General features: G+C 45.3%; 201 protein-coding genes, 1 tRNA gene, 2 pseudogenes, 1 riboswitch and 1 other annotated feature (2 of these 206 cut by a window edge). Of the genes and pseudogenes, 117 read left to right on the top strand and 87 right to left on the bottom strand.

Going from position 1 to position 230,686, the window contains the following annotated elements; all coding sequences use genetic code 11:
- Positions 1-1,313 carry the 3' portion of a coniferyl aldehyde dehydrogenase gene (locus DBX26_RS05115; protein ID WP_118118086.1) on the top strand. 178 nt of this gene lie to the left of the window's left edge, so only the last 1,313 of its 1,491 coding nucleotides appear in the window; its start codon lies off the left edge, out of view; its stop codon occupies positions 1,311-1,313.
- Positions 1,314-1,579: 266 nt separating this feature from the next.
- Positions 1,580-3,220: a GMC family oxidoreductase gene (locus tag DBX26_RS05120; protein ID WP_118118088.1), complete on the top strand. Its 1,641-nt coding sequence runs from the start codon at positions 1,580-1,582 to the stop codon at positions 3,218-3,220.
- 104 nt (positions 3,221-3,324) lie between these two features.
- Here the strand turns inward: DBX26_RS05120 and DBX26_RS25415 are convergent, their stop codons facing one another.
- From DBX26_RS25415 to DBX26_RS05155, 7 genes are all read right to left on the bottom strand, one after another.
- Positions 3,325-3,477 (bottom strand): hypothetical protein, encoded by a 153-nt coding sequence (locus tag DBX26_RS25415; RefSeq protein WP_014231345.1) that lies wholly within the window; start codon positions 3,475-3,477, stop codon positions 3,325-3,327.
- A 238-nt stretch (positions 3,478-3,715) separates the two neighbouring features.
- Positions 3,716-4,684: an alpha-L-glutamate ligase-like protein gene (locus tag DBX26_RS05125; RefSeq protein ID WP_118118091.1), complete on the bottom strand. Its 969-nt coding sequence runs from the start codon at positions 4,682-4,684 to the stop codon at positions 3,716-3,718.
- 3 nt (positions 4,685-4,687) lie between these two features.
- The gene (locus DBX26_RS05130) at positions 4,688-6,193 is read right to left on the bottom strand and encodes an inactive transglutaminase family protein (RefSeq protein WP_020332889.1); all 1,506 of its coding nucleotides are present in this window, start codon (positions 6,191-6,193) and stop codon (positions 4,688-4,690) included.
- 17 nt (positions 6,194-6,210) lie between these two features.
- Positions 6,211-6,951: an ATP-dependent zinc protease gene (locus DBX26_RS05135; RefSeq protein ID WP_020332890.1), complete on the bottom strand. Its 741-nt coding sequence runs from the start codon at positions 6,949-6,951 to the stop codon at positions 6,211-6,213.
- Positions 6,952-7,171: 220 nt separating this feature from the next.
- Positions 7,172-8,143 (bottom strand): tRNA 5-methoxyuridine(34)/uridine 5-oxyacetic acid(34) synthase CmoB, encoded by a 972-nt coding sequence (gene cmoB / locus DBX26_RS05145; RefSeq protein ID WP_014231349.1) that lies wholly within the window; start codon positions 8,141-8,143, stop codon positions 7,172-7,174.
- Between the two features lie 73 nt (positions 8,144-8,216).
- Positions 8,217-8,954 (bottom strand): carboxy-S-adenosyl-L-methionine synthase CmoA, encoded by a 738-nt coding sequence (gene cmoA, locus DBX26_RS05150; RefSeq protein WP_118118093.1) that lies wholly within the window; start codon positions 8,952-8,954, stop codon positions 8,217-8,219.
- 136 nt (positions 8,955-9,090) lie between these two features.
- Entirely contained in the window at positions 9,091-9,957 is an 867-nt protein-coding gene (locus tag DBX26_RS05155; protein WP_162889667.1) for a DUF72 domain-containing protein, read from the bottom strand.
- Between the two features lie 272 nt (positions 9,958-10,229).
- On the opposite strand from DBX26_RS05155, the gene aspS reads away from it, so the two are divergent.
- The 20 genes from aspS (at position 10,230) to DBX26_RS05255 (ending at position 28,114) form a co-directional block, all read left to right on the top strand.
- The gene (gene aspS, locus DBX26_RS05160; RefSeq protein ID WP_014231352.1) at positions 10,230-12,008 is read left to right on the top strand and encodes an aspartate--tRNA ligase; all 1,779 of its coding nucleotides are present in this window, start codon (positions 10,230-10,232) and stop codon (positions 12,006-12,008) included.
- 99 nt (positions 12,009-12,107) lie between these two features.
- Positions 12,108-12,629 (top strand): crossover junction endodeoxyribonuclease RuvC, encoded by a 522-nt coding sequence (gene ruvC, locus DBX26_RS05165; RefSeq protein ID WP_014231353.1) that lies wholly within the window; start codon positions 12,108-12,110, stop codon positions 12,627-12,629.
- A 67-nt stretch (positions 12,630-12,696) separates the two neighbouring features.
- Positions 12,697-13,311, top strand: coding sequence for a Holliday junction branch migration protein RuvA (gene ruvA / locus DBX26_RS05170; protein WP_065296612.1), 615 nt, complete (start codon positions 12,697-12,699; stop codon positions 13,309-13,311).
- A gap of 89 nt (positions 13,312-13,400) precedes the next feature.
- Complete coding sequence (gene ruvB, locus DBX26_RS05175) at positions 13,401-14,405, top strand: Holliday junction branch migration DNA helicase RuvB (protein WP_065296613.1); 1,005 nt, start codon at positions 13,401-13,403, stop codon at positions 14,403-14,405.
- Between the two features lie 462 nt (positions 14,406-14,867).
- Positions 14,868-16,454 carry a cytochrome ubiquinol oxidase subunit I gene (gene cydA, locus DBX26_RS05180; protein ID WP_014231356.1) on the top strand — a complete coding sequence of 529 codons (1,587 nt, stop codon included), beginning with the start codon at positions 14,868-14,870 and terminating at the stop codon, positions 16,452-16,454.
- A 17-nt stretch (positions 16,455-16,471) separates the two neighbouring features.
- Entirely contained in the window at positions 16,472-17,608 is a 1,137-nt protein-coding gene (gene cydB, locus DBX26_RS05185) for a cytochrome d ubiquinol oxidase subunit II (RefSeq protein WP_020332892.1), read from the top strand.
- Positions 17,609-17,620: 12 nt separating this feature from the next.
- Positions 17,621-17,728 carry a cytochrome bd-I oxidase subunit CydX gene (cydX, locus tag DBX26_RS05190; protein WP_000270284.1) on the top strand — a complete coding sequence of 36 codons (108 nt, stop codon included), beginning with the start codon at positions 17,621-17,623 and terminating at the stop codon, positions 17,726-17,728.
- Positions 17,721-18,023 (top strand): cyd operon protein YbgE, encoded by a 303-nt coding sequence (gene ybgE, locus DBX26_RS05195; protein WP_014231358.1) that lies wholly within the window; start codon positions 17,721-17,723, stop codon positions 18,021-18,023. Before cydX ends, ybgE begins: the two co-directional genes overlap by 8 nt.
- Before the next feature lie 172 nt (positions 18,024-18,195).
- Positions 18,196-18,615 carry a tol-pal system-associated acyl-CoA thioesterase gene (ybgC, locus tag DBX26_RS05200; protein WP_014231359.1) on the top strand — a complete coding sequence of 140 codons (420 nt, stop codon included), beginning with the start codon at positions 18,196-18,198 and terminating at the stop codon, positions 18,613-18,615.
- The gene (tolQ, locus tag DBX26_RS05205; RefSeq protein WP_014231360.1) at positions 18,605-19,303 is read left to right on the top strand and encodes a protein TolQ; all 699 of its coding nucleotides are present in this window, start codon (positions 18,605-18,607) and stop codon (positions 19,301-19,303) included. Before ybgC ends, tolQ begins: the two co-directional genes overlap by 11 nt.
- A 3-nt stretch (positions 19,304-19,306) precedes the next feature.
- Positions 19,307-19,750 (top strand): ExbD/TolR family protein, encoded by a 444-nt coding sequence (locus DBX26_RS05210; RefSeq protein ID WP_118118098.1) that lies wholly within the window; start codon positions 19,307-19,309, stop codon positions 19,748-19,750.
- Positions 19,751-19,763: 13 nt separating this feature from the next.
- On the top strand, positions 19,764-20,831 hold the full coding sequence (gene tolA / locus DBX26_RS05215; RefSeq protein ID WP_118118100.1) for a cell envelope integrity protein TolA: 1,068 nt from the start codon (positions 19,764-19,766) through the stop codon (positions 20,829-20,831).
- 13 nt (positions 20,832-20,844) lie between these two features.
- The gene (tolB, locus tag DBX26_RS05220; protein WP_118118102.1) at positions 20,845-22,197 is read left to right on the top strand and encodes a Tol-Pal system beta propeller repeat protein TolB; all 1,353 of its coding nucleotides are present in this window, start codon (positions 20,845-20,847) and stop codon (positions 22,195-22,197) included.
- 30 nt (positions 22,198-22,227) lie between these two features.
- The gene (pal, locus tag DBX26_RS05225; protein WP_014231364.1) at positions 22,228-22,752 is read left to right on the top strand and encodes a peptidoglycan-associated lipoprotein Pal; all 525 of its coding nucleotides are present in this window, start codon (positions 22,228-22,230) and stop codon (positions 22,750-22,752) included.
- 18 nt (positions 22,753-22,770) lie between these two features.
- Positions 22,771-23,526, top strand: coding sequence for a tol-pal system protein YbgF (ybgF, locus tag DBX26_RS05230; protein ID WP_014231365.1), 756 nt, complete (start codon positions 22,771-22,773; stop codon positions 23,524-23,526).
- A gap of 194 nt (positions 23,527-23,720) precedes the next feature.
- Positions 23,721-24,782, top strand: coding sequence for a quinolinate synthase NadA (nadA, locus tag DBX26_RS05235; protein ID WP_020332896.1), 1,062 nt, complete (start codon positions 23,721-23,723; stop codon positions 24,780-24,782).
- Between the two features lie 119 nt (positions 24,783-24,901).
- Complete coding sequence (locus DBX26_RS05240; protein ID WP_118118104.1) at positions 24,902-25,945, top strand: potassium channel protein; 1,044 nt, start codon at positions 24,902-24,904, stop codon at positions 25,943-25,945.
- Positions 25,945-26,361, top strand: a complete 417-nt coding sequence (locus DBX26_RS05245) for a DUF350 domain-containing protein (RefSeq protein WP_014231368.1) — start codon at positions 25,945-25,947, stop codon at positions 26,359-26,361. Before DBX26_RS05240 ends, DBX26_RS05245 begins: the two co-directional genes overlap by 1 nt.
- Positions 26,362-26,369: 8 nt before the next feature.
- Positions 26,370-26,939, top strand: coding sequence for a DUF1190 domain-containing protein (locus tag DBX26_RS05250; RefSeq protein ID WP_020332898.1), 570 nt, complete (start codon positions 26,370-26,372; stop codon positions 26,937-26,939).
- Positions 26,940-26,947: 8 nt separating this feature from the next.
- Positions 26,948-28,114 (top strand): glutathionylspermidine synthase family protein, encoded by a 1,167-nt coding sequence (locus DBX26_RS05255; protein WP_118118106.1) that lies wholly within the window; start codon positions 26,948-26,950, stop codon positions 28,112-28,114.
- Between the two features lie 66 nt (positions 28,115-28,180).
- On the opposite strand, the gene DBX26_RS05260 is transcribed toward DBX26_RS05255, so the two are convergent.
- Positions 28,181-28,792: a YecA family protein gene (locus DBX26_RS05260; protein ID WP_118118108.1), complete on the bottom strand. Its 612-nt coding sequence runs from the start codon at positions 28,790-28,792 to the stop codon at positions 28,181-28,183.
- 52 nt (positions 28,793-28,844) lie between these two features.
- Between DBX26_RS05260 and DBX26_RS05265 the strand changes: the two genes are divergently transcribed.
- The 6 genes from DBX26_RS05265 (at position 28,845) to DBX26_RS05290 (ending at position 36,800) form a co-directional block, all read left to right on the top strand.
- Positions 28,845-31,271, top strand: a complete 2,427-nt coding sequence (locus DBX26_RS05265) for a hybrid sensor histidine kinase/response regulator (RefSeq protein WP_118118110.1) — start codon at positions 28,845-28,847, stop codon at positions 31,269-31,271.
- A 414-nt stretch (positions 31,272-31,685) separates the two neighbouring features.
- Positions 31,686-32,135: an L-alanine exporter AlaE gene (locus tag DBX26_RS05270; RefSeq protein WP_014231378.1), complete on the top strand. Its 450-nt coding sequence runs from the start codon at positions 31,686-31,688 to the stop codon at positions 32,133-32,135.
- Positions 32,136-32,279: 144 nt separating this feature from the next.
- Positions 32,280-32,367 (top strand) — tRNA-Ser (locus DBX26_RS05275).
- Positions 32,368-32,552: 185 nt separating this feature from the next.
- Positions 32,553-33,164 (top strand): bifunctional 2-polyprenyl-6-hydroxyphenol methylase/3-demethylubiquinol 3-O-methyltransferase UbiG, encoded by a 612-nt coding sequence (locus tag DBX26_RS05280; RefSeq protein ID WP_162889669.1) that lies wholly within the window; start codon positions 32,553-32,555, stop codon positions 33,162-33,164.
- A complete protein-coding gene (locus DBX26_RS05285) occupies positions 33,164-34,291 on the top strand; it encodes an HNH endonuclease (protein WP_118118114.1) in 1,128 nt (375 codons plus the stop codon). The genes DBX26_RS05280 and DBX26_RS05285 overlap by 1 nt, the downstream gene beginning before the upstream one ends.
- A gap of 115 nt (positions 34,292-34,406) precedes the next feature.
- Entirely contained in the window at positions 34,407-36,800 is a 2,394-nt protein-coding gene (locus tag DBX26_RS05290) for a S8 family serine peptidase (protein WP_118118116.1), read from the top strand.
- A gap of 91 nt (positions 36,801-36,891) precedes the next feature.
- Here the strand turns inward: DBX26_RS05290 and DBX26_RS05295 are convergent, their stop codons facing one another.
- Complete coding sequence (locus DBX26_RS05295; protein ID WP_237708172.1) at positions 36,892-37,779, bottom strand: LysR substrate-binding domain-containing protein; 888 nt, start codon at positions 37,777-37,779, stop codon at positions 36,892-36,894.
- A gap of 267 nt (positions 37,780-38,046) precedes the next feature.
- Here DBX26_RS05295 and mdcA point away from each other — a divergent pair, with 267 nt between their 5' ends.
- The 6 genes from mdcA to DBX26_RS05325 all read left to right on the top strand — a co-directional run bounded on the left by mdcA (position 38,047) and on the right by DBX26_RS05325 (position 44,320).
- On the top strand, positions 38,047-39,699 hold the full coding sequence (gene mdcA / locus DBX26_RS05300) for a malonate decarboxylase subunit alpha (protein WP_118118118.1): 1,653 nt from the start codon (positions 38,047-38,049) through the stop codon (positions 39,697-39,699).
- Positions 39,700-39,788: 89 nt separating this feature from the next.
- On the top strand, positions 39,789-40,700 hold the full coding sequence (locus DBX26_RS05305) for a triphosphoribosyl-dephospho-CoA synthase (RefSeq protein WP_118118120.1): 912 nt from the start codon (positions 39,789-39,791) through the stop codon (positions 40,698-40,700).
- 36 nt (positions 40,701-40,736) lie between these two features.
- Positions 40,737-41,891, top strand: coding sequence for a biotin-independent malonate decarboxylase subunit beta (locus tag DBX26_RS05310; RefSeq protein WP_118118122.1), 1,155 nt, complete (start codon positions 40,737-40,739; stop codon positions 41,889-41,891).
- Positions 41,884-42,684, top strand: a complete 801-nt coding sequence (mdcE, locus tag DBX26_RS05315) for a biotin-independent malonate decarboxylase subunit gamma (RefSeq protein ID WP_118118124.1) — start codon at positions 41,884-41,886, stop codon at positions 42,682-42,684. The genes DBX26_RS05310 and mdcE overlap by 8 nt, the downstream gene beginning before the upstream one ends.
- Before the next feature lie 16 nt (positions 42,685-42,700).
- The gene (locus DBX26_RS05320; RefSeq protein WP_254063510.1) at positions 42,701-43,321 is read left to right on the top strand and encodes a malonate decarboxylase holo-ACP synthase; all 621 of its coding nucleotides are present in this window, start codon (positions 42,701-42,703) and stop codon (positions 43,319-43,321) included.
- Between the two features lie 87 nt (positions 43,322-43,408).
- Positions 43,409-44,320, top strand: coding sequence for an ACP S-malonyltransferase (locus tag DBX26_RS05325; protein WP_118119753.1), 912 nt, complete (start codon positions 43,409-43,411; stop codon positions 44,318-44,320).
- Between the two features lie 241 nt (positions 44,321-44,561).
- Here the strand turns inward: DBX26_RS05325 and DBX26_RS05335 are convergent, their stop codons facing one another.
- Entirely contained in the window at positions 44,562-45,101 is a 540-nt protein-coding gene (locus tag DBX26_RS05335) for a helix-turn-helix domain-containing protein (RefSeq protein ID WP_118118128.1), read from the bottom strand.
- A 100-nt stretch (positions 45,102-45,201) separates the two neighbouring features.
- On the opposite strand from DBX26_RS05335, the gene DBX26_RS05340 reads away from it, so the two are divergent.
- The 4 genes from DBX26_RS05340 (at position 45,202) to DBX26_RS05355 (ending at position 51,691) form a co-directional block, all read left to right on the top strand.
- On the top strand, positions 45,202-46,365 hold the full coding sequence (locus DBX26_RS05340; RefSeq protein WP_118118130.1) for a benzoate/H(+) symporter BenE family transporter: 1,164 nt from the start codon (positions 45,202-45,204) through the stop codon (positions 46,363-46,365).
- A gap of 473 nt (positions 46,366-46,838) precedes the next feature.
- Positions 46,839-47,978 (top strand): efflux RND transporter periplasmic adaptor subunit, encoded by a 1,140-nt coding sequence (locus DBX26_RS05345; protein WP_118118133.1) that lies wholly within the window; start codon positions 46,839-46,841, stop codon positions 47,976-47,978.
- 2 nt (positions 47,979-47,980) lie between these two features.
- Positions 47,981-51,139: an efflux RND transporter permease subunit gene (locus tag DBX26_RS05350; RefSeq protein ID WP_014231450.1), complete on the top strand. Its 3,159-nt coding sequence runs from the start codon at positions 47,981-47,983 to the stop codon at positions 51,137-51,139.
- Positions 51,140-51,238: 99 nt separating this feature from the next.
- Entirely contained in the window at positions 51,239-51,691 is a 453-nt protein-coding gene (locus DBX26_RS05355) for a MarR family winged helix-turn-helix transcriptional regulator (RefSeq protein ID WP_118118135.1), read from the top strand.
- Positions 51,692-51,746: 55 nt separating this feature from the next.
- Here the strand turns inward: DBX26_RS05355 and DBX26_RS05360 are convergent, their stop codons facing one another.
- The 3 genes from DBX26_RS05360 to DBX26_RS05370 form a co-directional block, all read right to left on the bottom strand.
- On the bottom strand, positions 51,747-52,703 hold the full coding sequence (locus DBX26_RS05360; protein ID WP_020332919.1) for an AEC family transporter: 957 nt from the start codon (positions 52,701-52,703) through the stop codon (positions 51,747-51,749).
- A gap of 176 nt (positions 52,704-52,879) precedes the next feature.
- The gene (locus tag DBX26_RS05365; protein WP_118118136.1) at positions 52,880-53,650 is read right to left on the bottom strand and encodes a tRNA isopentenyl-2-thiomethyl-A-37 hydroxylase MiaE; all 771 of its coding nucleotides are present in this window, start codon (positions 53,648-53,650) and stop codon (positions 52,880-52,882) included.
- A gap of 102 nt (positions 53,651-53,752) precedes the next feature.
- Positions 53,753-54,517, bottom strand: a complete 765-nt coding sequence (locus tag DBX26_RS05370; protein ID WP_118119755.1) for a DNA repair protein — start codon at positions 54,515-54,517, stop codon at positions 53,753-53,755.
- 324 nt (positions 54,518-54,841) lie between these two features.
- Here DBX26_RS05370 and cysB point away from each other — a divergent pair, with 324 nt between their 5' ends.
- Together cysB and DBX26_RS05380 are read left to right on the top strand one after the other, a co-directional pair.
- Entirely contained in the window at positions 54,842-55,816 is a 975-nt protein-coding gene (cysB, locus tag DBX26_RS05375; protein WP_014231455.1) for an HTH-type transcriptional regulator CysB, read from the top strand.
- 90 nt (positions 55,817-55,906) lie between these two features.
- Positions 55,907-57,100 carry a methyltransferase gene (locus DBX26_RS05380; RefSeq protein WP_118118138.1) on the top strand — a complete coding sequence of 398 codons (1,194 nt, stop codon included), beginning with the start codon at positions 55,907-55,909 and terminating at the stop codon, positions 57,098-57,100.
- Positions 57,101-57,195: 95 nt separating this feature from the next.
- Here DBX26_RS05380 and ald read toward each other — a convergent pair whose 3' ends face one another.
- Complete coding sequence (gene ald / locus DBX26_RS05385; RefSeq protein WP_014231457.1) at positions 57,196-58,320, bottom strand: alanine dehydrogenase; 1,125 nt, start codon at positions 58,318-58,320, stop codon at positions 57,196-57,198.
- Between the two features lie 156 nt (positions 58,321-58,476).
- On the opposite strand from ald, the gene lrp reads away from it, so the two are divergent.
- The 5 genes from lrp (at position 58,477) to serS (ending at position 65,664) form a co-directional block, all read left to right on the top strand.
- Positions 58,477-58,971, top strand: a complete 495-nt coding sequence (gene lrp / locus DBX26_RS05390; RefSeq protein ID WP_005378234.1) for a leucine-responsive transcriptional regulator Lrp — start codon at positions 58,477-58,479, stop codon at positions 58,969-58,971.
- 152 nt (positions 58,972-59,123) lie between these two features.
- Positions 59,124-62,204 carry a DNA translocase FtsK gene (locus DBX26_RS05395; RefSeq protein WP_118118140.1) on the top strand — a complete coding sequence of 1,027 codons (3,081 nt, stop codon included), beginning with the start codon at positions 59,124-59,126 and terminating at the stop codon, positions 62,202-62,204.
- Positions 62,205-62,280: 76 nt separating this feature from the next.
- Positions 62,281-62,907: an outer membrane lipoprotein chaperone LolA gene (gene lolA / locus DBX26_RS05400; protein WP_014231459.1), complete on the top strand. Its 627-nt coding sequence runs from the start codon at positions 62,281-62,283 to the stop codon at positions 62,905-62,907.
- Positions 62,908-62,913: 6 nt separating this feature from the next.
- A complete protein-coding gene (locus tag DBX26_RS05405; RefSeq protein WP_118118142.1) occupies positions 62,914-64,263 on the top strand; it encodes a replication-associated recombination protein A in 1,350 nt (449 codons plus the stop codon).
- 93 nt (positions 64,264-64,356) lie between these two features.
- Entirely contained in the window at positions 64,357-65,664 is a 1,308-nt protein-coding gene (gene serS, locus DBX26_RS05410; RefSeq protein WP_014231461.1) for a serine--tRNA ligase, read from the top strand.
- 83 nt (positions 65,665-65,747) lie between these two features.
- Here the strand turns inward: serS and bioA are convergent, their stop codons facing one another.
- Positions 65,748-67,025 (bottom strand): adenosylmethionine--8-amino-7-oxononanoate transaminase, encoded by a 1,278-nt coding sequence (gene bioA, locus DBX26_RS05415; protein ID WP_118118144.1) that lies wholly within the window; start codon positions 67,023-67,025, stop codon positions 65,748-65,750.
- A 129-nt stretch (positions 67,026-67,154) separates the two neighbouring features.
- On the opposite strand from bioA, the gene bioB reads away from it, so the two are divergent.
- From bioB to bioD, 4 genes are read left to right on the top strand one after another with little or no spacing between them, the layout of a single operon-like run.
- Complete coding sequence (gene bioB / locus DBX26_RS05420) at positions 67,155-68,207, top strand: biotin synthase BioB (protein ID WP_014231463.1); 1,053 nt, start codon at positions 67,155-67,157, stop codon at positions 68,205-68,207.
- The gene (gene bioF, locus DBX26_RS05425; RefSeq protein WP_162889670.1) at positions 68,194-69,345 is read left to right on the top strand and encodes an 8-amino-7-oxononanoate synthase; all 1,152 of its coding nucleotides are present in this window, start codon (positions 68,194-68,196) and stop codon (positions 69,343-69,345) included. The genes bioB and bioF overlap by 14 nt, the downstream gene beginning before the upstream one ends.
- A complete protein-coding gene (bioC, locus tag DBX26_RS05430; protein WP_014231465.1) occupies positions 69,345-70,151 on the top strand; it encodes a malonyl-ACP O-methyltransferase BioC in 807 nt (268 codons plus the stop codon). The genes bioF and bioC overlap by 1 nt, the downstream gene beginning before the upstream one ends.
- Positions 70,148-70,831, top strand: a complete 684-nt coding sequence (gene bioD, locus DBX26_RS05435) for a dethiobiotin synthase (RefSeq protein ID WP_162889671.1) — start codon at positions 70,148-70,150, stop codon at positions 70,829-70,831. The genes bioC and bioD overlap by 4 nt, the downstream gene beginning before the upstream one ends.
- A 69-nt stretch (positions 70,832-70,900) precedes the next feature.
- Here the strand turns inward: bioD and DBX26_RS05440 are convergent, their stop codons facing one another.
- A complete protein-coding gene (locus DBX26_RS05440; RefSeq protein WP_014231467.1) occupies positions 70,901-71,068 on the bottom strand; it encodes a hypothetical protein in 168 nt (55 codons plus the stop codon).
- Positions 71,069-71,380: 312 nt separating this feature from the next.
- On the opposite strand from DBX26_RS05440, the gene htpX reads away from it, so the two are divergent.
- From htpX to DBX26_RS05485, 9 genes are all read left to right on the top strand, one after another.
- The gene (htpX, locus tag DBX26_RS05445) at positions 71,381-72,250 is read left to right on the top strand and encodes a protease HtpX (protein ID WP_014231468.1); all 870 of its coding nucleotides are present in this window, start codon (positions 71,381-71,383) and stop codon (positions 72,248-72,250) included.
- Positions 72,251-72,453: 203 nt separating this feature from the next.
- On the top strand, positions 72,454-72,873 hold the full coding sequence (locus DBX26_RS05450) for a nuclear transport factor 2 family protein (protein WP_118118149.1): 420 nt from the start codon (positions 72,454-72,456) through the stop codon (positions 72,871-72,873).
- Positions 72,870-73,595: an SDR family oxidoreductase gene (locus DBX26_RS05455; protein ID WP_065302185.1), complete on the top strand. Its 726-nt coding sequence runs from the start codon at positions 72,870-72,872 to the stop codon at positions 73,593-73,595. The genes DBX26_RS05450 and DBX26_RS05455 overlap by 4 nt, the downstream gene beginning before the upstream one ends.
- A 13-nt stretch (positions 73,596-73,608) precedes the next feature.
- Positions 73,609-74,901: an NAD(P)/FAD-dependent oxidoreductase gene (locus tag DBX26_RS05460; protein WP_118118151.1), complete on the top strand. Its 1,293-nt coding sequence runs from the start codon at positions 73,609-73,611 to the stop codon at positions 74,899-74,901.
- Position 74,902: 1 nt separating this feature from the next.
- Positions 74,903-75,712 carry a DUF1365 domain-containing protein gene (locus tag DBX26_RS05465; RefSeq protein ID WP_065300439.1) on the top strand — a complete coding sequence of 270 codons (810 nt, stop codon included), beginning with the start codon at positions 74,903-74,905 and terminating at the stop codon, positions 75,710-75,712.
- Complete coding sequence (locus DBX26_RS05470) at positions 75,706-76,962, top strand: cyclopropane-fatty-acyl-phospholipid synthase family protein (RefSeq protein ID WP_118118153.1); 1,257 nt, start codon at positions 75,706-75,708, stop codon at positions 76,960-76,962. Before DBX26_RS05465 ends, DBX26_RS05470 begins: the two co-directional genes overlap by 7 nt.
- Positions 76,963-76,968: 6 nt before the next feature.
- Positions 76,969-77,481, top strand: coding sequence for a DUF2878 domain-containing protein (locus DBX26_RS05475; protein ID WP_118118155.1), 513 nt, complete (start codon positions 76,969-76,971; stop codon positions 77,479-77,481).
- Complete coding sequence (locus tag DBX26_RS05480; RefSeq protein ID WP_118118157.1) at positions 77,441-78,037, top strand: chalcone isomerase family protein; 597 nt, start codon at positions 77,441-77,443, stop codon at positions 78,035-78,037. Before DBX26_RS05475 ends, DBX26_RS05480 begins: the two co-directional genes overlap by 41 nt.
- A gap of 44 nt (positions 78,038-78,081) precedes the next feature.
- A complete protein-coding gene (locus DBX26_RS05485) occupies positions 78,082-78,570 on the top strand; it encodes a DUF3833 domain-containing protein (RefSeq protein ID WP_118119757.1) in 489 nt (162 codons plus the stop codon).
- Between the two features lie 97 nt (positions 78,571-78,667).
- Here the strand turns inward: DBX26_RS05485 and purB are convergent, their stop codons facing one another.
- The 3 genes from purB to mnmA form a co-directional block, all read right to left on the bottom strand.
- Positions 78,668-80,038: an adenylosuccinate lyase gene (gene purB / locus DBX26_RS05490; RefSeq protein WP_014231477.1), complete on the bottom strand. Its 1,371-nt coding sequence runs from the start codon at positions 80,036-80,038 to the stop codon at positions 78,668-78,670.
- A gap of 150 nt (positions 80,039-80,188) precedes the next feature.
- Positions 80,189-80,806, bottom strand: coding sequence for a high frequency lysogenization protein HflD (gene hflD / locus DBX26_RS05495; protein ID WP_118118160.1), 618 nt, complete (start codon positions 80,804-80,806; stop codon positions 80,189-80,191).
- Between the two features lie 10 nt (positions 80,807-80,816).
- Positions 80,817-81,941, bottom strand: coding sequence for a tRNA 2-thiouridine(34) synthase MnmA (gene mnmA, locus DBX26_RS05500; RefSeq protein WP_020332942.1), 1,125 nt, complete (start codon positions 81,939-81,941; stop codon positions 80,817-80,819).
- 191 nt (positions 81,942-82,132) lie between these two features.
- Between mnmA and DBX26_RS05505 the strand changes: the two genes are divergently transcribed.
- Positions 82,133-82,402: a hypothetical protein gene (locus tag DBX26_RS05505; RefSeq protein ID WP_014231480.1), complete on the top strand. Its 270-nt coding sequence runs from the start codon at positions 82,133-82,135 to the stop codon at positions 82,400-82,402.
- Positions 82,403-82,518: 116 nt separating this feature from the next.
- Positions 82,519-83,823, top strand: a complete 1,305-nt coding sequence (locus tag DBX26_RS05510) for an inosine/guanosine kinase (protein ID WP_065296650.1) — start codon at positions 82,519-82,521, stop codon at positions 83,821-83,823.
- Between the two features lie 121 nt (positions 83,824-83,944).
- Here DBX26_RS05510 and DBX26_RS05515 read toward each other — a convergent pair whose 3' ends face one another.
- On the bottom strand, positions 83,945-84,352 hold the full coding sequence (locus DBX26_RS05515) for an H-NS family nucleoid-associated regulatory protein (RefSeq protein WP_014231482.1): 408 nt from the start codon (positions 84,350-84,352) through the stop codon (positions 83,945-83,947).
- A 592-nt stretch (positions 84,353-84,944) separates the two neighbouring features.
- Positions 84,945-85,125: riboswitch (Lysine riboswitch) on the top strand.
- 109 nt (positions 85,126-85,234) lie between these two features.
- Between DBX26_RS05515 and tet(35) the strand changes: the two genes are divergently transcribed.
- A complete protein-coding gene (tet(35), locus tag DBX26_RS05520; RefSeq protein WP_118118162.1) occupies positions 85,235-86,836 on the top strand; it encodes a tetracycline efflux Na+/H+ antiporter family transporter Tet(35) in 1,602 nt (533 codons plus the stop codon).
- A 99-nt stretch (positions 86,837-86,935) separates the two neighbouring features.
- Here the strand turns inward: tet(35) and DBX26_RS05525 are convergent, their stop codons facing one another.
- Together DBX26_RS05525 and DBX26_RS05530 are read right to left on the bottom strand one after the other, a co-directional pair.
- Complete coding sequence (locus DBX26_RS05525; RefSeq protein WP_118118164.1) at positions 86,936-89,326, bottom strand: hypothetical protein; 2,391 nt, start codon at positions 89,324-89,326, stop codon at positions 86,936-86,938.
- Positions 89,327-89,500: 174 nt separating this feature from the next.
- Complete coding sequence (locus tag DBX26_RS05530) at positions 89,501-90,454, bottom strand: sigma-54-dependent Fis family transcriptional regulator (protein WP_118118166.1); 954 nt, start codon at positions 90,452-90,454, stop codon at positions 89,501-89,503.
- Positions 90,455-90,816: 362 nt separating this feature from the next.
- Positions 90,817-90,954 (top strand) — a sequence feature (His leader region).
- A 51-nt stretch (positions 90,955-91,005) separates the two neighbouring features.
- On the opposite strand from DBX26_RS05530, the gene hisG reads away from it, so the two are divergent.
- The 8 genes from hisG (at position 91,006) to hisIE (ending at position 98,187) form a co-directional block, all read left to right on the top strand.
- Positions 91,006-91,902 carry an ATP phosphoribosyltransferase gene (gene hisG / locus DBX26_RS05535; RefSeq protein ID WP_014231486.1) on the top strand — a complete coding sequence of 299 codons (897 nt, stop codon included), beginning with the start codon at positions 91,006-91,008 and terminating at the stop codon, positions 91,900-91,902.
- 5 nt (positions 91,903-91,907) lie between these two features.
- Positions 91,908-93,200 carry a histidinol dehydrogenase gene (hisD, locus tag DBX26_RS05540; RefSeq protein ID WP_014231487.1) on the top strand — a complete coding sequence of 431 codons (1,293 nt, stop codon included), beginning with the start codon at positions 91,908-91,910 and terminating at the stop codon, positions 93,198-93,200.
- A 15-nt stretch (positions 93,201-93,215) separates the two neighbouring features.
- Positions 93,216-94,256 carry a histidinol-phosphate transaminase gene (gene hisC / locus DBX26_RS05545; RefSeq protein WP_118118168.1) on the top strand — a complete coding sequence of 347 codons (1,041 nt, stop codon included), beginning with the start codon at positions 93,216-93,218 and terminating at the stop codon, positions 94,254-94,256.
- Positions 94,257-94,324: 68 nt separating this feature from the next.
- On the top strand, positions 94,325-95,398 hold the full coding sequence (hisB, locus tag DBX26_RS05550) for a bifunctional histidinol-phosphatase/imidazoleglycerol-phosphate dehydratase HisB (RefSeq protein ID WP_014231489.1): 1,074 nt from the start codon (positions 94,325-94,327) through the stop codon (positions 95,396-95,398).
- A 36-nt stretch (positions 95,399-95,434) separates the two neighbouring features.
- Positions 95,435-96,049 (top strand): imidazole glycerol phosphate synthase subunit HisH, encoded by a 615-nt coding sequence (gene hisH, locus DBX26_RS05555; RefSeq protein ID WP_020332950.1) that lies wholly within the window; start codon positions 95,435-95,437, stop codon positions 96,047-96,049.
- Positions 96,050-96,062: 13 nt separating this feature from the next.
- On the top strand, positions 96,063-96,800 hold the full coding sequence (gene hisA, locus DBX26_RS05560) for a 1-(5-phosphoribosyl)-5-[(5-phosphoribosylamino)methylideneamino]imidazole-4-carboxamide isomerase (protein WP_118118170.1): 738 nt from the start codon (positions 96,063-96,065) through the stop codon (positions 96,798-96,800).
- Complete coding sequence (hisF, locus tag DBX26_RS05565) at positions 96,782-97,555, top strand: imidazole glycerol phosphate synthase subunit HisF (RefSeq protein WP_014231492.1); 774 nt, start codon at positions 96,782-96,784, stop codon at positions 97,553-97,555. The genes hisA and hisF overlap by 19 nt, the downstream gene beginning before the upstream one ends.
- Positions 97,552-98,187: a bifunctional phosphoribosyl-AMP cyclohydrolase/phosphoribosyl-ATP diphosphatase HisIE gene (hisIE, locus tag DBX26_RS05570; RefSeq protein WP_014231493.1), complete on the top strand. Its 636-nt coding sequence runs from the start codon at positions 97,552-97,554 to the stop codon at positions 98,185-98,187. Before hisF ends, hisIE begins: the two co-directional genes overlap by 4 nt.
- 68 nt (positions 98,188-98,255) lie before the next feature.
- Here hisIE and DBX26_RS05575 read toward each other — a convergent pair.
- Positions 98,256-98,564, bottom strand: a pseudogene (locus tag DBX26_RS05575) (YchJ family metal-binding protein); the annotation flags it as partial.
- A 160-nt stretch (positions 98,565-98,724) separates the two neighbouring features.
- Between DBX26_RS05575 and DBX26_RS05580 the strand changes: the two are divergent.
- Entirely contained in the window at positions 98,725-99,855 is a 1,131-nt protein-coding gene (locus DBX26_RS05580; RefSeq protein WP_118117544.1) for an ISAs1 family transposase, read from the top strand.
- Between the two features lie 8 nt (positions 99,856-99,863).
- On the opposite strand, the pseudogene DBX26_RS05585 reads toward DBX26_RS05580, so the two are convergent.
- From DBX26_RS05585 to DBX26_RS05600, 4 genes and pseudogenes are all read right to left on the bottom strand, one after another.
- A pseudogene (locus tag DBX26_RS05585) lies at positions 99,864-100,070 on the bottom strand (YchJ family metal-binding protein); the annotation flags it as partial.
- A gap of 90 nt (positions 100,071-100,160) precedes the next feature.
- A complete protein-coding gene (locus DBX26_RS05590) occupies positions 100,161-101,375 on the bottom strand; it encodes an EAL and HDOD domain-containing protein (protein WP_118118173.1) in 1,215 nt (404 codons plus the stop codon).
- Between the two features lie 108 nt (positions 101,376-101,483).
- Positions 101,484-102,212 (bottom strand): UDP-2,3-diacylglucosamine diphosphatase, encoded by a 729-nt coding sequence (gene lpxH, locus DBX26_RS05595; protein ID WP_118118175.1) that lies wholly within the window; start codon positions 102,210-102,212, stop codon positions 101,484-101,486.
- Between the two features lie 60 nt (positions 102,213-102,272).
- Positions 102,273-102,767: a peptidylprolyl isomerase gene (locus DBX26_RS05600; protein WP_020332956.1), complete on the bottom strand. Its 495-nt coding sequence runs from the start codon at positions 102,765-102,767 to the stop codon at positions 102,273-102,275.
- A gap of 203 nt (positions 102,768-102,970) precedes the next feature.
- Here DBX26_RS05600 and cysS point away from each other — a divergent pair, with 203 nt between their 5' ends.
- Together cysS and DBX26_RS05610 are read left to right on the top strand one after the other, a co-directional pair.
- On the top strand, positions 102,971-104,353 hold the full coding sequence (gene cysS, locus DBX26_RS05605) for a cysteine--tRNA ligase (protein ID WP_118118177.1): 1,383 nt from the start codon (positions 102,971-102,973) through the stop codon (positions 104,351-104,353).
- A gap of 81 nt (positions 104,354-104,434) precedes the next feature.
- Positions 104,435-105,013: a thymidine kinase gene (locus DBX26_RS05610; RefSeq protein ID WP_118118179.1), complete on the top strand. Its 579-nt coding sequence runs from the start codon at positions 104,435-104,437 to the stop codon at positions 105,011-105,013.
- 71 nt (positions 105,014-105,084) lie between these two features.
- Here the strand turns inward: DBX26_RS05610 and DBX26_RS05615 are convergent, their stop codons facing one another.
- From DBX26_RS05615 to DBX26_RS05625, 3 genes are all read right to left on the bottom strand, one after another.
- Complete coding sequence (locus DBX26_RS05615; protein WP_118118181.1) at positions 105,085-105,723, bottom strand: YdcF family protein; 639 nt, start codon at positions 105,721-105,723, stop codon at positions 105,085-105,087.
- Positions 105,720-106,547, bottom strand: a complete 828-nt coding sequence (locus DBX26_RS05620; protein WP_118118183.1) for an NAD-dependent epimerase/dehydratase family protein — start codon at positions 106,545-106,547, stop codon at positions 105,720-105,722. The genes DBX26_RS05615 and DBX26_RS05620 overlap by 4 nt, the downstream gene beginning before the upstream one ends.
- A gap of 312 nt (positions 106,548-106,859) precedes the next feature.
- The gene (locus DBX26_RS05625; protein WP_014231502.1) at positions 106,860-107,096 is read right to left on the bottom strand and encodes a TIGR02647 family protein; all 237 of its coding nucleotides are present in this window, start codon (positions 107,094-107,096) and stop codon (positions 106,860-106,862) included.
- A gap of 302 nt (positions 107,097-107,398) precedes the next feature.
- On the opposite strand from DBX26_RS05625, the gene focA reads away from it, so the two are divergent.
- A complete protein-coding gene (gene focA, locus DBX26_RS05630) occupies positions 107,399-108,259 on the top strand; it encodes a formate transporter FocA (RefSeq protein WP_118118185.1) in 861 nt (286 codons plus the stop codon).
- A 100-nt stretch (positions 108,260-108,359) separates the two neighbouring features.
- Here the strand turns inward: focA and DBX26_RS25420 are convergent, their stop codons facing one another.
- Both DBX26_RS25420 and DBX26_RS05635 read right to left on the bottom strand, forming a co-directional pair.
- Positions 108,360-108,497, bottom strand: coding sequence for a hypothetical protein (locus DBX26_RS25420; RefSeq protein ID WP_014231504.1), 138 nt, complete (start codon positions 108,495-108,497; stop codon positions 108,360-108,362).
- Between the two features lie 245 nt (positions 108,498-108,742).
- Positions 108,743-109,546, bottom strand: a complete 804-nt coding sequence (locus DBX26_RS05635) for an ABC transporter permease (RefSeq protein ID WP_118118187.1) — start codon at positions 109,544-109,546, stop codon at positions 108,743-108,745.
- Positions 109,547-109,986: 440 nt separating this feature from the next.
- Here DBX26_RS05635 and torE point away from each other — a divergent pair, with 440 nt between their 5' ends.
- From torE to DBX26_RS05655, 4 genes are all read left to right on the top strand, one after another.
- A complete protein-coding gene (gene torE, locus DBX26_RS05640) occupies positions 109,987-110,166 on the top strand; it encodes a trimethylamine N-oxide reductase system protein TorE (protein WP_020332959.1) in 180 nt (59 codons plus the stop codon).
- 50 nt (positions 110,167-110,216) lie between these two features.
- Positions 110,217-111,401 carry a pentaheme c-type cytochrome TorC gene (gene torC / locus DBX26_RS05645; protein WP_020332960.1) on the top strand — a complete coding sequence of 395 codons (1,185 nt, stop codon included), beginning with the start codon at positions 110,217-110,219 and terminating at the stop codon, positions 111,399-111,401.
- Positions 111,402-111,426: 25 nt separating this feature from the next.
- Entirely contained in the window at positions 111,427-113,889 is a 2,463-nt protein-coding gene (gene torA, locus DBX26_RS05650; RefSeq protein ID WP_118118189.1) for a trimethylamine-N-oxide reductase TorA, read from the top strand.
- A gap of 230 nt (positions 113,890-114,119) precedes the next feature.
- Positions 114,120-115,859, top strand: coding sequence for a glycoside hydrolase family 36 protein (locus DBX26_RS05655; RefSeq protein WP_118118191.1), 1,740 nt, complete (start codon positions 114,120-114,122; stop codon positions 115,857-115,859).
- Between the two features lie 60 nt (positions 115,860-115,919).
- On the opposite strand, the gene DBX26_RS05660 is transcribed toward DBX26_RS05655, so the two are convergent.
- Positions 115,920-117,134 carry a putative manganese transporter gene (locus DBX26_RS05660; RefSeq protein WP_118118193.1) on the bottom strand — a complete coding sequence of 405 codons (1,215 nt, stop codon included), beginning with the start codon at positions 117,132-117,134 and terminating at the stop codon, positions 115,920-115,922.
- A 194-nt stretch (positions 117,135-117,328) separates the two neighbouring features.
- On the opposite strand from DBX26_RS05660, the gene DBX26_RS05665 reads away from it, so the two are divergent.
- Positions 117,329-118,234, top strand: a complete 906-nt coding sequence (locus DBX26_RS05665; RefSeq protein ID WP_014231511.1) for a manganese-dependent inorganic pyrophosphatase — start codon at positions 117,329-117,331, stop codon at positions 118,232-118,234.
- 75 nt (positions 118,235-118,309) lie between these two features.
- On the top strand, positions 118,310-118,699 hold the full coding sequence (locus DBX26_RS05670) for a DUF2750 domain-containing protein (RefSeq protein ID WP_014231512.1): 390 nt from the start codon (positions 118,310-118,312) through the stop codon (positions 118,697-118,699).
- A gap of 66 nt (positions 118,700-118,765) precedes the next feature.
- Here DBX26_RS05670 and DBX26_RS05675 read toward each other — a convergent pair whose 3' ends face one another.
- From DBX26_RS05675 to pspF, 6 genes are all read right to left on the bottom strand, one after another.
- Entirely contained in the window at positions 118,766-119,554 is a 789-nt protein-coding gene (locus tag DBX26_RS05675) for an ABC transporter ATP-binding protein (protein ID WP_014231513.1), read from the bottom strand.
- Positions 119,551-120,546: an oligopeptide/dipeptide ABC transporter ATP-binding protein gene (locus DBX26_RS05680; RefSeq protein ID WP_014231514.1), complete on the bottom strand. Its 996-nt coding sequence runs from the start codon at positions 120,544-120,546 to the stop codon at positions 119,551-119,553. Before DBX26_RS05680 ends, DBX26_RS05675 begins: the two co-directional genes overlap by 4 nt.
- Positions 120,546-121,433, bottom strand: a complete 888-nt coding sequence (locus tag DBX26_RS05685; RefSeq protein ID WP_014231515.1) for an ABC transporter permease subunit — start codon at positions 121,431-121,433, stop codon at positions 120,546-120,548. Before DBX26_RS05685 ends, DBX26_RS05680 begins: the two co-directional genes overlap by 1 nt.
- A complete protein-coding gene (locus DBX26_RS05690) occupies positions 121,420-122,382 on the bottom strand; it encodes an ABC transporter permease subunit (protein WP_065296661.1) in 963 nt (320 codons plus the stop codon). Before DBX26_RS05690 ends, DBX26_RS05685 begins: the two co-directional genes overlap by 14 nt.
- The gene (locus tag DBX26_RS05695; protein ID WP_014231517.1) at positions 122,382-124,001 is read right to left on the bottom strand and encodes an ABC transporter substrate-binding protein; all 1,620 of its coding nucleotides are present in this window, start codon (positions 123,999-124,001) and stop codon (positions 122,382-122,384) included. Before DBX26_RS05695 ends, DBX26_RS05690 begins: the two co-directional genes overlap by 1 nt.
- Before the next feature lie 236 nt (positions 124,002-124,237).
- Complete coding sequence (gene pspF, locus DBX26_RS05700; RefSeq protein WP_118118195.1) at positions 124,238-125,245, bottom strand: phage shock protein operon transcriptional activator; 1,008 nt, start codon at positions 125,243-125,245, stop codon at positions 124,238-124,240.
- Positions 125,246-125,477: 232 nt separating this feature from the next.
- Here pspF and pspA point away from each other — a divergent pair, with 232 nt between their 5' ends.
- The 7 genes from pspA (at position 125,478) to DBX26_RS05735 (ending at position 132,788) form a co-directional block, all read left to right on the top strand.
- Positions 125,478-126,149: a phage shock protein PspA gene (gene pspA, locus DBX26_RS05705; protein ID WP_020332966.1), complete on the top strand. Its 672-nt coding sequence runs from the start codon at positions 125,478-125,480 to the stop codon at positions 126,147-126,149.
- Between the two features lie 14 nt (positions 126,150-126,163).
- The gene (gene pspB, locus DBX26_RS05710; protein WP_014231520.1) at positions 126,164-126,397 is read left to right on the top strand and encodes an envelope stress response membrane protein PspB; all 234 of its coding nucleotides are present in this window, start codon (positions 126,164-126,166) and stop codon (positions 126,395-126,397) included.
- A complete protein-coding gene (gene pspC / locus DBX26_RS05715) occupies positions 126,390-126,779 on the top strand; it encodes an envelope stress response membrane protein PspC (RefSeq protein ID WP_020332968.1) in 390 nt (129 codons plus the stop codon). Before pspB ends, pspC begins: the two co-directional genes overlap by 8 nt.
- Before the next feature lie 159 nt (positions 126,780-126,938).
- Positions 126,939-127,970, top strand: coding sequence for an efflux RND transporter periplasmic adaptor subunit (locus tag DBX26_RS05720; protein WP_118118197.1), 1,032 nt, complete (start codon positions 126,939-126,941; stop codon positions 127,968-127,970).
- 1 nt (position 127,971) lies between these two features.
- Positions 127,972-129,057: an efflux RND transporter periplasmic adaptor subunit gene (locus DBX26_RS05725; protein ID WP_118118200.1), complete on the top strand. Its 1,086-nt coding sequence runs from the start codon at positions 127,972-127,974 to the stop codon at positions 129,055-129,057.
- Positions 129,054-132,155 carry an efflux RND transporter permease subunit VmeI gene (gene vmeI, locus DBX26_RS05730; protein ID WP_118118201.1) on the top strand — a complete coding sequence of 1,034 codons (3,102 nt, stop codon included), beginning with the start codon at positions 129,054-129,056 and terminating at the stop codon, positions 132,153-132,155. The genes DBX26_RS05725 and vmeI overlap by 4 nt, the downstream gene beginning before the upstream one ends.
- A 63-nt stretch (positions 132,156-132,218) precedes the next feature.
- Entirely contained in the window at positions 132,219-132,788 is a 570-nt protein-coding gene (locus DBX26_RS05735; protein WP_118118203.1) for a DNA-3-methyladenine glycosylase I, read from the top strand.
- 59 nt (positions 132,789-132,847) lie between these two features.
- On the opposite strand, the gene DBX26_RS05740 is transcribed toward DBX26_RS05735, so the two are convergent.
- Both DBX26_RS05740 and cls read right to left on the bottom strand, forming a co-directional pair.
- A complete protein-coding gene (locus DBX26_RS05740) occupies positions 132,848-134,053 on the bottom strand; it encodes a cystathionine beta-lyase (protein WP_118118204.1) in 1,206 nt (401 codons plus the stop codon).
- A gap of 239 nt (positions 134,054-134,292) precedes the next feature.
- A complete protein-coding gene (gene cls, locus DBX26_RS05745; RefSeq protein WP_014231527.1) occupies positions 134,293-135,747 on the bottom strand; it encodes a cardiolipin synthase in 1,455 nt (484 codons plus the stop codon).
- A gap of 425 nt (positions 135,748-136,172) precedes the next feature.
- Here cls and DBX26_RS05750 point away from each other — a divergent pair, with 425 nt between their 5' ends.
- The 3 genes from DBX26_RS05750 to DBX26_RS05760 all read left to right on the top strand — a co-directional run bounded on the left by DBX26_RS05750 (position 136,173) and on the right by DBX26_RS05760 (position 139,407).
- Positions 136,173-137,543: a sodium-dependent transporter gene (locus DBX26_RS05750; RefSeq protein WP_217906122.1), complete on the top strand. Its 1,371-nt coding sequence runs from the start codon at positions 136,173-136,175 to the stop codon at positions 137,541-137,543.
- Between the two features lie 208 nt (positions 137,544-137,751).
- Positions 137,752-138,444, top strand: coding sequence for a TIGR01621 family pseudouridine synthase (locus DBX26_RS05755; protein ID WP_118118206.1), 693 nt, complete (start codon positions 137,752-137,754; stop codon positions 138,442-138,444).
- 30 nt (positions 138,445-138,474) lie between these two features.
- Positions 138,475-139,407: a class I SAM-dependent methyltransferase gene (locus DBX26_RS05760; RefSeq protein WP_118118208.1), complete on the top strand. Its 933-nt coding sequence runs from the start codon at positions 138,475-138,477 to the stop codon at positions 139,405-139,407.
- A gap of 93 nt (positions 139,408-139,500) precedes the next feature.
- Here DBX26_RS05760 and DBX26_RS05765 read toward each other — a convergent pair whose 3' ends face one another.
- The 9 genes from DBX26_RS05765 to DBX26_RS05805 form a co-directional block, all read right to left on the bottom strand.
- Positions 139,501-140,556 carry a hybrid-cluster NAD(P)-dependent oxidoreductase gene (locus DBX26_RS05765; protein WP_118118210.1) on the bottom strand — a complete coding sequence of 352 codons (1,056 nt, stop codon included), beginning with the start codon at positions 140,554-140,556 and terminating at the stop codon, positions 139,501-139,503.
- A gap of 83 nt (positions 140,557-140,639) precedes the next feature.
- Positions 140,640-142,301 (bottom strand): hydroxylamine reductase, encoded by a 1,662-nt coding sequence (hcp, locus tag DBX26_RS05770; protein WP_118118212.1) that lies wholly within the window; start codon positions 142,299-142,301, stop codon positions 140,640-140,642.
- Between the two features lie 174 nt (positions 142,302-142,475).
- Entirely contained in the window at positions 142,476-144,005 is a 1,530-nt protein-coding gene (gene norR / locus DBX26_RS05775; protein ID WP_118118214.1) for a nitric oxide reductase transcriptional regulator NorR, read from the bottom strand.
- Positions 144,006-144,215: 210 nt separating this feature from the next.
- Complete coding sequence (locus DBX26_RS05780; RefSeq protein WP_014231534.1) at positions 144,216-144,692, bottom strand: glycine zipper 2TM domain-containing protein; 477 nt, start codon at positions 144,690-144,692, stop codon at positions 144,216-144,218.
- Positions 144,693-144,816: 124 nt separating this feature from the next.
- Entirely contained in the window at positions 144,817-145,428 is a 612-nt protein-coding gene (locus DBX26_RS05785) for a CDP-alcohol phosphatidyltransferase family protein (RefSeq protein WP_020332978.1), read from the bottom strand.
- Positions 145,421-146,068, bottom strand: a complete 648-nt coding sequence (locus tag DBX26_RS05790) for an ATP-binding cassette domain-containing protein (protein ID WP_065302212.1) — start codon at positions 146,066-146,068, stop codon at positions 145,421-145,423. The genes DBX26_RS05785 and DBX26_RS05790 overlap by 8 nt, the downstream gene beginning before the upstream one ends.
- Positions 146,034-147,743 (bottom strand): ABC transporter permease, encoded by a 1,710-nt coding sequence (locus tag DBX26_RS05795; RefSeq protein ID WP_118118215.1) that lies wholly within the window; start codon positions 147,741-147,743, stop codon positions 146,034-146,036. Before DBX26_RS05795 ends, DBX26_RS05790 begins: the two co-directional genes overlap by 35 nt.
- Positions 147,744-147,752: 9 nt before the next feature.
- Positions 147,753-148,898 (bottom strand): ABC transporter substrate-binding protein, encoded by a 1,146-nt coding sequence (locus tag DBX26_RS05800; RefSeq protein WP_118118217.1) that lies wholly within the window; start codon positions 148,896-148,898, stop codon positions 147,753-147,755.
- Between the two features lie 359 nt (positions 148,899-149,257).
- The gene (locus DBX26_RS05805) at positions 149,258-149,704 is read right to left on the bottom strand and encodes an META domain-containing protein (RefSeq protein WP_020332982.1); all 447 of its coding nucleotides are present in this window, start codon (positions 149,702-149,704) and stop codon (positions 149,258-149,260) included.
- A gap of 179 nt (positions 149,705-149,883) precedes the next feature.
- On the opposite strand from DBX26_RS05805, the gene DBX26_RS05810 reads away from it, so the two are divergent.
- Entirely contained in the window at positions 149,884-150,132 is a 249-nt protein-coding gene (locus DBX26_RS05810; protein WP_014231540.1) for a DUF1289 domain-containing protein, read from the top strand.
- A 99-nt stretch (positions 150,133-150,231) separates the two neighbouring features.
- Here DBX26_RS05810 and DBX26_RS05815 read toward each other — a convergent pair whose 3' ends face one another.
- From DBX26_RS05815 to DBX26_RS05850, 7 genes are all read right to left on the bottom strand, one after another.
- Positions 150,232-150,459, bottom strand: a complete 228-nt coding sequence (locus DBX26_RS05815; protein WP_014231541.1) for a hypothetical protein — start codon at positions 150,457-150,459, stop codon at positions 150,232-150,234.
- 420 nt (positions 150,460-150,879) lie between these two features.
- Entirely contained in the window at positions 150,880-152,583 is a 1,704-nt protein-coding gene (ushA, locus tag DBX26_RS05820) for a bifunctional UDP-sugar hydrolase/5'-nucleotidase UshA (protein WP_118118219.1), read from the bottom strand.
- 503 nt (positions 152,584-153,086) lie between these two features.
- Positions 153,087-153,365: a 50S ribosomal protein L25 gene (rplY, locus tag DBX26_RS05825; RefSeq protein WP_014231543.1), complete on the bottom strand. Its 279-nt coding sequence runs from the start codon at positions 153,363-153,365 to the stop codon at positions 153,087-153,089.
- A gap of 284 nt (positions 153,366-153,649) precedes the next feature.
- Positions 153,650-154,999 (bottom strand): ATP-binding protein, encoded by a 1,350-nt coding sequence (locus DBX26_RS05835; protein ID WP_020332986.1) that lies wholly within the window; start codon positions 154,997-154,999, stop codon positions 153,650-153,652.
- Positions 154,989-155,648 (bottom strand): response regulator transcription factor, encoded by a 660-nt coding sequence (locus DBX26_RS05840; RefSeq protein ID WP_065299476.1) that lies wholly within the window; start codon positions 155,646-155,648, stop codon positions 154,989-154,991. Before DBX26_RS05840 ends, DBX26_RS05835 begins: the two co-directional genes overlap by 11 nt.
- An 11-nt stretch (positions 155,649-155,659) precedes the next feature.
- Positions 155,660-156,094: a PepSY domain-containing protein gene (locus DBX26_RS05845; protein ID WP_065302217.1), complete on the bottom strand. Its 435-nt coding sequence runs from the start codon at positions 156,092-156,094 to the stop codon at positions 155,660-155,662.
- A 132-nt stretch (positions 156,095-156,226) separates the two neighbouring features.
- The gene (locus DBX26_RS05850) at positions 156,227-157,978 is read right to left on the bottom strand and encodes a DEAD/DEAH box helicase (protein WP_118118221.1); all 1,752 of its coding nucleotides are present in this window, start codon (positions 157,976-157,978) and stop codon (positions 156,227-156,229) included.
- 121 nt (positions 157,979-158,099) lie between these two features.
- Here DBX26_RS05850 and rsuA point away from each other — a divergent pair, with 121 nt between their 5' ends.
- The 3 genes from rsuA to DBX26_RS05865 all read left to right on the top strand — a co-directional run bounded on the left by rsuA (position 158,100) and on the right by DBX26_RS05865 (position 161,102).
- Positions 158,100-158,801 (top strand): 16S rRNA pseudouridine(516) synthase RsuA, encoded by a 702-nt coding sequence (gene rsuA / locus DBX26_RS05855; protein WP_118118223.1) that lies wholly within the window; start codon positions 158,100-158,102, stop codon positions 158,799-158,801.
- A 439-nt stretch (positions 158,802-159,240) separates the two neighbouring features.
- Positions 159,241-160,443, top strand: coding sequence for a Bcr/CflA family multidrug efflux MFS transporter (locus tag DBX26_RS05860; RefSeq protein ID WP_020332991.1), 1,203 nt, complete (start codon positions 159,241-159,243; stop codon positions 160,441-160,443).
- The gene (locus tag DBX26_RS05865; protein WP_162889672.1) at positions 160,443-161,102 is read left to right on the top strand and encodes a DUF2913 family protein; all 660 of its coding nucleotides are present in this window, start codon (positions 160,443-160,445) and stop codon (positions 161,100-161,102) included. The genes DBX26_RS05860 and DBX26_RS05865 overlap by 1 nt, the downstream gene beginning before the upstream one ends.
- 75 nt (positions 161,103-161,177) lie before the next feature.
- Here DBX26_RS05865 and DBX26_RS05870 read toward each other — a convergent pair whose 3' ends face one another.
- From DBX26_RS05870 to DBX26_RS05880, 3 genes are read right to left on the bottom strand one after another with little or no spacing between them, the layout of a single operon-like run.
- Positions 161,178-163,160 carry an MtrB/PioB family decaheme-associated outer membrane protein gene (locus DBX26_RS05870; protein ID WP_118118225.1) on the bottom strand — a complete coding sequence of 661 codons (1,983 nt, stop codon included), beginning with the start codon at positions 163,158-163,160 and terminating at the stop codon, positions 161,178-161,180.
- 10 nt (positions 163,161-163,170) lie between these two features.
- On the bottom strand, positions 163,171-164,157 hold the full coding sequence (locus tag DBX26_RS05875) for a DmsE family decaheme c-type cytochrome (RefSeq protein WP_118118227.1): 987 nt from the start codon (positions 164,155-164,157) through the stop codon (positions 163,171-163,173).
- 52 nt (positions 164,158-164,209) lie between these two features.
- Complete coding sequence (locus tag DBX26_RS05880; RefSeq protein ID WP_118118229.1) at positions 164,210-166,522, bottom strand: OmcA/MtrC family decaheme c-type cytochrome; 2,313 nt, start codon at positions 166,520-166,522, stop codon at positions 164,210-164,212.
- A gap of 565 nt (positions 166,523-167,087) precedes the next feature.
- Here DBX26_RS05880 and DBX26_RS05885 point away from each other — a divergent pair.
- A complete protein-coding gene (locus DBX26_RS05885) occupies positions 167,088-167,711 on the top strand; it encodes a c-type cytochrome (RefSeq protein ID WP_020332995.1) in 624 nt (207 codons plus the stop codon).
- Between the two features lie 30 nt (positions 167,712-167,741).
- On the top strand, positions 167,742-168,344 hold the full coding sequence (locus DBX26_RS05890; protein ID WP_041170211.1) for a NapC/NirT family cytochrome c: 603 nt from the start codon (positions 167,742-167,744) through the stop codon (positions 168,342-168,344).
- A gap of 38 nt (positions 168,345-168,382) precedes the next feature.
- On the opposite strand, the gene DBX26_RS05895 is transcribed toward DBX26_RS05890, so the two are convergent.
- Positions 168,383-169,825: a DUF2867 domain-containing protein gene (locus DBX26_RS05895; RefSeq protein ID WP_118118231.1), complete on the bottom strand. Its 1,443-nt coding sequence runs from the start codon at positions 169,823-169,825 to the stop codon at positions 168,383-168,385.
- A 94-nt stretch (positions 169,826-169,919) separates the two neighbouring features.
- On the opposite strand from DBX26_RS05895, the gene DBX26_RS05900 reads away from it, so the two are divergent.
- From DBX26_RS05900 to fabV, 8 genes are all read left to right on the top strand, one after another.
- Positions 169,920-171,296, top strand: a complete 1,377-nt coding sequence (locus DBX26_RS05900) for an MATE family efflux transporter (RefSeq protein ID WP_118118233.1) — start codon at positions 169,920-169,922, stop codon at positions 171,294-171,296.
- Between the two features lie 193 nt (positions 171,297-171,489).
- Positions 171,490-172,161 (top strand): ABC transporter ATP-binding protein, encoded by a 672-nt coding sequence (locus DBX26_RS05905; protein ID WP_014231559.1) that lies wholly within the window; start codon positions 171,490-171,492, stop codon positions 172,159-172,161.
- Positions 172,142-174,595: an ABC transporter permease gene (locus DBX26_RS05910; RefSeq protein WP_020332998.1), complete on the top strand. Its 2,454-nt coding sequence runs from the start codon at positions 172,142-172,144 to the stop codon at positions 174,593-174,595. Before DBX26_RS05905 ends, DBX26_RS05910 begins: the two co-directional genes overlap by 20 nt.
- On the top strand, positions 174,595-175,716 hold the full coding sequence (locus DBX26_RS05915) for a lipocalin-like domain-containing protein (RefSeq protein WP_118118235.1): 1,122 nt from the start codon (positions 174,595-174,597) through the stop codon (positions 175,714-175,716). The genes DBX26_RS05910 and DBX26_RS05915 overlap by 1 nt, the downstream gene beginning before the upstream one ends.
- A 352-nt stretch (positions 175,717-176,068) precedes the next feature.
- On the top strand, positions 176,069-177,220 hold the full coding sequence (gene nhaA / locus DBX26_RS05920) for a Na+/H+ antiporter NhaA (RefSeq protein ID WP_014231562.1): 1,152 nt from the start codon (positions 176,069-176,071) through the stop codon (positions 177,218-177,220).
- A 541-nt stretch (positions 177,221-177,761) separates the two neighbouring features.
- The gene (locus tag DBX26_RS05925; RefSeq protein ID WP_014231563.1) at positions 177,762-178,388 is read left to right on the top strand and encodes a TetR/AcrR family transcriptional regulator; all 627 of its coding nucleotides are present in this window, start codon (positions 177,762-177,764) and stop codon (positions 178,386-178,388) included.
- Positions 178,389-178,467: 79 nt separating this feature from the next.
- Entirely contained in the window at positions 178,468-180,750 is a 2,283-nt protein-coding gene (locus DBX26_RS05930) for an acyl-CoA dehydrogenase (protein ID WP_014231564.1), read from the top strand.
- 179 nt (positions 180,751-180,929) lie between these two features.
- Complete coding sequence (gene fabV / locus DBX26_RS05935) at positions 180,930-182,132, top strand: enoyl-ACP reductase FabV (protein WP_014231565.1); 1,203 nt, start codon at positions 180,930-180,932, stop codon at positions 182,130-182,132.
- Between the two features lie 102 nt (positions 182,133-182,234).
- Here fabV and DBX26_RS05940 read toward each other — a convergent pair whose 3' ends face one another.
- The gene (locus DBX26_RS05940; protein WP_014231566.1) at positions 182,235-183,917 is read right to left on the bottom strand and encodes an aspartate:alanine antiporter; all 1,683 of its coding nucleotides are present in this window, start codon (positions 183,915-183,917) and stop codon (positions 182,235-182,237) included.
- A gap of 180 nt (positions 183,918-184,097) precedes the next feature.
- Entirely contained in the window at positions 184,098-184,367 is a 270-nt protein-coding gene (locus DBX26_RS05945; RefSeq protein ID WP_014231567.1) for a GrxA family glutaredoxin, read from the bottom strand.
- A 298-nt stretch (positions 184,368-184,665) separates the two neighbouring features.
- Here DBX26_RS05945 and DBX26_RS05950 point away from each other — a divergent pair, with 298 nt between their 5' ends.
- Complete coding sequence (locus DBX26_RS05950) at positions 184,666-185,907, top strand: iron-containing alcohol dehydrogenase (protein ID WP_162889673.1); 1,242 nt, start codon at positions 184,666-184,668, stop codon at positions 185,905-185,907.
- Between the two features lie 61 nt (positions 185,908-185,968).
- Here the strand turns inward: DBX26_RS05950 and DBX26_RS05955 are convergent, their stop codons facing one another.
- From DBX26_RS05955 to DBX26_RS05975, 5 genes are all read right to left on the bottom strand, one after another.
- Entirely contained in the window at positions 185,969-186,823 is an 855-nt protein-coding gene (locus DBX26_RS05955) for a MurR/RpiR family transcriptional regulator (protein WP_014231569.1), read from the bottom strand.
- 311 nt (positions 186,824-187,134) lie between these two features.
- A complete protein-coding gene (panP, locus tag DBX26_RS05960) occupies positions 187,135-188,781 on the bottom strand; it encodes a pyridoxal-dependent aspartate 1-decarboxylase PanP (RefSeq protein ID WP_118118239.1) in 1,647 nt (548 codons plus the stop codon).
- Between the two features lie 254 nt (positions 188,782-189,035).
- Entirely contained in the window at positions 189,036-189,548 is a 513-nt protein-coding gene (locus DBX26_RS05965) for a hypothetical protein (RefSeq protein WP_014231571.1), read from the bottom strand.
- A 214-nt stretch (positions 189,549-189,762) separates the two neighbouring features.
- Positions 189,763-190,668 carry a lysine exporter LysO family protein gene (locus tag DBX26_RS05970; RefSeq protein ID WP_014231572.1) on the bottom strand — a complete coding sequence of 302 codons (906 nt, stop codon included), beginning with the start codon at positions 190,666-190,668 and terminating at the stop codon, positions 189,763-189,765.
- Positions 190,669-190,778: 110 nt separating this feature from the next.
- Complete coding sequence (locus tag DBX26_RS05975) at positions 190,779-191,699, bottom strand: HDOD domain-containing protein (RefSeq protein ID WP_014231573.1); 921 nt, start codon at positions 191,697-191,699, stop codon at positions 190,779-190,781.
- Between the two features lie 370 nt (positions 191,700-192,069).
- Between DBX26_RS05975 and DBX26_RS05990 the strand changes: the two genes are divergently transcribed.
- Entirely contained in the window at positions 192,070-192,657 is a 588-nt protein-coding gene (locus DBX26_RS05990; RefSeq protein ID WP_014231574.1) for a TfoX/Sxy family DNA transformation protein, read from the top strand.
- 174 nt (positions 192,658-192,831) lie between these two features.
- On the opposite strand, the gene DBX26_RS05995 is transcribed toward DBX26_RS05990, so the two are convergent.
- The 3 genes from DBX26_RS05995 to DBX26_RS06005 form a co-directional block, all read right to left on the bottom strand.
- Complete coding sequence (locus DBX26_RS05995; protein ID WP_014231575.1) at positions 192,832-193,377, bottom strand: hypothetical protein; 546 nt, start codon at positions 193,375-193,377, stop codon at positions 192,832-192,834.
- A gap of 198 nt (positions 193,378-193,575) precedes the next feature.
- Positions 193,576-194,073: a response regulator gene (locus tag DBX26_RS06000; RefSeq protein ID WP_118118241.1), complete on the bottom strand. Its 498-nt coding sequence runs from the start codon at positions 194,071-194,073 to the stop codon at positions 193,576-193,578.
- Positions 194,070-196,010: an ATP-binding protein gene (locus tag DBX26_RS06005; RefSeq protein WP_118119760.1), complete on the bottom strand. Its 1,941-nt coding sequence runs from the start codon at positions 196,008-196,010 to the stop codon at positions 194,070-194,072. The genes DBX26_RS06000 and DBX26_RS06005 overlap by 4 nt, the downstream gene beginning before the upstream one ends.
- A gap of 186 nt (positions 196,011-196,196) precedes the next feature.
- Here DBX26_RS06005 and DBX26_RS06010 point away from each other — a divergent pair, with 186 nt between their 5' ends.
- From DBX26_RS06010 to DBX26_RS06020, 3 genes are all read left to right on the top strand, one after another.
- A complete protein-coding gene (locus DBX26_RS06010) occupies positions 196,197-197,462 on the top strand; it encodes a DUF945 family protein (RefSeq protein ID WP_118118243.1) in 1,266 nt (421 codons plus the stop codon).
- Between the two features lie 252 nt (positions 197,463-197,714).
- The gene (serC, locus tag DBX26_RS06015; RefSeq protein ID WP_041170212.1) at positions 197,715-198,818 is read left to right on the top strand and encodes a 3-phosphoserine/phosphohydroxythreonine transaminase; all 1,104 of its coding nucleotides are present in this window, start codon (positions 197,715-197,717) and stop codon (positions 198,816-198,818) included.
- 146 nt (positions 198,819-198,964) lie between these two features.
- Positions 198,965-200,302 carry a D-serine ammonia-lyase gene (locus tag DBX26_RS06020; RefSeq protein ID WP_118118245.1) on the top strand — a complete coding sequence of 446 codons (1,338 nt, stop codon included), beginning with the start codon at positions 198,965-198,967 and terminating at the stop codon, positions 200,300-200,302.
- 53 nt (positions 200,303-200,355) lie between these two features.
- Here the strand turns inward: DBX26_RS06020 and cydC are convergent, their stop codons facing one another.
- The 3 genes from cydC to trxB form a co-directional block, all read right to left on the bottom strand.
- Complete coding sequence (gene cydC, locus DBX26_RS06025) at positions 200,356-202,077, bottom strand: cysteine/glutathione ABC transporter ATP-binding protein/permease CydC (protein ID WP_118118247.1); 1,722 nt, start codon at positions 202,075-202,077, stop codon at positions 200,356-200,358.
- Positions 202,070-203,857 carry a cysteine/glutathione ABC transporter permease/ATP-binding protein CydD gene (gene cydD, locus DBX26_RS06030; RefSeq protein ID WP_118118249.1) on the bottom strand — a complete coding sequence of 596 codons (1,788 nt, stop codon included), beginning with the start codon at positions 203,855-203,857 and terminating at the stop codon, positions 202,070-202,072. The genes cydC and cydD overlap by 8 nt, the downstream gene beginning before the upstream one ends.
- A gap of 103 nt (positions 203,858-203,960) precedes the next feature.
- On the bottom strand, positions 203,961-204,920 hold the full coding sequence (gene trxB / locus DBX26_RS06035) for a thioredoxin-disulfide reductase (protein ID WP_020333015.1): 960 nt from the start codon (positions 204,918-204,920) through the stop codon (positions 203,961-203,963).
- Positions 204,921-205,280: 360 nt separating this feature from the next.
- Here trxB and DBX26_RS06040 point away from each other — a divergent pair, with 360 nt between their 5' ends.
- Positions 205,281-205,937 carry a 2OG-Fe dioxygenase family protein gene (locus DBX26_RS06040; RefSeq protein WP_020333016.1) on the top strand — a complete coding sequence of 219 codons (657 nt, stop codon included), beginning with the start codon at positions 205,281-205,283 and terminating at the stop codon, positions 205,935-205,937.
- The gene (locus DBX26_RS06045) at positions 205,921-207,156 is read left to right on the top strand and encodes a cysteine desulfurase-like protein (RefSeq protein ID WP_014231585.1); all 1,236 of its coding nucleotides are present in this window, start codon (positions 205,921-205,923) and stop codon (positions 207,154-207,156) included. Before DBX26_RS06040 ends, DBX26_RS06045 begins: the two co-directional genes overlap by 17 nt.
- 71 nt (positions 207,157-207,227) lie before the next feature.
- Here DBX26_RS06045 and DBX26_RS06050 read toward each other — a convergent pair whose 3' ends face one another.
- The 4 genes from DBX26_RS06050 to DBX26_RS06065 form a co-directional block, all read right to left on the bottom strand.
- Positions 207,228-208,052, bottom strand: a complete 825-nt coding sequence (locus tag DBX26_RS06050) for a DUF2797 domain-containing protein (protein WP_020333018.1) — start codon at positions 208,050-208,052, stop codon at positions 207,228-207,230.
- 206 nt (positions 208,053-208,258) lie between these two features.
- Positions 208,259-209,629: a DASS family sodium-coupled anion symporter gene (locus DBX26_RS06055; RefSeq protein ID WP_014231587.1), complete on the bottom strand. Its 1,371-nt coding sequence runs from the start codon at positions 209,627-209,629 to the stop codon at positions 208,259-208,261.
- 209 nt (positions 209,630-209,838) lie between these two features.
- A complete protein-coding gene (locus DBX26_RS06060) occupies positions 209,839-210,561 on the bottom strand; it encodes a vancomycin high temperature exclusion protein (RefSeq protein WP_024372846.1) in 723 nt (240 codons plus the stop codon).
- 174 nt (positions 210,562-210,735) lie between these two features.
- On the bottom strand, positions 210,736-212,424 hold the full coding sequence (locus DBX26_RS06065; RefSeq protein ID WP_014231589.1) for an NAD-dependent malic enzyme: 1,689 nt from the start codon (positions 212,422-212,424) through the stop codon (positions 210,736-210,738).
- Positions 212,425-212,663: 239 nt separating this feature from the next.
- Between DBX26_RS06065 and DBX26_RS06070 the strand changes: the two genes are divergently transcribed.
- The 3 genes from DBX26_RS06070 to DBX26_RS06080 all read left to right on the top strand — a co-directional run bounded on the left by DBX26_RS06070 (position 212,664) and on the right by DBX26_RS06080 (position 217,722).
- Positions 212,664-215,018 carry a helicase-related protein gene (locus tag DBX26_RS06070; RefSeq protein ID WP_118118251.1) on the top strand — a complete coding sequence of 785 codons (2,355 nt, stop codon included), beginning with the start codon at positions 212,664-212,666 and terminating at the stop codon, positions 215,016-215,018.
- A gap of 286 nt (positions 215,019-215,304) precedes the next feature.
- Complete coding sequence (locus DBX26_RS06075; RefSeq protein ID WP_014231591.1) at positions 215,305-215,682, top strand: hypothetical protein; 378 nt, start codon at positions 215,305-215,307, stop codon at positions 215,680-215,682.
- A gap of 366 nt (positions 215,683-216,048) precedes the next feature.
- A complete protein-coding gene (locus DBX26_RS06080; RefSeq protein ID WP_118118253.1) occupies positions 216,049-217,722 on the top strand; it encodes an alkaline phosphatase in 1,674 nt (557 codons plus the stop codon).
- Between the two features lie 82 nt (positions 217,723-217,804).
- Here DBX26_RS06080 and DBX26_RS06085 read toward each other — a convergent pair whose 3' ends face one another.
- From DBX26_RS06085 to DBX26_RS06115, 7 genes are all read right to left on the bottom strand, one after another.
- A complete protein-coding gene (locus tag DBX26_RS06085; protein WP_065296701.1) occupies positions 217,805-218,908 on the bottom strand; it encodes a phosphoribosylaminoimidazolesuccinocarboxamide synthase in 1,104 nt (367 codons plus the stop codon).
- A 217-nt stretch (positions 218,909-219,125) separates the two neighbouring features.
- Positions 219,126-219,518 (bottom strand): SulA-like leucine-rich domain-containing protein, encoded by a 393-nt coding sequence (locus DBX26_RS06090; protein ID WP_014231594.1) that lies wholly within the window; start codon positions 219,516-219,518, stop codon positions 219,126-219,128.
- 366 nt (positions 219,519-219,884) lie between these two features.
- Positions 219,885-220,070: a hypothetical protein gene (locus tag DBX26_RS06095; RefSeq protein WP_014231595.1), complete on the bottom strand. Its 186-nt coding sequence runs from the start codon at positions 220,068-220,070 to the stop codon at positions 219,885-219,887.
- 177 nt (positions 220,071-220,247) lie between these two features.
- On the bottom strand, positions 220,248-221,204 hold the full coding sequence (locus tag DBX26_RS06100; protein ID WP_162889674.1) for a J domain-containing protein: 957 nt from the start codon (positions 221,202-221,204) through the stop codon (positions 220,248-220,250).
- A 75-nt stretch (positions 221,205-221,279) separates the two neighbouring features.
- A complete protein-coding gene (locus tag DBX26_RS06105; protein ID WP_014231597.1) occupies positions 221,280-221,948 on the bottom strand; it encodes an OmpA family lipoprotein in 669 nt (222 codons plus the stop codon).
- A gap of 194 nt (positions 221,949-222,142) precedes the next feature.
- On the bottom strand, positions 222,143-222,838 hold the full coding sequence (locus DBX26_RS06110) for a DUF2786 domain-containing protein (protein ID WP_014231598.1): 696 nt from the start codon (positions 222,836-222,838) through the stop codon (positions 222,143-222,145).
- A 188-nt stretch (positions 222,839-223,026) separates the two neighbouring features.
- Positions 223,027-223,707, bottom strand: a complete 681-nt coding sequence (locus DBX26_RS06115) for a DUF3334 family protein (RefSeq protein WP_118118257.1) — start codon at positions 223,705-223,707, stop codon at positions 223,027-223,029.
- Between the two features lie 264 nt (positions 223,708-223,971).
- Between DBX26_RS06115 and DBX26_RS06120 the strand changes: the two genes are divergently transcribed.
- Positions 223,972-227,007 carry an FAD-binding and (Fe-S)-binding domain-containing protein gene (locus tag DBX26_RS06120; protein WP_118118259.1) on the top strand — a complete coding sequence of 1,012 codons (3,036 nt, stop codon included), beginning with the start codon at positions 223,972-223,974 and terminating at the stop codon, positions 227,005-227,007.
- A 79-nt stretch (positions 227,008-227,086) separates the two neighbouring features.
- Complete coding sequence (locus DBX26_RS06125) at positions 227,087-227,548, top strand: isoprenylcysteine carboxylmethyltransferase family protein (RefSeq protein ID WP_014231601.1); 462 nt, start codon at positions 227,087-227,089, stop codon at positions 227,546-227,548.
- Positions 227,549-227,592: 44 nt separating this feature from the next.
- On the opposite strand, the gene DBX26_RS06130 is transcribed toward DBX26_RS06125, so the two are convergent.
- Positions 227,593-228,495: a LysR family transcriptional regulator gene (locus DBX26_RS06130; protein WP_014231602.1), complete on the bottom strand. Its 903-nt coding sequence runs from the start codon at positions 228,493-228,495 to the stop codon at positions 227,593-227,595.
- 146 nt (positions 228,496-228,641) lie between these two features.
- On the opposite strand from DBX26_RS06130, the gene ygiD reads away from it, so the two are divergent.
- Both ygiD and DBX26_RS06140 read left to right on the top strand, forming a co-directional pair.
- On the top strand, positions 228,642-229,466 hold the full coding sequence (gene ygiD / locus DBX26_RS06135; RefSeq protein WP_118118261.1) for a 4,5-DOPA dioxygenase extradiol: 825 nt from the start codon (positions 228,642-228,644) through the stop codon (positions 229,464-229,466).
- Between the two features lie 17 nt (positions 229,467-229,483).
- Positions 229,484-230,470 carry a glutathione S-transferase family protein gene (locus tag DBX26_RS06140; protein WP_118118263.1) on the top strand — a complete coding sequence of 329 codons (987 nt, stop codon included), beginning with the start codon at positions 229,484-229,486 and terminating at the stop codon, positions 230,468-230,470.
- A gap of 67 nt (positions 230,471-230,537) precedes the next feature.
- On the opposite strand, the gene DBX26_RS06145 is transcribed toward DBX26_RS06140, so the two are convergent.
- Positions 230,538-230,686 carry the end of a DUF3581 domain-containing protein gene (locus tag DBX26_RS06145; RefSeq protein ID WP_014231605.1) on the bottom strand. Its footprint extends 577 nt past the window's final position, so 149 of the gene's 726 nt are visible here — the last part of the coding sequence; its start codon lies off the right edge, out of view; the stop codon is at positions 230,538-230,540.

Raw genomic sequence — 230,686 nt, forward strand, 5'->3', positions numbered from 1 at the left:
AACTTTCTCGCTATCAGAATGTGTTAGCGGAAGCAATGAATGAAGACTTTGGCGGTCGCAGTCACACAGAATCAATCATGGCTGATGTTCTTGCTCCGATTCTTGATATCAACCATGTGCTCCGTCACCTGAAAAGCTGGATGAAACCAAGCAGACGACCAACAGAATGGTTGTTTAAAGGCAATAAGCTTGAAATCCGTTATCAGCCGAAAGGCGTGGTAGGTATTATCTGTCCGTGGAATTTCCCTATTTACTTGTCGATTGGACCAATGATTACCGCATTAGCCGCTGGTAACCGCTGCATGATCAAAATGCCACCAAATTGCCCTGCGACGACAAAACAGTTACGCCGCATGTTAGCGGAGATTTACCCGGATAACTTGGTGCGCGTTGTCGACGGCACGCACCCTGAAGCAATGGAAATATCCCACCTTCCGTTTGACCATTTGGTCTTCACCGGATCGCCAAAAAGTGGCAGAACCATTATGGCAAACGCTGCTGCCAATTTAACTCCGGTAACGCTTGAACTAGGTGGTAAATCGCCTGCGATAGTATTTGAAGATTACGATGTTAAAAAAGCGGCGGCACGCCTTGCACACGGTAAGGGGATGAACTCGGGACAAATTTGCATCGCCCCAGATTACGCTTTTGTACCGAAGGGCAAACAGCAAGAGTTTGTCGAAGCACTAAAAGCTGCTCACCAATCCATGTATGGCGAGATTAAAGCGAATCAGGACTATACCGCGCTCGTGGATGATGCACAGCATAAGCGATTCCATGACTTACTGAATGATGCAAAAGAAAAGGGCGCTGAGATCACGCAATGTCTGGACGGTGGAGAAGGACGTAAAACGCCGCTCTATATCGCGACCAACCTGACACCAGATATGCGTATTTGTCAGGAAGAGATCTTTGGCCCGTTGCTTCCTGTTCATACTTATCAATCCATTGATGACGTAATTCAATATATTACTGACAAACCACGTCCCCTCGCTTGCTACCTGTTTACTAACGATGAGACGCAGCGTGAAACTGTGCTGACACAGACTCATAGTGGTGGCGTCACCTTGAATGACTGGGGCTGGCATGTTCTCAATCACTCGGTGCCGTTTGGCGGGGTAGGTAATTCAGGGATAGGGAATTACCACGGTGAAGAAGGGTTCAGAGAGTTGAGCCATGCACGTTCTGTATTGCAAATGCGAGACTGGTTTCCAGTTCAGCTCTTTTCACCCCCATACGGAAGTTGGGTACAAAAGCTGATACTGCGTGTTTTTGTCGGCAAGCCGGACCCGCGATTAAAGAATAAAAAATAACTGACACCGCGCCTCTTGGTATTGAGGGAGACAGTTAGTGGATTCATCAGGATATGAAGCCTTGCCCTTCTGACTACCGCCTTGGCGCGGCACTGCCGCGCCGTACTTAGTACGTTTGTAACGACCTAATCAATTCAAGGATGAAATATGACGAAATCAGCGAAAGGATTACGCATTTGCGTGTTGCGTCTTTCTTCAAGTGGCATGACTTACCTGCATCAATGGCAAGAGAGTAACGTTCATTCACTTTCTTTGGGAGGCCGGTAATGGAAAGCTACGATTACATTATTGTCGGTGGTGGCTCTGCAGGTTGCGTTTTAGCTTCGCGTTTATCTGAAGACCCAGAGGTGACAGTTTGTCTTTTAGAAGCTGGTGGCAAAGACAACAGTGCGTTTATTCAAACCCCTGTCGGCACGGTGGCTATGCTGCCGACCAAGTTACATAACTGGGGCTTTGAAACGGTGCCACAAACCGGATTAAATGGTCGTAAAGGTTATCAACCGAGAGGAAAAGCGTTAGGTGGTTCGAGCTCGATTAATGCCATGATGTACTCGAGAGGGAACCGGTATGATTACGACTTGTGGGCAAGTCTAGGTAATACTGGCTGGAGCTACGACGAATGTTTGCCGTATTTCAAAAAAGCGGAAAACAACGAGGTTCACCACAATGAATATCATGGTCAGGGCGGGCCTTTGAATGTCGCTGACTTGCGCTCTCCGAGTAAACTTGTTGAACGATATTTGTCGGCCTGTGAGTCCATCGGAGTGCCCCGCAGTGCAGATATTAATGGCGCACAACAGTTTGGCGCGACTTACACGCAAGTGACTCAACGAGATGGTGAGCGATGCAGTGCAGCAAAAGCGTATCTGACACCACACTTAAGCCGGACCAATCTAACGGTACTGACCAAAGCCACCACGCATAAGGTTCTTTTTGAAGGAAAGCGTGCGATTGGCGTCGAATACGGTTTGAAAGGGAAGCGTTTCCAAATTAAATGCAATCGTGAAGTGATTTTATCGGCAGGCGCATTTGGTTCTCCACAGATCTTACTTTTATCGGGTATTGGAGCCAAAGCTGATCTCGATAAGCACAATATTGAGCAAGTTCATGAGTTACCGGGTGTTGGCGAAAACTTACAAGACCATATTGATTTAGTACACAGCTACAAATGCCTTGATAAGAGAGAGTCTTTCGGCGTCTCGCTACGAATGGTTTCTGAAATGGGTAAAGCGTTGCCTCAGTGGATGAACCAGCGTAGTGGCAAAATGAGCAGTAACTTTGCTGAAGGAATCGGCTTTCTTTACTCTGATGACAATATTGATGTGCCTGATTTGGAGTTCGTCTTTGTGGTGGGAGTGGTTGATGATCATGCACGTAAGGTCCACCTTAGCCACGGTTATAGCTCTCACGTGACGCTACTAAGGCCAAAAAGTAAGGGAACCGTCAAACTTAAAAGTGCTGACCCTTATGACGCGCCGCTGATTGATCCTGCCTTTTTAAACCACCCGGATGATATCGGCATCATGATCAAAGCGTGGAAGAAGCAACACCAGATGATGGAAAGTCAGGCATTTGATGACGTTCGAGGTGATAATTTTTATCCAGTTGATGCTGATGATGACCATGCCATTGAGCAGGATATCCGTAACCGGGCTGATACCCAATATCACCCGGTGGGTACGTGTAAAATGGGAACGGCGGATGATCCACTGGCGGTGGTGGATAAGGATTTAGTCGTCCATGGGGTAGAGGGGCTAAGAGTGGTTGACGCATCGATAATGCCAACGCTTATCGGTGGAAATACCAATGCACCTACCATCATGATTGCGGAAAAAATCTCCGATCAAATTAAGTCACAATATGCAGGATATTCTGAGTCTGAAACGATGATACCTAAGGTAGGGTAGGCCGCTAGGAAAATAACTGGTGTCAAAACCAAAATAAAAAAGCCGAGACAGTAGGACGGCAGTCTCGGCTTTTTGAGCATTTAGCTTTATACAAAGGCTAGATGCTACTCCTCTGAAACGTCTTTTTTAACTTCGAGCATTTCAGCAAGCTCTTCAAGTGCCTGGATAGAAATCTCTGACAAGCGTTGTAGATGCTGGTCTAGAGTCTCATGGTCAACAAGCGATGGTTCTTTATTCGTTGTATCTTTTGTTAACACGTCTCAACCTCATAAGTTGAGTTAGGGGAGCTATTATAATACTCAAGATGTTGAGTATTAAAAAAACGTTCTATGTTTAATTTGTTAGATAGATCATTGATTGAGGCTAGCGTTTTCGCGCTTTAAATTGAAAACGAGCTATATCGCTCAAATATGAAAGGTGACCTAGCAATCAGAGGAATTTATGCTAATTGCACTCACTGAACCACATGTTAGAGGTTCAGTGAGCGAAGTGATATCAGAATTGCGGTTTAACGCTGAACTGCGCTGCTGCGTAGGCGACGCGCTCTTTCGGTTTAGGGTATTCAGCCGGAGTACCAAGGCTTTCGATATGTTTTAAACGAGGCAGTAAACCCATGCCATTCGCGATTTGAATAGCCAGGCCCGGACGCGCATTGAGCTCTAAAACCATCGGCCCTTCTTCTTTGTCCAACACCATATCTGTGCCCATATAGCCTAGACCTGTCATTTCCCAAGCGCTAGAAGCCAGTTCAAGCAAGCGCTCCCAATGTGGAACTTCCAGCGTTGAAAGGTCTTTTCCTGTATCAGGGTGGTGAGTGACAGGTTGGTCAAATTGTACAGCTCTGATCGCTTTACCCGTGGCGATATCAATACCCACACCCACAGCGCCTTGGTGAAGGTTCGCTTTACCATCAGAAGCGGCTGTCGAACAACGCATCATCGCCATTACAGGGTAGCCTTTAAATACAATGATTCGAACATCTGGCACACCTTCATAACTGAAACCATCAAAGCAGTCATCAAACTTGATCAGGTTCTCAACGACGGCAACATCGTTTTTACCACCAAGAGAAAATAGCCCGGCAAGCGCGTTACTGATGTGGCGCTCTACTTCTTCTTTGCCAATGGTTGCACCTGAAGGCTTGGTGTATACGCCATCTTTGTGTGAGGTGATAACTAAAATACCTTTACCACCACTACCTTGAGCAGGCTTAATTACAAAGCCTGGCCACTCTTTAACCATGTTGTGGATGGTTTTTACTTCAGCTTGGTTATGGATGACGCCGATGAGGGCAGGGACGGTCGCCCCTGCTGCCTGAGCGATGATTTTAGTTTTCAGCTTGTCATCCACTAAAGGATATTTGGAACGATCATTGTAGCGACCAATATAGCTATGGTTGCGCTTGTTCATCCCCATAATACCTTTATGGCGAAGTTTTGCTGGCGTGGTATAACGTTCAAACATCGTTTAATCCTCCGCTAGCGGTTTGAAACGACGAAGTTCTGTCAAGCGGTAACCAGTGTACGTACCAAGTAGTAGAATCCCTGCCAGTACGATTAACTGCAGACCAATAAAATTAAACGTCAGGTGCTGGATGTACGAATTGGTCATCGCCAGATAAACCAATACTGCGGTCAGTAGTGAGCCACCACCTTGCATCGCTACTTCTTTCGCCCCTTCTTCTTCCCACAGAATCGACATACGTTCGATGGTCCATGACAAGATGATCATCGGGAAGAAGGTAATCGTCAGACCTTCTGTCAGACCGATCTTAAATGCGACGACAGTGAATACCGAGATGATCATGATTACCGTGATGATAACCGCCGATATTCGAGCGACCAGAAGTAAATTAAGTCGCGATAGATAGCTTCGGATAATCAAGCCCGTACCGACAATCAGCAAGAAGCCGACAATACCAGTAATTAATTGCGTTTGGACGAAAGCGACCGCAATCAGAACCGGCATGAAGGTACCTGATGTTTTAAGGCCAATGATTACGCGCAGGAATACCACAATAAGCGCGCCAATTGGGATCAGCATGATGGTCTTAAACATAGCTTGTTCTTCAAGAGGTAAACTATGAATAGAGATGTTCATCAGGCCATCGGCTTCAATCTTGTTGTTGGTGGCCTGTTGAGGCGTCATATCCTGCTTGATCATTGAGAAATGAACTTGGCTATTATTGCCGCCAACTAAATCGAGCAGCGATACGTTGGATTCATCCCAAACCAACAGGTTAGGTTGCACGGCCTTTTGCTCTGAGTTTGGAGAGAACAGAACCCAGTCTTTACCAGACCACACCTGAACCATTGGTTGAATGGTTTGGCGTCGGCGTCCATCTTCCAGCTCAATAACACCCACTATTTTGCTTTGGACACCCGCTGAGAGAAGGATATTGTGTAACGCATCGGTACGGTCAAAATCGTTCAGTAGCAGCGCAGAGTTTTGACTGTCTGGATCGTTCAATGTTTTGATCAGTTCACGTGCAAATGTCACGTTATCCGCTGAACGGCTCATTGCTCGCTCAATCAGAGCGTTTGCAGCAGCTTGTTGCGGAGCTGAAAGCGTTGGAGGAGTAATCTCATCTGCTGGTGGGAGAGGCGTAACCTGAGCTTGTGGGTCCACCAGAAATTGTGCTTTGTAGTAGATGGTCTGAGGACCGCGAGCCTGACGGATTGACCATTCTGCGCGACGTCCGGAGTCTGAGTTGATGTAAGAGACCCCATAACCAGAAGAAGAAGCGGATTCGCCGATAAGTGTGTAACCACTTTGAGTATGAGGGGCGGCAAGGGAAGCTTTTACTTCGTTGCCGTTAGCGTTGAATTCTATACGAGCTTCTACATCCCATACCTGACGCGTTTCACCTGGAGTCCATGGCACGCCATAATTTTGGTGTCTGAAAACACTCAAAGCGATGCCCGCAACCACCAATAAAATGACGGATACGTAAAACGGTATTTTTGACGTCATAATCTACCTTATTATTCTTAGTTTTCTTCTGTTTGAATATATGTGCGGCTAACATCGACCAACGCGATGTCGCGAATAAATTCTCTACCTAGTAAAATAGGATGGTTCATATGGGAACGATCTGCCAACGTAAATTGCGCTTTTTCATGGATTTTCCCAACTTTGACCCACAGTTCTACAACGGCTCTGCGATCAAGATCATCTGCCGTGGATTGACGTATCTTCACGTAGCGTAGGACAGGAGCTTCAATCCAAATATTCTTTTCTTCTTCAGACTTTGTATTGTCGGCCAAATGAAAGCGAACCCAGTTTTTTCCGTTTCTTTCAAACTCTTTAATATCGATAGCGTTTAAAGACGAAGTGGCTGCGCCAGTATCGACACGAGCATCGAACGTCTGCTTGATAGAATCTATGGTCACTTTCTCAATTGAACCGAGAATAATGTTATGTGTTGGCGTCTGTTCTACGGGGGTAGGAGCCTGAACGATGATAGGATCTTTTGGCTTTTTGACTTCGGCCATGGCTTCGTCACGGAATGTACGAAGCTCGCCTTTTAGTGTCGTCACTTCGCCTTCAAGGTTGTCGATATGGTTCGATTGGTTACTGAGCTGCTGCTCCAGAGTAGCAATACGATTATTGACATTTGTTTCTGAGGATTGGATAGCGGCTAACGTTTCTTGGTGGTACTGTTCGCCTTTGGTAAGTGTGCATCCAGATAGCAAGACGATGGCAACAACCGGAGTCAATCGTAATAACATTGAAAACCTTGGGATGGATTAAGTTGTTTGATTTTTAAGAGTTTAGCTTATATCAACAAAGCCTCACAAGTAAGAATGTTTCTCTATCTCTTATAGAGTGAGGAATAGTGACGAAAAGCTTAGAATCAAGGGTGCGAACCACACCCTTGAAGAGATAAGATGAGAGGGTAATGTCTTAATAGAAGCAGTGAGTTAGGGAAATGTCAGAAATCTAAGTTAATTATGATTTACGAGCCACAAGTACTGCACGGCGTGGCGCTGGGTAGCCTTCCACTGTTTTACTCGGATCGTTTGGATCTAAGTAGTCTGGTAGTGAATTGTGAGTCATCCAGTCTGTTGTGCGTTGCTCACCTACCGTAGTCACATTCTCATCGACGATACGGACATCTTCAAAGCCAACCAGCTCTAACCACACTTTGAGTGCTTTTGCTGAAGGGAAGAAATACACGTTGCGCATCTGAGCGTAGCGAGATGTCGGTACAAGAACGGCGTTTTCGTCACCCTCAATCACCAGGGTTTCTAATACAAGCTCACCACCCGAAACCAGCTGGTCTTTGAGCTGAATTAGATGGTCAAGCGGAGAACGGCGGTGATACAGAACACCCATACTAAATACCGTGTCGAACGCTTCTAGTTTTGGTAGTTGCTCAATACCCAATGGCAACAGGTGCGCTCGCTGATCGCCGCCCATCAGTTTGCGGATCGCTTCAAATTGGATCAGGAACAGGTGAGACGGATCAATGCCGACACAAAGACGAGCACCTTCACCAAGCATGCGCCACATGTGGTAGCCATTACCACAGCCAACATCGAGCACACTGCGGTTCTTTAGCGGTGAGATATGTGGAAGAACACGATCCCATTTCCAGTCACTGCGCCACTCGGTATCAATGTGAATACCATGTACTGTGTACGGCCCTTTGCGCCATGGATGGAAGGTACGCAGCAAATTTTCTAGTTTTTTCAGTTCACCTTCATGAAAAGGTGTGTCATTGCTGATGGTGACTGAGTTTTTAATGTCAACCTGATTCGGTGAGCCCTCAGGAATTTTGTTCAGTGCTTTCAACCAGCGACCAAAGTCACCGTGCTCTGCATTTTGCCAGTCCGTTAGCTGTTGTGGTAACACGTTTAGCCACGGTTGAAGACGCGTGTCTTGGGCAATTAATTGATAGAAATTTGCAAAGTTAAACATAATTAGTTAATCGCTGAGTTGATGGTGTAAAAGTAAATTGAGTTTTAGTTCGAATGTTTACTTATCCGAATGGTTACTTAATTGCAAACATAGAGCCGAAGTTAAAGCACTGGAACCAGACGTCGTAGCTAGAGAATCCAATTTTTGCGAAACGTTCTTTATGGTCTTTCTTAGAATCCGGACGCATTACATTTTCGATTGCGCTGCGTTTTTGGCTGATTTCCAGCTCGCTGTAGCCATTTGCACGTTTGAAGTCGTGGTGAAGATCAATCAATAGTTCATTAGACACTTCATCTTCAAAAACGAATTTTTCAGACAAAATCAGAATGCCGCCAGGACGCAGACCTGCGTAGATTTTCTCTAATAACGTGTAGCGATCTTCTGGAGAAAGAAACTGAAGTGTGAAGTTCAGGACGACCACTGAAGCGTTTTCAATTTCGATATTACGAATATCTTGTTCAACGACTTCTACCGGTGTGTCGCTGCGGTAAGCGTTTACGTGCAGCTTACAACGTTCGACCATGGCTGGTGAATTATCGACAGCGATGATGTTACAACCTTCTTGTTTAATATGGCGGCGCATTGAAAGTGTCGCTGCACCTAAAGAACACCCAAGGTCATAAATGTTGGAGTGCGGCTTAACAAAGCGTTCAGCCAGCATGCCAATCGCAGAAATGATGTTACTGTAACCCGGTACCGAGCGCTGAATCATGTCTGGAAAGACTTCCGCTACGCGTTCATCAAACGTGAAATCCCCAATTTTATCGATTGGAGCCGAAAAAATAGTATCTGGATTGCTCTTAGGGTTCATAACCAAATCTCTGCATACAAGCTGACGGGACTATTAGTTTTCAAAAACGTCTAGTCTTCAAAAAACGTCAGACATCAAAAAAGGCGCGTATTTTATGAGAAATTCGCGCCTCTGTCATGCATTGCTTTAGATTGCATCAGAACATCTGTAACTGGGAGTTGCCATCATTGGCAGGGAAGGGCTCCAAATCAGGGAGCGTAATGTGCTTTTGTAGATTCTTATAAATGTTTGCAGCCAGTTCTGGTGCGATGATGTTGTCGGCGGTATGGATCATCACATAAGGCTGTTTACCTTCATTGATCCACTGTGGAAGTTTGCTCAGCCAAGGCTTAAAAAAGTCATAATTCTGCTGTTCTTCCGGGTGACCGATAAAGCGGATCATCGGGTGGGAAGCAGTGGCAATCGCGTGTACTGGCACTTTGGGCTTTTTCATCTGCGCATCGATGATTGCTTCACTATTTGGTTTAGCTGCAAACACAGGTCGGCTGTCCATAATGATTCGGTCGATACCATTTTCTATCAGCCATTGATTGAGCGCTCGCTCATCATCACCTTTGGAGAAAAACGCCATATGACGCACTTCTACACCAAGAGGGAAATTCGGTGGAAAGCTGGCGCAAAACTTTTTTAAACGGTCGAGGTATTCAGGACCAAAAGCGGCTGGTAACTGGATTGTCCACTGACCGACTCGCTCATGGAGTGGTTCCATCACTTTCATGAAGTCTCGCAGCTGCTCATCACATCCTCTAAGCATTTGCTGGTGAGTAATGGCTTTTGGTAGCTTAAAGGTAAACTTGAAATCGTCGTGTGTTGCTGATTTCCAGTTTTGAACAGTACTAAGTGACGGTGTCGCATAAAAGGTGGTATTGCCTTCTACAGTATGGAATACCTGTGCGTACTTCTCTAAACGCTCTGCTGGCTTTGTGCCACTACCATAAAAGCTTTGTTGCCACAGGTTATGTGACCACATGGTTAGTCCAAGTCGAAGGGGTAAGTTATCCATTATTCTTCTTTACATTTAATCCTGCGATCACTTTACGAGAGTTTTGCTGAAATAGGTAATTTCACGTTATAATCAGCAGCAATTTTTTCGCTCTGGTGCGGTTTTGAACAGTTGTAGTACTAAAAAGCACCAATGAATGATAAAACACACTTAATTGTACGCTGAGTAGTCGATTTTCATAGACTTTCAGCGTATAACTGAATCTTTACTCTGCTTGGCAATGAAGCCGACAGAGCGTAGTCAACAACTTTTGAGAGATTGGGAATTTCATTATGCGTACCCATTACTGTGGTCACCTGAACAAGTCCCTTGCAGGACAAACTGTAGAACTTTGCGGCTGGGTTAACCGTCGCCGTGATTTAGGCGGTCTTATTTTTATCGATATGCGAGATCGTGAAGGCATCGTTCAGGTAGTTGTAGATCCAGATATGGCGGATGCGTATGAAGTGGCTAACACACTTCGTAATGAATTCTGTATCAAACTAACGGGTGAAGTTCGTGTTCGTCCAGAAAGCCAAGTAAACAAAGACATGGCAACCGGTGAAGTTGAGATCCTTGCGAAAGGTCTTGAAATAATCAACCGTTCTGACGTTCTACCTCTAGACTTCAACCAAAAGAACTCTGAAGAGCAGCGTCTAAAGTACCGTTACCTGGACCTACGTCGTCCAGAAATGAGTGACCGCATCAAGCTACGTGCTAAAGCTTCTAGCTTTGTTCGTCGTTTCCTAGACGACAACGGCTTCCTGGATATCGAAACACCAGTACTAACTAAAGCGACGCCAGAAGGTGCTCGTGACTACCTGGTACCAAGCCGTGTTCATAAAGGCAGCTTCTACGCGCTTCCTCAGTCTCCACAGCTATTTAAACAGCTGCTAATGATGTCTGGTTTTGACCGTTACTACCAAATCGTTAAGTGTTTCCGTGACGAAGACTTGCGTGCTGACCGTCAGCCAGAATTCACTCAGATCGATATCGAAACGTCATTCATGACGGCTGATCAAGTACGTGAAGTGACTGAAAACATGGTTCGCGATATGTGGCAAGAGCTACTAAACGTAGACCTGGGTCAGTTCCCAGTAATGCCGTTTGCGGAAGCAATTCGTCGTTTCGGCTCTGACAAGCCAGACCTACGTAACCCACTAGAGCTAGTAGACGTTGCTGATCTTGTAAAAGACGTAGACTTCAAAGTGTTCTCTGGTCCGGCAAACGACGAGAAAGGTCGTGTTGCGGTAATCCGTGTACCAGGTGGCGCATCTCTGACTCGTAAGCAAATTGACGGTTACGCTGAGTTTGTTGGTATCTACGGCGCGAAAGGTCTGGCGTGGATGAAGGTTAACGACCGCGCTGCAGGGGTGGAAGGTATCCAGTCTCCAGTTGCTAAGTTCCTAAACGAAGACGTGATCAACGGTATTCTAGACCGCACTCAAGCAGAATCTGGCGATATCATCCTATTTGGTGCTGACAAAGCAGGCATCGTTGCAGAAGCACTAGGTGCACTACGTCTGAAACTAGGTAAAGATCTAGAACTAACGGACGAGTCTGCATGGGCACCTCTATGGGTTGTTGACTTCCCAATGTTCGAAGAAGATGACGAAGGCAACCTACACGCAATGCATCACCCGTTCACGGCACCTCTTGGTGTTAATGCGGAAGAGCTAAAAGCGAACCCAGCGGCAGCGAACTCAAACGCATACGACATGGTTCTAAACGGCTACGAAGTGGGCGGCGGTTCTGTACGTATCCACAACGCAGAAATGCAGGCTGCAGTGTTCGATATCCTAGGTATCGATGCAGACGAGCAACGACTAAAATTCGGCTTCCTTCTAGACGCACTGAAGTTCGGTACGCCTCCACACGCAGGTCTTGCATTCGGTCTGGACCGTCTGGTTATGCTGCTATGTGGTACTGAGAACATCCGTGATGTTATCGCGTTCCCTAAAACAACAGCAGCAGCGTGTCTACTGACAGACGCACCAAGCATTGCAAACCCTGCAGCGCTAGAAGAGCTGGCAGTTGCGGTAACAGTAGCAAAAGAAAAAGACGCAGAATAAGCGCACAACAATTGAAGAAAAACTCCCGCAATTGCGGGAGTTTTTGTTTTAATGAAATATATTCTAATAAATCTAATGAGTTGTTGATTAGGAAACTTAATGTCAATTATTTTGGGCATTGACCCAGGCTCACGTATTACCGGTTACGGTGTCATCCGCCAGCAAGGCCGCCATTTGCAATATCTTGGCAGCGGCTGTATCCGCATGTCTGAAAAAGAGCTCCCGGGTCGACTCAAACAAATTTATGCCGGTGTTACGGAAATCATTACTCAGTTTCAGCCAGATGTCTTCGCTATCGAACAAGTTTTTATGGCGAAAAACGCCGATTCTGCGCTAAAACTGGGACAGGCTCGAGGCAGTGCAATCGTCGCGGCTGTAAATGCGGATTTACCTGTTTATGAATACGCCGCACGCCTGATTAAACAGGCCGTTGTGGGGACCGGCGGTGCAGATAAAACTCAGGTCCAGCACATGGTCCAACATATGTTGAAGCTGCCAGCAAAACCGCAAGCCGATGCGGCCGATGCCTTGGGAGTGGCAATCTGTCATGCCAATACCAACAAAACGCTAGTGGCTTTGGCAGGAAAGGCGACCAGCGCACGAAAAGGGCGCTACCGGTAAAATTAACTGGATGTCTATCCAGTTCTTTATTATCCTGTCGCAAATTCATTTCCAAAGAGTATTTATCGTGATTGGACGTCTTCGCGGCACCTTGCTAGAAAAGCAACCTCCTGAAGTTTTAATTGAAGTTAACGGCATTGGTTATGAAGTTCAGATGCCAATGAGCTGTTTCTACGAGCTGCCAAACATCGGCGAAGAAGCCATCATTTATACTCATTTTGTTGTTCGCGAAGATGCTCAGCTGCTTTACGGTTTCAATACCGTAAAAGAGCGTGCGTTGTTCCGTGAAGTGATTAAAGCAAACGGCGTGGGCCCTAAATTGGGCTTGGGCATTTTGTCTGGTATGACAGCAAGTCAGTTTGTTACATGCGTTGAACGAGAGGATGTTTCAACACTCGTTAAGCTGCCGGGCGTTGGTAAGAAAACCGCTGAGCGCCTTGTGGTTGAAATGAAAGACCGTCTGAAAGGGTGGGGTGCTGGTGATCTCTTTACCCCATTTACCGATGCCGCACCGGCAGATTCCGCAACGGCTGCATCTAACAACGCAGAAGAAGAGGCGGTGAGTGCGCTACTTGCTCTGGGTTACAAACCAACCCAAGCCTCGAAAGTCGTGTCTCAAATTGCGAAGCCGGATATGAACAGCGAACAGTTGATCCGTGAAGCGCTAAAATCAATGGTGTAACGCTAGTCCGAAGGTAAAAGTTTGCCAATGGCAATAAGTTGCTTAAGGTAATCCATTCTCTCAGGTAACCATTTTTTCAAGGTAACAAGATGATTGAAGCTGATCGTTTAATCGCTCCAGAAAACCCGGCGTTTAGGGAAGAAGACGTCATTGACCGTGCAATCCGTCCGAAAAAGTTAGAAGACTACCAAGGTCAGGATCACGTTCGAGGCCAGATGGAGATCTTTATTAAAGCGGCACAGCTGCGTAATGAAGCGTTAGATCACCTGCTGATTTTTGGTCCTCCTGGCTTGGGTAAAACCACACTCGCCAATATCGTTGCTAACGAAATGGAAGTGAACATTCGTACCACTTCAGGCCCTGTGCTGGAAAAAGCAGGGGACTTAGCCGCGCTGCTCACCAACTTAGAAGAAAACGATGTTCTCTTTATCGATGAAATCCACCGCTTGAGCCCAATGGTTGAAGAGGTACTTTATCCCGCGATGGAAGACTACCAGCTAGATATTATGATTGGTGAAGGTCCGGCAGCTCGCTCAATTAAAATCGATTTGCCGCCATTTACCTTAATCGGCGCGACGACACGTGCTGGTTCACTGACGTCACCATTACGCGACCGTTTTGGTATCACTCAGCGTCTTGAGTTTTATAAGATTAAAGACCTGCAGGACATTGTTCAGCGTAGTGCGGATTGTTTAGGTCTCTCTATGGACCCGGAAGGGGCTTTAGAGGTCGCACGTCGTGCTCGAGGCACACCTCGTATTGCAAACCGTTTATTACGTCGTGTGCGTGATTATGCAGAAGTGAAAGGCAATGGTCACATCTGTGCTGATGTCGCTGATAAAGCACTTAACATGCTTGATGTTGATGCTCAGGGCTTCGACTATATGGACCGTAAACTTCTCCTCGCGATTATGGAGAAGTTTGGCGGTGGTCCGGTTGGCCTCGATAACATGGCAGCGGCTATCGGTGAAGAAAAAGACACCATAGAAGACGTGCTGGAACCTTATCTGATTCAACAAGGTTATTTACAACGAACACCACGGGGTAGAATTGCCACTGATAGGGCTTATCTCCACTTTGGAATCGAAAAATAGAAAGTAAAAAGGCTGGGCAAATTGCTCAGCCTTTTTGCTTTTGGTGATCTATATCTCATTTATTGAATTTCTTTAATTCCTTTTTAGTTAACAGAAAAGTTCTAGTTGTTGCGCTAATGTTTGCCTGTAGCCCGTTATTTACTCCCCTGATTACCCAGCCTTAACATTTGCGTCAGGTGTTGTTTGATTTGCGTCAAGGTGATGGATTTTTGTCCACGTTCTGTGCATAAATATTGATGTGTATCAAAGCGCATTCTGGCTATAAATCTTTTGAAACAATGTGTTTTTACAAGTAATATTAGCCACAGCTATATTAGCTGATGCTTAACAATTAACTAACCAACGAAGTACATTTTCGCAACAAAAAGTTGTGACAATTCAACATATTTCATGTGTGAATAACACTTGATTATGGATTGCAATATGTAGAGAGTGTCATTCAGCCGACACATAGGAGTTACCATGATTGACGTAGTTGATCTATCGCGGTTGCAGTTTGCACTAACAGCGATGTATCACTTCCTATTCGTACCATTGACCCTTGGTATGGCCTTCCTACTGGCCATTATGGAGTCGTTGTACGTAATGACGAATAAGCAAATCTATAAGGACATGACCAAGTTCTGGGGCAAGCTGTTCGGTATTAACTTTGCACTTGGTGTGGCTACCGGCCTTACCATGGAGTTCCAGTTTGGTACTAACTGGTCGTATTACTCGCACTACGTAGGTGACATCTTTGGTGCACCACTCGCCATCGAAGCACTGGTTGCGTTCTTCCTGGAGTCAACGTTTGTAGGCTTATTCTTCTTCGGGTGGGATCGACTGTCTAAACGTCAACACTTAGCGGTAACTTGGCTGGTGGCTTTAGGTTCTAACTTCTCAGCACTGTGGATCCTTATTGCGAACGGCTGGATGCAAAACCCAGTTGGCGCGGAATTCAACTTCGAAACCATGCGAATGGAAATGGTGAGCTTTGCAGAAGTTGTGTTTAACCCAGTTGCTCAGGTTAAATTCGTTCACACGGTAGCTTCTGGTTACACCTGTGGCGCAATGTTTGTTCTAGGCATCAGTTCATACTACCTATTAAAAGGTCGTGACGTGGCGTTCGCTCGTCGTTCATTTGCTATCGCAGCTTCATTCGGTATGGCAGCGATTCTTTCTACTATCGTTCTTGGTGACGAATCAGGCTATGAGCTTGGTGAAGTTCAGAAAGTGAAGCTTGCTGCAGTAGAAGCTGAATGGCACACAGAACCTGCACCAGCTGCATTCACGCTGTTTGGTATTCCTAACCAAGAAGACATGCACACTGACTACGCAATTAAGATCCCTTACGTAATGGGTATTATTGCAACTCGTTCTATCGATAAGGAAGTAACGGGCTTACGTGACCTGCATGATCAACACTTAGAGCGTATCCGTACGGGTATGTACGCGTACGAGCTGCTAGAGAAGCTTCGTGCGGGTGATAAGTCTGAAGAGAACATGGCTGCGTTCGATGAAGTGAAAGGTGACCTAGGTTACGGTCTACTTCTAAAACGCTACACAGAAAATGTTGTTGATGCGACAGAAGAGCAGATTCAAGCAGCAGCGGATGACTCTATCCCAACAGTGTGGCCGCTATTCTGGTCATTCCGTATCATGGTTGCGTGTGGCTTCATCATGCTATTCGTATTCGGCTTGGCGTTCATCCAAACGTGTCGTCAGAAGATTACACAGAAGAAATGGCTGCTTAAAGCTGCGCTATTCAGTATTCCACTTCCATGGATTGCTATCGAAGCCGGTTGGTTTGTTGCGGAGTTTGGTCGTCAACCATGGGCGGTTGGTGAGATTCTCCCAGTACACGTCGCTGCCTCAGCACTGACAGCGGGTGAAATCTTAACTTCACTATTCGCTATTCTGGCGCTTTACACTGCATTCTTGATTGCAGAAGTTTACTTAATGGTGAAATTCGCTCGTAAAGGTCCAAGTAGTCTGAAAACTGGACGTTACCACTTCGAGCAAAACGCTGACTCTGTTGAAGACAAAGTTAGTCGCCAAGTAGAAGCGTAAGACAAGGAGACAACAAGATGTTTGATTACGAAATCTTGCGATTCATCTGGTGGGTACTGATCGGTGTTCTACTAGTTGGTTTTGCAGTAACAGATGGATTCGATATGGGTGTAGGCGCGCTTGTACCTGTTATCGGTAAAAGCGACACACAACGTCGTGTCATGATTAACTCAATCGCGCCACACTGGGATGGTAACCAAGTTTGGCTTATCACTGCGGGTGGTGCATTGTTTGCGGCTTGGCCTCTAGTGTACGCAACGTCATTCTCTGGTTTCTACCTGGCGATGATCTTGACGCTTGCAGCGCTATGGCTACGTCCTCTTGGTCTGGACTACCGTTCGAAAATTGAAGATCCAAAATGGCGCAGAAACTGGGACATTTGTATCTCAATCAGTGGCTTTGTACCGCCAATTATCTTCGGTGTAGCTTTTGGTAACCTTCTACAAGGTGTTCCATTCCAATTGAGTGACTTCCTGATGCCAACGTATCACGGTTCATTCTTTGGCCTGCTAAACCCATTCGCGTTACTGTGTGGATTAGTAAGCTTGTTCATGATTCTGATGCAAGGTTCGAGCTGGCTACAGATGAAGACTACTGGCGAAGTGCATACTCGTGCGCGTAACGTCGCTCAGCTTACTGGTCTGCTAACTGTGGTAACGTTTGTTGTTGCTGGTTTCTGGGTTCAGAACATTGAAGGCTACGTAATTGTTGGTGGTATTGATACCAATGCAGCGTCTAACCCTCTGAACAAAGAGGTGATTCGTGAAGCAGGTGCGTGGATGAAGAACTTTGAAACCCACCCACTGCTATGGGCTGCACCAGTACTAGGTGTTGCGATGCCACTACTTACTGTTCTGGCTTCTCGCCTTGAAAAGTGTGCGACTTCGTTCATCACTTCAAGCCTTGGTGTTGCGGGTATTATCTTTACTGCTGGTTTTGCGATGTTCCCATTCATCATGCCGTCAGATCTAGTGCCTAGCCATAGCTTGACGATGTGGGATGCAACTTCATCTGAGCTGACGCTTAACCTAATGACAGGTGTTGCGTTTGTTATGGTACCAATCATTCTGGGTTACACGTCTTGGACTTACTACAAGATGTTCGGCCGCTTGGATGATAAGTACATTGAAGACAACAAAAACTCACTTTACTAAGGAGCAATCACTATGTGGTATTTCGCATGGATTCTAGGTGTACTACTTGCTTGTGCATTCGGTATCATCAACGCTCTTTGGTTAGAGCACTCAGAAATGATGGACAAAGACAGTGAGTGATCTCGCTGATAAGGTAGCGAAGTTGCATGAACCAACAGATAAGACTCTGCTGAGGGTCTTATCTCTCATCCTCGGCTTTATGCATGTTGGATTGGTCATGTGGGAGCCAGAAGCTTACAGCCAGGCGATTGGCGGGTTTAACGCCGTCATCGCTCCAGCACTGATTTGGGCAGTATGTTCAAGCATGGTGTTTGGGGTAGGCTTCAAGCCGAGAAGTTGGTATTGGCAAGTGTTATTCAGCCCATACTTTTCACTGACTATCTTATTGTACTTAACTGTACGCTATTTCATGTAGCTTGAAATAAGCTGAAATAAAGTCGGTTATTTCATCATCGATTAAAAGCCAGGCTCTTTGCCTGGCTTTTATTTTTTCTACAAAAATCAAAAATATTCCGCTCACTTGGTACCAATTCATATTGCTTAAGTTATAGTAACTACTTTAAAGAATTGACTCTATTGGTACTCTCTTGCAAGGCACATCTAATTCATTCCGCTGGCCGATCACCGTGTACTATGAAGACACAGACGCGGGTGGCGTTGTTTATCATTCAAATTACCTGAAATTCTTTGAGCGTGCCCGTACTGAAATGTTGCGTGCAAAAGGTATCTCTCAACAAGTGTTACTGGAACAAAACATCGGTTTCGTTGTCCGACACATGGATATCGATTTCAAACAAGGGGCAAAGCTGGACGAACATTTGACAGTCTTGACCCGAGTGTCAGAAATAAAACGTGCGTCTTTACAATTCTGTCAAGAGTTGGTCAATGATCAAGGGCGGATATTGTGCAGTACCTTTGTTAAGGTAGCATGTGTCGATAATAAGAAAATGAAACCAATAGCTATTCCAGCATTTATTAATTCGGAGCTAACAAATAGTGACTGCTGATATTTCCATTTTAGATCTCTTTCTTCAGGCAAGTCTGTTGGTAAAACTTGTGATGCTGACACTACTTGGTATGTCGATTGCGTCATGGGCGATGATCATTAAGCGCAGCAAAGTGCTTTCACACGCATCAAAAGATGCAGAATCATTTGAAGACAAGTTCTGGTCAGGTACCGATCTTTCTCAGCTTTACCAAAAAGTAAAAGCTCGTAAAGATGAAATCATCGGCACAGAAGAGATCTTCTACGCCGGTTTTACAGAATTTGCACGTCTACGTAAGAGTAACGCGAACTCTCCAGCTTACATTATGGAAGGGACAGGACGTGCCATGCGCGTTGCCGTTGCTCGTGAAGTTGATGAGCTAGAAACCAGCTTACCTTTCCTTGCTACGGTAGGTTCAATCAGCCCGTACATTGGTCTGTTTGGTACCGTTTGGGGCATCATGCATGCGTTTATCGCACTGGGTGAAGTAAAACAAGCAACCCTTTCGATGGTAGCACCAGGTATCGCAGAAGCGTTGATCGCGACGGCAATGGGTCTGTTTGCTGCTATCCCAGCGGTAATGGCTTACAACCGACTAAGCAACAAAGTAAGTAAGCTTGAGCACACTTACGCGACTTTCTCAGAAGAATTCCACAGCATCCTTCATCGTCAGGCGATGGCTGGCCGAGACAGCGCGGATAAGGAATAAAGCATGGCGGGTTACCAACCTAAAAAGCGCAAAATGACGGCAGAGATCAACGTTGTTCCTTATATCGACGTGATGCTGGTACTGTTGATCATTTTCATGGCAACCGCTCCATTTGTGACGCAAGGTGTTGATGTTGAATTACCGAAAACTTCAAACGCAACACCCGCGCAGGAGCTAGCCGGAGATACTGATAGCAGTTTCATCATTATCGAAATTGATCGCGATGGTAACTTAGGTCTGAGTGTCAACGATGAAGAAGTTCAACGTGGCTTATCACTGCAAGATGTGATTGTACGTGTGAAAGCTGAGCGAGCGCTTAAACCTGATTCACCTGTTGCGGTAGGTGGCGATGCAGCAACCCCGTATGCAGATGTAGTCCTTCTACTTGATGAATTGAGTCGTGCCGGTATCCCTAAAGTAGGGCTCCTGACCGATATCAGGGAATAAACGTCAACTATTCATGAAAGAAAAAAAGAACCAGACGAAAGAGTACTCCAAGCCGATAATGATATCGGTGGGTTTGCACGCCCTGTTGGTAGTTGCATTGCTTTGGGGTACTGATCTAACAATGTCAAAACCTGAACCAACAGGACAGATGGTTCAGGCCGTTGTTATCGATCCAAAGCTTGTTCAGCAACAAGCGAAAGAGATTCGTCAGCAACGCGAAAAAGCCGCTAAGAAGGAGCAAGAACGTCTGGATAAATTAAGACGGGAAGCCGAGCAGCTGGAAAAAAATCGCAAAGCTGAAGAAGAACAAATTCGCAAGCTGAAAGAGCAACAGGCTAAAGATGCTCAAGCTGCTCGTGAAGCGGAAGCCGAGCGCAAGAAAAAAGAGCAGGAACGCAAAGCCGAAGAGGAACGTGTTCGCAAAGAGCAAGAGCGAGCTGCTAAGCTTGAACAAGAACGTAAAGTCAAAGAAGAGGCGGTACGTAAAGCGGAGCAGGAACGTTTAGCGAAAGAAGCGGCGATTGCAAAAGCGGAACAAGAACGTGTGGCGCGCGAGAAAGCAGCGAAAGAAGCTGAAGAAAAAGCCAAACGTGAACGTGAAGCCGCGCAAAAAGCCGAGCAAGATCGTATCGCTAAGGAAAAAGCCGCTAAAGAGGCGGCAGAGCGCGAACGTAAAGCTCGTGAAGCTGCTGAGAAAGCCGAGCGTGAACGTAAACAACAAGAAGCAGCATTGGATGACATTTTTGCTGGCTTAGAAGATGAAGCAAGCCAAAACAGTGCGGCTCGTAACCAATTTATCAACGACGAGCTTTCTCGTATGTCGTCGATATACACTCAGAGTATTCAGCAAAAGTTGATTAAGGATGACTATTTGCTGGGAAAGGAGTGTAGGGTCAACATCAAACTGATTCCTACCGGGTCGGATATGATGGTTGCTGGTGTTACCGTACTGGGTGGCGATACGCGAGTTTGTGCGGCAGCTAAAAGAGCGATTGCACAAGTTGGGACGTTCCCTAAATCGTCAGAAGCTGCGGTCAATGAAAAACTGAAAGACATCAACTTAACGGTTGCTTTGGACTAAAAGGAACAGAGACGTGATTAAACGCCTTTTACTAGGAATGTTTGTACTGCTAAGCAGTATGACGAATGTAGCGAATGCTGCACTAGAGTTGGTTATTACCGACGGTATTGATTCAGCACGACCAATAGCTGTAGTTCCATTTAAATGGGAAGGTGCTGCGGCGCTGCCAACAGATATTTCTGCGGTAATAGCCTCTGATTTACAACGCAGCGGAAAATTCAGCCCGGTGCCGACAAACAAAATGCCACAGACGCCTTTTAATGAATCTGAGGTTAATTTTGATTCATGGACTAACCTGGGTGTTGATGCCTTACTGACAGGCTCTATCACGCAAAATGAGCAGGGTAATTATGTGGTTAACTACCAGCTTGTTGATATCGTTCGTGGTCAGCTAACTGGCGGTCAGGGTAAAGCATTAGGCGGTGATGGTGAACTCGTACTATCGAAAGACCATGTGTTGTTTAACAAAGTTGCGACTGTAGAAGCGTCTCGCATGCGTGAATACGCGCACCGCATTTCCGATTTGGTTTATGAGCAGCTGACGGGTGACCGCGGCGCATTCATGACCCGAATTGCCTATGTAGTGGTGAGTGACACTGAGCGTTTTCCTTACCAACTGCGTGTTTCTGACTACGATGGTTTCAACGAACGTTTGGTACTTCGCTCTAAACAGCCGTTGATGTCACCGTCTTGGTCTCCAGATGGCCAGAAGCTAGCGTATGTAAGCTTCCAAAACGGTCAGTCTGAAATTTACATCATGAATATCTACACTGGCGAACGAGAAAAGATTACTTCTTATCCTCGTCACAACGGTGCACCTAAGTTTTCGCCAGATGGAAGCAAACTTGCACTTGTTCTGTCGAAGACGGGGTCATTGCAGGTCTACACATTCGACCTGAGATCTCGCCAGCTCACACAAATTACGCGTGGCAGATCAAATAATACAGAACCGTTCTGGCACCCAGATGGAAAATCGTTGGTTTTCACATCGGATAGGGGTGGAAAACCTCAAATTTATCAAGTAGATTTGGGCAGCGGTGATACTAATCGTTTAACTTGGCAAGGTAGTCAGAACCTGAGTGGTCAAATCACACCTGACGGCAGATTCCTGGTGATGGTGAATCGCAGTGATTCAGGCTTTAACTTGGCAAAACAAGATTTAGAAACGGGTGCTCTTCAAGTTCTTACCAAGACCTTACTTGATGAGTCACCAAGTATTGCTCCAAACGGTGGCATGGTTGTATATAGCTCCATGTACAATAAGAAAAACGTACTTTCGATGGTTTCCATTGATGGTCGATTTAAAGCGAGATTACCTGCGACAAATGGACGCGTAAGAGCGCCTGCGTGGTCACCGTTTTTGTAATAATAAGATAGATTAATAAAGGAAAATAAGATGCAACTTAACAAGGTTCTAAAAGGGCTACTTATCGCGCTTCCAGTTATGGCTATGACTGCGTGTAGTTCAAGTGACGACGCTGCTTCAAGTACAGGTGACGCAACTAACCAAAGCGGCGCTGTTGAAACAACAGTCGTATCACCGATCGATCAAGCTGGTCAACTGACTGAGCAAGAGCTTAAAGAGCAAGCGCTACGCGAAACTCAAACTATCTACTTTGCATTTGATAACTCAACAATTGCTGGTGATTACGAAGAGATGCTAGCGGCTCACGCGGCGTACCTAAGCAAAAACCCATCACTACGCGTAACTATCGAAGGTCACGCTGATGAGCGTGGTACTCCAGAGTACAACATCGCGCTAGGTGAGCGTCGTGCTCAAGCAGTTGCAAACTACCTACAAGCACTGGGTGTTCAGGCAGACCAAATTTCAATCGTTAGCTACGGTGAAGAGAAGCCACTTCTTCTTGGCCAGTCTGATGACGTTTACGCTAAGAACCGTCGCGCGGTTTTAGTATACTAATTCGAGGGAATCCTCATGTTGTTCAGTAACACTAAGCGCGCTGTTGCGCTTACGTTACTGGCAAGTGCAGCGAGCTTTGCGTTCGCTGCACCAGCTCCAGTATCTGATCTCAACAGCACATCTTCAGTTTCTAAAAGTCGTTCATCCGAGACGGATGTCGAGCGATTAGAACGCCTACTGCAAAGTCGCAGCCGTCTTCAGTTCCAAATGCAAGAGCAAATTGACCAAATGTCACGAGAGATCAGTGATCTAAGAGGTCAGTTGGAACGAAACAACCATGAAATGAAGCAAATGCTTCAGAGGCAGAGAGAGCTGTTCGTTGAGCTTGATCGCATGCGTGGTGAGATGAAGTCAGCGCCCGTCGTTCAAGAGACGGAGTCAGCAGAACCGGGTGGTCAATACACTCCGAATGCGGATGAGCAAACGGCTTACCAAGACGCTGTGGATCTTATCCTTAAAAAGCGCGATTACGCTGGCGCAATTGCTGCATTCCAGCAATTCCAGAAGGATTATCCTGACTCCACTTACACAGCGAACTCACATTATTGGTTAGGCCAATTGTATTACGCTAAAAAGCAGGATAAAGACGCCGCGAAAAGCTTTATTGCAGTGGTTTCTTACAAAGATTCTAACAAGCGAGCAGATGCATTGGTGAAACTTGGCGATATCGCTGAGCGTAACAACAATGCTGAGCAGGCGAAGAAGTTTTATCAGCAAGTGGTCGATGAGTACCCAAATAGTGCCTCAGCAAAAATTGCAGGCGCTAAACTGTAACCACTGTCTTTGATTATTTCTAAAAGGAGCTTCTGGCTCCTTTTTCTTTTATTGGCCTGTGTATTAAGTTAATAAGTGTTAATTGGAACAAAGATATACGGCTAGAGCTCTATAAATCCTCGCTATGGGTTGGTTTTTGAAAATTAACGAGGTTACAATACGCGGATTAAAGGAAGTTGCGTAGAGCAAGAGCAATGAGCCATATACTAGATAAAATCGACACTGTTTACCCATTCCCTCCAAAACCTGTTCCGTTGAGCGAAGACGAGAAAGCGTCTTACATTGAGCGCATTAAAAAGCTGCTTAAAGAAAAAGATGCCGTCCTTATCGCGCACTACTACACTGACCCTGAAATTCAGGCGTTGGCTGAAGAGACTGGCGGTTTTGTTGGTGACTCGCTAGAAATGGCGAAGTTCGGTAACCGTCACCCGGCAAGCACATTGATCATCGGTGGCGTTCGCTTTATGGGCGAATCGGCGAAGATTCTAACTCCGGAAAAGCGCATTCTAATGCCAACGTTGGAAGCGGAATGTTCGCTTGATCTTGGATGTCCTGCGGATAAATTCAGTGAGTTCTGTGATGCTCACCCTGACCATACGGTTGTGGTTTACGCCAATACATCTGCAGCGGTTAAAGCTCGTGCTGACTGGGTAGTCACATCAAGTATTGCACTTGAAATTGTTGAACACCTGGACGCAGAAGACAAACCAATCATCTGGGGTCCTGACCGTCACCTGGGTTCGTACATTGCGAACAAGACCGGCGCTGACATGCTGCTGTGGCAAGGCGAATGTGTGGTTCATGATGAGTTCTCTGCTGACGCACTGCGCAAAATGAAAAGCGTATATCCAGACGCTGCGATTCTAGTTCACCCAGAATCACCAGCAAGCGTGGTTGAATTGGCCGACGCTGTTGGCTCTACAAGTCAGCTAATCAAAGCCGCGAAAGAGCTTCCTCACAAGCAAATGATCGTGGCAACCGATAAAGGCATCTTCTTCAAGATGCAGCAACTGGTTCCTGAAAAAGAGCTTATCGAAGCCCCAACAGCAGGTGCTGGTGCGACATGTCGTAGCTGCGCGCATTGCCCTTGGATGGCGATGAACGGCTTGAAAGCGATCGAACAAGCACTTCGTGAAGGTGGTGCAGAGCATGAAATCTTTGTTGATGAAGAGCTTCGCGTTAAGTCGCTTATCCCACTAAACCGCATGTTAGATTTCGCAGAACAGCTTAATATGCAGGTAAAGGGTAACGCGTAAGTTTTTCGCATTATCTTAAGATGAATCTCAAAAACCAGCCGAATATGGCTGGTTTTTTTGTGTCTTACAATCAATGGGTTACTATTGAAAGACGTAATGCATTTAGGAACTGAATACTTATGGCAGTGTGGCTGGTCGTTAAAAAGTGGTTAAGTTCGCACCTTTTTAAACTAAGTACCCGCAACCTTGTCGTCATTAGCCTTTTATATATCAGCCTCTCTTGGGGGCTATTGGTTCTGGCAGGCGAGACGGAACTTACGGAAAACTTTTCGAGCTTTATCTATTACTTGATGGTGACGGCGAGCACCGTTGGTTACGGCGATCATTCTCCAGTAACCGATTTAGGTAAGTGGGTTGTGGTCTTGTTTGTAATTCCGGGAGGATTGAGCCTGTTTGCGGCACTTTTGGGGCGTGTGGCAGGTGCGGCGGTAGATTATTGGCGAGCGGGAATTATCGGTAAACGGAGAGTAAGAGTGGAAAACCATATCGTATTATTGGGCTGGAACGGGTCAAGAACCATGCACCTGATTCGTATGTTGCAGCATGAAGAGTCAGGAAAACGTCCGGTAGTACTGTGCAGTCGCTCAGATATTGAAAACCCTCTACCGGGTGAAATTCACTTTATTAAAGTAACCAGTTATACCGACTCACAGGAGATGTCAAACGCGAACATTACAGAGGCGAGCTGCATCATCGTCGATAACTTATCGGATGATATCACTTTGTCTGCTGCACTGTATTGTGCCTCTGTGAACCCTGACGCACACTTGCTTGCCTATTTTAAAGATGAAGCGCTGGGTCGTTTACTGAGCCAGCATTGCCCGAAAGCGGAGTGTATTCCAGCTGTTGGGGCTGAAATGTTAGCCAAGGCAGCCGTGGATCCTGGTTCGAGTGCGTTGCATCAGGAACTGCTAGCCTCAACTCGAGGTATGACACAATACTCCGTGATCTATCCTGAAAACCAACCAACGACCAAGATTGAAAACCTGTTTGGGTTTATTAAAAAGCATCACCATGCAACGCTTATTGCCATCGATTTAGGTGAGGGCATCGAGCTAAATCCGGACCTAGATACTGACGTACCACCAAAAAGCAAACTGTTTTATATTGCAGATGAACGTATTGAAGATTTTGCATGGAACAAAATGATAAAGGACAAATAATGCACATCATCGCAGACTTGTTAGCGGGATTTCCCAATTTCTTACTCTATTTTTCAGTGTCGATTGTTTTCGTTTTGGCGTTCAAATTCGTTTATATAAAACTGACCCCTTATGATGAATGGCAACTCATTAAAGAAGAGCAAAATACAGCAGCAGCGGTGGCGTTAAGTGGTGCTTTTCTTGGTTACTGTCTGGCAATTGCAGGCGCGGCGAAAAACTCAGTCAGCATCATTGATTTTATGGTTTGGGGTGTTGTCGCGTTATTAGCTCAGCTGATTGCGTTTGGAATTGTTCGTTTTATTCTGATGCCAAAAGTATCAGAGCGGATTGAAAACAACGAGGTACCCGCGGGTATTGTACTTGCTGCAGTATCCGTTTCTGTCGGTGTACTTAATGCCGCCTGTATGACGTATTAGGAGAAACGATGAAACGCAGCTCTAACGTTAAACGTTCATCCATGGATAAGAGCTTTAAAGTCAGTCGCCTTATCCCTTTTGCAGCTTTTGGCGGGATATTTTATCTTGCGACACAGGAGTCAACGACTGAAGGCGCTATTTACCTTGACGCCAGTGAGTGCAAAGCATCGGAACCCGGGTTCAGCGAGCAGTGTGACATCGCCTATCAGGAAGCGAAGGAAAGAGCGGAGCAAAATGCACCACGCTATACCACAGAGCATGAGTGTGAGAACGACTTCTATCAAGATGACTGTTATTACAGTTCTCGCTACAACTCCTATGTTCCCTTTGCCAGTGGGTTCTTCTTTAGTCGCGCTCTTAGCAATCTGAGCGGATACAACAAGAGTTACTACTCCGAGCCGATGTACCGTTATAAGTCGAAATATTACAACGGTGCCGGGCAGTTTTATGGCTCGTACCGAAACCAGCCGACTAGCGTTGCGAGCAGCCGATTGAACAAGCGTGGCGGCGGTACGATTGGTCAGGCTATGTCTCGAGGCGGCTTTGGCAAAGCGGTATCAGGTAGTCGCGGCGGTTAACAGACACTATGTTTCGAAGAGAAATACAAGAAAGAGAAAACTGGCGTGAACTGGCACGCCAGTTTGGTTTTGGCTTCCATTCCATGTACGACCAACCTTACTGGGATGAGACCGCGTATTATCAGTTTACTCTGGCGCAGATCGAACAGGATCTTGAAGATCCCACAGAAGAGCTGCACCAGATGTGCCTCGAAATTGTTGACCAAGTGGTACGCAGTGAAGAGTTACTGACGAAATGTGCGATTCCTGAAGTTATGTGGTCTCAGGTCGCTTCCTCATGGAAACGCAATGAACCGTCCCTCTATTTACGAATGGATTTCGCCTACAACGGATCTGGACCAGCGAAGCTTCTGGAAAACAATGCAGATACGCCAACATCATTATTCGAGACTGGATTCTGGCAATGGGTGTGGCTCGAAGATGTGGTGAATAAAGGGCGAATTCACCAAAGTGCAGATCAATTCAATATACTGCAAGATTTCCTTATCGAGCGCTTTGCTGAGATTGCCAAGCTACAGCCGGGACAAACGCTGCATTTCAGTTGCTGCAAATATACCGAAGAAGACAAAGGTACCGTTCAATATCTTGAAGATTGTGCTCGGGAGGCTGGGTTATCAACGGCTTTTGTCTACGTTGAAGACATTGGCGTGACGGAAGAGGGGATATTTGTTGATGCGGACAACCGAGCTATTCGCTGGATGTTCAAACTCTACCCTTGGGAGTTTATGTTTGAGGATGCGTACAGCACTTATCTCTCGACTGCGAACGTTAACTGGTTAGAACCGATGTGGAAGTCCATTCTTTCGAATAAAGCTTTGCTGCCATTACTTTGGCAACGCTTTCCTAATCACCCCAATTTACTGCCTGCCTATTTTGCCGACGATCCCAAAGCGGCCAGCTTAAAAGACTATGTGATAAAGCCGCTATTTTCACGTGAAGGCGCGAATATCGAGATAGTGAAAAATGGTCAGCGCGTGGTTAAAACGCCAGGACCTTATGAATCGCGCAAAAACATTGTTCAGCAATATCATCCGTTACCGAAGTTTGGACAAAGTCATACGCTTATCGGCAGCTGGCTGATTAACGACCGAGCCGCGGGTATTTCGATTCGTGAGGACAGCAATTTAGTTACTCAGGATATGGCGCGTTATATTCCCCATATCATTTTGACCTGATCAAAAAAGCTCTCCGTGGAGAGCTTTTGACTATTCATGACAATTGCGTTTCGCTAAAGTCTTTATTTATTGCTCTTCAGCGAGCGTTACGCCGCGTTGAGTCAGACCACAAAGCATGACTGGCATTGCGTTGAAGATCTCTTCGAATTGCTCAAGCCCGACCATGCCTTGTTCTGCTAATGTTTCGATCGTGGTTTCTGGATCGTAAAGCATAGTCAGAGAAAGCAGCACACCACCAAGTAGCGCGTTATCCTCGCTTTCTTCAGGCATCAGTGTTTCCCAGTCGTCACGAGCCAACTGCCAGCCTTGTAATACACCCTCACAGAAGTCACGAGTGGTGGTGGTTACGATGTCTTTTTCATCCAGCGCGCAGCCTTCCGGCCAGCCCCATGAACCTTCTAGCAACGCAGGGCGAGTTTGGTTCCACATTTGTACAATTCCATCAATGTACAGTTCTAATTGTTCACCATCACTAAAAGGTGCTGTCTCTTCTCCACCCCACAAGAATGGTAGCCACTCTTGAGGCATCAATACATTTGGTGCTGAAGCCATCGCAGTGACAAAGCCTTGAGTTTTCGCTAGATTTAGTAGTTTTCCATCAAGTTCTGGAAGAGAAAGAATGTCTTGTAGTTTCAAAATAGAATACCATTTGTTCATGGGCTGGTTGGTTGCGGCCATCTTACCAATCAATTAACGATAAATCGATATTAGGGAAGATTTGTTAACACCTATGGAAATTCGCTCATCACTCCGCCGAAAAAGTATTTTCGCACTGACGCTTTACCTTTGCTTCTTTATCGCAACGGTTGGCTCGGTGGTGTACTTTGTGCTTGAGCCGCCTGTGCGTGAAAAACTAGAACAAAACCTCGATTTACGAACGCAACTGCTAGCTTCTCAGATTAAAGAACCGTTGCTTGCGTCAACCAGTGTCCTTAACAGCCTCGTAGGCCTGGCTCAAAGCCCCAATCAAACTGGCTCTTTCAGTACGACTATCCCTCAAATCTTACGCTTAAGCGGTGACATGCTTGTCAGCGGTGGTTTGTGGCCAAAGCCTGAACAACTTGCTGACCAACGGAAGTATACCAGCCTGTTTTTCAACAAGAATCTGGATGGCAGTATCGATCAAATTCATTCGTACAATAACCCTCAATCGGCTGGATACGATAAAGAACCTTGGTATGTCGTTGCTGCCAATGCGTCAGCAGGCTCTATTCGCTGGTCTTCGGTTTACATCGATACTTTCACCCAAGTTCAAATGATCACCGCTTCTGCACCTTACTATAGAGACGGTGAGTTTGCAGGTGTAGCGACTGTGGATGTCTCTTTGGCAGCTTTGTTTCAGTTTATTCGAGAGCATACCAATCAATATTCTCTGGGCGTTAACATTAGAGATGCCAACTCAAACGTGATTATCGAACATAACTTCCAGCTGCGGAATGAGATGTATGTTAGTGAGCTTCACTTTGGAGAGTTCAACTGGCGAATGGAAGTGGTGAATGCGAAAGAGCGTGTAGCCGATCAGGTTTTTGCTCAGGTGATGAGTGTTGAGAGCGGCATCATTCCGTTTCTACTGTTATGTGTTTTGGTCGGTTACTACTTACTTAACCGTTATATCGTTGAGCCCATTGTCAAAATAGCGGCAAAAATTGATGACTCTAAAACGGGGGGAATCATCGATATCGAATATCACAGTGAAGATGAGATAGGGCACCTCATCAATAAATTTAATGAAAAGACCATTTATCTGGAACATGAAAAGATAAAAGCACAGGCATCAACCAACGCAAAGACCGCCTTTCTGGCGACGTTGTCTCATGAAATTCGTACACCGATGAACGGGGTTTTGGGTACCGCGCAAATACTCCTAAAGACCAAGCTAACCGACGAGCAAAGAAAGCAGTTAAGTACACTGTATGAATCAGGCGATCATATGATGACACTGCTTAACGAGATTCTGGATTACTCGAAAATCGAGCATGGCCACGTTGAATTTTCTAATTCACCATTTCCGATCGAATCGATTATTGGCAGCATGAAAAGTGTTTATCACACCTTATGTGAAGAGAAGGGGTTGCGCTTTCGTGTCGTTTCACAGGTACCATCCGGACGCTGGTATAACAACGACAAAGCACGATTGCGCCAGATCCTATTCAACTTGCTAAATAATGCCGTCAAGTTTACCGAACAGGGTGAAGTTGAAGTTAGATTAAGCGAACATGTTACTCCAAGTGCAACCAAACTGAGCATCGCGATTAAAGATACCGGTATTGGGATACCAAAAGAGGCTCAGAACCGGATCTTTCGTCCGTTTGAGCAAGCAGAATCTTCAACAACCAGACGTTTTGGCGGCACAGGGTTAGGGTTGGCGATTGTCAAAGAAATTGCCGAAAACATGGGCGGCAGTGTTTTGCTCGAAAGTAGGGAAAATGTTGGTACAACATTCACCGTAGAGATTGAGTTGACACCGTGCGAGCCGAGCCAAACGGGGACGGCACTTAAACATAAACTAGACTGCAATGGTTTACAGGCTTTAATCGCAGAAGATAACACAACCAATGCCATGATCATGGAAACGTTTTTACGAGCCAAGGGTTTTGAATGTACACGAGTGGAAAATGGTCAATTAGCCGTGGAGAAAGTGAGAAAACAGCAGTTTGACCTAATAATGATGGATAACCACATGCCTGTACTAGATGGTATTGGTGCAATATCTGCTATCAGGGCAATGGATTCAGAAACAAAGTCAGTTCTCATCTTTGGTTGCACCGCAGATGTATTTAAAGAGACTCAAGAACTGATGACGGAAGCTGGGGTGGACCATATCATTGCTAAACCCGTTGTCGTGTCGGAACTCGACGACGCCCTATATCGCCATGCAGACTTGCTCTTTCAGTACCAAGACCCAAAAAGCAATAAGGCTAAGCATCCGCATCACATAAACACGGACTCGTTACTACTTAGCTTTTACATTTCGCTTGATAATGACAACCTTCACCAAGCTCTGGAGGTTTTTTCTGACATCATCAAGCACATTACACCACACTCCAATCAGGATCTTGCACAAATTACTGCACGCATTGAAAGTAAATTACAGCGTCAGGAAGCACCAGAGCAAGCGGATGTTGATGCGCTAACAGTCATGCTTGCTACGCCTTAACATACCTGGCTTTCCAACTCGCTAGTCATTGTTGTATAAAGACTATTGTTCTAGAAATTGGGAAGCTCTGAATTATGACCTGCAGGTAGCATAAGCGAGTTATTTTTCGCATATTGTGCCAGATTTTGTTCTGTAAAATTACCTTTTCTCCTCCTCTAAATTCCTTATTTAACGAAAATTTTTGGTTTTTTACGCCATTTTTGATCGAAAAAGTGCAGTTTTTGCCCGGATCGGTGAATTAAACTACTTTAGTTTCAAAATTTGGTTATAAATTTACATCTTCATTTTAAATATGGAACCATAAACTACAAACGTTGTGTTCTAATAGCGACATAATCTAGGTGGTTGCTATATATGTAGTTAATCATGTTTGTTTTTTTGTTTATTGCAGTTTTTGATTTTAGAGGTCGCTAAATGAAGTCTCGTGGACCATTTTGTATTCGTAATGCCGCAGCGGATACTTTTGCTATGGTGGTTTTTTGCTTTGTCACAGGGATGATTATCGAGATTTTGATTTCAGGGATGACGTTTGAGCAGTCTCTGGCATCACGTACGTTGTCGATTCCAGTTAACATTGCTATCGCTTGGCCTTATGGTGTTTTCCGCGATTGGGTACTACGTCAAGGTAGTAAAGTTTCACCGTCTTCATTTATGAAAAACGTGTCTGACCTTATCGCCTATGTGCTTTTTCAATCTCCGGTTTACGCAGGTATTCTATTAGCCGTTGGTGCATCGACCGATCAAATCATTACCGCAGTTACGAGTAATGCGGTTGTATCTTGTGGAATGGGCGTTTTGTACGGTTACTTCTTAGACATGTGCCGCCGTTGGTTCCGAGTCCCTGGCTACAACCAAGGTGTTTAACTGCACCTGTTTTGTTCAATTTAGTTACTTAGTGAGCAAACAACAGAAAAACAGGGCTTTTTTTCATTTTTAGCCTTGACCATAAGGCACATAATCATTAAATTAGCGCCTCGTTAGCCAACGATGCTAACCACAATTTGATTCGGTGAGTTGTCCGAGTGGCTGAAGGAGCACGCCTGGAAAGTGTGTATACGGCAACGTATCGAGAGTTCGAATCTCTCACTCACCGCCACATTCTTGAAGAAAGACGTCTTAGGACGTCTTTTTTATATCTCAAAAACAACGAGTGATTTTTTGTTGTCTTCTCTGACTAGTTGTTGTGAGGTAAATCACAATAACTCATTATTTATTAATACTTAATCGCCTTATGCAACCATGCTATTTATCATCATTGAATGGTAGATGGTGGCTTGGTTCATGTCTGTAAATATCTCTTATTACGATAAAAATGCTGTTGAGCTAGCGAAGCAATATGACTCTCTTTCATTTGAGTCAGTGCACCGTTCATGGAAACAGTATTGGCCAGAAAAAGGCGCGAATGTTTTGGATGTTGGTGCAGGTTCTGGTCGGGATGCTCAGTGGTTTTCTGATCAAGGCTGCTTTGTTGTTGCTGTTGAACCTGCCAGTAATCTCCGCCAATTAGCCATTTCAAACTCCTCAGCACAAATTGTATGGGTAGGGGAGTCACTGCCTGACTTGACTAGTGTCAGTGAATTGCCGTACCAGTACGACCTTATTTTATTATCTGCAGTTTGGATGCATTTAACTACCAAGCAGCGAACTGAGTCGATGAGGGTTTTATCACTTCTTTTATCTGACAGAGGAAAATTGGTGATTACGTTGCGTCATGGGAGTTTTGATGAGGGACGCGAGACATACGGTGTATCAGCAGCTGAAATAGAAACTATGGCTAGAAAACTCGGGTTCTCTGTCTGTCATGTTGTTGACGGAGAGGACGCTTTAAATCGATCTGAAGTTAAATGGCAAAGCGTGATTTTAGAAAACACTAAAACGTTGAAAGGTAAATGATGGCGCTGGAGTATTATTTAGAACGTTTTCAAAATTTAAAAATGAATAGTTCTGGTGGTCAAAAGAGCCCACATAAAGTCTGTATGTTACTGGCAGTAATGGATCTCATTCAAGCGGGGCATATTGTTTCCAACCAAATTACATTCAATCAGGTACTTAAAGATCAGTTTACTCGCCATTTCAACACCTTTGCGCAAGATAAAGACAAAGACACGCCGGAAAATCCTTATTTTCATCTGAGAAGTGAAGGATTTTGGCACCTGTCATATAAAGATGGATATGATGAAAAGACCACAAGCCGATATTCATCGAAGTCTGTGGCTTATGCATTTATTGATGAAGAGCTATTTACGTTCATGAAAAGTTATATTGTGTCAAATGAATTCAAACAAGCACTGATTTCAAATTTTTCAGATTTAGCAACACTCTTTCGTCAATGGCTAGTCGATATTGGAAAGTCCGAGAAAACAGCGGTTAACTACCTTGGAGCTATTCGTGGCTCAATGTCTAATTGGTTGATTGAGGCGGGGGAGATTGATCAACCGCTAACTAATATTAATTCATATCGAAAATTTCTTGATTATAAAGAAAAGGTAAAGAGGTTAGAGGAGTTTCAAATTCGCGATGCGAAAGGAAAAGGAATGTACAGCGCAGCTCTATCTCATTACAACAAGTTTCTCGCTGATCTATCTCAAATCGATATTAACGCAGATATAAAGCAAGTCATGTCGGATAATACTTTATCGGAAACAGAAAAAACAATTTTGGTAAATACTAGGATGGGTCAAGGCCAGTTTCGGGCAAAGCTTATTCAAATGTGGGGCGGGTGTGCGGTTACTGGATATAGAAATACACAAATGTTGTTAGCTTCTCATATCAAGCCGTGGCGTGATTCAAATAATGAGGAGCGTCTGGATAAATTTAACGGGCTATTACTGTTGGCTAATTTAGATAAAGCTTTTGATATCGGTTTTATTTCTTTTGATGATGACGGAAAAGTTATGATCTCTAGCTACTTAGAAGATCCTTCAGTAATTGGGTTGAGAGAGGACATGTCTTTTAATCTTTATCCAGAGCATAAGTCGTATCTCGGTTATCATCGCGCAGAATTATTTAAGGGCTTTTAAGATAAATAAACCGTTATGAGCGTATATCAAAAACACTTTTAAAGAATGCTATAGACAAAATCTGTCCTAGACTGACTAGTGAACTGTGTAAACACTCAATAAGAAGAGAACGACTATGTTTACTAGCACCTTTGTCAAAACAATAAGAGCGCAGACTAAAAAGTTGTGGTGTGTTTTGTTCCTCGCTCTTACCTCTATTCCAATTCATGCAGCCTCTCCTTCGGCTCGTGCTGAGCTTGAAAATAACCCATCATTAGCTTACTCATCAGAGTCGGTTCTGATACGTTTTAAACCTGAAGCCAGCGCGGCAAATAAACAACAAGCAAGGCAATTGGTGAACGGTAAAACGATGCGCCAATTTGCGATTGTGAATGCGCTTGAGCATCTTCAGTTAGGCCCCGGGCGCAGTGTAGAAAAGGCGATTGAAACCTTACAGCGTTTGCCTTTTGTCGATTTCGTCGAGCCTGATTATGTTATTCGTGCTTACATGGAACCCGATGATTATTACTACACCGAGGGGTTGCAATGGGCTCCGTATAATGACGGTACTTTCTATTTTAATTTGTGGGGGCCACTTGCTGACTTTTTAGGCATCCCAATTACCGCTGGCGCTGATATTGATGCCAATCTAGCTTGGGACATCACCACGGGTAGCTCGGATGTCATTGTTGCGGTGATTGATACCGGGGTGGACTATAACCATGAAGACTTAGCCGGAAATATGTGGTCGAACACTGGCAGCCCTAGTGGAGTTCATGGTTATGACTTTTATAACGACGATAATAACCCTATGGATGAACATGGGCACGGAACCCATGTGGCCGGTACGATATGTGCCCAGGGTAATAACCAAGTCGGTGTCGCGGGCGTTGCGTGGCAATGCCAGATTATGGCGCTGCGTTTCCTAGGCGCTGATGGTTCAGGCTACACCAGTGATGCGATCAGCGCGATTGAGTATGCCGTAGAGAATGGCGCGAAAATCTCAAATAACAGCTGGGGAGGAGAGCCTGAATTTTCAGATGGGCTGTACACTGCAATACAAAGTGCCGCGAAGAGTGGCCACCTATTTATCGCTGCTGCTGGCAACGGAGGTAGCGATGGAGTAGGGGATAATAACGACTCGACAGCAGATTACCCATCATCCTTCGATTTAAATAACATCATTTCGGTTGCCTCAACAAACGCCGCCGATGATCTTTCTTCTTTTTCAAACTACGGTAGTAACCGCGTTGATCTTGGAGCTCCGGGCGAAGACATCGTGAGTACTTATACGATAGCAGGTGACTATGAGATAGCATCAGGTACGTCAATGGCTGCGCCTCATGTTGCTGGTGTGGCGGTTTTGGTGGCGAGCATGCATCCTGAATGGGGCTACGCAGACATTAAAAACCGTATTTTGAGCACGACTCGTCCACTGACATCTTTAGCAGGGAAAACAGTCACCGGAGGTGTTCTCAACGCTTTGGATGCGGTTCAAGAGCCCGCGACTTTACCGACTGCGCCAACCTCACTCTCTGCGACGGCGGTCTCTGATACAGAAATCATGCTTACGTGGGAAGATAATTCGAATAATGAACAAGGGTTCCGTATAGAACGCAATAGTGGCTCTGGCTGGGAGGTAGATTTCGCCATCGTTGGAGCGAATGTCACTACCTATAGTGATACGGGTTTAACAGCTGAAAACTCTTATGACTATCAAGTCGTTGCTTATAACGAAGTGGGTGATTCCGCCTATACTGATGTGGCGTCAGCGACGACACAAAGTACGCCTTCTGATACGGTTCAAACTACGGTAGCGAGCAGCGAAATATTTGGGGCAGGTACGGTAACAGGAACATATGTCGATACTGCAGAGGCTAATGATGGGAACGTTCAAACTATTGTAGAGCGTTTATCCGGAGGAAAACCAGCCAATCGCTATTACTACCTCCAACATACGTGGGTATTTACCAACGTACCTATTGGCACGTCAACGTTATACTTAAAGGCCAGTGCAAGTTCGGCTAGCTCTAATGTAGAGCTCTTTGATTTTAGCTTTTCGTTAGATGGCAGCCTTTATACATCGATACCTAATACACAAGACGGTGAGTCCCCTGTGATATACAGAGCTGAGTTCACTTTACCTGAGAGCTCAGACGGTACTGTATATATTCGTGTGACTGACAATAACAGCGAAGCCAGTGATACTGTGGCAGATGAAATATCCGTTGACCAACTGGTGATTGAAACTCAGGTTGACGATTCTACACCCGTGGACGCCTTTGGGTTAACTGCTTATCCGAACACTGCTAAATCGGGTTGGCACGATGTTATTCTTAGCTGGACTGCTTCAACTAGCGTCGACGTACTCCGAAGCGAAGGTACTGGGGAGATGGGAATGATAGCAACTGGTGTGTCGGGCGGTACTTACACTGATGCCAGAATAAGTAAGGGCAGTGCGACATATACTTATAAGGTGTGTGAAGCTGGCACGAATAATTGTTCAAGCGAAGTCGTCGTTATTTTTTGATTAGATATACCTAGCTCTTTAATGATGCGCAAGGCTCGCTTTGAAAACCCCAGACCCATTGTCTGGGGTTTTCTGATTCTAGTTGTTAATTCTACGCTTTATGTTTGAGCGCGTATAATCGACATTCTGCGATACAACTCAGTATGCCTATTTCACGCTCTTTCGTTTTTAAGCAAACCAGAGACACGGTTTGAGGTTCGGGCTCGGGGTGAAGGGTATCGATATCAACAAACGTAACGTGTGGTTGGTATTTGTCTTTTAATCGTGCTGGTACGATCGAGTAGCCCACGCCAGATTGAATCATGTTCATTAGTGTAAAAATATCTTCCACCTGCATGCCGATATTAGGTTTAAGGTTGTCCCTTTCAAAGCACTTCATGCAATGTTCATAGGTAGCAAAGCCAGGCGATAGAGTGATGAGCTTTTCATTGGCGAGCTCTTCCAGTGCTATCTGGGTTTTGTTGGCAAAAGGCGAAGAGTTGGATAACGCAATCACCATGTGATCTTGATAGATCGGCATGACGGTATAGGTGCTATTCGCCGCGGTGTGCGGTTGCGCAATCAGTGCGACGTCTATTTCCATTTTGTCTAAGCGTTGCAGTAGCGTTTGGTTCGAGCCTTGGGTGATCGAAACCTGAAGTTCAGGTCGTCGATTTTGCAAACCTGAGACAACACTTGGAACCAGATCATACGTTAAGGAATACAAGCTACCTAATGCCAACTTGTCGGCTTGAATCCCCAGCTGCTCTTTCGCTTCTTTGATGGCGGAATCCAGTTCATTCAACAGTTTTTCTGAGTAGGTATACAAGGTTTCCGCACTTTTCAGCGGGCGGAGGGAACGGCCTTGAGTCTCAAAAAGTGGGCACTCAATCGCTTCTTCTAATGAGTGCAGCGCTTTATGCACACTCACCACACTAATATCCAAATTACTTGCAGCATCTTTCATGCTGTTGTGTTTCATAAATTCATGAAAAATCATTATTTTCTTTAACGTAACACCATCGTTAATCATGTTTGTTCGAATCCGTTCCAATGATGTCATCACCATAGCATTGTTAACTTTAGGTTAATAGTGTTGCTTGCCAGTTAATTGAATGTGGTCTCGTTCACGAGTAGTTTGAATCTATGGATAGATTCAGAGCGTTGTCACTGACATTAGTTCACGGAAAACAATGCCATGGAACAGCGGGTTATTTTTCAAATTAAGAAATAACAGCGTGATTGAAATAGATCGTGAGGCACTTTTATGACGGAAAAGAAGAAGTGGGATATTAAGCGCACCTTAAAACAGCAGCGAATTAAATCAGTTCATTCAATAACGGAAGGGAAGGTTATTCCAACCGAAAATATTGTTGAAGTGATGGAAAAAATTATCCAATCCGGTGATCGAGTTATCCTCGAAGGCAATAACCAAAAACAGGCTGACTTCTTGGCGCGCAGCCTAGAAAAAGTAAATCCCCAAACGGTGAATAACCTTCATATGATCATGCCGAGTGTGAGCTTACCTGAGCATATGAATATTTTCGAAATGGGGATAGCCAAAAAGCTGGATTTCGCTTTTGCAGGAAAACAGAGCGTACGTATTTCTCAAATGCTCGCTGACGGAATACTAGAAGTTGGCGCTGTCCATACCTACATCGAACTCTACTCGCGTTTGTACTGCGATTTAATTCCCAATGTTGCCCTCGTAGCTGGCTACAAAGCGGATAAAAAAGGCAATTTATATACAGGTCCATCAACGGAAGATACGCCTGCTCTGGTGGAAGCGCCTGCTTTTAAAGACGGCATCGTTATCGCTCAAGTTAACAAGATTGTGGACACGGTCGATGACTTACCACGTGTTGATATTCCTGGCGATTGGGTCGACTTTGTGGTTGAAGCTGACAAAGACTTCTTTATCGAACCGCTGTTCACTCGCGACCCCCGATTGATCAAAGACACCCATATTTTGATGGCGATGATGGCAATCAAAGGAATTTATGCCAAGCATAAAGTGCAAACCCTCAATCACGGTATTGGCTTTAATACCGCCGCGATCGAATTACTTCTTCCAACCTACGGCGAAAAACTGGGACTGAAAGGCAAGATCTGTCAGCACTGGACATTAAACCCGCATCCTACATTGATACCCGCGATCGAATCAGGCTGGGTTGAAAGCGTGCACTCGTTTGGTGGCGAATTAGGCATGGAAGAGTACGCCCGTCATCGACCAGATGTGTTCTTTACCGGATCCGATGGCTCGATGCGATCGAACCGAACTATGTGTCAGATGGCTGGCCAGTTCGCAGCGGATATGTTTATAGGCGCTACGTTGCAAATGGATGCGGAAGGTAACTCGTCAACTGTGACGCATGGTCGATTGTCCGGCTTTGGTGGTGCGCCAAACATGGGGCACGATCCTCGTGGACGTCGACACGCGAGTGATGCCTGGATGGATCTCATCACCGATCGCGACAAAGACATCCTCAAAGGTAAAAAGCTGGTGGTACAGATGGTCGAAACATTCCAAAGTGGGGAAAAGCCAACCTTCGTCGATAAGCTTGATGCGGTTGATGTTGGCCAGCACAGCAATATGCCAATCGCACCGGTGATGATTTATGGCGATGACGTTACCCACGTATTGACCGAAGAAGGCATTGCTTACCTGTACATGGCGCGAGATCTGGAAGAGCGCAAACAGATGATTGCAGCGGTGGCTGGCGTTACTCATTTGGGGCAGACAATCACTAAGGATCAGATAGATAAACTCAGAGCGGAAGGCAAGGTCGCCACACCTCAGGATCTGGGTATCAAACGCTCTGAAGCGACTCGTGACTTGTTAGCCGCGAAAAATATGAATGAGCTGGTTAAGTGGTCTGAAGGCTTGTACGAGCCGCCTGCGAAATTCCGCAGTTGGTAGGCAGATGGGTTTATAGAACAGCACTTGTTTATTAGCCGCTAAGTAGTAATAGCAAACGCCTAAATAAGCAGTAGGTAGAGGGAACGTTAATGTCGCATATTGCTCAGAAAGTCCGCCCAAATTGGGAGGAATACACAACGATTTCTCCGTTGGCAAATCAGATAGGTTTATTAGCGCGTGATGCGTTGGTCGCTGAAGTTATGTTATCGCCAAAACCTGGCTTAGTTGATCAGTGGAACAACGGGTCACACAGTGATTTGACTGTTGAATTGATGGTGCGTTCGGCCCACTGCCTTGCGCCTTATTTCGCGCAAATGGCGGCAGAAGGGCAAAGGTATCACTCTGATCAGACTATGGATTCTTTGCTTGCTCTCCGAGAGAAAATTGGTCGCATTGGCCGAGATGCCGAGTCACAAATGATGACGGTGACCAACAATGTGAACACGCATCGTGGGGCGATTTGGGCGCTGGGTTTACTGGCTACCTCCGCAGGGATGTTGGGTGAAAACGCGACGTCAAATGATCTGTGTGTGGTCGCCGGGCGCATCGCTTGTTTGCCGGATCAATTCGTCAAACAGACGTGGAGTAAAGGACTTAAGGCAACACGCAAATATCAGATCAACGGCGCTCGAGAGCAAGCTCAGAATGGGTTTCCTGCCATTTTAGACATCGCGTTTCCGGCTCTTATCACCAGTCGGCAGAATGGTGACTCTGAACCTCATGCGCAGTTGAATGCGTTAGTAGCCCTGATGGCAGAACTGACCGATACGTGTGTGCTATCCAGATCTGGAATGAAGGGGTTAAAACTGATGCAACAAGGCGCGAATGACATCATTCGTGCTGGTGGAGTGGCGACGGAGTCAGGCTTTAACAAGCTCATCGAATTGAACAGAGACATGGTTGCTATCAATGCTTCTCCGGGAGGCGCAGCTGATCTGTTAGCGGCGACACTCTTTGTCGATGCAATAGTAAACCGTAGCATCATTTTGGTTGATCAATGATTCCAGTTCATTGATTTATAAAGGAGATTATTAGCAATGGAACAACTGCAATTTACTTATCCAGGTCAGCACTCAGTTTCCAAAAACGTGCGGGTGGGTAATGTTGGGTCTGGTGACTTAGAAGTTTTGCTACAACCAAACTCAAGCCCCGAAATCGACGTGAATATTTCGACTTCAATTAACCATCGTCATGAAGTTTGGCAAGTGATTTTATCGCGTGCGTTTGATGAGGTGAACGAAGCGATGACTGTCACCATTAATGACTTTGGCGCGACTCCCGGCGTGATTAACCTCAGGCTGGCTCAGGCACTCGAGCAGCTTGAGGAACAAACGAATCCTTCGTTCGATAGCTCGGAAATGGGTCGCTCTTTTGTCGAAATGCCAGTACGTCAGCGCTGTCAGTTCCTGTTCGATGAAGGTTCAGTTACGGAGCTTTTGGGTTGTGAAGCACAGTTAACATCCCCATGGCTACCTAAGCAAGGCATCGTTTCACAAAGTGATGATGGCGCGGTTGTGATGCTAGGAAAAATTGATGGCCAGCGCGCCGTTGTTCTCGGAATAGAAGGTGGGTTTCAGGGCGGTGCGATTGGTGAAGTTTCAGGAGCAAAAATGGCAGTCGCTCTTGATCTCGCCCTGCAAGACAATCAACGCGGTGTAAAAACTCAAGTGGTCATTGTACTTGAAACTGGAGGTGTCCGATTACAGGAAGCCAACCTTGGTTTGGCTGCCATTGCCGACATCCACTCAGCCATTATCGGGCTTAATGATTATGTCCCTGTTGTAGGGATTGTGGCCGGAGCCGTGGGTTGCTTTGGTGGTATGTCGATTGCAGCAGGACTTTGCAGCAAGCTTATCGTCACCCGTGAAGCGCGACTTGGTTTGAATGGCCCTGCCGTTATTGAACAGGAAGCGGGGATCGCGGAATACGACTCTTCCGATCGACCTTTTATCTGGGGAATCACCGGTGGTGAGCAGAGATATCGAAGTAATTTGGTCGATCATTTAGTTGAAGATGATGCAAACGCGATTAAACAACAGCTTGTTGAGACACTTCAATCTGGCAAGCCACCAACAACCCGTAGTGAACAAATTGACCACTATTTATCGATATTGAATCAGGTAGATACATCGGTTCAAGCAACGCCTACACAGGTATGTTCTGATTTAGCAGGAGGAGAGGCTGATGAATAAACGAGGTGATATTTGGATGAAAGCACTGGCCGAGAACGGTCAGGTAGTCACTGGTTTTTCTCCATCGGTACAAGTCGTTGATGATCAGTTTAATGGCCTTCCTATTCGTTATATAAACGTGACTCAAGACCTCAATAATCCATTCCCACGAGCGAGAAATGGTGAAGTCGGGTTACTGGAAGGATGGAATGTTGCGAAGGCCGTGCGTCAGGTGGTTGAACGTGATCAAGACAGCCATTCAAAGTCGATCATTGTCGCGGTTATTGATGTTCCTTCTCAGGCCTACGGTCGCCGCGAAGAGGCTTATGGCATTCATTTGTCATTAGCAGCAGCGGCTAATGCATACGCTCAGGCTCGTAAGGCGGGTCACCCGGTGTTAGGTTTGATTGTGGGCAAAGCGATGTCAGGTGGCTTTCTTGCTCATGGTTATCAGGCGTCTCGATTGATTGCTTTGGATGATGAGCAGTGCAGTGTGCATGCGATGGGTAAAGCCTCGGCGGCGAAGGTGACGCTCAGAACCGTTGAACAGCTAGAATCACTCGCTGCTGAACATCCGCCGATGGCGTACGATATCAACAATTACAATACACTGGGATTATTGTGGAAGTTGGTCTCGGTAGAGAATGCGCAGCAGCCCTCTAATCAGGATATTGACCATATTCGCTCTCTCTTTTCTGCAGCATTGGAAGATATCCAAGTCAACGGCAATGGCTGGTCTCATCGCCTGAAAGGGGAGAACAGACAAGCAACCCGTCATATTCGAGAGCAGATGCAACAAGCCTGGGTGTATTAGGGTAATGAGGAGGCTGATGATGTCTTTTAGCGCACATGATTTACTGTGGGTCGATGAAATAACCCTGGAAGGAAATGAATCGCCCAGCTGGTACGCGAGCCATAATCAGTCTCTGCCAGTTGTTGTCCGCCGGGCTAGCCGACAAACCCTAATTCCCGTCGGTGTGAGAGGCAAAACCCGCAGTGAACGTTTGGCAGCATGGGCGTGTAAATCATCAGTCGTCAAGTCAGTTTCGCCTAGAGAGCTTGTTCAGTCAGAGCATGCACGAGCGTACTGGCAGTCGAGTGAGTTAGTAGCTTTTCAAACGCTCACTGATGTGGATGCAATATGTCAGGCGTATGGAATTGAGTGGGGCGTCACAGGCAGTTTAGGTTACGAGTTGGCGACGGGGATGCCATGCGCGCATCAGGACAGTGATATCGACATGACCGTTTACTTATCAGAGCCGGTGCCAGTAGAAACGCTAACGTCTTTAAGCGATCAGCTAGACAAATTAGCGTGCAGGGTCGATACGCAAATAGAGACGGCTTTAGGGGCCGTGGCTTTGAGAGAATGGGTTTTAGGCCGTGGAGAATCTAACGTTCTGATCAAAACGGATGAGGGCCCGCTACTGACCGATAACCCTTGGATATCCTAATTCTTAAATTTGCTCTATTTTGCCCGGTTTAGGTTTTGCTGCTGGGCATACCCTTCGATCAGAGAAGCCTTAATCATGAGTATTCTAATGACCTTTCCCGGACAGGGAACACAACGCCCCAACATGATATCTGAGTTACCTTGTCACGCTGAGGTTGAATTGGCCTTGCAGCAGGTGGAAGAGGCATTGGGGTACTCCCCAACTAATTTTGATAGCCTTGATGAGAACAGCTCAAATAAGGATGTTCAGTTAGCGCTTACCATTTCGGGCTATGTTCAGTACCGCTACCTGAAAGCCCATGGTGTGCAGCCAAACTATATGATGGGACTGTCAATCGGAGCGTTTACTGCCGCAATTTGCAGTGGCATTTTAGATGTGCAACAAGGGCTTAATATTGTTTCTTTGAGAGGCGAACTGATGGCTCAGGCCTATCCGAGCGGTTATGGCATGGCGGCGATAATTGGGCTTTCACAGAATCAGGTGAGCGATCTGGTACTCCGCTCGCAAGAACAGGGGCTGTGTGTCTATGTGGCCAACGTTAATTCAGAGAATAAAACCATCGTATCAGGCAAGCTCGACGACCTCGACCGGATCTGTGAACAGGCAATAAAAGCACAGGCACATAGCGCCCGACGCCTTAACGTTTCGGTGCCTTCGCACTGTGAGTTACTCGCGTCTCAGGCGGAAATTCTGTATGCCGAAATGCAAAAGGTGACGATCAACCGCGCTAAGAGTATTTACGTCAGCGCCAACCGAGCCCGGGTGCTGCACGACGCTGAAAGCATACGTCGAGATTTAGCGTTCAATACGTGTCAAACGGTGAACCTCTGGGATACGTTGTCGATGATGGGACAACGTGGCGTAAAATTGGCAATGGAATGCGCTCCGGGTGCCGTACTCACGTCACTTTGCCAGTCATCAATGAATCAGACGCAGTGCATCAACCTTGACTCCACCAACTTAGACAACACCTTAGAGTGGGTAAAGAGAACACGCTAATTGATGAAGGGAACTCTCCAGCCATTTTACTCCAGGTAAAAAGAAGCCAGAGCATTACCACTCTGGCTAAACACAGGAAGAAATAAAGCCCAACTATTCGTTGCCAGAACACGACTGCTGAATGTTCTGTGTGGGGCATCGGCATATAAAATGTAGTCTTTAGTCTGAGACTTATACACTTTCTGAGGTCCTTTAAGTGCCCGAATGGGAGGTTCGTTCCAATCAACACTCGCAGGGATGGTCATCTCGGATAACAAACGATGTTTTGAAACGTTGCTGTTTCCGTTGCAGCTTCGTAGCCATGTGGTTGATCACTGAAGAAGCGGATGCTCTCTCCTGTAGTCAGGTGATGCCATTCATCGTTGAAGAACACATTCATCTCTCCTTTCAACACATGAATATGTTCGATGACGCCAATTCCATGCGGAGAGGACATTTGGCGATGATGATCAGTCAGCGTGATTTCGAACATTTCCAAACCTGAATCTGCTTTGTAAGGAAACAGCGTATTCACTTTCATCTTTGAGTCGTCGGGGAAGGCCTGGTCTGCAGAGCGTAGCTCTGGGTCATTGGCAAAAAACGCCGAGAAAGATGTGTCCAGACCGCTGGCTATTTTCCACAGCGTCGAAATCGTCGGGCTTGATTCTTCTCGCTCGATCTGCCCTAACATCGCTTTTGAAACCCCAGTCAGTTTAGAGGTCGCATCCAGACTCAATCCTCTTTTTTTCCTTTCAGATTTCAGGTGATGAGCAATCTCGGATTTAAATGCTGATTCATTCATAACTAAATACCTTGTTGTGCGTTATTGCGCACAATGTTATCTTTTTGTTTGTATGTTATAGCGCACAAAAATTTTACCATAAAGCAGGGAAGAACGAAGGATGAAAAAGCTGTTCAATTTAAGTCACTTGTCAGCAGGGTTTACTGCCGTGTTAGTGGGCTACACCAGCTCGGTGGTGATTATCATTCAGGCGGCAACCTCTGCCGGTGCGACACCCAGTCAAATAGAAAGCTGGTTGTTGGCCTTGGGCGTCACAATGGGGTTAACCTCCATCGCCTATTCATGGTTTTATAAAACGCCGATTCTGACCGCGTGGTCGACACCCGGAGCGGCGATGTTGGTCATTGCTTCACAGCAGTATGAATTGTCAGTCGTCATCGGTTCTTTTGTTGTTTCTGGCGTTCTGATCTTGTTGACGGGGCTCATTTCACCGTTAAGTCGAGCTCTTGAACGCATTCCGCCACAACTCGGCACTGCGATGCTTGGTGCTATTTTGTTGCCGTTCTGCATAGGGAGTTTTCAAGCAGTGAGCAGCGCACCAATCACATTTTTAATTATGTTTGCTGGCTTTTTGTTAGCCAAGAATACGATTCCAAGGTACGCAATGCTCGTACTTCTTATCCTGGGTGTTGTTTGCGCAGTTGCGGTGGAAGACGCCACGCTTAACATCGAGGAACTCTCCATTGCTCAGCCTATGTGGGTCACTCCGGGTTTGGATCTCGGTGCGATACTGAACTTATCGATCCCGCTTTATATCATTACGATGCTTTCTCAGAATTTGCCTGGTATTGCGATGATGAAAAGCTACCAATATGACACACCAGTGAAACCCATTTTAATGGGTACGGGAATCACCAATATTTTGTCTGCGCCATTTGGTGGTTTTAGTGTCAACCTTGCCGCAATTTCAGCAGCAATTTGTATGACACCAGAAGTAGACTCAGACAAAACACAACGCTACCGCGCAGTGATATGGGCCGGGGTGTTTTATCTGATAGCTGGTGTGTTCGCGACGACGGTTGTGGCGATCTTTTTATCACTCCCTGACGAAGTAACAAAAATCTTAGCGGGTTTTGCCTTGTTAGGGACGTTAATGATGTGTTTGCAATCGGCTTTTCATGACGAAGGATACAGAGAGTCTGCACTGTTTACGTTTCTTATCACTCTGTCCGGAATCAGTTTTCTTGGTGTGAGCGCGACATTGTGGGGCTTGTTAGTGGGGATTATGCATCTGCGTTTAACTCATAAAGCGGTCCGCGAATAAGCATTGCCAGCGACGAAAGTGTTGTGTTGATTGATCCTGGCCCGGTTTCGGGTACTAGAAATAAGAATGCATGCATAAATTCAGGTCATTTTTAGTGCATTAGCTAACATTACTTTTGGTTATCTACGAATTGTTTCTTAGGCGTTTAAGAAATAAAAGTGGACTTGGGATCAAATTTTTGTACAAACTCCTGGCGATTATTTCATCAATATGTCTTCTTTTTGAGCAATATGATTGCACACAGAAAAATGTGATTTCCAACGCAAAATAATCAGTTTTGAGATGTTAAGCACACCTTTCAGACAAACGTATTCTGCAAGCGTATAGAAACGTAAATATTGTTGTATGTACAACACTGGGTAATTATCATCCTAAGTAATTTTTGAATGTAACTTCAACAATTATAACCACATTTTTTAGGTGTATTTAGGCACCTGAATGGTTTTTAGAGAAAGTAAGAAGAGAGATGTTTAATGAGACGTAAAACCACGCTATCGCTGTTGATTGCGTCAAGCCTGTTTATGGCCGGATGCCAACCAAGCCAAGAAGGAACGAAGCAAAGCGGTGGTGCCGCTCCAGCAACAGAAGTCGAAGTGATGACTGTTGAGCCAGTTCGTCAAATGTTAACCGTAGAGCTGCCGGGCCGCAGCCGTGCGTTTAAAGAAGCAGAAGTCCGCCCACAGGTGAGTGGTATTGTCTCGGAACGTAACTTTGTAGAAGGTAGTGTTGTCGAACAAGGTCAGTCACTGTATCAGATCGACGACTCAACCTATCAAGCGGCTCTGTTAAGCGCTGAAGCAGAATTAATCCGCGCGAATGCGACTGAAGAATCCACTTTTGCAACGGTTAAGCGTTACCGTGCCCTCATTTCGAAAAAATCAATCAGTCAACAAGATTTGGATGAAGCGGAAGCGGCTTATAAAGAAGCAAAAGCTCAGGCATTAGTCGCTAAAGCGGCAATCAATACTGCGAAAATCAACTTGTCATACACTCAGGTTAAGGCACCTATCAGTGGTGTTATCGGTAAATCAAGTGTCACGGCGGGTGCTTTGGTAACTGCAAACCAGTCTGACACGTTAGCGACGATTCAACAGCTTGATCCAATTAACATCGACATCGTGCAGTCATCAGCTCAGTTGCTGCGTCTGAAATCTGCTCTGGCGGAAGGACATATCCAGCAGGATGAGTCAGCCGAAGTGACTTTAGAACTAGAAGATGGCTCGACCTATGCTCACAAAGGCACAATGAAGTTTGTCGAAGTGAATGTTGATGAGAGCACTGGCAGTGTCACGCTGCGTGCGGAATTCCCTAACCCTGATGGGCTGCTTCTTCCGGGTATGTTTGTTCGTGCCACGGTTATTACGGGTGTTGACCCTGAAGCGATTCTTGTTCCTCAAAACACGGTAACTCGTGATGCAAGGGGACAAGCGACCGTGATGGTTGTTAACGCAGAAAATGAAGTTGTCTCGACTCCGGTATCGACAGCTGAAGTGGTTGATAACCAATGGCGTATTATCGACGGCCTGAAAGCGGGCGACAAAGTGATTACGGCTGGTCTGCAAAAGGTAGGGCCAGGTAGTTCTGTAAGCATTCAAACCGGTGAACAGGAGTAATCATGGCACGATTCTTTATCGATCGTCCGGTCTTTGCTTGGGTTCTGGCTATTCTGACTATGCTGGCGGGGGTCATGTCCCTGATGAACTTGCCAGTGTCGCAGTATCCAACCATTTCACCGCCGACGGTCACAATTTCTGCTCGCTACCCGGGCGCTTCTGCAAAAACGGTTGAAGATTCCGTTACGCAGGTTATTGAACAAAACATGACTGGTCTTGACTACTTGCGTTACCTTTCATCAAGCAGTGATGCGTTTGGTAATGCGACAGTTACGCTAACATTTGATAGCGAAGCCGATCCGGATATTGCTCAGGTTCAGGTACAAAACAAGCTACAGTTGGCGCTGACCTCGTTACCGAGTGAAGTACAAAGCCAGGGTATTGTTGTCGAGAAATCGAACACCTCTTTCCTATTGGTTGTTGCCCTGTATTCTGAAGATCCAGACTACACACAAAATGACATCGCAGACTATGTGGTATCGAACATTGAAGATCCAATCAGCCGTGTATCAGGTGTTGGTAAGGTTCAGGCGTTTGGTGCGCAATATGCGATGCGTGTTTGGTTAGATCCGTTTAAGTTGACCCAGTTTAATCTGACTGCGATTGATGTCGCTGGCGCGATCAGTGAGCAGAACGCTCAGGTTTCATCAGGTCAGCTTGGCGCGGCACCAGCACAAAAAGGACAACTGCTGAACGCGACTATTTCTTCTGCAAGCCGCTTGAGCAGTGTCGAAGAGTTTGAAAATATCATTCTTAAGTCCGACACCAGCGGCGCAAATGTGTATTTGAAAGACGTTGCTCGTGTGGAACGTGGTGCGGAAAGTTACGACATCAAGGGTCAGTACAATGGCTTTCCAGCATCGGGTTTGGGTCTTTCTCTGGGTACTGGAGCGAACGCGCTGGAAACGGCTGCCGCGGTGAAAGAGCGTTTGGCACAGTTACAGGAAAACTTTCCGGCTGGCTTAAAGATCGCTTACCCATTTGAAACCACACCTTTCGTTGAAGCATCAATCCATGAAGTAGTGAAAACGCTTCTGGAAGCGATTGTTTTGGTGTTCTTGATCATGTACCTGTTCTTGCAGAACTTCCGTGCGACGCTTATCCCGACCATCGCGGTTCCGGTGGTATTGCTCGGTACGTTTGCGGTTTTGTATACGACGGGCTTTAGCGTCAACACCTTAACCATGTTTGCGATGGTTCTGGCGATTGGCTTGCTGGTGGATGATGCCATCGTAGTAGTAGAGAACGTTGAACGTGTGATGCACGAAGATGGGCTCGAACCTAAAGAAGCGACCAAAAAGTCGATGGGGCAGATCACTGGCGCCTTGGTTGGTGTCGGTTTGACCTTGTCTGCGGTATTTGTACCGATGGCGTTTATGACAGGTTCTACCGGGGTTATTTATCGTCAGTTTTCGATAACGATCGTTGCCGCTATGACGCTTTCGGTACTGGTTGCGATCATCTTGACGCCAGCGCTGTGTGCGACCTTGCTGAAGAAAGGCGATGCAGAACTGTCTGAGAAGAAAGGTTTCTTCGGCTGGTTTAACCGTAAGTTTGACTCCTTAACTTCAAAATACGAATCGGGCGTAGCAAGACTGCTAAAACGCACGGGTCGTATGATGTTGTTGTTTGTTGCGTTGTCCGCAGGGGCAGGTTGGTTCTTTACTAATCTGTCGACGTCTTTCTTACCTGATGAAGACCAAGGCACTATCTTCTCTATGTCGATTTTGCCACCGAACTCAACGCAGGAACAAACCGAGAAAACGCTCGATAAGATGCGTGAGTACTTCCTTGAAGAAGAAAAAGATGCAGTTAACTCGATATTTACCGTGGCTGGTTTTAGTTTCGCTGGTCAGGGACAAAATATGGGTATGGCATTCATTAACTTGAAGGATTGGTCAGAGCGTAAAGAGCCGGGAATGGACGCAGCTTCATTAACGGGTCGAGCGATGGGTTACTTCTCGACCATCAAAGAGGCGATGGTTTATGCATTTGCACCGCCAGCAATCCAAGAGTTAGGTAACGCCACCGGTTTTGATTTCTATCTTCAGGACTCGTTAAACCAAGGGCACGATGCATTGGTTGCAGCGCAAGGCCAGCTACTTGGTATGGCTGCACAAAACCCTAACTTGGTTGGCGTGCGTCCTAACGGTCAGGCGGATGCGCCGATGTACCAAGTACATGTTGACCACGCGAAGCTACGTGCTTTGAATGTGAGTATTGATGACGTTAACCAAATCCTGTCTTCGGCATGGGGTGGCGCGTACATCAACGACTACATTGACCGTGGCCGTGTTAAAAAGGTGATGCTACAGAGTGATGCCGAGTTCCGTATGCAGCCTAAAGACTTTGATTCTTGGTACGTGCGTAACTCCAATGGTGACATGGTGCCATTCTCTGCGTTTGCTCATGGCGAATGGACGTACGGTTCTCCTCAGTTACAACGTTTTGATGGCCTGCCTGCGATGAACATTCAGGGTGGCGCAGCGCCTGGCGTTAGTACTGGTGATGCGATGGCCGAGATTGAATCGTTGGTAAAACAGTTACCTGAAGGTTTCCAGGTGAAGTGGACGGGTATCTCTTATGAAGAGCGCCTATCCGGAAACCAGGCTCCAATGCTATACGCGTTGTCGATTCTGGTTGTTTTCCTCGTATTGGCTGCACTTTATGAAAGTTGGTCTGTACCGTTCGCAGTTGTATTGGTGGTGCCTCTGGGTGTGCTTGGTGCGGTCCTTGCGGTGATGGGACGAGGTTTGGATAACGATGTGTTCTTCCAGGTAAGTCTATTAACCACTGTCGGTCTGGCGACCAAAAACGCCATTCTGATTGTTGAATTTGCTAAAGAGTACTACGAGAAAGGTGCGGGGCTTATTGAAGCCACGTTGCATGCAATTCGAGTGCGTCTACGCCCAATCATCATGACGTCACTGGCGTTTGGTCTTGGGGTTGTGCCTTTGGCTATTAGTTCTGGTGTAGGTTCAGCAGGTCAGAACGCAGTAGGTACAGGTGTACTTGGCGGTATGATCAGTGCAACATTGTTGGGGATCTTCTTTGTTCCGATCTTCTTCGTCGTGGTAGAACGTTTGTTTGACCGCAAAGCGAGAAAAGAGCAGGAAGAAGAACAACAAGCGTTGGCTCAAGAATCTGAATCTTCAAAGTAGACCTTAATAGCTTGAACTAAGTTATACTACTGATAATTTTGTAATATAAGAGCGCTTCGGCGCTCTTTGTTTATCTGCTCTAGTTAAAAATAGCCATCCATGAAAGATAAAAAGATTTCTCCAATTACCGTTTTAGACAAAAGCCCGATGTTTGTTTGTGGTGTGATGCAACGTATGTATCGAAATCGCGCCCAGGCAGAACTTTCACGTCAAAGTTTAGTCACCCTAGAGATGGCGAGTGCGCTGGCGGCGATCGAAGAATTTCAGCCAATGAGTCAGCAAGCGTTAGCGAATGCCGTGATCTGCGAACGTAGTGTTGCGAAGCGTATGGTAGATAATTTGCAAAAGCGTGGTTTGGTACAGGTTTCTAAATGTGAATCAAACCGTCGAATCAAGATGCTAAGTCTGACCACTGACGGCCAGCAAACGTTGCAAAAGGTTCATGAAATCATGACTAACTTGCAGCGGGATTTCTTCTCTTGCTTGTCTGAGTCGGAAACCTCGGAGTTCGTTCGTCTGATCAGGAAGGTGACGCTGGCCAATCACGACTGACAATAGCTAGCGAAACCCACAAGTCAACGTAAGTTCGGACCTGCTGAATTCATGTTTAAATCAAATCCAGAGAATTCAACATGATGATCCCTAGGGTGCAAGTTAGTGTGGAAAGGACGGTGGTCATAGCAATAATGTTGGCCGCCAGTACAGAGTTTGCGCCCATAGAACGGGCCATGACGTAACTTGCTGCCGCAACGGGCGAAGCGTTCATAAAGAACAAAATGCCTAGCTCAACACCTCTGAATCCGACCAAATACGCCCCTAATGTGATTACCGCAGGTGCTACCAGAAGTTTGTAACTACTGGCAAACCATGATGGGCCTTTCTCTTGCCTCATTAAGCGCAAATTCAACGATCCGCCCGTGCATAACAATGCAAGTGGTAATGTCATCTTCGACAAGTAATTGCCTGCATCAATCGCGATTTTAGGCACAGGGATCGACAGTATGTAAAAAAGCATCCCGAGCACGATGGATATAATCAACGGGTTTTTAGTCAGCGTGCGAAACATCAACTTTGTGGCCTGAGAGACGGATGTCGCGCCTTTAGGTGATAAGCAGATAACCGCTTGTACGTTATAGATAAAGGTGGTGACAGCTACATAAAGAGCGGCTAACGCGACGCCTGATGGACCATAAGCACTAGACACATAAGCAAGACCTATGATGCCCGTATTAGCACGATATCCGCCTTGCACCAGCACTCCTTGATCAGGGGAGGTCGGAAATAACAACTTGACGGAAATGTAGGTAAAAACAAAAAATGAAATACTAGCGATGATGCCATAGTTGACGAAATTACTGGCTGAAGCGAAGTCATGTTCTGAAGACACAATGCTGATGAATAGCATAGCTGGAAGTGTCACCTTGAAGACCAGCTTTGACCCCACATCGATAAAGTTATTATCAATCAAGCCAACTCGTTTAAAGACCACCCCGAGCACTAGCATCAAACAGATAGGGCCTGTAATCGATAGAGAAAATTGCAACTGATTTAAAACCGAGTCCATTCGGGTACCCGTTGAGAAAAGTTATTATTGTTTAAGCTATTAAGCCACAAACTAGGGGGAGAGGAACAGTAGAATGATGAAATTCTATTCAGTTTTTTCAATTAATAAAAAGCCGGGACTTGAAGTGACCCCTTAAAGAAGCATGCTCCGGCTTTATTCTATTTTTTATCCGACGATTAAGCGGGTACGCCACTGTGGAATTTGAAATCTTCGTCTGGCGTTAAGATGAGATCCGCTTCGACACGTCCAAAGTATTCGATGCGTTCACTAATGTCTTTCCCTGCGATTTGTTCAGCCAGCACCAAATAGTCTTGGTAATGACGGGCCTCAGAACGCAGTAGAGAAATGTAGAACTTAGCGATATCTTCTTCCATATGTGGTGCCAGTTTCGCAAAGCGCTCACATGAGCGAGCTTCTATGTATGCGCCAATGATCAGCTTATCGATCAACGTTTCTGGCTCGTGGGTTTTCATATGAGAGATCAGCCCTTTAGCATAGCGACTTGCCGGGATGTTCTGGTATTCAATGTCACGGCTTTCCATAATCTCCAGCACTTGATAAAAGTGGTGTAACTCTTCTTTGATCAAAAGCACCATCTTATCAATTAGATCCTGGCTATATGGTGAGTCTGATTTCGCCATAATTGATTTGGAAATATTACTTTTGCCTTTCAATGTTTCTAATGAGCCAACATTGCGATAAGCGAAGTCTTCATAGGGTTTAAACCAGTCTAGCAGCGCGTGTGAACTGTTTTGATCAACGGCGTATTTCCGGATCAAAAACATGGCTGACTGGCCTGCTTTGAGCTCGCAAAGTAGGTGGTCTAACAAAATGGTTTGAAGATTTTCTGGTTTCTTGGCTTCTTCAACCCACTCGTCAGGTGTGCTGCACTGTAGAAACTGGTTGATAGGAGCAAGAAGATCTTGATAGGCGTCTAAATTTATCATGTTAATTTAATACTTTACGTTCTGATTTTTATCCACTGGTGGCCTGGATACAAAAAAGGCTGCCAGAGCAGCCTTTTCCATGAGTGGAAAGCTAAGCAGATATTACCACTTTTTCTTCTGACCGAAGAGCACTTCCATATCATTGTCACGCTCTTTATCGGCCAGTTGCTGAATTTCTGCGTTGTTTTTATCTTGGCGTCTTTTATCTAAATCACCCAGCATCTCTTCAAGCTTTTGTTTGGCCTGAATGGAATAGGCGTCATTTTTGGTGCTTAACGCGTCAATGCCTTTACGTAGAAGCTGAAGTGCAGTGCCTGGTTGACCACGCGCAATAGAGTCGTTGGCTCTTTTTATTACGTTTTCGATATTGATGCGGATTTGGATCGTTTCCAAGCGCGCGTTCTCACTAACGTAAGTCTGAGTATCTAATCGACCTTTATTGTGCTCGTTACGAACCGTGTCTCTCAGGCGTTTCACCAGTTTGAGCATCGCAATAGCTTGTTTATCGCTGCTTGGCATTTTGAATGTCGTACTGTCACCAGCTTGCTCGTTTAATTTTAACTGGACAATTTGCTGCTTGAGATTTTCGACCCGCTGGGAGAGCTGTTTATTTTTTGGATCGAGTTGTTGCATCGCTTCTAAGGCGTCAAGAATTCGATTGTTCAGGCATAGCAGAAGATCATGGCTGAAAGGAATATGGTGAGCGTGACCAATAAGTTCTTCAGTACCGTCAATTAAAGCAACGTAACGAGCGGATTCCTGTCTTCTTGCCGTTTCGACTTTGACCTTGTATTGCAACATCATGTTATAGCCCAGGATCAAGACCAATAAGATGGCTACCAAAGCGATTATTAAACCAATATTCATATCTTTGCGTCTGCTTTTAGTTTCTACGGCTAGCGCTAAAGAATACATGAATCTCAACGAGCAAGGCACCCTATTTATCGGATTATTTAGCCCGCCACACGTTTTAATTTATATGGATTCGCTCGCATCTATAAAGCAGCATTTAAACGATTCAATCATGCGCATATTAATTTGCTTCTAATTTTTTAGTATGAGTTTGAGATATATGTTAGAAATTACTGTTCATTTGGCAGATGTCGCGTTATAACTAATTATTATATCGCTCAAAAGAGTGATGATTTTTGCTTTCGATTTTAGTGTCTCGGGAACGAGTAAGGGATTACGATGAAACTGCAACAACTGAAGTATATTGTTGAGGTTGTAAACCATAATTTGAACGTGTCTGCCACCGCAGAAAGTTTGTACACATCACAGCCTGGTATCAGTAAGCAGGTGAGGTTACTGGAAGACGAACTGGGCATCCAAATTTTCGAGCGAAGTGGTAAGCACTTAACTCAGGTGACTGGCGCGGGCGAAGAGATTGTTCGAATTTCTCAAGAAATCCTTGGACGTGTCGAAAGTATTAAAGCGGTAGCGGGTGAGCATACGCATCCTGAAATGGGAACCCTGAACATTACGACGACGCACACACAAGCGCGTTATGCCTTACCCGATGTCATTAAAGGTTTTACGACTCGTTACCCTAAAGTTTCTTTACACATGCATCAGGGTACTCCTTCGCAAATGTCAGAAGCGATCGCTAAAGGTACGGCAAATTTTGCGATAGCGACTGAAGCACTGCATCTTTATCAAGACGCAATTATGTTGCCTTGTTATCACTGGAATCGCTCTATTGTTGTGCCGAAAGATCACCCTCTGGCGAAGAAAGCCAACATAAGCATCCATGACCTTGCCGCTTACCCGCTGGTGACTTACGTATTTGGTTTTACAGGCCGCTCAGAGCTCGATACTGCATTTAACCGTGAAGGCCTGACTCCTCGCGTGGTATTTACTGCAACCGATGCGGATGTGATCAAAACCTACGTAAAAATGGGTATTGGTGTTGGTGTGATTGCAAGTATGGCTGTTGATGAAAAGCAAGACACGGATTTAGTTGCTATCGATGCGAGTCATTTGTTCGGGGCAAGTACCACCAGTATCGGCTTCCGTCGCGGCACGTTCCTTCGTTCTTATATGTTTGATTTTATGGAAAGATTTGCGCCGCACTTGACTCGACCAGTGGTAGAGCAAGCTATCTCTTTGAAGTCAAACGTGGAAATTGAAGAGATGTTTAAAGATATCGACCTTCCAGTCCGATAACGATGAATTACATGCCCATACCCAAGCCGAGTGTTTCGGAAAGGGTTGGTTAGGTATATAATCCGCCCCCGCTAGTGTGGTGGGGGCTTAATGAACACTCGATTCCAATTTATTAATGACTGTCTGATTGATAACCAATCGTTGTGGCGATTTGATCCATTCCAAAGCAGCATTCATCCAGTACTACCTTGGCAAGAACAGTATCCCGATCTTTGTCAGTGGTTAGCGTCACTGTCTCCTCTTGAAATTGAACGCTTAAAAGCAAAACCTGAAGAAGCGTTGGCTGAAATTAGCGCTTACCTACCAGTACTTAAATTACTGTCTGAGCATACCCACTTAGAAACGGTACCACTCAAAGGTTTGGATCTTGACCGCGGTTTAGACAGCGGTGTTCCTGGTCGTAAACTTGAGCAAATAGTTGCCATGGGAGAAGCCGCAATCCAAAGCCATTATGGTGAAGAATGGCTCGAGTGGTGCTCGGGTAAAGGATACCTTGGACGTATTCTTACCACACAAACGGATCAGCCTGTTACCAGCTTTGAATATCAACAATCGTTGTGCGATTCGGGACAGTCGGCGGCTAATGAACATCAATGGAAGATGACGTTTATTCAAGGCGACGCATTTGATGCCAAAGCGAAAGCGGTTTTTAAGCCTACGCAACATGCCGTAGCGCTGCATGCTTGTGGTGACTTACATGTGCGTTTGCTTCAGTACGGCTGTGAAGCAGGAGTCTCGGCAATGACGATTTCTCCGTGCTGTTATCACCTTATTCAGGGCGAAACGTATCAACCATTGTCCGAGATTGCTCAACACTCTACGTTAGTGTTGTCGAAACAAGAACTTCGTATTCCATTGCAACAAACGGTGACGGGTGGGGAACGTGTCCGCCGTCATCGTCAGCAAGAAATGATTTTCAGGCTTGGCTTTGATCTGATCACACGTCAGGTGCTAGGCATTGAAGAATATCAACCGGTTCCTAGTATCCGCAAATCACAGTTGAGTGAAGGGTTTGAGGCATTTTGTTTGTGGGCGGCAGAGCAAAAGGCGATCGATATCAGTCAGTCGATTGACTTTAATAAGTTCGAAACCTTAGCGGAACAGCGCTTTTGGCATATGGAAAGAATGAGCTTAGTTCAGCTGGTATTTCAGCGTCCATTAGAGCTTTGGCTCGCATTAGATAAAGTACTTTATCTTGAGCAACGTGGTTATCGTGCCAGTTTGTCGGAGTTTTGCGCTAAAACTGTCACGCCTCGAAATATTTTAATTTGTGCATATAAGTAATGGTTATTATTTATATCTAAATGCTCTATAGGAAAAAGCCCACCTGCTAGTGGGCTTTTGTAAACAAAACGTGACAAAAATGAATTATTTTGTCATTAGTTGAACATTGCAATCGCTTGCTCTGCTTCTACATATTCAAGACCAAAGCTGTCGGCAACTTCTTTACAAGTCACTTTGCCGTGAATAACGTTTAGTCCTTCAAGGAAACCTTTCTCGTCGAGAAGGGCTTTTTGGTAGCCTTTATTCGCCAGTTTCAAAATGTAAGGTAACGTTGCGTTGTTCAATGCAAAAGTAGAAGTACGGGCAACGGCACCTGGCATGTTTGCTACGCAGTAGTGCACGACTTCATCGACGATGTATGTCGGTTCAGCGTGAGTGGTTGCGTGCGATGTTTCAAAGCAACCACCTTGGTCGATAGCTACATCAACTACCGCTGCGCCTGGCTTCATCTTCGCAATGTGTTCTTTTGTCACCAGTTTAGGTGCAGCTGCACCCGGGATAAGAACTGCGCCAATTACTAGGTCAGCTTCTACAACATGCTTCTCAATCGCGTCTTCTGTAGAATAAACGACTTTAGCGCGGCCTTGGAATTCTTCGTCCAGTTTACGCAGAGTATCGACATTACGATCAAGAATAGTGACGTCTGCACGAAGGCCCACAGCCATACGAGCTGCGTTTGCGCCAACGACACCGCCGCCCACAATGACCACTTTCGCAGGCTCAACACCAGGTACGCCGCCAAGCAGTAAACCACGACCACCGTGTGATTTTTCTAGCGTTTGTGCACCTGCTTGAATAGACATCCGACCTGCTACTTCAGACATTGGTGCTAACAGTGGCAAACGACCCATATTATCTGTTACAGTCTCATAGGCTATACAGACAGCTTTGCTCTTGATTAGCTCATCAGTTTGTGGAAAATCTGGTGCTAGGTGTAAATAAGTAAATAAAATTTGCCCTTCGCGGAGCATTGCTCTCTCGACTGCTTGGGGTTCTTTAACTTTTACTATCATGTCTGCTTGCGCGAAAACGTCTGCAGCATGAGGGAGAATGGATGCGCCGACAGCGATGTAATCATCGTCTGTAAAACCAATGCCGGCACCTGCGTTGGTCTCAACTAAAACTTGGTGACCATGTGAGATTAACTCTCTCACGCTTGCTGGGATCATACCGACACGATATTCGTGGTTTTTGATTTCCTTAGGTACGCCAATGATCATCCTGTATCCTCTTTCTATAATGGTTATTTTAACTATTTGTAGGGTGTTATTATCGAATTAATAGCTAGTATAGTTATAGATTTGTAATATTTGGCACCAAATATTAAAAAGTTGTAGTATATTTTTTTGCAAGGAAGTAATAAGGTGGAATAAAAAATGGCAGACAACTATAAAAAGCCGTCCAAGGAACTAGACCGTATCGACCGCAACATTCTTAATGAATTGCAGAAAGACGGTCGTATTTCGAACGTAGAACTTTCAAAGCGTGTTGGTCTTTCGCCAACTCCGTGTTTGGAGCGTGTACGTCGATTAGAACGTCAGGGGTACATTACAGGGTATACTGCGTTACTGAATCCGCAGTTTTTGGACGCTTCACTTTTAGTGTTCGTTGAAATTACGTTAAACCGTGGCGCACCAGATGTGTTCGAGCAGTTTAACTCTGCGGTTCAAAAACTGGATGATATCCAAGAATGTCATCTAGTATCAGGTGACTTTGACTATCTTCTTAAAACTCGTGTATCAGATATGGGTGCTTACCGTCGACTACTTGGCGATACGCTTCTACGTTTACCTGGTGTAAACGACACTCGTACATACGTTGTTATGGAAGAAGTGAAACAATCTAACCAGCTTGTGATTAAAACTCGTTAATTTCTTGCAAAGAAAGCGGTATATGCTTCCGCTTTCGGCATTGAGTAATTGGGTTTTTCTCTTTGATATGGTTAAATCAATTTACCGAGCGGCTTTATGCCGCTCGGAATGTTTTGCAAATTCCTAATTCATTTCCATATTCAAGTTGATTTATGTTCAAAGAGAACGCAAAGAAAGTCGAAACCATCATCAAAACAAGTGAAGAGCCTCAGTCTTCACGCTTAAATGGCTTCCAACGCTTGAAAGAGTGCTGCTTTATTGTGGGCGTTCTTAGCTCGGTATTGCTTGCTGTAGCGTTATTTACCTTTAGCCCGGCCGATCCTTCCTGGTCCCAAACTGCTTGGGGAGGGGAGATCGATAATGCTGGTGGCCTGTTTGGTGCTTGGCTAGCCGATACTCTATTTTTCACGTTTGGCTCATTGGCTTACCCTCTGCCTTTCTTATTGGCGGCGGCGGCATGGGTGCTTTGTCGTAAGCGCGGCGAAGATGAGCCAATCGATCTTATGCTTTGGGGCACAAGACTACTTGGTCTTGTTGTTCTAATTATGACCAGTTGTGGTTTGGCCGATATTAATTTCGATGATATCTGGTATTTCTCATCGGGTGGCGTTGTAGGCGACGTACTCTCCAGCCTGGCATTACCTACACTCAATATTTTGGGGACAACGTTAGTTCTGTTGTTCTTGTGGGGCGCAGGCTTTACTCTGTTTACCGGAATATCTTGGTTAAACATTGTTGAATGGTTAGGCGATCGCTCCCTAGGGTTAGTTAATGGTATTGCTAATAAACTCAGAGGCTCAGAGCAGGAGACACTGGAACCTCAACTTGATGAGTTTATTGAAGATAAAGTCACCACAAGACGCGCTGAGGTTGAACAGGAAGAAGAAGCACTTCCTCACTTGACCGCATATGATGTCGAAGAGCCTAAAGAAGCACCGCACGAATATCCTATTTATATGCCGCAAACTCAGCCGGAACCGCGAGTGTCAAAACCTGTGGCGGATTCGGTAAAACCTGTTTCGGTTGCAGCAGAAAAGCCGGCAATGGCGTATTCCAAACCAGAACCTCAAACGCAGGCATTCAGCGCGAGTCATGTTGATCCATCAGTGGAACGCACTAAACAGCTGAATGTCACGATTGAAGAGCTGGAAGCGGCTGCTCATCAGGCTGACGATTGGGCGTTGGAAGAGCAACCTGAACAAACGCTAACATCGACACAACTGAATTATTCAGAGCCACAACGCCCTGCTGAACATGAAGAGACTGATACAACATCATTCCAAAGTGAACCGGACTACGCTGAGTACGCTCAGTTCGTAGCGGAGCAAGCACAGCAGGCTCACGTTGATTCAGTACCATTTGAAGAGCCAGTGATAGATCCCGCCTCTTTGGATAACATTTCTGAGCAGACAGAGCCTGGCGATCATATTGAACCAACGATTTCGAACTTTGATGTGGTTGATGACGAAGATGAGGACGAGTACGTTGCTGCTCAACTAGAGCCGACAGCTGTTCCTCAATCAGAGGCTTCAATAGTGCCATCAAGCGAGCCGTTTGTAAGGTCTGAACCGTCTCCACATGAGACATTTGAGCCTGCTCCTGTGGTCGAAGTTGAAGAGGTTTCTGAGGGCGATCAAGATGTGGCTGCATTCCAGAACATGGTAGCTGGTGCTCAAGCTAAAGTGGCAGCAACACAAAACCCATTCTTGATGAAACAAGAAGAAAACCTGCCTGTGCCAGAAGAGCCATTACCAACTCTGGAACTTCTTTATCATCCGGAAAAACGCGAGAACTTTATTGATCGTGACGCGTTAGAGCAGGTCGCTCGATTGGTTGAAAGTAAGTTGGCAGATTACAAAATTAAGGCGGACGTGGTCGGTATTTATCCAGGCCCTGTTATCACTCGATTTGAGTTGGATTTGGCGCCGGGTGTAAAAGTCAGCCGTATTTCTGGCCTTTCAATGGACTTGGCGCGTGCACTTTCCGCTATGGCGGTACGTGTTGTTGAAGTGATTCCAGGTAAACCTTACGTAGGTTTGGAACTGCCAAACATGAGCCGTCAGACCGTATATCTTTCCGACGTTATCAACAGCCCTCAATTTGAGCAGGCTAAATCACCGACAACGGTAGTGCTTGGTCAGGACATTGCTGGTGAAGCGGTCATCGCCGATATTGCTAAAATGCCTCACGTGCTGGTGGCTGGTACAACCGGTTCGGGTAAGTCGGTCGGTGTAAACGTGATGATCTTGAGTATGCTCTACAAAGCGTCTCCGGAAGATCTGCGTTTTATCATGATCGACCCGAAAATGTTGGAGCTTTCAATATATGAAGGCATTCCGCATCTACTTTCTGAAGTTGTGACAGACATGAAAGACGCGTCTAACGCTCTCCGTTGGTGTGTAGGCGAGATGGAACGTCGTTACAAACTGATGTCAACGCTAGGCGTTCGTAACGTTAAAGGCTTCAACGAAAAACTGAAGATGGCTGCGGAAGCGGGTCACCCAATTCATGACCCATTCTGGCAAGAAGGCGACAGCATGGACACTGAGCCACCGCTGCTAGAGAAACTGCCATACATCGTTGTTGTCGTGGATGAGTTTGCTGACCTGATGATGGTTGTCGGTAAAAAAGTCGAAGAACTGATTGCACGCTTGGCACAGAAAGCACGTGCAGCGGGTATTCACCTGATTCTTGCGACTCAGCGACCATCAGTTGATGTTATTACCGGTCTGATTAAAGCAAACATCCCTACGCGTGTGGCATTTACCGTATCAACCAAGACGGACTCGCGTACGATCCTAGACCAAGGTGGTGCTGAATCGCTATTGGGTATGGGTGATATGCTTTACTTGCCGCCGGGTTCGAGCCATACCATACGTGTACACGGCGCATTTGCTTCAGATGACGATGTTCATGCTGTCGTGAATAACTGGAAAGCTCGCGGCAAACCAAACTACATCGATGAGATTATCAGCGGCGACCAGAGTCCGGAAAGTTTACTCCCGGGCGAACAGATGGAATCTGATGAAGATGTAGACCCGTTGTTCGACCAAGTGGTTGAGCACGTCGTTCAGTCACGTCGTGGCTCTGTATCAGGTGTGCAACGTCGCTTCAAGATCGGTTACAACCGAGCAGCTCGAATCGTTGAGCAACTGGAAGCACAAGGTATCGTCAGTGCACCGGGCCACAATGGCAACCGCGAAGTTCTCGCGCCTGCGCCGCCAAAAGATTAATGAACTTGTCTTACTCACCTCAGTCCAAAGAGGTGAGTAAAATTCGGTCTTTTAGACCACAGTGATAGGTATTTGAATGAAACAACGATTTTCAGCGAAACTCATCTCCGCGCTTGTTTTAAGCTTCTCTATATTCTCAACTGCGTATGCCGCATCCCCAAAAGCAGAGTTAAGCAAGCGTTTATCAATTAACGAAGGCTTCAGTGCCGACTTTTCTCAACAAGTCATCAGCCCTGAAGGGGAAACGGTGATGGAAGGGGAAGGGACCGTTGAGATTGCCCGTCCGAGTTTGTTCCGTTGGAGCACGACATTCCCAGACGAAAACTTGTTGGTGTCTGATGGTAAAACGCTTTGGTATTACAGCCCATTTATCGAACAAGTGAGCATTTACTGGCAAGAACAAGCGGCAGAACAAACACCATTTGTGCTTTTGACTCGTAATCGCGCAAGTGATTGGGACAATTACAAAGTCTCTCAAAAAGGCAATGAGTTCACACTGATCCCGACAGCCGTCGATTCAACGCAAGGTCGTTTCCAGATTAATATCGATGCAAAAGGTATCGTAAAAGGCTTCAATGTGATTGAACAAGATGGTCAAAGAGGCCTGTTCAAATTCAGTAACGTGAAGCTGGGAAAACCAAAAGCCAACCGATTCACATTCACGATTCCAAAAGGAGTGGAAGTGGATGACCAAAGGAATTAACGGGTAGTGACGAATTACACACTAGATTTCTCGGGGGACGAAGATTTTCGTCCCCTTGCTGCGCGTATGAGGCCGCAAACGGTCGAACAGTATATCGGACAGCAGCATATTTTAGGTCCGGGGAAACCTTTACGTCGTGCATTGGAAGTTGGGAATATCCACTCAATGATTTTGTGGGGGCCTCCGGGTACCGGCAAAACGACGTTGGCAGAAGTCGCAGCGAATTACGCGAATGCAGAGGTGGAGCGTGTTTCTGCAGTGACGTCTGGCGTGAAAGAAATACGTGCTGCGATTGAGAAAGCACGAGAAAATAAAATGACGGGTCGCCGCACGATATTGTTCGTGGATGAGGTGCACCGGTTTAACAAGTCTCAGCAAGACGCTTTCCTTCCGCATATCGAAGATGGTACGGTTACCTTCATCGGTGCAACCACAGAAAACCCGTCTTTCGAACTCAACAACGCATTGTTGTCTCGGGCGCGTGTTTACAAACTGACCTCACTGAATAAAGACGAGATTGCACAGGCGCTCAATCAAGCAATTCACGATAAAGAGCGTGGTCTGGGTAAGATACCTGCCCACTTTGCTGATAACGTGCTCGATCGCTTATCAGAACTGGTTAACGGTGACGCTCGCATGTCGCTAAATTACCTTGAGTTGCTCTACGATATGGCCGAAGACAATGCACAAGGTGACAAAGAGATCACACTTAAGCTACTGGCCGAAGTCGCAGGGGAAAAAGTCTCTCGTTTTGATAACAAAGGCGACATTTGGTACGACTTGATTTCTGCGGTACATAAATCAATTCGCGGATCTAACCCAGATGCAGCACTGTACTGGGCTGCGAGAATGATCGCTGCAGGTTGTGATCCTTTATACATTGCACGTCGATTACTCGCGATTGCTTCCGAGGATATCGGAAATGCGGATCCTCGAGCTATGCAAGTAGCGCTCTCTGCATGGGACTGTTTTACGCGTGTTGGTCCGGCAGAAGGCGAACGTGCGATTGCTCAGGCGATCGTGTACCTTGCGTGTGCACCTAAGAGTAATGCGGTCTATGTGGCGTGGAAACAAGCGCTTTCAGATGCGCATAACTTACCCGAGTACGAAGTCCCTCATCATTTGCGTAATGCACCAACAAGTTTGATGAAAGACATGGGGTACGGCGCTGAATATCGGTATGCTCACGATGAGCCGGGAGCGTATGCAGCGGGTGAGCGATATCTGCCACCGGAAATGGATGATCGTAAGTACTATGAGCCGACAAATCGAGGTCTAGAGACCAAAATCGGCGAAAAGTTAGATTACTTGGCTACTTTAGACGCAAATAGCCCACAAAAGCGCTATGAAAAGTAGGCATTTTTGGATACATTTATTCGGTAAATTTTTATAGCGTACTAGCAAGATGTTGGTGCGCGATTTCACAACTACAAAAGCATAGGATTAACAATGCTGGATTCTAAATTACTTCGAACTGAGCTGGATGAAACAGCTGCTAAACTGGCGCGTCGTGGCTTTAAGCTAGACGTCGAGACTATCCGTAACCTTGAAGAACAACGTAAGTCCATTCAAGTAGAAGTTGAAAATTTACAATCCACGCGTAACTCCATCTCCAAGCAAATCGGCCAAAAAATGGCAGCTGGTGACAAAGAAGGCGCAGAAGAGATCAAGAAACAAATCGGTACATTAGGTAGCGATCTTGATGCTAAAAAAGTGGAACTTGAGCAAGTGATGTCTCAACTAGAGGAAATCACGCTTTCTGTTCCAAACCTGCCAGCTGACGATGTGCCAGACGGTAAAGATGAAGAAGACAACGTAGAAATCTCTCGTTGGGGCGAGCCAAAAACTTACGATTTCGAACTGAAAGATCACGTTGACCTAGGTGAAATGGGCGACGGTCTTGATTTCGCGAGCGCGACTAAAATTACCGGTGCACGCTTTATCGTGATGAAAGGTCAGTTCGCGCGCCTACACCGTGCAATCGCTCAGTTCATGCTAGATCTTCACACTGAAGAACACGGCTACACAGAAATGTACGTACCGTACCTAGTGAATTCTGACAGCCTATTTGGTACAGGTCAGCTACCTAAATTTGGTAAAGACCTTTTCCACACAGAACCGCTTGAAGAGAAAGTGAACGACGAAGAGCCGCGTAGACTGTCACTTATCCCTACAGCTGAAGTACCAGTAACTAACATGGTACGTGACACGATCTCTGACGAAGCGGATCTACCGCTTAAGATGACGGCTCACACACCGTGTTTCCGTTCAGAAGCAGGTTCTTACGGTCGTGATACTCGTGGTCTTATCCGTATGCACCAGTTCGACAAAGTTGAACTTGTACAAATCACTAAGCCAGAAGACTCAATGGATGCACTTGAAGAGCTAACAGGTCACGCTGAGAAAGTTCTGCAACTTCTAGAGCTTCCTTACCGTAAAGTCGTTCTGTGTACAGGTGACATGGGCTTCGGTGCTCGTAAGACTTACGACCTAGAAGTATGGGTTCCTGCGCAAGAAACTTACCGTGAAATCTCTTCATGTTCTAACATGTGGGACTTCCAGGCTCGCCGTATGCAAGCGCGTTTCCGTCGTAAAGGCGAGAAGAAACCTGAGCTTGTGCACACGCTAAACGGTTCTGGCCTAGCAGTAGGTCGTACAATGGTTGCTATCCTTGAAAACAACCAAGAAGCAGACGGCCGTATTGCAATCCCAACTGCACTTCAGAAGTACATGGGCGGCGCAACGCACATCGGTTAATAAGTAAACTGAATAAATACAAAAACCCAGCTTTTGAGCTGGGTTTTTTAATATCTAAAAACCAAAATCAGTGGGCGTGGTAGTTATAAAAAACAGTCTTCACGTTGAAGCGCTGTTTCAATCGCGTTTACCAACCTTTCAATGTGTTCTGGCTCGCTGATAAATGGTGGCATCATATAAATGAGTTTGCCAAACGGACGAATCCATACACCCTGCTCAACAAATAGCGCCTGAATCGTTTCCATATTAACGGGACGATGAGTTTCCACAACGCCTATTGCACCAAGCCAACGTGTATTTTTCACCACATCATATTGTTCTAGCTTGGGTAACAACTCAGAAAAAAGCGTTTCAATTTGCTGAGTCTGCTGTTGCCAGGCTCCTTGCTCGATAAGCTCTAAACTCGCGGTCGCTACCGCACAAGCGAGCGGGTTTCCCATGAAAGTGGGCCCATGCATAAAGCAACCTGCTTCGCCACCGCAAACCGTATCAGCGACATGTTTGGTCGCAAGAGTGGCGGATAACGTCATATAGCCACCAGTTAATGCTTTACCAACACAAAGGATGTCTGGCTGAATATCGGCATGCTGACATGCGAAAAGCTTTCCAGTGCGTCCAAATCCTGTCGCAATCTCATCAGCAATCAATAGAAGTTCATATTTATCACAGAGTGCTCTGACACCTTTAAGGAACTCAGGATGATAAATACGCATCCCCCCGGCACCTTGTACGATTGGCTCGAGAATCACTGCGGCAAGTTCTTGGTGATGCTGCTCGATCTTCTGTGCGAAATCAGCCAAGTCGTCGGGGTTCCATTCATCCCAATAACCGCATGTCGGAGAGTCCGCGAAGATATGTTCTGGCAGAAAGCCTTTGTATAGCGAGTGCATCGAGTTGTCGGGGTCAGTGACCGACATTGCGGCAAACGTGTCACCATGGTAGCCGTGTTTTAAGGTAAGGAATTTAGGTCTGCGTTCGCCTTTTGCATGCCAATATTGCAACGCCATTTTGAGGCTTACCTCTACAGCGACCGAGCCTGAATCGGCAAGAAAAACGTGTTCGAGATTGTCAGGTGCGAGGGAGAGCAGCTTCTTACACAAACTAATAGCGGGTTGGTGCGTAATACCACCAAACATGACATGAGAGACCAGATCAATTTGCTGATGCGCCGCTTGGTTCAGATGCGGATGATTATAGCCATGAATCGTTGACCACCAAGACGACATGCCATCAACTAATTGGGTGCCATCTTCTAGATTAATGTAGACCCCATCAGCCGAAACAACCGGATAGCAGGTCAGAGGAGTCAGCGTTGAAGTGTAGGGATGCCAGATATGTTGGCGATCGAAGGCAAGATCCATGTGTAATTCCAATATTGTAAAGATTAAAAATTAACCAATTGTAAACTTTTGATTTTGCGATTATGTTGACAGTTTATCGAGACTAAGTAGACTGTCAACACAACAAAAAAAGTAATCTAAGGAATACACGTGGAAGTACGTCATAACTGGACGCATGCAGAAGTACAAGAGCTAATGGAAAAACCATTTATGGATCTTCTGTTCGAAGCACAGCTTGTTCACCGTCAATACCAGCAAACCAATCATGTTCAAGTTAGCACATTGCTATCAATCAAGACGGGTGCATGCCCAGAAGACTGTAAGTACTGTCCTCAAAGCGCGAGATACACCACAGACATTGAAAAAGAGCGTTTAATGGAAGTGGAACGTGTCCTCGATGCGGCGCAAAAAGCGAAAAATGCAGGCTCTACCCGTTTCTGTATGGGCGCTGCGTGGAAAAACCCGAAAGAGCGCGACATGCCACACCTGACGGATATGATCAAAGGCGTGAAAGGTATGGGTTTAGAAACCTGTATGACGCTGGGTATGTTGACGCCAGAGCAAGCGAATCAACTCGCCGACGCGGGCTTGGATTACTACAACCACAACCTCGATACGTCACCTGAGTTTTACGGCAATATCATCACAACTCGCACTTATCAGGATCGTCTGGATACGCTATCTCATGTTCGCGATGCGGGCATGAAAATCTGTTCGGGCGGCATCATTGGTATGGGCGAAAGTGCCAACGACCGTGCTGGTTTATTAGTAGAACTTGCTAATCTGCCGACTCATCCAGAAAGTGTACCAATCAACATGCTGGTTAAAGTGAAAGGCACACCGCTTGAAAAAGTCGAAGATGTTGAACCATTTGATTTTATTCGTCTCATTGCTATCGCACGAATCATGATGCCTCAATCTGCGGTTCGCTTGTCTGCGGGACGCGAAAACATGAATGAGCAAATGCAAGCGTTGTGTTTCATGGCTGGTGCGAACTCTGTTTTCTACGGTTGTAAGCTACTTACAACGCCAAACCCTTCTGAAGACAAAGATATGATGCTGTTTGATAAGTTAGGCATAAACAGCCAGCAAGTTTCGCAAAAGCCGGATGAAATTGAAGAGAACGAATTGCTTGATCGTGTGGTAGAACGTGTTGCCGCTCGTCCGACTAAAGACGACCTTTTCTACGATGCCAGCGTTTAAATCTCGTATCGAATCAGCACTCTCTCAACGCAAAGAGCAGGGGCTGGATCGCTCAATGAACTTAGTGTTTGCCGGTAACCAGTCTGTTCTGGAACACGCGGGCAAACGCTATATCAACTTCTCGAGTAATGATTACCTTGGTTTGGCCAATGATCAATCTTTGGTTCGGGCTTGGCAGCAGGGGCTAAGTGTTTACGGCAGTGGCAGCGGAGCTTCACCTATGGTGACAGGGTTTAGCGCTGCGCACAGTAATCTAGAAGCCGCACTGACTGAGTGGTTGGGATATGAGCGCGCAATACTGTTTGGCTCGGGTTTCAGTGCCAATCAGGCATTGCTGTTTACTCTGTTGGAAAAGTCAGATGTCTTATTGCAAGACCGACTCAATCACGCGTCTTTAATGGAAGCCGGTGCGTTGTCTCCCGCTAAAATGAAACGCTTTAAACATAATGACCTCGAACATCTCAGCTCGCTTATCAATACCGAATGTAATCATTTAGTGGTGACGGAAGGCGTTTTTAGTATGGATGGTGATTGCTCACCTCTCGCGGCGCTTGCCCAGATTACTCAAGAAAATGATGCCTGGCTGGCAGTGGATGACGCTCATGGCATTGGTGTGTTGGGCGATACTGGTGGTGGTTCGTGCGAGAAGGCCAATATCAAGCCAGATATACTCGTAGTCACATTTGGCAAGGCGTTTGGCGTTTCCGGTGCTGCCATTTTGTGTGACCGCGTGACAGGTGACTTCCTGACACAGTTCGCGCGTCATCACGTCTATTCGACAGCCATGCCTCCTGCACAAGCGTATGCGTTAACTCATGCGGTTTCCATCGTTCAGGAGCAAGGTTGGCGGAGAGAAAAGTTGGCGGAGTTAAGTGCTTACTATCAGGAATGCTTACACGGCATGAGCGGCTTTGTTGAAACGCTGACACCGATTAAACCTTTTGTTATCGGTGATGCAGAGAAAGCGTTAAGTGTCGCAGACTCATGTCGCCAACACGGTTTCTGGGTTACGGCGATCCGACCGCCGACGGTTCCAGCAGGGACGTCCCGGTTGCGTATCACCTTGACGGCGAATCACACCAAAGATCAAATCAAAACATTATCTCACGTACTTGAACAAGCACTAGGAGCGCGGTAATGAATCAAGCAGAACAGAGAGATCTGGCTCTTGAAAGTCTAGATAAGAGTGCTATCGCTACTTCATTCAGTAAAGCCGCCAATACGTATGACGCACATGCGGCGTTTCAACGCGATGTAGGGCATCGGTTATTAGAAAGGCTACCAGAAGATTTATCAGGGAAGCGCGTATTAGATCTAGGTTGTGGGACGGGTTACTTCTCTGAGTTACTCCAGCAACGTGGTGCCGAAGTGGTTTGTGTGGATATCTCTCAAGAGATGTTAAACAAGGCCCATCAACGATGCGGCGATGCGAGAGCACGCTATGTTTTAGCCGACGCAGAAAACTTGCCTTTTGATGATCATCACTTTGATTTTGTCTTTTCGAGTTTGGCTCTGCAGTGGTGTCGTGATTTAAGCTATCCGTTACGCGAAGTACGCCGAGTTCTCAAGGACGGGGGCGCTGGCTTTTTCTCTACTCTGGTTGATGGTTCTCTCTATGAGCTACGTGAATCATGGAAAAAAATTGATGCATATCAACACGTCAATAACTTTATAACGATCAATCAGGTAAAAATTGCGTTGGCGCAAGCTCACTGCAATGACCATCATCTAGACTTGACCTCCATCACAGTTTGGTACGACTCTGCGTTTTCTGTTATGCGAGACCTTAAAGGTATCGGAGCAACCCATGTTAGTGGGCGCTCTCCTGCGTTGACAAGCCGCCGCAAACTTTTACACGTAGAACGTGCGTACCAAGAATTCAAAAACGATAAAGGTCTTTTACCTGCAAGTTATCAGGTTTGTTTTGGAGTAATACATCTATGATTGATGCTTTTTTTATTGCTGGTACGGATACTGATGTAGGAAAAACGGTAGCGTCTAAAGCCATTCTGCAAGCGTTAGCGGCAAAAGGGTTAAACACCATTGGTTATAAGCCAGTGGCAGCAGGAAGCGAAAAGACAGAGCAAGGTTGGCGCAACTCAGATGCGTTGCATTTACAAAAAGCAGCGACACTAGAAGTGGCTTACGATGATATAAACCCGTACGCACTAGAGCTTCCAACTTCGCCGCATATCGCCGCGAAACATGAAGATGTTGAAATTAAATACGACGTTTTAAGTGGAAAACTGGCTCAGCATAAATCTCAGGCTGACGTGGTATTGGTTGAAGGTGCGGGGGGATGGCGTGTCCCGGTTTCGGATACAGACAACCTTTCTACTTGGGTTAAACAAGAGCAACTTCCGGTTGTTTTGGTTGTTGGTATTAAACTGGGTTGTTTGAGCCACGCATTTTTAACCGCAGAGGCAATTCGAGCCGATGGTTTGAACCTTGTTGGGTGGGTAGCAAATCGCGTGAACCCGGGAACGGAGCACTATGCAGACATCATCGAGATGCTGGAATCTCGCTTAGGTGCACCCAAATTAGGTGAGATCCCTTATGTTCCTAGTGCGAAGCGTAAAGAACTCGGAAAATACATTAACATCGATCCTTTGCTTCAACGCTAAAACAGAAAAACGAAAGGGCTGCGTTGCGCAGCCCTTTCCATTATTCGAATTCGAAAACTTAATTCAGGTTTATTTTTCGTTACCGAGACCCATCAATGCGTGTTGCGTTTCTGCAATACGATTAGCCATATGATCATCGGTTGAAATACCAAGTTGTTGCTTTGCCTCGTCCTCTGAGATACCTAGGTGACAACGTAGTAAATCGATAGCCATTTGATAGTCGTTCGTTTCTACCATGATTTTTCCCTCAAGACATGGATTTGGAGCTACTCGGCTTCGGAAAGCCTTTAGAGTTCGCTCTGTTTTTGTTCATCTGACCTGAATTTAGCACGCTGAAACAATCGAACAATAAGACCAAAGTCTAAACCTGGTCTAAAATACTGTTTTTAGGCTATAAAAATTTACGATTTATTTCAGTTGAGAAAACAAATGTTGCAATTTATTGCTTAACCTTGTTTTTAACAGCGATAGACTATATCTATAACGCAACGGAGCACGAAACCAAATGGGATCGGCTTTTACAACAATAAGCTTCCTCGGAGAAAAGTAATGAAGCGAGTTATGTTATTCCTGGCAACTAACCTAGCCGTTGTGCTAGTTCTTAGTGTTGTTCTGAATATTGTTTACGCTACAACGGGAATGCAGCCGGGCAGTTTGTCTGGTTTGCTGGTTATGGCTGCGGTCTTTGGTTTTGGTGGTGCACTGATTTCGTTAATGATGTCAAAAGGCATGGCACTGCGTTCGGTTGGCGGTATGGTTATCGAAAGCCCACGTAACGAAACAGAGCACTGGCTACTGGAGACAGTAGGTCGTCAGGCTCAGCAAGCGGGGATCGGCATGCCAACGGTGGCAATTTATGATTCACCAGACATTAATGCCTTCGCAACAGGTGCAAAGCGTGATGACTCATTGGTTGCCGTTTCTACGGGTCTGCTACATAACATGACTCGCGATGAAGCTGAAGCAGTATTGGCACACGAAGTGAGTCACATTGCTAATGGTGACATGGTTACGATGACACTGATGCAAGGTGTTGTGAACACGTTTGTTATCTTCTTGTCACGTTTTATCGCCAATATGGTGGCGTCTAACGATGAGGAAGAAGGTCAAGGTTCAAACATGATGGTTTACTTTGGTGTCTCTATGGTACTGGAACTGGTGTTTGGTTTCTTAGCAAGCTTCATCACCATGTGGTACAGCCGTCATCGTGAGTTCCATGCAGACGCTGGTGCCGCTAGTCTGGTCGGCAAAGAAAAAATGATTGCTGCTCTTGAGCGCTTGAAAATGAGCCAAGAGTCGAAGTTAGATGGCACTATGATGGCGTTTGGTATCAACGGTAAGCAGTCTTTGACAGAGCTACTAATGAGCCACCCACCACTAGACAAGCGTATTAACGCTCTGCGCAATCAACAGTACTAATCGAATAATTTTCTGAAAAGGCTTGGTTTTTACCAAGCCTTTTTTTCGTTTGTTTGATCGCTACCTTCCTTGTTCACGTATCACACCTAAAAGAAACAAAGTTATACAAAATATTTTTTGTACAACTTTATGTGATTAGTCTATGTTGTACGTATAATATTTTTGTACAACATAAGCGATTGAAGGTGCGTAGGAGCAACGAAATGGAATTACGGTCTGTCGTCGATATTTACCAGCAGCTCAGCAAAGATAACTTGCATCTGCTGGATGAAATTTATCACCCTGATGTGGTGTTTGAAGACGCAGCGCATCGATTAGAGGGCAGAACCGCTCTCTACCAATACTTTCAATCACTGTATACCAACGTAATCCGCTGTGACTTTGTCATTCATGAACACCAACAGGTGGATGATACGGGTTTTATTACCTGGACCATGGAATTACGCCATCCAAAGCTACAGGGCGGATCGCCAATTTTGGTAAATGGAGCTTCTCATCTGAAGTTTGCTGAAGGACAAGTCATTTATCATCGCGACTACTTTGATCTCGGCGAGATGCTTTATGAAAACTTACCCCTACTTGGCGCGGTGGTAAAAATCGTGAAGCAGAGGTTATCGCAATGAGCGGCTCGATTTTGATTACTGGTGCGACGTCTGGCATAGGAAAGCAGCTTGCGTTGGATTACGCCAATTCTGGCTGGCGTGTTATTGCTTGTGGGCGTAACGAATCCGTACTCAGAGAGCTACGTGATGTTTCACCGGAGATCGAAACGCTTCGGTTTGACGTGACGAATTACGAAGAAACCATGCATGCACTGTCATCACTCAGCTTTGTTCCAGATACCTGGTTTTTCAATGCTGGAGATTGCGAGTACATGGACAATGGCCACGTTGACGCGAGACTCATGGCGCGAGTGCTGAACGTTAACGTTATTGGGGTGGCCAATTGTGTCGAAGCCTGTCAGAGCTATTTTGAAGCGGGGCACAGAGTGGTGATTGTCGGTTCTATTGCGTCTGAAGTGGCTTTACCGAGAGCAGAGGCGTACGGGGCATCGAAAGCGGCTGTGAGCTACTTTGCCCGCACACTCGCCTTAGATCTCGCCAAGAAAGGGATAAAGGTTATCACGGTCTTTCCTGGCTTTGTCGAGACGCCGTTGACCGACAAAAACACCTTTGAAATGCCGATGATCATTTCCGTCAAGCAAGCCTCTGATTCGATCAGGAAGCAGCTTTCAGCAAATAAAAGTCACATCTATTTCCCTGCGAGGTTTACCAGCATTCTTCGCTTCATTTCGTTGTTTCCATACCGCTGGCAAGCCCGCTTAATGCGTAAACTCGTGTCGTAAAAAGGAAGAAAATATGAAAATTGCAATTATAGGCACAGGGATATCCGGACTGACGTGCGGTTATTACTTGCATAAAGAACATGACATCACTTTATTTGAAGCGAATGATTACATCGGTGGGCACACAGCAACCGTTGATGTCACTGTTGATGAAAAAGAGTATGCAATTGACACTGGCTTTATCGTTTATAACGACCGTACCTATCCAAATTTTATCAAGATGATGAATGAAATTGGCGTAGAAGGTATACCAACTCAAATGAGCTTCAGCGTCCGTAACAACGGAAACGGGTTGGAGTACAATGGTCACACGATTTCTACACTGTTCGCGCAAAAGCGTAATTGGTTAAATCCAAAGTTTTATCGCTTTATCTACGAGATACTTCGTTTCAACAAGTTAGCGAAAGCCTTCGCCAAGAAAGAAAACACCAATTTGCAAACGCTTGGCGAATTTCTCGATGAACATAAATTTAGTGAGTTCTTCACTGACAATTACATTCTTCCTATGGGCGCGGCCATTTGGTCTTCTACACTTGCGGATATGCGTGCATTTCCGTTGATGTTTTTCTTACGTTTCTTCTTGAATCATGGATTGCTTGATGTGACGAATCGTCCACAGTGGTATGTAATCAAAGGTGGCTCTCGCGCTTACATTCCGCCATTGACTCAGGGGTTTGCACAAAATATCCGTCTCAACAGTCCGGTTGAAAGCGTTACGCGAAGTAAAGATCGTGTGCTTTTGCACGTAAACGGGACTACGGAGTGGTTCGACGAAGTGATATTCGCTTGCCACAGTGATCAGGCAATGAGAATGCTCAGTGAGCTGTCTGACGAGGAGCAAAGTATTCTTGGTAATATGGCGTATCAGTCCAACGAGGTGGTTCTGCACACTGATACAAGCTTGCTGCCGAAACGCAAAGCAGCGTGGGCTTCCTGGAACTATCTTTTAGAGGGGAGTGACAGCGAGAAACAACGATTACCGTCACTCACGTACGATATGAACATACTTCAGCATGTAGATTCTCCTCATACTTTTTGCGTAACGTTGAATAGCACTGAGCAGATCGATGAAAACAAAATTCTTCGTAAGTTCTCTTATGATCATCCCGTTTTTACGACCGAATCTATAGCGGCTCAACAGAGAAGGAGTGAGATTCAGGGCGTTGCACATACCTGGTTCTGCGGGGCTTATTGGCATAACGGGTTTCATGAAGATGGTGTGCGTAGTGCTTTGGATGTAGTCAAAGCGATGAAAGAGAAAACGAAAGCACAAGATGTTACTACGCTGCAAAGAGGCGCAGCATAATATGGCTAGCGGTATGAACAGCCGATTGTTTATTGGCAATGTAAGACATCGTCGCTTCACTCCCGTGTCGCACGAATTGAACTATTCGTTATTCATGCCAGCCATTGATGTTGACGAGATTGATGAGCTTGAAAAGAAAGTGTGGGGATTTGGAACACGCTGGTGGCATTGGGCGCGGTTTAAGCGCAGTGACTATGTCGGTGAGGGCAGTCTTAAAAAGGCAGTACAAGACAAATTAGAAAGCCTGACAGGCGTGAAATGTGATGGTCGAGTTATTGCGGTTTGCCACTTGCGCTATTTAGGGCTCTATTTTAGTCCGGTTAATTTCTACTATGTTTATAACAAGCAGGGTGAATGGAAATATTTGCTGGCTGAAGTGAGCAATACACCGTGGAATGAGCGTCATTATTATGCCGTTTCTGCTGATCAGGATGATGAACAATTTGGCTGGAAGCAGGAAAAAGCGTTCCATGTCTCCCCGTTTAACCCGATTGACCAGCAGTACCACTGGAAGATTAAACCACTGACCGACAAACTCAATATCCATTTAGAGTGCCATAAAGATGGTAAGCATTTTGATGCAACCATGGCAATGAAAGCGACAGTATTATCTAGTAAAAGCTTGATGAAGTGTTTGGTCATCACACCGATACAAACAGTCAAAGTGGTGTTTGGCATTTACTGGCACGCATTGAAGTTATGGAGAAAAGGTGCGCCTTTTTATTCTCACCCTAAATACTCCAACGAAAGTAACACGCAGCCAGAAAAGAAAAAAAAGGAAAGCAATAACAAGGAGAATTCTGCATGTTGAATAGTAGTGCAATCACATTGCCGTGCGAACTGAGTACCACTCAAAAAGCGGCTCGCAGAGTGATCGTTCAATGTTTGAAAAAAATGGAATTTGGTTGTTTAACCTTAATCGAGAGCTTTAATTCCGGCGCAGCAGAAAAAAGCGAACGTTTTACAGCACCTGTTGGTACGTATCGTGAGGAGCCTGTGTCGGCGACCATCGAGGTGAAACATCCCGGTTTGTACTCACGTATTTTACGAGGTGGCAGTATCGCTGCAGGTGAGGCTTACATGGATGGCTGGTGGGATAGCCCAGACCTGACGGCATTGATGAAACTAATGGCGATAAACATGCGCGCATTAGATCAAATAGAGGAGCAGGGTAGTTGGATAACCAAGCTGTTTTACAAAGTCAGCCATTGGGCTAACCGCAATTCTCAAGAGAATTCTCGTAAAAATATTCATGCGCACTATGATCTCGGCAATGCGCTGTATGAGTCATTTCTAGACAGCAATATGCTCTATTCATCTGCGCTTTATCGCCAAGATAGTGAGTCACTAGAGCAGGCGCAAATCAATAAAATGGATCGTCTTTGCCAACAGATCGATCTAAAAGCATCCGATCACGTTATTGAGATTGGTACCGGTTGGGGCGCGATGGCGATTTATATGGCTGAGCAGTATGGCTGTCGGGTGACCACCACCACCATTTCAGAAGAACAGCACGCCTACGCCAAGCAACAGATTGAAGAGAAAGGCTTGTCGGATAAAATCACCTTGCTTAAAGAAGACTATCGCAACCTTGATGGCACGTATGACAAGTTAGTTTCGATAGAGATGATTGAAGCGGTGGGGAAAGCGTTTTTGCCGTCTTATATTAAGAAGTGTGAGTCACTGCTGAAACCCGGTGGTTTAATGGCTATTCAGGCGATCACTATTGCCGATCAGCGTTATGACTATTACAGCAATAACGTCGATTTTATTCAAAAGTACATATTTCCAGGTGGATTTTTACCTTCAGTGACCTCTCTGACTCAAGCAGCAACAAAGTACAGTGATCTTGTCGTTCGTGACCTGTTCGATATCGGCCTCGATTATGCGAAAACACTCAATGAGTGGCATCGCCGGTTTAATCAAGCTGAGAAAGAAGTTCGCGCGCTAGGTTATGATGACCGATTTATTCGAATGTGGCGTTATTACATGAGTTATTGCGAGGGTGGTTTTTTAGCACGAACCATTAGCACAGTACACATGACTTTTCAGCGACCTTAATTCGTCATGAGAGTATTGATTGCATCAACCTGGTTTCAACTTTGCTGGTTTGCTGCGGTACTAGGTACCTATCAGTGGCAATGGTTTACCCTTGGTTTTACTTTGACCACCATTGCCTACTGTGCGGTACGCGATGTGACGTCATTGAAACCCATCGCTGTCATCGTTATTTTCGGGCTCGCCCTGGATAGTCTTAACCAACAGTTTTCGCTTCTGAGCTTCCTAACGATTTGGCTGCCAATATGGTTGCTGTGCTTATGGGTAATGTTTGCCTGGTATGCCTACCAGCTGAAATCCGTTTTGTATCGTTTTCCTAAAACTTACGTATCAATAATAGGCGGCATTGGGGGAGCAGCGAGTTATTTCGCTGGCTACAAACTCCAGGCTGTTGATTTTGGTTACGATGTTACCTTCACGCTTATGGTTTTATTCGTGGAATGGTGCGTTGTAACCCAGTTGATACTCAGGGTGTATGGAAATGAAAAGCTTACAGGGAAAGTTAACCAAGAATCTAATTAGCGTGTTACTCCTTTCTGGGCTAATTCTGCCGGTTCCGCTGTATGCACAGAGCGCGGGTGCCGACACCGCCCATGTGAATACAGCGCAATGGCGTCAATGGAAAACGGTCGGTGAAGCAAAGCTAACTTGGTTCATCTTTGATATTTACGAGTCACGGTTAAGAGCTCCGGATGGACGCTATCAGGTTAGCGCGGATGTATCTCCCCATCCAATTGCACTCGAAATTTATTATAAGCGCGACGTCACCAAGCAACAGTTGTTAGAAGTAACCGATGAGCAGTGGCAAAAGCTGGGAATAGAACAATCCCTTCGTCAGCAATGGCTAACCATTCTTAATATGATGTATCCAACCATTAAAAAAGGCGACGAGCTTGCCTATGTCACAGATGGTCAAACCGGGCATCTTCTTCATCGTCGTGCTGGAGATGCTTATCCTCAAACGGTTGGCTATGTCAAAGATGAAGCATTAAACGATGCTTTTCTCTCCATTTGGTTGTCACCAAAAACCGAGTTTCCGAAACTTCGTAAACAATTGATAGGGCAGGTTTCGCAGTGAAGATCTTTAAATTGTTCATTGTTTTGGTGGTGAGCGCCGTTGCCATGCTTGTTAGCTCCTGCTCGGCAGATTTAGACAATTACCAGACGACGAAACCCAGCTTTGATTTGTTTGGCTATTTCGATGGCAATGTAAAAGCGTGGGGAATGGTACAAGACTACTCTGATAAACAAACCAGACGATTCGAAGTAGAGATTGTTGGTACGGTACAAGGTAATCAATTAACACTGGTAGAAGACTTCTTGTTTGATGATGGCGAAGTGGACCAGCGAATTTGGGTGATTACCAGATTAGAGGATAACCGTTATGAGGGCAAAGCAGATGACATTATTGGCGTGGCAACAGGTCAGGAGCAAGGTAACGCATTACAGTGGCAGTATGACTTTGAGTTAAAAATGGATGACGACACCATCACTGTCGCTTTTGATGACTGGCTTTATCGTCAAGATGACAGACACGTGTTTAACCTGACTAAAATTAAGAAGTTTGGTGTCGAAGTAGGGACCATAACGTTATTTTTTCAAAAGCAATAACGTTACGTATCTTTGCCATTATCAAAACCCGTATAAAACAAAAAAGGTTGACGTGAAAGCGTCAACCTTTTCAATGTCTGGCTAATTAAATTAGCGCTTACAGCTTATCAGTTAACTCGATTGCCTGACCGATGTAGTTTGCTGGCGTCATTTCTTTAAGACGAGCTTTCTCGTGCTCAGGAAGCTCAAGACCATCGATAAATACACGCATTGCTTCACCGTCTACACGCTTACCACGGGTTAGCTCTTTTAGCTTCTCGTATGGCTTCTCGATGCCGTAACGACGCATTACAGTTTGCACTGGCTCGGCTAGAACTTCCCAGTTCTTATCAAGTTCAGCAAGAAGCGCTTCACGGTTAACTTCTAGCTTGCTGATGCCTTTTAGCGTTGAAGTGTATGCGATTACTGCGTAGCCAACACCAACACCCAGGTTACGTAGAACTGTTGAGTCAGTCAGGTCACGTTGCCAGCGAGAGATTGGCAGTTTTTGCGCTAGGTGGCCGAATACTGCGTTCGCAAGACCTAGGTTACCTTCAGAGTTTTCAAAGTCGATTGGGTTAACTTTGTGTGGCATCGTAGAAGAGCCGATCTCACCAGCGATAGTTTTTTGCTTGAAGTGGCCTAGTGCGATGTAACCCCAAACGTCACGGTCAAAGTCGATTAGGATCGTGTTGAAACGTGCAACCGCGTCGAACAATTCAGCGATGTAATCGTGTGGTTCGATTTGAGTTGTGTATGGGTTCCAAGTTACACCTAGAGATTCAGTGATGAACTCTTCGCTGAATTTGTGCCAGTCTAGTTCTGGGTAAGCTGAAAGGTGGGCGTTGTAGTTACCTACTGCGCCGTTGATTTTCGCTAGGATCTCAACGTTTTCGATCTGCTTGTATTGACGCTCCATGCGGTACGCCACGTTAGCCATCTCTTTACCCATTGTTGATGGAGAAGCTGGCTGACCGTGTGTACGAGACAGAAGTGGAATGTCGCGGTATTCAACAGCAAGTGCTTTGATTGCGTCGATTAGGTTGCGGATTTCTGGAAGAATTACCGTCTCACGTGCTTCTTTCAGCATTAGAGCGTGTGACGTGTTATTGATGTCTTCAGAAGTACATGCAAAGTGGAAAAACTCATTAACTGCGTGCAGTTCAGGAACATCGGCCACTTTTTCTTTTAGGAAGTACTCAACCGCTTTTACGTCGTGGTTAGTTGTGCGCTCGATCTCTTTGATTCGGCGCGCATCTTCTTCAGAGAAGTTTGCAGCAAGGTCGTCTAGGAATTGGTTCGCTTCTGCGCTGAATGCTGGCACTTCTGCGATTTCAGCAGTAGCAGCTAGCTTTTGTAACCAGCGGACTTCAACGATAGTACGGTATTTAAGTAGACCGTATTCACTGAAAATTTCGCGTAACGCAATCGTCTTACTTCCGTAACGGCCGTCTACTGGTGAAACAGCAGTCAATGCTGACAGTTCCATGATGTTCTCCTGAATTGGGTTTCTAAATTTCGTGAGCGTTATACCAATAACTGTGGCAATTGTCACGAACATTGCGCAAACGTTTGCGCGAGAGTGGTTTTAAGCTAAAAAAACGAGCTCGCGATAAACGCGAGCTTGTTATTGTTATTCTTACATACGGGCCAACAGGATCTGTGCCTGTTCGACCATTTTCTTGCGACCAAAAATCAAGTGGCGACGTTTACCACCAACCTGACGCCAAAGTACCGCACTGCGAATACCAGATAATAGTAGTGCACGAACTTTATGCTGAATCGAGGTCTGTTGCAGGACAGCAGGCGTACCAGTTACTTGAATACGCGGACCGATAGGGCTAACTACATCCAGGTAAATGCTTGCCAGGTTGCTGATCATTTGGTCGTCCATCAACTCGAAGTGGTCGGTTTGACGCTGTGCCATCTGGATTCGATCACCGAGCTGAGACATGGCGTCGTTACGCGCCGTCAATTTACGTTCCAGCGCCATCAGGCTAATGATGTAGCGAGTGAGTTCGCTTCCAGACGGCGTACTATCGATTCCTTTAACCAGACACTCCAGACCGAGCTTAAGGTCGACTTCGCGACCGAATACGCCAATCGTGTTGGCTGGACTGGTGTTCAAAATGGCGTTAATGGATGTTTCAAAGGCATCTTGATCACAATGTCCGTTTTTCGCAACTTGTTGAACCAAAGCAACAGCTTGGCAAATGCCAGCAAACGCGATAGTACGGTCATAAAGTGTATTCGCCACGTAACAACTCCTAAGCTTGAGAATATTTAATGCGTTGTTCGATGATACCGCCACCCAGACAAACGTCATCTTTATAGAACACAGCGGATTGACCTGGAGTCACTGCAATTTGTGGCTCATCAAAGATCACTTTAATGTTCTCATCATCGATAGGGATGATTGTACAAGGAATATCTTGCTGACGGTAACGAGTTTTTACCGTGCACTTCATAACATCGCGAATTGGCTCACGATCTACCCAATGCAGTTGTGACGCAAGTAGACCTTCTGATTTTAGCATCGGATGGTCTTTACCCTGAACTGCAATCAGTACGTTACGCTCAAGATCTTTCTCTCCAACAAACCATGGATCTTCATTACCACCGCCGCCTTTACGGCCGCCAATATGCAGACCTTTGCGTTGACCTAGCGTGTGGTACATCAAACCTTGGTGCTGGCCAATGACTTCACCTTCTGGCGTTTCGATGTTGCCTGGTTGAGCTGGCAGGTAACGGCCTAAGAAGTCAGTAAACTTGCGCTCTCCGATAAAGCAGATACCAGTCGAGTCTTTCTTTTTCGCTGTAATTAGACCTTGTTCTTCCGCGATACGGCGTACTTCAGGTTTTTCCAGATCACCAACCGGGAACAGGCTGCGCGCAACTTGTTCGTGGCTCAATGTGTATAGGAAGTAGCTTTGGTCTTTGTTGCTATCTAAGCCACGTAACATTTGTGGCTTCTCGCCATTTTCTGGGAAAGAACGGCGTACGTAGTGGCCCATTGCAATGTAATCTGCATCCAGTACTTCGTCAGCAAATTCAAGGAACGCTTTAAACTTAATTTCTTTGTTACAAAGAATGTCTGGGTTAGGCGTACGGCCTGCTTTGTACTCAGCAAGGAAATACTCAAATACGTTATCCCAGTATTCGGCAGCAAAGTTAATGGTGTGTAGGTGGATGCCAAGCTTGTCACATACTGCCTGAGCATCGGCTAAATCTTCTGCTGCTGTGCAATATTCTTCGTTGTCATCTTCTTCCCAGTTCTTCATGAACAGGCCTTCTACTTGGTAACCTTGTTGCTTTAGAAGATACGCAGAAACAGATGAATCAACGCCGCCGGACATACCGACGATGACTTTCTTTTGGCTGTTATCAGACATTACTAAACACCACTTAAATAAACGGGAGGCAGATTCTACCAGAATCCACAAACCGGTGACAGATCCGAGAGCGAAATCACACTTCGATTTTGATGTAAATTTAACCGAAAGAGAGCGCTGTGTGAGAATTCGATAAGTATAGAAGGGATATATATGGCATAGTTGCCGAAAATCCAAGAGGTAATATCAAGATGACTGAAGAAAACCAATTTATGCAAGAAGCTGAGTTAATTGAGATTGTTGAAAATCAATTAGAAGACGGCAATCCGATGAAAGCCAAAGAAACACTTATGCGTCTAGTGATGACGGGGACGCCTCGCGAAGATGCAGTGGCAATGATGGCATGTGCGATGTCGATTGAAGTGTTTGATGTGATGAAAAACGAAGGTGAGTTTAGTCTGAAACGTTATAGCGAGCACCTGGATCAACTGCCAGATTTAAGCTTTATGGAAGGCGAATAAGTCATCGCGGAGAAAAAAGAGACGGGCAAACGTTTGCTATAATGGCTGTTATTGCCGCAATATTATTCGCGGTATAGAATCCGTTTTCTTTTTCATCCCTTACTCAGACTAACAATATGAAATTTCCTGGACAACGCAAATCCAAGCATTATTTTCCTGTTCATGCTCGTGACCCTTTAGTCAGTCAAGCACAAGAAAGCAAGAAGATGACGCGTACTCACATCATCGGTATTGATCAAACACTGGTCGATATTGAAGCAAAAGTTACGACAGATGTGATTGAAAAATATGGTTTGAGTAAAGGTCACTCATTAGTTATTGATGATGAAACAGCAGAAGCGCTTTATCAGCAATTAAAAGAAGAGAACCTAATCACTAACGAATACGCTGGTGGTACGATTGGCAATACGTTGCACAATTACTCTGTTCTTGCTGATGATCGTTCCACTTTGCTTGGGGTAATGAGTCAGGACATTAGAATTGGTAGCTACGGCTACCGTTATTTATGTAATACATCAAGCCGTATGGACCTTAACTACCTTCAAGGTGTTAATGGCTCAATAGGGCGTTGTTTTGCTCTAATTACAGAAGACGGTGAACGTACTTTTGCCATCAGCGAAGGTCAGATGAACCAACTTCATCCTGATAGCATCCCAGAGAAAATCTTCAAAAATGCTTCTGCGCTTTTATTGACGTCTTACCTGGTGCGTTGCAAAGAGGGCGACCCAATGCCGGAAGCAACCATGAAGGCGATCGAGTACGCGAAAAAGTATGATGTGCCAGTTGTACTGACATTGGGTACAAAATTTGTTATTCAGGACGACCCTCAATACTGGCAAGCGTTTATTCGTGACCATGTTTCTGTTGTCGCAATGAATGAAGATGAAGCCGAAGCACTGACTGGAGAGTCCGATCCTTTAGCGGCATCAGACAAGACGTTGGATTGGGCAGATCTAGTACTTTGTACTGCTGGACCTGTTGGCTTATTCATGGCGGGTTATACAGAAGATAGCGCGAAGCGTGAAACCACTTTGCCATTGTTGCCAGGATCAATTGCAGAGTTTAATCGTTACGAATTTAGCCGACCTGCACAAAAAGACGCGTGTGAAACACCGATCAAAGTGTATTCTCATATTTCACCATATATGGGTGGCCCGGAGAAAATTAAGAATACCAATGGCGCAGGTGATGCGGCTTTGTCTGCGGTTTTACATGACATGGCTGCGAATAAATACCACAAAGAAAATGTGCCTAATTCAAGTAAGCACAGCAATGAGTATTTAACTTACTCTTCTTTTTCACAAGTTTGTAAATACGCAAACCGTGCAAGTTATGAAGTTCTTGTTCAGCATTCTCCACGTCTATCACGTGGCTTGCCAGAGCGAGAAGATAGTTTAGAAGAAGCGTATTGGGAACGTTAATTTAGTTAAAGTTAACAGCTCATTTACAAATGTAAAAATGGCGCATAATGATATGCGCCATTTTTATTTGTCTAATAGATACAAAAAAGGCTCCCTGAGGAGCCTTTTATATATCCAGCAATTAGATTAGGAAATCATCTAGTGATTTACCTGCATCAAGCTGCTCTTGGATTGCAGAAGGTGTACGACCTTGGCCTGTCCAAGTTTTTTCTTGACCGTTAGTATCCGTGTACTTGTATTTTGCAGGGCGAGGTGCGCGCTTAGATTTTGCTTTAGTCTTAGTTTCGCCTGATAGCGCATTAATAAGAGCTTCAACGTCAATACCGTCTTGAGCAATTTTTTCTGCGATTTCAGCAAGCTTAGCTTCTTGCTCAGCTTGTGCTGCGAGTTCCGCTTCTTCCGCTTCTTTACGCTCTGCTACAACAGTAGACAGTTTATCTAGAGCTTCTTCCAATTGCTCAAGAGTCAGCTCACGAGAAAACGCACGAAGGCTACGGATATTTAGAAGTGTTTTAGTCAGCTCAGACATAACGATTCCTATTAATAGGTTAATGTGTTTGGCACCTTTTATCGTTACGATGAAATAATGCCATGCTACAAATAAATAGTAAGTCCTTATATTTAACTTTATCTTTTACTTATGTGCAAATACTAAATCATGATTTCGTTTAATTTTGGCCACTTTTTTAGAGAAAGTAATATTATTATTGAGAATTAAAACTTATAAGATGGAATTTCAAGTTAGTCCGCATAATTTTAATCACTGAAATTGTGTAATTACTTTTATTAAGCGCCTAGATGTTTTTACTTGTCGGTAAAGATAAAGTCTCTTTGTATTCGCATTACATTTACCTTATTTATCAATATTACATAAGGCATGGTAATTTTGTGTAGTAATAAGGTTTCATAGACAGCCTAATTGAACTGATGTCAGTTGCACAATAATGATTTGGATAACGTTAGAGTGAGTTAACACTTTACAGTTGGTTTAACTGAGTTTTATCTGTTTAATTTAGTTTGATGTGTTGCAATGGCTCCCATCATAAGTACAATAGCGCTACCTGATGCAATATTGCAGATAAATTGTTGCTAATTTGTATAATTAGCGGTCAATTGTTTGCTGTTGCCGTAGAGGCGCAGTCTCGAAGAGTAGCTATTATTGGGGTGATGCCAATGAATAATAGTGGAAGGCGAAGATTGCCGAAGCAAGTAATCCATCAACATTATTTGCTGGGGTTGTATCCGAAAGGAACAACACTGCCATAGTATATTTACATTAAACTATGGAGCGCTACTGTAGGGTTGGGTGGAGTGTTCGCTTCCCTGTCGCTAAGTTCAACATGAGTACGTTTTAAGTAAAACGTAACTTGTCTGCAGTAGATCTCTAGCCAAACTTTGGTTTTTGAAGATCATGAATTTAATAGATTTTTCTAGTTCTCCTGTTTCATTATTGCCACCGCTAGTCGCTTTGACACTGGCTATTTTGACTCGTCGTGTATTAATTTCTCTTGGTGTGGGTATCGTACTCGGTGCGGTACTGCTAAATAGTTGGTCGGTTGGTGATACCGCTGGCTATGTTGGTACTCAAGTCTCTTCTGTCTTTGTTGAAGATGGTGGCCTTAACACCTGGAATATGAGCATTGTTGGCTTCCTTATCCTGTTGGGGATGACAACGGCATTATTAACACTATCTGGTGGTACTCGAGCATTCGCTGAGTGGGCACAATCTCGTGTTAAAAGTAAGCGTGGCTCCAAACTTCTTGCTGCCTTCTTAGGCGTATTCATTTTTGTCGACGATTACTTTAATAGCCTGGCTGTTGGTGCGATTTCTCGTCCGGTTACTGACCGCTTCTATGTTTCTCGTGCTAAGTTGGCTTACATTTTGGACTCAACTGCGGCTCCAATGTGTGTAATTATGCCTGCATCGAGCTGGGGCGCTTACATCATCACTATTATTGGCGGCATCTTAGTCTCTCATGGCATCACAGAATACTCAGCTTTGGGTGCATACATTCGACTGATTCCTATGAACTTCTACGCGGTATTCGCTTTATTGATGGTGTTTGCTGTTGCGTGGTTTGGTCTGGACATCGGTAAGATGCGCGAGCATGAGATCTCTGCGTCTCAAGGCCGTGGCTTTGACAAGGATACAGAGAACGACGCGCCTGAAGCTCATGAAATCAACGAAGAACTTGATATTCGCGAGAGCGATAAAGGTCAGGTATCTGACTTGATATTGCCTATCGTAACACTGATTGTCGCGACAATTGCTGCGATGATGTACACCGGTGGTCAGGCTTTGGCTGCGGATGGTAAAGAGTTTGCTCTACTGGGCGCATTCGAGAATACCGATGTGGGTATGTCTCTAATTTACGGTAGCTTGCTTGGTCTGGCGGTTGGTCTATTTACTGTGCTTAAGCAGGGTATTCCAATGGGTGAAATCATCCGTACGCTTTGGATCGGTGCGAAATCAATGTTTGGCGCTATTTTGATCCTAGTATTTGCTTGGACGATCGGCTCTGTTATCGGTGACATGGAAACGGGTTCTTACCTGTCAACGCTGGCTCAAGGTAATATTGACCCACACTGGCTGCCTGTGATTCTGTTCTTGTTGTCTGGTTTGATGGCATTCTCGACAGGTACATCTTGGGGTACGTTCGGTATCATGCTGCCTATCGCGGGTGACATGGCGGGTGCGACGGATATCGCACTTATGCTGCCTATGTTAAGCGCCGTTTTAGCAGGTGCGGTATTTGGTGACCACTGTTCGCCAATCTCGGATACTACAATTCTGTCATCTACTGGTGCACGTTGTAATCATATTGACCACGTGTCGACACAGTTACCTTACGCGCTATCTGTGGCGTTAGTGTCTTGTGTTGGCTTCATTACTCTGGGAATGACAGCATCTATCGCAATTTCATTCTCAGCAGCAGCCGTTACTTTTGTGATTGTTTGTAGCGTTCTTTCTTGGTTGTCTAAATCTAAGATGGCGTCTTATCAGAACGTTTAACAACTTTTGATTTAATTGCAAAAGAGGAAGCTCCGCTAGTAATAGCGGAGCTTTTTTTGAAACGCGATTTAGGTGAGGGGGGCAATCGCGTTTTTGGGGTTAACTTTCTTCAGGTAGATAAGCAGCAGGGCACTCCTCTGGTGATGACACAGGAATTTCAACTGCATCGTTGTTATTCATACCATCTAGTAGGGTTTTAATATGATCGATTGTGTAAATATCAGAACCTTTCCATGCAGCAATTGCACTGTTGATGATGTCTTCTACAGATACCCATTCACCGCCGAACCAAAGTTTGGTTGCAAGAGTTAATCCTGAATCAACAGGGCGATGACGAGTGTTAAAGATAAATGCCAATAATTGTTGCGCTAACTGTTCTTTGTGCTCGTTAAGATCGGCATTACCATTGTTATCGGTTAGGAAGTGTGACACTTCTGATTGCCAGGTGCCTGCTCCCCATATTACTGAACCGTCAGAGAAGGCTGCAGCGACAGCTGTGCCGTCCATGTATTCACCGTCGAATGGTTCATCACCGGCGCCAAAGTAGACGGTAGGACTGTCGTATGGGTCTAGTCCATTGACATAGTCTCGGTCTGCTTCTGTCAGCTCAGCCAAACCATTTTTGTTGTGCCAGTAGCCTTTGGTATCAAAATCGACAGTGATTTTACAAACGTTGTTAAAGTAAACTTGGTTACCTTCTTCGCCATCACTACGATTGCGAACCACACCTTCTAGCACCGGTGCTCCATTCTCTTCGCTCAATACTGACTCAACATCAAAAGTGATGTTATAAGCACTGGTATTCATCCACGTTGGGGTAAGACTTGCTACATCCTCGCTAATTGAATATGGTGCTGGATCTTCGCCTCTTACATTAGGTACGAGAACGTGGAATTCAACACATCCATCACTACCAGTCATTTTATGAACAGAACCATCAGCTTCTACGGCTGTGAGTGTTTGTCCTGCTTTTAAGTACCCTGCGTCTAGTAGCAGTTTTTCAAGACGTTCAAACGCATCATCTTCGTAGTTACCAATGATACCGTCCGGAGCGAATGGTTTTGGTACTGGGACACTGTCTGGAATAACTAACGTTACCGGCCAGTCAGCGATAAGTGACTCACCTTCATCATGCATACCGTTACCATTTGCATCGAATGATTTACAAACTTCTAGTCTTGCAACACCAATAGAACCGAAGCGAATCGATAGTACGGGTTCATCATCGTAAGTAGGCTCTGCCCAAGCACTTGGAATAAACCCAGTATCACTTTCTTCTTCGCCACTCGCTTCATCGGTGTCCTCACCAGCGGATCGTCTTACATTGCCGGTAATATTGTCGTGACAGGCTAGTGCATTAGCAAAGCCGATCTTGAGCTCACCATCCATAAATGTTGGTGCGAAATCTCTTAGATCAGCAAAAGTTGTGAAGTGGGTAAACGGAGTATTCATGGCCGCAAAACCAACGCTTTGAGCCCACCACATAAATTGGTCGACACTCCAAGGGTGATCTTCAACACCCATTACGCTAAATCTAACTGGCTCATCAGGGGAGTCATTAGATAACTTGGTATTGCGCATACCTCCCATGACTTCATCTAAATCACGAAGACCAAACTCCCAATTTGGGATAATTTCATCAATAAGTGGATCGTATTGACAGTTCAGATTTTTATCGTGGAAAGAACGAAGTGCAATATCAAAGTTAGGTGGTTCAGGAATGGCAGTTAAAGCTTTAAAGTTATCCGTTTTCGAGTTACGTGGAATAAAACCAAAGAAACCATTACAGTTTTCACCGGTTTCTAATTCGTTATTGATGTAGTTACCGCAAGCTGCTTCTACGCTCTCCGCAGTGGATACCCATGCTTTATAAACACCGCCTGAATTAGGCGTATTTGCAAACGGGAAGAGTTGAATGGTTTCACCATCTGGCATTGCTGACGGGTCTATTTCCAAATACTCACTACCAAGCTGATGTCTGCATTCTACGACTGTGGATTGCGTTTCCATTTTACCGCGAACTTTCACTTCTTGAGTCATAGTGTAGGAGTCGTTGATAAAGGTCACGCCATCTTCACCATCAAAGTAGAAAAGTCGGCATGATAGTGGTTCAGCGTAAAATGCCTCGGCATTTTTTGCATTTTTACCTTTGATTTTTACATCTTCGTAGCAGGTACCGCCGTTTGTATCAGCGCTTTCTAGCGTACTTGATAATAAACACTTACCGGATGGATCGGTGACCTGGAAGTAATAAAGCCCTTCAGGTAATGCTGCCGCCGTTCTTGGGGCTTGTGGCCCAGGGCCGCCATCTAAAAAGACTTCTTCTTTAGATTGGTAACGGACATTCTCATTGACGATGTCGCCCAGAGGTGTGGTTGTGAAAATAGCGCCGTCTAATCTAGCAAAAGCTGACATTGAAAACATGAGAGCCAGTGCAGATACCGCAAGAGTCGCTGTCCTTATTCTGGAAAATTGCCTGTTGGTGTTCATTTTCTGCTCCTGTGTCATCTTGTTTAATGACTAAGGAGTAGAGAGCAAAGAGTATGCCTGTTTTAACTTATTGATTTATAAGGGGCTGAATTTCAGCTTTTGGCGTGAAAATTTTAAGTGAATGATAATAGATAAGTTTACTGTTACACAGTGTTACGTTACAGCTGTACAGTGTTAAACGCTCAAATTGTATTTCTTGATAAGGCGGTAGAGTGTTGTTCTGGATATGCCAAGATCTCTTGCCGCAGCACTCATGTTGTGTTTGTTTTCTTCGATAGCTTGCAGCAAATAATCAAGATCGATTTGGTCGACAGATGGGAGGAGTTGTCGTTCGTTGCAATCTAGCCCTAAATCTTCAACCAACAAAGTGTTGTCGTCACACATGATTATCGCTCTTTGGATGACATTACGCAGTTCCCGCACGTTACCCGGCCAGCGGTGCTTGAGTAGCATCTCTTCGACGTCAGCAGACATTTTGTTTACTTGGCCATTCGATAAACTGTTTAGGAAATGCTCTGAAAGCATAAGAATGTCCCTGCCTCTTTTTCTCAAAGGAGGGATCGTCAAAGGCAATATATTGAGTCGGTAGAATAAATCCTCTCGGAACTCTCCCTGTACCACTTCACTTTTCAAATCAACATGGCTGGCAGCAATCACACGACAATCGACATCGATAAACTTATCAGCGCCGACTTTATGTATCTGCTTACTTTCTAAAAAATGTAATAAGTGAATTTGAAGATCGGGAGGCATGTCTCCAATCTCATCTAAGAATAAAGTGCCTTTATGAGCCTTCTGAATAAAACCGATGCGATCAGCAATAGCACCCGTAAATGCGCCTTTTTCATGCCCAAAGAGTTCAGACGCAATAAGACCGCTCGGAATCGCACCACAGTTTACCTCAATAAAAGGCCAGTCTCGTCTTCTCGACAACTGATGAATAAGTCGGGCGCACAAGCCCTTGCCCACGCCAGTCTCTCCCTGAATGAGCACTTCTGCATCGCATCGAGCGTATTTTTTAATTGCATTACGAAGTTCTTGGATACATGCGCTGTTACCGATTAATGGATATAAATCGGCATCGCTGAAATCCACAACTTTGTTAGCACCATTGTTATGCAGTTTCATCATTAATCACTATTTTTGCCCCAATAAAATAATAGTTTTTAATTAGTTGCCGGAAGGCGAGTTATTGTCTTTTTATTGAGAAAATTGTTAATTGTAGTGATGAAAAATGCTAACTCGCTGTTTATAGCAAAATTTATAAATTCGACGTTATTTACTAGGATACCGGTTGAATAGAGACTTTTTTCATTGGTTTTTAGTACAGGTCAGATAAATAAAAATCAAACAAAAACAACGTATTAGTAAAAAATGTTAGAAAAGGTAAAATTTAGTGTTGAAAAAAACAGAATCCTTGGTTAGTGTGTTTACCAACAGAGCAACGAAACAGAGTAGTAAATAAGTATGCGCAATTTTGTAATGAACATTCATCACCATCATCACCCAGTCTAGTCTTTCGGGAGATGTGCGCATACCCGGGAGACAGGATACTCCCGGAGGTTAAAATCAAAGAAATTCAGATTTAAAACCCTCGGGAGAAAACATTCTTCCGAGGGTTTTTTCGTTTTTGGTTTAAAAAATATTTATTTTTCAATATCTTGTACAGGGACATAGCAATGCAATCACAACGCTTAAGAATCGCAATTCAGAAAAAAGGTCGTCTTAGCAAAGAGAGCCAAGCTCTACTTAAACAGTGCGGCGTGAAGTTTAACCTCATGGGTGAGCGTCTTGTGGTTCACTCAGAAAATATGCCAATTGATTTGTTGCTGGTACGTGATGACGATATTCCAGGTCTGGTTATGGATGGCGTTGTTGACCTTGGTTTCATCGGTGAAAACGAACTGGAAGAAGTGCGTTTAGACCGTAAAGTACAAGGTGAGCCATGTGAATTTGTTCAACTTCGTCGCCTTGATTTTGGTGGTTGTCGTCTGTCTATTGCTATCGATAAAGACGAAGAATATAACGGTCCTCAAGATTTAGCGGGTAAACGCATTGCTACGACTTATCCGCACCTACTAAAGGCATACATGGATAAAGCCGGTGTGCCGTTCTCAACTTGTATGCTTACAGGTTCTGTAGAAGTTGCACCACGCGCTGGTCTGGCGGATGCGATTGCCGACTTAGTTTCAACTGGTGCAACACTAGAAGCCAACGGTCTTAAAGAAGCTGAGGTCATCTTTAAATCAAAAGCAACGCTTATTCAACGCTTAGGTGAGTTTGACGCGGATAAGACGGCGCTGATCAATAAGCTACTTACTCGTATGCAAGGCGTTCAGCAAGCAAAAGAGTCAAAATACATCATGCTTCACGCGCCAGCAGAAAAGCTGGAACAAATTAAAGCGCTATTACCGGGTGCGGAAGACCCAACTGTATTACCATTATCAGCAGACAAGCAGAAAATGGCGGTTCACTTGGTGAGCTCTGAGAATCTGTTCTGGGAAACAATGGAACAGCTAAAAGAGCTAGGTGCGAGCTCAATTCTCGTGCTACCAATTGAAAAAATGATGGAGTAAGGGTCATGAGAACAGTTGTTTGGCAATCACTGAGTGAGAATCAACAAGATTCGATTTTAGAGCGTCCAGCCATCGCAGAAGGCGCAAACATTACTGCTGCGGTTGCAGAGGTTATTGCGAAAGTACGTAGCGAAGGTGATGCTGCACTTGTAGAACTTACGGAAAAGTTTGACCGCGTAAAGCCAGAATCAATTCGTGTTTCTGCTAATGAAATTGACGCAGCTGCAAATCGTCTTTCTGAGAAGATGAAAAGCGCGTTGAATCAAGCTTATAACAATATTGCTAAGTTCCACAAAGCACAAAAGCCTCAGCCAATTAAAGTTGAGACTCAACCGGGCGTAATGTGTGAGCAAGTGACTCGTCCAATCCAAAAAGTCGGCTTGTACATCCCGGGTGGCAGCGCGCCATTGCCATCAACCGTTTTGATGCTTGGTGTACCAGCAAAAATTGCAGGTTGTCGCAAAGTGGTGCTTTGTTCTCCTCCGCCAATTGCTGATGAAATCCTGTACGTTGCAAAACTTTGCGGTATCGATGAAGTATACAATGTGGGTGGTGGTCAAGCGGTTGCAGCGATGGCTTACGGAACGGAAACGGTTTCTAAAGTTGATAAGATTTTCGGTCCGGGCAATGCGTATGTTACAGAGGCAAAACGCCAGGTAAGTAACGATTTCCGTGGTGCAGCGATTGATATGCCTGCTGGTCCGTCTGAAGTGTTGGTTCTTGCTGATGATACGGCTGACGCTGACTTTATTGCTGCTGACCTACTTAGCCAGGCAGAGCACGGTCCTGATTCTCAAGTTGTACTGGTTACTCCTTCAGCAATCATTGCGGATCAAGTAACGGATGCCGTACAACGTCAACTGAAACAGCTTTCGCGTGCTGATATCGCACAAAAGGCACTTGCATCAAGTTTGATCATTATCGCTGAATCCCTGACTCAGGCGGTTTCTATCTCGAACTACTACGGCCCAGAGCACTTAATTGTTCAAACCAAAAACCCGCGTGAGTTGCTGCCTCTGCTTGATAACGCAGGCTCAATTTTCTTGGGTGACTGGTCGCCTGAATCTGCGGGTGACTACGCGTCAGGTACGAACCACGTGCTTCCAACGTATGGTTACACTCGCACATACTCTAGCCTTGGCTTAGCGGATTTCTCGAAGCGTATGACCGTTCAAGAACTCTCTGCTGAAGGCCTGAAAAACCTGGCTCCTACGGTTGTTACTATGGCGGAAGCGGAAGGTCTGGATGCACACAAACGTGCAGTAACGATTCGTGTAGAAAAACTGGCAGCGAAGTAAGAAGGAAACATTGAGATGGAAAAGCTAGCGCGTAAACAAGTCCAGGAATTAACTCCTTACTTATCGGCTCGCCGCATTGGTGGTACGGGTGATGTGTGGCTGAATGCAAACGAATCACCATTTGATAATGAATACAAAACCGATTTTGCTCGTCTTAATCGCTACAGCGAGTGTCAGCCAAAAGAACTTATTGCGGCATATGCGGCTTATGCTGGCGTAAAACCAGAGCAGACACTGACGTCTCGTGGTGCTGATGAAGGTATTGAGCTACTTGTTCGTGCTTTTTGTGAGCCTGGCGAAGATGCCATTCTTTACTGTCCGCCAACTTACGGTATGTACTCAATCAGTGCAGAAACCATTGGTGTCGAGCGTAAGACCGTACCACTGACTTCAGATTGGCAACTGGATCTGGCGGGTATTGAAGCGAATCTCGATAACGTGAAGCTGGTGTTTGTTTGCTCTCCAAATAACCCTACCGGCAATTTAGTTAAGCGTGAGGATATTGTAGCGCTGCTTGAAATGACAAAAGATCGCGCCATCGTGGTTATGGATGAAGCGTACATCGATTTTTGTCCTGAAGCCTCAACGGTAGACTTACTGGAGCAATACCCGAACTTAGCGATTCTGCGTACGTTATCGAAAGCATTTGCACTTGCTGGTCTGCGCTGTGGATTTACGCTTGCAAACGAAGAGCTGATTAATGTACTTCTTAAAGTTATCGCGCCTTATCCGGTACCCGTTCCGGTTGCAGACATCGCGACGCAAGCATTATCGGAAGCTGGTTTGGCTCGCGCTAAGTTTCAGGTTCTGGATCTCAATGCTAACCGTGCTTACCTGCAAGTTGGCTTATCGATGATACCGGGTCTTCAGGTGTTCGAAGGCTGGGGGAACTATCTGTTGGTGAAATTCCCAGATGGTGACGCTCTGTTTAAAGCTGCATGGGATACAGGCATTATTTTACGTAACTCGCCGATTGAAAACTGTGTGCGCATCAGTATCGGCAATCGCGAAGAGTGCGAAAAGACACTTGGATTTATTCGAAACTACTATTCGTAAAGCCATAAAGTTACTTTGCTCTCACACTTGAGTGAGAGCCAACCAAGATTAGCAATAAGGATGTTCTAGTGAGCAAACAACAAAAAATCCTTTTTATTGACCGTGATGGCACACTGATTGTTGAGCCACCGATTGATTTCCAAGTAGACCGCCTCGACAAGTTGAAGTTAGAGCCATACGTAATTCCAAGCTTGCTTGCTTTACAAGATGCAGGTTACCGTTTAGTCATGGTGACTAACCAAGATGGTTTGGGTACAGATAGCTACCCACAAGACGACTTTGATGCGCCACACAATATGATGATGGAGATTTTTGAATCTCAAGGCGTGAAGTTTGATGACGTTCTTATCTGTCCACACTTTGACGAAGATAACTGTTCTTGCCGCAAGCCTAAGCTAGGTATGGTGAAAGAATACCTTCAGGGCGGCAAAGTGGACTTCCAGAATTCGGTTGTGATTGGCGACCGAGCGACAGACCTTCAGCTTGCTGAGAATATGGCCATCCGTGGTATTCAATACAACCCAGAGACCATGGGTTGGAAGCAAATCCTGAAAGATCTGACGGTAAAAGCACGTGTTGCTGAAGTTATTCGTACCACCAAAGAAACGGACATCAGAGTTGCCGTGAATCTTGATGAGCAAGGCGGTAACGATATTTCAACGGGGTTGGGCTTCTTTGACCACATGCTTGATCAAATCGCAACTCACGGTGGTTTCCAGATGGTATGCAAAGTAGAAGGCGATCTTCACATCGATGATCACCACACTATTGAAGATACCGCGCTTGCACTTGGACAGGCTCTGAAAGAAGCACTGGGCGATAAACGAGGTATTGGCCGCTTTGGCTTTAGCTTACCGATGGATGAGTGTCTGGCACAATGTGCATTAGATTTATCAGGCCGTCCATTCCTTAAATTCGACGCGGAATTTGGCCGTGAGCAAGTGGGTGATTTATCGACAGAAATGGTTGTGCACTTCTTCCGCTCATTGACTGATACGTTAGCATGTACTCTGCACCTGTCTTCTGCTGGTGACAATGATCACCACATCATTGAAAGTTTGTTTAAAGCCTTCGGCCGCACATTGCGTCAGGCGATCAAAGTAGAAGGTAACGAGCTGCCAAGTAGTAAAGGCGTTCTTTAAGGTCATTCCTTAAAGTATTAATAGGAGATGAGTACAGTGACAGAACAGAAAGTTGTGATTATTGATACTGGCTGTGCCAACGTTTCTTCGGTGAGATTTGCCATTGAGCGCCTTGGCTACACAGTAACTGTTTCAAAAGATCCTCAAGTTGTCTTGGCGGCGGATAAGCTTTTCTTACCTGGCGTAGGCACAGCAAGTGAAGCGATGAAAAACCTGGAGGAGCGCGATCTAATCGAGCTGGTGAAAAAGGTCGAAAAGCCGCTTCTTGGCATTTGTCTGGGCATGCAACTATTGGGTAAGGTTTCTCAAGAGAAAGGCCAAAAAGCCGATGAGCTGGTTGAATGTCTGGGTCTTTGTGATGGCGAAGTGAAATTGCTTCAAACGGGCGATTTACCACTGCCACACATGGGATGGAATACGGTTACTGCGAAACCGGGTAACCCATTGTTTAAAGGCATCGAAGAGGGTGAGTACTTCTACTTTGTACACAGCTTTGCGATGCCAGTCGGAGATTACACCATTGCTGAGTGTAATTACGGCAATCCGTTCACCGCAGCAGTACAGAGCGGCAACTACTACGGAGTGCAATTCCACCCTGAGCGTTCTTCAAAAGCGGGCGCGAAGCTTATTCAAAACTTCTTAGAATTATAAAAAGGAATTTAGTGTGATTATTCCAGCTCTTGATTTAATTGAAGGACAGGTGGTTCGCCTTTACCAAGGTGATTACGGACAAGTAACTGAATACAAAGTGGATCCAGCAGAGCAGTTCAACCTGTATCATCAAGCGGGTGCAAATTGGTTGCATTTGGTTGACTTAACGGGTGCAAAAGACACGTCTGCACGACAGCTTGATCTGATTGCAAAACTATTGGCAAGCACACCAGCCAACATTCAGATTGGTGGTGGTGTTCGCGTTGAACAGGACGTTGTGGATCTGTTAGAAGCGGGCGCTCAGCGTGTCGTAGTAGGCTCTACAGCCGTTAAACAGCCAGAGTTAGTAAAAGGCTGGATGGAAAAATACGGTGCGGAGAAGATCGTTCTGGCGCTGGATATTAACATCGATCAGGATGGTACACGTAAAGTCGCCATTTCTGGTTGGCAGGAAGACTCAGGTGTCACGATAGAAGCGCTTATCGACGACTACCTAACGGTGGGTCTCAAACATGTTCTGTGTACCGATATTTCCCGTGACGGCACGCTAGAAGGCTCAAACGTTGATCTGTACGTGGATCTTTGCAAGCAGTATCCACAAGTTCAGTTTCAATCTTCAGGTGGCATCGGCTCACTGGCGGATATAGAAGCGCTGAAAGGCAGCGGAGTGGCAGGTGTTATTGTTGGCCGCGCGTTGCTTGATGGTAAATTCACAGCAGAGGAGGCATTCACATGTTGGCAAAGCGAATAATTCCATGTCTTGATGTGCGTGATGGTCAGGTGGTGAAAGGGGTACAATTCCGTAACCATGAAATCATCGGTGACATCGTTCCTCTTGCACAGCGCTACGCAGAAGAAGGCGCGGACGAACTGGTATTTTACGATATCACCGCATCTAGTGACGGACGTGTCGTCGATAAAAGCTGGGTGAAGCGCGTAGCAGAAGTTATCGATATTCCTTTCTGTGTAGCAGGTGGCATTAAATCAGCAGAAGATGCAGCGCGTATTCTGGAGTTTGGTGCTGATAAAGTTTCGATCAATTCTCCGGCTCTCGCGAATCCACAACTGATTACAGATCTGGCTGATAAGTTTGGTGTTCAATGTATTGTGGTTGGTATCGACTCATACTATGACAAGGACACGGGCAAATATCAGGTTTACCAGTTTACTGGTGATGAAGAGCGTACAAAAGCGACAAAATGGGAAACGCGTGACTGGGTACAAGAAGTGCAAAAGCGCGGCGCTGGTGAAATCGTTCTGAATATGATGAACCAAGATGGCGTCCGCAACGGTTACGACATTGAACAGCTCAATATGGTTCGTGAAGTGTGTAAGGTGCCTCTGATTGCTTCAGGTGGTGCGGGTGCAATGGAGCACTTTGCAGAAGCTTACCAAAAAGCGAATGTTGACGGCGCATTAGCCGCGTCAGTATTCCACAAACAAGTCATCAATATTGGCGAGTTGAAACAATATTTAAAACAGCAAGGTATAGAGGTACGAGTATGAGTTTTGCAGCCGCCGAAGTAAGTTCGCTACAAGAGCGAATCAACTGGGAGAAGGTGGATGGTCTGGTACCTGCTATCGTCCAAGACTTCCAGTCCAGCCAAGTGCTGATGATGGGTTACATGAACCAGGACGCGCTAGTAAAAACGGGCGAAACTGGTCAGGTGACATTTTTCTCTCGCACCAAAGAGCGTTTGTGGACGAAAGGCGAAACCTCGGGCAATGTTCTTCAGTTGGTGAACATTTCACTGGATTGTGACAATGACACCTTATTGGTCAAAGTGAATCCGATTGGTCCAACTTGCCACACTGGCACCACAACGTGCTGGGATGGAGACCCGCAAGAAGAGTCGCAAATGGTGTGGCTTCATCAACTTGAGCAGCTACTGGCTGCCCGCAAGGACGCCGACCCAGAGTCCTCTTATACCGCCAGTCTTTATGCCCGTGGCACCAAGCGTATTTCGCAGAAAGTGGGCGAAGAGGGCGTTGAAGTCGCGCTTGCGGCAACGTCGGGTGACAAGGCGGAACTAGTGTGCGAATCGGCGGATTTGATTTATCACTTGATGGTCCTGCTGCAAGACCAAGGTCTGTCTATGAACGACGTAGTGAATAAGCTTAAAGAGCGCCACAAGTAACTTTGCTTATCATTTACACGAAAAAGGCTTCCCACAGGAAGCCTTTTGTCTATCAGCAAGTATTTGGATTAACCACAACACTTCTTAAATTTCTTACCGCTGCCACAAATACATGGGTCATTACGGCCGACTTTCAGGCTACTTACTGGCTGGCTCAGACGAGGATCTGGTTCTTGTTCGTCTTGTGGGAAGGTTCCGTCAATGTAGTACCAAAGGCCATGCTCTTTGACAAAGCGTGAACGCTCACTCAGGCAGTAGCGTTTACCTTCTTCATTGAAGTAGGCGTTGAATTCAACAAACCCTTCATTTTCATTGCTGCCTGCTTCAGCTTTTATTACTTCAAGTTGGCACCAGTCACTATCGATAGATTGTGCAATCAGGGCAAGATCATGAAAAACCCTTATGGAATAAGGGGTCAGCACAAGTAAGAATTACACCCAAAGTATAATGAATGCATCGAAATAGTAACAAAATTAAGGATCGATTTGACGATCATGTTTAGTCGTGATCATATACTCTCTTTTGGGAGTAAATCAGATGACTGGAGCAAGCTTGTTAGAACATATCTCGGTAATAAGTGACCCTCGCCAATCATGGAAGGTTGAACACAAACTGACAGATATCATTTTCCTTATGGTTGCTGCTGTCATTGCTGGCGCAGAAGGGTGGGAAGATATCGAAGACTTTGGTCAAGATAACCTTGATTGGCTCAGGCAATATGGTGACTTTGAAAATGGAGTCCCTGTTCATGACACCATAGCAAGAGTTATTAATCTTATCTCAGCCAAGCAGTTGCAGCGCTGCTTTGCCCAGTGGATGAAAGACTGTCATGAGGCGACTGAAGGCGAAGTTGTCGCAATCGATGGTAAGACGCTCCGCGGTACCTACAACAAAGACAAGCGTAGTGGAGCGATTCATATGGTTAGCGCTTTTAGTGCTGCTAACAAGATGGTGTTGGGTCAGGTAAAAACAAGCGAGAAAAGTAATGAGATCACAGCGATCCCCGAGCTGCTGGAGCTCCTATCTATCAAGGGTTGCTTAGTGACTATCGATGCGATGGGTTGCCAAAAATCGATTGCAAATAAAATAATTAGGAAAGAAGCCGATTATCTCTTAGCGGTTAAAGACAATCAAAAAAAGCTTAACCATGCGATGAACGAGATATTTAACGCGACCATGTTGAACTCATTTGAGGGCGACAAGATTGTCGTTCAAGAAAAGGGGCATGGACGTACAGAAACACGCCTTTGCCTTGTGGAGCATAACGTTGACTTACTCGGTGATTTGGCTTTTGAGTGGTCTCAACTAACAACGCTTGGTGTAGTTGTTTCAATTCGACAAGAGGGTAATAAGCCAGCGGAGACAATGCAGATAAAGCATTATATTAGCTCAGCTAAATTGAGCGCAAAAGAGTTGCTAGAAGGGACGCGCTCGCACTGGAGCATCGAGAATCAAATGCATTGGCGTTTGGATGTTGGCTTTAATGAAGATAATTGTCGAATCAGGCGAGAGCAAGCGGGAGAGAACTTCGCGGTTATCCGTCATGCGTCGTTAAACCTGTTAACGGCAGAGACAAGCTTTAAAGCAGGCATTAAGCGGAAACAGAAGAAAGCGAATCGAAGTAACGCTTATCTTTCCAAAGTCCTTGCGGGGCAAGGGGCTTCGTAATCTTACCCTGATTGTGCAATGCCTTCGCGCTGATCTTCAGCATGACAACTCGGGTGATAAGTCGCGACAACATAATCCACTAACCCTAAAACATGAGCACTGTAGCGTGAGCGCATTAACTGCTCTGGTGTTTCTACATTTTTGTGATTGCTATGGGCAATTTCACAACACTGTTGATAAGGGAGATTAGAGCCGCATGGGCAGGTAGAAGACATAAAAAGAAATCTCTATTTGATTAAACAGGCTCACGTCGGTGAGATCGGTAGGATTATACACCCGAACAACGTTATCAGAAGATGAAACGCTTAAGAACTTTGGGAAAGGAGTTCCTGAGCCCAGACGGTAGACTGGTTAAATGCTTCGACAAGTTGCTCTTCTGTGAGCTTTAGAGCCGTGCAATATTTCTCAACTCGCTCCCAGTTTGCTTGTTCATAAGCGATAGTCATCGACAGTAAGTAACCCAATACACCTTTGTGGCTTGTGAGCGCTAATTTGATATCGTCGTCCACCGGAATATCGTTAATCACATCGCTAAGCGGTTGGTCGAGCAGTGAGTCTAGCAGCGAAAACATCCCCGTAAGAAAGGCTTGTCCCGGATCATATTTGGTTCTCATCAAGCTCAGCAATACCTCACACATTCGAGCGCGTTGGATTGCAAGCGTATAGAGAGAGTCTGGCTTGTCATCTTGAACTGAAGCGATGGCAACGAGTGAGATGAACCGTCGCAGGCGATCTTCACCCAAGTAAATCAGAGCTTGTCGGAATGACTTAATTTTGGTCGCGAGTGTGTATCCGGAATTGACGTAAGTCAGTAGCTTGTATGAAAGCGTAATGTCGATTGAAAACAGACGTTCAACTTCATCAAAGTTGATGGGTTTATCGGCAATCTCTTTACACAACTGGATAACTGCCAAAAATGACGGTTTCAGCTGCTTTTTCTTGATCATTTCAGGTTTACTGAAGAAGTAGCCCTGAAAGTAGTTGAATCCGGCTTCTAAGGTCTGTTCAAACTCTTCATAAGTTTCCACTTTCTCGGCAAGAAATTCGATGTTGTAGTGACGAAGGGTTTGAATAAAAATTGCCGCTTTTTCTATCGGCACCAGGCGAATATCAAACTTGATGATCGAGACGTAGGGAAGAAATTGCTTCCAAGCCTTGGTTGGTACGAAATCATCCAGTGCGATTTTGTACCCACATTCATGCAAATATTTAATCGCTTTAAGCAGTTCTTCTGTCGGCTCACAATCTTCTAAGACCTCAATAACTAATGAGTCTTTAGGAAATAAAGTGGGAACCAAATTGATCAGACTCTGCTGGGGGAAGTTAACAAACCCCAGCTTGTTACCTAATGTATTGTAATGCGTCGATAGAAAATGATCAGACAGCAATCGACTAGTAGCCAGCTCGGGTTCTACTTCAGGGAAGGTATTTTTGGGGCCGTCGCGAAAGAGAAGTTCATAACCAATGGTTCGCTTTTCTCTATCTAGAATTGGTTGGCGAGCTACGTAAGAATACTTCAATTAGGTACTTCATTCTGCTTAACTGAGTCATATGATGATAACAATTTTTGGTAAAATATCTATGCTTTAAGTCCGAATATTGTAAGCTCTTAACAGGTTTTGCGTAATTTATGAGTTGAAAGGCCTTGTTTCCAGAAGAAAGCAGTCAGAATTCACTTGTAAAACTGAGCCTTGCGTATACCAGTCACCTAAAACTATGCGTGTTTTCTTAACCCCGTTGACGTCGAAATGGTGTGTATCTGGACGATGTGTGTGACCATGAATCATCAGGTCGACGCAATATTGAGACATCACATTTTCTACTTCGCTTTGGTTAACATCCATGATGTCCAAAGATTTGTTGCTTTTATCATCTCGAATATCAGATTGAACTTTGGCGACGATTTTTTTCTTTATAAACCAAGGGATATGGTTGAAGACCCATTGCAACCATGGTTGGTGAACGGTTTTGCGAAATTTCTGATAGTCAACATCGTCTGTACATAGCGTATCGCCATGTAAGATCACCGCATTTTTGCCATAAAGATCAATGGTACAAACATCATCAAGAAGCGTAATTCCCGTTTGTTTGCAAAAACGTTTCCCTAACAGGAAGTCACGGTTGCCTTGAATAAAGAAGACACGAACACCGCTGTCGGTAAGTGCTTTAAATTCGGTCCTAATTTTGTTTGCGAAAGGCGTTTTGTCGTCGTCACCGACCCAAAACTCGAAAAGATCGCCTAATACGTATAAAGCGTCTGCTTTTGGGGCTTCTGTGCGCATAAACGTCACAAAGCATTCTGTAATGTCAGGGCGTGACGGCGTAAGGTGCAGGTCTGATATAAATAATGTTGTCATAGAAATAAGGGGAGGCGAGGCCTCCCCATTTAATTAAGTGGTGGGAATAATTCGTAAGAATTACTCTTCGATTGTTGTACCAGTGATTACCACGTCTTCTAGTGGTACGTCTTGGTGCATGCCGTAAGAACCAGTGCTAACGCCTTTGATTTGGTTAACTACGTCCATACCTTCTACAACTTCACCGAATACACAGTAACCCCAACCGTCTAGGCTTTCGCTACGGAAGTCTAGGAATGTGTTGTTGTTTACGTTGATGAAGAACTGAGAGCTTGCTGAGTGCGGCTCCATAGTACGTGCCATAGCAAGAGTACCTACTTTGTTGCTAAGGCCGTTGTTTGCTTCATTTTTGATCGGTGCACGTGTTGCTTTTTCACGTAGACCTGATTCCATGCCGCCACCTTGAACCATGAAACCATCAATAACACGATGGAATAGAGTGTTGTCGTAAAAACCGTCGCGGCAGTACTGTAGGAAGTTTGCGCTTGTTTCTGGCGCTTTCTCTTCGTTTAGTTGAATCTTGATGTCACCAAAATTAGTGTGAAGGGTGATCATGCTACTGTCCTTTACTGTGTTGTATTGAGCCCGAGATTCTAGCCTAAGTTACAACGCTTTAAAAACTCAGGAAGAAGAAATTAATCGTTTTGTGCTTGAAGTTTAGCCGATTATCGTTTTATCGGTTAATTCCTATTACCTAATAAGGTCGGAGTTGTTATACTCGGCCTTCTTGTAATCATTCACAATCATAGATAGAGATCATGTTAAAGATATATAACACACTCACAAGACAGAAAGAGGAATTCAAACCAATTACAGCCGGCAAAGTTGGCATGTATGTCTGTGGAGTTACCATCTACGATCTCTGTCACATCGGCCACGGTCGTACTTTTGTGTCTTTTGACGTTGTTTCTCGCTACCTGCGTTACTTGGGTTACGATCTAACGTTTGTTCGCAATATCACCGATATCGACGATAAAATCATTAAGCGTGCAGCAGAAAACGGTGAATCTTGTGATTCATTAACTGAGCGCCTGATTGGCGAAATGCATGCTGATTTCGATGCGCTAAATATGAAGCGCCCGGACGTTGAGCCTCGCGCTACGCAGTTCATCACAGAAATCATCGATCTGGTTGAAAAGCTGATTGAACGTGGCTTTGCGTATGTTGCGGATAACGGCGACGTCATGTTTGAAGTAGGCAAGTTTGACGAATACGGTAAACTGTCTAAGCAAGACTTGGATCAGCTTCAGGCTGGTGCACGTGTTGATATCGAAACAGCAAAACGCAGCCCACTAGATTTCGTACTTTGGAAAATGTCTAAGCCAGGCGAACCAACTTGGGAATCTCCATGGGGCCCTGGCCGTCCAGGTTGGCACATTGAATGTTCTGCAATGAACTCGTCAATTCTTGGTAACCACTTCGATATCCACGGCGGCGGTTCTGACCTTCAGTTCCCTCACCACGAGAATGAGATCGCTCAGTCTTGCTGTGCACACGACACTAAGTACGTGAACACTTGGATGCACAGTGGCATGGTGATGGTCGATCGCGAGAAAATGTCTAAGTCTCTGGGCAATTTCTTCACCATCCGTGACGTTCTAGGTCACTACGATGCGGAAACTGTACGCTACTTCCTGATGTCTGGTCACTACCGTAGCCAACTAAACTACAGCGAAGATAACCTAAACCAAGCGCGTGCTTCACTTGAGCGTTTATACACTTCGCTACGTGGTCTTGATTTAAAAGCAGCACCAGCTGGTGGTGAAGAGTACGTTTCTCGCTTTACTAACGCGATGAATGACGATTTCAACACGCCTGAAGCTTACTCAGTACTGTTTGATATGGCGCGTGAAGTGAACCGTCTGAAGACAGAAAGCACCGAGAAAGCAAGCGAACTTGGCGCATTAATGCGTGAGCTTGCTGATGTTATCGGTATTCTTTATCAAGATCCTGAAGCCTTCCTAAAAGGTGACGCAGGTAATGATGATGAAGTGGCAGAAATTGAAGCGTTGATCAAACTGCGTAACGACTCTCGTGCGTCTAAAGATTGGGCGAACGCTGATATGGCTCGCGACAAGCTAACCGAAATGGGCATCGTGCTGGAAGATGGTCCAGAAGGCACAACTTGGCGTCGTAAGTAATTGAATTTTCTTTTTTTAAAGGGCTGATAATTCAGCCCTTTTATTTTCTACTTCTATAATTTTAACTTCAGGTAATGCTCTGTGGCTCAGATGTATTTCTACTACTCTGCGATGAATGCGGGTAAATCAACGACTCTTCTTCAATCTTCTTTTAACTACCAAGAACGTGGCATGACGCCAGTGATATTTACGGCAGCACTTGATGACCGCTACGGTGTGGGCAAAGTAAGCTCACGAATTGGTCTACAGTCAGACGCTCATCTTTTTGGTCAGGATACCAATTTATATCAGGAGATTGCTGCTCTAAACGAGGTTGAAAAGCGACATTGTATTCTTGTTGATGAGTGCCAGTTCTTAACCAAAGAGCAGGTATATCAACTAACAGAAGTGGTGGATAAGCTACATATCCCTGTACTTTGTTACGGCCTTAGAACCGATTTTCTTGGTGAACTTTTTGAAGGCAGCAAGTACCTGTTATCATGGGCAGACAAGTTGGTAGAACTTAAGACGATTTGTCACTGTGGCCGCAAAGCGAATATGGTTATTCGTACCGATGAAAATGGTGTTGCTATCAAAGAGGGCGACCAAGTCGCGATTGGCGGTAATGAACGCTATGTTTCAGTTTGTCGTCAGCATTACAAAGAAGCGTTAGGGAAATAGTCCTGATTCGCTAAACGCATACCAAAAAGCCACCAAAATCGGTGGCTTTTTTGCCATTTGGCGTTATTCAATTATGCAAAGTTAAAACCGAAACGTTGCAGTAATGCCTGATAAGACGACTCGACATTTTCCGGAATGACTTGCTCAGTCTGAAAACCTTTTTCAGGGTAGGTTTTGACGCGAGAATAGTCTTCCATCAATGCTTCTAACACCATCATCAACGGCATGTCTTCATTAATGTACTCGAAGAACGGATGTGCAGTGGAGCTCACTTGAAGTTGAGAATAGGGCGATTGCCATTGTTTCTCGAACGTAGCGATGGCTCGACGCTCCATAAATGGTTTTTGCACCAAAATCACTGAGTCACACAAAATACCGCTGTTTTCGAGTAGCTGATGAGTAAAGCGTACGTTTTCACCACTATTTGTTGATTGGGTTTCTAACAATATTGCATCGCCAGGGACACCTGCCGCTTGCGCGATTTCTGCGAAAGCTTCAGCTTCACTTTTGTCAAACAAACCATCTGTAAATCGCCCTTTACCGCCAGAGAACACAATGAGTGGTGCAAGTTTCTGCTGATAAAGCTTTGCAGCATGTTCTGCGACACGAAGGTCGTTACTGCACATGACTAATAAGCAATCTGCTGGTTTTAGCTGATGCTTAAGTTGCATGTAATCCCAGAGTGTTTCGATATGTTGATAAAGCTTCATAGTGCATCCAGCGTTGAGTTATATTGAAATTGATAACCGAGAGAAACGAGCTTATCTGCGACAATGCGCTTGTCGGCATCTTCTGTCACTGGAGGAAGAGAAAGCTCCGCGCCACTCTTAGTGATTGCAGCCTGATAGAACTCGGCTTTGCTGACGGTATTGGGTGTTGTCACGTTAACAATTTCATTATCAATGTGTTCCAGTGCAAATTTTGCAGCGGCAACCGCGTCTTTTTGATGAAGCATGTTTGCAGGGGCCTTGCGGCTAACTTGTTTGAGTCGCGCAGCAAAGCGAGCCGGGTTTCTGTCCGGGCCAATCAACCCGCTACATCTTAAAATGGCATAGTGAATACCAGAGTCGATGACAGACTGCTCCGCCTGCAACATGATCTGCGCGTTTTCAGAAAAATGAGGATGGTTTTGTGCCAGTTTCAACGAGGCGGAATCTTCATTCATGTCAGAGGGCAAATTAGGGTAGACCGTCGTGGAACTGATCATCACTAACTTTTCGATCTCTTGCTGCTTTGCGGTTTCAACTAAGGTTGCCCATTGCTGAGCATACTCTTGACCACCACCTTTTCTAAATCCTGGGGGAAACGCACCGACGATGTGCTTGATTTGATACCGCTGGATAAGCTCTGGCAATTTTATTTCTGCGTGTGGTTGAGTGAGATCGAGGATCTCAGCGTTCATGAGTATCGATGGTAATTCATCCAACCTTTCCTGGCTGCGGCGAGTCACTACAACAGTCTGTCCTTCGTCTACTAACGCTTGGGCGAGTGGTGTGCCTAGCCAGCCTGCACCTACAATCAATGTGTTTGCCATATGTCTCTTCCCGACTAAATTAAAATTGTTAAACAGAGTTATGCGCGTTGTATTGTTCACTGAAGCAAGGGAGGGGATACCTTATCAGGCGTCTAATCTGGTATCGATGTACGTTATTGATTGCAATAGTCAAACTTCAGTGTATTAGAAATAAGTGTAAACCTATTGGCAAAATATGTGAATGCCATCAATGATGATGGCACTTTATAGGAGGAAAGGTGATTGATATTTGTACGGTCAAGCTAGCGATGTTACGGTTTCAGACCGCTTTTGACGGCTTGAACGCTAATCATGCAGCCATTGACGTTTAGATTAGCTTGCTGCTAGTACTCGTAAGATTTTTTCTGCGTGTTCTGCGACCTCAATACCTTCGTCAGTTAAATAGCCACCATCAGGCTGTGTGCAGAGTTTTTTCTCATACAGACGAGCAATGGCAGTTTGCGTTTCTTCGGACGCATCTTTGTGAACTTTAATGCCCGTTGCCGCACTGCTTAAATCGAACTGAAGAAGTAGATTCAATTCGGCCATGTGTTCCGCTGAATATTTCATAAATAATTCCTTTGCGCTTTTTTATCCAAGCTAGTCTCAAAAACCAACTAGAGCAACACAAAACCGCGAGAAGTGTTAACTGTATTGCTATCAGGCTGATATAACGTGGGATTTTTGTTCGAAAGAAAATATTCTTGTCACATATCAATGACAGTAAAAATTTGCCATTTTAGTGTCCCAGATTTGGTGATAAACATCCCGCAAACAATATTTTTAGTTAACACTACAAATACCCCTTGAAAAAGTGTGAAAATCGCGCGATTATCGCCGCCTCCTTAATTGTTTCTAAATGTTACGCCACCATGAATTTCAATCAGTTTGACTCATTATTACCGCCGCAAGCTGCTGAACGCGCTGCCGAAGTTGGTGTAGGTAAAGCGACTAAAGCACCTGTTAAATCCTTCCTACTTGCCATCTCCGCAGGGCTTCATATTGGTATTGCATTCATTTTCTATACAACCGTAACAACGGGTGCAGGCGACTTACCTTGGGGCATGACGCGTTTAATTGGTGGTCTTGCGTTTAGTCTTGGATTGATCCTTGTGGTGGTCACTGGCGGTGAGCTTTTCACCAGCTCGGTGTTGACACTGGTAGCGCGCGCCAGTGGAAAAATTTCCTGGAAGGCGTTAGTTAAAAACTGGTTTGTGGTTTACTTTGGTAACATGGCTGGTGCCGCTATGCTGGTGGCTTGTATGCTGGTCAGCAAGCAGTATATGTTTGATGGCGGGCAGGTCGGCTTAAATGCCATGGCTATTTCCCAGCATAAATTACATCACGGTTTCTTCGCGGCAGTCGCCCTAGGCATAATGTGTAACGTTTTAGTGTGTATTGCTGTCTGGATGACATTCAGTGGACGCACCTTAACCGATAAGATTGCGGTAATGATTCTACCCGTTGCCATGTTTGTGTCAGCAGGTTTTGAGCACTGTATTGCGAACATGTTCCAAGTTCCAATGGCGATTGGGATTAAATACTTTGCTCCGGAATCGTTCTGGCAAATGACTGGCGCAGATATTGCGAATTACGCGGATTTGAACATGACAGGCTTCATTCTCAACAACCTGATCCCTGTTACGTTAGGGAATATTATCGGTGGCGGTGTGTTTGTCGGTATGTGGTACTGGATGATTTACCTGCGTGATGAAGACAAGCACCTGAGATAATCAGTGATCTTCTCTATTTCAGATTAGTAAAAGGCGAGCTCAAATAGCTCGCCTTTCTCTTGTCTGTTGTCTTGCGTCTGCTCGCTTTAAACCTATGCAGCTATACCAACTCTTCGTTAATCCCAAACTCGATCGGCACCCAGTGTGACGTCATTTCATTTGGTACCTGAACCAGCCACTCCAGCGGCGTGTCAGACAACAATTCATCATACTTTTCAGAGACCATTAATACATCCATGATAGTTGCTCCTTTATGCTACTCCCTGCACTCTAAAACTAGAGTATTTCAGCTAAGTGATCAATTTATGACCGTTACGTTTCGGAAAAACCTTTTTCCAGACAACCTGTTATGTTTCTGATTGCGTATGTTTTTTCATTGCTTATCCACATTTTCTGTGGATAACCTGTCTTAAAGATCGTGTGTATCTATCTGACTGTAGAAAATATTATAAAATTAAACGGTTATATGCGAGTAAGTCGAGCTTATTTTGTAGAACTTTTTTGCTCAATTTTTACTCTAATTCGGCCTTCTTTGGTTTGCACGCTGCTCAATGTCATTTCTAGGGTGATAACCACAGATATATTTAACATGACGAAAATCGCTAACATGATCACCAATTGATACTTTATCGCGACCAGAGGGCTTGCTCCTCCTAAGATCTGCCCTGTCATCATCCCTGGAAGCGTGACAAGGCCAGTTGCGGTCATTGATGCTAAGATTGGAGCCATGGATTTTCTTAGCGCCTCTTGAACAAAGGGAAATGAAGCGTATTTAGGAGATGCACCAAGTGAAATAGCGGCTTCATACTCTGTCTTACGTTCTTCAAAGGCGGTAAAGAGGTTTTGTAGCGCGATGATGTTGCTGCTTAAGCTATTACCTAACAACATACCTGCCAGAGGAATCATGTATTGGGCACTATAAAGAGGAGTCGGTTGAACTAAACCTACCATCATGGCAATCAGAAGCGGGCATAGACCGCAAACAAGCCCTGTGATTAAAGGCAGCATCAATGGTTTTTTAGGTAAGTGAGCTTTACCCGCAATCGTGCTTGCGCCAACCACAATCATGACAGCTATCCATAGCACGTTGATCAGTAAACTATTTAGGTGGAAGAGGTACTCTAAGTAAACGCCTATCAGGATCAGCTGCACTGTCATACGAAGAACACTGATCGTAGTGTCTTTCGCAATTCCCAATTTGTAGCGATAGTTAATTGCCAGTGGGATGAGCAAAATCAAGCTGAATAACGCCAGTTTTATCCAGCTAATATCTACTACGCTGTCCATCAATTCTCCTAAGTTCTCGTCTTTATCCTTTCTATATTAACTCATTTTTTTCGAATGACTTTAAATGCGAGTTAAAGCCTCCTTTATAAATCATTTCTTATCAATTTGTTTACATTATTTGGTTTTTCTTCGCTATGAAAATGCATTTTCCCCGTAATGTTTAACGTGAAAATGTTATTTGTGTTTTTATATTGTTGCCAATTTAACGTTTATTTAAAAGACTTATTTTTTCATATCTGTTCATGTTTTTTAATAAATAATATCAATCCCACACATCTCCGTTCGAACTCAAAAAAGTGTTGAATAACAAGGGTTGAAGGGCGTTATTTGATTGAACCCTACTATTAATATGGACTAACATTTTCGGTTATAAATTGTAAAAAACTTAAGCTCTATTTCCTGAGCTTTTCAATAACACTAAATACAAAGTAGGCAAATGTATGAGAGATGTTAATAATATTGAGTGCAGTGAAAAACGCTCCCTTGAATGGAAGTCGTTTTTCTTTATCGCGGTTGTTCTCTTTCCAATTTTAAGTGTGGGTTTCGTTGGCGGTTACGGATTCATCGTATGGATGTTGCAGGTGTTCTTCTTTGGACCTCCTGGTGCGCACGGTATGTAAGCCGTTGAGCTCATAACCACACTTTTGAAAAGATTTTAAGAGAGCAAATAATGAAATCATTAATCATTAAACTGTGGCGTACGATGACACGCCCTGCCGTGCATATCAGCCTTGGTGTGCTAACTATGGGTGGCTTTATCGCAGGCGTTATTTTCTGGGGTGGCTTCAACACAGCGTTAGAAGCGACCAACACGGAAGAGTTCTGTATCAGCTGTCACACCATGCGCGACAACGTTTATGTTGAACTGCAAGACACGGTTCACTGGAAAAACCACTCTGGTGTACGTGCGACTTGTCCTGACTGTCACGTTCCACATAACTGGACAGATAAAATCGCTCGTAAGATGCAGGCTTCTAAAGAAGTGTTTGCACAAGTATTTGGTAACTACGATGAAGAAGGGGTGTTTGAAGAGCGCCGTATCGAGTTAGCCAAACATGAATGGGATCGTTTTTCTGCGAACAAATCTCTTGAATGTAAAAACTGCCATAACTACGACTCGATGGACTTCGACCAGATGTCTCCGACCGCGCGTATTCAAATGAAACAAGCCGCAGAGAAAGATCAAAGCTGTGTCGACTGCCACAAAGGCATTGCGCACAACTTACCTGCTGGTATGGATAGCATCGGCGGTATTGTCGGCGATCTGGAACAAATGACATCAAACACGGATTACGCAGTAGGTCAGCAGCTAGTCAGCATTCGTCATCTTCCACTTTACTTTGATGAGCAAGGCACTAAAGAAGCGGGTCTTCTGAACCCGGCATCGACCGTAAAAGTGATCGAAGAAAAAGGCGACTTTGTTGAAATCGAAATCGATGGCTGGCGTAAAGCGAAAGGCTTTGGTCGCGTAATCCAAGAAGATTTCGGTAAGAACATTGCGACTGCATCTCTGCTAAAAGAAGCGTCTACCGACAGCAACATGGTGACGACAGGTGAAAAACGTGTTGATGAACTCACTGGTCTCCCATGGGAAAAAGTGACAGCAAAAGCTTGGCTGAAGAAAGAGTCGGCGTTGAACGATATCAATCCAGTATGGGAAAAATCTCGTGAAGCGTACAAAACCAACTGTTCAGTATGTCACACGCAACCTGCTGAAGCGCACTTCGACGCGAACACCTGGCCAGGTATGTTCGACGGTATGTTAGCGTTCGTGAACCTGGATACGGACAGCGAAGCGCTTATCTTGAAATATCTACAGAAGCACTCTTCAGATTATGCTGAAGGCCACCACTAATAAGCGTCGGATTGGAGAATTTTAAATGGCTATTACACGAAGAAGTTTTCTTAAAGGCGTAGCAACGACAAGTGCCGCGTCAGTTATCGGTCCAAGCTTATTAGCGTCAGCTTCTGCAAAAGCCGCGGAATCGACTGGTACCTGGAAAGTGACGGGCTCGCACTGGGGCGCATTTCGCGCTCATATCTACGCGGGTAAGGTTCAGGAGATCAAACCACTAGAGCTTGATAAGAACCCGACAGAGATGCTGAACGGCATCAAGGGCATCATTTACAGCCCATCGCGTGTTCGTTACCCAATGGTTCGTCTGGATTGGCTCAAAAAGCACAAGTACAGCGCAGATACTCGCGGCAACAACCGTTTTATCCGTGTAACGTGGGATGAAGCACTGGATCTGTTCTACCGTGAGTTAGAGCGTGTACAGAAAGAATACGGTCCGTGGGCGTTACACGCTGGCCAAACTGGCTGGAACCAAACGGGTGCGTTCAACAACTGTACCGCACACATGCAACGTGCGGTGGGCATGCATGGTAACTTCATCACAAAAGTTGGCGACTACTCGACGGGTGCGGGTCAAACCATCATGCCTTACGTACTCGGTTCAACAGAAGTTTATGCACAAGGTACGTCTTGGTCTGAAATCTTAGAGAACTCGGACAACATTGTTTTGTGGGCAAACGATCCAGTGAAAAACCTTCAGGTAGGTTGGAACTGTGAAACGCACGAATCTTTCAAGTATCTAGAACAGCTAAAAGAGAAAGTCGCGAAAGGTGAGATCAACGTTCTGTCTGTTGACCCAGTGAAGAACAAAACTCAGCGCTACCTAGAGAACGATCACCTGTACATCAACCCGATGACCGACGTGGCGTTCATGCTGGCTGTTGCACACGTGCTGTACAACGAAGAGCTCTACGATAAGAAGTTCATTAAGACTTACTGTCTGGGTTTTGAAGAGTTCATTCAATACGTTCAGGGTCAAACCAAAGATAAGACGGAAAAGACTCCTGAGTGGGCGGCATCAATTTGTGGCGTGAAGGCGGACAAGATTCGCGAATTCGCCCGCATGTTGGTGAATGGTCGTACGCAAATCTTGATGGGCTGGTGTATTCAGCGTCAGGAGCACGGCGAACAACCATATTGGGCGGCTGCGGTTGTTGCTGCGATGGTAGGTCAGATTGGTCTGCCGGGCGGCGGTATCTCTTATGGTCACCACTACTCAAGTATCGGTGTTCCATCAACGGGTTTCGCTGGCCCTGGCGGTTTCCCGCGTAACCTTGACCAAGGTATGAAACCGAAGTGGGATAACAATGATTTCAACGGCTACAGTCGCACTATCCCGGTAGCGCGTTGGATTGATGCTATTCTCGAGCCAGGTAAAGAGATCAATTACAACGGCGGCAAAGTTAAACTGCCAGATTTCAAAATGATGGTTATCTCGGGTTGTAACCCATGGCACCATCACCAAGATCGCAACCGCATGAAGAAAGCGTTCAAGAAGCTACAAACGGTTGTGACCATTGAGTTTGCGTGGACGGCAACTTGTCGCTTCTCTGATATCGTATTACCAGCTTGTACTCAGTGGGAGCGTAACGATATCGACGTTTATGGCTCATACTCAAGCCGTGGTTTGGTGGCGATGCACCGTTTAGTGGATCCACTGTTCCAATCTAAACCTGACTTCCAGATCATGAGTGAACTGACACAGCGCTTTGGCCGCCGTGAAGAGTACACTCGTGGTATGAGTGAGATGGAATGGATCGAAAGCCTGTACAACGATTGTAAGAAAGCCAATGAAGGTAAATTCGAAATGCCAGAGTTCAACGAATTCTGGGAGAAGAGTGTACTGGACTTTGGTGAAGGCAAACCTTGGGTTCGTCACGCGGATTTCCGTAAAGATCCAGAGTTGAATCCACTGGGTACGCCATCTGGTTTCATCGAGATTACCTCTCGTAAGATCGGTCGTTACGGTTACGAACATTGTCAAGAGCACCCAATGTGGTTCGAAAAATCAGAACGTTCACACGGTGGTCCGGGTTCAGACAAATACCCATTCTGGTTGCAGTCTTGTCACCCTGATAAGCGCTTACACTCACAAATGTGTGAATCTGAAGAGTTCCGCGCCACTTACGCGGTGCAAGGTCGTGAGCCTGTTTACATCAACCCGGTTGATGCAAAAGCGAAAGGCATTAAAGATGGTGACTTGGTGCGTGTATTTAACGGTCGTGGTCAGCTTTTGGCAGGTGCGGTTCTGACCGACAGTTACCCACGTGGCGTTGTTCGTATCGAAGAAGGTGCCTGGTATGGTCCTCTGAACGAGAAAGAAGGCGCTATCTGTACGTATGGTGACCCTAATACGCTAACGCAAGACATCGGTTCGTCTGAGCTTGCACAGGCTACTTCTGCGAACACTTGTATCGTCGACTTTGAGAAGTTCACAGGTAAAGTGCCGCCGGTCACATCATTCGGTGGTCCAATCGAAGTTGCTTAATACAAGCACAAGTACAAAATCCAATACCAGCCTTCGGGCTGGTATTTTTTTAGCTGAATTTTGGGGAGCGTTATCTCAATAATTATGTTTCACTAAGAGCTAAGGTGTATTCGTGAGGCAACTAACGATTTACGCTTCTAAACCGTAGGATAATGGTGACCGTACCTAAACGGTTCATATTGAACCAAGTCTCTTGGGTATAAAGATAATAATAACTAAGTAGATCTAATATGACTCAAACCTTTCAGTTCGCTAATCGCATAGAAATTACCGTCGTTGATAGCGACCTGCGCGCCGATGTCATCGGCAATCAAGTACACTTTTCTTTTGCTGGTATCCACCAGAAGACCTTTACTGATCGCGAAGTGCTCTTTGAAGTCCCATTTTTATATGAACATGGCGCTCGCGTGATCGGAGACGGTTTTCAGATGCTGGCACAAACCTCGGGGACTATAAGCCAGCCTATTGATGTTGGTCGTTGTCCTGATAACAATCCGAGTTATCGGATCTATTCTCAAGATGAACCCAAGCGTTACTACAACTACTTAGTGGTTGAAGACTCTGATGGATATACGTTATTTGGCTTTACCAGTTGCCGTCGCTTCGCTGGCTATTTTGATGTGCGATTGCATGAAGGTCAGTGGATTCTGGCTGCGGCTATTGATGGCGAGCATACACAAGTGACCGATTGGGAAAGTAATGCTTTGGAGTCTGTTACCGTGCTGAGCGGAACATCATTGTCAGCACTTTACCAACAATACAGCAAGATGATTACAGACAATCATCCGGTACGTAACGGTGTCACACAACGTGCTCCTGTAGGTTGGTGCTCGTGGTACGCCTATTACGCTGACGTGACAGAAACGAACATTCTGAAAAACGTCGAGTGTATGAGCGATAAGCTGGCGGATCTTGAGTGGGTGTTACTTGACGATGGCTATCAGGCGTTCATGGGGGACTGGCTGACGCCTTCCGATAAGTTTTCTGGTGGTGTAAAAGAGTTAATTCAGAACATTCGTTCTAAGGGGAAAAAGCCAGCGATTTGGATGGCGCCATTTATTGCTCAACCAGAGTCGGAAGTGTTCAAACAACACCCTGACTGGTTTGTGCGCCATCATGATGGCAGTTTAATGAAAGCTGAAGATGTTACCTACGGAGGCTGGCGATGCACACCGTGGTATATTCTCGATACTTCTCATCCAGAAGTCCAAGATCACCTTACCCATGTGGTGTCTGTCATGCGTGAAGAGTGGGGCGTCGAACTGTTTAAGCTGGATGCCAACTATTGGGGTACCCTCAAAGGAAAACGCAGCCAGTCTGGAGTGACAGGCGTTGAAGCGTACCGAATGGGCATGGAAGCGATAGCGAAAGGGGCGGGTGACGCTTGGCTGCTGGGTTGTAATGCGCCAATGTGGCCTTCACTGGGGCTGGTGGATGCGATGCGTGTTTCCGATGACGTTGAACGTCATAGTCATCGCTTCGAACAAATTGCTAAAGAAACATTTTACCGCAGTTGGCAGCACCGAAAGCTTTGGCAGATTGACCCAGACTGCGCAACGTTTACCTCGTTACCAAATCAAGCGGCTTCGCGTGAGGACTACGAATTTCATCGTACTGTACTTTTGGCTTGTGGTGGTTTGTTACTTTCTGGCGATCCACTGCCAGAGATTACCCCATTTGCGAGCAAAACGTTGTCGAAACTTATGTTGCGCCAGCGTCGCAGCCAAGAGTCTGCCATCTTTTCGTCATTGAATTTAAATCACGCATTTTTGAAGCTAACATCGAAAAATGATCTGCATTGTTTGTTTAACTTCTCAAATCAAGACGCAACGGAGTTTACGCTGACTTCGGACAAGCCTGTCGACTGGTATGATTTCTGGTCGGGAGAAAAGCTGAATCAAGACCCTTGTCAGATGTTTTTAGTCAGCCTGGATAAGGGCTTGAATGCAAAAGCCATCGTCACGGTATAGTGTGATGAATTAAGCGTAGAAAAGAGCCTCAAATGAGGCTCTTTTTCCATTTTGAAGCGGTTAAAGCTCAAATAAAAAGTAGTAACCGTAACCAACAATAAATGCAGGAATCGATGAGTAAATAGTCGCAACAAGTGCTGCTTTTGGGGCCATTGCAATAGCCGGGAAAAGGGCATCACCATCGTTTGAGATTGCATTGGCTATTTGCGCTGAAAATGGTGCAGCACCGGAAAGATACAAACTTGTCACTAAAATCTGAGGTCCACACCCTGGAAGCGTGCCAATTGCCAGACCGGCCAATGGCATCCAGATCCCCCAATCCGAGAGAGAACCGGCTATATCCAGCCCCGAAAAGTACGTCGTAAACTCAAAAGCGAGGAAGGCAATGATCACCCACGCGCTGACGAAGTTAGTATCTTGCGCCGCTTTTTGAATCGGATGGGAGTCGGTAATTTTCGCATCTTCGGATACCGTCGATTGGTAACAGCCCAGCTCTTTGGTCATTGCCCAAAGTGACATCGTCATTACCGAGAAAGTCGCCCCAACCCATTCAATGGTATTTGATGGCAAGTTAAGCAACTTGTTGATATCCAATTGGAAAGACATCATCAGTGCGATAATACTGGTCGGCAATAGCAGCCATTTCCAGAATGTGCCTTGTAAATTGATCGCCTTTTGTTCTTGTTCGTTATAGCGCTTGCTCTGGCTTTGCGTATCAAAAGATTCATTTGGATCGATTTTATGGACAGGGCGTAAAAAATCTTCTTTATGAAAAGCATTTACAACCAGCCCGGAAATCGTGCCGACGACGATGCCCGTAATAACTACGCCCAACCCAACCATGGGTTTAGCCGCGAGTAGTAAAAAAGCCGCGTCACCCATTGTTGATGTCAGTACAGCGACAATGGCGCCAAAACCAACTCGTCCACTGATAAACTGAGTCGTCACAACAATTGCGCCGCCACACCCGGGCAAGGCACCAAGCAGCGCAGCGAAAAATACCTGATGAGTTTGAGAGTGACGGTAGAGTTCGGTAAATCGATTCGGTTTCGATAATAAGTGGGAAAGGTAATGATAAATCACCAGAGTCGCACAGACATAACACGATACTGCCCAAAAGGAGTCGGACAGTGTTGTAACCGCGACATCACGAGTGTGTTCATTGATCAACAACGCGAGCATAAAGACAGGAATAAGCAGGCGTTTATACGCTAGGCGGAACTGAGTTGGCCGAAGCAAGTTCTGGGCTGAATGCAAAAATCTCGTCGCGTTCATTCTGGGCTCAAATGCAAATGGGAATAATTATCATTATATTGTAATGAGATTTATTCGCAACAGAGTTATGCACTTTTCTTCGTGTCAAAGTCCGTCAAATCAGGTAAAGTACGGGCCTTTGTGAGCAAACAGCTTCCAAGGCACAAGATGCCATTATCCGGAAGCGTATCAAATTGACTTGAATAGGAAGAGACATGATTCTAGTTGTAGGTCATAAGAACCCAGACAGTGATAGTATTTGTAGTGCACTCGTTGCAACTGAACTTCTTACGGCGCGTGGTGTTGAAGCAATGCCAATTCGTCAGGGCGAAATCAACCGTGAAACTCAGCACATCCTTGAAGTAGCTGGCGCAGAAGTTCCAGAACTTCGCACTTCAGTAGCGGGTGAAACTGTTTGGCTAGTAGACTACTCAGATCTAGCGCAAGCACCAGACGACATCGCTGAAGCTGAAATCGCGGGTATCGTTGACCACCACCGCCTAGGTGACGTGATGACAGTAAACCCAATGGAAGCATGGATCTGGCCTGTTGGTTGTACTAACACGGTACTATTCAACATGTTCAAGATTGAAGGTCACGAGATCAAGCCTCAAATCGCTAAGCTAATGATGTCAGCAATCCTATCTGACACAGTGGGCTTCGCTTCTCCAACTTGTACTCAAAAAGACAAAGATGCCGTTGCTGAGCTAGCTGCAATCGCAGACGTACAAGACGTTGACGCATTCACGAAAGATCTTCTAATCGCGAAAACAAACATCGAAGGTCTGTCAGCAGCTGAGCTAGTTGAAAAAGACCTGAAAGGTTACCCATTCAACGGTCGTGACGTAGTAGTAGGTCAGGTTGAACTTGCAACACTAGAGCAAGTTGACGGTATGATCGAAGCACTAGAAGCAGACCTGGAATCTCGTTGTGAGAAAGATAACCTAGCGTTCGCTGCTGTGATGCTAACAGACATCACTACTGCTCAAACTCGTCTTCTATACAAAGGTGAGTGGGCAGAGAAGCTAGTTAAGCATGAAGACAACGGCATGCTAATGATGGAAAATACTCTAAGCCGTAAGAAGCAAGGCTGGCCTTGGCTTCAAACTGAATTAGCGTAATTTTCACATTACCAGCTTATAATTGAAATGCCCGCCGATAGGTGGGCATTTTTCTATGGGAAACAGGAGACCAACATGTCCGAGGCATTGACCCAAGAGCAAATGGATACCATCAATCGTTATAATGAAGAACAACGGTTGAAGTACTGCGTAAAAGAGATCGTCGCGAATCGCAAGGTATGGATTCTAAAAGATGAACACGGTTGTGTGATGCTGAATACAGAAGATGACGATTGTGTCCCTGTATGGCCGAACGAAGAGTTTGCTCAGCAGTGGGCGACAGGTGAATGGGAAAATTGCGAGCCAGAAGCTATCTCACTTAATAAATGGCACAGCCGCTGGACTGTGGGACTAGAAGATGACGAGCTTTCGGTTGTGGTATTCCCAAATCAGAACGAAGAGGGTGTTGTTCTGTTTCCGGATGAGTTTGATTTCGAACTTCGTAAACTCGCTGGTCGACGATAGTTAAATCCAAAGATCATTTACCAGTCCAAGAATTAATAAAGCCTGCACATAATGCAGGCTTTTTCATTACATTGAGTGGTTAGGCGCTTTGTAAAAGTGACTTTCAACCAATCGTTGAGTAATTGGGTGCTCAGGGTGGGTAAGAACCTGTTGAGTATCACCACATTCCACCACTTCGCCTTCATGCATGACCATGACTTTATCCGTAATGTGTTTGACGATACCAATGTGCTGCGACACATAAACGAAAGACAAGCCCATCTCTTCTTGTAGTTCTAAGAATAAATTCAGAATCTGCGAGCGCATAGCCATATCGAGACCGTTTAACGCTTCATCCGCCACAATAATCGAAGGTTGAAGTATCAAAGCGCGAGCCAGACAGACGCGTTGTTTTTGTCCGGCGGCCAGCATTTGCGGATAAAAGTAGGCATGTTCAGGTAGTAAGCCAACGCGGCGAAGTGTGTCTTTTACACGTTTCATTCGCGCATCCGGCGGCATGTTGGTATTTCGTTTTAACGGACCTTCTAATATGCGACCAATTTGAATTCGTGGGTTTAGCGAGGTATTCGGATCCTGAAAAATCATACGAATCAGCTTGCATCGCGTCGCATAATCTTTATGTTCCAAACGTTCACCATTTACGCGAATCTCGCCAGAGCTTGGCGCTACAACACCAGCCAGCATACGAGCCAGAGTGGACTTTCCTGAACCGTTCTGCCCAATAAAGCCGATAGTTTGCCCTGGTTCAAGGGTGAAACTGACCGGTTTTACCGCGACATTCGTCTGACGTTTAAAAAACCGTGAGCGCGTGACAAATTGCTTCGATAAATTATCGACTTCAAGTAGCGCACTCATGACTTTTTCTCCGTGTTCAGTGGAAAGTGACAGTTAAATTTATGATTTTTGATTCGTCGGGTATGCGGAATTTCAACACACTGTTTTTGCGCATAAGGACAACGAGGACCTAATCGACAACCGATTGGCAAATGCTGCAAAGGTGGAATCGAGCCAGGCAGAGACTGGAGTTTCTGCTTGTGTGGAACCCAGTCATTAAAGTCTGGCATCGCCTTTAGCAGAGCATCTGTATAAGGGTGCTTGGGTGCTGCAATTATCTTACGTGTGTCAGCAGACTCAACAGACTGACCACAATACATCACGGTAATGCGGTTCGCCCACTGTGTGATAGTGGTTAGGTCGTGGCCGATAAGTAAAATCGTGGTGTTGTTGAGCTGATTCATCCGGCTCAACAGACGCAAGATCTGCGACTGAGTGATTGGGTCAAGGTCATTGGTCGGTTCGTCTGCGATCAGCAATTTAGGCTTAGTGGCAATCGCCATGGCAATCATGATTTTTTGACACTCACCGTCAGTGAGCTCGTAAGGGTAGCTGCCCATTATCCGCTTGTGATCTTTGATACCAACTTTATGGAGTAGGGCAATGGCTTGTTTTTTACGCCACTTAAATCGCTCCCACCATTTACCATCAAAAGATCGAGAAGGGATCGATTCAATCAGTTGGCGGCCGACTTCCTCTGAAGGATCCAGACAGGTCGAAGGCTCCTGAAAAATCATCGCAATATCCCGTGCAATAACCTTCCGTCGCTCTTTAGGAGTAAGTTGCAGGAGATCGATATTTCCCAAGCGCATTCGGTCTGCGGTGATTCGCCAGGTATCTTTGCTAACGCCAACAATGGCTTTAGCAACCAGACTTTTTCCTGAGCCGGATTCACCTACTAAGCCGCGAATTTCACCTTCGTTTAACGTTAGGCTCATTCTGTCTACAGCTCGTACCATTCCCTGAGGTGTTTCAATTTCAATGGTCAAATGACGAATGTCTAATAACGGCATTATTCGATCCCCGCATTAAGCGATCGGCGTACCCCTTCACCTACTAAGTTTAGGGTAATGACAGTAAACATGATAGTGAGGCCTGGCAGGGTTACCGTCCACGGTGCGATGTAAATAAGTTCGACTGAATCGCCCAAAATAGCGCCCCATTCAGTACTTGGTGCCTGTGCTCCCAAACCCAGAAAGCCCAACGCGGTGATATCTAAAATCGCAGTAGAAAGCGCGAGCGTGAACTCTGCCGCGATAACGGTAAGCACGTTTGGCAGTATCGAGCTCCAAAGTAGATAGAAATCATTTGCACCATCCAGACGTGCCGCCATGATGTAGTCTTTTTCTACCTCGGTGTGGACCGCGATGTAAACCGAGCGAATAAAACGCGGAATGAGCGCCAAACAAATCGCCAGCAAGATATTGAACTCGCCGAACCCCAGAAATGCCACAAAAATGATCGCTAATAGTAGCGAGGGAATGGACATTACTGTGTCGAGCAGGTGGTTCAAGGTACTGGACAGCAGACCTTTAGTCATGCCGGCCAATACACCAATCAGGCAACCGATGATGGCTGCCGTGACGGTTATACCCACTGCTGCACCAAACGTGAGCTGAGACCCGATGATAAGACGTGACAGAATATCGCGTCCCAAGTCGTCCGTTCCCAAGAAGTAATCGACAGAACCTGATGGTGACCAAGAAGGCGGCACAAGTAGCTCGCCAGATTGAGCCTGAGGGTCAAAAGGGGCGATTAACGGCGCAAATAGGGTGATTAATACAATGAAAGTGAGACACCATAAGCCAAACATTGCCAAACCGTTAGCGCGGTAGCTGCGCCAGAATCGTTCGAACTGAGTTGGAATGTGTTCTTCCTGATAAACGTTATTTGTTAGCATACCATTCCTTTCTCACCAGAGGGTTAATCATGGCACCAATCAAATCCGAAAGGATATTGGCGGTCAGAACCAGGGTTGCAAGCACCATAACGCCTGCCTGAATAGAGGCATAGTCTTGGTTTGCCAGCGCATCTAATAGCCAGCGGCCAATACCTGGCCAGTTGAAAACAGACTCGGTAATGATCGCAAGGGTGATCATGCTCGATAGTTGAACGCCGACTTTTGGGACGATTGGCGGAATCGCGTTGCGCAGTACGTGCTGTGTGATGATCTCTCGGTTGGAAAGACCTTTAATTCGAGCGGCACGAATGTAATTTTGACTCATTACTTCGGCAACCGACGAACGCATTAAACCAATAACTTGGGTCGTTGGCGCGAGTGCTAGTACCAAACAAGGCAGCACCATATGTTCAATAACACTTTGCAATGCATGGGCACGATACTCGCCCTTTGCCATAAAAGCATCGACGATGGCAAAGCCAGTAATATGATCGATTTCATACAGCAGGTCATAGCGGCCAGCCACCGGGAAAAATTGATACTCGAGTGAAAACACCATGATAAGTAGCAACGCCACCCAAAAAATTGGCGCGGAATACCCGGACATGGCTAAAAACGAGATACTGGTATCTAACACTTTTCCCTGTTTCATCCCCGCCAGAGTTCCTAATGGAATCCCAATAAACAGCGAAACCAGAAAAGCAAAAAAGCACAGCTCTAACGTTGCCGGGAACACGATGGCTAATTCATCGAAAATGGCATTGCCACTCTTGCTGTAGCCGAAATCAAGCTGTGACAGGTTAACAAGATAACTTTGCCAACCCGACCAAAACTCAACTTGTGCCCAATGCGATAGAGGATCGAGACGCAGCAGAGAGAAGCCCACCAAAGTGAGGATCATCAATGTGATGAAAAATAGGTTAAAGCGTCGAATGGTATACAAAAACATCAGTGAACTCTCTCAACTCTATCAAATGGTTGTGCATTGAAAGGGCTTGATTTGAAGCCTGTCAGCGATTTGTCGTGAACACGGAATTGCACACCATGCGCTAGTGGAATAACAGGGAATTGCTCATTCAATATGTTTTGCGCCTGACGGTAGAGGTTCAAACGGTATCGTGGTTCCTGCGTCTCTATCGCTAAATCCAGTAGGAAATCGAAATCATCGTTACACCACATCGAAACGTTCAGGCCAACTCGGTCAGACTCACATGACAATAACGGTCGGAAGAAGTTATCTGGGTCACCCGTATCACCTATCCACCCCGTAAGCAGCAAATCAAGGTTGTCCAGATTATCCAAATCGACACGTTCAAACCTATCATCTGTCAACAAGGTTAAATCCACACCAATATCGGCAAAGTTAGCTTGTATCAACTCTGCCGTTTTACGAGGACTTGGGTTGAACGCGCGCGGCTCCAGAGGAACCCACATGGTGAGCGCTAAGCCTTCTTGATAGCCAGCCTCACGAAGAAGCGCGAGAGCGTAGTTTCTGTCGTAGCGTATTTTGACACTGTCTTTTTGATAAGCCCATGAGTTTGGCGGGAGCAAGGTGTAGGCCTGAGTCCCTGTTCCGTAATAAACGGAATCCAATATGTTTTGTCGGTTAATCGCAAGGTTAAGCGCTTGACGAACTCGAGGATCAGTCAGTGCAGGGTTGCCAGTATTAATGGCGATGAAAGAGACGTTGTTCGCTGGTGTCGCTTTCAATTCCAGATTTTCATTTTCCTGAATGACTGGTATCTGGCTTGAAATTGGCGAAGACAACACATCGCATTCATTTCTTAGTAATTTTGCCAGTGTGCCGGTTCCACGATGCGAAATATCAAAAACCACCTGTTCCATTTTCGCTGGAGAGTTCCAGTATTGAGCATGACGTTCTAAGCGAATTAAATCATTCACCTGGAACTCTTTTAGCTGGAATGGGCCTGTACCAATGGGAAATTGATCAATCTGCTCTTTATGATCTTTAGCCGCGAGTTGTTGTCCGTACTCAGCCGATAGCAATACTGCGTGGCTGGTGGCAATGTTGGCCAGAAAAGAGAAGTTTGGCTTTGAAAGCTTAAACATGACGGTGTCATTGTCGATAGCAATGACATCTTGCAGCAAGTTCTTGAAGTCCAGACCGGCAAACCATGGATACAAACCACCGCCCACTTGATGGAAAGGGTGGTTGTCATCAATGATTCGTTTGAAGCTAAACACGACGTCTTGCGAGTTCAGTGCTCGGCTGGGTGTAAACCAAGATGTCGACTGAAATTGAACACCGTGCTTGAGCTTAAACGTGTATTCAGTCCCATCTGCATTTACTGACCAGCTTTGTGCAATATTGGCAACCGGCTTATGGGATGTAGGATCGAGCGTAAGCAACGTATCATACAACTGAGGGCTCAATGCTTCAGCAGTAATACCACTATCAACCAATTGTGGGTTAAATGTTGTTGGCTTACCTTGCCCACAAAACACAAATCCTGTTTGGCGAATATCATTGTGGTCGATCTCATCGCCACAGGCGGTGAGTAAGCTAATCCCGATAAGGCTCAGCGATAATCTTATAAAAGCATTCATAATATGAAATGTTCATTGGATCTTGCTTGTTTCATCGAAGTTAATCATCTGGCGTTACAAGCGAAAATGATCCCGCTAATTTAACACCTTTGTGAACTCGCTCCAAATACAAAATCTTTTGCTCGCAGTGTGTTAGATAAAAAGACCTAGTCTAATTATCACTGTAGACCTAAATTGTTACGCATGTTTAGGTCTCGTTTCTGTTTGTGATAGCAAATATTGAGTTCAACCCGGCATCAACTTTGCCCGACTAACCCATATTTGCGAACCATTCCACGTAATTGATGGTAACTTAGCCCGAGCAATTCTGCAGCCTGACGCTGATTGAACTTAGCTTCTTCCAGCGCACGGTTGAGCAAGCTAATATCTTGCTCTTCTTGCCACTGTTTGTAATCGAGCGGGAAATGAACTTGAGTGCTTTGTTCGGTCACATCTTTTTCTTCTTCTTGCTCATTCGAGTGACCCAAAGCGTTGTCCCAGACGGTTGCGAAAGGATTGAATATCAACTGATCAATTGGATCGGCGTTTAAGCCATGTTGATAGATCGCGCGCTCAATGACGTTTTTCAGCTCCCGAACGTTCCCTGGCCAAGGGTAGTCAAGTAACGAGCGTTCTGCTTCTGCGGTGAAACCAACGAAATATTCAAGCTGAAGTTCGCGGCACATCTTAATGGCGTAGTATTCCGCCAAAGAAAGAATGTCTTCTTTTCTCTCACGGAGAGGAGGAAGCATGATGACATCAAAAGCAAGCCGGTCGAGCAGATCGGCACGGAAATCACCTTGTTCAGCAAGTTTGGGTAAGTCGGCATTGGTCGCACAGACTAATCGCACGTCGGCATTCAAAGCAGTGTGCCCGCCAACGCGTTCATATTCACCATATTCGATTACGCGCAGCAACTTTTCTTGCACTAACAGTGGCGCAGTCGCCAGTTCATCAAGGAAAAGGGTACCGCCTTCCGCTCGCTCAAAACGACCTTTATGTTTGCCTTTTGACCCAGTGAACGAGCCAGATTCATGGCCAAACAATTCAGAATCAATCAAACCTTCGCTCAATGTGGCACAATTTAATGACAGAAGTGGCTTGTCCCAACGTCTTGATAAATAATGCAAACGCTGTGCAATAAGCTCTTTACCGGTACCGCGCTCACCAATAATGAGTACCGGACGTTCAATTGGCGCAAGTTGTGATACTTTATCTAATACAGCGAGAAAAGCGGGCGATTCACCAATCAGGTTTTGCTTCATAGATTCCTTCTTACTTAGCTGCCTAGGTGTGAATTCAATAGGGAATTGGTGAAATTCACCAACAGTTGGTGAAAAACATCATAGCATAATGGTGCATAACAACAACAAAATGAATAACCTATTGATTTTATGGTGGAATTTAAGTTGGCACGTAACTTGTTATGTATTTAGGTAGACACAAGGTAAATCACCACCTTGTCGGGTTTTAATAGGAAAAAAGAGGAGTTCCGTCATGGGTATTTTTTCTCGTTTTGCAGATATCGTTAACTCAAACATCAGTGCATTGTTGGACAAGGCGGAAGATCCTGAAAAAATGATCCGTCTCATCATTCAAGAAATGGAAGACACACTTGTCGAAGTGCGTACCAACTCAGCGAAAGCGATTGCAGACAAAAAAGAGCTGGCTCGTAAAGTTGAGGCTATCGAAGATCAGATCAACGAATGGGGCAAAAAAGCCAGCCTTGCGTTGGTAAAAGAGCGTGAAGATTTAGCGCGTGCTGCTCTTATAGAGAAGCAAAAGCTTGAACAGTTAATCAAAGGTCTTCATACAGAACAAACTTTGGTTGAAGAGACCATTGATAAGTTAACTGGTGAAATTGGTAAGCTGGAAAACAAAATTGCGGAAACACGAGCGAAACAGCAAGCTCTGGCAATCCGTAATCAAACAGCAACTAATCGTCGTGATGTGCAAAAACATCTTCACACTAGCCGTACCAATGAAGCGATGGCTAAGTTTGAACAATACTCACGTAAAGTCGATGAGTTGGAAGCAGAAGCTGACCTATATTCAAGCACTGGCCAGTCAAAATCGTTAGAGCAGGAGTTTGCAGAGCTTCAGGCGCAAGATGAAATTGAAAAAGAGTTGGCAAAACTGAAAGAACAGATGTCATCACAAGATAAATAAAAGAGGAGCCATTTATGACGACATTTTTTATAACAGGACCAGTCATTGTCTTTTTGATCTTTGTCGCTCCACTTTGGCTCTTCTTACACTATCGCAGTAAACGTAAAACGGATAGTGCACTGTCGAGCCAGGATCTGGAGCGCCTTCAGGTACTATCCGAAAAAGCAGAATCGATGCAGGCTCGGGTAGATACACTTGAACGCATTCTAGACGCAGAGTCGCCAACGTGGAGACGTAAGTATGAGTAGTCGAGAGCTTTATCGTGACCCAGCAAATGGCAAGCTTGCTGGTGTGTGTGCCGGATTTGCTAACTACTTTGGTGTGGAAGTCTGGTTGATTCGTATCTTGGTTATTTCTGCAGGTTTGCTCGGCGGTACGTTTTTGGTGCTTCTCGCCTATGTCGCTTTGGCGTTTATGTTGGAAAAGCAGCCAATGACTTATTCAGAAAATATCAAGGCCCAGCAGGATCATACTCTAAAGAGTAAGCCATGGCAGAAGGGCCAAAGTCCGGAGCAGTTCTTGAGTGTGCTTGAGCGCGATTTTAACCGCATTGATGGCAAAATTCGCAATATGGAAGCGTATGTCACTTCCGATACATTCAGAGTCAACAGAGAGTTCAACAAGCTCTGAGGATTATGCAACTAGGATTTTATTTTAAAGAGCAGGCCCCAAGCCTGCTTTTTGCTCACAAATTCCTCATTTAAATCAATATTATCTCCGCCTCACATGGCAGCTTGAGCATTGTTCATCTAACTTAAATGTAGTCTCTATATTCGTTGGATGAATATGATGAAAAAGCTGCTCATTCCAATAGCCGTTACGGCTGCTTTGTCGGGATGTGGTAAAGAACTACCACCCGTTCCCGAACCTGAATCTCGACCCGCTAAACTTTTTACGGTCTCTGTTGGTAACTCACAGTTTGATCGTCATTTCCCTGCTACGACTGACTCTGGCGATAAAGCCGTATTAGCCTTTCGTGTTCCCGGGCTACTTCAGTCGATTGACGTTCACGAAGGTCAACTCGTCAGTAAAGGTGATGTGTTGGCAACACTCAACCCCGACGAATACACGCTTCTGGAACAACAAGCGAGAGCAAATTTTGCGCTCGCGGACGTGCAATACCAACGTTATAAAAAGCTTCGTGTCGATCAGGTTGTGTCAGAACAGGACTTTGATGAAGCGAAAGCCAATCACAATTCTGCCAAAGCTCAGTGGGATCAGGCGAAAGCGAATTTGAGTTACACCAAACTCGTTGCTCCTTATGATGGCACGATCTCATACCTTCCTGCGGAAAACCATGAATACGTTGCCGCCAAAGAAGGCGTGATGAATATCCAAACCAATCAATTGATGAAGGTGATATTCCAGCTTCCTAGCCACTTGCTCAATCGTTATGCTCCTGGAGTTAACGTCACAGCAAAAATGGAATTTGATGCCTTTCCAGAACGGTCATTCGATTTAACTTTTCAGGAGATCGATACCGAAGCTGACCCTAAAACGGGCAGTTACAAAGTCACTATGGTAATGGAGCGTCCTGAAGGCGTTGGGATCTTACCAGGGATGTCCGGTAACGTGCTTGTTACTTCACTGAACTCTGGCGTTACAACCATTCCCAATTCAGCTCTGTTTGAAGAGTCAGGACAAAGCTACGTCTGGCGTGTAGATGAGCAAGGTATTGTGACCAAAGCCGCGATCACAATGAATGACAAAAATCAGGTTCTAGAAGGTCTGGATGATGGTGATGTGATCGTGATTTCTGGCGTCAACGTGATAGAGCCGGGTATCAAAGTCAGAGCCTGGGTTAAGGAAAGAGGGTTGTAATATGAAAAGAATTATAGCCTTAGCTGTCTTATGCCTGCCGTTCTTCATCTCGGGTTGCGGTGATAAAGGGCCTGAAAAAGAGGTGGAAATCCCCCGAGTAAGAGTCGTTTCTTTAGAGGGGAGTAAGGTCGACGATAATCTGTACTTTCCTGCGGTGGCCAATGCGGCTGATCGTTCGCATCTCAGTTTTAGAGTTGCGGGAGAAATTAGCAGTATCAGGGTCAAAGAGGGCGATAAGGTGAAAAAAGATGACGTTATTGCCACGTTAGACCCGACGGATTATCAATTGGATGTGGACAATGCTTCTGCCCGGTTTTCTGTAGTGGATAGTCAATACCGCCGCTCTCGTCCTCTTGTCGATAAAGGCTTACTGGCTAAATCGCAGTTTGATGAAATTGCTGCTCAGCGCCAAATCGCTCTGGCAGAGCTGAAACTAGCTCAACTACGTTTGTCATTTACGACTTTAAAAGCACCAGTGGATGGCATCATCTCCAGGGTTAATGTTGATCAGTTCGAAAATATTCAAGTTGGCCAATATATCGTGAATATACACAGCTTGGATCGTTTTGAAGTTCTTATTCAATTTCCGGATCGTTTGTACGTCAAAGAGCCTCCTACCGATGAAAGGCTCACCTCCATTCAGGGGGTTGTGCGTGTTCCAAGCGGTAATGAATACATAGGAACTGTCAAAGAGTTTACCACTGAGCCCGATCCAGCAACCGGCACGTTCACGGTTACCCTCTCACTACCGATGCCAAAAGACGAATACATCCTCGATGGAATGGCGGTTGAAGTCACGTCAAAAGATGAAAAGGTCGGGTTGAATTTGAATGTTGGGATCAACGTACCAATCGAAGCGATTTTCAACGCGGATGGCGACGACCTGAGCCGTGAAAACAAATTCGTTTGGGTACTTAACGACGATAATACCGTTTCTCGCCAACAGATACGCACGGGTAAAGCTTCAAAGACATCGATACAAGTGCTTGACGGGCTTGAATTACACGACAAGGTTGTCGTCGCTGGGGTGTCAAGACTCAGAGAAGGTATGCAAGTAGAAGTGGTTGAGCAGGAGGCTGGTTTATGAATGAGAAAAATAAAGTGCCTCAAACGGACGAAGACGTAACGGGTATCGCGGCTTACTTTATTAAAAACCGTGTTATCAGTTGGATGGTGTCACTGATTTTCTTGATCGGTGGGGTCGCCGCATTTTTTGGATTAGGACGTCTGGAAGATCCTGCTTTCACCATCAAAGACGCCATGGTCGTCACCTCGTATCCGGGAGCGACGCCTCAACAAGTGGAAGAAGAGGTCACGTACCCACTTGAAAAAGCCATTCAGCAATTGACGTACGTCGATGAGGTGAATTCTATTTCGAGTCGTGGGCTGTCTCAAATTACCGTAACGATGAAAAACAATTACGGCCCGGATGACTTACCTCAAATTTGGGATGAATTAAGGCGAAAAGTTAATGACTTGAAAGGCACGTTGCCGCCTGGTGTGAATGATCCTCAGGTGATTGATGACTTTGGCGATGTCTACGGCATTTTGCTCGCAGTGACCGGAGATGGTTATAGCTACAAAGAACTGCTGGATTACGTTGATTACCTGAGACGGGAACTCGAACTTGTAGACGGTGTGAGTAAAGTATCTGTGTCTGGCACACAGCAAGAACAGGTCTTTATTGAAATCTCGATGAAGAAATTGAGCAGTTTGGGTTTGTCTCCCGATACCGTATTCGGCCTCCTCTCAACTCAAAACGTAATCTCCGATGCTGGTGCGATCAGAATTGGTTATGAATATATTCGAATCCAACCAACCGGGCAGTTTCAGAATGTCGACGAGCTGGGTGATTTATTGCTGACCGAAGTGGGTGCTCAGGGACTGATTTTCCTTAAAGATGTCGCTGACATTAAACGCGGCTACATTGAGGTTCCAACCAATATCGTCAACTTCAATGGCAGCTTGGCGCTGAATGTCGGTGTTTCGTTTGCACAAGGGGTCAATGTTGTTGAAGTCGGAAAAGTGTTTGATCGCCGACTTGCTGAATTGAAGTATCAACAACCCGTCGGAATCGAGATCTCAGAAATTTATAGTCAACCGAAGGAAGTGGATAAATCGGTAAGTGGCTTTGTTGTGAGTCTCGCACAAGCGATTGGGATAGTGATCGTCGTATTGCTGTTCTTTATGGGGCTTCGTTCTGGCTTACTTATCGGTTTGATCTTACTGCTAACCGTCCTTGGTACATTCATCTTCATGAAGTACCTGGCCATCGATCTACAACGTATTTCTTTAGGGGCGTTGGTCATCGCTTTGGGGATGCTGGTGGATAATGCCATCGTCGTTGTGGAAGGGATATTAATAGGTACGCAAAAGGGAAGAACGCGCTTACAAGCAGCGACCGATATCGTTACCCAGACTAAGTGGCCTTTGCTTGGCGCGACTATCATTGCGGTCACCGCTTTTGCGCCGATTGGGCTTTCGCAGGACTCCACAGGTGAGTACTGCGGTACCTTGTTTACTGTGCTTCTCATCTCTTTGATGCTCAGTTGGTTTACCGCGATTTCATTGACGCCATTTTTTGCCGACATTTTCTTCAAAGGCCAGAAAATAAATCAAACGGAAGGCGAAGATAGCGACCCGTATAATGGTATTGTTTTTGTTACCTACAAGACGTTTCTCGAGTTTTGCATGCGTCGTGCATGGTTCACTGTCGTGGTGTTAATTGTTGGGCTCGCGGCCAGTGTGTACGGATTTATGTTTGTAAAACAGTCCTTCTTCCCATCTTCAACAACACCGATTTTTCAGTTGGATGTTTGGTTACCTGAGGGGACGGATATTAGAGCAACCAATGATAAGCTGAACGAACTTGAACATTGGTTAGCGCAACAAGAACATGTTGAGCATATTACGACGACGGCAGGGAAAGGCTTGCAGCGCTTCATGTTGACGTATGCACCAGAGAAAAGTTATGCCGCGTATGGTGAAATCACCACACGAATGGAGAACTATGAAGCGCTTGAGCCCTTGATGGCGCGTTTCCGAGAGCATCTAAAAGCCAATTACCCTGAAATTAACTATAAACTTAAACAAATTGAGTTAGGCCCGGGTGGTGGTGCGAAAATTGAAGCGCGACTTATCGGTTCTGACCCAACGGTGCTTCGCACGCTCGCCGCTCAGGTAATGGATATTATGTACGCTGACCCTGCCGCGACGAATATTCGACATGATTGGCGAGAACGTACTCAAGTTTTGGAGCCTCAGTTTAACGAGAGCCAGGCTCGCCGTTACGGCATCACCAAATCAGATGTCGATGATTATCTTTCCATGTCGTTTTCGGGTATGAAGATTGGTCTTTATCGTGATGGTACGACGTTGATGCCAATCGTGGCTCGATTGCCTGAAGATGAACGGATCGATATTCGTAACATCGAAGGAATGAAAATTTGGAGTCCGGCAAAAACTGAATTTATCCCGCTGCAACAAGTGACAATGGGATACGATATGCGTTGGGAAGATCCAATCGTTGTGCGTAAAAATCGTAAACGTATGCTCACGGTAATGGCTGACCCTGATATATTGGGTGAAGAAACGGCTTCAACATTGCAAAAGCGTCTACAACCTCAAATCGAAGCGATTGAGATGCCGCCGGGATACTCTATCGAGTGGGGTGGTGAATACGAGTCATCAGGTGATGCTCAGGCGTCGTTGTTTACGACAATGCCAATGGGTTACTTGTTCATGTTCCTTATTACCGTATTCCTGTTCAACTCGGTTAAAGAACCTTTGATTGTGTGGCTGACTGTTCCACTGGCTCTGATTGGTGTTACCACAGGACTTTTGGCTCTCAATACGCCATTTGGTTTTATGGCTTTACTGGGCTTCTTAAGTTTGTCGGGGATGGTACTGAAAAACGGCATCGTTTTGCTTGATCAAATTGAGATTGAAATGAAGTCAGGTAAAGATGCCTATGATGCGGTTGTCGACGCCGCAGTGAGTCGTGTCCGTCCTGTATGTATGGCGGCAATCACCACGATTTTAGGCATGATTCCGCTTTTACCCGATATTTTCTTCAAGCCAATGGCTGTGACGATTATGTTCGGTTTGGGTTTTGCGACGGTATTAACTTTGATTGTTGTCCCAGTCCTGTATCGTCTATTCCACAGAGTCGCCGTACCGAAATAGAATGAGTATAAATCGATAACGCCTCTGGCTAGCGAGTCAGGGGCGTTCTTATAAGGATGCATAATGACAGAAAATAACAGTTGCGCCTGGGCGATGAACCACCCGCTGGAACGTGAGTATCATGATGCTGAGTGGGGAATACCCGTTTATGACGATAAAGTACTGTTTGAATTTATTACCCTTGAAGGTGCACAAGCGGGGCTAAGCTGGATAACCATACTAAAGAAAAGAGAAGGCTACAGAGAAGCATTTGAACACTACGATTTAGATGCGTTGGAGCAGCATGGTGAAGAGCGAGCTGAATATATCGTAGACAATTATGATGTCGTCAAACATCGCGGCAAGATCAATTCAGTGTTCAGTAACGCAAAAGCCGCTAAGGCGTTGATTGAAGAGTATGGAAGTTTGTCAGAGGCTTTGTGGCAGTTTGTCGACCATAATCCTGTGATCAATCAATGGCAGGATATGAGCGAAGTGCCCGCGTCTACCGAGCAATCAAAAGCGATGAGTAAATTCCTTAAGAAAAAAGGTTTTAAATTTGTCGGAGAAACCATCTGTTATGCGTTTATGCAAGCGGTCGGGATGGTAGATGACCATATCGTCGGATGTCCGTGTAAAACGGTGCAGAACTGACTAAACCAAACTATAAGAAAATGCCCTCGAGTTGAGGGCATTTTTGTGGATATCGATTCCTAAAGTGAAACTTCTTCCTCTAGAATCAGGGCATTGTATCTTGCCAAACCTGCTTCCAGATCGGCGATCAAGTCTTCGACGTCTTCCAAACCAATGTGAAGACGGATTAACGTCCCTTCAAAATGTGGGTGCGAGACTGTGCGTAAGCTGTTAAAGCTCTTTGGCTCATTAGCTAGAATCAAGCTCTCGTAACCACCCCAGGAGTAGCCCATACTGAAGTGCTTCATCCCGTCAAGCAAGGCTGTTGTTGCTTTAGGGCATGATGTTTTGAGTACGAATGAGAACAGACCATTACCGCCAGTAAAATCGCGTTTGAAAAATTCATGGCCAGGCGAGGTTTCCAGTGCAGGATGCAGTACTCGCTCCACTTCAGGGCGAGTTTCTAACCATTTAGCCACTTTCAAGCTGCTTTCTGCGTGCTGGCGAAGACGAACATCTAGAGTGCGTAGACCGCGGAGGCCCAGGTACACATCGTCAGGAGAAACACACTGTCCCATCAAGTAGCTTTGTTCTCTCAATTGTGGCCAATATTTCTCTGAAGCGACTGCCGTGCCCAGCATAACGTCTGAGTGACCGACGATGTATTTCGTCGCAGCCTGCACTGAAATATCAACCCCATGGTCAAACGGAGAGAAGTTAATACCAGCGCCCCAAGTGTTATCGAGTACCACAACGATGTCGTGCTCATGGGCGATACGAGCAAGGGTCGGAACATCTTGTACTTCCATGGTAATTGAACCCGGAGATTCCAGGAAAAGTACTTTGGTATTTGGTTGAATTAAATCACGAATGTTCTCGCCGATCATTGGGTCGTAGTAGGTTGTCTCAATCCCCATTTTTTTCATGATGACGTTACAGAAATCACGAGTCGGTTCGTAACACGTGTCAACCATAAGAATGTGGTCACCAGTCTCAACTAGAGATAGGATTGTGTTTGAAATAGCCGCTGTTCCACAAGGGTAGAGGGCACATCCCGCACCGCCTTCAATTTCAACCATTGCGTCCTGAAACGCGAAATGTGTGTTAGTACCGCGACGTCCGTAAAACAGCGTTTTGTTTGCGCGGTTAATTGCTGCTTGGTTTTTCTCTGCAACACTGTCAAATACGATGGTTGAAGCACGTTGAACTGGTGGGTTAACAACACCGTTTGTCCACTTTTTATCGCGGCCTGCGGTAATCAGCTTGGTCTTTTTACCCTCTGACATATAAATTCCCTGTTTAAATAAAACGATTTTGATTATTTAAAACATGGACTACGGGTTGTTTGCAAGGGAAAACTCTATTATCGAGCCATAACCACTTGGAACACCTAATAGCCTAAGGGAATACTCAGTGAGTGTGATGAGGGTTATCTCACTTATTTGGGGGGACAGGAGTCCGATAAAACAATCCCGCGCCAAACCGTTTGGTGCGGGATTGAAGTCGCTCTTAACTCCAGAGTGCTTTAAAGCAGAGGGTTAAACAGATAGAAAACACGCTCCAAGAAGCGAGAGAAAAGGCTCCGTTTATCCCACACCTTTTTTTCCACCGGATAGGACTGTTTGATGTAACTGTCTTGCAGAGATGACATCTCTTTGGTGAAGTCTTCATCATCGACTGCCAGCGTTACCTCAAAGTTCAGCCACAAGCTACGCATGTCCATGTTTACGGTGCCGACTAAACAAAATTGGTCGTCAATAACGACAGATTTTGTATGCAGCAACCCGCCATAAAACTCATAAATTTTTACACCCGCGGCAAGAAGCTCACTATAGAAGGCGCGAGAAGCCCACTGAACCATGACCGAGTCATTCTTATGAGGGATGATAAGTTCTACCTCAATGCCTCGTTGCGCGGTCATCTTCAGTGTCTCAAGCAAATCGGTGTTAGGCACGAAATACGGAGTCGTGATTCTCACCGAACGATTGGCTTGGTTAATGGCTAACGTTAACACCTGATAAATAAGATACTCCGGCATGCCCGGACCTGACGGTACCACTTGTATCGGATGCTGGTACTGATAACTATCGATTTTGCATTCCGGTCGCTTAGGAAGTTGACGCTCGCCGGTTTCGACCTCCCAGTCCCAGCAGTGAATGGCGCTTAGCACATTAACCGTTGGGCCAGTAATCCGCACCATAATGTCAATCCAATGACCGACACCACTGCTTTGCTTAAAGTAAGCCGGATCGACGAGGTTCATTGAGCCGGTGTAAGCGATCTCGTCATCAATAACAATGATCTTTCTGTGTTGGCGAAGATCTAAACGGCGCAAGAAAATACGCCACATTTTCACTTCCAAGGCTTGTATCACTTCAATGCCCGCATCTTTCATCATCCGGTACCACGGGCTTCTGAAAAAGCGTGGGCTGCCGGCAGAATCCAGTAACAGTTTTACATTGACTCCACGTTTGGATGCTCGGATAAGCGCTGAGGCGACGGAATCGGCTAGACCTCCGGGGTGCCAAATGTAGAACACCATCCGAATACTGGTTTGTGCATTTTCGATATCTTCGATAATCGAGTGCAAAATTTCGTCTGGCTTCTGCTGCAATGAGAGTGTGTTACCACTGAGAGCGGGTAGCCCGAGACGGTTATTACACAGTTCATCAATGCGATAGATATGACGCCCCATCGTTTCAGGCATGTGCGCGTGGCAATCATTAAGTTGGCTGAACCATTCTGCAAAGGGGGCGAACATCTCTTTCGCGCGCTCAGCTCGCTTTCTGCCTAAATTAAGTTCACCAAACAGGAAATAACACGCGACACCAAGAACCGGAAGAATATAAATGATCATCAGCCACGCTAACGAAACACTTACGGCACGGCGTTTTAAAACTACCCGAATGGTGACACCAGCGACCAATAACCAATACAGTCCAATGCCAGCAAGAGTAAGAAAATGATAAAACTTATCCATATACGCTCAAATTTATACGCCCATTTACGATATTAGGCATAAAAGTGTGTTGGGGAAACTGCTTTCTTATTAAGAGTTAGAGTGATTTTATATGAGGGATTAAGTTCATAACAGGGGAATCTGTTATTCATGTTTGAAAACCAAGGTTAATCTTTAATCAGTGAATAAAAAAGCAGCATATAACATGCGTGATGCAGCAATTGTGCGATAAATATACTTGTTGAGGCTTTTAATTTTAATGGGGAACTGGTTTACTGACCGCATAGAGCGTCTAACATTATTTTCATAAGTGTATAACTTAATATAAACACACATTTTTGACGCCTATCTCAATGCAAACACAACACATTTAATTTTGGAGAAAAAGCGTGGCTACAACTAATACAGCACCACGTGATACGTGGGGGTCTAAATTAGGCTTCGTTATGGCCGCAGCGGGTTCAGCTGTGGGCTTGGGTAATATATGGAAATTTCCTTACACGGCGGGAGAGGGTGGCGGTGGCGCATTTGTTGCCATTTACCTAATCTTCGTCATCTTTATTGGCTTCAGCGTAATGCTGACCGAATTTGCCGTTGGTCGAAAAACAGGTCGAGCTGCTGTTGGTGCATTTAAATCAACCGATCGCCGCTGGACGTTTACAGGCGTAATGGGCGTACTGAGTGGCCTGCTGATCATGGGTTTCTACCCTGTTGTTGGCGGCTGGGCTCTGGCTTACATCTTTAAGGTGGGCTCGGGCTTGCTGAGTACTCCTGACGCTATCGGTGATAGCTTTGGTGCTTTCATCTCTGACCCTATCCAGCCTCTGATTTGGATGGCGCTTTACCTGTTCATGAATATCTTCATTGTTATGAAAGGTATTTCTGGCGGTATCGAGAAAGCAGGTAAAGTTCTGATGCCACTGCTATTCCTTATTTTGATCGTCGTATCAATAAAAGGTCTGATGCTACCAGGTGCAATGGCAGGCGTTGAGTTCTTGTTCATGCCAGACTTCTCTGAAGTCAACAGCAGTGTGGTACTTGCTGCGCTCGGGCAGGCGTTCTTCTCACTAAGTTTGGGTATGGGTTGTATGATTACTTACGGCTCTTACCTGAAGAAGAAAGAAAACGTGGTTCAAACCACTGGCATGATTACAGCAATGGATACAGGCGTCGCAATTCTTGCGGGTATTGCAATGTTCCCGGCGATGTTTGCTTTTGGTATTGAGCCAGCAGCAGGCCCAGGTCTGGTGTTTGTTGTTGTTCCACAACTGTTCGCTGAAATGGGCGGTCTAATCGGCTTCCTGTTTGCGATTATGTTCTTTGTTGGTCTGACTGCGGCTGCATTAACGTCTTCGGTTTCACTGCTTGAAGTGGTGGTTTCTTACCTAATCGACGAAAAAGGTATGAAGCGTTCAAAAGCGGTGCTTTCAGCAAGCTCGGTAATGGCAATATTGTGTGTATTCGCTTCTTTGTCACTGGGCGGAATGGGTCCAACACTGTTTGGTACTGGTGCATTCGATATCTTCGACCTACTGACTGACAAAATCTTCATGGCTGTTGGTGGTATGTTGCTGTGTATCTTTGCTGGCTGGAGACTCAAGCGTGATGAGCTTGAGAAAGAAATCACGAATGATGGTGAAGTATCTTTCCCACTATTTGGGCTATGGTACAACCTAGTGAAGTACGTTATCCCAGTCGCGATTGCAATTGTTGCTTTCATGGGCATCAAATCAGGATTTGACAGTGGTAAAGGTGAAATCATGGTACTCGGTATCGTGACTATCGGCCTGGCAGCTATCTTCTCGAAGAAGCTGTAAACCGTCACATCTTTAAAAAGGGAGCCAGGTCGGCTCCCTTTTTTATTCCAGTTACTGATTCCTGCTTACTTGATAGTTCAAGGGCAGCTTACACACGTTAACTTTTAGAGCGTAAGCTAGGGGTAGGGAAAGCTGAATGGGCAGTTTAAGCTCGCCTAATCAATCAGAATCGGTATACTTCTGGCTCCAAACGTGGAGCTAGGTTTTTATGTTCGATATTCTACATACCCATCCAGATTTTCTGATCATCAACAAGCATCCCAACGTCTCTGTTCATAAAGACGATGGTGACACTATGCTGCTGCAAGAAGTGGCGAAGCAGAGTGGGGATGAGCAGCTCTATCTCATCCATCGGTTGGATAAAATGACGTCGGGTATTCTGCTTCTCGGACGCAACGCCAAAGCCGCCAGCGTCTTGTCTCAAGCCTTTGCTGATCGACAAGTGGAAAAATTCTATCTGGCGATTGGCTCGAAAAAGCCGAAAAAGAAACAAGGTTTGGTGATTGGCGATATGGAACGTTCACGCCGTTCATCATGGAAACTGGTAAACAGCAAACATAATCCTGCGATAACACAGTTTTTCTCCCTTGCTGCAGAACCCGGTGAGCGCCTATTTTTGTGTAAGCCACACACTGGTAAAACGCACCAAATCCGCGTGGCATTAAAATCGGTTGGCTCAGGTATTGTTGGCGATCCAATTTATAATGCGGGTAACGAAGCTGATCGCGGTTATCTGCATGCCTTCTCCCTTTGCTTCCAATATCAAGATGAGCAATATCGCTTTGTCTGCGATCCGAGAGATTATGAAGCCCTTGGCAGCAAATGGCACAGTGGAATTGTCTCTCAAGGCTTGGATAGCTGGCTTTCCCCATGGGAACTGAACTGGCCTACGATCAAATAACCGTCACAAAGAAATTAATAAGAGAATTCGATGCAAGCATCACAACTTTCGCTGTTTTTTCAGCATCTGGAAACCGAGCTCGCGCAAGCTCCGAATGAAATTCGTCGACTGTTTCACGGCCGTGGCCGTCGTTTTGAAGGTCTAGAGCAAATCACTTGCGACTGGTTACAAGGTCAGTTGATCATTAACTTATTCAAAGAAGTCGACGACGCGTTTCTCGCTGAATTGAAAAGTGGCCTCAATGCGTTAGCTGAATCAGAACTGTGGGTGAGCAAACAAGGCCGTACAATGGTACTTCAGCACCGTTATGCCGATGGCGCACCTTCAGAAGTGCTTGTTGGTGAGTTAGATGCTCGCCCCGTCGTTGAAGAAAGCGGTTTGAAATACCAGTTGGATATTGGCCGCAACCAAAACTTTGGTCTGTTTTTGGACATGCGTTACGGTCGCGATTGGGTACGAGAAAATGCCAAGCATAAAAACGTGCTTAACTTGTTTGCTTATACCTGTGGCTTTTCTGTCGCTGCCATTGCGGGTGGTGCAGACAAAGTCGTAAACGTAGACATGGCGAAAGCGTCGCTGTCTAAAGGGCGCGAGAACCATAAGCTGAATGGTCACAACACAAATCAAGTCAGCTTTATGGGGCATGACATCTTTAAGTCGTGGGGCAAAATTAAGAAATCTGGCCCGTACGATATGATCATCATTGACCCACCTTCATTCCAGAAAGGCAGCTTTGCACTGACCAAAGACTACAAAAAGATTCTGCGTCGATTGCCTGATTTGTTGGCAGAAGGCGGTCAAGTGATGGCGTGTGTGAACTCACCATCAGTGACCAGTGATTTCTTGATTGAAAGCATGCAAGAAGAAGCGCCACAACTGACGTTCCGCGAGCGTCTGGATAACCCGCCAGAGTTTACGGACGTGGACAGCGAAGCGGCATTGAAAGTGTTGCTGTTCAGCTAAAAAACTCTCTGTCGCAATAGAAGAAAAATTAAACAAAAAGCGCCGCGATACGTCTGTTTAGATGTTTCGCGGCGCTTTTTTGTATTTGGAAAATTAACCAATCTGTACTTCAAGATTTTCTTCAATGGTTGATGAGCAGGCGAGCACATAACCTTGTTCAATTTCTTCTTGCGTCAATGTTTCTAGGCTGGTGGAAGAGACGCTGCCTTTACGAACTTTGCACTTGCAAGACCCACATATGCCACTTCGACATGCGACGATGAGGGGTAAGCCCGCGCCTTCAAGCACATCGGCCAATACCTGACCTTTTTGTGCATTAATGGTTTGAGCAAAGTCAGGCACGGAGACACTGGCGGTTTCGTCTGATACCACTGAAGGTTCCGTAGCTACTGGCGTAAAGCTCTCTTGATAGAAGTTTGCCATGTCAAAACCGAGTTCACTCAAGTATCTGTGAACATCTTGCATGAACTGGCTTGGGCCACAGAGGTAAACCGTGCGTTGCTTAAAATCAGGGACTAGCGTTTGCAGCCAGTCTGCGTCCAAGCGACCTTGCGGATGCAACGTTCCTTCGTTGTTCTTCAGCAACAGCTTCAAATGGAAATTGGGATACACGGCACCGAACGTTTCTAACCGATCGTAGTAAATCGTCTCTTCTGGGCTGCGTGCGATATGAAGAAATGCGATGTCCACATCGTTGTCGTTTTCATCTTGATTACTCAGCCAGTGTTTTGCCATCGAAAATACTGGCGTGACGCCGCAACCTGCACTGATCAGCAAGGCTTTTGTTTCGCCATCACGTAAAACGGGTGGGTGGTCAATGCAGTTAAATTCGCCTGCTGGTGGCAAAGCCTGAACGGTATCGCCAAGTAGTAATGAGTCGACGATGTAGTTCGAGACTTTACCGCCAGCTACACGCTTGATAGTAAGTTGAAGGTGATCGTCTTCATTAACGGAGCTGATTGAATAGGCACGAAACTCCAATTTTCCATCAATTTCGACACCCAGGTTAATAAACTGACCGGGTTTAAATTGAAACAGAAGTGATTCGGTTAATTCGGCCAACTTGATGCTGACGGTATCGTGTGTTTCGAAATATTTGTCGATACAACGGAGCGTGACGGGTTGGTTGCCTTGCCATTCAAAAAACATATCAATCTCTTTGGTTGGAGCGAGTTCAAAATCTTAGATTATAAAAGCGCCCCCAGATTAGGAGGCGCATAGCGAGCGGTCTCTTAGGCTGCCAGAATAGCTTTTAGGTCATCCTGAACATTGCCAATGCTGCGCATATCGAACTTCTCTTGGATGATTGCGATTAGGTTTGGTGTTAGGAATGCCGGCGCAGTAGGACCGGTGTAAATGCCTTTCACGCCCAGAGCGAACAACGTTAGCAAGATAACGATCGCTTTTTGCTCGAACCAGGAAAGCACAAGAGTGAGTGGCAGTTCATTAATGTCACAGTCAAACTCTTTCGCCAGTGCCAGAGCAAGCTGGATTGCTGAGTACGCATCGTTGCATTGGCCTACATCTAACAGTCGAGGGATGCCGTTGATATCGCCGAACGTATTTTTGTTAAAGCGGAATTTACCACAGGCCAACGTCAGGATTAGCGTATCTTCAGGTGCTTCTGCAGTGAAGTCGGTGTAGTAGCTGCGCTCTGCTTTATCGCCGTCACAACCGCCTACCAGGAAGAAGTGCTTGATGTTGCCTTGTTTCACTTGGTCGATAACCGCAGGCGCGGCGTTCATCAGTGCATTGCGACCGAAACCAACCGTGATGTGGTGTTCGATTTCATCATGTTGGAAACCGTCTTGCGCGAGTGCACATTCAATCACTTGGCTGAAGTCATCGCCTTCGATGTGAGCCACACCAGGCCAGCCAACAATACTACGTGTGAATAAGCGGTCTGCGTATTGACCCACATTTGGGTTCAACAGGCAGTTTGATGTCATCACGATTGCGCCAGGGAAGTTCGCAAATTCTTTCTGTTGGTTTTGCCAGGCGCTGCCGTAGTTACCCACCAGATGAGGGTATTTCTTAAGCTCAGGGTAGCCGTGTGCAGGTAGCATTTCACCGTTGGTGTAAACGTTGATGCCTTTGCCTTCTGTTTGTTGCAGAATCTTTTCCAGGTCATGCAAATCGTGACCAGATACCAGAATACATTTGCCTTTTACCGGCTTGACGTTGACCGATGTTGGCTCTGGATGACCAAAGGTCGTCGTTTCACCTTGGTCTAGCATTTCCATTACTTTGTAGTTCATCAAACCAATGCGCATTGAGCTATCGAGCAGTGCGCCAAGATCTTCCGGGTCGGTACCTAACCACGCCATGATTTCATGATATTCGGCGTAGATGTCGTTGTTGGTTTGTTCAAGTACGCGTGCGTGTTCCATATACGCAGCCGCACCTTTAAGACCGTACAGGCAAAGTAGACGCAAACCAATCACGTCTTCATGCACTTGGTCTTTACCACGGTTAACCGCGACTTGAGGAGCAAATTCCAGGATAGCTTCAGCGCTGTTTGGTAGCTCGAAGTTGGCAACGGCAGGAATGTCAGTAAGGTTGGTGTTTGACAAAGTCGCAGCAGACATTACTTGCTCTTTGAGCAGTGCTTTGTAATTCGCGGCTTGAGATGTTAGCTCAAGGATACGTTCAGGGTCGAAGTTTACGTTAGTCAGTGTAGAGAAGAATGCTCTTGGTGCCCATTGATTGATTTCATCGTTAATGATGTTGAATTCAAGTGCTTTTGATGCCCAAAAAGAAACCCCTTGTAGTGTGTAAACCAACACGTCTTGCAGGTCAGATACTTCAGATGTTTTACCGCACATACCTTGTGCAAAAGAACAACCTTTAACAGCAGGGGTTTGAATTGTCTGTTCACATTGAATACAGAACATATTGGGTTCTCCAGTGTTTGTTTTAATAGTCGTGATGATGACCACTAGAGAGCAGAATGTGTGCCAATTAATATATTATTGATTAATAAAGGTTTTTTGTGTTATTGAGGAGCGGGGTGATGTAATTAAGACAACGTGTTTGATGTCTTAATTACATCGCATTGTTATGTGTGACTATTTATTGATCCCAAACTTTTTACCCATTCGATATAAGTTACCGCGATCCATTTGTAAAAACTCCGCTGCTTTTGCCCAAACTCCACCTGTTTGGTTTAAAGCATGTTCAATCAAATCACGCTGATAGCCTTCGACTAACTCTCGCATTGGCTGACTTTCTTTCGGCAGGTAGTGTGATGTGATTTTTACATCATCAAGTGCCAGCGAGGTATCAAAATGGCTCAGCATGATCGTGCTTGCAGTTTGTTGAATGGCGTGCAAAGCCGCTCGAGTTAAGGTGTGTTCGAGCTCGCGGACGTTCCCGAACCAAGGTAAAGATTCCAGTTGAGTCAATACTTTAGGGTGAACGTGTAAATTAGGTGCGTTAAATTGTTGGCGTACTTTTTCAAGAAGATATCCCGCTAAAACAGGAATGTCACCGTCACGAGCACGCAGTGGCGGTACTAGAATTGGGAATACATTTAAACGGTGGAAAAGGTCTGCGCGAAATGTACCAGCTTCGACCTCTTTTTCCAGTTGTCGATTGGTTGCAGCGATAATGCGAACGTTAACCATCAAATGCTGGTCGCTACCTACACGCTGAAGTTCGCCTTGCTGAATAACGCGCAGCAGTTTTGCCTGCAAAATCAAAGGCAGTTCGCCCACTTCATCAAGGAAAATCGTTCCGCCATCGGCCAGTTCAAATTTACCGGCGCGGTGGCTATTGGCACCAGTAAATGCGCCTTTGACATGACCAAACAGTTCGCTTTCAGCCAGACCTTCAGGCAGGGCAGCACAGTTCACGTAGATCATTGGCTTATCGCTGCGGTGAGATTGTGCATGCACCGAATGCGCGACCAGCTCTTTACCCGTACCCGTTTCACCTGTAATCAGAACTGCATAGTCAGACTGAGCTACCGTGGCGATGTTGTTACGCAGTTGAGTGATTTGCGGGCTCAATCCAATCATCTCTCCTTTTTGTGAACGAGCTTGTTGGATAAGCGTTTGAGTAACATTTTTCTGCTTTTGGTTTTGAGTTTTGAGTGCTTTTAATTGAGCGATATTACGTAGCGTAGCTGCGGTTAAAGCCGCAAAGGTTTCTATTGCAACGGGGTCGATATCATCAAACGCACCTACTGCCAGAGCATCCATCGTCAGGGCGCCAACGAGTTGACCTTCCACATACAAGCTAAACCCCATGCAATCGTGAACATCAATACATTGGTCTTCGGTTAACAGTGTGCCATCAAATGGATCGGGTAGTGGACAATGGGCATCGAACCGAACAGGATCTCTGCTCTGAATGATGGCTTCGAGTCGTGGGTGAGCTTTGGGAAAGTAACGACGACCTAATACCGAGCTTGATAGCCCTTTCGCTGCAACAGGTGTGAGGAAGCCATCTTCATCAAAAATAAACAGGCAGGTAGCATCGCATGGAAATACTTGTGCCACACCATCAATAAGACTTTGGTACTGCTGCTCATGGGAGCGATTAGAGCTGAGGTTTAATGCGATATTGAGGAGTACGTGGTCAACAGTAGGAGTCATATCAAGCCCAAAAGTTATCTGGAAAGGGCTGATGCTAGCAACTTGATGTCATTTTCACATCGAAAATATCAGAAGTTTGATGTTACATTGACGACGATCAAGTTTGATCTCAAAAGAAACGCGCAAGCATAACGTTATTAAGTATGCTTGCGCGGATTCTGAATTCGAGTCGAAAGTTAGGAGGTATGACTCCTACTTCATGAGCCCGGATTAGCGAGGTACGACCCTTGCTTCGCTACCATACATGTTGATTTGTACCGCCTGACCCGGCTGGAATATCATGTTTGGGTTCGCTTCTTGAACGATAGAGATGATTTTTCCATCTTCCATGCGAATGGTTAGGTTGACGCCGTTTCGTTTCGCGGTCGCTTCGGCGGTTTTACTACCTGCATAGCCACCTAATAAGCCACCACCAATGGCTGCGATATCAGAGCCTGAGCCACCACCGACTTTAGAGCCTAATATACCACCAATTGCTGCACCAGCGATTGTCCCGATGGCATTGGATTGCGTGGAGGCATCAATGGTCACTGGTTCAACTTTTTCCACCGTTCCGTAGTAAACTTGCTGAACTTTTCGAGTGTCTGCCGAGCCATATGCATCACCGTAAGGGTTAGGAGAGGTACAGCCTCCTAATGCGATTACGGAAAATGTAAGCAACATGCCTAGCTTGACGTATTTTTTCATATAACCTCCAAATGGCTTTGATACTCAAAGAGTATATACCCTATTTTAGTATGTGCTGAGAGTTTCTATAAAACAGCGACTTAACCATAATTGACCCTGAGGGAATTTGCATTCTCAAACGGTGTTAATTGTCTTTGAGCGTATGAAAACCGGAATAGATACGTGTGAAGGTAGTAAACCAGCAGGCCGCACCAAATAGATAGGCAATCAGTGCGAAATGTTGCGGGAAGATACAAAATGCAATGAAAGCACCTATGGTCTCAGTGCCTTCAGTCAAGCCACTCATATAGTAAAGCGATTTGTGTTTATAAACCGGATTATCGATACCCTGTTTACTGGCCATTATCGCAAATGCCAAGAAGCTACTACCCGTTCCGACAAACGAGAAAATTAAGAAAGCACCTGCAATGGCATTTTGTTCCGGATTCGCGAGCACAAACCCGAAAGGGATCAGTGAATAAAACAGAAAGTCTAAGCTGATATCGAGAAAGCCGCCAGCGTCGGTAATCCCCTGAATTCTCGCTAAGGCACCATCCAGTCCATCACAAAACCGATTGAGCAGGATAAACAACAGAGCTGTCAAATAATGTTCTGTGATCAGGGCTGGTACAGCTAAGCAGCCAACAGCAAAACCAAATAGGGTGGTTTGATTAGCCGTGATGCCGAACTTGTCGACGAATTGTGCACTTTGAGTCAGTGGCCATCTGATGACTTTGATACTGAAACGATCAAGCATTCTCTGTCTCCCATGGCCAAGTTATACAGCGGCTACCTTCGGGAATGTCATCTTCATCGTGGGTGACCATTATCGTCGGGATATTGGCTTGTTGAAGTTGCTCAACCACCCAGTTGCGAAATTGCACTCTCAGGTCTTTATCGAGCTTACTAAAAGGCTCATCCAAAAGTGCGGCTTTAGGTTGTGCGAGCAACATGCGCGTCAGAGCAATACGTGCTCGTTGACCACCTGAAACTTGGTCGGGGAAAGAGTTCGCAATCTTGAGCAAGGAAATATTCTTCAAGGCTTGCATCGCGCTTTCTTTTCTTGTGTTTCCTTTGATGGCATTTGGTAGTGCGAAGGCCAGGTTCTCCCATATCGTCAGGTGAGGGAACAGCATATCATCCTGAAACAGGATGCCTACCTTGCGCTTGTGCGCAGGAAGTCGATCAAGCGTTTCATCATTAAGTGTCACGGAGCCCGAATAATGGAACTCGCTCGAGAGATGTCCGGCAATGGCATCTAACAGAGTAGATTTACCACAGCCGCTTGGTCCCATTAGGGTAACAATTTCGCCTTTCTCTACAGTGATGTTAAATCCAGAGAAAAGTGTATCGCCATTGTTTTTATGGATGGCGAGGTTTTTGAGACAAAGACTCATGGTTAAGTAAACCTTTCATTGAAAGTCGGCGGTATTTGCCGTTTAAACGGCTTAGCAAAATTGCAAAAGAGAAGAACATTAATGGCAAAAGAGCCTGACAAATCGCGTAGATTGCCGTAACGCGCCGGTCGAAACCGCTGGAAAGCGCTACCGCTTCGGTTGTGATTGTGCTTATTCGACCCGCACCAAGCACCAGCGTTGGCAGGTATTGCGCTAAGCTGACGCTGATACCTACAGCCCATGCAAAAACAATGGCAGGCAGCAGGATTGGAAGTTTTATTTTAAGCCAGGTTTGTAGCGGTGTTTTGCCCAGGCTAAGGGCGACACGAGTTAAGCCGTTATTGAAGCTGCGCCAAGGGCCGTCGAGCGATAAGTAGACAAACGGGAAGGCGAAGAAAACATGTGCCCAGCAAACCCAGAAAAAGTAGGCATTGTTGTTGAAATACAAAGTCGCGACCTGTATGCCAAAAAGTACCGACAATTGCGGGATAAGCATAGGGACGGCAATGACGTAATCCGGAACCTGCCAGCGATAGCGAAGCTTATATTCGTGAGCAATTAACGCCAGGATTAGAGCAATGGACGCGCTGATCACGGCGATTGTGATACTTTGCTCTATCGTGCCTAAAATACTCTCCCACTCATATTGCCAAAAGCGTAGGGTGTAACGACTGGGTAAGAGATCCGGAAATCGCCAACGTTGAGCAAAACTCCACAGCACCATCAAAGGTACGATGACAAAAGTAAGTAATGTGATAAGAGAAAACAGCATTTTTCCGGGCAGTTTGAGCCCAGATCGTCCAGAGTATTGCCAACGTTTAAAGCCCTTTGTGACTAACCATTCGACAAAACGAGTTAAGCCAATCAACCCTGTGGCAATAACAAATAAAATCACTGCACCCGAGGCAGCTCTTGGCCAAAGTGCCAGATCGGGATCATTAAACCACTGCCAAACCAACACAGCGAAAGTTGGTGGATTGGTTGGGCCAATGATGAGTGCGATATCGACAACCGATAAACTATAAGCAATCACTGCCAGCATTGGGAACCTGAGTTTTGCTAACCACTGCGGGAAAATGCACTTCCACCAAGTCTGGACTGTACTGTAGCCCATTGAATGGCTGACTTTTTCAATTTTATCAACATTGAGTTGCTGCAAAATTGGAATGCTCATCAGCAGTAGAAAAGGCGTCTCTTTGATTGCCAGCATGATGATTAAACCAAGCGCATGCGGGTCTTTAATCAGCAACGCTAAGTCATTAACGGTTTGTGCGTTTGGGTCGAAACCAAAGAACTGAGTCGCCACACGAACGCCCAAGCCTGTCGGAGCAAACAAAAAGGCAAATCCGATCGCAAAAGCGACATGCGGCATCGCAAGTAGTGGCGAGAGGAAAACCTCTATTTTTTGCCAGAATCTGCTGTTCCAAGCTGATTGCAAAATAGCGAAAGTGAGTACGCACGCTAAATAACTGCTGAAAATAGCAGAGTAGAGCGTGAGTCCGATAGAGGTCCAGACCCCTTGCCAATCAAATACAGCAGTAAAGCCATTTAATGAGAACTGGGTCAGACCGATAGGTGGGACATAGCCGAGCGCAGAAACCACCACCCCTAGCAGGCCGGGGATGGTGGGCAAAATACAAACTGCGATAATAACGAGATACAGCGCTCTTAACATTGGTTCGTATTAATTCCCGTAACGTTTTAACCACGCTTGCTCTAGCGCGTTTTGCCAGCTTGGGTGTGGTTCATTAATCGATTTAAATTGCTGCGTATTCTTTGCCGTACCCGTCAAATACTCACTGTTTAGTACGGAAGGATCACCCCAAATATTAATATCGCCTTTACGAGACTGCGCCTCAGGGCTTAGTAAGAAGTTTATCGCAACTTGCGCACCGGCATTGGCGTTTGCATTCCACGGAATGGCCAGAAAGTGAATATTGGAAAGCGCGCCAGCATCCATCGCATAAGCTTTAGTCGTTTCAGCAAGGGTACCGCTCGACTGGGCAGAAAAAACGGCATTGGGGTTGAATGTAATGGCTAAATCAATCTGACCATCGTCGAGTAACTGCAACGTTTCTGCAGTGCCTGCTGGGAATTGTTTACCACCACGCCAGGCCACTTTGTGGAACTTATCTAAGTATTGCCATAGCGGCTGCGTAACTTGCTCAAATGTCTCCACGTTGACTGGTTTCTGCAATGCGGGATCGTTGTCGGTCAGCTCGATCAATAGCGCTTTGATGAAACTGGTACCGTGGAATTCGGGTGGGCGAGGGTACGTCAGACGGTTGGGAAACGCATTGGCATAACTGAGCATTTCTGCAAAAGAGTGAGGAGGGTTATTCAAATTCTCCGTATCATGAATGAAGACTAACTGACCCACGCCCCACGGCGCTTCAAGTCCATCGGTCGGCTCAGAAAAATCCACATCAACAGGAAGTGTTTTGTCTACGTATTGCCAGTTTGGCAAAGCATCAACAAACGGACCATATAGCAGTTGGTTGTCCTTCATCGACTTGAAGTTTTCACCGTTGATCCAAACCATATCTACACTGCCCCCGGTATTCTTGCCAGCGGCTTTTTCTGCGATCAATCGAGTCGTAGTTTCAGAGATGTCGGTGACTTTGACATGGTTGAGCGTCACATTGTAGCGAGACTTGAGCTCCTTACCCACCCACTGGATATAGCGGTTGATCTCTTGCGAGCCTCCCCAAGCGTGAAAGTAGACGGTTTGACCGTCAGCTTGTTTTTCTATGGACTGCCAGTCTTCGGCAAACGTGTTGGTAGCAAAAGCCGTAGCTAAAATCCCGATGGTGCTTAGTAGCTTATTCATACATTATCCGATTTATGTCAATTTGTTTTACTTCGATGAGTGCAATAAGGCTTATAAAATTCAATCCCTTACATGGATAGTAAGCTATCTATTATTATTATCAACGTGAATGCCCGTAGGGTTAACGCATTGACTAATAGAATTACGATCAATGTGAGGTTAATTAGAGAAAATATAGCGTGAGTACGTGAATGCTATTTCAAGAAAAGAGAGACCGTGCGGTGTAATAAATTCTTTCAGATGAATGTATTAATGTCGAACATCGATTGGTTTTCATGAAGGGGACAAGAGGACGTTGAGCGGCTGAAAGCAAAAAAGCAGCCGTGATAGGCTGCTTTCTAATTACTCGTTGTATTGGATTAGTTCATCCAGTCACGAAGTGTAAATGTCAATTCATGCTCAGAGTTTTTAAGAACTAAGCCATCTTTAGTTAGCGTGATGTCACTCCAGTCAGATAATGTCGATGACATCGCTTGTTCTACGTTCATGATGTCACCAATACACATTTTCATGGTCATGCCCATCTTTTCAATGCGTAGTTGATTATCTTTTAGTTCAGCCTGACCAAAGAAATTATTACAGCCAGCATTACCGTTAGCTGTGAGGTTTTCACCAATTTCCAGGCGAGGTGCTTTTTGACGTTCGTTAAGTTCGATGTTCTTACCATCGATTTGAACCAGCTCCCAATTGTGGTGCTGTAAGTCTTGAGCCGTTATTTTTTTCACATTATCACCGTTGCTTGCACATGCTGTCATCAGAACAGGAAGGGAGATTGCAGCAACTAACGTTTTTAGACTAAGCTTCATTTAATAGACTCCGTTATAAAAAACGAAAAGAAGTGTAATTAATAAAACACTGTTTTTTTGTCAGCATACGGTAATAGTTTCGTATAAGCGTGACATAACGCAGTTTACCGCCAGATAACAGCAATGTATTGTTGTATTTGAGTCGTTTTTGACATTCACAATTAAAGAACGGTTTTAGCATGGAGCAATTGGAGTTTTTTAGCGTCCCGAGCCCTTGTGTTGGCATTTGTAGCGCTGATGAAAAAGGCTACTGCAAAGGGTGTATGCGTAAGCGAGAAGAACGATTTAACTGGCAGAAGTACACACCTGCTCAGCAGCTTCATGTGATCAAGTTATGCCGTCAGCGGTACAGAAGAAAACTGTTAGCAGGGAAGGGGAAGGCTGACCAGCCAAAAGAAGATGTTTCACCGCAACAAGATTTATTTTAAAAAGATGGGCTTTAATGTGTTTATTCCCGGCCCGCATTAACGTCTTGTGAGCCGGGAAGCTCCTATCCACATTATGCTCTGTAAAACAGGCATCTGGCGTTACTTCATTTTCATGGACCAAGTATCGCTAACCCAACCTCCTGCTTGTTCGTCGAAGTGATTTCCAGCAAATCGATGATTAAGTTCAACATCTAATTTGCTCGTTGGATTTTCATCCATCAATCTATGGATGTATTTCGCCATAGGATCCGTACAGGCTTCTCGTTCTCTACGGGTAACCACTTCCTTTATCATTTGAAGTCGGTAGCTATTGCTGGCTCGTTTCATTTTTGACCTCCAGAACTCGATGGCAGCATTTGACACATATTGACGTCTAGAATCGCTGCTCATTGGTGCGCGCGTTGAGGCGAGTCACCGTAGTTTGGAGTCCAAAGACAAATTGTTTGAGAGCAGTGTTTGCAACGCCATATCCATCTTTCTAACACTCGCTCTCACTTCCGTTTAAAATGTTCGGAAAAGCTAATTAACGAGCCTATATTTTCGAAAGACCTTATCAAACATAGAAGCCCAGCACAGGGGCGTCAACAACTCAAATGAACATTTTTTGAACAGTTTGTGAAGGTGGAGAATTTTCAGCAATTTATGGAAATAAAAAAAACCGGAACCCAAACGCCCCGGCTTTTTTAAAATAAACTTTGGCTTGCAAAAGCGTTTAGCTTCTGTACAAAAAATTATGAAATTCAGTAATTAGCTACTGGTTGCTGGACAACCTGTCACAGCCTGACTGTTGCTGAAGTACTGAATATTACCTAGGTTCTTCTCGTAGTCTGCTGCTGATATTTGAGGGTTATTTACGAAGAACTCTCTTAGTACAGAAGCATCGGTCATTTGAGTCGATTCAACATCAATAACAGGGTAGTCATCACCGCCAGCGGCACTGAAGCTAATGACTGAGAAGGTGTAAGTTGCGGCTAAGTCGAAACCTTTGCCATTAATATCCGTGATTGATACAGAGCCAGCATCACAATGGACATCCAGAGTGATGTTGTCCAGTTGCGCATAAGCACCAGACCCTGCAGATTTCGTTGCCACAACGTCCAGGTAATCTTTTACTTCCTGACCTGTCATGGTCGCTTTAGTTACGAAGTTTCCAAATGGCTGCACAGTAAGGACGTCACGGTAGGTGATATCGCCCGCCTGAATTGAGTCGCGCACGCCACCAGAGTTCATCACGCCAAAGTCAGCATTAACTAGGTTGTATGTTCGGTATGCTTTGCCCAGAAGATGCCCCAGGTTCGTTTGCTGTGAACGTACAACGCTGCGATCACCTTCCAGTTTTCCATCGGTGTTAGAAACAACGACATCAAGCAGCTCTTGTCCTTGCTCCTGATAGGTACGAAGCGTATCTTGGACCGTTGCGTCTGGCTGAATGTACTCACCAATCACTTGATCGTTGTCATCGAGCAGGTTTACCGGAATAAGAGCGTAGTTGGCCAGGTGCAGTTTGCCGTCAAAGTATTCAAAGTCCGCGCGACCCACATATTTACCCCACTCATGCGCTTGCATGATGTAAGTACCATTTTGTTGGTCTGGTGTACACTCATCACCCGGATTGAAATCCGCATACTCGTTGGTGCCTGGCTCCATACACACAGGATTTTGAGAATGGCCACCGATGATGGCATCCAATTGACCCTCTTCAAGAGAGCGGGCTAGCAGTACATCACCCGGTGCTTCACTGCCATGGTTACCATCGTGATAGTGACCCATGTGAGTGGTTGCGAATACAAGGTCGACATTTTCGTTGTCTTTTATTTCTTGAAGAACTTTCTTAATTTCGTCTTGAGGATCTGCGAAGTAGATGTCCGCTACGTTGTCCGGGTTAACCAGCTTTGCCGTATCTTTTGTCGTAAGACCAACAACCGCAACGTTTAGGCCGTTAATCGTGAACACTTTGTACGGTGCAAAGTAACGTTCATCGGTGACATTACCGTCAGTATCTTTCTTGTAGATATTCGCTGCTAGCATAGGGAAGTCTGCCAGCTCAGCTTGCATATCTAAGATATCTAGTGAGTTATCAAATTCGTGGTTGCCGACCGCCATTGCATCGTAGCCGATTAGGTTCATGCCGATAAAGTCTGGTTTTGCATTTTGCATGTCTGACTCTGGTACGCCAGTGTTGATGTCACCACCAGAGAGAAGAATGGATTCACCGCCGTTCGCTTCCACTTCTGCACGAATAGATTGGATTAAAGTGTGACGTGCAGCCATGCCGTATTCGCCGTCATCATTGTGCCAAAAGCGACCATGGTTATCGTTAGTATGAAGAACAGTGAATTTCGTACATGAATCAGCCGTTTCACAAGTAATAGAGATGCTGTCACTGTCTGAACCACATCCTGCTAAAACCGCGCCTACTGAAAGTACCAATAGAGATTTGGAAAATTGCATAAGTAGAACCTTTGTTTGTGATTTTGTTATTGTTACGGCGTGCAATATACGGAAATAATATGAAAGTTTAGTGATCAAGCTCTTATTTATACTTGTATCAAATCAGTGAGTTAGTCAGCCTGCAAGCATTGTCTACAAATAAACAGAAACGGTTTTTAGCGCTAAATTTGTACTTTCTTTAGGCAGTTTTTGTGAGGTAGTTAATAGAAGAGCACTTTATTTGTGTGGAATCAGGTGCATATTTTGAGATGTTAAACAGGTAAGGGTGGAATCTTGTATTTCTCTGTAACTTTCTCAATCAAGAAACAGACAGTTAGTGAGATTTATGCGGGGCAAGGTAGCGGTTGATTATTCAGAGGCTGAGTAAGGGCCTAAAATAGTAAAACCCCGGAGGTGGTAAGTCTCCGGGGCTTTGAAATTTTTTAAGATAGTTCGGTTGGTAAGTCCGGTTATCTTTTATGCAAAAGGTTTGGATTTAATCCGAGTAATTCCTTGGTAGGGAATTAGATACGGATGAAGTCCATGTGTTCAACTTTTGGCTTGAACGCGTGACGTTGAACGTCTTGTGGCTTAACGCTAACTTCTTTGCCATCGATAACTAGAACGATGCCTTCGTAGAATTCAGGCTTGTCCATTTGGTTTACGATGTCATCGTGGTTAAGAACGATAGCTACTGCTGCTTCTTCACCGCCGTATACAACTGCAGGGAATTTGCCAGCGTGACGTAGGCGGCGGCTCGCACCTTTACCTAGTTCAGTACGTACTACTGCTTCGAATTTCATAGTATTTACTCTCAAATTAGTAAAAATAAAGTTTTCACAATCAACAATGCGACCTTGTTGTTTGTGGTAAGGCTTGAAACAGGAACTGTTCAAGCGAGCGCGGATACTATCATTCCACTCGAACTTCAGCAACCCAAATTGCATCTAAATCAACAAAAACAAGCTAATAAAGTGTGTCTGATAGAGGCATTTTAATTCGGTCGGACAAAAATCATGCCACTTGCGTTTATTTTCACCAAATTGCCCAGTTTACTTAACGCGAGAGTAGAGTGTTAATAAAGCGCTCATGCTCGGCTTCTCTGCAATATCAGTGTGGCTTTCAACCCACCCATTTTGCTTGCTTCTAGATCTAACTGTCCGCGGTAGCTATGCGCCATTTCACTGACAATATTTAACCCCAGCCCAGAGCCCGGCGTTTCTTCATCCAGTCTAAACCCTCGTTGAGTCACACGCTCTAACTGTTCTTGAGGAATTCCCGGGCCGTCGTCTTCTATGATAAGGCGGATATTTTCCTTATCTTGAGTGGAATGGACGCGGATCATTTGGTTCGCCCACTTGTAGCTGTTCTCAAGTAGGTTACCTAACATCTCGTCAAGATCACTTTTCTCTACTGCCACGTTTAATTCAGAGTCGAGTTCATTGACCAAAGTGATGTCACGTTGGGCGTAAACTTTATCAAAGGCCATAGAAATGGCATCGACTCGCTGCGCTGGATTGGCTTTGACGGAGAGGATATTCATTGAACCCGCCATTCTCGCTCGACCTAAGTGGTAATCAATGTGCGATTGGATTTGATTCAGAGGTTCATCTAATCGGGACTGGACGGTTGTATCCAAGGTGCGAACTTCGTTTTTCAGGACAGATAATGGTGTCTTTAACGCATGGGATAAATTCCCGGCATGATTTCGTGCCCGTTCTAAAAGCTCCTGATAGTGAAAGAGTAGCGCGTTAAGGTCAGAGATTAAGGGTGAGATCTCTTTAGGGTAGGTCTCTTCCAGGCTGGTTTTATTTCCTGATTTAAGCTCGGCGAGCTCTTTCTGTAATTTAGTCAGAGGGCTTAAAGACCATGCTATCTGCACCAAAATAACAGTAAGTACGCCAGCAAACAGCAAGCCTAAAATTAACCATAATTGGCCAATTAACGTCTGAAGTGTATTTTTGATTGGGGCTTCATCAATGCCGACAACAACATGAATCGGGCCATTGTAGTCGGGTAAATACAGTACCTTTTCCAAGGTAATTAGCTTCTCATCGCGAGCGCCATAAGCGTCTTTGTCGAGCTCTTTATATTCGATTCTTTTGTCCCATAAAGAGCGAGAACGTTCGAGGTGAGTTTTGGTCGAAGCACTCCAATACAACCCGCTATAAGGTCTGTTAAAGCGCGGGTCAGAAAGTTGTGCCGCGAGAGATAAGTGGCCAGTTTTGTCGATTTCTAACTGCGCGGCGATCTCGTCCATAAAGACGCTCAATTGTGAGCGGGTATCATCCACCATGTAATTATACACTTGAGTCGGAATGGTGACGCCAGCAGCCAGGATCATCGCGGTTAACCAAACGACAGCAGCCAATACCAGTCGGCTTTTGATACTCAGACGCTTTAATGGATACAGTGGCAATCTGTATTTATTTGGCATTAAGTTGGTACCCTAAGCCACGGACAGTTTTGATGATTTTGGGTGCGATTTTTTTACGGATACGACCTATAAAGACTTCAATGGTATTTGAGTCTCGGTCAAAATCTTGTTTGTAAATATGCTCGACGAGTTCCGTTCGTGAAATCACTTTCTCTGGATTATGTACAAAGTACGCAACCACTTTGTACTCGAGCGCAGTTAAGCTAACCGGCTCACCTTTCCACATCACTTTAGAGGTGCGGGTGTCCAAACTCAGATCGCCAATTTGCATGACAGGAGAAGCATTGCCAGAGGCTCTGCGAAGCTGGGCACGGATACGGGCGATCAATTCCACCATCTCAAAAGGCTTGGTGAGGTAATCATCGGCACCAGCATTAAGTCCTTCAACACGCTCTGTCAACGCGTCGCGGGCGCTAAGAATAACGACAGGCGTGTTAATGTTTTCATCTCGGATGCCTTTCAATACTGATAAGCCATCCAGCTTAGGCAAGCCGAGATCTAAGACGATCGCATCCCACTCTTCTGTTGTCGCACGATATAGCGCGTCAATCCCATCTTGAGAGAGTTCGGGTACCCAGCCAGTGTTTTCCAACGTCTCGATGATTTGCTCACCAATGCGAGGATCATCCTCGACAACAAGTATTTTCATAGTGGCTTCTTTTATTCATTTATTTGTTGCTGTGGTTTCAGCGCTTTATTGAAGTTACGACCTTTCACTTCGAGCATTTCTAATGTTGCGGCATCGTACTCAACTTTTAGGACGTTGCTGTCAAAGAGAATTTTTAATTCGTAAACCCACGCATTATTGTCTTCTTCGAGTTCGACTTTAATAATACGACCAAACAAGTCTTTTTCGACCGTTGCGTAGAGTTCGGAGAATGGTCTAATATCACCATTTTGCACCGCGCGATAGACCTCATCCTGGTCTTCATCAAATTCAATCTCGGTGCCAGGTTTTATGACATCCTGCACAATCGCATGGCCGTCTTGTGATGCCAACAGATCCTTTTGTTGTGCGAACGTAGGTGCCGAAATTACCATCGGTAGCAAACTTAAAAACAACGCAACACGCTGAGAATTCGTTGATTTGTTCATAATAAAACCTTTTCATAAGAATTGGCAGGATTATAGGCAGCGGTATATGAATAGAAGGTGAATCTGTCAGCAAGAAAGTTGAGAGGTTCACTGGTTACCTGCATTGAAATGAATCGTCTGAATTGGTAGACGCTACTTCAGTTCATCATCAAAAATTTTGTCACGCAGTTTCCAAAAACGCCCTGACTTTCTGGCAATCACAAACTGCGGTAAGCGAAATCGGTGCTGATTTGCCACGACTCGAGTCGGGGACGCTTCTTCAAACGGGCGATGCTTGTCCGCGAGATGAGGACGAACAAATTGATCTTTGAAGTTCTGTTTTTGCTTTTTGGTAGTGAGAGACCAAAACTCATGAACTAACGCGTTCCCTTCACCTTGGTATGGTTCTCCCGAGTAGGTAACTTTTAACTGAGACTTACCGTCATTAGATTTGAAGACAGACAAGTCCATCTCAGTGCACTCGAATATCAACGCGTCTTTCAGGTTAAGCGCTTCTTTCAACTTTTTGTCTGGATCGACTAATGTGGCGTCACATTCGTGGCAGATGCGCGCAGCAATGTCGTTGTCAGCACCACATTCCCCACAATATTTCGCTCTGAATCGGTAACCGCAATGCTCGCGTTCACCCGTGTCTTCATCTTCGAAGTAACCCTGGCAACGGCGGCCGAAGTGTTCCAGCAAAAAGCCATTGCTATCCAATTTGCCCCAGAAGTTGTTATTAAAACCACAAGCAGGGCAGGGAATGGTAATGATCTCGCTGGTGGAATCGGGTTTGGGATCGCCAACTTCTGGCTGATACAAATCGTAACTGTTGCCTGCGTAATCAAGCACCAAACATTCTGACTTACCTTCGGACAGACGTAGCCCGCGGCCAACGATTTGCTGATACAAACTGACTGATTCTGTCGGACGCAAAATGGCAATCAGATCAACGTGCGGTGCATCAAATCCAGTGGTTAATACCGACACGTTAACCAGATACTTGATTTCGCGGTTTTTAAACGCTTGGATGATGGCGTCACGCTCCGGTGTTGGCGTATCTCCGATGACAATTGCGGTTTGGCCTTCAGGTAATAAACCATGAATTTCCTGCGCGTGACGAACCGTGGCTGCAAAAATCATGACCCCATGTCGGTCTTTTGCGTATTGAATGATTTGTTCGACGATTTGCGGCGTAGCACGTTTGGCTTTGTCGATCACCATATCCAATTCCGCTTCTTTGTAGCGCCCAGTATTAGCGGGTTTTAACTGCGAAAAGTCATAAGACAAAACGGGCGCGTCCATCATTCGCGCTGGCGTCAGGAAGTTTTCATCGAGCAAGTAGCGAATCGGTAATTCAAAGATGCAGTCGCGGAAGAAGCGCGGTTCTTCAGTTCGAACCTGTCCGCGAGTATGGTACTGGTAAATCCAACCCATGCCCAATCGATATGGGGTGGCGGTAAGACCAAGAACTTTAATCCCTGGGTTCAACTCACGCAAATGAGTAATCACTTTCTGGTAGCTGCTGTTTTTATCGTCTGGCACGCGATGGCATTCGTCGATAACCAGTAGCGAGAATTGGTTTTTGAAGGCATCTAAGTTTCTTACCACCGACTGAACAGAAGCGAACACAACTTGCTGATCGGTTTCTTTGCGTCCAAGGCCAGCAGAAAAAACCGAGCCTTTGAGATCGTACCCTTCGTATTTGGCATGGTTTTGCTCAACCAGCTCTTTAACATGCGCCATAACTAACACTCGCCCTTTAGCCAGACGAGCCAATTCGGCAATCACCAGGCTTTTGCCCGCACCAGTTGGCAACACAATCACGGCAGGTGTCGAGTGTTTACGAAAGTAATGAATGACCGCTTTTACAGAGTCAGCTTGATAGGGACGAAGTGTATACATGAAAAAATGTGAAATTGCTCAACTATTCCAACCAGGGACGTTATAATACCTGACTTTTATACCCAAGTGATCTTAGAACCACGATTCGGAGAGCATTTGGGTATAATTCAATGAGGTATTCATGCGTTTAGATAAATATTTGTGTGACGCTCTGGGTGCGACGCGCAAGCAGGCGACAAAGATCATCAAAAGTGGCGAAGTGACCGTTGATGGTGACATTCAAAAAAGTGGATCATTCAAGGTGCCGGAAGGTGCGGAAGTCATGTGGGAAGACCGCGTAGTTGCTGCGCCGGGGCCACGTTACATTATGTTGTACAAACCTGCTGATTTCGTTTGTTCACATGAAGATGGCTTTAATCAAACCACATTCATGTTGTTAGATGAGCCAAAAATCGAGAATCTACATTTTGCTGGTCGTCTTGACGTTGACACTACTGGTCTGGTGCTCATTACCGACGACGGTAAGTGGTCGCACCGCATTACTTCGCCAAAACACAAGTGTGAAAAAACCTACCGTGTTTGGCTAGTTGATGCTATTCAGCCTGATTATGCTGAGAAACTTGCCGAAGGCATCATGCTTCGTAATGAGCAGGAAGCGACGTTACCAGCGCGTTTAGAGATCGTGAATGAAGCTGAAAATGAGTTGTTGCTAACCATCGTTGAGGGCAAATATCACCAAGTGAAACGCATGTTTGCTGCGCTCGGTAACAAAGTTGAGTATCTACATCGTGAACGCATTGGTTCTATCGAGCTTGACGAAGCACTCGAACCGGGTGATTACCGTTATTTGACTCAAGAAGAAATTGATTCGATCTGGAATTAATTATAGCTCTAGGAAATTATTTAGTTCCTATTGGGAACTGGTTTTTTGGTAGGAAATCGCTCAAAATGGCGGCTCCTACCAAATAGATTTAGTGCCAGACAGTTTTAGTCAGTGTCAAACCTCAAGTTATTAACTGAGGCTCGTTTATCTAAGACACTTACTTTTCTCGTAAAACATCCGATGTGGTGAAAAAATGGTGGAGTGAGCTTCATTGCCCATCATTTTTACTCTCATCGTCAGTGTATGAATTTGAATCGTTATCATGCGCTTTATTGTTTGAGTCGTTTGCAGCACCTTGGTATCCATTCGTCCTTTTGAACCTTGTAAAACGAGATTTTGGATTCGCTGTAATTCCTATAATCAACGTGACGAGAAGCTTCATTGATCACTGTATCCAAGCCAGGGTGCGAGTGGTTGGGACACAACTAGAGGTAAAAGAATGACAGAAAAAGTTCAAAGTGCTCCGCAATCCCAACTCTCCTTTTTACTATTCATCGTTCTTGGGGCGATTGGTGCACTTACTCCGCTTGCCATTGATATGTATTTGCCTGCGATGCCTGCGATCGCGAAAGATCTCGGTGTCGCTCCTGGAGCGGTACAAATTACATTAACGGCATATACCGCAGGCTTTGCGATCGGACAGTTAATCCACGGCCCGCTTTCAGATAGTTTTGGACGCAGACCTGTTCTGATTTTAGGTGTGTTTTTCTTTGGATTAGCGGCAGTTGTGAGTGCGACTACAAATGGCATTGACGCTCTTACTTATGTTCGTACCGCGCAAGGCTTTGCGGGTGCGGCAGCGGCGGTCATTATCCAGGCGGTCGTTCGCGACATGTTTGAACGTGAAGACTTCGCCCGCACTATGTCCTTTGTCACCCTAGTTATCACAATCGCGCCGTTAGTTGCGCCGATGATTGGCGGACACTTTGCGATCTGGTTTGGATGGCGATCAATCTTTTGGGTACTGGCGATATTTGCCGTTGTGGTTATTTCACTCGTATTTTGGAAGATTCCGGAAACATTGAAACCAGAAAATCGTCAACCTTTACGCTTTCGTACGACACTAAGAAACTACGCTCGTTTGTGTTCTAGCTCCGAAGCGTTGGGCCTGATGTTAGCTGGCGCATTTTCATTCTCTGGAATGTTTGCTTTCCTTACCGCGGGCTCATTTGTCTATATTGATATATACGGTGTTCGACCTGATTACTTTGGTTACTTGTTTGGTCTGAATATTGTGGCGATGATCATCATGACCAGCATTAACGGCCGCTTGGTAAAAAAAGTGGGGTCGCATGCCATGCTTCGTTTTGGTTTGTCGGTTCAGCTTTTGGCCGGTATTGGCTTGTTAGTGGCCTGGTTGTTGGATTTAGGCTTATGGGGCACGGTACCTTTTGTTGTGCTCTTTATTGGTACGTTATCGACGATTGGCAGTAACGCTATGGCACTACTTTTAAGTGGTTACCCATCAATGGCTGGTACCGCATCGTCACTGGCGGGCACATTAAGGTTCGGCATGGGGTCGTTGATTGGTGCGTTTGTGGCGGCACTTCCGGGTGACGTTGCATGGCCAATGCTCATTGTTATGTTTGCTTGTGCAGTGCTGTCTGCACTGTTTTATTGGACTTTAGGAAGAAAGGCGTAATGTCGGATTACACCAAAGAAATTCAGAATCTAGTTAACTCTGCGTTGGCAGACTTGGACGCGGAACATCGCTCAGGTAAGCTGGCGAATGCGCCTGTGGCTAACAACCATTACTTGGTGCGTTGGGTAACAAAAGCACTGAAATCGCAAAATTTTGGCCGAGTAGTGGGTGATGATTTGACCCGTTGGCAAAAAGCGGGGCGTTCAAAGGGTAACGATTCAGGCTTGTTGTTTATCTTTAAACGTATCTCAGCCTATTACGCCCAGTTCTTCCCTGAAGGCGAAGAAGCCAAAGTGATTAAAGACTCTGATATTGAAGCCTTTTTGGATGTCATGGAGCAAGCGGGCTGGGAAGTGTCTACCTCTGAGCAATTAGTAGGATGCGGCAAGGTTCAGATATTTACCGAAGGTCAAAACTCATTAGCACTTTGTGCAGACCAATGTGAAAGCTGTTTTGATGGTGAGTTACTGGTTAAACCGATGAGTTGGTTTGTGCGCGGTAATCATGCTGAGTTTGTCGAAAAAGCATCGCAGGCGGGCTTTATGGTCCACAAGGTAACGGATTATAAATCGATGGTGAAATACCACGGCGAATACCTAATATTTCCTGCGAATGAAGGCAATCAATTAGCTGAAATTCCTCTCAGCTTTCAGGCATAACTTGCCCCAATAAACAAAAAAGCATCAGATTCGTAGTGTCTCTGATGCTTTTTTAGTTTTAACAGCTCACATTGGCTAGAAGCGATACTTCCAATAAACGCCGCCATAGATGCCGTTGTAGTCTTGCAGAACGTCACCCATGTTACTTACTTCATTATTGAAGAGGTAATCATCTTCAGAGTAATCTTCGTAACGAACATTGAATTGAACGCTTTGATTGTCTGAGATTTCATAATCTGCAACACCTTCAAGACGCGATGATTTGTATTCATTGTCCGGATACTGATACCCGCTGGCCGTTGTTGACGATTTACTGTCTGCCTGACTATAGCTGTAGTCCAGAGAGAGGGTTAACTTGTCTTCAAGAAGCCCGTCTTTACTGACCCCAAAGCCAACGGTGGTGACATCGTCTTTCAGTTTTGTTTTGTATCTATCCCATCCAACGACATCCGAATTTGCTTGTTGCTGTTCTGAGCGAATGATTTGTTGGTTATAGAACACATGTCCATTCAAGCCCTCAGCGAGGTTGAAATTGACGCTTAAATCATAACCGTAGTCTTCACCCTCACTCAGGCCAATATCCGGTTTGTCATAATCATCATTGCCGTACCAGGCTTCTGCGAGGAGTTGTACGTTTTCAGAGATGTCGTAACTACCGTCTCCGCGTAATTCTATGCGGTTTTTATCGGCCAAGTAGTATTGTCGTAAGTTTGGCGAGTCGCTACTTGAATTTCGCCAAGAAGATCCATCTCGGAATGAGTAGGATAATTTACCGCCTAATTGCCATGGCGCTTCTGGACGATAACGAGCTCCGAAATACAAACTTTGCTCATCAATACTTTTACGATCAGCGTACTCTCGTTTGTCGTGCGTGTAGTCATAGCCCGCGTTCAATCTGATATCGCTGTTGAGGCGATGAGTGACCGACGCTTCCAGTTTTGTTTTGGTGCGGTCATAGCTTTCGCGCGTTGCACCAACCACATCGTTTCTATCCGACTTGTCGTCTTTGTCGGAGTAATCAGCAGACACTTTCAGAGCGGTATCACTTGATAGTTTGTTGTGATAATCCCCACTGACTTGCCAAGTACTGGTTTCACCGTGAAATGTATTTGAGTTAGAAGGGGACAGCGCAAATGGGAGTAAGCCTCCTTCAGACGTGGCTTGTGACCACAAAATCCGGCCGTTAAAGGTTTGTTGGTTCACGCGATAATTACCGGACACAGCCAGTTGATGAAAATCGTTGTCAGGCTCGTTAGAAAGTTGGTTCGCATATGGGTCTGAAGTATCGCCATAGTAGAGCGCTGACATGTCATTGCGGAAGAAGGAACCACGGTAAGCAACATCAACCAACCAGAGATCTTCTACGTAGCTCAGACCGACTTGGGTATTGAGTGTCTCATGGTCAACGGCCTTAGGAATGAACCCGGGGCCGCTGCCATAACCCGGTATGGTCGATGAATAGAGGGACGTTGTACCTTCTTTACGTTCATGTTTCATCGATGCATAGGGTTGCCAAGGTGATTTAGGCGTGTATTTGAGCTCAAACTTGAAGGTATCACGGGTAACTTCGTGATCATATTTTCTCAAAGCTCCACTCGTGAGTACGTTGTCACTCCCTTGGTAGGCACTTAATGATGAGCGATTCCAGTAGTAGGGCGTTTCGCTGTAACTTGTTACCAAACGAAAACCGTCATACTCACCAATTTCCCATTGAATCAAGAAGCGTTGTAGCCCTAAGTCGTCAACCAGTAAGCGACTGTAGAAGCCATCATCTTCATAGCGTTCAATATCCGCATTCAGGCTTGCATTTAGGTGCTTGTTGTCTGAACTAGTGCCATGAAGAGGTGGGTTCCAGTTATAGAATCGTGTTGAACCGTCGTTATCGAGATAACCGACGCCCACACTGACATCACCACTCCACAAACCATCGCTACTACAGTCAGTACAATTCCAGCGGCTGGTATCAGCCTCTTGGCTATTCTGCAGCGAATAATCCTCTGCGTGTACTTGTAGAGATAAAGCAAGGGAAATAGCAATACAGATTTTTGATAGTTTCATGCCACCCTCCTTAATATCTTAGCGTCTGACCGCGTGGGTGATTAGAGCCATGCACTTGAGTATGGCAGTTCATACAGCTACCACCACGAACCTTCAAGTCGTTTTCAGGCATCGCAACGTTAGCATGAGGAACGCGGTGACACTCCTGACATAGCATTGGTAGACGTTTGTTTAACATGGCTTTATTAACTGAACCGTGAGGAGAGTGACAGGTTGTACAATCTTCCGTGACGGGTTCATGTTCCCATAAGTTTGGACCGCGTTTTTCCGCGTGACACTCATAGCAGGTGTCATTAATTGATGACCAATTGAGGCTCGCTTCGTTGATTGTCTGGTGTGGGTTGTGACAATTCGAACAGGTCATCACGCCATCCAGTACCGGGTGACTGCTGCGCTTATGAATGTCAGATTTGGCCTTAATATGGCAATCTGTACATTTATCCGCTTGCAACTCAGCGACCATCATAGGATCGTCCTTTTGATGCAACTGGTGACAGCTCGAGCACGATAGGCCTTCAAAAGCGTGCTCACTGCTGTGCCAAGTAGAACGCTTAGCATCTTGGTGGCACGACAAACACACGCTATTTTGTTTCTCTACAGGAACAGGGGAGTTAGGACCAAAGGTGATCATTGGCTCCCTTACCTGGCCTTTACGAGGATTACGTTCATGGTTATTCGCCGGACCATGGCACGCCTCACACTGCTTATCGTTCATTGGTCCGTGAATATTGGCAGCTTTACCATGTACATTATCGAAAATACCCGTAGCAGGCTTATCAGACGTGTCATCATGGCATCGTAGACAGCCATCAGGACCACGACGAGAGTATTTCCCTTCTGAAAACTTCGTATCCAGTATGGTCTGTATCTCTTCTCTCGATAAGGTCGCTGCTTCAGGTTCTTCCTCGGGCTCGGTAACGTCTTCAGAGTTCACTGAAGAAATTACCCCAAACCCGAGTATTAACACCACTAACCACCGCTGAATGATTGCTCTCATAACAATTCCTTTTTCATCCTTAATCGTTAATTACTTATGATCAATGACGTTTTCAACGGTAGTCATATACCTTGTGAACCTTATCTACGCCCTGAGACTGCCCGATAGCGTGACATGTCGAACATTGCTCAGAACCCATCGCTTCTGCGGCTGTGTCAGCACCAAATACTGCGCCGTTATTTATCATATGGCTCAGTATTGCATCACCAGCTACAGTTTCTGGATCTGCGTCCGCGAGCGCTGATTCAAGGTGACATGCACCACAGGCCACTAGAGCCGGGCTGAAGTATTTTGTTTCTCCTGCTGTATTCATCGCCAATGATGGGCGTGTATTTTCCTGACTTGGCAGGTTAAATTGAGACGATGTATGGCAAGATTCACAGTTGTTAATTGCTCCTGGGAATACCGCCTCACCATTACGATGAGACCCAAACGCATGATACGAGTGCACGTGGTATTTCAGATCTGCTGGTATGCCTGTGTAAAAAGATGGACGTTCTGAGTTATGGCAATTTTTACATTGCTGGAAATCAGTCGCCGCATGGGAGTCAGCGTGGATTGTCAGCTCTTTATGACAACCGTTACAGCTCTCAATATCCGCGCCCATTGGAAGACTATGAGGAATTTCCACACCACCAATGCCGAAGGCTGATGAGGTGTTATTTGCTGCAATCATGAACGGGCTCTTGATTAGATCAATACCGGTAAAGTTGACACACTCACTTAGCACGCCTTCTCTTCTGTCAGCACATAGAGGTACATCTGCAATGTTGACAGTCAGTTTCGAAGTGCTGCTTGGTTTGATATCAGAAGCACTGAGGTCTTTGTGACAGGTGAACATACCATCACCTTCTGCAACACAGCCATCGCCAACCGCACCGTCTCCATACATGTTCAGATCAACGGTTGGGAGCGGCGATGGTGACGAGAAAGTTAACGGACTTAAATATGACAATAGAGGTCCTTCACCGTTATCCCAGTTAAGAAGAAGGTAGAAGTGATCGTCATTATTGATATAAGGCCTAATGTCAGCCATCGAGCTTATACCCACACCGTCTTTCATGATACGTACTTGAACTTCGAAGCTATCATCAATGAAACGCGCTTGTTCAATCGAGACGTCTAACGTGTCTCTGGCGGTTGATAGGTTAGCTAAACGCATCATGTGAACCGTTTTAGCGCTTCTGCTTGCGTCTTCGCCAATGATTGGGTCGCCATTTTCGTCACGCTCATAAGGGCGATGACATCCGGTACAAGTATTTTGAGGGGAACCGTCTCGAATCCATGCAGTACCAACTTGATTTGCATGAGCTCCGCGATCACGGAACAAGTGACAGGTTTCACAGGCAACTTGGGTTGGGTGTTCAAACCAGTTGTTTGCATCCGATGCTTTTGCTGTGTCACTCGAGTGACAAGTCGTACAGTTGCGCGCATCTTGTGGGAATGGGCTGCCCTCAACGACAAGACCGTCTATGTCAGTGACTAACTGTTCACTGTCATCAACAGGCTGCTTGTACGTCGTAAGGTCATTTCTGTCACTGCCAAGTTTAAATACGTTGCCGTGATATTGGTGTACAACGGCCGCAAGTGGTCGTCGAGCGGGTGCCGCACCTGGGTTACTGTCGTTGTGACAAGACGTACAAACGGCGATGTTGTTGTCGATTGAACGATAACCCGGGCCATGATGAAGCGGTTCGTTCATATGACAATTCGCACAGGTTCCGTCTTCAATGACATTTCTCGTTACAGTGCTGTCTGAACTGGTACCTGGTACCCACTCATAAACATGGGTAAAACCGACTTCTTGGTCGCCATAAGCGAACACGATTCGGTGCAACTTATTTTCATCCCAGCTAATGTACCCGTCATTATCAGCGGAATCGGCAGGATACGGATCGGCGACTTTCAAAATGTCTGTAATTGCAAAGGTGTAACGATAGCCGTCGTCTGTTTTCTCTAAATCGCCATCCCAAACACTCTCCATTGATGCTCTGTTATTTGAAGCATCACTGGAGTGATGGAAACTTTTCCAGAAGGTATTGCCGTTACGCCCATTAAAGTCGTAAGCGGGGTCACTGGTATCTTCAACGTCACTGCGTGCCGGCATTGCTTTCAACACCGCGATTCTAAAGTCTTTATCGGTGTCGAACGTGTAGTCACGCCCCGCGCCGTCCAGAACGTTAAAGTCAACCACCAACTTTGTTTCAGTACCACTGTCGGAGGGCATAAGCATCGGCGTTTCGATTTCGACGCTGAATGAACTGACATCTGGCGGAGGGGTATTTTGATCATTTTTACCGCCTGGACCACATGCGGCCATTAACATGGCAAGGGTTGTGATGAAAAGTAGTTTTATATTGTTCATTTTCCCTCTCGCTTTCACCTAATAGATTTAAATAAAAGTGGGACTAATTTAGATACAACTTATTGAATTTTCTGCTCTGAGTATAAAGAGCCCATATAAAGTAGTTTGCTTTATTCTTGTTAGTTATCTTTTGGAGAGAGTGAACAACGACGGGTCAAAATTTACATTCCACTCTACCACCGACTGTTTTGAGTATAGACATAAAACCGTGCTTCATAGCTCGCTAAAGAGATTTTTTGAGTGTTGTGATGTTGCTCAAAGTGTTGAATGTTATGGGTTTTGTTGTTTTATTATGCATAACAATGACTTATAAAAAATAAGGTTATAATTTGCCTTTCTAATGTCAGCAAATTATAAGAGCGTGGTCTAATATGTATTGTGTATGTAAATGAGATGTTGTTTTGGACAGGTTGATATTGGAATTGCTTATAAGAAAGCGTTGGTTTAGCAGTGATCTGACTTGAGAGTCGTCATGTTTATTCCATTTTCTTTCTAGTAGATTTGAGATACAGCCGCCTAGTTCTCACTGTCTTTCAATAATATTTAAGTTTAGGAATCGCAGCCTATGTGTTCTTCTTTGACAAAAATAACTCAAGCGTTGACGTTGATTACAGCCAACTTTCTTCTGGTTTCGTCAGTGCAAGCATCCGCTCCAGAATTAATCGAGCGTTTGGAATGTGAGGCATGCCATGGACCGGGTGGGGTATCGACAAATACCAATATTCCTTCTATTGCGGGCTTACCTGAATTTAATTTCACTGACCAAATGTTGCAGTACGCAGAAGGTAGACCTGCTGATACCGTTAAGCATGTTTATGGTGATACGAGCAAAAGTGGTGACATGGCGACTATTGTGAAATCGCTTTCCGAAGAAGAAGTGGAAGAGTTAGCTGCACACTATTCACAGCTTGCGTTTGTTCGTGCGAAACAAGACTTCGATCAGTCACTGGCTGATAAAGGGAAAATGATTCACGAGAAAAATTGCGACAGCTGTCATGTGGATGGAGGCAGCGATCCGATGGATGAAACCTCGATTCTAGCCGGCCAGCAAAAAGGCTACTTGCTAACCACGCTCAAGCAGTTCCATAGCGGTGCACGTTCTGTAGATAAGAAAATGGATAGCGCTGTTAAAGGGTTAAGTGAAGACGATTTGGTTGCACTGTCTGAATATTACGCGAGTTTCCAATAAATCAATCACTGGCAAGGTGGAGCAAACTATATGGGATGGTGGAGTCGACCTAATAAAAAATGGATGCTCGGCATCCCGCTTGGTGGTGTAGTCGCGTTTATCTTAGGCGTGGGTGCGCTTGGTGCTTACCATGGTGTTATGAATTATTCCAACACCAACGACTTCTGTTTCGGATGCCACATTGGGATGGATACGATCGTGGAGGAATATCAAGCGTCAATACATTACAACAACTCAAAAGGTGTGATTGCCGCGACATGCAGTGACTGTCATGTTCCGAGAGAGTTTATTCCCAAAATGATCGTTAAAATCACCGCGACAGCGGATATCTTCCATAAATTGAAAGGCGATATTACGCTGGAAAACTTTGAGTCAGAACACCGGCCAAGGCTTGCGGCAATCGTAACGGAGGAGTTTGTCGCCAATAAGTCCAAGCAATGTAAATACTGTCACCAGGTTGATCGCATGGACTTCGAAGCGCAAGGTCGTACGACGGCTCGTCGACACCAAATGATGGAATCACGAGATCAATCGTGTATCGATTGTCATGCTGGTATAGCGCACAAGTTACCAGAGGATGAGCCAGAAGAAGTCGAAGAAGAAATGGTTGAAACCACCGCTATGGTTAATTGATTCTTCTTAAAGCTCTGATAAGTATAAAGTATGGCTGCCTAGTGGGCTGAGTTTTCTTCCGCTTGGTTAGCCATAGCTTTAACCATGCCATTAAATATGAACAGGTGGGCTGGCATCATGGCAAACCAGTAAAGCAGCCCCAGAAAACCTTGTGGATGCCACCACGCTGTTATGTCCAGCTCTCGCACATCTCCTTCATCTTTAATACTGATTTCCAAGCGCCCGAGCCCGGGACCTTTCATGCCAAAAAACAGAGATAAGAATTGGTTTTCTTCACACCGGATGACTTTCCAAGAGTCAATGAAGTCGCCCACTTTGAGTTCGGGGCCGGGAGGGGAGACTCGAACGGGTTTCCCGCCACCAAAAAAGATATCCAGCCATTCACGGGTTCGCCAAAGAATATTTGCAAAGTAGTATCCTTTCTCTCGGCTACCAATTTTCTGCGCAACTTTCCACAACGCCTCAGCAGATGCTTTGGTTTTTATGCTGGCTCCTGCTTGCTTAGGAAAGTAGCCATATCCTGGTTGCCAGCGTTTTAGTGCCGCTGGCTCAAATCCCCAAACATTGCTACGTACAAACGTTCCCTCGTGTGCAATTGCCTCTTTTACCGATTGTTCATAACTGATCATTTCTTGTGGAAACCGAGTCTCAATCGCGACCGAATCCGCGATGTAATCGTGTTCTAATCCGGCGAGTAGTGCCTTGCCAATACTTGATGGAACGGAAGTAATGAGCCCGAGCCAGTGCGACGCCATTTTAGGGGTAAGCAGTGGGGTAGACCACAACCTGTATGGCTTATTCGTTACATGGCATATAACGCGAAATTGCTCTCGGTAGCTTAATGTATCTGGCCCTCCCACTTCGTAGATCTTACTTTCCTCCGGTGGTGGTTCTGCTGCAAGGGAGAGTAAGTAATGATTCAGATTAGGCAGAGCTATCGGGTTGGCTTTAGAGTCCACCCATTTTGGTGTGACTAAAACAGGCAGGTTGTAAACGAAGTCACGCATTATTTCAAAAGCCGCAGAACCCGGGCCGATAATCACACCAGCGCGCAATTCTGTGACCGGAACTCCGGACTGGCGAATGATTTTTCCGGTTGCTTTTCGCGCGGCTAAATGGCGCGAATTTCCCGTTTGGGGCTGAATTGCACTGAGATAAATAACGTGTTTAACGCGACTTTTTTCTAAGGCGAACTTAAAATTCAGTGCAAGGTTGAGCTCGTATTCGACAAAGTCATCTCCCTGAGCCATTCCGTGCACCAAAAAAAAGACCAAATCAAAGTCATTCACAATAGATAATGTTGCCTCAGCGTCGGCTAAATCCAGGTATTTCAGCGTCAGGTTTGGATGAGGGCGCGATCTTGATTCTAAATAATCAATATGTCGCGCCGCCGCTGTGACGCTGTAACCTTTATCTAGTAAAAGAGGGAGAAGTTGAGAGCCTATGTATCCAGACGCGCCAAGTACCAACACCTTTTTCATTCTTTGTCCTTTTTTTGTTGGTGGAATTATCACCACTAGGTATAATCATGAGACACTTTTCCATTTCTTTCAATAAGTTGTCGTTGGAGTGCTCGTGTCTTTTTTTTCTCAGCTTTTAATTCACGCCGATAAGGCATTTTTACGTCGTTTGTTCGCGATAGCGCTTCCAATCACTCTTCAAAGCATTATGTTTTCCAGCCGCAGCCTGGTCGATGTATTAATGCTCGGCCAGCTTGGTGAGGCTGAAATTGCCGCCGTTGGGGTGGCCGCTCGAGCTACGTTTGTCACGACAATTATGTTAGTGGGTGTCACGACTGGTGGAGCTTTGTTAACCGCTCAATATTGGGGGGCCGGGGACAAAGCGGGCGTAAGGGAGAGTACATCTCTAACCTGGGTGATATCAATGGTGTATGCTGCGATGGCCGTTTTCCTGTTTGTGGTCTTTCCTGATCCAATCATGAGTTTAACCACTGACTCACAGCAGGTTATTGAACTGGGTGCAAACTATTTGGTGGCGTCTTCAGCCAGTATGTTTGCTGTTGCCTGTGTTGCCAGTATGGCCGTTGGTTTGCGAGCGATGCATCAACCGGGCTTAAGCACATTCTTTAGTGGTATTGGAATCGTCTCGAACGTGTTCCTGAACTGGGTGTTGATTTTCGGTCACTTGGGTTTTCCTGCATTTGGTATTACCGGGGCTGCAATCGCGACTGTTATCAGCGGTGCCATCGAAGTGGGCTGTCTATTCGGGTATTTATGGGCGAAGAAACATATTCTTGCGTTTGGATGGAATGACATCCGAGCGGGATTAGTATTTGAAAAAATTACGCGCTTTCTTAGTTTGTCATTACCTACGACATTTAACTTTCTGGCATGGGCTGGTGGACTATTTGTTTATCATGCGATTATGGGACAAGCGGGCGTCCAGGGCTTGGCGGCTCTCTCAGTCATGACCCCCGTTGAATCCATAGCGTTGGCAATGATGATCGGTTTGTCGAATGCTGCTGCCGTTTTGGTGGGCAATCAGTTAGGCGCAAAGAATTTTGAACCTGTTTACTACCAAGCTTGGGCAACACTTATTTTGAATCTGATCATTGCCGTGGTGGTTGCCTTATTACTGTTGGTTTCAAACCAGTGGATACTGAATGCGTTCAGCGCTTTGACGCCAGAAACGCGTCAGTTATCAGAGCAATTTATGCTGATTCTGGCGATTGGTGTGATACTGCGTTCCATTCCTATGATGGTCATTGTCGGTGTTCTTCGCGCGGGCGGTGATGTTAAATTCTGCCTGTATCAGGACTTAGTAGCACAGTGGGTTATTGGTATCCCTCTTGCTGCCTTTGCTGCTATTTACCTTGGTTGGGAACCGCAATGGGTGTATTTACTCTTTTTGACCGAGGAAGTGGTTAAGTGGGCGATTTCCTTACCTCGTGTGAGAAGTAAAAAGTGGATGAAAAACCTAATCGGTAGCTAACCATACAAATGGAGAAAATCGATTATTAGTGATAGGAATTTGCTTTTAATTTCAACAAAAATAGTTTGAGAAGGTGAATCGAGTTGCATTTGCGGTTTGATAATGTGATCTAGTATTCAAAATACTTCCTACTGGTCCGATTTTAGTGTAGATTCTTATCCCAATTTTAAATACCTGTTGAGCGGCTATATTAATGTTAAGACTGTCAGACCTATGTAAAGGCTATGTAGATGGGGGAGAGTTTCACCCAGTTTTACAAGGGGCAGAATTAACATTACAACGCGGTGAGCAAGTCGCTCTGATGGGTGAGAGTGGTTCAGGCAAAAGTACCTTACTTAATTTGATTGCTGGTCTGGATACGGTGGATTCCGGAGAAATTCAGTTTGTCGGTTTTTCTATGCATGATGCTCCGGAGCATTTGAGAACACTCTATCGCAGAAATAACATCGGCAATATTTTCCAGCAATTTAACCTCCTTCCGACGCTAAATATTGCGGATAACATTCGTTTTTGCCGCCAACTAAAAGGCTTGCCGGAAGATCAAGGTTTGTGGCGTCAGATTCTCTCCGCACTTGATTTGATGCCGCTTCTTGGCCGTTACCCTGAAGAAGTCTCTGGTGGCCAGCAACAACGCGCTGCGATTGCACGAGCTCTTTACATGGAACCGCAAATTCTCTTGGCCGATGAGCCAACCGGAAGTTTGGATGAACGAAATGCCGAAGCGGTGATGCGTTTATTAACCACGCTTGCGCGCCAACTGAATTGTACATTGTTGTTGGTGACTCACAGTGAGAAGGTCGCTGACCATATGGAAGGTAAAATCCGACTGCAAGGGGGACAACTGCATGTTATGGCCCGTAGTTAAGGCACTACTCGGTCATTACCGTCGTTACCCACTGCAAATTATTCTCGTCTGGTTAGGTTTAACTTTAGGCGTATCTCTTCTGGTTGGTGTTACTTCGATTAACCAGCATGCCAAACAGAGCTATACAACGGGAGAGAGGCTTTTCTCTAATCCGTTGCCTTACCGAATTAGTACCAAGCACTCCGCTAATAAAGTTCCTCAGGGTTTTTATATCCAGCTGCGCCGCGCAGGCTTCAATCAATGTGCCCCGTTTGATGTGATCCATTTAGACGCCAAGTCAGACATGAATCTGATGTTGGTCGGTATTGATCCTGTCGCGATGATTCCTCTTCAGCAAGGAAAGTCATTAGGGGAAATGCCGATTCTGTCCATAATGAAGCCTCCTTATCCAATTCTGATCAGTCAAGACTTGGCTTCTTACATGGAATGGCAAGATGGTGACTTTATTGAGATGAACGATGGCAGCCGTCTGGGCCCGCTTCAAGTCGACCAGAATAGTCTGCTTTCCGGTACTAGGCTGATTACTGATATTTCTTTACTACGCATGTTGAAACGCAGCTCGGGCTTGTCTTCGATTTTGTGTGGTGAAATGTCAGAAGAAAAGCTATCGGCACTGAAAAAAATGCTACCCAATGGCATGACGCTGACTCATAACACGCGCAACGAATTAGAGTCTTTGACTAAAGCGTTTCATATGAACTTAACGGCAATGGGAATGCTGTCGTTTTTAGTCGGACTGTTTATCTTTTATCAAGCCATGTCTTTGTCTCTGATTCAGCGACAACGCTTAGTAGGGATATTACGCCAAGCGGGTGTAAGCGGAACTCAACTTGCGCAAGCTTTATTACTTGAACTGTCTATTCTTGTGACGGTCGCTTGGGCATGTGGCAACTTTTTGGGGGTAATACTCGCAAATGAGCTTATCCCAACGGTGTCGACAAGTTTAAGTGATTTGTATGACGCTAACGTCGGTTTGTCTATCGGTTGGTCATGGAAGTCAAGCATATACAGCTTAATCATGTCAGCGATGGGGGCGCTAATTTCGTGTTTATGGCCGTTAATACGTCTACTTAAATCACAACCAATTCGCTTATCGTCTCGTCTTTCTTTGATGCGTTTTGCTGGTCGAGAGTTCTCTTGGCAAGCGTTGGCTGCATGTGCTTTTTGTGTTGCTGCGGTCGCCGTGTATCAAGCACCAAAAACACAGGAGATTGGCTTCACTATTGTCGCGCTGATGATGTTAAGTGTTGCCCTCGTTATGCCATTTATCATGTGGCATCTATTTCAGAGTTTTTCGTACTCACTGCGCTGGGTGCGAGTCCGGTGGTTCTTCGCAGATGCTGCGGCTAGTATGAGTTACCGCGGAGTCGCGAGCATGGCATTCATGCTTGCACTTGCTGCAAACATTGGCGTTGAAACCATGGTCGGTAGTTTTAGAGACACCACCGACAAATGGCTTAACCAACGCTTGGCAGCGGACATTTATATTTACCCGAATAACAATAATGCGGCACGCATGAGTGGTTGGTTACAGCAGCAGCCTGAAGTGAAGTCTGTGTGGTGGCGTTGGGAAAAAGATCTACCTACGGATAAGGGCGTTCTGCAGGTTGTGAGCACAGGTGCTTCTGAAGGGGAACTCGATTCTCTAACGGTTAAGCTGGGTGTGCCTAGCTACTGGTATCAGTTACACCATGGCAAAAGTATCATGGTTAGTGAGTCGATGGCGTTAAAGCTCGACATTCGACCTGGTGATGTGATTGATCTTCATGCTCCGCTTGGTGACGGGTGGCAAGTTGCGGGTGTTTATTATGACTATGGTAACCCCTATAACCAAGTAATGATGTCTCACCGAAGTTGGCTGTATGCTTTTGCAGGAACGGGGAACGTGGGGCTTGGCGTCGTTCTTGAAGATAACGTCAATGGTGAAGGACTGAAAAACCGATTAGAAAATGTGTTCCGCTTATCTCAGGATCGCATTTTTGATGATAGTAATATTTATAACCAAGCAATGCGTGTTTTTGATCATACGTTTGCTATCGCGGGTACGCTGGGCAACATTACGCTTATCATCGCTGTTTTCGGCTTGTTCTTTGCGACTCTGGCAGGTGAACTCTCTCGGCAGAGACACTTCTCACTACTTCGTTGTATGGGCGTTTCCGGTAAAGAGCTTGTTTTACTCGGTGGCTTACAGCTGTTCGCGTTTGGGGCGATATCGGCGCTGATCGCAGTGCCTCTGGGCTTAGCACTGGCTCATGTGATTGTGGACATTATTATCAGACAATCTTTTGGCTGGTCACTGGAGTTACAGACGATCCCTTGGGAATATGCCAAGACGATCGCTTGGGCAATGCTGGCTATCATGGCGGCAGGTGCCTTGCCTGTTATTAGAATGATCAAAAGTACACCAATGAAGTCATTGAGGGATGCGTTGTAGTGGTAAAAAAGAACTCCAAAAAGCGCTTCTTAGCAGCAGTATTGTCTATTGCGGCAGTGGTTGTACTGCTAGGCTCTCTATACTTGCCGTTTTGGTCAGAAGACACGGTTACTCAGGAGAGTGATATTAACTCGATACTGACCAGAGAGAATAACACTATCTTTGAGCCAGTTTTGCCTGATGAACATGTTTCACTGCCAGCCGATTTTAAGTTCCATCCCAAATACCAGCACGAATGGTGGAATTACTTCGCTAAGCTACAAGATAAGAACGGCGAGGTTTATAACGTTCAGTGGAGTTACTTTAGAGTAGCGACAGATGAACGTGAAACCAGAGGCTGGCAAAATCCTCAGCTATATATCTCACACATCGTCATTAGCCATGGTTCTCAGGTGTGGAAAGAGCAACGTGTTGCGCGAGGTGGCATAGGTCAGGCTGGGATGCAGAATCATCCATTTAGCTTATGGATTGACAATTGGAACTGGCGCTCTCTTGGCACAACGCCTTTCCCTGGCAAACTTATTGTTGCGACGGATGAATTCAGCGTTGATCTTAACACACAGACGAACGGCCCGTTTGTCGTCAATGGCGACAGAGGCTTTCAGGTCAAGCATGCTTTGCAGTCGGTTGCCTCGTTTAGCTTTAGTGCCCCTTTTCTTAATGTGAAAGGCAGTTTGAATATTGATGGTCAACGGATCCCAGTATCTGGCACGGCCTGGACTCAAAAAGAGTGGGGCAGTGGTCTGATCGGAGAAGGGCAACAAGGTTGGGACTGGTTCACATTCAACTTAGATGATGGCAGAGCGCTGACGGTCAGCAGGTATCGTCATCACGGTCAAATGCCTCATATATTCGGCACCTTATCAACACGTTCAGGTAAAGTGATCAATCTGTCAGAGAAAGATATCACGATTCAACCGGTACAAGTAACTAGCTTGTCTAACGGAAAACGGCTGCCATTACAATGGGTTATCAATGTGCCAGAATACGACATTGACCTGACGACACGTGTCGTTAACACCAATATGTGGCTCCCTTTTGTTATCCCATATTGGGAAGGTCCTACGTTAGCATCGGGCTCTAACGAGGCTTGGGGATTTATGCAATTAACTGGCTACTAGTTGTTTGCTAACTACCATTCGGTTTTTATTTATATAGCCACCCTTGAGGTGGCTTTTTTGTTCCTGTAGCTTGATAGAGATAGGATAATTCTCAGTGTTTATCATAAGTATTTTAATCATGTTATGCTGAATTATGAGTAATACTGATTAATAAATAGCAAAGAAGCGATATGCAATTGGTCGTAACGACTACAAAGTTATTGTTGGAAAATACGATATGTTGCAAATCAAACATCGGAAATAACGAAGTTTATACTCTGAACAAGCGATTATTCTAAAGTTTCTTACAGCTATAAACTCAGATCATTCTTTGTCGATCGTTTATGAAGATAATAAATATAAGGGTTAATGTATGAACGATGCTATTCGTGACTTTTTCAAAATGGAATCCGCAGGAGGCATTCTTCTCGTGATTGCAGCGGCGATCGCGATGACCATTGCAAACACACCTCTGGGCGAAACTTATCAATCTTTTCTGCATACTTATGTTTTAGGTATGTCCGTATCTCACTGGATCAATGACGGCCTAATGGCGGTGTTTTTCCTATTAATTGGTCTTGAGGTTAAGCGAGAGTTACTTGAAGGTGCACTGAAATCAAAAGAAACAGCGATCTTCCCTGCGATTGCAGCGGTAGGTGGTATGTTGGCACCCGCTCTTATTTATGTCGCATTTAATGCGAGTGACGCTGAAGCGGTTTCTGGCTGGGCAATCCCAGCGGCAACAGATATCGCATTTGCATTGGGTATCATGGCGCTTCTGGGTAAACGTGTCCCGGTAAGCCTGAAAGTATTCCTGCTGGCTCTGGCTATCATTGATGACTTAGGTGTTGTGGTTATCATCGCGCTGTTCTACACGGGCGATCTATCGACAATGGCTTTGCTAGTTGGTTTTGCCATGACTGGTTTACTGTTCTTGTTGAACGCTAAGAAGGTGACCAAACTAACACCATATATGATTGTGGGCGCCATCCTTTGGTTTGCCGTTCTTAAATCGGGTGTTCACGCGACGCTTGCTGGTGTGGTAATCGGTTTTGCTATCCCGCTTCAAGGTAAGCCGGGCGAGCATTCACCGCTGAAACACATGGAGCATGCTCTTCACCCTTACGTGGCGTTTGGTATTCTTCCGCTGTTTGCGTTTGCAAACGCTGGTATTTCGTTAGAAGGCGTATCTTTATCTGGCTTAACTTCAATGTTGCCATTAGGTATCGCGCTTGGTTTGTTGGTTGGTAAGCCTCTGGGTATTTTCACCTTCAGCTGGGCGGCAGTGAAGCTAGGTGTGGCGAAGCTGCCAGAAGGTATTGGCTTCAAACATATTTTCGCGGTGTCTGTGCTTTGTGGTATTGGTTTTACGATGTCTATCTTTATCTCGTCACTTGCATTCGGCAATGTGAGTCCGGAGTTCGATACTTACGCACGACTAGGTATTTTGATGGGGTCAACAACTGCAGCGATAATCGGTTACGTGTTGCTTCACCTGTCTTTACCAAAAAAGGCACAAGCGTAAAAACTTAAACCAATGAAAAGCCTCCCAAAAGGGAGGCTTTTTTATGCCTGTCATCTTGTAGGTAGAGCTAAGAAAAATGTTCCAGACGAAAAAAAGCCCAGTCGAAAATTTGACTGGGCGGATACAAACATAGGAGTTAATAAGAAAAAAGCAGCAACGTAACAATCAGATGGAAAAGTTTGACGGCCAGTGAAACTTAAAATGCCCTAGTTGTTACATATATTCAGACCGAGCTTTCCTCAAACAGTTCCATTTTTTTGGAAAATATTTTCCTAAAACATGCCGTTTTTTGATGTGTCAATTTAAGTCATTGTATCTGCGGGTAATATCACCATAAGTTTATCGCCAGTAATCCAAGGAGCTGCTTGAGTTCAACCATGCGGATTTTAACCGCACTAAAATTACGATGTTTAAAATTTATCTTGGTTAAACGTTGAACATTTTTATTGAAAGAATAAGTTTTGAAAATGTGATGTTAATCGTTTGTTAATCTCTCTGTTCGCGGTATATTTTAAACAGTTGTTTAATACGAGTGATTAAAATGGCCCCAAGAACTTCAACAAAAGAAAAAATACTCAATGTCGCAGAAGGGTTGTTTGCAGAGTATGGGTTCAATGATACATCACTGAGAACCATTACTGGCAGAGCGAATGTAAACCTTGCATCAGTCAATTACCATTTTGGTGATAAAAAGACGCTGGTTAGGGCGGTTTTAGACCGATACCTAGAAGCACTGATGCCGAGTATCAAGACCTCTCTAGTCGAACTGAACACGCGCGATAATTACACGATGGAAGAAGTGTTTGAATCGCTGAGATTGCCTCTAGCTACACTTAATGAAGTAAGACCAAATGGTACAGCGTTGTTTATGCTATTGCTGGGCCGCGGTTATACGGATGTGCAGGGACATTTACGTTGGTTCATCACCACTCGTTACGACGAAGTATTGAAGTTATTTACTACCTCTATCATGAAAGCGAACCCAGAGCTAACGGAAGAGCTACTATTCTGGCGATTACATTTCACGCTCGGAACGTGCGTTTTCACGATGGCATCTAGTCAAGCGCTACTAGAGCTTTCAGAAAGTAAATTCGATCAAGAAGTCGATATTAAGTCTGTAGTCGATTTGTTAATTCCTTACTTGTCAGCAGGAATGTCAGCGAAGTAAATGACTCGAACAAGTAAGCTGTTAGTTAAACCAATAATAAATTATGCCGTAAGGTGACGTGAACAAAAGGATCTGAACAATGAGCTCTCTACGAAGAAAATGGATTAGTGACCCAGCATTTAAAATGTTTAAAAAAGTACTACCTCCGTTGTCCAGCACTGAAAAAGAAGCAATGGAAGCAGGTAGTGTTTGGTGGGATGCAGAGCTATTTTCCGGCAAACCAAACTTTAAAACGCTGCACCAATACCCAACTCCGAAGTTAACAGCAGAAGAGCAGTCCTTTATGGACAATGAGCTCGTAACGCTACTCGACATGCTTGACGATCAAAAGATCGTAAAAGAAGACCGAGACTTATCTCCAGAAGTGTGGGAATTCTTACGTAAAGAGCGTTTCTTCTCTCTGATTATCTCTAAAGAATATGGCGGTCGCGAGTTTTCTTCACATGCTAACTCTACGATTGTTTCGAGCATTGCGACTCGAAGCATCAGTGCGGCTGTATCGGTAATGGTTCCAAACTCATTGGGTCCAGGTGAGCTTCTTTCTCACTATGGTACACAAGAGCAAAAAGATTACTGGTTGCCTCGTCTTGCTGACGGTACTGATATTCCATGTTTCGCGCTTACAGGCCCGGAAGCAGGTTCTGATGCGGGCGGTATCCCAGATCAAGGCGTTGTTTGTTACGGTAAGCATAACGGTGAAGAAGTGCTGGGTATTCGCCTGAGCTGGAACAAGCGCTACATTACACTAGCACCTGTAGCGACGGTTTTAGGTCTCGCATTTAAACTTCAGGATCCTGACGGCCTACTTGGTGACAAGAAAGATGTGGGTATCACATGTGCACTGATTCCTGCCGATCACGAAGGTGTTGAAATCGGTGAGCGTCACGATCCACTTGGTTCTGCATTCATGAATGGTCCAACCCGTGGTGAAGATGTCTTTATTCCAATGGATTGGTTAATTGGTGGCGCGGATTACGCAGGTAAAGGCTGGCGTATGCTGGTTGAATGTTTGTCGGCTGGTCGCGGTATTTCACTGCCAGCGCTTGGTGCCGCTATCGGACATCTAACAACCAGAACAACGGGTGCTTATGCATACGTTCGTAAACAGTTTGGTATGTCTATCGGTAAATTTGAGGGTGTGGCAGAAGCAATGGGTCGCATTGGTGGTTTAACTTACCTTCTTGAAGCGACGCGCACACTGACAACTACTTCGCTAGACATGAAAGAAAAGCCGGGTATCGTCACTGCTATTGCTAAATATCATATGACCGAGATAGCACGTACGCTTCTTAATGACTCGTTCGATATTCACGCTGGTCGCGCAATCCAAGATGGCCCGATGAACTACCTTGCGAAGCATTACGTGGGTATTCCAGTTGCGATTACCGTAGAAGGTGCAAACATTCTGACACGTAACCTAATGATCTTTGGCCAAGGTGCGACTCGTTGTCATCCATACGTACTAAAAGAGATGGAAGCAGCAGCAAACCCAGATGCAGAGCAAGGTGCGAAAGAGTTTGATGATCTGCTGTTCAAACACATTAAGCATGCGACAGGCAACACATTTGGCGCATTGGGTGCCGCACTAACAGGTTCTCGCTTTATCAAAGCGGAAATGAGCGGTCCAACTAAGAAGTACTACAAAGACATCACGCGTCTAAGCCGAGATCTTGCTGTAAGTGCAGACTTCGCTATGTTGACACTAGGTGGCGATCTGAAGCGTAAAGAGATGATCTCTGCACGTTTAGGTGATGGCTTAAGCTTCTTGTACATGGCATCAGCAGCACTTAAGAAATACGAAGATGAAGGCCGTCAGCAAGGCGATCTAGACTTCGTTCACTACGCAGTTCAGCACTGTTTGTACAATGCGGCTAAGTCACTAAACGAAGCTTATACTAACTTCCCAGTGAAATATGTTGGTGGTGTACTTAAGGGGCTGCTATTCCCACTGGGCAACCACTTCAACAAGCCTAGCGATGAGCTGAGCATGCGTATTGCAGAGGCGATGATGACGCCTGGTGCACAGCGTGATCGCTTGACGCATCTATGCTACGTAGGTAAAGCAGAAGATGACAATATTGGTTTGATGGAGAAAGCTTTCCTTGCGATGTACGATATCAAACCTTTAGAGCGTAAGCTTATCAAGGGCGTTAAAGATGGTAAGGTTGCTCGTAAAGGTCTGCTGAATGATCGTTTACAACAAGCTCTCGACGCTGACGTTTTAACTCAGGAAGAAGTTGATAAGATTAAAGCGGCAGACAAATTACGCTACAAGGCGATTCAAGTCGACCATTTCAGCCATGACTTTTCGGAACTTCGTACCGATGCGCCAAAAAAGTCACATCTGAACTCAGCCGCTTAACAAGCGAATAAAGATATTGATAAAAAGCACCTCTCGGAGGTGCTTTTTTGTTTCGCTCGTTTAAAAATTAGCAGTCTAGTGCTCCAACCACTTGCATTTTCGAAGCATTTTTACAGAAATTAGATGCGAACTCGAAGCGAAACTTTTATCCTTACAAGGTTTTTTAAAGGAAGTTGAATATGATCATCAAACCTAGAATTCGTGGATTTATCTGTACTACTACGCACCCTGTTGGTTGTGAAGCTAATGTAAAAGAACAAATTGCTTACACTAAAGCGCAAGGCCCAATTAAAAACGCTCCAAAACGCGTTCTTGTTGTGGGTGCATCAAGTGGCTACGGTCTATCTTCTCGTATCGCTGCGGCATTTGGTGGCGGTGCATCAACTATCGGTGTGTTCTTTGAAAAAGAAGGCACAGAGAAGAAGCCAGGCACTGCAGGTTTCTACAACGCTGCCGCTTTCGAAAAATTGGCGCGTGAAGAAGGCCTATACGCGAAAAGCCTGAACGGCGATGCTTTCTCAAACGAAGCAAAAGAGAAAACAATCGAGCTGATCAAGCAAGACCTTGGTCAGATTGATATGGTGGTTTACTCACTGGCGTCTCCAGTACGTAAATTGCCAGAAACAGGTGAACTGATTCGTTCATCTCTAAAGCCTATCGGTGAAACTTACACTTCGACAGCGGTTGATACCAACAAAGACGTTATCATCGAAGCGAGCGTTGAGCCTGCAACAGAAGAAGAGATCAAAGACACAGTAACCGTAATGGGCGGTGAAGACTGGGAACTTTGGATCAACGCACTTTCTGAAGCTGGTGTACTTGCAGAAGGTTGTAAGACAGTCGCATACAGCTACATCGGTACTGAGCTAACTTGGCCAATCTACTGGGATGGCGCACTAGGTAAAGCGAAAATGGACCTGGATCGCGCAGCAACAGCACTTAACGAGAAGCTAGCACAAACTGGTGGCAGCGCGAACGTTGCGGTTCTTAAATCTGTTGTAACTCAGGCAAGTTCTGCAATTCCTGTAATGCCGTTGTACATTGCAATGGTGTTCAAGAAGATGCGTGAAGAAGGCGTACACGAAGGCTGTATGGAACAAATCTACCGTATGTTCAGCCAGCGTCTATACAAAGAAGATGGCTCTGCGGCAGAAGTGGACGACATGAACCGTCTTCGTCTGGACGACTGGGAACTTCGTGAAGACATCCAGCAACACTGTCGTGACCTATGGCCACAAATTACGACTGAAAACCTAAAAGAGCTGACTGACTACGTTGAGTACAAAGAAGAGTTCTTGAAGCTATTCGGTTTTGGTGTTGACGGTGTGGATTACGAAGCAGACGTGAACCCAGCAGTAGAAGCAGATTTCATTCAAATCTAAAGGCTATTGTTTAGGCCGAACCTGTTCCTGATATAGCAAAAGGTTTTGATATAGTAAAAAGGCGCTCATCGAGCGCCTTTTTTATGTTTGAACGTTGCTAAATCAACTCAATATGATGAGGATTGTACCCGCGAGCGTCATTAAAATGTTCGCTATTGCGTAAGTACCAGCGTAGCCCAATGCAGGAATAGTCGACTTCGCGTAGTCGTTTACCACGTCCATGGCTGGCGCACACGTACGGGCACCAATAATGGCACCAAAAAGTAATGCTCGGTTCATTTTAAGCACATAGGCCCCGACGAGATAAGCGAGTGCCACAGGAACCACACTAACAATAAAGGCGATACCAATGACTTTCGGGCCGACTTGTGTCAGGTGCTCAAACATTTTCCCACCAGCGCTGAGTCCAATGCCGACCATAAAGAACATCAAACCAAGGTCCTTAACCATGTTCAGTGCCCCTTGTGGTACGTAGCCAAAAGTAGGGTGGTTGGCACGTAAGAAGCCCAAGGTAATACCCGAAAGTAACAAGCCCACCGCGTTACCTAAACTGAACGACACCTGGCCAAATGTCATCGTGATCAGACCAAACATAATGCCTAAGATGAAGAAGCTGCAAAATGCCAATAAGTCTGCCATTTGGCTGTGGATTGAGATGAAACCGATTTTTTCTGCAAGGCCGTGTACTCGGCTCTTTTCGCCGCTGACCTGAAGCACGTCACCTTTGGCAAGCACGATGTCTAAATCCATTGGCATTTCAATCTGTGCGCGAACTACTCGGTTTAAGAAACAACCAAACTCCGACAAGTTAAGGTCAGACAAGCGTTTACCGGCAATCGCGTCACTTTTTACGACGATTTCTTCTTCCACAATACGCAAATCGAGCAAGTTACGGTCAAAAACCTCTTTGCCGTTACGGAAACTTGAATCCAATCTAGCGTGGCTATCCGGGAAGCCAACAAGTGCAATCTCATCGCCTTCTTGGAGGATAGCGTCACCATCAGGGTGGGCGAGAATGCCATTGCGGCGAATTCGCTCAATGTAACAACCTGTTTGTCGGTAAATACCCAGTTCACGCAGGTTTTTACCATCTGTCCAGTCGATCAATTCTGGCCCAACGCGATACGCCCGAATGATCGGAAGATAGACTTTTCTTTGCCCTGAGTTACCAAGTCCACGCTCTTGAGCAATTTGTTGCGCTGAATCAGACAGGTTTTGTTTCTGGAGTCTTGGTAGCAATTTGGCGAACATGATCATGCTTATTAAGCCGATCAGATAAGCCATTGCGTAGCCGACAGATAAGTTTTCTAATACCAGAGCAAAGTCCATATTGCGTGGTATCGTCGCCAACCCTGAGTTAAGCGCGTCTTGTGCACCCACAAGTACAGGGGTTGCCGTTAATGCACCCGCCATCATACCTGCTGAAAGGCCAAAATCGAGTCCAAAATAATGGCTTAATCCATAAGTTAAACATACCGCTGAAACCAGTACGGTCATACTCAGAATGAAGTAGTGCTTCCCGTCTCTAAAAAAGATACCAAAGAAGTTAGGACCTGCTTCAATACCAACGCAGTAGATAAACAGCATAAAGCCAATAGTTAACGCTTCTGCATTAAAAGAGAAGCCTAAGTGGCCCATGATAAGCGAAGTTATGAGAACCCCGATGGAGTTACCTAGTTGTAAGTTACCAAATCGGATTTTTCCGAAGGCAAGGCCGATGGCTAATACGACGAAGATTAGGAGGATTGGGTTTTGTTCGAGAAGATATACGACGTCTATGTTCACTGTGTGGCTCGGTAAAGTGTGTGCCAAGAAAGATTAGAGTGGCGAATTGTAACTAAATATAGCAAAAAGATAAGTGAATTTTTTTATGTTTTTCCATTAGTTGACTTAGGGGAATAACTATATGAAAAATAATAAAAAAGCCGCACTGAGATGCGGCTTTTAAAAAATTGTACTTTTTTATTACGCTACGTCGAATAGACCTAGGTGCTCTTTCGCGTAAGCTTCAAACTCATCACAACCACCAATGTGCTCTTGGTCGATGAAAATTTGAGGAACAGTTGCAACTGGTTTGCCTACTGTTTTCTCAAGGTCTGCTTTAGAGATGCCTTCAGCATGAATGTCAACGTAACGGTAGTTAAAGTCATCACGTTTTGCTTTTAGCGTTTCTGCATGCTCTTTTGCACGAACACAGTAAGGACATGCTGGGCGACCGAAGATAACAACGAACATAATTTTAATTTCTCCTAAATCTATTCTTTTTTGAAAGCAGACAAAAACGCGTTGGTTAAGTGGCTCTCTTTCACTTGGCTAACTATGCCCGATCCAATTACGGAAATAAAGTAGCAATTGCCTGTTGGTTTTATAGGTGAAACCTATCGAACAAAAAATCCTCTCATAATGACTATGTGAACCAACGCATAAAAGCATATGTTTTATAAGGTTATTGATGGCAAGGTGGAATTGGTCAACTTTTTTTACTGCAAATCGTAGCAATCTATTGGGAGTGATTGTTTGTGGGAGGAAATGTATGTTTCAGTTCATGACTGCAACAAGGATTATTTTTGGTGAAGGCGCACTGCAGTCTTCGTTATCCATCATCAACCAATTCGGCTACAGCGTATTGCTAGTCACAGGTCGGGACACGCAAAGAGCAATACCAATTCTCAATTATCTTAAAGCGCAGGGTATGCGTTATCAGCACGTTGCGATTACTGGTGAGCCAAATATCACCATGGTGGAAGAGACCGCGATTCTGGGCCGAAAGTTTAAGCCGGATATGGTTATCGCGATTGGCGGTGGCAGCGTCCTAGATATGGGGAAGGCGTTAGCCGCTATTATTCCAAATCATGGTGATGTTTATGACTATGTTGAAGTTGTGGGAAGAAATGTACCGTTAAAAGCAAAACCTCTCCATTTTATCGCCATTCCAACTACCGCAAGTACGGGGTCTGAAGTGACCCGAAATGCGGTATTAAAATCTGGACAGGATAAAGTCAAAGTCAGCCTGAGAAGTCCGGATATGCTCGCAGACGTTGCGATTGTCGATCCAACCTTAACTTACGATACCGATCCCTATACATCAGGGCGTGGTGCAATGGATGCGTTTACCCATTTGATGGAAGCCTATGTGTGTGGAGAACCCAATCCTTTAACAGATATGGTATGCGAAGAAGGCTTACGTCGGTTAAGTTGCTCAGTCATTGCTGGGTGTAAGCACAACGACCATAAAGCGCGATCAGATTTATCATTTGCAGCTCTGCTAGGCGGAATGGCTATCACGAATGCAAAACTTGGTGCGGCACATGGTCTGGCTGCCGCTCTGGGGGGTAAACTTGATGCTCCTCATAGTGTGATAACCGCGCGTTTAGCGCCTCATGTTATGCAGGAGAACATCGACGCTGCGAAAAAAGCGGGTAGGACAGATGTGATTAATCGCTATAGAAAGCTGGCTCAGCTTGTTACGGGTCGTACTAATGCGAATGAACATGATGGCGTGCTTTGGGTGAAAATGGTGCTGGATAAGTTAGAGTTACCTTCACTTGGACAGTTTGGTGTGTGTCAGACTTCGTTTGAGCAGGTCGCGAGTGATGCGCTTAAGTCTGTTGCTATAAAGGGGAACCCGTTACCTTTAAATCAAGAACGCCTTATCTACATTCTTAAACAAGTCTGTGATTGTCGGGGTAATATCGACGTTGAAAGCGTGCCAAGAGTTGGCTCAGTCGAAGTATTGGAAACATCAAGAACAGATCTGACAAGCGTGGACGAGTAGAGTGTTTATATGGATGTATGAAATAAAAAAGGGAGCTCACTAGCTCCCTTTATCACGATAATTAGTATTGGGTTAATTTATCGTAGCGACTGTCTTTCAGGGCGTCTTTCACTCGTTTGAGGTTTTCACGGAAACCCGTACCTCGGCGAAGAGTAAAGCCAGTTGCCAACACATCGATCACTGTCATCTGTACAACGCGGCTTGCCATTGGCATGTATACGTCTGTATCTTCAGGGATATCGAGTGTGATCGCCAAAGAGCTTGCTTTTTCTAACGGAGAGTCTTTTGCTGTAATCGCAATAACGGTCGCGCCATTTTCACGAGCAAGGTTGGCAATTTCTACCTGGCTTTTCGTACGACCAGTATGAGAAATCAGAACAATCACGTCGTTATCACTGCAATTGATACAGCTCATGCGCTGCATGACGATATCTTCAAAGCAAGTGATAGGAATATTGAAGCGAATAAACTTGTTTTGCGCGTCTCGGGCAACGGCAGATGATGCGCCTAAGCCAAAGAAAGAAATACGCTTCGCCTGAGTCAGCAAATCGACAGCACGATTAATTTGCATTGCGTCTAGGCTGTTTTTCGCTACGTCTAAGCAAGCCATCGTAGATTCGAAGATCTTGTGCGTATACGCATCAGGACCGTCATCTTCTTCTACGTTTCGGTTTACGTAAGGAGTACCGTTAGCCAAGCTCTGTGCCAGGTGAAGTTTAAAATCTGGAAAGCCTTTTGTATCCAGGCGACGACAGAAGCGGTTTACAGTGGGTTCACTTACGTCGGCCATTTTAGCTAACGTGGCAATGCTCGAGTGAATAGCAGTTTGTGGAGACGCCATAATTACTTCTGCAACTTTGCGCTCAGATTTACTGAAATTCTCCAGATTTTTTTGAATTTTTTCTAATGTATTCATAGTGTTCACGAGGGTATAGAGAACAACTCGCTGGCTCTGTTAACGAATAGAAACCCAAAAGTTTCCCGGCAGTGAAGAGCGTTAACGAAAGCTACCAGCGCCATAGATTCAGTATAAACCTGATCTTTAATTCGGCTAAACCAAATACGGTTACTATTTAGTGAGAATTTGACAAACCTCAAACAAAATTTTCTGAAAACTACAGAAATGAATGTGAAAATGCAGGTTTGTTACTCAGGTTAGCCAATAATGATTAGTGAGTTACATCAAAAAGAAAGAAATTTTCAAGCTGATGTAACCCGTACTTATCGTCAAGATGCCAAAATCTTAGAAGCCAGTTCTTGGATTTTGGCGTTTAAGTTTGGTGCTTGTTGAGCAATAAGTCTTTGCTCGTCCAAAACAGCATCAAAGATGTCTGTAGAGGTCAGAGGGTTTGCCAAGACTACCCGGAAGACGATAGTGCTCATGCGTTCCCAATGCTCAGGATTAAGCGTGGTACGAGAAACAAATGACTTACCAGTTTCACGTTGACGCTTTTGAATAAACTGAGTTAACTCGTTGATTAACTCATTTAATTCTTCTTTCTGTGTACCGTCTGCTTTTTCTAGGGCTTCACGGATGTTAGGCGGTAGATAACGGTAGGTGAGCAAACATAGCTCTGGCTCAGAAACCAGTTCAAAATCGTCCTGTTTCTTAATCAAATCCGCGAAGTAGCGTGCTTTCTCGATACTTTGATCGATCAACAGTTCATAGCCAGGTCGGCTAATAATATGCATTGCTGCATACACTAACATCGCCATACCAGAACGAGAGCCCTCCAGGGTATGACTACCTAAATCTTTAGAACCTTTACGCAAGATGTACTGAGCGTGGTGCTCGATAGATTTCATCGCATCTGGATCTTTAAACAGAACCATGCCCGCACCCATAGGGATATAAAGCTGCTTATGCGCGTCAATCGTCACTGAGTCTGCAAGCTCAACGCCATTCAGCAGGTATCGGTGATGATTAGACATTAATGTCGCGCCACCCCATGCGGCATCAACATGAAAATGACAATCGTGTTCCTGACAAACTTCAGCAATCGAAGCGAGTGGATCAACATTACCAGTTTCAGTCGTACCCGCTACACCAATCACCGCAATTGGCTTGATATTTTGCTTCTTGAGATCGCTGATTTTCGCTTTGAGATCATCGACAATAATGCGGTTATTTGCATCCGTCTTTACTGCGACTAGGCCTTCCTGACCCAACCCTAGTACATCGGCCGCTTTTTTAAGTGAGTAGTGACCACGCTCAGAAACCATAATAGCTAAGCCTTCATAGCCGTAATGTTTCATGGCTTTGAATAGGCCTTCTTTCTCTACACCTTTAAATTCGCCGTCTGCTTTCAATGCTTTATTGCGGGCAACCCAAAGGGCAGTAATGTTCGCAATCGTGCCGCCAGAGCAGAACGCACCGAGAGAATGGTTGGCACTATGCATCCATTGGTCGTAAAAGGTATTCGGCTGAGCGTAGATTAATCGGTGCAGCATGCCCAATACTTGGCGCTCTAATGGGGTAAACGCTTTCGACGTTTCTATCTTCACCAAGTTTTGGTTTAAGGCAATCATAATCTTAGACAGCGGCATTAAAAAGTAAGGCAATGCCGATGTCATATGACCGATAAAGCTTGGAGCTGACGTATGAACCGAGTGCGACACCAACGTGTCTAACAAGTGCTCGGTATGGTCTGACACAAACTCAGGTTGCTCAGGAATCTGAGCAGAAGAAAAGTCTTTCTCTATTTCACGTAAAGGCTTTTCTTCTGCCACGATGTGTTCACGAAGAAATTGATTCAAGTTTCGTGAGAGACCTTCTTCAATTTTTGTTAACGTCGAGTCCGGACCTTCAGGGACAGTGAAGATCTTTAATAAGCTCTCAAAACTAACGTCAGCGGTTTTTTGTTCCTTAACCATAGCAAAGAATCATTTGTAGTAATTTGGGTGATGCGAGCGGCACAATCTAAACCAAAACGGGTTCAAAGTCCCGTTTTAATTCTGTAAGACCATGTTGACGGAATGAAAACCAAGTCATAGGCCAACAACGTAGAGTAGGCGGTTTCTGCGCACTTGTATGTGAGAAGAGGGCCTTCGTAAGTAATATAGAAACGAGTCACGAAGGCTATCTCAAAGCATGTAAACCGAAACCTCAGGTTATTTGGTTATCGGCGCTATTCACATTGTTGTTTTTCTAGCTTCTCGATTGACTGATTATATCTATTAAGAGCCGAGTCAATTTTCTGAGGGTGGCTTAGTAGATCCGCAAAAGCAGAGCGAAGATCGTAGTTTTTCTCGTGATTGGTAGATTGGCGATCACTAAATGTTTTTTGTGCAGCCTCACCCAGTTTGTCACTGCGACTTGCCAGCTGTTTGACATCGTGTTGCTCAAGCTTGAGCCATGCCTCGATTGGCTGCTCAGTTGCTACACGGCTAGGATCATTTTTAAGAAAATAATGGACAGCTTCTCGGTTGAGTTCGAAGTGATGCTTACGGCCATCTAAGAACCATTGGCTTACTTCATCGAGATCAGGGTATTGAGCGACGGTCAAGTCAACAAGGTCTTGATACCATTGCAGTGAAGCATCGACATAGCCATCGTATTTATTAGACAGACATTGTTGATCTGCGGCAAATGTAAAAGTTGAGCTTGTAGCGAGGAGCGCTGCAACGACAAAGCGTTTCATTCTTCTTCCTTCTATTCTAATAGTTATTCCTTAATTAACGTTAAATCTCATTCTATGACGAATGACCCTTAATTCATGTTGGAGCTAAGAGAGTCTTGGGCTGTTGATTCAAATAGCGAAGTAAGGTGTCGTTACTTAATTGACGACTTCAACGTTAATTAGGTTTTTAAATTTTTGCCGTATTGTAATGGATGTTAAAGGCAAAACCTGAGATCTAGCTAGCAAGTGATACAAAGAAAAGCATCATCACAGGCACGAGCAAGCTCAAAATAAAGCCACTAACAATGGCAACAGGTACGCAACGTACGCCTCCCGTTGTTTGGATGACTGGCAAAGTAAAGTCCATTGCTGTTGCGCCAGCATAACCAATCGCGGTACATGGGTAACGGCGGATAAATAGTGGAATGGCAACTAATGCCACTAATTCACGCATCAGCTCAATTAGGAAAGAGGCGCCGCCAAATACCGGACCAAACGCATCGCCCATCAAAATACCTGCCAATGAGTACCAGCCAAATCCAGACGCCATTGCCAATGCTTTATATAAGGGAAGATCCAAGACCAATGAAGCAATTACGCCACCAAGCATACAAGTAACGATGATAACGGCCGCAATGGCCATGCCTTGCTTGTTTAACAAAATCTGTCTGAGGGTAAGGCCGCTATTGCGCAGTTGAATACCAATAAAGAACAGCAAGAGGAACAGTATCCACTCGCTTGCGGTGTCTACCCAAGATAAGTCAATGGGAAGGATCAAACCTGCCACTAAACCACCACCAACGACGAGGATCAGTTTGGCAGACTCCAGAGCCATTGAAGAAAGAGGTAACTTGCTGTGGCTTTGATCGGTCTTTAGAGGAATTATCTTGTCGACAAGAGGCAGTGCAAGAAGGTTACAGACACTTAAGCAAATAAAGAAAGTACTCGCATAAAGCAGAATGCTTTGTAAATTGCTACCCAGATTATCAAGTGCAGCGAGGCTCAGCCCCATCAACGATAGAATAACGTAGATAAGGTAAGAGGTAGATTGATTAATTTTCTCGAGTAAAGCGGCGCGAGAAATAGGAATTAAATACCCGACGACGAGAGGGGCAAAAATGAAGAGCATCCCTGAGAACATAAAACTCAATTATTCCTTTGTGAGATAAGCCTAAATTGGCCACAGATCAACACTCACTCAACCTTGAGTGGAGCCATTACTGTGGATGACGTTTTGATTAAAAATAAGGTCTACAAGCCACTGGTGGTTAAAACCGTGTTCATTTCCTGACGGAAGTCCTCATCACTCATATTGCTGAGTTCATAAAGTATCTCAGCGCCCGTTAGGTTGAATTCCACTTCGTGTTCGTTAATGCGCTCATCTTGATTGCGGAACATTAACAGATGGTGTGCAATTCTGGCTATGTCTAAGTAACTGACATCTGGGCGAGAAGTGACGTACTTTTCGTTCGATGATACTTCTCTGTAATCGTTATCAAATCCCCAGCGTTCTAGCACCAGATTACTGGTGGTAGCGCAACGTGTTTGGAAGATTTGTAACGCGATATCTTGATCCAGATAGTTGCCTCTTTCGAGGTACATATTGTACTCATTAATAAGACAAAATAGGCCTATATCTGCTAACAAGCCGACTAACAATGCTTTTTCTTGTTCAAGGTGTCCATATGTCACAGGATCGTGCTTGCGGAACTCTTGCACAATTAACACCATCACAGCACCAAGCTCACGGGAAACCGCAGCACTTTTCACCATGATCGCGTTACATTCGCTGGTTAGATTTAGTGAGTGTTTCAACTGTTCAATTGCTTGAGCGGTAACAATGTCACGCACGCGCAGAATGCCTAAACGTGAGACAGCGGTTATTAGATCATTGCAGGTGATGTTTCTACGGTTAAAAATGACCGAGTTCGCGACCCGCACCACAACGGCTGCTAATCCAGGATCTTCTAACAAACAGTTCGCAATATCGGCGATCGTTGTGTTTTCTTCCTGACACAATTGCTGAATTTTAAGCACGGCATCAGGTATCGGAGGTAAAGAAATCTTACCGATAGTAATAGATTGCTCTACCAGTTGTGCGAATTCGGATTCTAGCGCTTTTAAAAGCTTATCTTTGTTATTTGGTAGCCAAAAAAATGATAGGTGTTCCATTATGACGTTGTACTTATAATCTTTGGTACAGTGTACCCTTTCAACACGCGCATTATCAATGAAATGCGTTCTCTGTATACTCAATTACCTAACATATCATGATGAATTGTTGATTCAGTCTACAAGGTGTCAAAAAAATACCGCTACAAAGAAGGATAACTGTGAAATCAATCACGTATGGGGAATTTATACTTTTTTATATGTGACTTATGTCCTAACTTATTTTTCGTCGTTAAGTATGATTAAGCAAGTTGGTAAGCACAATTTACAAATATATCGCCAACAAATCGACATTTTATAATTCGCTACAAGCTGCTGTTTATCTGGTGACATCGCTAATCGGGGTAATTTATTCAGATTAAAGAGGTCAATGGACATGACAGACCAAGCTTTTTTTAAATACGTACGCAATTTTAGTCAATATCAGAAACGTTCCATGTTTGGCGGCATCGGCTTATTTTGCGATGATGCCATGTTCGCTCTTGTCAGTAATGACTGCTGTTACCTACGTGGCGGTAATGAGCTAGACGAAGAGCTGATGCAACTAAATTGTGAAAAATATAAGCACGTCAAGAGACAAACGACGGCAACCGTTAATTATTATGATGTGACAGAGCTGTTTGAATCCGGCTTTTCCGGTTTAGATGAACTGTTAAAAAAATCAATAGAGTACTCAGTAAAGGAACGCAAATACCAAAAATCATCTGCGAGTAGACGGCTAAGGGATTTGCCGAACATGCAACTTACACTTGAGCGTATGGTGAAAAAAGCCGGCGTTGATGATGTTGAAGCATTTTTGGAGCTTGGGCCTGTGGAAGTTTTCAATAAAGTAAGACAGGCTTACGGTAACGATGTAGATGTCAAACTGCTTTGGAAGTTTGCTGGTGCGATTGATGGAGTGCACTGGAAACTCATTCAAGAGCCACGTAAAAAACAGCTTTTAGAGCTGTGTAACTAACGTAATGGGCTTATTTAATGAATGACTTTACTCTGGCGTTAGCGATTCGTAAAAGTAAGCATCAAAAGTAGAAAAGGGATGTTGATACTTTTGAGCACTTTATTAGAGCGAGTTATTTCTACCAAATAAAAAACCGAGGCTAATGCCTCGGTTTTTGTTTTTCGCTTGTGCTTATTAGAACTTGAAGCGCGTAGTGAACATAACTTGATCACCGTAAAAGTCGTTAATGCGAGCTTCTGCACCTAGAGAGAACAACTCAGTTGAGTGGAAACGTGCATAGGCAGAGCCCATCCAGTCGTCGTTGTCATCAATAGAAACATAGCCAACTTTACCACCTACTTCTAATTGAGGACCTAACCACTGACGAACGCCCAGGTTTAGTTCCATACCCACATCAGTGCTGCTTGAGTGAGATGGTTGAACAACGCGCATCAGCATTTCGCCTGTCAGGTCTGCCCAGTTATTAAGTGGTGAGTGAAAACCAAAACCAGCTGCTGAATCAAAGTCGCTTTCAAACTCAGAATCGATACGAGCTATGACGTGTGCATTTGGGTGAATTGATTTGCTAACGCCAGCACCAAATGTCATCGGGCTTGCGCCAATGCGAGCTTCGACGTAGTCGTAACTAAAGTTGCTCATAGTTGCAGGCGTATTGCCGTTCGCAGCTAGGGCGTGGCTTGATGCTAATAATAGGGCTGTGGCTAATAGTGTCTTACGCATAACTAACGATAAACCTTGTTTATTTTTCCATGAGTCCAAGCAAGCACTTGAACTGTAATCTGATTTGTCCGACATCATAATCAAAAGAGAGGTCTTCGACCAACATAAATGTGTCGATGTTTTGTCAATTAACTTAATTGTTATTCAATTGAAGCAAAAAGTGCGCCATGTATGATGGCGCACTTTTAACGGATTGGTTTATTCACCAAAGCTTGCTCTACGCTCTGCCATCGCGTTTAAAATGGCTTCTGAGTCAAGGACGGTTGTCCAGGATAACAAGTCATCATCCTGTTCGATAACGAACGAAGTAAGCTGGGAGAGGATCGCCTGTCTTAGTTCATCTCCTCTCCATGGCTTGGCAATGTAATAGTCTAAACTGTCGTGGTTAATTGCCTCTACGGTGTCTTCTAATCCTGCCTGACCGGTCAGTAGCACTTTGCGGGCACTTCTTGTGTCAGCACTTTGGCTTAGTTCAATCAAGAAGCTAATTCCAGTTTGCTCCGGCATAATGTGATCACACAAAATGAGCGCAAGTTTTACTTCTTCGTCCGCCATGTCCTCAATTACTTGTCTTGCCTCTGTCACGGACTCAGCGCCTTCTAAAATAAAATGTTCTTCGAAGAGAGCTAAATCTTGCAACACGCTATCCAAGACTTCTCTTTCGTCATCGACGCATAAAATCAGATACTTTGTCATATTTCATCTCCTTCTTCGATGACCGGTAACCAGACTGTCATACGAGTGTATTTGTTGAGTTCTGATTCCACTTCAATCCATCCGTGGTGAGCAGAAACGATTTGCTGGCAGATAGAAAGCCCGATTCCTAAGCCAAAGTTGCCCACTTTTTTGGTCGTAAAGTTGAGTTCGAAAATTGATGTCTTCTGTGATTCTGGAATACCACAACCATTATCTTCGAATGAAATCACGGCATATCGCTTTTGATCTTTTTCGACCAGCCTGGTCTGGATTTTTAACACACCTTTATCCGGAAAAGCGTCAATGGCGTTTGAAACTAGATTAGTCCAAACCTGCTGTAAAGCGATAGGCTGGCAAAGAATTCGCGGTAAGTTATCGTAGTCTGTTGAAACCTGGTGCATTTTCAACTTGTTTTCAAAGATAACCAAGGTATCTTCGATGCCTTCATGGATATCAGCGTAATGCATGCTTTCATCATCAGCACGTGCATAGCCTTTCAAGCTCTTTACCATGTCAGCGATACGGGCTGCACATACGTTAATTGAACGCAGAGAAGCCCCCGCTTTATGATATTGCTCTAGTGTTCCAAGTGTCTGAGCTGCACTATCCTGTTTTTTCGCGAGCTGCGACAACAACGCATCATCTGACTCTAAGCCGAGATTGACGATTTTTTTGGCTAACGTGCGATCCGGCAGGATAGGGCTAAGTTGTTTTACTCGTGCTCTTAGCTCAGAGGTTGAGGCTGGTTTAGAATTTTGCGCTTGAGACAGCAGTTGCACGCCTTTGTTCTGGATATCCGAGCTAGGAAGCCCTGTCAGCAGGCTTTCAAGGGTATGCGTGAGATTTTCTACCCCTCGCAAAATAGCTGCGATTGGATTGTTGAGTTCATGGGCAACACCGGCAACGAGCTGACCAAGCATGGCCATTTTTTCTCGCTCAATCAGTTGTTGATGAGCCGACTCTAACGATTCAAGTGTTTTTTGCAGCTGTAACTTGGTATTGATGCTGCGTTGCAAACGTCGATTAAAGTGTCGTAGCAGTAAGTTGGTGAAGAGTGGCAGCAGATTAGAATCACTCTGCATGACGTTGTGGAACACTTGGCGATCGAGTTTGATCACTTCCGTCTTCGATAATGTCAGTGCGGTAGAGAAAGAGTTTTCACCCGTCACAAATGACATGCTGCCGACAATGTTACCTTTCGTGTAGCGAACGACTTCTCTTTGAACGCCTTGCTCATCTCTTTTGTACAGAGCAACGTCTCCGTTGGTGATAAACCAGAGAAAGTTGTTGGGTTCACCTTCAACCGTCAATAAATGTTCAGGCGAGTAGGTACGGCAGGCATGGGTGTCGTCGCTGTCTTTGAAAAACAGTTGCAAGGCGGTAATTACTTGCTCTGCAAGCTCTGCATCGGACATTGAGTGATAGTCATGCAGAAAGCCCGCTTGGTATTTCTGCATCTGATTCTCAATGTGCGCTCGCAGCAATTTATGTTGGTCCAGTACTTGGCTGTAGCCGAGCAAGTCCTCATGACAGTTGCGCAAAATAAACTGTGTTAACTCTTTTTGAACCGTATTAAATAGCACCTTATCCGGGAGCGGCTTTGTCAGGCAGTGGTCTAATCGACCTTCGTTAACGGCAGTGAGTATCGCTTGGATATCCGAAGAGCAACTAATGAGGATTTTTCGTGCGCTTTCTGTATGTGGTGCCCGGTCGAGACCAATAAGAAATTCCACGCCGTTAAAATGAGCATGGTGGCTGGCGATGACGAGTGCGACAGTCTGCTTCTGTTGTTCTAGATACTCAAGTGCACTTTGCGCTTCTTCAATCGATTCAACAGAAAAAATATCAAATTTGCTAGAGAAAGCAGACAGCTCCAATCGAAACTGTTCGGCACTGATTGGATTGTTGTCGAGACACAATACAGCGTAGCGATTCACAGGTAGTTGAGCTCCGGTTAAAACTTCTCCAAGCAAACCCTATCAATAAAACGACGGAATGAGTGCGAGCTAAGTATGATTCCTGATTAATGGTCTAGAATAAGCAACAATAGTCTGATTTATCTCAATGTTTTATCCGCCGAGGGTTTGGGTTAGACTGAACACAAATACCTGAAAAGTGACGTTATGCAAAATCTTAAAAAACTTGGCGCCATTGGCGGTGCAATTTCACTCGCGCTCTGTTGGCCACTCGCCGTTGGTCAAATTGGTCAGTCCATCATTGAAGATGGTATCGCGAATATGAACGATGAAATGGTCAAAGGAGAAGTGATTGAGTATCAGCGTGGTTACCTGTCTTCGGTTGTGCTAACCCGATATACGGTAGTTGACCCGGAGTTAAAGACGCAATTGTTGCGTGACAGCATACCTACAACTTTTGATGTCACAAGTGATGTTAGCCATGGGCTAACCAGCCTCACTGCGGATTCAAAATTAGTAGAAAACGACTTTTTGCCGCTTACGTTGCAAAGTCAGACTCAACTCAATGGTAATACTGCATTTACATTGGACTTAGACAGCTGGCATTACCGCAATGAAGCTGAAGATATCTCAGTGTCGACAAGCCCTGCGAAAGTATCGGGTAACGTGACGGTTTTAGGCGATCTTAATTATCAGGTTTCGGTTCCCTATGTTCAGGTTGATTTTGTCAACGGTGACGAACTGCATTTGAACGGTTTGACAGGGCAGGGCAAAGGAAAACAAGTTAAAGGTTACTGGCTAGGTGAGCAGGTATTTTCGTTAGAGAAACTGGATGTGGTGGATTCTACTATGACCCCGGTGTTCTTAATTGAAAATGCTAACTACAGTGGTAATACAGCGACGGATGAGACGGGCGAAAAGCTGAACAGTCAGTTTAATCTGGCGGCGAAAAACCTGCGCCTTACGGATGGCACCGATGTTGACGACTTTAAGCTCGACTTTTCCATCGCCGATGTCGATAGCCAGTCGTTCGATGAGATTATGTCTATCTATCAGAGCTCTGCGGTGCTGAGTGAGCAAGAAGTTGCCAGCCTATTACCTCACATTGATACGCTGTTTAGTAAAGGCTTTAATCTTTCAGTGAACGAACTGTCACTCGCGTTTGGTGAAGGTAAATTCCATAACGAATGGGAATTGTCTATACCGCAAGGTACCGAGCAAATCACCCAGAATCCGATGAAGTTAGTCAATGTAACTAACGGCGCTCTGAGTACATATTTCTCCGATGAGTTAGTTGATCATTACCCGTTTATTCAAGAAGGAATAGATGAGTTGTTAATCATGGAGTTAATCGACAAAGTTGAGGGTGGTTACCAACTTAAGGCTCAAATCGGTGATGGTAAGTTAAAATTCGAGAACGGACACGAGTTCCCATTGATCGCGTTATTGATGCCAGCGCTGATGCAAAAATAGACAATCATCGTTAGTTAATTACGCTCATATGGCGTTTTCAGTTTAAAAAGAGGTCGTAGGACCTCTTTTCTTGTTTTTATCGCCGCAAAAACGTGATATACCCAACATATATCAAGATGAAGGCATCGGAACTTTGTTAGAGAGTTTTCGCGCGATAAACAGTGTCTGCGCTGATGACCCTAAAAGCCTTCCTAAGCCCGCATCTCGAGATTATTTGAGTACATTAATTTCGACATATATTGAGCAGGAGCAATGAGCATCATGGAACAAAATACGGACATCGTATTTAACTTCAGCGCAGGACCAGCAGGTCTGCCAAAAGCAGTTATGCAACAAGCACAAAATGAACTATTAAACTGGCAAGGTCTGGGCACTTCCGTGATGGAAATTAGCCACCGAAGCAAAGAGTTCATTAAAGTTGCTGAAGAAGCTGAACAAGACCTGCGTGACCTTTTAAACATTCCAGAGAACTACAAAGTCCTATTTTGCCAAGGTGGCGCTCGCGCTCAGTTTGCTGCTGTTCCGCTAAACCTTTTGGGTGAAGCCAAAACTGCTACTTACATTGATGGCGGTTACTGGGCAGAAAGCGCAGTCGCAGAAGCGAAGAAATACTGTGAACCAGACGTTTTTGACGCAAAAACAGAAATTGACGGCAAACTGGCAGTAAAACCTGCAAGTGAGTGGGAAATTGCACCAGACGCGGCTTACGTTCATTTCTGCCCTAACGAAACCATCGACGGTATTGAAATCAACGATTTACCTGTTACCGACAAGCCAATTGTTGCTGACATGTCTTCTACGATTCTTTCGCGCGAGATCGACGTTTCTAAATACGGCGTTATCTATGCGGGTGCTCAGAAAAACATCGGCCCATCTGGTATTTCTATCGTTATCGTACGTGATGATTTATTGGGTATGGCAAAACAAGAACTGCCGAGCATTCTAGATTTCACTGTACTTGCAGAAAAAGAGTCTATGTTCAACACGCCTCCAACATTTGCTTGGTACCTATCTGGCCTTGTATTCAAATGGCTAAAAGCGGAAGGTGGTGTTAAGAGTATTGAGAAAGTGAATCGTGCAAAAGCGAAATTGCTTTACGATTTCATTGATCAGTCAGATTTCTACCGTAACGGCATTCACTCTGCTAACCGTTCACTGATGAACGTACCGTTCCAGTTAGCGAAGCCAGAGCTTGATAGCACTTTCTTAGAGCTAGCCGATGCGAAAGGCTTGAAATCTCTGAAAGGTCACCGTGCCGTAGGTGGTATGCGTGCGTCAATCTACAACGCAATGACACTTGAGGGTGTTCAGGCGCTTGTAGACTTTATGAAAGAGTTCGAAGAACAGTACGCGTAGTTTGAACCAACACTGAACTACTCAAAGCGTCGCACTTGCGGCGCTTTTGTTTAACTAACCAACGCATGGGTAGATGAGCCAAACATCACACCACTTTTCATGTTGCGCACTTTACCTCTGCAAAGGTTGAATAAGATGGGATTAACATGGCTTTGCACAATACCGAAGAACTACAAAAACAATTTCCCCTCCTGACGCAGTTAATCGATTTGAAAGAAGTCTGCTGGTTTAACCCAAATGTGACTCCTTTAGAAGAGGGGTTACCTTACGTTGGTTTAGACGCTGAAGATATTGATGCTGCGAGCCAACGCTTGAAGCGATTCGCGCCTTACATCATGAAAGCCTTTCCTGAAACCGCTGGTAATAATGGCATTATTGAATCGCCTGTTGTTGATATTCCCAAGATGAAAGCGTGTCTGGAAACTCAGTATAAAACCCCGATTTCGGGTCGCTTAATGTTGAAGAAGGACAGTCATCTACCCATCTCAGGTTCAATAAAAGCTCGTGGCGGTATTTACGAAGTATTGACGCATGCAGAAAAGCTCGCGATGGAAGCGGGATTACTGAGTGAAGGGGATGATTACAGCAAACTTTTCAGTGAGGAGTTTCGCCAGTTTTTCCAACAATACTCTATCGCAGTAGGTTCGACCGGTAACTTAGGTATGTCGATTGGCATCATGAGTGCAAAACTTGGGTTCTCTGTGTCAGTCCATATGTCTGCCGATGCTCGCCAATGGAAAAAAGACAAACTCCGTTCTCATGGTGTTAATGTTGTTGAATACGAACAAGATTACGGTGTCGCGGTGGAACAGGGCCGTAAAGAGGCAGAGCAAGACCCTAACTGTTTCTTTATTGATGACGAAAACTCACAAACTCTATTTTTGGGATACTCAGTTGCAGGGAAGCGACTGAAGCAACAGTTTGAAGAGTTAGGCATTGCTGTCGATGAACACCATCCACTGTTTGTCTACCTGCCATGTGGGGTGGGTGGTGGCCCGGGCGGTGTCGCATTTGGGCTCAAAATGGCTTTTGGTGACCACGTCCATTGTATCTTTGCTGAGCCAACTCACTCTCCCTGCATGTTATTAGGTGTGCATACCAGTTTGCATGACCAAATTTCAGTTCAGGATTTAGGCATTGATAATGTGACTGCCGCTGATGGTCTCGCAGTGGGGCGGGCTTCTGGCTTTGTCGGACGGGCAATGGAAAGGTTGTTAGATGGGTATTACACCATTTCCGATGAGCGTATGTACCATCATTTAGGTGAGTTGAGTGATCTTGAAAATATTCGTCTCGAGCCGTCTGCGCTTGCTGGAATGGTCGGTGCGGTTCATGTGTCGAATAACAAAGAATACCTGGCTCGTATGAACATTAGTAAAGAGAAGCTGAGTGGTGCAACGCATCTCGTTTGGGCGACGGGCGGCGGCATGGTTCCTGAAGCAGAAATGGCGGCATATTTAGCTCAGTCAGAACGCTGTAATTGATGCTTGCCAATAAAAAGGGCTCATCTTGTGATGAGCCCTTTGCGTTTTTATCTCTATAAAGACTGCAACAATTGGAAGTAGCGACCTTGTTGCGCTATCAATGCATTGTGGTTGCCTTGCTCAATGATTTCCCCTTGCTCCATCAAGCAGATGTTATCCATATTCTCCAGCTCGATGAGTCGGTGCGTAATGAACACTACGGTCTTGTTAGCAAAGTGCTGGTTGAATAACGCCATCACTTTTTGCTCCGTGCGTTTATCAAGGCCCTCTGTAGGCTCATCTAACAGCAGAATTGGTGCGTCACGTAACAGCGCTCGAGCAATGCCAATACGGCGTTTTTCGCCACCAGAAAGTTGACGACCTCCATCGCCTAACCACGCGCTTAAACCCGGTTCTTCAAGCAGACCGCCAAGATCAACTTGAGTTAAAATATCAGCCAGTTGTTCATCAGTTGCGTCGGGCGCAGCCATCAGGAGGTTGTCACGCAGTGTGCCATTTAGTACGTCTACACGCTGGCTAACGACGGTAATAGCTGAACGCAAATCAGATTCGCCCCAGTCTTTTAGTGATGCGCCACCAATACGTACTTCACCTTGGTTCACGTCCCAGTAGCGACACAGCAGTTGAATAAGTGTCGACTTGCCCGAACCAGTTTGACCAACCACTGCCGTTTTTGAACCCAGAGGCAGAGATAGCGATAAATCGTTCAGCACTTTTTGCTGGCCATCCGGATACGCAAAGCTAATGTTGTCAAACTCGATATCCAACGGTTTGTCTTCACGACTCGACTGCTGAGGAAAAACAACATCTGGTTTAGCAAGAATAACCTCATTCAGACGGCGTGCCGACGTCAAGGTTTGACCCAGATACTGAAACGCACCTGCAATAGGCATTAGGATTTCGAAACTTGCCATGGTTGCAAAGGCGAAAAGCGCAATCCACGGATCCGGAGCTCGACCACCAACGCCATCCGCAGCAAACCATAACATCATTACCAGCGTCAGACCGTTAGCCAACATCAGTAGACCTGATGCCATACCAGTGAGATTCGCGTTAACAAACTGATTGGAAAGCAGCTGTTTTTGCTTGTCTAAAATCAAGTTGCGGTAACGTTCTTCTGCACCAAAAATACTGAGCTCGCTATAGCCTTGCAGCCAGTCAAGAGTCGCAACGCGCAATTCAGCTTTGCGATGTGTCAGGTGTGCACCATTCTTTTTGCCGAGTTTGTAGAACAGCACCGGCCAAACCAACAGCATAACAGTGAGTACGGAACCTAACAGCATTGCCAAGTGCCAATCAAAGAATGCCAGCACCGCGGTTAAACTCAGGATACCGAATATACCTATTATCACTGGGCTGATAAGGCGCAAATAGACGTGATCCATCGCATCGACATCAGCAACCAGGCGGTTAAGTACGTCCGCATCACGCATGGTTGAAACTCGACCCGGAATAAGCGGAGAAAGCTTCTCGAAGAAGAATATGCGTAAATCGGTAAGCAGCTTAAATGTGGCATTGTGGCTCACCACGCGCTCACCCCAACGGCCAGCGGTACGTGCCATGGCTGCACCACGGACACCTGCACCAGGAAGCATGTAGTTAAAGGTTTCTCTTGCGATGGTTAATCCTGCGACTGAAGCGGCAGAAATAAACCAACCAGAAAGGGTCAACAGTCCAATTGAAGCTGCAAGAGTCAGGAATGCCAATAGCATCCCTAATGACAAACCAAACCAGTGCTTTTTATACAGTTTTAAGTAAGGGAGTAAATCACGCATCTAAGTTCCCCTTGTCTGATTCACGCTGGGCTAAATTAGCTTCTAGCATGTCTTTGAATAAACCGTCCTCAGACGAGAGAGTTGTGTAGTCGCCACGCTGAACAATCTGACCGTTTTGCATCACTAAGATCTGAGAGACGTTTTTCAATGGTGCAAGTTGGTGAGTGATCATCAGGTTCGTGGTTGATTGGGTATATTTACTGATCCCTTCCATTACCAGTCTTTCGCTACGTGCATCTAAACTCGCAGTTGGCTCATCGAGTAACCAAAAACGGCCGTTTTGCAGCATAGCTCGAGAAAGAGCCAGACGTTGTGCCTGACCAACGGACAAACCACCAGAACGATCAGAAATTGGGTAATCCAGACCGTGCATTTCAACAAATTCTGCAGCGTGTGAGTCCTTTAGCACGACATCGACTGCGTCGTCTTGGACATTGTGTTTACCCAACGTGACGTTGTCACGAATGCTACCATGAAGCAACATCGGGTTTTGACCAATCCAGCTAATAGTTTTACGCCATGTGGCAAGATCGAGTTGTGATAACTCACAACCATTGATTTTTAGACTGCCTTGGTAAGGCATAAAGCCAAGAATGGTATTCACAAGGCTGGTTTTACCTGCACCACTTGGGCCAACAAGTGCTGTGCTTTGATTGGCTTCTAGAGAGAAAGATAGAGGCCCTGCAAGTTGTTTACCTTCCGGACTAAGGACGACGAGATCATTGGCTTCAATCTGGATCGGTGCGTCTTGGTCTAGAATCTGGTTACCGTCTTTTACGTGATCGACCTCTAGTTCCAAAAACTCGACAATACTTTCTGCCGCGCCAACCGCTTGTTGCTTCGCGTGGTAGTAAGTACCTAAGTCGCGTAGGGGCTGATAAAACTCAGGGGCTAGGATCAGAACAAACAGACCTGCGAACAGCGTTACTCCTGCGCCATAGTAGCCAAAGTTTAACTCACCGATGTAGCTGAAACCGAAGTAAACGGCGGTAATCGCGATGGAAATAGAGGTAAAGAACTCTAAAACTGCCGAAGACAAGAATGCGATTTTTAACACATCCATTGTTCGGGTACGGAATACCTCAGAGGCTCCCTTGAGCGTTTCTGTTTCAGACTTGGTACGATCAAACAGACGGATGGTCGTCATGGCTTGTAGACGGTCATAGAAGTGACCGGACAAACGTTGCATCGCTTTGAAGTTTTTGCGGTTTGCTTCTGCGGCTTTTTTTCCAACCAATGCCATAAAGATAGGGACCAGAGGAGCCGTAACCAGGAAAATCAAACCAGCCGCCCAGTTTACAGGGAACACGACGATCAGAATGATGAAAGGAATCAAAACCGATAACGACATTTGAGGAAGGTAGCGAGAAAAGAAATCTTGCATGTCTTCCACTTGCTCTAAGATCAACGTCGCCCAGCTACCTGCTGGCTTACCTTTGATGTAAGCCGGCCCCAACTTATGGACCTTGTCCAAAATAAGTTGACGAATATAAACTCTGATCTGTTCACCGCAACGATAACCGGCGATTTCGCGACCCCAAGTACAGGCTGCACGACCAATAACGGTTCCACCCAGTCCGACAAAGTGCCAAATGAGTTCACTTTTGTCGACTTGTTCGATGATCAATTGATGAAGAATAGAGGCGAGCAGGGCTGCTTGAGCCAATAAAAACACGCTTGAAAGTACGCCTAGGCCGATCGCAATCATAAGCCAGCGCTTGGCTAACTTACTTTGTTGCTTAAGCCACTTGTTCAAGCTGCTATGCTTTTTCTTATCCATTGTAAAGGCTTAATAATAATTGTTTTAATGAGGCGGTAGTATACAAAAGAAAACCCAGCGGGAATACCGCTGGGTTTTAAGGATATGGCACAAATATGAAAAGTTATTTGTCATTCAGTGCGTCAAGGAAGCGTTCTGCATCCAATGCTGCCATACAGCCTGTACCCGCTGAAGTGATTGCTTGACGGTAGTTATGATCCATCACGTCGCCTGCCGCAAATACACCTTCGATACTGGTCTGTGTAGCGTTACCTTCTAAACCAGATTTAACGATGATGTAGCCATCTTTCATTTCAAGTTGGCTTTCAAAAATTTGCGTATTTGGCTGGTGGCCGATCGCAATAAAGGCACCCATTACATCGACATCTTCAGTTGCGCCTGTGTTTACATCTTTAATGCGAACACCAGTCACACCCATATCGTCGCCAAGAACTTCATCAAGGGTACGATCGGTATGAAGAATGATATTACCGTTTTCCACTTTATCCATCAGGCGGTTCACTAGGATTTTTTCAGCGCGGAACGAGTCACGGCGGTGAATCAGGTGAACTTCAGATGCGATGTTTGAAAGGTAAAGCGCTTCTTCAACCGCTGTATTACCACCACCGACAACCGCCACTTTCTGGTTACGGTAGAAGAAACCGTCACAAGTAGCACAAGCGGATACACCACGGCCTTTGAAAGCTTCTTCAGAATCAAGACCTAAGTATTTTGCTGACGCACCTGTTGAGATGATTAATGCATCACAGGTGTACTCACCAGAATCGCCTTTCAGACGGAAAGGACGTTGAGTTAATTCAACTTCATTGATGTGGTCAAAGACGATTTCGGTTTCAAAGCGCTCAGCATGTTCTTTCATGCGTTCCATTAGCGCGGGACCTGTTAAGCCTTCCGCATCGCCAGGCCAGTTTTCAACTTCTGTTGTTGTGGTCAACTGACCACCTTGCTGCATTCCTGTTACCAGCACTGGGTTTAGATTTGCACGTGCAGCGTACACTGCCGCCGTGTAACCCGCAGGGCCAGAACCGAGAATTAATAGTTTACAATGTTTTACGTCGCTCATTATGGCTCCAAAAAGGGCTGAACATTTCCTTCGATTGTATGGAAATTCTTATAGCTTTAAAAGCATAAAGCAGGATAGAGATCTAATAATTGGTTATAGGTTAGAACTTACTCTGAAGTAGTAGGCTACTTTTTGCTCTAGCATAAAATTCTAATGACAGTAGAGATATCTAGTTTCAAATGTTGCCAAAGTTAAAATCTGAAACATGGAACTATCTAATCTTAATTTTGTGGTTTTTTATTGTATTTTTTGATATTTGCTGAAGTTATCAACGTCAAAAGCTGGTAATTGCAGAATATTTGCGTAATCTATCGTGTAAATTAAATGTTAATTAAATGTGCCTCATTAAAGGAGCAAATGATGTTACATTCACGCGAGAATACTCTACATTTAACCCAGCTCAGCATGGCAGCAATTGAGCAACTTTCACCATCTTTTGAAACGCTACCTCATACGGATCATGCCGATGGCCAATACCGCTTGAGACGTTACTCTGTTGTCAGTTTTGAAAATGGCAAAGTCATCGATTTGAACAAAAACAGCTTTGTTCAGTCTTCAGATATCAACCGATTCCAGGGTGATGTTGTTCGCCAATTTGAGCCGATAGAAAAGAATATTCTGCTTAGTGAAGGCTTTAGAGAAATGTGCGAGCTGTTTGTTAATGCGAATCACCTAGTGAATGGACAAGAAATTGAAATTCACCAAATCCGCATCACCGCATTTGAAGATGAGACTCAAGTAGCACCAGAAGGTGTACACCAAGATGGCTTTGATCACATCGCAATGGTAGGGGTTGGCCGTCACAACATCATTGGTGGCGATATCATGCTATACAGCAGCCACAACCAAGCGCCATTTTTCCGTAAAGTTCTGGAGAATGGTGAAGTCGCAATGTTGGCAGACAGTAAACTCTGGCATAACGCCTGTCCAATCCGCTCTGTGATTGACGATAAAGCTGGCCATATGGATGTATTTGTACTTACGGCAACGGACAAGCGTAATGAACTTCAATCTTAATCAAATCAGACAACAGTTTCCTGCGTTAGCGCAGTACCATAACGACAGACCAGTTACTTTTTTTGACGGTCCGGGCGGTTCACAAGTACCACAGTCAGTTCTTGACGCTATGGTGGCTTACCTTGGTTACTACAACTCGAACTTGGGTGGGCATTACTTTTCTAGCCAAACGACCGTTGATGTGATGCAAAATGCGCGCGAGTCGGCTCAGGCGCTATTGAATGCGCCGTCCTCTGGCAACATTGTATTTGGTGCGAACATGACATCGCTGACTTTCCAATTAAGTCGTGCGATCAGCCGAGAGTGGCAAGAGGGCGATGAGATTATCGTTTCTGCCTTAGATCACTATTCAAACGTTTCTAGCTGGCAGCAAGCCGCGGAAGACAAAGGCGCAGTCGTTCATCAGGTTCGTATCAATGAGGATGACTGTACGCTAGATCTTGAACATCTACAAAGCTTGTTGTCTGACAAAACGCGTTTGGTCGCAGTCACTTATGCTTCGAATACCACAGGGTCAATTGTCGATATTCAAAGTGTTGTGGAAATGGTACATCAAGTTGGCGCTCAAGTTTACGTCGACGCAGTGCACTATGCGCCGCACCATCTTGTAGATGTACAGGCGTTAGGATGTGATTTCCTTGCATGTTCTGCCTACAAATTCTTCGGTCCTCATGTGGGAATAGCATACGTTGCTGACCAATGGTTACACAGCATCCGCCCATATAAAGTTGAGCCAGCAACGAATATCGGCCCAGGTCGGTTTGAAACAGGGACACAAAGTTTTGAAGGCTTGGCTGGCGTAACCGCAGCTGTTGAATACCTAGCGCAGTTTGGTGAAGAAGGGTTACCACTTCGCCAAAGACTTGAACAAAGCTTTGCGCTTTATACTCAGCATGAACAACGATTAAGTGAGCGTTTCTTACAGCGATTAGATGCGCTAGAGGGCGTCAAACTGTATGGCATCGATAAGGAATATACGCAGCTTCGTACACCAACATTTGCGTTGACCTTCGATAAATATTCGCCAGAATTTATTGCGAAAACCTTGGGCGAACACAATATTTGTGTCTGGAACGGGCATTTTTACGCACTGGGCTTAGTTCGTCAGCTTGGGCTGGAAGAGACCGGTGGTGTTGTGCGAATTGGTTGCATGCATTACAACACACTTGAAGAAGTGGATATGTTGTTTGATGTGATTGAAAGCATTCTTGATGCTTAGTGAATTCAAATAGAAAACAAAAAGCTCGAGCATTTAGCTCGAGCTTTTTTGTATATAAAAGTCGTCAGTTTTTATGCGCTGACTTCAACTTCATAAGAAGTGAACTTACGCACGTTGATGACGCCAGTATCGAAAATCAGGTATTGGCCTTTAATACCTTGCAGAATGCCCGTCACAACCGGGTTTTTATCAAAGTTATGTGAAGTAATCTTAGTTGGGTGCTGCTGCACTGGATAGCTAAGATCCGTGATGCTTTCACTTAATACTTCGATTGCATCCTCACCGAATTGCTGCTTGATTTCGGCGATTTTGTCTTCCACTAAAGGCAGAAGTTCTGCAAATCGGTCCTGCAGTTCGATCGGTTCTCCATCACCTTTAAGCAATGCGCGCCAGTTGGTTTTATCGGCAATATGTTTTGCCAGCTCAACTTCAATCAAGCCAGAAATGTGGCGGGTTTTTACTTTAAAGATCGGCAAACCTTGAGTCGCGCCCTGATCAATCCAGCGTGTTGGGATTTGAGTGTGACGAGTGATACCGACTTTAAGGCTGGATGTATTAGACAGATACACGAAGTGATCCACCATACAGTTTTCTTCGCCCCATTGTGGCTCTCGACACGTACCTTGATCGTAGTGACATGTCTCTGGCTTCATGATGCACATATCGCAGCTTGCTAGCTTCTTCATGCAGACAAAGCAGTGACCTTGCGAGTAGCTCTTTTTGGTTTTTTTGCCGCAAGAACAGCAGAAAATATTGCCAGTGTGGGTCAGTGTTAGCGTTTGGCCAAGGAATGGAGAAAGGTCAATCTCTTCATCACCTACGGGAAGACGATAGCTTACTGCGCCATCCAGAGAAGCTCGCATTTTGTTAAGCGTACCAGTTGCAATTAAGGACATAACATTACTCATTATTGTGTTTTTGCACAGTATATACTGAATGCAAAGTCAGGGGCAGGGGGGTATAGAATGTTGGCGGAAAATAGGAGCTTTAAATTTTGGGAACTAAGATAAAAAAAGGTGGCCAATTGGCCACCAGTCGGGAAACTGCTGTACATCATTCAGGGGGAACGAAACGACGAGGTACAGCAGTAAAAAGTCTTTGCTTACCAGAAAAGCCAAGCGAAAAGTGTTAGTACGCCAATACATGCAATGTTCAGAACAAGGCCGATGCGCATCATCTCTTTTTGCTTGATATGACCGGTACCAAATACAATCGCGTTTGGTGGAGTCGCTACTGGCAACATAAACGCACACGAAGCGGCGACAGCAATCAATGCTGAAAGAATGACAGGCGACATACCGAGTGCTTCTGCAATGGTGGCAAAAACGGGTACCAGCAACGCTGCACTTGCGGTGTTACTCGCAAATTCAGTTAAGAATACAACGAAGGCAACGACGGCAAGAATTGTCAGCAGAACGCCTGCCTGTTCCAGAAAGCCTGACAAGCTGTGTGCTAAGAAAACGCTGGTGCCAGTATCTTTAAGAACGTTACTTAGACAGATACCACCACCGAACAGAATCAATACGCCCCAGTCGGTTGTTTTCTCGATGTCTTTCCATTCAACCGCGCGAGATGCGCCGAGTAGAAGGATTGCGCCAATTGCCACCAGCGTGTCGAACTTAGCAAAGCCGCCTAGCATCGCATTGATTGGTTTACTAAAGATCCAAAGCGTCACTGTCAGAAGGAAAATCGCCAGAGTGACCTTCTTGCCATTTGTCCACTCGACAGGTTTGTGGTCAAGTTCAAACTTGTGGCTCAAATCAGGTTTGGTCATAACGTACAGAACCAAAACCGCAACTGGCATCAACAATAGAGAGATTGGCAGAGCAAGCTTCATCCATTCGGTAAAGTTAAGACCAACTTCAGCTGCAGCAATTGCATTTGGTGGGCTACCAACGAGAGTGGCAATACCACCGATGGATGCGCTGTATGCGATACCAAGCAGAACGAATAGAAATGTGCGATGGTTTTTATCGCCATCCAGTTTGGTCATCACGCCGAGAACCAGAGGAAGCATCATTGCTGTGGTCGCAGTATTAGAGATCCACATCGACAAACCCGCACTCACACCAAACAGCATGAAGACGGCTACCGACATTTTTCCTTGGGCTAATATCAACACCTTATCGGCAATCGCTTGGTCTAACTTCTGCTTATGCAGCGCCGCCGCCAGGGCAAAACCACCTAAGAACAAGAAGATGATTGAGTTAGAAAAGTTGTTGAGCGCGACTTGTGTATTAAACACGCCTAAAAACACGGCGAGTAGCGGTATCAACAATGCTGTAATACTTACGTGAATTGCTTCCGTTAGCCACAAAATCGCAACAAAAACTAAGATGCTAATGCCGGTTACGACTTGCGGTTCAAAGGGTAGGGTATTAAACAAGATAATGAATAGCAGGATATTTGCGTTCAATATCATGCTGTTGCGAGTGAAGAACCAGTTCTTCAATGTCACAGCGAGTGCGGTCATGGGGTATGCTCCTTATTCATTGCCTTTTTGTCGGTTTTTTATGGCAAAGTAACTGACTTGTATTTATTTATTGATTAAATGTTACTTTGAATGAGCAATTGAGTTTTGCTTGAATCGTAGAGCAAATATGAAAATGTGATGTTGGGAATTAGAAATGGGTAGATTGCTACCCATTCTTTTTATAGAAGTGTTATTAAAAGCGTTAGTGGCTATTCCACAGGGACTTGTCTTGGCTCGATAGGCTCTTTCACAGCAAAAATCGGTTCTTGAGGACCAAGGAATCTCGGCTGTGTATCAATCACGTAAAGATCGAGGAATGCTTTAACGCGGGCAAGCAGTTCGCGCATGCGCATCGATGCTTTCTGCTTGTTTGTTACTGGGCCTGCGACGGCAAGACACTGGGCGTCTATGTGGTACGCATTGGCAATGAACAGTGCTCGTTCGCAGTGGAAACGCTGGGTCACAATCAGAAAGCGCTCGGAAGCAAATATCTTTTTCGCACGGACAATCGAATCGAGCGTACGGAAACCCGCGTAGTCGAGATGAATGACTTCTTCTGGTACGCCTGCCTTGAGTAAATCGCGTTTCATCGTCCATGGCTCATTGTAAGAGCGGTGGGCGTTGTCACCACTGAGCAAAAATTGTTTCACCTTACCTTGCTCGTAAAGCTCAATTGCAGCGTTGATGCGATGGGTGTAGTAAGTGTTGAGGACCTTTCCGATGTATTTGCTCGTACCGAGTACGACGGCTACCTCATGCTGAGGTATTGGTTCGTAGTCAGTAAAAATGTTCTCTTTGGCTTGCAATACTACCCATCTGTCGATGGCTATAACGGAGATCAGCAGGCCAAGTACAGCGATCGACAAAATCAAAGCAAGTCGCTTCCATGTAAATTTAAGCATCCACTTTGACCTTATACGAGAAAACAACAAAACGTTTTTTATCCTTAAATGAAAGTGTATGTCTCATCATATCTGATACAAACAAAAAGAGAGAAGTCCATTTGTGCCAAAATACGGTTAGGATGATAAAAAAACGTTTAAAAAACAAAAGCCCCTATGTGTTAGGGGCTAATTATTAGGCGAGTTTTTCTTTTGCGGTTAAATTTAGAACGCAGTTCGCTTGTAACGACGGTAAACTGGTTGCCAGAACGACTGTTCAATCGCAACGTGAAGTGCTTCGTCGGTGATTTCTAGTGCCACACCTTGTTCAATGGCTTTTTTAGCGACGGCAAAAGCGATTTTCTTCGATACCAGGTGAATCTCCTCCAGTGGTGGAAGAAGTGCACCGTGACCATTAATCGCTAAAGGCGAACACGTCGCAAGTGCTCGGCTAGATTCCATCAGCATTTCATCAGTGACGCGTTTTGCGTTCACAGCAAGAACACCTAAGCCGATACCAGGGAAGATGTAACTGTTGTTACACTGAGCAATCGGGTAGGTTTTTCCTTCGTGTACAACTGGAGCGAACGGGCTACCAGTTGCAACCAACGCTTCGCCATTGGTCCAACGAATGATGTCGTTTGGTGTTGCTTCTACACGACTGGTTGGGTTTGATAGCGGGAACACGATAGGGCGCTTACAGTGTTTGTGCATCTCTTCGATGACTTCTTGGCTAAATAGGCCAGGTGCACCAGATACACCAACAAGCACAGTCGGCTTCGCGTTACGCATTACGTCTAGTAGTGAGTAACCAGTGCCTTCATTTTCCCACTCTTTGGTATTTTCATGTTTTTGTACCAATCGCTGTTGGAAATCAAGAAGGTTTGGCATGCCTTCCTGAAGTAGGCCCCAACGGTCAACCATGTAAACCTGAGAGCGAGCCTGCTGGTCAGAAATGCCTTCTGAAACCATTTGAGCGATGATCGCTTCTGCAATACCACAACCAGCCGAGCCTGCACCCAAGAAAGTAATACGCTGTTGAGATAGTTTAGTGCCAGCAGCCTTACACGCAGCAAGCAATGAGCCAACTGTTACCGCAGCGGTTCCTTGGATATCGTCGTTGAAGCAGCAAACACGGTCTTTGTAACGTTCAAGAAGAGGCATCGCATTCTTTTGTGCGAAATCTTCAAACTGGATTAAAGCATCAGGCCAGCGGCGTTGTACCGCTTGCATGAACTCTTCAACAAACGCGTCGTATTCTGCACCTGTGATACGAGGGTGGCGCCAACCCATGTACATTGGATCAGCCAAACGTTGAGGGTTGTTCGTGCCGACATCCAGTACGATTGGTAGTGTATAAGCTGGACTAATACCACCACAAGCGGTGTAAAGAGCAAGTTTACCGATAGGAATACCCATACCACCGATGCCCTGGTCGCCCAAACCTAGAATACGTTCACCGTCGGTAACAACAATCACTTTTACGTTGTGGTTTGCTGCGTTATTTAGCAGATCATCAATGCGGTCACGATTAGGGTAAGAAATGAAAAGGCCACGGCCGCGACGGTAAATATTGGAGAAGTTCTCACAAGCTGCGCCAACGGTTGGCGTGTAGATGATTGGCATCATCTCAGAAACGTGGTTTTGTACTAAGCGGTAGAATAGCGTTTCGTTGGTATCTTGAATGTTACGTAGATAAATGTGTTTATCCATGTCACTTTCGAAACCTTTGTACTGTTGGTAAGCACGTTCTACTTGTTCTTGTATGGTTTCAGTGGCTTCAGGCAGCAAGCCCTCTAAGTTGAATGAACTGCGTTCTTCTGCAGAAAAAGCACTGCCTTTATTCAAAAGAGGAGTTGCCATAAGAGCGGGTCCCGCATACGAGATATATAGCGGGCGTTTATCGTTGTTCATTTGGAGCCTTATGTAGGGTTGAAGGATGCGCGCCAAATTTTAACGGTTTCCGACTTTAGTTGTAAACATTCGTTGATGCACATCAAGGTAATGTTGCAATAAAATTCACGTCTGGTGGAAATTTATACTCAAAAGAAATCATCCAGAAGGTTTCAAAGTCGCGTGATTCTCTCTGAAACAAGTATCTCGACGTTATTTGGGTATAATGCCCCTCATTATCAGAACAAACCCCGTATCCTATGTCTCTATTACCTATCGATACCCTAAAAGATGAATTTGATCAGAACCTGAAACACGCTCACCTTGTTGTGGAAGCCGAAACTGGTTCGGGTAAATCCACTCGTTTACCTCTTTGGGCTGCTGGCCATGGCCGTGTTTTAGTGATTGAACCGCGCCGAATAGCCTGTACGTCATTGGCGGAGTTTCTTGCGCAGCAATCAGGTGAGTCGGTCGGTGGGAAAATTGGCTATGCGATTAAGCTGCATTCTTATTTTGATGAAAATACGCAAGTGGTTTTTGTTACGCCAGGTGTTGCGCTACGTTGGTTTGCAGAAGACAAGCTGGCAAGCTTCGATATCGTAATGGTCGATGAATTTCATGAACGCCGTTGGGACATTGATCTCCTTACCGCGATTTTGAAACAGGAAAATCGTCACCGTCTTATTGTCACTTCTGCCACTTTAGAGGGAGAGAAGCTTGCTGATTATTTACAGGCTAAACGTCTTCGCTCTGAAGGGCGTTGCTTCCCTGTTTCAGTGACATATCGAAGCGCTGATAGTCGTTATCTTCCGAACAAAAAAGGTTGTGAGCATGATGTCGTTCGAACAGTAAAAGAAGCATTGGAGGATGAAGAGGGAGACATTCTGGTATTTCTTCCGGGTCGTAAAGAGATCACTCAGTGTGCCCAGATGCTGCAAAGTCTGGAAAGTGTATTGGTGGTCAAGCTTCATGCTTCTGTGAGTGATGAAGAGCGCAATCGTGCATTAACCATTCAAAGTCAACGAAAGGTCGTGCTTGCTACTAATGTTGCTGAAACGTCACTGACCATCCCAAACATTCGAGTCGTGATTGATAGCGGGCTCGAAAGACGAACTGTGCAGCGTAATGGTCGCACGGCATTAACGTTAAGCAACATTTCAAAAGCCAGTGCTGAACAGCGAATGGGACGAGCAGGTCGTGTTGCACAAGGCACTTGCATAAGGCTATACGGAGAGCATGCACCTTTAGAACTTATTACGCCCCCTGAGCTGCAACGAGAAGAATTGGTCGAGCCGATGTTAGCCGCCGCTTGCTGCGGATATCGTCTTGCAGAATTGTCTTTCCTCGATAGTGTCCCTGATAAATCATTGCATCTGGCATTTGAGAACCTGAAAGCCATGGAAGCGGTTGATGAGCAAGGTGAGATTACCGAGCACGGAAGAAAAGTATATCCATTACCGATTGATGCCTTATTTGCTGATTTAGTGACCCGTATTCAGACCAGACCCGAAAAAGAGGCCATGGTTGATTTAGCGGCTGCGTTGTCGGTTCCTGCGCAGCTATATCAGTTGCAAAGTGGCGACGTTGCGGAGGCTTTGGCACTAGAGGAGCCTACGGGGTGTGATGCTTCTCTGATGATTCGTTTAGTTCGCGGCGACAAGTTACCAGGCATCACAGTCGATTCAAGTGTGCTGGAAGAAGCGCAAGGCCTTGCTAAGCAAATGCGGGAGCTATTCGAATTACCGCAACTGGAAGTCGCATCAAGATATCGGCGCGAATCACTTTGCTATGCGATAGCGGAAATTCACCCTGAACTGGTGTTTGTTCGCAGAGAGCGCCGCCGAGATGCCTTAGGGAACGGCGTTATGGAGATGGTAGTAGGGCGCAATAGCCGGTACCCCGAAAAAGAACAAGCCGCGTTAGTGCTGGATAGCCATAGTGTACCCGGCAGAGGTGTTAAGCAGACGCTTAATCTTGCTTCGGTGATGATGCCAGCGCCATTATCGCTCATTAAAGACCTCAGCTTGGGAGAGTGGCAACAAGGCGAAACCAATTATGAAGAAGAATCACCACGGGCAACCATGAGCCTGGTGTACGCTGGTCGGACTGTTGTGACCGAGTTTCAGGCGTTGCAAGGGGACGTTGCCATTCAATCTATCGTAGAGATGATCGAAGATGAAACGTTAATGCCGGGGTTTGCACCATTAAGAAAACAGCAAATTCTGCATTGGCAGTTATACAACGCACTGGGGTTAAATCAACAAACGACCGGCCTCGAAGGATTGGAATCTCTCACTTTTACCGATTGGTTAGCCGAGCAACTGCAAACACTGGGGGTCGAATCAGTTGAAGATATGGCGTTATTCGATGCCGATGATCTGCCTTTTGCCGGAGTACCTGAATGGGAATACGAGGATTTCGCGCAGAAATTCCCTCTGAAATTATTGCTTGCCGAACTCAAGCTTGATGTGGAGTACTTTGCCAGCCGCAAACTTGTCCATGTTGTTTATAGTGAAGGGAGTCGAAAGGGCGATCCGAAGCGCTGGGAACTGCCACGTTGGTCGGGTTGGAAAGTGCAATATAAGAAAGCCAGCCGCGTCATTGATGTGAAGTAATAACGATTTTATATCTTAGTTATACGAGTTTATTTTCTTTGTGAATGCCTGTTGATTAAGTATTGATATATTGAATATTTATGGGGTTGTTTCTTTTTTAAATTGAAATATTAATCAATTGGTTGCGTATATAGAAAAGCTGTACATTACTTGTTACAAGGCTGGTTTTAATATTTCTTTTTGACGGTAAATTAGGGCATAAAAGACTATTCTCTTATATCCCATTGCTATATCAAAATAGTTGAACGATAGTTGGTATATCTCAATTTGAGTGTCGGAGCATAAAATGGATCAACAAAATAAAACATGCATTGAATTCGACTACACCAGTTTTCTAGGGGCTACTGCAAGTAAGAAGTGGACCTTCCTAGATGCGTTTGCCACCATCGCCCCCATCTTTGGTCTGATGTGGAAAAAGAACCTTGCAGAGCTCAGTGAGCCACAAGACCGTCTATGGGACGCCGCATTAAAGTCCATGTCTTCACGTCATAGTGACGAGTCGAATCTGGTCGAGTTAACTCGACTTGCAAAAGGTGAAGGGATAGAAGAACTGCGTGTTGTCATGCCATATTCGTTAGACTTAAAGCAGATTGAGTATATTGAGTCGCGAAGCCATTTGAAAGTTGATGCAACAGAGCAAGAGATTCTAAACATCAAACTGTAAGCCTGTCTTTTTCCACCCATGATTAGAGCGATCACCCTCTGGATCGCTCTAGACCCCCATCAATACTGACTACTTTTTTGCGTTTGCCTACAGCCGTCAGTCAGCCTTTGCTCTGATACCTCAAATCCTCAAAAGTCACGGTGCGGCTTTATATGCACTATATTTAGCATGTTCTTTACGTGCAGCAATCTAATTGTCACAACTATCTTCTAACTTAATGCTCTTGGTTAACTGATTAGACCAGATTGTCAGCGGCATGGGTTAGTAACTTATCTACAGTGAATCAATAAGATAAGTCATGCTCATCGACTATGGACAGTTAGATGAAAACTAATAACAAAACAAACAATAAGAAAGGAAGTGAGTATGTCTATTTCTCGTCGAGATTTCATGAAAGCAGTTTCTTCGACCGCAGTTACAGCCGGGCTCATTGGCTGTGGTAGTGATAGCTCTGAATTAGTAGTGGGTTCCTTTGATCATGGCGTCGCCAGTGGCGATCCTACTCAAACTCAAGTCATCATCTGGACGCGTGTTACCACGGATGCTGACTATGCTGATGTGACATGGCAAGTTGCCTCAGATGAGGGCTTTTCAGATGTGGTACAAAGTGGTGTGTTCACTACGGATACCAGTCGTGATTTTACCGTAAAAGTCGACGTTAAAAACCTCAACCCGAATACTCACTATTACTACCGTTTTATGGTGGGTGAGGTGGTAAGCGGAGTCGGAGAGACCAAAACTCTACCGGATGAAAGTGTCGAACAGGCATCAATGGCGGTTGTGTCTTGCGCAAATTATCCGGCTGGATATTTCAATGTCTATCGCGAGATTTTAAATCAGCACGAAGAGGCTTCATTTGATGTGGTGCTGCATTTAGGGGACTACATCTATGAATATGGTGCTGGTGGGTATGCCAGTGAAGACGCTGAGACATTAGATCGAGTGGCAAGTAAAGGCACGGAGTGCGTAACGTTAGATGACTACCGAAAACGATATGCCCAATATCGCCAAGATGCTGATCTTCAGGCGTTACATGCGAAATTACCGATGATCGCGGTATGGGATGACCACGAACTCGCGAATGATGCGTGGAAAGAAGGCGCAGAAAACCATCAAGATGACGAAGGCAGTTTTAATGACAGGCGCGCAGCGGCAGCGGCGGCGTGGACTGAGTGGTTGCCCGTACGAGAGAATAGCTATTCAAGTATGCTGATCTATCGCCAGTTCTCCTTTGGTAACTTAGTGAACTTGATGATGCTCGATACTCGATTAGTTGGTCGTGATGAGCCATTGGATTACTTTTCGTTAAGTGAACCAAGCATAGAAGCCATTGCAGGCTTGGTCGCTGAGTCACGAAGTGTCGACAGAGAGCTACTTGGCTCTGATCAACTGGCTTGGTTGATGAATGAATTTACGACGAGTAATGCCAAATGGAATGTATTGGGGCAACAGGTTCTGATGTCTAAAATGGAGTTACCAAGCTCAGTTATGACTGCGATGTTCCAATTGTTTACCGCGACCGAAGATCAGCAAGCAGCGGCTTTATTGGCCGTGAATACAGCCATTACTAACTATCTGTCTGACCCAAGTTCAGATCCCGTCTCTTTGCCTTATAACCTTGATGCTTGGGATGGTTACTACGTAGAGCGAGAGAAAGTTTACCAATTAGCGAATGCAAGTGCGGGCAATTTTGTCTGTTTAGCGGGTGATACGCACAATGCATGGGCGAGTGCTTTGCATGACATTTCAGGTACTCCTGTCGGTGTTGAATTTGCAACCAGCTCAGTCAGTTCACCGGGTTTGGAAGCGTATTTAGCCATGGACTCAGCAGTAACTGCCCAAATGGAGTTCACTTTGCCGCATTTAGTCTCAGAGCTAAAGTGGACGGATATTAAACAACGGGGCTTTATGCGAGTGACGTTTACGCCTGATAATGCGCAGTCGATTTGGTATTTTGTGTCGACCATTAAATCGAAAGACTATCAGGTCACGACAAAGTCGGCTTCGACGACAGACGGTATTACGTTAAATATTGTTTAACCGGGTTGAGTCACACAAAGAAAAAAGTCCGCATTAATGCGGACTTTCTGTATCAATACACTTCAGTTGGCTATCGAACGTTTTAGTCGATTAACCCGTACTCTTTGCTAAGAACGTCAATGATCTCGGCTTTTGGATTTTCGCTTAGCGTAATTGGCTTACCAGTAATTTTTTCTGCAATACCAATGTAAGTCTTGGAAATGTCCATCAATGAATCAACGGGCAGTTCGTTATCACGAGCTAGTGCTTCACGCTCAGGCATACGCTCTTTGTTCAGCAAAATATCTGGATCAGGGAAGTGGTTCAGCAGGAACTGACGGAAACCTTCTTTTGAGTTCTCAACGATATTACCTGCTTGGTACTCTTTTGCATCCCAAATACGTGAAGAATCTGGCGTGCCAACTTCATCCATGTAAATCAGTTTTTCGTTGCCTGCTGCATCGTGAACGTAACCAAACTCAAACTTCGTATCGACAAAGATTTGATCAATCGCTTCTAGCGCATTGCTAATGACATTAAAGCCTTCTTTCAATAGCTTTTCGTAAAGTGCAATATCGTCTGCACTAGAGAAGTTAAATGCTTCGAAATTATCTACGATGTTCTGACGAGTGATGTTTACGTCGTCTGCTTCTGGTACACCAGGGATACCTTTTAAAATGCCTTTGGTTGAAGGTGTCATCAATAACTCTGGTAGAGCTTTGTCTTTTTCCAAACCTTCAGGAAGCTGGATACCACAGAACTCGCGTTCACCATTTGCGTATGCGCGCCACATAGAGCCTGTGATGTACTTACGGCAAATCGCTTCGATTTTAACTGGTTTTGCTTTCTGTACGATCCAAACGAACGGGTGAGGAATATCTAAGATGTGGCTGTCAGCCAGGCCGTTGTCTTTAAATAGTTTGAACCAGTGGTTCGAGATCGCGTTTAATGCGGCACCTTTACCAGGCACACCTTTCAGACCGCCTTCTCCATGCCAAATGCAATCAAAAGCAGAAATACGGTCGCTGATCACCATGATCGCCAGAGGCGCGTCAGGGGCAACATCGTATCCTTTTTCTTTGATCAGGCGGGCGCTGTCTTCTTCAGTTAACCAGTAAACTGAACGAACTTTACCGCTGTGAACGGGTTTGTGAGTGCGAATTGGCAGGTCGTCATTGACGGCAAGTACTTGATTAGCAAGGCTCATTGCGACATTCCTATCATCTTAATCAAACGTCATAAAGAGAAGATATTCAGCCAAAGTAAGCAGCTGAATAAATCGAATGTGGGCATCATACCAGAACTATTTTAACTCGCCAGAGAAAAAGCAAACGTTTGCCTTATTTATTAATTCCCTAAGTCACAGGTAAAAAAATGCCCCCATGGAATGGAGGCGAGATGCAGGATGGATAACGTCGAACTTGTTAGTGATACTGGTTTACTCTGCCTTCGACGAAAAAGACTTCACACTGATAACGTAGGCCAATATCACGCAGCATAGACTGATTCATCGGCGCTATGTCATTTGATGCGACAACCGCACTGGCGTTACCTGAGCGTATCGCTTTAACTACAATTTCGACTTCAGAAAGCTGTTGAGATGGCTTCATCTGAATGACGTTTTTACAACAAATATTGGAAGCAGTAAGCTGGTCAAAGTTGGGACGAGGGCACTCGGACGTAAACAAAATCCATTGTTTCTGCTGAGACAGTACAGCCAGCTTAGAAAGAAGCTGGTTAGAAACATTCATGGGTTGAGTAGCTTGTGCCAGTACATTGTAACGAGAGTATGTTTGAGTTTGACTGTGTAGCTGCATCTTACTGTTCCTTTATACATGCTGTATGTCTATACAGTAGTTTGTTTTAAGGGATCGATCAACTGGTTTTTATGCTTTTTGAAGCAATGCAATTTCGTCGTTTTGTTGGGATTTTTATTTAAAATATTGAAATATAAAGATTTAAATTTTAGATGATATGTTTGGTACGGCTTACGAAATGTGAAGTAACTAACAATATTGGTGGGGCATCAAGGAAAGAAAACTACTGTATATACAGTGGTTATGATCAGTCTATACAGTACTTTTTACTGTGTTTGGCGGGTTCTCCATGGCAGTGGAGGTGAGTAGATAACAAAAAAGCGCCTATGAGGCGCCTTTAGAAATCAGTTCCATTGATTTGAGTTTTCAGCTTGCACGTTGAGACATACGCTCACGCATTTGCAATTCACCTTGGTTAAATAGGCGGACATCGATTTTCGCCATATCGTAACAAGATTGACATGAATTGTGATGTTTACCATCTACATAGTCATGTCGCGTGATAAGAGCTGGTTTCTTACACCAATCACAGGTGCCTTCTTCAGTGAACATTGATTTTTCTCCCCACCTAGAAAAATTAGAGTCTTTAGGTGTTATTTTTCGCAGCACATTATGACACAAGTAAGTGGGGAAGGTTAAATGTCTGTTAATTGTTTTGAGAAGGAAATCGATTGCAGCTCCCTGTTTGTGGGGGCTGAAAGGTTGTGGTTTCTAATGATTATTGAAAATTCACGCTTTTGTAACATTTTGTGTGATTGTTCTAAAAGCTTGATTAAGACGTTTCATCTCTGCTTCACTTCCTTGAGCATCGGGATGGTAAAGCTTGGATAATTGACGATAACGTAGTTTTACGGCTTGAGCTTGTGGAATCGAATTTGGCGTGTAACCAAACACAGCACAGGCAATGGTCAGATCATGGGGAGCGGATTCAGATTTGACTTTCTTAAACTCTCTAAATACCTGCTCCAACTGGCGTTTTAATTGCTTATTGGTGAATTCCAACTCTTTCACTTGCACATCCAGTTGTCGGGTTCGATTTTCTTTATCAACCAATTGAAGTTTGCTCTTCTGCTGTTGCTTTCGATATCCAAACCAACCAGCGCTCAGCATCAACCCACAGAAACCAATGGCAAGAAACGGCTCGGCACTAAACACTTTTGCTTGGTTTATGTCGTCGGATTGCATTGGTTGCGCTTCAGCGGAGCTTTGGTCCAACTCAGTCATTGCCGATACTTGTTTGGCTCTTAACTGATTAAAACGTTGCTCTAGGAAATGGTTGTACGCGATTTCTGCATCTTTGTTTTGCTTTGCAGAAAGTCGATACCATGCTTCGATTAAATCATCGGTGGTGATGTTTTTCTGATGCTTTTCCAAGAAACTGGCAAGGGCGTAGCCGCTATCTGCTGGATCACTCAGAGCGATGGAACTCAGCCAGTAGGCGGCTTGAGGGTAGGAAACTGAGCCCGTTAATCCCAGAGTATAATCTTCCGCTAACTGTTTTTGCGCGGGCAGGTAGCCTTGGCTTGCGGATTGTTCTAACCAGTAACGAGTTTCTTCTGGAGAAGTTGAGTCTGACTTCATAGCCAGTTTAAATTGGTCTTCCGCTGAAGAAGGGGACTGGGAGGCAAATACGAGACTTGAGAGGCAACTGCTCAAGATAAATATAAAGACGGTTTTGAAAGCCATTAGTTTGTCAGGCCTAGAAACAATTTCTAGGCCTGCTCCGGTAATTATCCGTAATTACCTAATGGTGCTATCAAATCACTTCAGAGGCAAGATTTGGATTTCAACGCGGCGGTTACAAGCGCGGCCTTCAGTTGTCTGATTTGAACAAAGTGGGTTACGTTCACCATAGCCGCGTGCAATTGCACGTCCAGCTGCCACATTTTGCTGTATCAGGAACTGACGTACCGATTCTGCGCGGTTTTCAGATAGTGACTGGTTGTGTGACTCACTGCCTGTGCTGTCGGTGTAACCGTCAATCACAAGGCTGGTATCTGGGTATTCAACAAGGATACGAGCAACACCACGAAGCGTGTTGTGGATGCCGTAATCCAATTGGTATGAATCTGACGCAAAGCCAATACCGTTTTCCATACGAAGCAGAAGCTGGTTTTCACCAACACGTTGCACTTGTACACCAGAATTCAGCAATTCTTGACGTAGTGCCGCTTCTTGTTTGTCAAAGTAGTAACCCACGCCAGCACCTGTTGCACCACCAGCAGCTGCGCCAATCAAAGCACGTTGACGACGCTCTTTAGCATTGTCACCTGTTGCTAACCCGATAGCTGCACCAGCAACGGCACCAGTTAAGGCTCCCAGGGTCGTGGAGTTGGTTTCGTATTCACCAGTTGTGGCATTTTGACGTTGAGTGGCTTGACAGCCTGTAAGAGCAAGCACTAGAGCAAGTGCTATAGACAGCTTTTTCAAGGGAAAATCTCCGTATAAAAATGAGGCGAAACGCTGCTTTATAAAATTGAGATATAAATTATTAATCAGCTGTTCTTAAGTTTTGTTAGGTGAAAGTAAGATGGAACCAGAAAATTGTAAGAATTGTCTTACTTAGGCCAAATAAGATCAATGGGTTTGCTAAGCCATTGACATATTTGGCCTGTAAGAGGAGGTTATTCTGAGTGATTGTTGAGCATTTTACGTGCTTGCTCGCCACCCACCCCGCGGTTCACCGAAACTTTTCGACCCTTCTTCAGACCAACTTCATAGTCTGCAGTGAGGTTTTTCATCGCTTCTTTAAGTTGCTTCTTGAACGTTTCGCGATCGATGTTTTTGAATTCTTTGTCGATATAGTCGTTGATTTTGTTGGCCGACTCTTCGTCTGGAGAGATCACAGGGAGCTTTTCAATCGCACCTTCAACCCAACCTGAGACAAACGAGTTCACGCGGCGTGTCACTTCCATTGAAGAAGTACCACTACCCGCAAAACTGTTGCGGAATTGGCCAGTACTTTCGTTCATTTCACGATAGATAATATCGAACGCAAAGGCGGCGAAAATCGCACGGTCCGCTTCACCAATAAACTCAACGCGTTTAAGCCCTTTGTGATTCAGCAGTACAGCTTCAACGCCAAATTTGGTGTTGATGCCACGAATCACGCGCAAAATGGTAGAACTTATGTTCGCAGGTAAGAGATGGGAAGACTGTGTTTTTCCCATTTTGATGAACTCAATGTCATCTTTGTCCAGACCATACTTCATCATCAGGCGGTGAGCCATCTTGATGGCATTTGCGGCCTCATTGACGTTGGCAGAGTTACCCAGTTCTAAACACTTGGCGATTTTTTTCAGGGCTTTTTGTTTATCCATCGACAACCAATTACTAAAGCAGAAAATTTATGAAGTCAGATATATTACCTTTTTTGACATAAAAACGAAATACAATGCGACAGGTAAAGAAGGAAAACGCCCCGTTGCGAGCCGGAGCGTGGTATTCCTGCATTCTATTCAGAAGGTCAGATTTCTCTGATATGGAGGGACAACGATGTTGTACGCGGTTACAAGCCCAGTTGGTTTAACAAGTCATTGGCTTCATCCGTTGCAAGTGATTCCTGAGTTTCCTTTTCTGCCATCTTTTGGCGAGTGGCTTCCAGAATATCATCCGGGTTTTCGTCTTCAGCGATTTCAAATTCTTCCAGCTGAATAAACTCGGTTTTATCCATAGCCAGTTCAAGGTAAAAGATGTTGTTATTTGCGGTAGAGAAAGTCACACGGCGCGCCTGAGGGCGATCAAGGTTGGTGTCTACCTGCAAAATTACCTGTTTATTCAGTGACAGCATTTTAGGCTGATTTTGCGTGATGATAGTTTGTAACTCTTTACGGATTTTATTCGTGAAGTCACCCACTAATTGATTCATCAGCTCACCAAGCACATCGGCCACTTCATCGGATGTATGAGAGATGGCCAGTTCTTCTTCGGGCATTCCCATATTACGCATGTAATTGGTGTAGATCTCAAGTGCGGCTTTGGCCGTAAAGTTAATGACAACTAAGCCGGTGAATCCACCATCAAACAAGACAAAACAACCAAAATCTGGCTTAAGGCTGGTTTTGTTGATCTTTTGCACCATGGCGGAATAGTTGACTTGGGAAGAGGTGGCAGAGGTAAGGACGCCAGAAACTGACTGGCAAAGTTTTAGAAGGATATCTTCTGTGGTTACTACTTTATTCTTTTTCATTCTGAAAGCTCATTGAGAAAGGCGATTTTTTTCTCAATGTAAGGCATTAATAGTCAAGAAATAAAGCATAAGTTTCAATATTGTATTGAGATTCTGATTTAATCGCTTTTTCAAATGTTGTAAAGTGATCAAACCCGAAGAAAATCACTCCACTCTAACTCTACTGCCTGTCTCGAGACTCTTTCGAAAAGCAGCTTGAGGATTGAGTAAAATAATTAGATAACCCGCAGCTGATAGGATCAGCGTCGTAGGGGCAGGAAGCAAATGTTACCAAGATTACACTCGCAAACTGACGTCGACCCTCTTGTTCTGATTTTTTTAAAAGAGCTTGAACAAGCTGGATTCACCGGCGATATAGAAAGCCAATACTCAAGCCGACTTGCGGTTTCCACTGACAACAGTGTGTACCAGCAGTTACCTCAGGCTGTTGTTCATCCAAGAACAACGCAAGATGTTGCGCTTATTGGTAAACTGAGCAATAAAGAAAAATACGAGCGAATCACGTTCTCACCTCGCGGTGGCGGTACTGGTACTAATGGGCAGTCCCTAACGAAAGGTATTGTGGTTGACTTATCTCGCCACATGAACAAAGTGCTTGAAATCAATGAGGAAGAAGGCTGGGTGCGCGTTCAAACTGGTGTGATTAAAGACCAGTTAAATGACGCAGTACGCCCTTATGGTTATTTTTTCTCACCTGACTTATCCACCAGTAATCGCGCCACTATCGGCGGTATGGTCAACACTGACGCCTCTGGTCAGGGATCATTGAAATACGGCAAAACGTCGGATCATGTCCTCTCACTCCAAGCCGTGTTTGCCGATGGTTCGATTTTAGAGTCTGACTTGTCTCATGGTTATCCTAAAGAGGGCGAGTTTGCCGCAACTGCGCTGAACGTCACCGAATCCGTCTGTCGTGAAAAGCGTCAACAAATTAACGATAAGTTCCCACCTTTAAACCGTTTCTTAACCGGATACGATCTGAAAAATGCACTTAACGAAGAGGATGATAGTTTCGATATCACCCGCGTTTTGTGTGGCGCAGAGGGTTCACTTGCTTTTATCACCGAAGCGAAGTTAAACCTGACTCGTATTCCTAAAGTGCGTACCTTGGTGAACGTTAAATACAACAGTTTTGATTCAGCATTGCGTAACGCGCCACTGATGGTGCAAGCAAACGCGATGTCGGTGGAAACGGTTGACTCAAAGGTTCTTAACCTCGCGAAACAAGACATAGTTTGGCATACGGTCAGCGACCTCATCACGGATGTACCAGACAAAGAGATGCTTGGTATCAACATGGTGGAATACGCAGGCGAGGATGCTGAGGAGATCGCCTCTCAAGTCGCGGCGTTAACTGCCAAACTTGATACCATGCTCGAAACTGAAGAAGCGGGCATTATTGGCTATCAGGTGTGTAATGATGTGGCGAGCATTGGCCGTATTTACAACATGCGTAAAAAAGCGGTAGGTCTGCTGGGGGCGGCTAAAGGTCGTGCTAAACCGGTACCGTTTGCTGAAGATACGTGTGTCCCACCAGAAAACTTAGCCGATTTCATTGCTGAGTTCCGCGAACTGCTTGACGGAAAGTCTCTCAACTACGGTATGTTTGGCCACGTCGATGCGGGCGTCTTGCACGTTCGTCCTGCTTTGGATCTGTGCGACCCGCAACAAGAAGCGCTAATGCATGAACTCTCAGATGAAGTGGTTAAGCTGGTCGCTAAATACGGCGGCTTGATGTGGGGTGAACACGGAAAAGGTTTCCGTTCAGAATACGGACCGGAATTCTTTGGTGAAGAGCTGTTTACTGAGCTAAGACGCGTAAAAGCGGCGTTTGACCCTCACAACAAGATGAACCCGGGGAAAATCTGTACGCCGTTAGACAGTGATGCAGAGTTGGTGAAAGTAACTGACACCAAACGTGGTTACTTTGATCGCCAGATTGATGTTCAGGTTCGCGACAGCTTCAAGCAAGCGATGGAATGTAACGGTAATGGCCTGTGTTTTAACTACGACACCAGCTCACCAATGTGTCCATCGATGAAAGTCACGGCTGACCGTCGTCACTCTCCTAAAGGTCGTGCAGGCTTAGTGCGTGAGTGGTTACGTCAGTTGACGGAACAAGGAATCGATATTCTCGACCTTGAACAACAAGCATTGGAAAACAAATCGTCGATCAAAACTATGATCGATCGCGTTCGTCATTCAATTAACCGTCGTCATGAATATGATTTCTCTCATGAGGTCTATGAGGCGATGAATGGCTGTCTGGCTTGTAAAGCGTGTGCCAGCCAATGTCCGATTAAAGTGGATGTGCCGAGCTTCCGTTCTCGCTTCTTAAATATCTATCACTCTCGCTACCAACGCCCTGCAAAAGATTACCTGGTGGCGAACATTGAAACCATGTTACCACTAATGGCGAAAGCCCCTGGTGTTGTGAACGGTGTCCTGAAGCAATCTTGGGTGAAAAGCCTAACCGCATCGACAGTGGGTTACGTGGATGCGCCTTTGTTGTCTGTACCGACTTTGCAAAAACGTGTTGAATCTCTGACGAGCGCTTATGACCTTACTGCGTTGTCTCGATTGTCTTCAGAACAGAAGAGCAAACATGTTCTGATCGTTCAAGATCCGTTTACCAGCTATTACGATGCCGAAGTGGTAGAAGATTTTGTGAAGCTGACAAAAAAACTGGGAATGAATCCGGTTTTACTGCCATTTAAGCCAAATGGTAAAGCGCAGCATATCAAAGGCTTTTTACGCCAGTTCTCAGAAACAGCAACGGATACCGCGAAGTTTTTATCTTTGGTTGCCGATTTGGGCATTCCAATGGTGGGTGTTGACCCAGCATTAGTGCTTTGCTACCGAGATGAATACAACGAAGTACTGGGCAACAAGCGCGGTGACTTTGAGGTGCTGACCGCTCATGAATGGCTCTATCCAAGACTGGAAGACTTCGCATCAGTAGAGTCTACTCAGCAAGAACCTTGGTATCTGTTTGCTCACTGTACAGAAAAAACCAAAATGCCAAACGCAGAAAAAGAGTGGGGTGCAATTTTCTCTCACTTTGGTGCGGTGTTAAATACCGTCCCGGTTGGATGCTGTGGTATGGCGGGGACTTTTGGGCATGAGGTTGATAAGGTGACGATGTCGAAAGACATTTACAACCTAAGCTGGAAGCCAAACTTAGATAAGTTGGACAACGAGCGATGTCTCATCACGGGTTACTCTTGTCGAAGTCAGGTAAAACGTTTTGAAGGCACTAAGCCGAAGCATCCGGTTCAGGCGTTGCTGACACTTATTTAATCACTTCAATGAAGAATAAGCCCAGTTCTGCTGGGCTTTTTATCGACTCATCAACTTGAGACTTCAAAGGATTTGAACCTTGAGAAAACTTGAACTTAGAGTGCCACCTGTCGCGGTCTTTTTGCTGGTGGTTTTACTTATGTATTGGCTGAAAGGACTGACGCCGACATTTAAGATCACAGTCCCTTTTGTCGAATTTGTTGTCGCTGCTTTAACGCTGTTATCGGGCTTTATTGGCATTGCCGGCGTTTATGAATTTCGTAAAGCGAAGACAACGGTCAATCCAGTTAAGCCGGAGTCTGCGTCATCTGTCGTAAACACTGGTGTCTTCGCCTATACCCGAAACCCGATGTATGTGGCTCTGTTGCTGCTTATTATCGCTCTGGGTTTGTGGTGGCAGCACCTTAGCGTCATCCCTTGTGGTGCTCTGTTTATCTCCTATATGAATCGTTACCAAATTAAGCCAGAAGAGCACGTGTTAGAAAGGCTGTTTGGTGAAGATTACCTGAAATACAAAAACCGGGTACGTCGCTGGATATAAGCGCTGCTCGTTTCGCTATGTTCTAAAGGCGATTTACCTTTGGCCTAAATAGCACCTGGTGGTCTTTGAGCGAAGTCTTCTACCACGAAATCGATAAGTGCCCGGACTTTTCGCGGTATTACGTTGCCTTCTAAATAGACCGCGTTAATCGGGTGCTTATTCATGCTGTATTCGTCGAGGAGTTGTACCAGCCTTCCACTCTCAAGATCGTGTTGTAAAACGAAATCCGGACAAATCGCTATTCCACGTCCATCTATCGCCCAATCTTTTGCGATGCGAGCACTGTTCACCATCAGGTTCCTCTCAGGTACGACAGCGGTTTCTTGTTTGCCGCGATAGAATAACCACTTGTTGTGACCTCTTCGGTTGGTATCGATAATACAGAAATGATCCTTGAGTTCTTGCGGTGTATTTGGTGTTCCTCGTTGCTTCAGGTATTCAGGCGAGGCGACGACGCAACTGGTGATCTCTCCAAGCTTCCTTACTTTCAGTGTCGCTGTGTCTGGCAGTCCGATACGAAACGCTAAATCAATGCCTTCTGTGGCTAAGTCTACGTAGGAATCACTCAAACGCAGATCAATCGACAGCTGAGGATGAAGGGCAGAAAAGCGGCTCAATAACCCGGTGATGTAAATCTCTCCAAAGGTTAGTGGGGCAGAAACACGCAGCACCCCCGTCAATCCTTTTGATTCTTCAGATATTGCACCAAGCAGGTCATCCAACTCGTCTAATAGAGTAGGAGCCCGAGCAAGCAAAGCCTGACCTGTGGGAGTGAGGCCAACTTTCCGAGTCGTTCTTTGTAACAACTGTGCGCCAATCCTTTCCTCTAACTGAGCGACATATTTAGAAGTGATCCGGTTAGATACGCCGAGCCTTTGTGCTGCTTCTGTAAAAGACCCTGTTTGTGCGGTGGCGACAAATGCTTTTAAACCATCAACCAAGTCCATTTTACTACTCCAATATTAAGAACGTTTTGTTGAATATCATTCTACATAATCGTCATTGTATTGAAAGTTTGCTGCGTACATAATTTCTCCATACCAAGTTAAAACGAACCACAATGTTGTGGTACTGACAAATTAAGGGAAAAGCGATGAGCGTTATGTCCTCACTTCAAAAGCTGAAAAACAGATTTAAAGCTTCACCAAGAATGCCGGTGGTATTCCTTGGTCATGGCTCCCCAATGAACGTCATTGAGGATAATGAATTCACACGCAGTTGGGTGGAACTGGGACGTACATTGCCAAGACCTCAAGCGATACTAGTGGTTTCTGCGCACTGGATGACCCAAGGTAGTACGCTGGTCGATGTATCTGCATTACCTCGTACCATTCATGACTTTTACGGGTTCCCAGATGCGTTATACGAAAAGCAATATCCGGCGAAAGGGCATCCAGAGCTCGCTAAAGAAGTCGCTGCGCTATTGTCAGATCATCATGTACATACTGATGACACTTGGGGACTCGATCATGGTGCATGGTCAGTGTTGAACTCACTGTTCCCGGCTGCTGATGTGCCAGTGTTTCAACTATCCATTGATATCACCAAAGACATGAACTGGCACTTAAGCATCGGTAAAAAGCTCTCTGAACTGCGCGATCGAGGTGTGTTGATTCTTGGCTCGGGCAATATTGTTCACAATTTAAGAGCCTTGCAGTTTGATGGCAAGCCACACGATTGGGCGATTGAATTTGATCAGTATGTCGCTGACCAACTGAATAACCGTGACTTTAAATCGTTAGCCGATGTTGCTTCTATGGGAAGCCTATTGCGAATGGCTAACCCGACACTCGAGCATTACGCGCCAGCATTGACGATCGCTGGAGCATCGAATTTGAAAGATGAACTCATTTATACCTCACAAGGTGTCGAGCTAGGTTCAATCTCAATGCGCTCATTCGTTTTCAACGGCGCTTAAAATTAGGGGATTAAAGTATGTTAGTGAATGGCAAATGGACAGAAAATTGGAAAGCGTTACAAAAAGCGGATGACAAGGGACGCTTTGTTCGACAGGTCTCTGAGTTTCGTAACTGGATTACTCCGGATGGTAGCCCGGGTCCTACAGGAACCGGGGGATTTAAAGCAGAGCCAGGACGTTACCGCTTATATGTCGCATTAATTTGTCCTTGGGCATCGCGCACATTGATCGCACGTAAACTGAAAGGATTGGAAGATATTATTCCTGTCACGGTGGTTAATCCTCAAATGACATCACAAGGCTGGGCATTCGGTGGTTACGATGGTGCTGATACCGATCCGCTGTTTTCATCGCAGTACATGCATGAAATATATACGCGTGCGAACCCGACTTACACTGGGCGTGCAACGGTACCCGTGTTGTGGGACATGAAACAAAATGTACTGGTGAACAACGAAAGTGCGGATATTCTGCGAATGCTGGATACGGCTTTTGAAGAGATTGTTCCATCGGATATCAGACTGTATCCGGAGACGTTTTCTGCGGAGATTGAAGAACTTAACCCACGTATCTACAACGATCTCAACAATGGTGTTTATAAGGCTGGCTTTACTCAGTCCCAAGATGCTTATGAAGAAGCGGTAAACAAAGTGTTTGATATGTTGGACGAGTTGGAAATGCGTTTGGAAGGACAAGATTATCTGGTTGGTAACCAACTAACAGAAACGGACATCCGTACCTTTGTTACTTTAATTCGTTTTGATGCGGCATATCACGGCTTATTCAAAACCAATCGCAAGCAAATTGGCGATTATCCGAATCTTTCCAGCTACATGGAACGCATACTTAATCTTCCGGGTGTGGTAGATACGGTCAGTATCGATCACATTACAGTGGGCTATTACTCGATAAAAGAGCTAAATCCAGCGGGAATTCGTCCAACCGGACCTGCCTATATTGAGGCAATGATTCAGTCAGCAAGAAACGCGAATAGGACGGGCTAAAAAAATAGCGGTAACGCATTAAGTCGTTACCGCTAGAATTTGGTGTCTTAGGAGTATGAGGCAGTAATTACGCTGCCTCAACGAACTTTGCTAAGAATGCGTCCTTACGCTCATGGAAGCGCGTGACCAAATCATCAACAGCTTCTTGGTCGTAAGGTTTCAAACCACTTGCAACCATACGCTTAATACCGTTACCGACAACTTCACCATCTTCTT

Origin of the sequence: Vibrio sp. dhg (assembly GCF_003443775.1) — a bacterium.
Classification (GTDB): domain Bacteria; phylum Pseudomonadota; class Gammaproteobacteria; order Enterobacterales; family Vibrionaceae; genus Vibrio; species Vibrio natriegens.

What these genes read in the sequence shown, in the direction of transcription:
- DBX26_RS05120 (WP_118118088.1), top strand. Translation starts at nt 1,580, where the DNA reads ATGGAAAGCTACGATTACATTATTGTCGGTGGTGGCTCTGCAGGTTGC.
- DBX26_RS05125 (WP_118118091.1), bottom strand. Translation starts at nt 4,684, where the DNA reads ATGTTTGAACGTTATACCACGCCAGCAAAACTTCGCCATAAAGGTATT.
- DBX26_RS05130 (WP_020332889.1), bottom strand. Translation starts at nt 6,193, where the DNA reads ATGACGTCAAAAATACCGTTTTACGTATCCGTCATTTTATTGGTGGTT.
- DBX26_RS05135 (WP_020332890.1), bottom strand. Translation starts at nt 6,951, where the DNA reads ATGTTATTACGATTGACTCCGGTTGTTGCCATCGTCTTGCTATCTGGA.
- cmoB (WP_014231349.1), bottom strand. Translation starts at nt 8,143, where the DNA reads ATGTTTAACTTTGCAAATTTCTATCAATTAATTGCCCAAGACACGCGT.
- cmoA (WP_118118093.1), bottom strand. Translation starts at nt 8,954, where the DNA reads ATGAACCCTAAGAGCAATCCAGATACTATTTTTTCGGCTCCAATCGAT.
- DBX26_RS05155 (WP_162889667.1), bottom strand. Translation starts at nt 9,957, where the DNA reads ATGGATAACTTACCCCTTCGACTTGGACTAACCATGTGGTCACATAAC.
- aspS (WP_014231352.1), top strand. Translation starts at nt 10,230, where the DNA reads ATGCGTACCCATTACTGTGGTCACCTGAACAAGTCCCTTGCAGGACAA.
- ruvC (WP_014231353.1), top strand. Translation starts at nt 12,108, where the DNA reads ATGTCAATTATTTTGGGCATTGACCCAGGCTCACGTATTACCGGTTAC.
- ruvB (WP_065296613.1), top strand. Translation starts at nt 13,401, where the DNA reads ATGATTGAAGCTGATCGTTTAATCGCTCCAGAAAACCCGGCGTTTAGG.
- cydA (WP_014231356.1), top strand. Translation starts at nt 14,868, where the DNA reads ATGATTGACGTAGTTGATCTATCGCGGTTGCAGTTTGCACTAACAGCG.
- cydB (WP_020332892.1), top strand. Translation starts at nt 16,472, where the DNA reads ATGTTTGATTACGAAATCTTGCGATTCATCTGGTGGGTACTGATCGGT.
- cydX (WP_000270284.1), top strand. Translation starts at nt 17,621, where the DNA reads ATGTGGTATTTCGCATGGATTCTAGGTGTACTACTTGCTTGTGCATTC.
- DBX26_RS05210 (WP_118118098.1), top strand. Translation starts at nt 19,307, where the DNA reads ATGGCGGGTTACCAACCTAAAAAGCGCAAAATGACGGCAGAGATCAAC.
- tolA (WP_118118100.1), top strand. Translation starts at nt 19,764, where the DNA reads ATGAAAGAAAAAAAGAACCAGACGAAAGAGTACTCCAAGCCGATAATG.
- pal (WP_014231364.1), top strand. Translation starts at nt 22,228, where the DNA reads ATGCAACTTAACAAGGTTCTAAAAGGGCTACTTATCGCGCTTCCAGTT.
- nadA (WP_020332896.1), top strand. Translation starts at nt 23,721, where the DNA reads ATGAGCCATATACTAGATAAAATCGACACTGTTTACCCATTCCCTCCA.
- DBX26_RS05240 (WP_118118104.1), top strand. Translation starts at nt 24,902, where the DNA reads ATGGCAGTGTGGCTGGTCGTTAAAAAGTGGTTAAGTTCGCACCTTTTT.
- DBX26_RS05245 (WP_014231368.1), top strand. Translation starts at nt 25,945, where the DNA reads ATGCACATCATCGCAGACTTGTTAGCGGGATTTCCCAATTTCTTACTC.
- DBX26_RS05250 (WP_020332898.1), top strand. Translation starts at nt 26,370, where the DNA reads ATGAAACGCAGCTCTAACGTTAAACGTTCATCCATGGATAAGAGCTTT.
- DBX26_RS05255 (WP_118118106.1), top strand. Translation starts at nt 26,948, where the DNA reads ATGTTTCGAAGAGAAATACAAGAAAGAGAAAACTGGCGTGAACTGGCA.
- DBX26_RS05260 (WP_118118108.1), bottom strand. Translation starts at nt 28,792, where the DNA reads ATGGCCGCAACCAACCAGCCCATGAACAAATGGTATTCTATTTTGAAA.
- DBX26_RS05265 (WP_118118110.1), top strand. Translation starts at nt 28,845, where the DNA reads ATGGAAATTCGCTCATCACTCCGCCGAAAAAGTATTTTCGCACTGACG.
- DBX26_RS05270 (WP_014231378.1), top strand. Translation starts at nt 31,686, where the DNA reads ATGAAGTCTCGTGGACCATTTTGTATTCGTAATGCCGCAGCGGATACT.
- DBX26_RS05280 (WP_162889669.1), top strand. Translation starts at nt 32,553, where the DNA reads ATGTCTGTAAATATCTCTTATTACGATAAAAATGCTGTTGAGCTAGCG.
- DBX26_RS05285 (WP_118118114.1), top strand. Translation starts at nt 33,164, where the DNA reads ATGGCGCTGGAGTATTATTTAGAACGTTTTCAAAATTTAAAAATGAAT.
- DBX26_RS05290 (WP_118118116.1), top strand. Translation starts at nt 34,407, where the DNA reads ATGTTTACTAGCACCTTTGTCAAAACAATAAGAGCGCAGACTAAAAAG.
- DBX26_RS05295 (WP_237708172.1), bottom strand. Translation starts at nt 37,779, where the DNA reads ATGATTTTTCATGAATTTATGAAACACAACAGCATGAAAGATGCTGCA.
- mdcA (WP_118118118.1), top strand. Translation starts at nt 38,047, where the DNA reads ATGACGGAAAAGAAGAAGTGGGATATTAAGCGCACCTTAAAACAGCAG.
- DBX26_RS05305 (WP_118118120.1), top strand. Translation starts at nt 39,789, where the DNA reads ATGTCGCATATTGCTCAGAAAGTCCGCCCAAATTGGGAGGAATACACA.
- DBX26_RS05310 (WP_118118122.1), top strand. Translation starts at nt 40,737, where the DNA reads ATGGAACAACTGCAATTTACTTATCCAGGTCAGCACTCAGTTTCCAAA.
- mdcE (WP_118118124.1), top strand. Translation starts at nt 41,884, where the DNA reads ATGAATAAACGAGGTGATATTTGGATGAAAGCACTGGCCGAGAACGGT.
- DBX26_RS05320 (WP_254063510.1), top strand. Translation starts at nt 42,701, where the DNA reads ATGATGTCTTTTAGCGCACATGATTTACTGTGGGTCGATGAAATAACC.
- DBX26_RS05325 (WP_118119753.1), top strand. Translation starts at nt 43,409, where the DNA reads ATGACCTTTCCCGGACAGGGAACACAACGCCCCAACATGATATCTGAG.
- DBX26_RS05335 (WP_118118128.1), bottom strand. Translation starts at nt 45,101, where the DNA reads ATGAATGAATCAGCATTTAAATCCGAGATTGCTCATCACCTGAAATCT.
- DBX26_RS05340 (WP_118118130.1), top strand. Translation starts at nt 45,202, where the DNA reads ATGAAAAAGCTGTTCAATTTAAGTCACTTGTCAGCAGGGTTTACTGCC.
- DBX26_RS05345 (WP_118118133.1), top strand. Translation starts at nt 46,839, where the DNA reads ATGAGACGTAAAACCACGCTATCGCTGTTGATTGCGTCAAGCCTGTTT.
- DBX26_RS05350 (WP_014231450.1), top strand. Translation starts at nt 47,981, where the DNA reads ATGGCACGATTCTTTATCGATCGTCCGGTCTTTGCTTGGGTTCTGGCT.
- DBX26_RS05355 (WP_118118135.1), top strand. Translation starts at nt 51,239, where the DNA reads ATGAAAGATAAAAAGATTTCTCCAATTACCGTTTTAGACAAAAGCCCG.
- DBX26_RS05360 (WP_020332919.1), bottom strand. Translation starts at nt 52,703, where the DNA reads ATGGACTCGGTTTTAAATCAGTTGCAATTTTCTCTATCGATTACAGGC.
- DBX26_RS05365 (WP_118118136.1), bottom strand. Translation starts at nt 53,650, where the DNA reads ATGATAAATTTAGACGCCTATCAAGATCTTCTTGCTCCTATCAACCAG.
- DBX26_RS05370 (WP_118119755.1), bottom strand. Translation starts at nt 54,517, where the DNA reads ATGAATATTGGTTTAATAATCGCTTTGGTAGCCATCTTATTGGTCTTG.
- cysB (WP_014231455.1), top strand. Translation starts at nt 54,842, where the DNA reads ATGAAACTGCAACAACTGAAGTATATTGTTGAGGTTGTAAACCATAAT.
- DBX26_RS05380 (WP_118118138.1), top strand. Translation starts at nt 55,907, where the DNA reads ATGAACACTCGATTCCAATTTATTAATGACTGTCTGATTGATAACCAA.
- ald (WP_014231457.1), bottom strand. Translation starts at nt 58,320, where the DNA reads ATGATCATTGGCGTACCTAAGGAAATCAAAAACCACGAATATCGTGTC.
- lrp (WP_005378234.1), top strand. Translation starts at nt 58,477, where the DNA reads ATGGCAGACAACTATAAAAAGCCGTCCAAGGAACTAGACCGTATCGAC.
- DBX26_RS05395 (WP_118118140.1), top strand. Translation starts at nt 59,124, where the DNA reads ATGTTCAAAGAGAACGCAAAGAAAGTCGAAACCATCATCAAAACAAGT.
- lolA (WP_014231459.1), top strand. Translation starts at nt 62,281, where the DNA reads ATGAAACAACGATTTTCAGCGAAACTCATCTCCGCGCTTGTTTTAAGC.
- serS (WP_014231461.1), top strand. Translation starts at nt 64,357, where the DNA reads ATGCTGGATTCTAAATTACTTCGAACTGAGCTGGATGAAACAGCTGCT.
- bioA (WP_118118144.1), bottom strand. Translation starts at nt 67,025, where the DNA reads ATGGATCTTGCCTTCGATCGCCAACATATCTGGCATCCCTACACTTCA.
- bioF (WP_162889670.1), top strand. Translation starts at nt 68,194, where the DNA reads ATGCCAGCGTTTAAATCTCGTATCGAATCAGCACTCTCTCAACGCAAA.
- bioC (WP_014231465.1), top strand. Translation starts at nt 69,345, where the DNA reads ATGAATCAAGCAGAACAGAGAGATCTGGCTCTTGAAAGTCTAGATAAG.
- bioD (WP_162889671.1), top strand. Translation starts at nt 70,148, where the DNA reads ATGATTGATGCTTTTTTTATTGCTGGTACGGATACTGATGTAGGAAAA.
- DBX26_RS05440 (WP_014231467.1), bottom strand. Translation starts at nt 71,068, where the DNA reads ATGGTAGAAACGAACGACTATCAAATGGCTATCGATTTACTACGTTGT.
- htpX (WP_014231468.1), top strand. Translation starts at nt 71,381, where the DNA reads ATGAAGCGAGTTATGTTATTCCTGGCAACTAACCTAGCCGTTGTGCTA.
- DBX26_RS05450 (WP_118118149.1), top strand. Translation starts at nt 72,454, where the DNA reads ATGGAATTACGGTCTGTCGTCGATATTTACCAGCAGCTCAGCAAAGAT.
- DBX26_RS05455 (WP_065302185.1), top strand. Translation starts at nt 72,870, where the DNA reads ATGAGCGGCTCGATTTTGATTACTGGTGCGACGTCTGGCATAGGAAAG.
- DBX26_RS05460 (WP_118118151.1), top strand. Translation starts at nt 73,609, where the DNA reads ATGAAAATTGCAATTATAGGCACAGGGATATCCGGACTGACGTGCGGT.
- DBX26_RS05465 (WP_065300439.1), top strand. Translation starts at nt 74,903, where the DNA reads ATGGCTAGCGGTATGAACAGCCGATTGTTTATTGGCAATGTAAGACAT.
- DBX26_RS05470 (WP_118118153.1), top strand. Translation starts at nt 75,706, where the DNA reads ATGTTGAATAGTAGTGCAATCACATTGCCGTGCGAACTGAGTACCACT.
- DBX26_RS05475 (WP_118118155.1), top strand. Translation starts at nt 76,969, where the DNA reads ATGAGAGTATTGATTGCATCAACCTGGTTTCAACTTTGCTGGTTTGCT.
- DBX26_RS05480 (WP_118118157.1), top strand. Translation starts at nt 77,441, where the DNA reads ATGAAAAGCTTACAGGGAAAGTTAACCAAGAATCTAATTAGCGTGTTA.
- DBX26_RS05485 (WP_118119757.1), top strand. Translation starts at nt 78,082, where the DNA reads ATGCTTGTTAGCTCCTGCTCGGCAGATTTAGACAATTACCAGACGACG.
- purB (WP_014231477.1), bottom strand. Translation starts at nt 80,038, where the DNA reads ATGGAACTGTCAGCATTGACTGCTGTTTCACCAGTAGACGGCCGTTAC.
- mnmA (WP_020332942.1), bottom strand. Translation starts at nt 81,941, where the DNA reads ATGTCTGATAACAGCCAAAAGAAAGTCATCGTCGGTATGTCCGGCGGC.
- DBX26_RS05505 (WP_014231480.1), top strand. Translation starts at nt 82,133, where the DNA reads ATGACTGAAGAAAACCAATTTATGCAAGAAGCTGAGTTAATTGAGATT.
- DBX26_RS05510 (WP_065296650.1), top strand. Translation starts at nt 82,519, where the DNA reads ATGAAATTTCCTGGACAACGCAAATCCAAGCATTATTTTCCTGTTCAT.
- DBX26_RS05515 (WP_014231482.1), bottom strand. Translation starts at nt 84,352, where the DNA reads ATGTCTGAGCTGACTAAAACACTTCTAAATATCCGTAGCCTTCGTGCG.
- DBX26_RS05525 (WP_118118164.1), bottom strand. Translation starts at nt 89,326, where the DNA reads ATGAACACCAACAGGCAATTTTCCAGAATAAGGACAGCGACTCTTGCG.
- DBX26_RS05530 (WP_118118166.1), bottom strand. Translation starts at nt 90,454, where the DNA reads ATGAAACTGCATAACAATGGTGCTAACAAAGTTGTGGATTTCAGCGAT.
- hisG (WP_014231486.1), top strand. Translation starts at nt 91,006, where the DNA reads ATGCAATCACAACGCTTAAGAATCGCAATTCAGAAAAAAGGTCGTCTT.
- hisD (WP_014231487.1), top strand. Translation starts at nt 91,908, where the DNA reads ATGAGAACAGTTGTTTGGCAATCACTGAGTGAGAATCAACAAGATTCG.
- hisC (WP_118118168.1), top strand. Translation starts at nt 93,216, where the DNA reads ATGGAAAAGCTAGCGCGTAAACAAGTCCAGGAATTAACTCCTTACTTA.
- hisF (WP_014231492.1), top strand. Translation starts at nt 96,782, where the DNA reads ATGTTGGCAAAGCGAATAATTCCATGTCTTGATGTGCGTGATGGTCAG.
- hisIE (WP_014231493.1), top strand. Translation starts at nt 97,552, where the DNA reads ATGAGTTTTGCAGCCGCCGAAGTAAGTTCGCTACAAGAGCGAATCAAC.
- DBX26_RS05580 (WP_118117544.1), top strand. Translation starts at nt 98,725, where the DNA reads ATGACTGGAGCAAGCTTGTTAGAACATATCTCGGTAATAAGTGACCCT.
- lpxH (WP_118118175.1), bottom strand. Translation starts at nt 102,212, where the DNA reads ATGACAACATTATTTATATCAGACCTGCACCTTACGCCGTCACGCCCT.
- DBX26_RS05600 (WP_020332956.1), bottom strand. Translation starts at nt 102,767, where the DNA reads ATGATCACCCTTCACACTAATTTTGGTGACATCAAGATTCAACTAAAC.
- cysS (WP_118118177.1), top strand. Translation starts at nt 102,971, where the DNA reads ATGTTAAAGATATATAACACACTCACAAGACAGAAAGAGGAATTCAAA.
- DBX26_RS05615 (WP_118118181.1), bottom strand. Translation starts at nt 105,723, where the DNA reads ATGAAGCTTTATCAACATATCGAAACACTCTGGGATTACATGCAACTT.
- DBX26_RS05620 (WP_118118183.1), bottom strand. Translation starts at nt 106,547, where the DNA reads ATGGCAAACACATTGATTGTAGGTGCAGGCTGGCTAGGCACACCACTC.
- DBX26_RS05625 (WP_014231502.1), bottom strand. Translation starts at nt 107,096, where the DNA reads ATGAAATATTCAGCGGAACACATGGCCGAATTGAATCTACTTCTTCAG.
- focA (WP_118118185.1), top strand. Translation starts at nt 107,399, where the DNA reads ATGAATTTCAATCAGTTTGACTCATTATTACCGCCGCAAGCTGCTGAA.
- DBX26_RS25420 (WP_014231504.1), bottom strand. Translation starts at nt 108,497, where the DNA reads ATGGATGTATTAATGGTCTCTGAAAAGTATGATGAATTGTTGTCTGAC.
- DBX26_RS05635 (WP_118118187.1), bottom strand. Translation starts at nt 109,546, where the DNA reads ATGGACAGCGTAGTAGATATTAGCTGGATAAAACTGGCGTTATTCAGC.
- torE (WP_020332959.1), top strand. Translation starts at nt 109,987, where the DNA reads ATGAGAGATGTTAATAATATTGAGTGCAGTGAAAAACGCTCCCTTGAA.
- torC (WP_020332960.1), top strand. Translation starts at nt 110,217, where the DNA reads ATGAAATCATTAATCATTAAACTGTGGCGTACGATGACACGCCCTGCC.
- torA (WP_118118189.1), top strand. Translation starts at nt 111,427, where the DNA reads ATGGCTATTACACGAAGAAGTTTTCTTAAAGGCGTAGCAACGACAAGT.
- DBX26_RS05655 (WP_118118191.1), top strand. Translation starts at nt 114,120, where the DNA reads ATGACTCAAACCTTTCAGTTCGCTAATCGCATAGAAATTACCGTCGTT.
- DBX26_RS05660 (WP_118118193.1), bottom strand. Translation starts at nt 117,134, where the DNA reads ATGAACGCGACGAGATTTTTGCATTCAGCCCAGAACTTGCTTCGGCCA.
- DBX26_RS05665 (WP_014231511.1), top strand. Translation starts at nt 117,329, where the DNA reads ATGATTCTAGTTGTAGGTCATAAGAACCCAGACAGTGATAGTATTTGT.
- DBX26_RS05670 (WP_014231512.1), top strand. Translation starts at nt 118,310, where the DNA reads ATGTCCGAGGCATTGACCCAAGAGCAAATGGATACCATCAATCGTTAT.
- DBX26_RS05675 (WP_014231513.1), bottom strand. Translation starts at nt 119,554, where the DNA reads ATGAGTGCGCTACTTGAAGTCGATAATTTATCGAAGCAATTTGTCACG.
- DBX26_RS05680 (WP_014231514.1), bottom strand. Translation starts at nt 120,546, where the DNA reads ATGCCGTTATTAGACATTCGTCATTTGACCATTGAAATTGAAACACCT.
- DBX26_RS05685 (WP_014231515.1), bottom strand. Translation starts at nt 121,433, where the DNA reads ATGCTAACAAATAACGTTTATCAGGAAGAACACATTCCAACTCAGTTC.
- DBX26_RS05690 (WP_065296661.1), bottom strand. Translation starts at nt 122,382, where the DNA reads ATGTTTTTGTATACCATTCGACGCTTTAACCTATTTTTCATCACATTG.
- DBX26_RS05695 (WP_014231517.1), bottom strand. Translation starts at nt 124,001, where the DNA reads ATGAATGCTTTTATAAGATTATCGCTGAGCCTTATCGGGATTAGCTTA.
- pspF (WP_118118195.1), bottom strand. Translation starts at nt 125,245, where the DNA reads ATGAAGCAAAACCTGATTGGTGAATCGCCCGCTTTTCTCGCTGTATTA.
- pspA (WP_020332966.1), top strand. Translation starts at nt 125,478, where the DNA reads ATGGGTATTTTTTCTCGTTTTGCAGATATCGTTAACTCAAACATCAGT.
- pspB (WP_014231520.1), top strand. Translation starts at nt 126,164, where the DNA reads ATGACGACATTTTTTATAACAGGACCAGTCATTGTCTTTTTGATCTTT.
- pspC (WP_020332968.1), top strand. Translation starts at nt 126,390, where the DNA reads ATGAGTAGTCGAGAGCTTTATCGTGACCCAGCAAATGGCAAGCTTGCT.
- DBX26_RS05720 (WP_118118197.1), top strand. Translation starts at nt 126,939, where the DNA reads ATGAAAAAGCTGCTCATTCCAATAGCCGTTACGGCTGCTTTGTCGGGA.
- DBX26_RS05725 (WP_118118200.1), top strand. Translation starts at nt 127,972, where the DNA reads ATGAAAAGAATTATAGCCTTAGCTGTCTTATGCCTGCCGTTCTTCATC.
- vmeI (WP_118118201.1), top strand. Translation starts at nt 129,054, where the DNA reads ATGAATGAGAAAAATAAAGTGCCTCAAACGGACGAAGACGTAACGGGT.
- DBX26_RS05735 (WP_118118203.1), top strand. Translation starts at nt 132,219, where the DNA reads ATGACAGAAAATAACAGTTGCGCCTGGGCGATGAACCACCCGCTGGAA.
- DBX26_RS05740 (WP_118118204.1), bottom strand. Translation starts at nt 134,053, where the DNA reads ATGTCAGAGGGTAAAAAGACCAAGCTGATTACCGCAGGCCGCGATAAA.
- cls (WP_014231527.1), bottom strand. Translation starts at nt 135,747, where the DNA reads ATGGATAAGTTTTATCATTTTCTTACTCTTGCTGGCATTGGACTGTAT.
- DBX26_RS05750 (WP_217906122.1), top strand. Translation starts at nt 136,173, where the DNA reads ATGGCCGCAGCGGGTTCAGCTGTGGGCTTGGGTAATATATGGAAATTT.
- DBX26_RS05755 (WP_118118206.1), top strand. Translation starts at nt 137,752, where the DNA reads ATGTTCGATATTCTACATACCCATCCAGATTTTCTGATCATCAACAAG.
- DBX26_RS05760 (WP_118118208.1), top strand. Translation starts at nt 138,475, where the DNA reads ATGCAAGCATCACAACTTTCGCTGTTTTTTCAGCATCTGGAAACCGAG.
- DBX26_RS05765 (WP_118118210.1), bottom strand. Translation starts at nt 140,556, where the DNA reads ATGTTTTTTGAATGGCAAGGCAACCAACCCGTCACGCTCCGTTGTATC.
- hcp (WP_118118212.1), bottom strand. Translation starts at nt 142,301, where the DNA reads ATGTTCTGTATTCAATGTGAACAGACAATTCAAACCCCTGCTGTTAAA.
- norR (WP_118118214.1), bottom strand. Translation starts at nt 144,005, where the DNA reads ATGACTCCTACTGTTGACCACGTACTCCTCAATATCGCATTAAACCTC.
- DBX26_RS05780 (WP_014231534.1), bottom strand. Translation starts at nt 144,692, where the DNA reads ATGAAAAAATACGTCAAGCTAGGCATGTTGCTTACATTTTCCGTAATC.
- DBX26_RS05785 (WP_020332978.1), bottom strand. Translation starts at nt 145,428, where the DNA reads ATGCTTGATCGTTTCAGTATCAAAGTCATCAGATGGCCACTGACTCAA.
- DBX26_RS05790 (WP_065302212.1), bottom strand. Translation starts at nt 146,068, where the DNA reads ATGAGTCTTTGTCTCAAAAACCTCGCCATCCATAAAAACAATGGCGAT.
- DBX26_RS05795 (WP_118118215.1), bottom strand. Translation starts at nt 147,743, where the DNA reads ATGTTAAGAGCGCTGTATCTCGTTATTATCGCAGTTTGTATTTTGCCC.
- DBX26_RS05800 (WP_118118217.1), bottom strand. Translation starts at nt 148,898, where the DNA reads ATGAATAAGCTACTAAGCACCATCGGGATTTTAGCTACGGCTTTTGCT.
- DBX26_RS05805 (WP_020332982.1), bottom strand. Translation starts at nt 149,704, where the DNA reads ATGAAGCTTAGTCTAAAAACGTTAGTTGCTGCAATCTCCCTTCCTGTT.
- DBX26_RS05810 (WP_014231540.1), top strand. Translation starts at nt 149,884, where the DNA reads ATGGAGCAATTGGAGTTTTTTAGCGTCCCGAGCCCTTGTGTTGGCATT.
- DBX26_RS05815 (WP_014231541.1), bottom strand. Translation starts at nt 150,459, where the DNA reads ATGAAACGAGCCAGCAATAGCTACCGACTTCAAATGATAAAGGAAGTG.
- ushA (WP_118118219.1), bottom strand. Translation starts at nt 152,583, where the DNA reads ATGCAATTTTCCAAATCTCTATTGGTACTTTCAGTAGGCGCGGTTTTA.
- rplY (WP_014231543.1), bottom strand. Translation starts at nt 153,365, where the DNA reads ATGAAATTCGAAGCAGTAGTACGTACTGAACTAGGTAAAGGTGCGAGC.
- DBX26_RS05835 (WP_020332986.1), bottom strand. Translation starts at nt 154,999, where the DNA reads ATGCCAAATAAATACAGATTGCCACTGTATCCATTAAAGCGTCTGAGT.
- DBX26_RS05840 (WP_065299476.1), bottom strand. Translation starts at nt 155,648, where the DNA reads ATGAAAATACTTGTTGTCGAGGATGATCCTCGCATTGGTGAGCAAATC.
- DBX26_RS05845 (WP_065302217.1), bottom strand. Translation starts at nt 156,094, where the DNA reads ATGAACAAATCAACGAATTCTCAGCGTGTTGCGTTGTTTTTAAGTTTG.
- DBX26_RS05850 (WP_118118221.1), bottom strand. Translation starts at nt 157,978, where the DNA reads ATGTATACACTTCGTCCCTATCAAGCTGACTCTGTAAAAGCGGTCATT.
- rsuA (WP_118118223.1), top strand. Translation starts at nt 158,100, where the DNA reads ATGCGTTTAGATAAATATTTGTGTGACGCTCTGGGTGCGACGCGCAAG.
- DBX26_RS05860 (WP_020332991.1), top strand. Translation starts at nt 159,241, where the DNA reads ATGACAGAAAAAGTTCAAAGTGCTCCGCAATCCCAACTCTCCTTTTTA.
- DBX26_RS05865 (WP_162889672.1), top strand. Translation starts at nt 160,443, where the DNA reads ATGTCGGATTACACCAAAGAAATTCAGAATCTAGTTAACTCTGCGTTG.
- DBX26_RS05870 (WP_118118225.1), bottom strand. Translation starts at nt 163,160, where the DNA reads ATGAAACTATCAAAAATCTGTATTGCTATTTCCCTTGCTTTATCTCTA.
- DBX26_RS05875 (WP_118118227.1), bottom strand. Translation starts at nt 164,157, where the DNA reads ATGAGAGCAATCATTCAGCGGTGGTTAGTGGTGTTAATACTCGGGTTT.
- DBX26_RS05880 (WP_118118229.1), bottom strand. Translation starts at nt 166,522, where the DNA reads ATGAACAATATAAAACTACTTTTCATCACAACCCTTGCCATGTTAATG.
- DBX26_RS05885 (WP_020332995.1), top strand. Translation starts at nt 167,088, where the DNA reads ATGTGTTCTTCTTTGACAAAAATAACTCAAGCGTTGACGTTGATTACA.
- DBX26_RS05890 (WP_041170211.1), top strand. Translation starts at nt 167,742, where the DNA reads ATGGGATGGTGGAGTCGACCTAATAAAAAATGGATGCTCGGCATCCCG.
- DBX26_RS05895 (WP_118118231.1), bottom strand. Translation starts at nt 169,825, where the DNA reads ATGAAAAAGGTGTTGGTACTTGGCGCGTCTGGATACATAGGCTCTCAA.
- DBX26_RS05905 (WP_014231559.1), top strand. Translation starts at nt 171,490, where the DNA reads ATGTTAAGACTGTCAGACCTATGTAAAGGCTATGTAGATGGGGGAGAG.
- DBX26_RS05910 (WP_020332998.1), top strand. Translation starts at nt 172,142, where the DNA reads ATGTTATGGCCCGTAGTTAAGGCACTACTCGGTCATTACCGTCGTTAC.
- nhaA (WP_014231562.1), top strand. Translation starts at nt 176,069, where the DNA reads ATGAACGATGCTATTCGTGACTTTTTCAAAATGGAATCCGCAGGAGGC.
- DBX26_RS05925 (WP_014231563.1), top strand. Translation starts at nt 177,762, where the DNA reads ATGGCCCCAAGAACTTCAACAAAAGAAAAAATACTCAATGTCGCAGAA.
- DBX26_RS05930 (WP_014231564.1), top strand. Translation starts at nt 178,468, where the DNA reads ATGAGCTCTCTACGAAGAAAATGGATTAGTGACCCAGCATTTAAAATG.
- fabV (WP_014231565.1), top strand. Translation starts at nt 180,930, where the DNA reads ATGATCATCAAACCTAGAATTCGTGGATTTATCTGTACTACTACGCAC.
- DBX26_RS05945 (WP_014231567.1), bottom strand. Translation starts at nt 184,367, where the DNA reads ATGTTCGTTGTTATCTTCGGTCGCCCAGCATGTCCTTACTGTGTTCGT.
- DBX26_RS05950 (WP_162889673.1), top strand. Translation starts at nt 184,666, where the DNA reads ATGTTTCAGTTCATGACTGCAACAAGGATTATTTTTGGTGAAGGCGCA.
- DBX26_RS05955 (WP_014231569.1), bottom strand. Translation starts at nt 186,823, where the DNA reads ATGAATACATTAGAAAAAATTCAAAAAAATCTGGAGAATTTCAGTAAA.
- panP (WP_118118239.1), bottom strand. Translation starts at nt 188,781, where the DNA reads ATGGTTAAGGAACAAAAAACCGCTGACGTTAGTTTTGAGAGCTTATTA.
- DBX26_RS05965 (WP_014231571.1), bottom strand. Translation starts at nt 189,548, where the DNA reads ATGAAACGCTTTGTCGTTGCAGCGCTCCTCGCTACAAGCTCAACTTTT.
- DBX26_RS05970 (WP_014231572.1), bottom strand. Translation starts at nt 190,668, where the DNA reads ATGTTCTCAGGGATGCTCTTCATTTTTGCCCCTCTCGTCGTCGGGTAT.
- DBX26_RS05975 (WP_014231573.1), bottom strand. Translation starts at nt 191,699, where the DNA reads ATGGAACACCTATCATTTTTTTGGCTACCAAATAACAAAGATAAGCTT.
- DBX26_RS05990 (WP_014231574.1), top strand. Translation starts at nt 192,070, where the DNA reads ATGGACATGACAGACCAAGCTTTTTTTAAATACGTACGCAATTTTAGT.
- DBX26_RS05995 (WP_014231575.1), bottom strand. Translation starts at nt 193,377, where the DNA reads ATGCGTAAGACACTATTAGCCACAGCCCTATTATTAGCATCAAGCCAC.
- DBX26_RS06000 (WP_118118241.1), bottom strand. Translation starts at nt 194,073, where the DNA reads ATGACAAAGTATCTGATTTTATGCGTCGATGACGAAAGAGAAGTCTTG.
- DBX26_RS06010 (WP_118118243.1), top strand. Translation starts at nt 196,197, where the DNA reads ATGCAAAATCTTAAAAAACTTGGCGCCATTGGCGGTGCAATTTCACTC.
- serC (WP_041170212.1), top strand. Translation starts at nt 197,715, where the DNA reads ATGAGCATCATGGAACAAAATACGGACATCGTATTTAACTTCAGCGCA.
- DBX26_RS06020 (WP_118118245.1), top strand. Translation starts at nt 198,965, where the DNA reads ATGGCTTTGCACAATACCGAAGAACTACAAAAACAATTTCCCCTCCTG.
- cydC (WP_118118247.1), bottom strand. Translation starts at nt 202,077, where the DNA reads ATGCGTGATTTACTCCCTTACTTAAAACTGTATAAAAAGCACTGGTTT.
- cydD (WP_118118249.1), bottom strand. Translation starts at nt 203,857, where the DNA reads ATGGATAAGAAAAAGCATAGCAGCTTGAACAAGTGGCTTAAGCAACAA.
- trxB (WP_020333015.1), bottom strand. Translation starts at nt 204,920, where the DNA reads ATGAGCGACGTAAAACATTGTAAACTATTAATTCTCGGTTCTGGCCCT.
- DBX26_RS06040 (WP_020333016.1), top strand. Translation starts at nt 205,281, where the DNA reads ATGTTACATTCACGCGAGAATACTCTACATTTAACCCAGCTCAGCATG.
- DBX26_RS06045 (WP_014231585.1), top strand. Translation starts at nt 205,921, where the DNA reads ATGAACTTCAATCTTAATCAAATCAGACAACAGTTTCCTGCGTTAGCG.
- DBX26_RS06050 (WP_020333018.1), bottom strand. Translation starts at nt 208,052, where the DNA reads ATGTCCTTAATTGCAACTGGTACGCTTAACAAAATGCGAGCTTCTCTG.
- DBX26_RS06055 (WP_014231587.1), bottom strand. Translation starts at nt 209,629, where the DNA reads ATGACCGCACTCGCTGTGACATTGAAGAACTGGTTCTTCACTCGCAAC.
- DBX26_RS06065 (WP_014231589.1), bottom strand. Translation starts at nt 212,424, where the DNA reads ATGAACAACGATAAACGCCCGCTATATATCTCGTATGCGGGACCCGCT.
- DBX26_RS06070 (WP_118118251.1), top strand. Translation starts at nt 212,664, where the DNA reads ATGTCTCTATTACCTATCGATACCCTAAAAGATGAATTTGATCAGAAC.
- DBX26_RS06075 (WP_014231591.1), top strand. Translation starts at nt 215,305, where the DNA reads ATGGATCAACAAAATAAAACATGCATTGAATTCGACTACACCAGTTTT.
- DBX26_RS06080 (WP_118118253.1), top strand. Translation starts at nt 216,049, where the DNA reads ATGTCTATTTCTCGTCGAGATTTCATGAAAGCAGTTTCTTCGACCGCA.
- DBX26_RS06085 (WP_065296701.1), bottom strand. Translation starts at nt 218,908, where the DNA reads ATGAGCCTTGCTAATCAAGTACTTGCCGTCAATGACGACCTGCCAATT.
- DBX26_RS06090 (WP_014231594.1), bottom strand. Translation starts at nt 219,518, where the DNA reads ATGCAGCTACACAGTCAAACTCAAACATACTCTCGTTACAATGTACTG.
- DBX26_RS06095 (WP_014231595.1), bottom strand. Translation starts at nt 220,070, where the DNA reads ATGTTCACTGAAGAAGGCACCTGTGATTGGTGTAAGAAACCAGCTCTT.
- DBX26_RS06100 (WP_162889674.1), bottom strand. Translation starts at nt 221,204, where the DNA reads ATGGCTTTCAAAACCGTCTTTATATTTATCTTGAGCAGTTGCCTCTCA.
- DBX26_RS06110 (WP_014231598.1), bottom strand. Translation starts at nt 222,838, where the DNA reads ATGGATAAACAAAAAGCCCTGAAAAAAATCGCCAAGTGTTTAGAACTG.
- DBX26_RS06115 (WP_118118257.1), bottom strand. Translation starts at nt 223,707, where the DNA reads ATGAAAAAGAATAAAGTAGTAACCACAGAAGATATCCTTCTAAAACTT.
- DBX26_RS06120 (WP_118118259.1), top strand. Translation starts at nt 223,972, where the DNA reads ATGTTACCAAGATTACACTCGCAAACTGACGTCGACCCTCTTGTTCTG.
- DBX26_RS06130 (WP_014231602.1), bottom strand. Translation starts at nt 228,495, where the DNA reads ATGGACTTGGTTGATGGTTTAAAAGCATTTGTCGCCACCGCACAAACA.
- ygiD (WP_118118261.1), top strand. Translation starts at nt 228,642, where the DNA reads ATGAGCGTTATGTCCTCACTTCAAAAGCTGAAAAACAGATTTAAAGCT.
- DBX26_RS06140 (WP_118118263.1), top strand. Translation starts at nt 229,484, where the DNA reads ATGTTAGTGAATGGCAAATGGACAGAAAATTGGAAAGCGTTACAAAAA.